This window comes from Chroococcus sp. FPU101 (genome assembly GCF_017312365.1).
Taxonomy (GTDB): domain Bacteria; phylum Cyanobacteriota; class Cyanobacteriia; order Cyanobacteriales; family Microcystaceae; genus Chroococcus.
Window position 1 is genome coordinate 1 of record NZ_BLJI01000001.1, and the last position, 230,686, is coordinate 230,686.

Annotated in this window: 166 protein-coding genes, 1 tRNA gene and 5 pseudogenes (1 of these 172 cut by a window edge); 89 read left to right on the forward strand and 83 right to left on the reverse strand. The window is 38.8% G+C overall.

Annotated features, from left to right (window positions below; translation table 11 throughout):
- Window positions 1–189: 189 nt before the first annotated feature.
- On the reverse strand, window positions 190–357 hold the full coding sequence (locus CFPU101_RS00005) for a hypothetical protein (protein WP_206813300.1): 168 nt from the start codon (window positions 355–357) through the stop codon (window positions 190–192).
- A gap of 24 nt (window positions 358–381) precedes the next feature.
- On the reverse strand, window positions 382–2,439 hold the full coding sequence (locus CFPU101_RS00010) for a dynamin family protein (protein WP_206813301.1): 2,058 nt from the start codon (window positions 2,437–2,439) through the stop codon (window positions 382–384).
- 129 nt (window positions 2,440–2,568) lie between these two features.
- On the opposite strand from CFPU101_RS00010, the gene CFPU101_RS00015 reads away from it, so the two are divergent.
- Window positions 2,569–2,997 carry a hypothetical protein gene (locus CFPU101_RS00015; protein WP_206813302.1) on the forward strand — a complete coding sequence of 143 codons (429 nt, stop codon included), beginning with the start codon at window positions 2,569–2,571 and terminating at the stop codon, window positions 2,995–2,997.
- A gap of 3 nt (window positions 2,998–3,000) precedes the next feature.
- Here CFPU101_RS00015 and CFPU101_RS00020 read toward each other — a convergent pair whose 3' ends face one another.
- The 5 genes from CFPU101_RS00020 to nusB form a co-directional block, all read right to left on the reverse strand.
- A complete protein-coding gene (locus CFPU101_RS00020) occupies window positions 3,001–4,596 on the reverse strand; it encodes a SpoIID/LytB domain-containing protein (RefSeq protein WP_206813303.1) in 1,596 nt (531 codons plus the stop codon).
- Between the two features lie 83 nt (window positions 4,597–4,679).
- Complete coding sequence (locus tag CFPU101_RS00025; RefSeq protein WP_206813304.1) at window positions 4,680–7,757, reverse strand: hybrid sensor histidine kinase/response regulator; 3,078 nt, start codon at window positions 7,755–7,757, stop codon at window positions 4,680–4,682.
- A 141-nt stretch (window positions 7,758–7,898) separates the two neighbouring features.
- The gene (gene era / locus CFPU101_RS00030; protein WP_206813305.1) at window positions 7,899–8,855 is read right to left on the reverse strand and encodes a GTPase Era; all 957 of its coding nucleotides are present in this window, start codon (window positions 8,853–8,855) and stop codon (window positions 7,899–7,901) included.
- 11 nt (window positions 8,856–8,866) lie between these two features.
- Complete coding sequence (gene cobW / locus CFPU101_RS00035) at window positions 8,867–9,904, reverse strand: cobalamin biosynthesis protein CobW (protein WP_206813306.1); 1,038 nt, start codon at window positions 9,902–9,904, stop codon at window positions 8,867–8,869.
- 84 nt (window positions 9,905–9,988) lie between these two features.
- Window positions 9,989–10,615, reverse strand: coding sequence for a transcription antitermination factor NusB (gene nusB / locus CFPU101_RS00040; protein WP_206813307.1), 627 nt, complete (start codon window positions 10,613–10,615; stop codon window positions 9,989–9,991).
- A 261-nt stretch (window positions 10,616–10,876) separates the two neighbouring features.
- On the opposite strand from nusB, the gene atpD reads away from it, so the two are divergent.
- Window positions 10,877–12,328 carry a F0F1 ATP synthase subunit beta gene (gene atpD, locus CFPU101_RS00045; RefSeq protein ID WP_206813308.1) on the forward strand — a complete coding sequence of 484 codons (1,452 nt, stop codon included), beginning with the start codon at window positions 10,877–10,879 and terminating at the stop codon, window positions 12,326–12,328.
- Window positions 12,329–12,390: 62 nt separating this feature from the next.
- The gene (gene atpC, locus CFPU101_RS00050; protein ID WP_206813309.1) at window positions 12,391–12,801 is read left to right on the forward strand and encodes an ATP synthase F1 subunit epsilon; all 411 of its coding nucleotides are present in this window, start codon (window positions 12,391–12,393) and stop codon (window positions 12,799–12,801) included.
- A gap of 74 nt (window positions 12,802–12,875) precedes the next feature.
- Here atpC and CFPU101_RS00055 read toward each other — a convergent pair whose 3' ends face one another.
- The gene (locus CFPU101_RS00055) at window positions 12,876–13,187 is read right to left on the reverse strand and encodes a 30S ribosomal protein PSRP-3 (RefSeq protein ID WP_206813310.1); all 312 of its coding nucleotides are present in this window, start codon (window positions 13,185–13,187) and stop codon (window positions 12,876–12,878) included.
- Window positions 13,188–13,283: 96 nt separating this feature from the next.
- On the opposite strand from CFPU101_RS00055, the gene CFPU101_RS00060 reads away from it, so the two are divergent.
- From CFPU101_RS00060 to CFPU101_RS00070, 3 genes are all read left to right on the forward strand, one after another.
- Entirely contained in the window at window positions 13,284–14,258 is a 975-nt protein-coding gene (locus CFPU101_RS00060; protein ID WP_206813311.1) for a glycosyltransferase family 10 domain-containing protein, read from the forward strand.
- Window positions 14,259–14,263: 5 nt separating this feature from the next.
- Entirely contained in the window at window positions 14,264–15,256 is a 993-nt protein-coding gene (locus CFPU101_RS00065) for an Npun_R2821/Npun_R2822 family protein (RefSeq protein ID WP_206813312.1), read from the forward strand.
- 188 nt (window positions 15,257–15,444) lie between these two features.
- Entirely contained in the window at window positions 15,445–16,437 is a 993-nt protein-coding gene (locus tag CFPU101_RS00070; protein WP_206813313.1) for a GntR family transcriptional regulator, read from the forward strand.
- A 25-nt stretch (window positions 16,438–16,462) separates the two neighbouring features.
- Here the strand turns inward: CFPU101_RS00070 and CFPU101_RS00075 are convergent, their stop codons facing one another.
- Complete coding sequence (locus CFPU101_RS00075) at window positions 16,463–17,056, reverse strand: hypothetical protein (RefSeq protein ID WP_206813314.1); 594 nt, start codon at window positions 17,054–17,056, stop codon at window positions 16,463–16,465.
- Window positions 17,057–17,379: 323 nt separating this feature from the next.
- On the opposite strand from CFPU101_RS00075, the gene CFPU101_RS00080 reads away from it, so the two are divergent.
- The 4 genes from CFPU101_RS00080 to tkt all read left to right on the forward strand — a co-directional run bounded on the left by CFPU101_RS00080 (window position 17,380) and on the right by tkt (window position 21,893).
- Window positions 17,380–17,745, forward strand: coding sequence for a hypothetical protein (locus CFPU101_RS00080; RefSeq protein WP_206813315.1), 366 nt, complete (start codon window positions 17,380–17,382; stop codon window positions 17,743–17,745).
- 438 nt (window positions 17,746–18,183) lie between these two features.
- On the forward strand, window positions 18,184–18,432 hold the full coding sequence (locus CFPU101_RS00085) for an acyl carrier protein (protein ID WP_206813316.1): 249 nt from the start codon (window positions 18,184–18,186) through the stop codon (window positions 18,430–18,432).
- Between the two features lie 93 nt (window positions 18,433–18,525).
- The gene (gene fabF, locus CFPU101_RS00090; protein WP_206813317.1) at window positions 18,526–19,776 is read left to right on the forward strand and encodes a beta-ketoacyl-ACP synthase II; all 1,251 of its coding nucleotides are present in this window, start codon (window positions 18,526–18,528) and stop codon (window positions 19,774–19,776) included.
- A 104-nt stretch (window positions 19,777–19,880) separates the two neighbouring features.
- Window positions 19,881–21,893 (forward strand): transketolase, encoded by a 2,013-nt coding sequence (gene tkt / locus CFPU101_RS00095; protein WP_206813318.1) that lies wholly within the window; start codon window positions 19,881–19,883, stop codon window positions 21,891–21,893.
- Window positions 21,894–21,936: 43 nt separating this feature from the next.
- Here the strand turns inward: tkt and CFPU101_RS00100 are convergent, their stop codons facing one another.
- Window positions 21,937–22,500 carry a DUF421 domain-containing protein gene (locus CFPU101_RS00100; RefSeq protein WP_206813319.1) on the reverse strand — a complete coding sequence of 188 codons (564 nt, stop codon included), beginning with the start codon at window positions 22,498–22,500 and terminating at the stop codon, window positions 21,937–21,939.
- 264 nt (window positions 22,501–22,764) lie between these two features.
- Between CFPU101_RS00100 and CFPU101_RS00105 the strand changes: the two genes are divergently transcribed.
- The 4 genes from CFPU101_RS00105 to CFPU101_RS00120 all read left to right on the forward strand — a co-directional run bounded on the left by CFPU101_RS00105 (window position 22,765) and on the right by CFPU101_RS00120 (window position 25,490).
- Complete coding sequence (locus CFPU101_RS00105; RefSeq protein WP_206813320.1) at window positions 22,765–23,535, forward strand: hypothetical protein; 771 nt, start codon at window positions 22,765–22,767, stop codon at window positions 23,533–23,535.
- Window positions 23,536–23,644: 109 nt separating this feature from the next.
- Window positions 23,645–24,439, forward strand: a complete 795-nt coding sequence (locus tag CFPU101_RS00110; RefSeq protein ID WP_206813321.1) for a glutathione S-transferase family protein — start codon at window positions 23,645–23,647, stop codon at window positions 24,437–24,439.
- Window positions 24,436–24,753, forward strand: coding sequence for an MGMT family protein (locus CFPU101_RS00115; RefSeq protein ID WP_206813322.1), 318 nt, complete (start codon window positions 24,436–24,438; stop codon window positions 24,751–24,753). The genes CFPU101_RS00110 and CFPU101_RS00115 overlap by 4 nt, the downstream gene beginning before the upstream one ends.
- Before the next feature lie 56 nt (window positions 24,754–24,809).
- Window positions 24,810–25,490 (forward strand): BRO family protein, encoded by a 681-nt coding sequence (locus CFPU101_RS00120; protein WP_206813323.1) that lies wholly within the window; start codon window positions 24,810–24,812, stop codon window positions 25,488–25,490.
- 46 nt (window positions 25,491–25,536) lie between these two features.
- Here the strand turns inward: CFPU101_RS00120 and CFPU101_RS00125 are convergent, their stop codons facing one another.
- The 3 genes from CFPU101_RS00125 to CFPU101_RS00135 all read right to left on the reverse strand — a co-directional run bounded on the left by CFPU101_RS00125 (window position 25,537) and on the right by CFPU101_RS00135 (window position 28,456).
- Window positions 25,537–27,006 carry an HlyD family efflux transporter periplasmic adaptor subunit gene (locus tag CFPU101_RS00125; RefSeq protein ID WP_206813324.1) on the reverse strand — a complete coding sequence of 490 codons (1,470 nt, stop codon included), beginning with the start codon at window positions 27,004–27,006 and terminating at the stop codon, window positions 25,537–25,539.
- 12 nt (window positions 27,007–27,018) lie between these two features.
- On the reverse strand, window positions 27,019–27,687 hold the full coding sequence (locus CFPU101_RS00130) for a glycoside hydrolase family protein (protein WP_206813325.1): 669 nt from the start codon (window positions 27,685–27,687) through the stop codon (window positions 27,019–27,021).
- Window positions 27,688–27,796: 109 nt separating this feature from the next.
- On the reverse strand, window positions 27,797–28,456 hold the full coding sequence (locus tag CFPU101_RS00135) for an SDR family oxidoreductase (RefSeq protein ID WP_206813326.1): 660 nt from the start codon (window positions 28,454–28,456) through the stop codon (window positions 27,797–27,799).
- 142 nt (window positions 28,457–28,598) lie between these two features.
- Here CFPU101_RS00135 and CFPU101_RS00140 point away from each other — a divergent pair, with 142 nt between their 5' ends.
- Window positions 28,599–29,309, forward strand: coding sequence for a DUF1997 domain-containing protein (locus CFPU101_RS00140; RefSeq protein ID WP_206813327.1), 711 nt, complete (start codon window positions 28,599–28,601; stop codon window positions 29,307–29,309).
- Between the two features lie 78 nt (window positions 29,310–29,387).
- Here the strand turns inward: CFPU101_RS00140 and CFPU101_RS00145 are convergent, their stop codons facing one another.
- Window positions 29,388–29,504 (reverse strand): photosystem I reaction center subunit VIII, encoded by a 117-nt coding sequence (locus CFPU101_RS00145; RefSeq protein ID WP_206813328.1) that lies wholly within the window; start codon window positions 29,502–29,504, stop codon window positions 29,388–29,390.
- Window positions 29,505–29,563: 59 nt separating this feature from the next.
- A complete protein-coding gene (locus tag CFPU101_RS00150) occupies window positions 29,564–30,052 on the reverse strand; it encodes a photosystem I reaction center protein subunit XI (protein ID WP_206813329.1) in 489 nt (162 codons plus the stop codon).
- A gap of 169 nt (window positions 30,053–30,221) precedes the next feature.
- Here CFPU101_RS00150 and psb32 point away from each other — a divergent pair, with 169 nt between their 5' ends.
- Window positions 30,222–30,923, forward strand: coding sequence for a photosystem II repair protein Psb32 (gene psb32 / locus CFPU101_RS00155; RefSeq protein WP_206813330.1), 702 nt, complete (start codon window positions 30,222–30,224; stop codon window positions 30,921–30,923).
- A gap of 125 nt (window positions 30,924–31,048) precedes the next feature.
- On the opposite strand, the gene CFPU101_RS00160 is transcribed toward psb32, so the two are convergent.
- On the reverse strand, window positions 31,049–32,668 hold the full coding sequence (locus CFPU101_RS00160; protein WP_206813331.1) for an ABC transporter ATP-binding protein/permease: 1,620 nt from the start codon (window positions 32,666–32,668) through the stop codon (window positions 31,049–31,051).
- Between the two features lie 75 nt (window positions 32,669–32,743).
- The gene (locus CFPU101_RS00165; RefSeq protein ID WP_206813332.1) at window positions 32,744–34,438 is read right to left on the reverse strand and encodes an ABC transporter ATP-binding protein/permease; all 1,695 of its coding nucleotides are present in this window, start codon (window positions 34,436–34,438) and stop codon (window positions 32,744–32,746) included.
- A 180-nt stretch (window positions 34,439–34,618) separates the two neighbouring features.
- Between CFPU101_RS00165 and CFPU101_RS00170 the strand changes: the two genes are divergently transcribed.
- Both CFPU101_RS00170 and CFPU101_RS00175 read left to right on the forward strand, forming a co-directional pair.
- A complete protein-coding gene (locus CFPU101_RS00170) occupies window positions 34,619–35,572 on the forward strand; it encodes a DUF3102 domain-containing protein (protein ID WP_206813333.1) in 954 nt (317 codons plus the stop codon).
- Entirely contained in the window at window positions 35,569–36,642 is a 1,074-nt protein-coding gene (locus CFPU101_RS00175) for a sucrase ferredoxin (RefSeq protein ID WP_206813334.1), read from the forward strand. The genes CFPU101_RS00170 and CFPU101_RS00175 overlap by 4 nt, the downstream gene beginning before the upstream one ends.
- Here the strand turns inward: CFPU101_RS00175 and CFPU101_RS00180 are convergent, their stop codons facing one another.
- A complete protein-coding gene (locus CFPU101_RS00180) occupies window positions 36,643–37,047 on the reverse strand; it encodes a biopolymer transporter ExbD (RefSeq protein WP_206813335.1) in 405 nt (134 codons plus the stop codon). It lies immediately after the preceding gene.
- Window positions 37,034–37,681 (reverse strand): MotA/TolQ/ExbB proton channel family protein, encoded by a 648-nt coding sequence (locus CFPU101_RS00185; protein ID WP_206813336.1) that lies wholly within the window; start codon window positions 37,679–37,681, stop codon window positions 37,034–37,036. The genes CFPU101_RS00180 and CFPU101_RS00185 overlap by 14 nt, the downstream gene beginning before the upstream one ends.
- A 346-nt stretch (window positions 37,682–38,027) precedes the next feature.
- On the opposite strand from CFPU101_RS00185, the gene CFPU101_RS00190 reads away from it, so the two are divergent.
- Window positions 38,028–39,299 carry a TonB family protein gene (locus tag CFPU101_RS00190; RefSeq protein ID WP_206813337.1) on the forward strand — a complete coding sequence of 424 codons (1,272 nt, stop codon included), beginning with the start codon at window positions 38,028–38,030 and terminating at the stop codon, window positions 39,297–39,299.
- Window positions 39,300–39,364: 65 nt separating this feature from the next.
- Here the strand turns inward: CFPU101_RS00190 and CFPU101_RS00195 are convergent, their stop codons facing one another.
- The 12 genes from CFPU101_RS00195 to CFPU101_RS00250 form a co-directional block, all read right to left on the reverse strand.
- Window positions 39,365–40,108, reverse strand: a complete 744-nt coding sequence (locus CFPU101_RS00195; protein ID WP_206813338.1) for a thioesterase II family protein — start codon at window positions 40,106–40,108, stop codon at window positions 39,365–39,367.
- A 15-nt stretch (window positions 40,109–40,123) separates the two neighbouring features.
- A complete protein-coding gene (locus CFPU101_RS00200; RefSeq protein WP_242577693.1) occupies window positions 40,124–41,311 on the reverse strand; it encodes a tyrosinase family protein in 1,188 nt (395 codons plus the stop codon).
- 44 nt (window positions 41,312–41,355) lie between these two features.
- The gene (locus tag CFPU101_RS00205) at window positions 41,356–41,916 is read right to left on the reverse strand and encodes a siderophore biosynthesis protein (protein ID WP_206813340.1); all 561 of its coding nucleotides are present in this window, start codon (window positions 41,914–41,916) and stop codon (window positions 41,356–41,358) included.
- Window positions 41,909–42,385: a hypothetical protein gene (locus tag CFPU101_RS00210; protein ID WP_206813341.1), complete on the reverse strand. Its 477-nt coding sequence runs from the start codon at window positions 42,383–42,385 to the stop codon at window positions 41,909–41,911. Before CFPU101_RS00210 ends, CFPU101_RS00205 begins: the two co-directional genes overlap by 8 nt.
- 24 nt (window positions 42,386–42,409) lie before the next feature.
- A complete protein-coding gene (locus CFPU101_RS00215) occupies window positions 42,410–42,637 on the reverse strand; it encodes an MbtH family NRPS accessory protein (protein ID WP_206813342.1) in 228 nt (75 codons plus the stop codon).
- A 65-nt stretch (window positions 42,638–42,702) separates the two neighbouring features.
- A complete protein-coding gene (locus CFPU101_RS00220) occupies window positions 42,703–44,181 on the reverse strand; it encodes an aspartate aminotransferase family protein (protein WP_206813343.1) in 1,479 nt (492 codons plus the stop codon).
- 59 nt (window positions 44,182–44,240) lie between these two features.
- Window positions 44,241–45,104: a trans-aconitate 2-methyltransferase gene (locus CFPU101_RS00225; protein ID WP_206813344.1), complete on the reverse strand. Its 864-nt coding sequence runs from the start codon at window positions 45,102–45,104 to the stop codon at window positions 44,241–44,243.
- 13 nt (window positions 45,105–45,117) lie between these two features.
- The gene (locus tag CFPU101_RS00230) at window positions 45,118–48,102 is read right to left on the reverse strand and encodes a thioester reductase domain-containing protein (protein WP_206813345.1); all 2,985 of its coding nucleotides are present in this window, start codon (window positions 48,100–48,102) and stop codon (window positions 45,118–45,120) included.
- Between the two features lie 4 nt (window positions 48,103–48,106).
- Entirely contained in the window at window positions 48,107–51,478 is a 3,372-nt protein-coding gene (locus tag CFPU101_RS00235) for a non-ribosomal peptide synthetase (protein WP_206813346.1), read from the reverse strand.
- A 262-nt stretch (window positions 51,479–51,740) separates the two neighbouring features.
- Complete coding sequence (locus CFPU101_RS00240) at window positions 51,741–52,898, reverse strand: methanobactin export MATE transporter MbnM (protein WP_206813347.1); 1,158 nt, start codon at window positions 52,896–52,898, stop codon at window positions 51,741–51,743.
- Window positions 52,885–53,790 (reverse strand): MbnP family copper-binding protein, encoded by a 906-nt coding sequence (locus tag CFPU101_RS00245; RefSeq protein WP_206813348.1) that lies wholly within the window; start codon window positions 53,788–53,790, stop codon window positions 52,885–52,887. Before CFPU101_RS00245 ends, CFPU101_RS00240 begins: the two co-directional genes overlap by 14 nt.
- Window positions 53,791–53,819: 29 nt before the next feature.
- Entirely contained in the window at window positions 53,820–56,276 is a 2,457-nt protein-coding gene (locus CFPU101_RS00250; RefSeq protein ID WP_206813349.1) for a TonB-dependent receptor domain-containing protein, read from the reverse strand.
- Between the two features lie 343 nt (window positions 56,277–56,619).
- Here CFPU101_RS00250 and CFPU101_RS00255 point away from each other — a divergent pair, with 343 nt between their 5' ends.
- The 3 genes from CFPU101_RS00255 to CFPU101_RS00265 are packed head-to-tail and all read left to right on the forward strand — an operon-like array spanning window position 56,620 to window position 61,114.
- Window positions 56,620–57,348, forward strand: coding sequence for a hypothetical protein (locus CFPU101_RS00255; RefSeq protein ID WP_206813350.1), 729 nt, complete (start codon window positions 56,620–56,622; stop codon window positions 57,346–57,348).
- A 7-nt stretch (window positions 57,349–57,355) separates the two neighbouring features.
- Window positions 57,356–59,830: a TonB-dependent siderophore receptor gene (locus CFPU101_RS00260; protein WP_242577694.1), complete on the forward strand. Its 2,475-nt coding sequence runs from the start codon at window positions 57,356–57,358 to the stop codon at window positions 59,828–59,830.
- Window positions 59,831–59,833: 3 nt separating this feature from the next.
- Window positions 59,834–61,114 (forward strand): MFS transporter, encoded by a 1,281-nt coding sequence (locus CFPU101_RS00265; protein ID WP_206813351.1) that lies wholly within the window; start codon window positions 59,834–59,836, stop codon window positions 61,112–61,114.
- Between the two features lie 66 nt (window positions 61,115–61,180).
- Here the strand turns inward: CFPU101_RS00265 and CFPU101_RS00270 are convergent, their stop codons facing one another.
- Window positions 61,181–62,398 carry an ABC transporter permease gene (locus CFPU101_RS00270; RefSeq protein ID WP_206813352.1) on the reverse strand — a complete coding sequence of 406 codons (1,218 nt, stop codon included), beginning with the start codon at window positions 62,396–62,398 and terminating at the stop codon, window positions 61,181–61,183.
- 161 nt (window positions 62,399–62,559) lie between these two features.
- Here CFPU101_RS00270 and CFPU101_RS00275 point away from each other — a divergent pair, with 161 nt between their 5' ends.
- The 18 genes from CFPU101_RS00275 (at window position 62,560) to CFPU101_RS25285 (ending at window position 132,328) form a co-directional block, all read left to right on the forward strand.
- A complete protein-coding gene (locus CFPU101_RS00275) occupies window positions 62,560–63,828 on the forward strand; it encodes a serine hydrolase (RefSeq protein WP_206813353.1) in 1,269 nt (422 codons plus the stop codon).
- A gap of 529 nt (window positions 63,829–64,357) precedes the next feature.
- Entirely contained in the window at window positions 64,358–65,440 is a 1,083-nt protein-coding gene (locus tag CFPU101_RS00280) for a DUF4347 domain-containing protein (RefSeq protein WP_206813354.1), read from the forward strand.
- Window positions 65,441–65,454: 14 nt separating this feature from the next.
- The gene (locus tag CFPU101_RS00285; protein ID WP_242577695.1) at window positions 65,455–70,728 is read left to right on the forward strand and encodes a pre-peptidase C-terminal domain-containing protein; all 5,274 of its coding nucleotides are present in this window, start codon (window positions 65,455–65,457) and stop codon (window positions 70,726–70,728) included.
- A 265-nt stretch (window positions 70,729–70,993) separates the two neighbouring features.
- Window positions 70,994–72,391: an Ig-like domain-containing protein gene (locus CFPU101_RS00295; RefSeq protein ID WP_206813355.1), complete on the forward strand. Its 1,398-nt coding sequence runs from the start codon at window positions 70,994–70,996 to the stop codon at window positions 72,389–72,391.
- 84 nt (window positions 72,392–72,475) lie between these two features.
- Window positions 72,476–76,267, forward strand: coding sequence for an AMP-binding protein (locus CFPU101_RS00300; RefSeq protein ID WP_206813356.1), 3,792 nt, complete (start codon window positions 72,476–72,478; stop codon window positions 76,265–76,267).
- 5 nt (window positions 76,268–76,272) lie between these two features.
- Window positions 76,273–83,688 (forward strand): type I polyketide synthase, encoded by a 7,416-nt coding sequence (locus CFPU101_RS00305; RefSeq protein ID WP_206813357.1) that lies wholly within the window; start codon window positions 76,273–76,275, stop codon window positions 83,686–83,688.
- A complete protein-coding gene (locus CFPU101_RS00310; protein ID WP_206813358.1) occupies window positions 83,685–91,214 on the forward strand; it encodes a type I polyketide synthase in 7,530 nt (2,509 codons plus the stop codon). Before CFPU101_RS00305 ends, CFPU101_RS00310 begins: the two co-directional genes overlap by 4 nt.
- Window positions 91,211–95,611 (forward strand): type I polyketide synthase, encoded by a 4,401-nt coding sequence (locus CFPU101_RS00315; protein ID WP_206813359.1) that lies wholly within the window; start codon window positions 91,211–91,213, stop codon window positions 95,609–95,611. The genes CFPU101_RS00310 and CFPU101_RS00315 overlap by 4 nt, the downstream gene beginning before the upstream one ends.
- A gap of 10 nt (window positions 95,612–95,621) precedes the next feature.
- Complete coding sequence (locus CFPU101_RS00320) at window positions 95,622–96,680, forward strand: LLM class flavin-dependent oxidoreductase (RefSeq protein WP_206813360.1); 1,059 nt, start codon at window positions 95,622–95,624, stop codon at window positions 96,678–96,680.
- Entirely contained in the window at window positions 96,677–97,855 is a 1,179-nt protein-coding gene (locus CFPU101_RS00325; protein ID WP_242577696.1) for an MFS transporter, read from the forward strand. Before CFPU101_RS00320 ends, CFPU101_RS00325 begins: the two co-directional genes overlap by 4 nt.
- On the forward strand, window positions 97,842–98,192 hold the full coding sequence (locus tag CFPU101_RS25905; RefSeq protein WP_277988715.1) for a condensation domain-containing protein: 351 nt from the start codon (window positions 97,842–97,844) through the stop codon (window positions 98,190–98,192). The genes CFPU101_RS00325 and CFPU101_RS25905 overlap by 14 nt, the downstream gene beginning before the upstream one ends.
- Window positions 98,193–98,218: 26 nt before the next feature.
- Window positions 98,219–102,382 carry an amino acid adenylation domain-containing protein gene (locus CFPU101_RS25910; RefSeq protein ID WP_277988722.1) on the forward strand — a complete coding sequence of 1,388 codons (4,164 nt, stop codon included), beginning with the start codon at window positions 98,219–98,221 and terminating at the stop codon, window positions 102,380–102,382.
- 4 nt (window positions 102,383–102,386) lie between these two features.
- Complete coding sequence (locus tag CFPU101_RS00335; protein WP_206813361.1) at window positions 102,387–109,997, forward strand: non-ribosomal peptide synthetase; 7,611 nt, start codon at window positions 102,387–102,389, stop codon at window positions 109,995–109,997.
- Entirely contained in the window at window positions 109,994–113,146 is a 3,153-nt protein-coding gene (locus CFPU101_RS00340) for a non-ribosomal peptide synthetase (protein WP_206813362.1), read from the forward strand. Before CFPU101_RS00335 ends, CFPU101_RS00340 begins: the two co-directional genes overlap by 4 nt.
- Window positions 113,139–117,521 carry a type I polyketide synthase gene (locus tag CFPU101_RS00345; RefSeq protein WP_242577697.1) on the forward strand — a complete coding sequence of 1,461 codons (4,383 nt, stop codon included), beginning with the start codon at window positions 113,139–113,141 and terminating at the stop codon, window positions 117,519–117,521. The genes CFPU101_RS00340 and CFPU101_RS00345 overlap by 8 nt, the downstream gene beginning before the upstream one ends.
- A gap of 5 nt (window positions 117,522–117,526) precedes the next feature.
- On the forward strand, window positions 117,527–124,666 hold the full coding sequence (locus tag CFPU101_RS00350; RefSeq protein WP_206813363.1) for a non-ribosomal peptide synthetase: 7,140 nt from the start codon (window positions 117,527–117,529) through the stop codon (window positions 124,664–124,666).
- A complete protein-coding gene (locus tag CFPU101_RS00355) occupies window positions 124,659–131,000 on the forward strand; it encodes a non-ribosomal peptide synthetase (RefSeq protein ID WP_242577698.1) in 6,342 nt (2,113 codons plus the stop codon). The genes CFPU101_RS00350 and CFPU101_RS00355 overlap by 8 nt, the downstream gene beginning before the upstream one ends.
- Window positions 130,970–132,328, forward strand: a complete 1,359-nt coding sequence (locus CFPU101_RS25285) for a condensation domain-containing protein (RefSeq protein WP_242577726.1) — start codon at window positions 130,970–130,972, stop codon at window positions 132,326–132,328. The genes CFPU101_RS00355 and CFPU101_RS25285 overlap by 31 nt, the downstream gene beginning before the upstream one ends.
- Window positions 132,329–132,503: 175 nt before the next feature.
- On the opposite strand, the gene CFPU101_RS00360 is transcribed toward CFPU101_RS25285, so the two are convergent.
- Window positions 132,504–133,967: a uracil-xanthine permease family protein gene (locus tag CFPU101_RS00360; protein WP_206813364.1), complete on the reverse strand. Its 1,464-nt coding sequence runs from the start codon at window positions 133,965–133,967 to the stop codon at window positions 132,504–132,506.
- A 241-nt stretch (window positions 133,968–134,208) separates the two neighbouring features.
- Here CFPU101_RS00360 and CFPU101_RS00365 point away from each other — a divergent pair, with 241 nt between their 5' ends.
- Entirely contained in the window at window positions 134,209–137,352 is a 3,144-nt protein-coding gene (locus CFPU101_RS00365; protein WP_206813365.1) for a non-ribosomal peptide synthetase, read from the forward strand.
- Window positions 137,353–137,448: 96 nt separating this feature from the next.
- Here the strand turns inward: CFPU101_RS00365 and CFPU101_RS00370 are convergent, their stop codons facing one another.
- Entirely contained in the window at window positions 137,449–137,829 is a 381-nt protein-coding gene (locus tag CFPU101_RS00370) for a DUF4346 domain-containing protein (RefSeq protein ID WP_206813366.1), read from the reverse strand.
- A 131-nt stretch (window positions 137,830–137,960) separates the two neighbouring features.
- Entirely contained in the window at window positions 137,961–138,602 is a 642-nt protein-coding gene (locus CFPU101_RS00375; protein WP_242577699.1) for an NAD(P)H-dependent oxidoreductase, read from the reverse strand.
- Between the two features lie 407 nt (window positions 138,603–139,009).
- On the opposite strand from CFPU101_RS00375, the gene CFPU101_RS00380 reads away from it, so the two are divergent.
- Complete coding sequence (locus tag CFPU101_RS00380; RefSeq protein WP_206813368.1) at window positions 139,010–141,265, forward strand: Calx-beta domain-containing protein; 2,256 nt, start codon at window positions 139,010–139,012, stop codon at window positions 141,263–141,265.
- 157 nt (window positions 141,266–141,422) lie between these two features.
- Here CFPU101_RS00380 and CFPU101_RS00385 read toward each other — a convergent pair whose 3' ends face one another.
- The 9 genes and pseudogenes from CFPU101_RS00385 to CFPU101_RS00425 all read right to left on the reverse strand — a co-directional run bounded on the left by CFPU101_RS00385 (window position 141,423) and on the right by CFPU101_RS00425 (window position 148,502).
- Complete coding sequence (locus CFPU101_RS00385) at window positions 141,423–141,764, reverse strand: ribulose bisphosphate carboxylase small subunit (RefSeq protein ID WP_206813369.1); 342 nt, start codon at window positions 141,762–141,764, stop codon at window positions 141,423–141,425.
- A gap of 35 nt (window positions 141,765–141,799) precedes the next feature.
- The gene (locus tag CFPU101_RS00390) at window positions 141,800–142,201 is read right to left on the reverse strand and encodes a chaperonin family protein RbcX (RefSeq protein WP_206813370.1); all 402 of its coding nucleotides are present in this window, start codon (window positions 142,199–142,201) and stop codon (window positions 141,800–141,802) included.
- A 132-nt stretch (window positions 142,202–142,333) separates the two neighbouring features.
- Window positions 142,334–143,752 carry a form I ribulose bisphosphate carboxylase large subunit gene (locus tag CFPU101_RS00395; protein WP_206813371.1) on the reverse strand — a complete coding sequence of 473 codons (1,419 nt, stop codon included), beginning with the start codon at window positions 143,750–143,752 and terminating at the stop codon, window positions 142,334–142,336.
- 541 nt (window positions 143,753–144,293) lie between these two features.
- Window positions 144,294–144,932, reverse strand: coding sequence for a carbon dioxide concentrating mechanism protein (locus tag CFPU101_RS00400; RefSeq protein WP_206813372.1), 639 nt, complete (start codon window positions 144,930–144,932; stop codon window positions 144,294–144,296).
- A gap of 65 nt (window positions 144,933–144,997) precedes the next feature.
- The gene (locus CFPU101_RS00405) at window positions 144,998–147,001 is read right to left on the reverse strand and encodes a ribulose bisphosphate carboxylase small subunit (protein ID WP_206813373.1); all 2,004 of its coding nucleotides are present in this window, start codon (window positions 146,999–147,001) and stop codon (window positions 144,998–145,000) included.
- A gap of 33 nt (window positions 147,002–147,034) precedes the next feature.
- Window positions 147,035–147,340, reverse strand: a complete 306-nt coding sequence (locus tag CFPU101_RS00410) for a EutN/CcmL family microcompartment protein (RefSeq protein WP_206813374.1) — start codon at window positions 147,338–147,340, stop codon at window positions 147,035–147,037.
- Between the two features lie 18 nt (window positions 147,341–147,358).
- Window positions 147,359–147,697, reverse strand: coding sequence for a carbon dioxide-concentrating mechanism protein CcmK (locus CFPU101_RS00415; protein ID WP_206813375.1), 339 nt, complete (start codon window positions 147,695–147,697; stop codon window positions 147,359–147,361).
- Between the two features lie 131 nt (window positions 147,698–147,828).
- Window positions 147,829–148,140, reverse strand: a complete 312-nt coding sequence (locus CFPU101_RS00420; RefSeq protein WP_106455993.1) for a carbon dioxide-concentrating mechanism protein CcmK — start codon at window positions 148,138–148,140, stop codon at window positions 147,829–147,831.
- 48 nt (window positions 148,141–148,188) lie between these two features.
- Window positions 148,189–148,502, reverse strand: a pseudogene (locus CFPU101_RS00425) (carbon dioxide-concentrating mechanism protein CcmK).
- A gap of 768 nt (window positions 148,503–149,270) precedes the next feature.
- Between CFPU101_RS00425 and CFPU101_RS00430 the strand changes: the two are divergent.
- From CFPU101_RS00430 to CFPU101_RS00480, 11 genes and pseudogenes are all read left to right on the forward strand, one after another.
- Window positions 149,271–151,166 (forward strand): NAD(P)H-quinone oxidoreductase subunit F, encoded by a 1,896-nt coding sequence (locus CFPU101_RS00430; protein WP_206813376.1) that lies wholly within the window; start codon window positions 149,271–149,273, stop codon window positions 151,164–151,166.
- A gap of 57 nt (window positions 151,167–151,223) precedes the next feature.
- Complete coding sequence (locus tag CFPU101_RS00435; RefSeq protein WP_206813734.1) at window positions 151,224–152,729, forward strand: NADH-quinone oxidoreductase subunit M; 1,506 nt, start codon at window positions 151,224–151,226, stop codon at window positions 152,727–152,729.
- A 15-nt stretch (window positions 152,730–152,744) separates the two neighbouring features.
- Window positions 152,745–153,875: a CO2 hydration protein gene (locus CFPU101_RS00440; protein WP_206813377.1), complete on the forward strand. Its 1,131-nt coding sequence runs from the start codon at window positions 152,745–152,747 to the stop codon at window positions 153,873–153,875.
- Window positions 153,876–153,897: 22 nt separating this feature from the next.
- A pseudogene (locus tag CFPU101_RS00445) lies at window positions 153,898–154,341 on the forward strand (DUF29 domain-containing protein).
- A 23-nt stretch (window positions 154,342–154,364) separates the two neighbouring features.
- Window positions 154,365–155,792, forward strand: coding sequence for an NAD(P)/FAD-dependent oxidoreductase (locus tag CFPU101_RS00450; RefSeq protein WP_206813378.1), 1,428 nt, complete (start codon window positions 154,365–154,367; stop codon window positions 155,790–155,792).
- A 39-nt stretch (window positions 155,793–155,831) separates the two neighbouring features.
- Window positions 155,832–156,299 (forward strand): DUF29 domain-containing protein, encoded by a 468-nt coding sequence (locus CFPU101_RS00455; RefSeq protein ID WP_206813379.1) that lies wholly within the window; start codon window positions 155,832–155,834, stop codon window positions 156,297–156,299.
- Between the two features lie 3 nt (window positions 156,300–156,302).
- The gene (gene tmk / locus CFPU101_RS00460) at window positions 156,303–156,926 is read left to right on the forward strand and encodes a dTMP kinase (RefSeq protein WP_206813380.1); all 624 of its coding nucleotides are present in this window, start codon (window positions 156,303–156,305) and stop codon (window positions 156,924–156,926) included.
- Between the two features lie 58 nt (window positions 156,927–156,984).
- Window positions 156,985–157,389, forward strand: coding sequence for a hypothetical protein (locus CFPU101_RS00465; RefSeq protein ID WP_206813381.1), 405 nt, complete (start codon window positions 156,985–156,987; stop codon window positions 157,387–157,389).
- Window positions 157,284–158,060, forward strand: coding sequence for a type ISP restriction/modification enzyme (locus CFPU101_RS00470; RefSeq protein ID WP_206813382.1), 777 nt, complete (start codon window positions 157,284–157,286; stop codon window positions 158,058–158,060). Before CFPU101_RS00465 ends, CFPU101_RS00470 begins: the two co-directional genes overlap by 106 nt.
- Window positions 158,061–158,158: 98 nt before the next feature.
- Window positions 158,159–158,482, forward strand: coding sequence for a nucleotidyltransferase family protein (locus tag CFPU101_RS00475; RefSeq protein ID WP_206813383.1), 324 nt, complete (start codon window positions 158,159–158,161; stop codon window positions 158,480–158,482).
- Window positions 158,472–158,786 carry a DUF86 domain-containing protein gene (locus tag CFPU101_RS00480; protein WP_206813384.1) on the forward strand — a complete coding sequence of 105 codons (315 nt, stop codon included), beginning with the start codon at window positions 158,472–158,474 and terminating at the stop codon, window positions 158,784–158,786. Before CFPU101_RS00475 ends, CFPU101_RS00480 begins: the two co-directional genes overlap by 11 nt.
- Before the next feature lie 83 nt (window positions 158,787–158,869).
- Here the strand turns inward: CFPU101_RS00480 and CFPU101_RS00485 are convergent, their stop codons facing one another.
- The 3 genes from CFPU101_RS00485 to dut are packed head-to-tail and all read right to left on the reverse strand — an operon-like array spanning window position 158,870 to window position 161,527.
- On the reverse strand, window positions 158,870–159,439 hold the full coding sequence (locus CFPU101_RS00485) for a Uma2 family endonuclease (RefSeq protein WP_206813385.1): 570 nt from the start codon (window positions 159,437–159,439) through the stop codon (window positions 158,870–158,872).
- Window positions 159,436–161,061 (reverse strand): FAD-dependent thymidylate synthase, encoded by a 1,626-nt coding sequence (locus CFPU101_RS00490; RefSeq protein WP_206813386.1) that lies wholly within the window; start codon window positions 161,059–161,061, stop codon window positions 159,436–159,438. Before CFPU101_RS00490 ends, CFPU101_RS00485 begins: the two co-directional genes overlap by 4 nt.
- Window positions 161,054–161,527 (reverse strand): dUTP diphosphatase, encoded by a 474-nt coding sequence (gene dut / locus CFPU101_RS00495; RefSeq protein WP_206813387.1) that lies wholly within the window; start codon window positions 161,525–161,527, stop codon window positions 161,054–161,056. Before dut ends, CFPU101_RS00490 begins: the two co-directional genes overlap by 8 nt.
- Before the next feature lie 85 nt (window positions 161,528–161,612).
- Between dut and CFPU101_RS00500 the strand changes: the two genes are divergently transcribed.
- Genes CFPU101_RS00500 through CFPU101_RS00510 form a run of 3 tightly spaced genes read left to right on the forward strand, consistent with a single transcriptional unit; the run spans window position 161,613 to window position 162,604 of the window.
- Window positions 161,613–161,798 (forward strand): type II toxin-antitoxin system HicA family toxin, encoded by a 186-nt coding sequence (locus tag CFPU101_RS00500; protein WP_206813388.1) that lies wholly within the window; start codon window positions 161,613–161,615, stop codon window positions 161,796–161,798.
- A 4-nt stretch (window positions 161,799–161,802) separates the two neighbouring features.
- Complete coding sequence (locus CFPU101_RS00505; RefSeq protein WP_206813389.1) at window positions 161,803–162,018, forward strand: type II toxin-antitoxin system HicB family antitoxin; 216 nt, start codon at window positions 161,803–161,805, stop codon at window positions 162,016–162,018.
- 31 nt (window positions 162,019–162,049) lie between these two features.
- Entirely contained in the window at window positions 162,050–162,604 is a 555-nt protein-coding gene (locus CFPU101_RS00510) for a cytidine/deoxycytidylate deaminase family protein (RefSeq protein ID WP_374191916.1), read from the forward strand.
- Here CFPU101_RS00510 and CFPU101_RS00515 read toward each other — a convergent pair.
- The 5 genes from CFPU101_RS00515 to CFPU101_RS25300 all read right to left on the reverse strand — a co-directional run bounded on the left by CFPU101_RS00515 (window position 162,590) and on the right by CFPU101_RS25300 (window position 165,732).
- A complete protein-coding gene (locus tag CFPU101_RS00515; protein ID WP_206813390.1) occupies window positions 162,590–163,429 on the reverse strand; it encodes an alpha/beta fold hydrolase in 840 nt (279 codons plus the stop codon). The two genes, CFPU101_RS00510 and CFPU101_RS00515, sit on opposite strands and share 15 nt — an antisense overlap.
- A gap of 246 nt (window positions 163,430–163,675) precedes the next feature.
- The gene (locus tag CFPU101_RS00520) at window positions 163,676–164,812 is read right to left on the reverse strand and encodes a GatB/YqeY domain-containing protein (RefSeq protein ID WP_242577700.1); all 1,137 of its coding nucleotides are present in this window, start codon (window positions 164,810–164,812) and stop codon (window positions 163,676–163,678) included.
- A 230-nt stretch (window positions 164,813–165,042) separates the two neighbouring features.
- Window positions 165,043–165,300, reverse strand: coding sequence for a diguanylate cyclase (locus tag CFPU101_RS25290; RefSeq protein ID WP_242577701.1), 258 nt, complete (start codon window positions 165,298–165,300; stop codon window positions 165,043–165,045).
- Entirely contained in the window at window positions 165,207–165,497 is a 291-nt protein-coding gene (locus tag CFPU101_RS25295; RefSeq protein WP_242577736.1) for a hypothetical protein, read from the reverse strand. The genes CFPU101_RS25290 and CFPU101_RS25295 overlap by 94 nt, the downstream gene beginning before the upstream one ends.
- On the reverse strand, window positions 165,481–165,732 hold the full coding sequence (locus CFPU101_RS25300) for a PAS domain-containing protein (protein ID WP_242577702.1): 252 nt from the start codon (window positions 165,730–165,732) through the stop codon (window positions 165,481–165,483). Before CFPU101_RS25300 ends, CFPU101_RS25295 begins: the two co-directional genes overlap by 17 nt.
- A 722-nt stretch (window positions 165,733–166,454) precedes the next feature.
- On the opposite strand from CFPU101_RS25300, the gene CFPU101_RS00530 reads away from it, so the two are divergent.
- The gene (locus CFPU101_RS00530) at window positions 166,455–167,642 is read left to right on the forward strand and encodes a lipid-A-disaccharide synthase-related protein (protein ID WP_206813391.1); all 1,188 of its coding nucleotides are present in this window, start codon (window positions 166,455–166,457) and stop codon (window positions 167,640–167,642) included.
- A 49-nt stretch (window positions 167,643–167,691) separates the two neighbouring features.
- Here CFPU101_RS00530 and CFPU101_RS00535 read toward each other — a convergent pair whose 3' ends face one another.
- Window positions 167,692–170,535: a putative Ig domain-containing protein gene (locus tag CFPU101_RS00535; RefSeq protein WP_206813392.1), complete on the reverse strand. Its 2,844-nt coding sequence runs from the start codon at window positions 170,533–170,535 to the stop codon at window positions 167,692–167,694.
- Between the two features lie 177 nt (window positions 170,536–170,712).
- Between CFPU101_RS00535 and CFPU101_RS00540 the strand changes: the two genes are divergently transcribed.
- Together CFPU101_RS00540 and CFPU101_RS00545 are read left to right on the forward strand one after the other, a co-directional pair.
- The gene (locus CFPU101_RS00540; protein WP_206813393.1) at window positions 170,713–171,963 is read left to right on the forward strand and encodes a lipid-A-disaccharide synthase; all 1,251 of its coding nucleotides are present in this window, start codon (window positions 170,713–170,715) and stop codon (window positions 171,961–171,963) included.
- A 24-nt stretch (window positions 171,964–171,987) separates the two neighbouring features.
- Complete coding sequence (locus tag CFPU101_RS00545; RefSeq protein ID WP_206813394.1) at window positions 171,988–173,376, forward strand: hypothetical protein; 1,389 nt, start codon at window positions 171,988–171,990, stop codon at window positions 173,374–173,376.
- Here the strand turns inward: CFPU101_RS00545 and ffh are convergent, their stop codons facing one another.
- Window positions 173,377–174,825, reverse strand: coding sequence for a signal recognition particle protein (gene ffh / locus CFPU101_RS00550; protein ID WP_206813395.1), 1,449 nt, complete (start codon window positions 174,823–174,825; stop codon window positions 173,377–173,379).
- Window positions 174,826–174,954: 129 nt separating this feature from the next.
- Between ffh and accA the strand changes: the two genes are divergently transcribed.
- Window positions 174,955–175,935, forward strand: a complete 981-nt coding sequence (gene accA / locus CFPU101_RS00555) for an acetyl-CoA carboxylase carboxyl transferase subunit alpha (protein WP_206813396.1) — start codon at window positions 174,955–174,957, stop codon at window positions 175,933–175,935.
- Between the two features lie 36 nt (window positions 175,936–175,971).
- Window positions 175,972–176,166 carry a hypothetical protein gene (locus CFPU101_RS00560; protein WP_206813397.1) on the forward strand — a complete coding sequence of 65 codons (195 nt, stop codon included), beginning with the start codon at window positions 175,972–175,974 and terminating at the stop codon, window positions 176,164–176,166.
- 6 nt (window positions 176,167–176,172) lie between these two features.
- On the opposite strand, the gene CFPU101_RS00565 is transcribed toward CFPU101_RS00560, so the two are convergent.
- Window positions 176,173–177,387 carry a HEAT repeat domain-containing protein gene (locus CFPU101_RS00565; protein ID WP_206813398.1) on the reverse strand — a complete coding sequence of 405 codons (1,215 nt, stop codon included), beginning with the start codon at window positions 177,385–177,387 and terminating at the stop codon, window positions 176,173–176,175.
- Between the two features lie 113 nt (window positions 177,388–177,500).
- Entirely contained in the window at window positions 177,501–178,778 is a 1,278-nt protein-coding gene (locus tag CFPU101_RS00570) for a hypothetical protein (protein ID WP_206813399.1), read from the reverse strand.
- A 396-nt stretch (window positions 178,779–179,174) separates the two neighbouring features.
- Between CFPU101_RS00570 and murF the strand changes: the two genes are divergently transcribed.
- Entirely contained in the window at window positions 179,175–180,542 is a 1,368-nt protein-coding gene (murF, locus tag CFPU101_RS00575) for a UDP-N-acetylmuramoyl-tripeptide--D-alanyl-D-alanine ligase (protein ID WP_206813400.1), read from the forward strand.
- Between the two features lie 18 nt (window positions 180,543–180,560).
- Window positions 180,561–181,286 (forward strand): WecB/TagA/CpsF family glycosyltransferase, encoded by a 726-nt coding sequence (locus CFPU101_RS00580; protein ID WP_206813401.1) that lies wholly within the window; start codon window positions 180,561–180,563, stop codon window positions 181,284–181,286.
- Here the strand turns inward: CFPU101_RS00580 and CFPU101_RS00585 are convergent.
- Entirely contained in the window at window positions 181,283–182,011 is a 729-nt protein-coding gene (locus tag CFPU101_RS00585; protein ID WP_206813402.1) for a DUF928 domain-containing protein, read from the reverse strand. The genes CFPU101_RS00580 and CFPU101_RS00585 overlap by 4 nt on opposite strands.
- A 491-nt stretch (window positions 182,012–182,502) precedes the next feature.
- On the opposite strand from CFPU101_RS00585, the gene CFPU101_RS00590 reads away from it, so the two are divergent.
- The 3 genes from CFPU101_RS00590 (at window position 182,503) to psaJ (ending at window position 185,875) form a co-directional block, all read left to right on the forward strand.
- Window positions 182,503–185,043 carry an EAL domain-containing protein gene (locus CFPU101_RS00590; RefSeq protein ID WP_206813403.1) on the forward strand — a complete coding sequence of 847 codons (2,541 nt, stop codon included), beginning with the start codon at window positions 182,503–182,505 and terminating at the stop codon, window positions 185,041–185,043.
- A 157-nt stretch (window positions 185,044–185,200) separates the two neighbouring features.
- Window positions 185,201–185,689, forward strand: a complete 489-nt coding sequence (locus tag CFPU101_RS00595) for a Photosystem I reaction center subunit III (RefSeq protein ID WP_206813404.1) — start codon at window positions 185,201–185,203, stop codon at window positions 185,687–185,689.
- Between the two features lie 54 nt (window positions 185,690–185,743).
- Window positions 185,744–185,875: a photosystem I reaction center subunit IX gene (gene psaJ, locus CFPU101_RS00600; protein WP_206813405.1), complete on the forward strand. Its 132-nt coding sequence runs from the start codon at window positions 185,744–185,746 to the stop codon at window positions 185,873–185,875.
- A gap of 615 nt (window positions 185,876–186,490) precedes the next feature.
- On the opposite strand, the gene thiO is transcribed toward psaJ, so the two are convergent.
- The gene (thiO, locus tag CFPU101_RS25915; RefSeq protein ID WP_206813406.1) at window positions 186,491–188,431 is read right to left on the reverse strand and encodes a glycine oxidase ThiO; all 1,941 of its coding nucleotides are present in this window, start codon (window positions 188,429–188,431) and stop codon (window positions 186,491–186,493) included.
- Window positions 188,432–188,591: 160 nt separating this feature from the next.
- Between thiO and CFPU101_RS00610 the strand changes: the two genes are divergently transcribed.
- The 5 genes from CFPU101_RS00610 to CFPU101_RS00630 are packed head-to-tail and all read left to right on the forward strand — an operon-like array spanning window position 188,592 to window position 191,482.
- Window positions 188,592–188,837: a hypothetical protein gene (locus CFPU101_RS00610; protein WP_206813407.1), complete on the forward strand. Its 246-nt coding sequence runs from the start codon at window positions 188,592–188,594 to the stop codon at window positions 188,835–188,837.
- A gap of 50 nt (window positions 188,838–188,887) precedes the next feature.
- Window positions 188,888–189,511, forward strand: a complete 624-nt coding sequence (gene yqeK, locus CFPU101_RS00615; RefSeq protein WP_206813408.1) for a bis(5'-nucleosyl)-tetraphosphatase (symmetrical) YqeK — start codon at window positions 188,888–188,890, stop codon at window positions 189,509–189,511.
- 43 nt (window positions 189,512–189,554) lie between these two features.
- Window positions 189,555–189,983: a ribosome silencing factor gene (gene rsfS, locus CFPU101_RS00620; RefSeq protein WP_206813409.1), complete on the forward strand. Its 429-nt coding sequence runs from the start codon at window positions 189,555–189,557 to the stop codon at window positions 189,981–189,983.
- Between the two features lie 10 nt (window positions 189,984–189,993).
- Entirely contained in the window at window positions 189,994–190,494 is a 501-nt protein-coding gene (locus tag CFPU101_RS00625; protein WP_206813410.1) for a CGLD27 family protein, read from the forward strand.
- 34 nt (window positions 190,495–190,528) lie between these two features.
- The gene (locus CFPU101_RS00630) at window positions 190,529–191,482 is read left to right on the forward strand and encodes an asparaginase (protein ID WP_206813411.1); all 954 of its coding nucleotides are present in this window, start codon (window positions 190,529–190,531) and stop codon (window positions 191,480–191,482) included.
- Here the strand turns inward: CFPU101_RS00630 and CFPU101_RS00635 are convergent.
- Genes CFPU101_RS00635 through CFPU101_RS00655 form a run of 5 tightly spaced genes read right to left on the reverse strand, consistent with a single transcriptional unit; the run spans window position 191,457 to window position 195,769 of the window.
- On the reverse strand, window positions 191,457–192,218 hold the full coding sequence (locus CFPU101_RS00635; RefSeq protein WP_206813412.1) for a segregation/condensation protein A: 762 nt from the start codon (window positions 192,216–192,218) through the stop codon (window positions 191,457–191,459). The genes CFPU101_RS00630 and CFPU101_RS00635 overlap by 26 nt on opposite strands.
- A gap of 1 nt (window position 192,219) precedes the next feature.
- Window positions 192,220–192,750 carry a hypothetical protein gene (locus tag CFPU101_RS00640; RefSeq protein WP_206813413.1) on the reverse strand — a complete coding sequence of 177 codons (531 nt, stop codon included), beginning with the start codon at window positions 192,748–192,750 and terminating at the stop codon, window positions 192,220–192,222.
- Window positions 192,751–192,769: 19 nt separating this feature from the next.
- Window positions 192,770–193,750 carry a bestrophin family protein gene (locus CFPU101_RS00645; RefSeq protein ID WP_206813414.1) on the reverse strand — a complete coding sequence of 327 codons (981 nt, stop codon included), beginning with the start codon at window positions 193,748–193,750 and terminating at the stop codon, window positions 192,770–192,772.
- A 15-nt stretch (window positions 193,751–193,765) separates the two neighbouring features.
- The gene (locus CFPU101_RS00650) at window positions 193,766–194,533 is read right to left on the reverse strand and encodes a LemA family protein (protein WP_206813415.1); all 768 of its coding nucleotides are present in this window, start codon (window positions 194,531–194,533) and stop codon (window positions 193,766–193,768) included.
- A 36-nt stretch (window positions 194,534–194,569) separates the two neighbouring features.
- Window positions 194,570–195,769: a YgcG family protein gene (locus tag CFPU101_RS00655; protein WP_206813416.1), complete on the reverse strand. Its 1,200-nt coding sequence runs from the start codon at window positions 195,767–195,769 to the stop codon at window positions 194,570–194,572.
- 123 nt (window positions 195,770–195,892) lie between these two features.
- On the opposite strand from CFPU101_RS00655, the gene CFPU101_RS00660 reads away from it, so the two are divergent.
- Window positions 195,893–195,964: transfer RNA gene (locus CFPU101_RS00660), tRNA-Cys, on the forward strand.
- 73 nt (window positions 195,965–196,037) lie between these two features.
- Here CFPU101_RS00660 and CFPU101_RS00665 read toward each other — a convergent pair.
- On the reverse strand, window positions 196,038–196,430 hold the full coding sequence (locus CFPU101_RS00665) for a hypothetical protein (protein WP_206813417.1): 393 nt from the start codon (window positions 196,428–196,430) through the stop codon (window positions 196,038–196,040).
- A 17-nt stretch (window positions 196,431–196,447) separates the two neighbouring features.
- On the reverse strand, window positions 196,448–196,660 hold the full coding sequence (locus CFPU101_RS00670) for a hypothetical protein (protein WP_206813418.1): 213 nt from the start codon (window positions 196,658–196,660) through the stop codon (window positions 196,448–196,450).
- A 475-nt stretch (window positions 196,661–197,135) separates the two neighbouring features.
- Here CFPU101_RS00670 and CFPU101_RS00675 point away from each other — a divergent pair, with 475 nt between their 5' ends.
- The gene (locus tag CFPU101_RS00675; protein ID WP_206813419.1) at window positions 197,136–197,972 is read left to right on the forward strand and encodes a sulfite exporter TauE/SafE family protein; all 837 of its coding nucleotides are present in this window, start codon (window positions 197,136–197,138) and stop codon (window positions 197,970–197,972) included.
- A 1-nt stretch (window position 197,973) separates the two neighbouring features.
- Window positions 197,974–198,450 carry a DUF1634 domain-containing protein gene (locus CFPU101_RS00680; protein WP_206813420.1) on the forward strand — a complete coding sequence of 159 codons (477 nt, stop codon included), beginning with the start codon at window positions 197,974–197,976 and terminating at the stop codon, window positions 198,448–198,450.
- Between the two features lie 444 nt (window positions 198,451–198,894).
- Here CFPU101_RS00680 and CFPU101_RS25315 read toward each other — a convergent pair.
- The 3 genes and pseudogenes from CFPU101_RS25315 to CFPU101_RS00690 all read right to left on the reverse strand — a co-directional run.
- Window positions 198,895–199,575 (reverse strand): annotated as a pseudogene (locus tag CFPU101_RS25315) (MBL fold metallo-hydrolase); the annotation flags it as partial.
- 963 nt (window positions 199,576–200,538) lie between these two features.
- Window positions 200,539–201,036 (reverse strand): annotated as a pseudogene (locus tag CFPU101_RS25320) (FAD/NAD(P)-binding protein); the annotation flags it as partial.
- Window positions 201,037–201,313: 277 nt separating this feature from the next.
- Window positions 201,314–201,982, reverse strand: coding sequence for a cadmium resistance transporter (locus CFPU101_RS00690; protein ID WP_206813421.1), 669 nt, complete (start codon window positions 201,980–201,982; stop codon window positions 201,314–201,316).
- Between the two features lie 439 nt (window positions 201,983–202,421).
- On the opposite strand from CFPU101_RS00690, the gene CFPU101_RS00695 reads away from it, so the two are divergent.
- Complete coding sequence (locus tag CFPU101_RS00695) at window positions 202,422–203,687, forward strand: aliphatic sulfonate ABC transporter substrate-binding protein (protein ID WP_206813422.1); 1,266 nt, start codon at window positions 202,422–202,424, stop codon at window positions 203,685–203,687.
- A 374-nt stretch (window positions 203,688–204,061) separates the two neighbouring features.
- On the opposite strand, the gene ssuD is transcribed toward CFPU101_RS00695, so the two are convergent.
- On the reverse strand, window positions 204,062–205,225 hold the full coding sequence (ssuD, locus tag CFPU101_RS00700) for an FMNH2-dependent alkanesulfonate monooxygenase (protein ID WP_206813423.1): 1,164 nt from the start codon (window positions 205,223–205,225) through the stop codon (window positions 204,062–204,064).
- Window positions 205,226–205,617: 392 nt separating this feature from the next.
- Between ssuD and CFPU101_RS00705 the strand changes: the two genes are divergently transcribed.
- The 4 genes from CFPU101_RS00705 (at window position 205,618) to CFPU101_RS00720 (ending at window position 209,201) form a co-directional block, all read left to right on the forward strand.
- Window positions 205,618–206,733, forward strand: coding sequence for a sulfate ABC transporter substrate-binding protein (locus CFPU101_RS00705; protein ID WP_206813424.1), 1,116 nt, complete (start codon window positions 205,618–205,620; stop codon window positions 206,731–206,733).
- A gap of 95 nt (window positions 206,734–206,828) precedes the next feature.
- Window positions 206,829–207,791, forward strand: coding sequence for a sulfurtransferase (locus tag CFPU101_RS00710; protein ID WP_206813425.1), 963 nt, complete (start codon window positions 206,829–206,831; stop codon window positions 207,789–207,791).
- Window positions 207,792–207,828: 37 nt separating this feature from the next.
- Window positions 207,829–208,002 (forward strand): hypothetical protein, encoded by a 174-nt coding sequence (locus CFPU101_RS00715; RefSeq protein WP_206813426.1) that lies wholly within the window; start codon window positions 207,829–207,831, stop codon window positions 208,000–208,002.
- An 8-nt stretch (window positions 208,003–208,010) separates the two neighbouring features.
- A complete protein-coding gene (locus tag CFPU101_RS00720; RefSeq protein WP_206813427.1) occupies window positions 208,011–209,201 on the forward strand; it encodes a YeeE/YedE family protein in 1,191 nt (396 codons plus the stop codon).
- A gap of 17 nt (window positions 209,202–209,218) precedes the next feature.
- On the opposite strand, the gene CFPU101_RS00725 is transcribed toward CFPU101_RS00720, so the two are convergent.
- Together CFPU101_RS00725 and CFPU101_RS00730 are read right to left on the reverse strand one after the other, a co-directional pair.
- Window positions 209,219–209,425, reverse strand: coding sequence for a hypothetical protein (locus CFPU101_RS00725; RefSeq protein ID WP_206813428.1), 207 nt, complete (start codon window positions 209,423–209,425; stop codon window positions 209,219–209,221).
- Between the two features lie 122 nt (window positions 209,426–209,547).
- Entirely contained in the window at window positions 209,548–210,270 is a 723-nt protein-coding gene (locus CFPU101_RS00730; RefSeq protein WP_206813429.1) for a cadmium resistance transporter, read from the reverse strand.
- Between the two features lie 334 nt (window positions 210,271–210,604).
- Between CFPU101_RS00730 and CFPU101_RS00735 the strand changes: the two genes are divergently transcribed.
- From CFPU101_RS00735 to pstB, 5 genes are read left to right on the forward strand one after another with little or no spacing between them, the layout of a single operon-like run.
- On the forward strand, window positions 210,605–211,720 hold the full coding sequence (locus CFPU101_RS00735; RefSeq protein WP_206813430.1) for a sulfate ABC transporter substrate-binding protein: 1,116 nt from the start codon (window positions 210,605–210,607) through the stop codon (window positions 211,718–211,720).
- A gap of 22 nt (window positions 211,721–211,742) precedes the next feature.
- Window positions 211,743–212,723: a PstS family phosphate ABC transporter substrate-binding protein gene (locus CFPU101_RS00740; RefSeq protein ID WP_206813431.1), complete on the forward strand. Its 981-nt coding sequence runs from the start codon at window positions 211,743–211,745 to the stop codon at window positions 212,721–212,723.
- A 15-nt stretch (window positions 212,724–212,738) separates the two neighbouring features.
- Window positions 212,739–213,686, forward strand: coding sequence for a phosphate ABC transporter permease subunit PstC (pstC, locus tag CFPU101_RS00745; protein ID WP_206813738.1), 948 nt, complete (start codon window positions 212,739–212,741; stop codon window positions 213,684–213,686).
- 20 nt (window positions 213,687–213,706) lie between these two features.
- Window positions 213,707–214,597 (forward strand): phosphate ABC transporter permease PstA, encoded by an 891-nt coding sequence (gene pstA, locus CFPU101_RS00750; protein ID WP_206813432.1) that lies wholly within the window; start codon window positions 213,707–213,709, stop codon window positions 214,595–214,597.
- A 20-nt stretch (window positions 214,598–214,617) separates the two neighbouring features.
- Complete coding sequence (gene pstB / locus CFPU101_RS00755) at window positions 214,618–215,424, forward strand: phosphate ABC transporter ATP-binding protein PstB (protein WP_206813433.1); 807 nt, start codon at window positions 214,618–214,620, stop codon at window positions 215,422–215,424.
- A 106-nt stretch (window positions 215,425–215,530) separates the two neighbouring features.
- Here the strand turns inward: pstB and CFPU101_RS00760 are convergent, their stop codons facing one another.
- The 4 genes from CFPU101_RS00760 to CFPU101_RS00775 form a co-directional block, all read right to left on the reverse strand.
- Window positions 215,531–216,490 carry a protochlorophyllide reductase gene (locus CFPU101_RS00760; RefSeq protein ID WP_206813434.1) on the reverse strand — a complete coding sequence of 320 codons (960 nt, stop codon included), beginning with the start codon at window positions 216,488–216,490 and terminating at the stop codon, window positions 215,531–215,533.
- A 139-nt stretch (window positions 216,491–216,629) separates the two neighbouring features.
- Window positions 216,630–217,493: a hypothetical protein gene (locus CFPU101_RS00765; RefSeq protein ID WP_206813435.1), complete on the reverse strand. Its 864-nt coding sequence runs from the start codon at window positions 217,491–217,493 to the stop codon at window positions 216,630–216,632.
- 32 nt (window positions 217,494–217,525) lie between these two features.
- The gene (locus CFPU101_RS00770; protein ID WP_206813436.1) at window positions 217,526–218,119 is read right to left on the reverse strand and encodes a DUF1517 domain-containing protein; all 594 of its coding nucleotides are present in this window, start codon (window positions 218,117–218,119) and stop codon (window positions 217,526–217,528) included.
- Between the two features lie 40 nt (window positions 218,120–218,159).
- Window positions 218,160–219,032, reverse strand: a complete 873-nt coding sequence (locus CFPU101_RS00775; RefSeq protein WP_206813437.1) for an SDR family oxidoreductase — start codon at window positions 219,030–219,032, stop codon at window positions 218,160–218,162.
- Window positions 219,033–219,396: 364 nt separating this feature from the next.
- On the opposite strand from CFPU101_RS00775, the gene CFPU101_RS00780 reads away from it, so the two are divergent.
- Entirely contained in the window at window positions 219,397–219,702 is a 306-nt protein-coding gene (locus tag CFPU101_RS00780) for an RNA-binding protein (RefSeq protein ID WP_206813438.1), read from the forward strand.
- A 105-nt stretch (window positions 219,703–219,807) separates the two neighbouring features.
- On the opposite strand, the gene CFPU101_RS00785 is transcribed toward CFPU101_RS00780, so the two are convergent.
- The 5 genes from CFPU101_RS00785 to purC form a co-directional block, all read right to left on the reverse strand.
- Complete coding sequence (locus CFPU101_RS00785; protein ID WP_206813439.1) at window positions 219,808–221,412, reverse strand: B12-binding domain-containing radical SAM protein; 1,605 nt, start codon at window positions 221,410–221,412, stop codon at window positions 219,808–219,810.
- A 101-nt stretch (window positions 221,413–221,513) separates the two neighbouring features.
- Window positions 221,514–222,359 (reverse strand): MBL fold metallo-hydrolase, encoded by an 846-nt coding sequence (locus tag CFPU101_RS00790; protein ID WP_206813440.1) that lies wholly within the window; start codon window positions 222,357–222,359, stop codon window positions 221,514–221,516.
- Between the two features lie 90 nt (window positions 222,360–222,449).
- Window positions 222,450–223,271 carry a UDP-3-O-acyl-N-acetylglucosamine deacetylase gene (gene lpxC / locus CFPU101_RS00795; protein ID WP_374191917.1) on the reverse strand — a complete coding sequence of 274 codons (822 nt, stop codon included), beginning with the start codon at window positions 223,269–223,271 and terminating at the stop codon, window positions 222,450–222,452.
- Window positions 223,271–225,223 (reverse strand): BamA/TamA family outer membrane protein, encoded by a 1,953-nt coding sequence (locus CFPU101_RS00800; protein WP_374191920.1) that lies wholly within the window; start codon window positions 225,221–225,223, stop codon window positions 223,271–223,273. The genes lpxC and CFPU101_RS00800 overlap by 1 nt, the downstream gene beginning before the upstream one ends.
- Window positions 225,224–225,675: 452 nt before the next feature.
- On the reverse strand, window positions 225,676–226,410 hold the full coding sequence (purC, locus tag CFPU101_RS00805; protein ID WP_277988717.1) for a phosphoribosylaminoimidazolesuccinocarboxamide synthase: 735 nt from the start codon (window positions 226,408–226,410) through the stop codon (window positions 225,676–225,678).
- A 241-nt stretch (window positions 226,411–226,651) separates the two neighbouring features.
- Here purC and CFPU101_RS00810 point away from each other — a divergent pair, with 241 nt between their 5' ends.
- Together CFPU101_RS00810 and CFPU101_RS00815 are read left to right on the forward strand one after the other, a co-directional pair.
- Window positions 226,652–226,927 (forward strand): hypothetical protein, encoded by a 276-nt coding sequence (locus CFPU101_RS00810; RefSeq protein WP_206813441.1) that lies wholly within the window; start codon window positions 226,652–226,654, stop codon window positions 226,925–226,927.
- Window positions 226,928–227,031: 104 nt separating this feature from the next.
- Window positions 227,032–228,057, forward strand: coding sequence for an ABC transporter permease (locus tag CFPU101_RS00815; RefSeq protein WP_206813442.1), 1,026 nt, complete (start codon window positions 227,032–227,034; stop codon window positions 228,055–228,057).
- Here CFPU101_RS00815 and CFPU101_RS00820 read toward each other — a convergent pair.
- Window positions 228,054–228,839, reverse strand: coding sequence for a response regulator transcription factor (locus tag CFPU101_RS00820; protein ID WP_206813443.1), 786 nt, complete (start codon window positions 228,837–228,839; stop codon window positions 228,054–228,056). The two genes, CFPU101_RS00815 and CFPU101_RS00820, sit on opposite strands and share 4 nt — an antisense overlap.
- A gap of 290 nt (window positions 228,840–229,129) precedes the next feature.
- Here CFPU101_RS00820 and CFPU101_RS00825 point away from each other — a divergent pair.
- Window positions 229,130–229,383, forward strand: a pseudogene (locus CFPU101_RS00825) (DUF6761 family protein).
- Between the two features lie 67 nt (window positions 229,384–229,450).
- Here the strand turns inward: CFPU101_RS00825 and grxD are convergent.
- On the reverse strand, window positions 229,451–229,774 hold the full coding sequence (gene grxD, locus CFPU101_RS00830) for a Grx4 family monothiol glutaredoxin (protein WP_206813444.1): 324 nt from the start codon (window positions 229,772–229,774) through the stop codon (window positions 229,451–229,453).
- 318 nt (window positions 229,775–230,092) lie between these two features.
- Here grxD and CFPU101_RS00835 point away from each other — a divergent pair, with 318 nt between their 5' ends.
- Window positions 230,093–230,401: a hypothetical protein gene (locus tag CFPU101_RS00835; protein WP_206813445.1), complete on the forward strand. Its 309-nt coding sequence runs from the start codon at window positions 230,093–230,095 to the stop codon at window positions 230,399–230,401.
- Here CFPU101_RS00835 and CFPU101_RS00840 read toward each other — a convergent pair.
- A protein-coding gene (locus tag CFPU101_RS00840; RefSeq protein ID WP_206813446.1) for a ribonuclease HII crosses the window boundary here: on the reverse strand, window positions 230,395–230,686 show its 3' portion. It continues 368 nt past the right edge of the window; 292 of the gene's 660 nt are visible here — the last part of the coding sequence; its start codon lies off the right edge, out of view — the gene reads right to left on this strand; the stop codon is at window positions 230,395–230,397. The genes CFPU101_RS00835 and CFPU101_RS00840 overlap by 7 nt on opposite strands.

Below are 230,686 nucleotides of genomic sequence, written 5' to 3' on the forward strand. Positions count from 1 at the left end.
GATTTTTAGATTAGTTTTGATGGCTAATAACTGTTCATCTTCTTCTGGAGTTAATCGGATTTTTAGAGGGGCTGGCATAACTTCAAAAACTGAGTTTTAATTCTTTTTCTATTTTACACTTAATTCTGACCACCTACTTACTTCTTTAAGAATCAACGAATTATTATCCAAAATTCAAGTTAGGTTACACTAGCTAGTAGTCTTACCCCAAGAAATTCCCTCAAAAAAATTCTTGATCTTTTCAAGTAAAGACAGAATATTTTCGACTTTTTCTCCCGAAGATTTATCATTTAAGCTAATTTCTCGAAGATGCTGAATGTACTCTTGGAATTTTTCCTCAGTTGCTTTAGCTCCCATGTCAAAAGCTTTTTTCGTGTCTTCTCAATAATCATTACTAGCCTCTACAAACTTATTTAACGCTTGTTGCTTCTCAAAATTGTTAACAATTTCCTTGGCTAATCGACGTTCCCATGACTCTCCAAATAATTTCCAACCTAATGCCGCAACAGCAGCAAATAGACCAATACCTAAAGTAAGTGGGCCACCAATAGCAGCCACAAAAGACACAACTGTAGCTACACCGCCACTAATACTGATTCCCAAAAAAGAGAGAAGACTGACAAATTTAGCAACTAGGATATAAGCACCAAGATTTCCTAATGAAGCTGCCCAAAATGCGAGCGCACCTACACCTCCTGCACCTGCAATACCACCAAGAAACGCTCCTTTTGCATTGAAAGGGATAGAAACAGAACCGATATTTAGCTTGGGAAATTTGAGAAGCACTTCCTCATAAATATTTAAAAATTGATCAATATCAACCTTTAAAGCTTCTGCATTTTCCTTGATGTAGGCTTCAAGTTTACCTTGAAGTTGCTCGACAAGATAACCTCCTGCATACTCTCTAGCTTCTTTTTTGTTATCTTTGTAACGGTTACGAATCATCGTTTCAACGGCGGAAACATTAACCATGTTGTTATACGTTTGCTCAAATGACTTTTTTGTCTTATCCTCCAACTCTTTGATACGCTGATCAATCTGATAGCAACCTTGCTCTATCCGCTTATGTCGGTGTGGCTCTTCTTTTTCCAATTCCTCAATCTCTAATTGACGCTGACCACTCTCAGATCCAGTCTGTTCATAGGCTTGAAGATTCTCAGCAATCTTTTTTAGGACTTCGCTTTTCAATAAATTAATTTCATAATCAATTCTTTTTCTTCTCGCTTTGGGAAGAGATTGACCAAGGACTGCAATTAATTCTTTTTTTAAATTTTCCCACCGACGCGGTGTTTCCTCCCAAAAGGCAAAGAAATGTCTTTGTAGATGCTCTAGCTTGATCGATTGATTGATTAGCTTGCCACGCTCTTCTATAACTGTTTCTTTAAGATGATTGTAAAGTCTAACTGAACCAATTTGCAATGCTTCACTTACTTGTGAACCTGAAATACCTGGATGAGCATGAGTTCCTACAATAAAAAAATTTCTAAGGATGGGAAAATCGGGATCGAGGGTTTCAGGCGATGGTAATACTTTTAAAAAGTAACTGAGACGGCTAAAGTCTTCAGCATTCATAAAGCCGTTGATAGGTGAGGTATATAAAATTAAGTCAGCAATTTGGATAGCACTGTTCGCTTTTTTGACATCTTCTGATATTTGATCTGCTTGATCTGAATAACCTGGGAAATCTACAAGATTACAAGCTTTAAGAAGTGGTGAATCGACGTAAACAATTGCTGAATGACCTTCTATTTCTCTTTCATTAAGATGATCGTGTACACCATGCTGACGTAAAACATCTAGAGAACCCGCTTTTATGCAATGTCTATCAAACCAATGTTGAGCATCTAGTAATGTCAGGTCAAAAACTTGATTATCTTTTTCGTCTTTTGGCCAAAAATCTTCTGCTAAGATGCCAACTTGCTCTAGAAACCAAACTGGGCGATCGCTAATGTGGCGTACAAATGTGATCACCCTAGTAGCAGGTTGATATTGAGAAGGTAACACTTTTTCCCCCATTAAAGTATTAGCTAAGTGAGATTTTCCTGAATCAAATCGCCCTACTAATACTAAATTCGGTTTCTGACGATAACGATTAATCTGCTTGATTATATCTTCTGGGGTTAGTGGCGGTTCTGGGATATTGAGTTCTCCAGCTACAGAAAAATCAGTAATATACTGCTCAAGCAACATTAAGTCACGTTGTAATTGTAGGTATGGATCACCTGCATCAACAGAGGATGATAACGGAATAGCACTTGTCGTAAGAGTAGCAAGATCGGTTCCCAAAGCTTGTGTCCACCGCAATAGAAGTTCAAAAGGAACGGTTCCTAGATTTTGTTCGTATAAATTAACTTCCTCTTCCGAAAGTTCAAGCATAGCTGCGAGTTCGGCTTGACTCATACCTGTTTTCTCGCGTGTACCACGTAAATCAATACTCATGTGTCGATCCTTTAAGCTTCTAGTATGAGTTTACCCATCTTAATCGTTAAAGTTTTTAAGTATTTATTCTTATTCAGAACTGAGGTTAAAATAAGACTCAATTCTTTTTAGTCTTCTAAGAACTTGAATATGTCTGAACATGATCCTATTAACCAGCTTCGGCAGCAACTCAGATTAGGTCTTAATAAACTAAGCCATGCAAGACGTAGACTAGAATTGTCTTGCAATACGCTCTTTTTTCTGGCTTTAATCTCAGGGATGATTGCCACTTCTTTAGCGGCTCTTGCGGTGGGCAGTCAGGGTAAAATCATGTTAGGAAGTGGGGCCAAATGTGGACAACTCACTTGTGGAATTATTGTCATCATGTCGCTTGTTTCAACCCTGGCGAATAGCTTTCAACAAAATATTTGGATTAAAGATAAATTTTGGAAATTTGAGGATAGCTACGGAATTCTTAAATCTTTAGTAATAGAAATTGAATTAGAGCCGAATGAATATTCCTCAATTCGTCGAGATGATCAGCGTCTTGTCCAACGTCATCCCGATTTATTGGGATAATCCTTATTTTTTCTCCTTCCAATAAATAATTGATGTATTCAAAGGTTGAATTTTTGTGCCAGGGTAATAGAACGCTAAAATCTTTTCAGCCGTCCAGCCTAATTTAGCTAAATTATAAGAACCATATTGACTTAAGCCGACACCGTGACCTAATCCCCCTCCCACAAAAGAATAACCTTTTATTTTATTGTTCGCATCATAAATCGGTTCAATATAAAATAATGTACTACGAGGCGGTGAAAAAGCACTTCTGACCTCATTTTTATACAGTTCTAACATTCCCTTATCGGTTTGAATAGCCATTGTCAAAATGCGCCCAGATGGAGAGCGTTTAGTAACTTCCATCCATATAATCGTTTTAAAATTGGCTAAAGGATCTTTGCGACGTTCTAAATATTTTTTTAAGTCTTGATTTAATTCTTGGATTGTGCTTTCTTTGCTCCAACGAAATACCGTTCGCCCTGTCTCATTAAATCCATCTTTTAAATTAATAAACCGTCGAAACGTTTCTTCATTAGCTAAAGATTGTTGCGTGAGATTCCAAACTTGGAGCGGTGAGTCTACCAAAGCTTGTAGATACGGGCGTTCTTCCCCATCCCAAACATCACTAAATAAAGCAGTGACCCCCCCTGTTGTCGAAGAATAAAGGGCATCAACTAATTCATTTTGATAGGTTAAAACAAGTCCTTTTGTGGTGACAATGGCTTGATCTGCAATCGAATTTGTTCCCGTCAAACCGTAGTAAACTTGACAATGGGTATCGGCACAAAGTTCGTAGTTATCCGCTTGAAAACGGCGTAAATTTCTCAGGGCGTAAGTTCGTGCAATAATGGTTTGGGCTTTGGCTGAATTTAAGGGAGCATTTGGCCCAATTTCATGAGGAACTACTCCCCGTAAATAGGTTTCTAACGGTACATTATTGACCAGAGTGTAAGTAGAGTAGGCGTTAGGTTGAATGACTAAACTACCTGAATAAAGACGCGGTTGTTGATTATCTTGAGTGACTTTTACTAAATTTTGGCGTGTAGTGATTTCTAATTGTTTCGGATAGTAGCGAACCCCATTGATAAAAAATGACACTTGAGGTTGACTGGAGACAACATTAGTATCTAAGTAAGCTGTTGTCGCTCCTTTTTTCTTTAAGCTTTCGAGTAACCAACGTCTTAGCAAGGGAGTTTGATAAACATCTCGTTTTGCCCAAACTTGCCAGCGTCCTGGTTGAGTAATTTCAACTTGAATACCTTGCTTACGCCACTGTTTAGCACTATTTTCGGCAGTTTCAAAAGTGGCATGATCGCTTAAAACTAATCGTTCTTCGACTTTTCCCTTAGATAATGGTTGGGAAATAATTTCTAATTTAACTTGACTGGTTTGTAAGGTTTTTGCTTTGCCTTGCTCATCCTTAAAGCTTAGAGATAGCAAATCACCAGAAGTACTCGAAAGTGTTAAGCCCTCTTTATTTTCTCCCAAACGTTGCACAATGCCAACCTTAAGCAGAATTTCTTTAGCGATCGCGCTCTTGTGCGATAATAGCTCTAATCCAATTAAGACGAAGGCAACCCAAAAGTATAAGCTTTTCCTTTTGCTATTTTGAGGCATAAGGATCAATGATTAATTGCAAAAAATAAGACTATTTTTTAATATACACTGATTACAAAGAAGCTTTCAGGGTCAGAATTGTTTCAACTGTCACTCTTTTCCAGTAAAATTTCACCTGCAATTAGGCGTTTAGCAGCATCTAACAACACTTCTTCTATATAAGGCTTCACGAAATAACCTTTCGCGCCTAGTTCTGCGGCTCGATTTTGCATTTTTTGTGCGCCACGAGATGTAATCATCGCAATGGGAATCTTGAATAGTTTTTCGTTTTCCTGAAGACGCGACAATAATTCTAAGCCATTCATTCTGGGCATTTCGATGTCACACAAAATTAAATCACAGGGTAAACCCGATTGTAATTTTTCCCACGCTTCTTGACCATCTCTGGCTTGTTCAATTTGATAGCCGCCTTTGGTAAAAGACATCGAAAGCATTTCGCGCACCATCACCGAATCATCGATGATTAACACTAAATTACCTTTTCTCTTATCCCAATTCATCACCACCGTTTTATCGGATGATGAGTGACGAGAAACTTGACTTTTTTCTTTTTTTATGCTATTGGTTAACAGAACTTCTCCGTTAATCATGCGTTGTGCAGCATCAAGTAAATCCTTCTCGGTGTATGGCTTGGTAAAATAACCGCTTGCCCCTAATTTAGCAGCAACACTGCGATGACGTTCCGCCCCACGAGACGTTAACATGGCGATCGGAATATGCGAAAGTTGTTCATCTTTCAGGAGATTAGACAATAACTCTAAACCGTTCATACGGGGCATTTCGATATCACAGAATACGATATCACATGGCAAACCTGAGCGTAATTTCTCCCAAGCTTCTTGACCATCTCTAGCCTGTTCCACCCGATAACCTGCTTTACTAAAGCTCAATGACAGCAATTCTCGAACCGTAATCGAATCATCCACAATTAACACGGTTGATTCTTGTTTTGGTTCTATCTCAGTTGGTGGATTCACCTTACGCCATAGACTACTGCTATCAGTTCTGAGTCGTCCTTGAGCAATTTCAATTAATTCTAAAACATCCCCAATGGGTAACACCGAACCATCCCCTAATACGGTCGCCCCTGCAATTCCAGGCGGTTTGGGAATTGGGCCCTCAATTTGTTTAATGACAATTTCTTGTTCACCTAAAACTTGATCCACCTGTACAGCCAGTAAGTTTGTACCACCGCGCAAAATCACGATCGCAATATGATCATCTTCGGGTTTACCTCCATAAACACTACTGCGACTAATTTGACGATTATAGGACAGTAAATCAGCTAAAGATTGAATTGGTAAAAGCTGACCCGACCATAGAATACATCTTTGACCCTCATCGTTTAAATAAATATCTTGAGCCGTAAAATCTTTCATCTCTTCGACACCATCCATCGAAAACGCAATCCGAGCATGATTAGAAAGACAATACAACGCCTTACAAATCGTCAGAGTTAACGGTAAACGAATCGTAAAAGTCGTGCCTTTGCCCAAAACCGAATCAATACTAACCGTTCCTCGGACTTCCGTTAAACTGGTGCGAACCACATCTAAACCCACCCCGCGACCTGCAAAATCATCCGCTTTATCTTTAGTACTAAAACCGGGATGAAACAGCAGTTCATATACATCTTGTGGTGTATAAATTTTCGCTTCTTCTGGCGTAATCAATCCTTTTTTGATCGCTTTCTCTTTAACTTTTTCGGCATCAATTCCCGCCCCATCATCCGTTACGACAATCATCGTCTGATTACCGTGTAGAAAACTGCGTACCGTAATCGTTCCAGCCGCAGGTTTACCCGCTTGTAGACGTACCGAGGGAGATTCAATACCGTGAGTAATCGCATTATTTACTAAATGAGCCATTGGACTGTTCAGATGTTCAAGGATCATTTTGTCAATTAAAACATCGCGCCCTTCGACTTGAAGTTTAGCTTGCTTATTGAGTTTTAAAGAAATATCTCGAATTGCCCTGGGCAAACGGTCAGCAATTTGAGCAAACGGCACCATTCTCGATTTCGTCATGCTCTCTTGTAGCTGAGTTGTCGCTTGTCGTAAACTACGGGTTACTTGTTCCGATTCATCAACAACAAACTGAATATCTGATGAAGCTTCCCGAATACGGACAATTAGTTCAATAATATCTTGGGATAATAAATGAAATCCCGTAAAACGATCCATTTCCAGCGCGTCTAAATCTTGATTCGACGAAGCTTCTGTCGGTGAAACAAATTGACCACCAGAAACCGTTAATTGACGGGAACGATGACGACTGGCTAATAATGCTCCTTCGAGTAGGGTACGTTCATAGAGATCTTGCATCCGTCCCCCAATATCACTGAGACTTTGAACTTGATTCAGTAAATTATCCAAAAAGTTTCTCAGGCGTTCTTGATCATCTTCTAGGCGGTTACGTTTGACGACCAATTCCCCGATCAAATTGCTCAAATTGTCAAGTTGTTTAATCGGTACCCGCATCGTTTGTTCAAAAATCTTAACTTTGGGGGTTCTCGATCTTGGTTGTAACCATTGTCCTGCCGCGTTGCTACTGTTACTCGATCCAATTAGGTTTTGATTCGTTGCTTCTAACAGTTTTTCTAGATCCTTAAATTCATCATCAACTTCTTCTAAGTCAAGTGTCGGTTCTGTTTGAGCATGAATAACCGTTTGTGAAATTAAGGCTTCTAATCTATTAAAAACCGCCGCTTGATCGTTTTCTGGTGCGGTGAGTGCTGCGGGTTGATTAATTAAATAGTCTAAATCTTCTAAAGCTAGGTAAAGGGATGGCGCGGGTTGATCTTCTTCAATGAGTTTTTGAGGGGTTGGCTGAGTAGATAAAAGCTGTTCTAATTCATCCCAATCATCGTCATTCAAGGATCGTGTTTCTAGGTGCTGTTGTTGGGGAGACATTGCTGTAGCTTCTTCCCAACTAAAATCTGCGCCGAATAAATCTTGTATCTCTGTTGGTGAAGCTGATCTTGAAGAATGCGTTGGATGACGCTGGGTTAAACGACTCTCATCAGATGGAAAATTTTGCCCAAATAGACTTTCAAAGTCATCTAACACATCGTTACCAGAAAATTGATTTTCTTCTTCTATCTCATTGAAAAACTTTGCAAATTCTTCGTTAAAGGAATGATCGCTCTCATGGCTCATCATAATTTTTTCCTGCCCAGTGTGCTAGAAATCAACCGCAGTTCGAGTGTTAATGACGTTTAATCGACTTTCATTTTAAGAGTACCCAAATTCTTCAATAGAACTGCTATTGACTCACAGATTTTTTACATCCGTTCTTTATTGTTATTCTTCTAAGCGGTAGCCAAACTCGGATAAGCGCGATCGTGACTGTCGCCATTTTGGTTCAACTTTCACAAATAGCTTAAGATAGACTTCACCCGCAATTAATTTTTGAATGGCGGTGCGGGCGGCTGTTCCAATTTCTTTAAGCATACTCCCATTTTTCCCGATGATAATTCCTTTTTGGGAGTCTCGTTCAACATTAATCGCCGCAAAAACCCGCGTTAAGTTAGGGGTTTCTTCGACACTTTCGATGACGACTGCGACGGAGTGCGGCACTTCTTGGCGAGTTTGTAATAAAATCTGTTCTCGAATTAGTTCCCCCATGATAAAGCGTTCGGGTTGATCAGTAACAAGATCGGGTGGATAATAATAGGGCCCTAGTTCTAACTGTTCGATTAGTTTTTCTTGTAAGGCTTCGATTCCACTTCCATTAAGGGCAGAAAATTGCAGAATTGGCCAATCATAAGGTTTGGCTAAAGCAAGATAAGATTCATTAATCGCTTCAGAATTGGAAGACTGTTGATCCGATTTATTAAGTCCTAAAATGATGGGATTTTTGGTTTTTTCTAATAAATCGATAATAAAGCGATCCCCACCTCCTGCAGGAACCGTACTATCGACCACCAATAACACCAAATCGACGGAATTAATCGCATTTTGGGCATTTTGGACGATAACTTTACCGAGTTCGTGATGGGGTTTATGAATGCCTGGAGTATCGACAAAAATAATTTGCGCCTTTTCTGTGGTTAAAATCCCTCTGAGACGGTTACGAGTCGTTTGGGCAACGGGTGAAGTAATTGCAATTTTTTGTCCCACTAATTGATTCATTAAAGTGGATTTTCCGACATTAGGACGACCAATAATGCCAACAAATCCCGATTTAAAGCCTGGTGGGGCGTTTGGGATGCGAGGTAGATCACTCAAGCTTGAAATCAGGTTTGTTTCATCTGTCATATCATCTGTTTTCAATCATTATCCAACGCTGTTTGAATGTCTTTTAGAGAAAGCGATCGTCCAATAAAGACTAACCTAGTTTGACGAAATTCGTCAGTTTGCCAAGGACGGTCATAAAAAGTATCAAAGCGGTTGCCCACTCCTTGTAAGACCATTCGCATCGGTTTATCTACTACATTAACAAATCCTTTGACTCGATAAATTTCTTTTTGCTGTACTAAATTCTGCAAGGTTCGAACTAATTTTTGTGGGTCAAATGATTGCTCACTCATCAATTGAACGGAATTAATTTCATCATCGTGGTCATGTTCTTCTTCTGTATCGTGGTGACTCGGACGACTTGCTAAATCATCTTCAACGGCTGCATTAAATCCTAACAAAACATCGGGCTTAATTTTTCCTTGCTCACTAATAACAACCTTCACCCCAGAACGTAACTGATTTTGTAACCAATCTTTAATTTTAATTAAATTGGCTACATCAACTAAATCGGATTTGGTTAATAGTACCAGATCTGCACAGGCTAATTGATCTTCAAATAGTTCTTCTATTGGCGTTTCATGTTCTAAAGAAGGATCAGCCTGTCTTTGAGCTAAAAGCGCGTCTAAATCTCCGACTAATTGACCTTTGGCTAATGCTTCACAATCAACCACTGTCACCACTCCATCAACGGTAGCACCATTACGAATCTCTGGCCAGCGAAACGCTTGAATCAAAGGTTTAGGTAAGGCTAACCCAGATGTCTCGATTAGTATACAATCAAGATGATCGCGTCTGTGTAACAATTGCTGCATTGTCGGATAAAATTCTTCTTGTACCGTACAACACAAACAGCCGTTAGTTAGTTCAAAAATATTGCCCGTCGGACTTTCTTCCTCATCGCAAATCTGACAATCTTTTAAAATTTCGCCATCAATTCCCATTTCACCGAATTCATTGACTAAGACAGCGATTCGTCTTCCTTGATTATTTTGCAGTAGATGACGAACTAAGGTGGTTTTCCCAGCGCCCAAGAATCCAGTAATGACAGTAACAGGAATTTTGTGCATAATGAAGCATATCAATAGGTCATTCTTAATCTTATATCATTGGTAATAACTAAGTTTTTAATCAAAAATTAAAAACGTGTTGTTTTAAACAGCTAATTGATCGGTAACACGTCTGAGGACACCATTAACAAAACGATAACCCTCTTCATCAGAGTAACGCTTGGCTAATTCGATCGCTTCATTAATGGCGACTTTGTGAGGAATATCAAGAAACAACATTTCAGAAACAGCAATCCTAAGAATATCTTGATCGATTTTAGCAAGTCGGCTAAGTTGCCAATCGATTAAAGCAGATCCAATTGTTTGTTCAATTTCTTTTTGTCTACGGTGAACTGTGCCAATTAATTCTAGAGCGTATTGTCTGACTTCGTATTGACTCGCAAGCTGTAAGCGTTCAGGAAAATCAATCACGATCGCCAGACGATTAATCGCACTTTGAGTCAATTCTAACGCTTCTCTAACCATCGTTTGCGCACTTTTTACGTTCGTGGCACGAGTATCACTACTGAGTAAACGTTCATCAGCGCGAGAAACTTCACCTGATGCAGATTCCAAGGTTTCTCTAATTTCTGCGGTGAGTGTGCGAACGGCGGCTAAAACTAATTCATTTAAGTCAGTTTGTTCTAATTTATCCCCATGACTTTTAATTTGGCTTAAGCCCAAAAGAGCTAATTCACGTGAAATACGGCGAGGTTGTTGACGAGGAGGCATAATTAAATACAAATAAAGATAATCAAGTTTGATCTAGAGTAATCACACAACGAGCGCAACGATCATAAAGAGTCAAAAATCCTAGAAGCTCACCTCTATTGTACTGATTCAGGAGTTAGATTTCTCTATAGCGTACTTTTAAGAATTTCTCGTTTGTCCAGTTCCCAATCGATGATAAGCTGTTAGGTGGCAATTTTTACAATAACTTAAGATTTTCCCTGCTCAGGAAAATAAAACGTAATATCCAAAAAAGACACAAGCATGGTAGCTACAACAGAAACAAACGTCGGTAAAATTATTCAAGTCATCGGCCCTGTGGTTGATGCCGAATTCCCTAGCGGAAGTTTACCCCGAATTTATAATGCCCTAAAAGTTCGAGGCACTAATGCAGCCGGACAAGAAGTAACCAACACCTGCGAAGTTCAACAACTTCTCGGTGATAACCAAGTCCGCGCCGTTGCCATGAGTAGTACAGATGGCTTAGTCCGTGGCATGGACATTGTAGACACAGGTGCGCCCATTAGTGTTCCTGTTGGTAAAGCTACATTAGGGCGTATTTTTAACGTATTAGGTGAGCCTGTAGACGAAAAAGGCCCAGCTAATACCACAGAAACCTCTCCTATTCACCGTCCTGCACCTAAACTCGTTGATCTAGAAACCAAACCTAAAGTATTTGAAACTGGCATTAAAGTTATTGACTTATTAACCCCCTATCGTCAGGGTGGAAAAATTGGTTTATTTGGCGGTGCTGGCGTTGGTAAGACCGTTATTATGATGGAATTAATCAACAACATCGCTATCAATCATGGTGGTGTATCTGTATTCGGTGGTGTGGGCGAACGTACCCGCGAAGGAAACGACCTTTATAATGAAATGATCGAATCTGGGGTAATTAACGCTGACAACCCAGAAGAATCTAAAATTGCTCTGGTTTACGGTCAGATGAACGAACCCCCTGGGGCTAGAATGCGTGTCGGTCTATCCGCTTTAACCATGGCGGAATATTTCCGTGATGTTAACAAACAAGACGTACTATTATTTATTGATAATATTTTCCGTTTCGTTCAAGCGGGTTCAGAAGTATCTGCACTACTGGGACGGATGCCATCTGCGGTAGGATATCAGCCGACACTCGGTACCGATGTAGGAGATCTTCAAGAACGGATTACCTCAACTAAAGAAGGCTCTATTACCTCGGTTCAAGCGGTTTATGTCCCAGCGGACGACTTAACCGACCCCGCCCCCGCTACCACCTTTGCTCACTTAGACGGAACCACTGTATTGTCTCGTGGTTTAGCTTCTAAAGGTATTTATCCTGCGGTAGATCCCTTAGATTCGACTAGCACCATGTTACAGCCGAATATTGTTGGTAATGATCACTACAATACGGCTCGTGCAGTTCAGTCTACCCTACAACGTTATAAAGAACTTCAAGACATCATTGCCATTCTTGGTTTAGATGAATTATCTGAAGAAGACCGTCGTACTGTAGACCGCGCTCGTAAAATTGAGCGTTTTCTGTCACAGCCCTTCTTCGTCGCAGAAGTCTTTACAGGTTCTCCTGGTAAATACGTCACCCTAGACGACACCATTCGCGGTTTTAATATGATTTTGGCTGGTGAACTCGATAGCCTACCCGAACAAGCTTTTTACATGGTTGGTAATATCGACGAAGTAAAAGCTAAAGCCGAAAAACTCAAAGCTAAAGCCTAGTCTGTAGAGACGCGACTCGCGTCTTTACAAAGTTTTTTAATTCATTAAATCAATTTAAAGCAATGACTTTAACAGTACGAGTAATTACACCCGATAAAATCGTCTGGGATGAGGTCGCAGAAGAAATTATTCTGCCTAGCAGCACTGGACAACTCGGTATCCTAACAGGTCATGCTCCCTTGTTAACCGCCCTTAATATCGGTGTACTACGGGTGCGCCCTGGAAAAGACTGGCAATCAATCGCCATTATGGGTGGCTTCGCTGAAGTCGAAAATAACGAGGTCAAAGTTCTTGTCAATGGGGCCGAAATAGGCAAGAACATTGACAAAGAAGCAGCCCAACAAGCATACAACCAAGCCCAAACCAATCTAGACGAAGCTAACAAAGGTGGCGATCGCCGTCAAGTGATCAAAGCTCAACAAGCTTGGCGAAAAGCCAGAGCGCGTTATCAAGCAGCAGGCGGTTCAGCTTAGATTAGTCTGATAAAAGTGATAAAAATGAGGGCAGATCAATCTCTGCCCTTTGGCTGTTATAGCGATCGTCAAACTTAGTTACTGCCGCTAAAGTTGACTTCAGGGAATTTTGATTGAGCTTCAGCCATCGGGATACTCTTACTTTGGTTACGGAGATCCTGCCAGAAGTTAATCACCTCTGTCGCTTTGTTCAGAACGTCAATACGATCGCTTTCATTGATCCAGTGCTTGGCCTCTAATTCATCTTTTAACTGTTGCCAAGCATCATTACGAGGCCAGAAAAAATAAGCCGTTAGCGGGCTAGTACCTTTGCCCACCACCTGATCGACAGCGATCGCAACATTTTCATCTAACCAAAGTACTTTTAAAATAAACTTAGACTCCAATTACCCCTCCAATCATACTCATCAATCAATAGTAGAAAACTGTACAACACACCATTCTACCGCTTAATCGTCGAACCCACTAAACTGTAATGAACTATGGCTAAAAAAATTGTCGGAATGCTTAGTAGTTATCAAGGTATCAGTGAACAGCGAGATTGGTTGTGGAAACAGACACCTGAGCCGTTTGGGATTTGGAAAAATGTTCAAGTGATTGCATCTTCGCCTCAAAGCGATTTTTTATTGATGTATCAATTTGATTTTCCCTCCACCAAACCCAAAAAATCACTGACATCCCTCTGGCAACAAATTAAACAATCTCGACAACCCACCAAAAAAGAACCCGATGTATCCTCTTTATTGCGAAGTGTACCCCAAGAACGCATTATTTATTTACTCAGAGAACCCCCCCTTGAAGAAGTACTAGCAAGGAATCTGGCTAATTATGAAGCGGCTAAACACTATTGTGGATATATTTCAGGCCCAGATCAATACGCGCCGATTCCTGAGTATATGCCAGCAATTTGGTATGTTAATGTTTCGTTTCGTGAATTAAATGAAATGCCAATCCCTGAAAAAACTAAAAATTGTAGTTGGATAACTTCGGGAATTTCGCGGACACAAAGCCATCGTCAACGATTAGCGTTCCTAAAACTGCTACAAGATAATCATTATGATTTTGATCTCTATGGACGCGGTTTACCTGACTGGGCATCTGGATACGGTAACTTAAATAATAAATGGTGTGGCATGGCTCCTTATTATTACAATATTGCCATCGAAAACTATGCCGAAAACGATTTATATGTGAGCGAAAAGCTTTGGGACTCGCTATTATCTTGGTGTTTACCGATTTATTATGGTGGAGGAGCCGCCGAAAAATTATTACCCCCTGGCAGTTATCTAAAATTACCGAGTTTAGATGAAAAAGGTTTTGCTTATCTTAAAGAAATGACTTCTAATTTAGATGCTTGGCATCAAGCCAAAGATGCGATCGCCGAAGCAAGACAAATTATCCTACACAAGCTAAACTTACTGGCATGGTTATCTAATTTTGTCGAAAAAGTTTCCTAAACATCATGGATGGAATTTGTACACTGGCTAATGATCGGGTTTTTGAGCAACTCATTGCATTACTAAATAGTATTGATGAGATTTTAGGGAAAGATACCCCTGTTTGTGTCTATCCCTACGATGATAATACCCAACAAATTGCCGCAGAAATTGCTAAACGTCCCAACGTACAACTCTATACTGATCGAGAATCAATTCAACGATGGGATAATTTTGCTAAAGCTGCTTGGGATACCCATCCAACCGCCCGCGAACGATGGAAAAAAGCAGATAGTGACGAATATCATCGGTTTGGTACCCATCGCCGTTATTGTGCCTTTGATGGGCCTTTTGATCGGTTTATCTATATGGATGGTGATACCTTAGCTATGGGACCGATGGAGCAAATTTTTAAGCTATTAGATCAATATGACTGCATCGTGTACGATTTTCAGCACAAAGATCTTACTCATGTTTACGAAGTGGCTTCCCCAAAATTACTAGAAGTTTTTCCTCAAGAACGTCTTCAAAGTGAGATTTTTTGTTCTGGGTTTTATGCCTCGAAAAAAAATTTATTTCCTGAAGAACAACGTAACTGGTTAATTGAACAGCTACAAAATGGCGACGCAGAAATCCTTTATCCGATGGCACCCGATCAAACGCTAATCAATTACATGATGATGTGTTCAGGCTATTCGATCTATAATTTAGCCTTAGAGTTACCAAAAGAAGAAAAAACAGGCTGTTGTGTCACTTCGCCTCATTTTACGGAGCAAGATCATATTTTGTATGACAAAGGCAAACGTTTAACTTATTTTCACTATATCGGGATGTCTTCTAAAATATTTAATCGAGTTTGTGCTGGAGAAAATATTGATTTTTCCTATCGAGATCTCTTTTTATACTATCGCTATTTATCTGAACCTGAAAACCGTCCTCAATTTACAACAGCCGCTAAACCTTATCAAACCTCTCTCTCTCTAGGACAAAAAATTATTGCTAAATTAGGATTTAAATAAATATCACCCTACTTCTGTCCTAAATGAAAATGAAAGATTAAATCTTTCGAGTACGGAGAGTTAGTAGGAACAAAAAATTAAGAATTAGGGACATATAGTACATTCCGTCCTCTAGTTCGTCATAGGCGTGCTTATTGCTTGAATGGTAGTCTAAAATGGCAATCAGGAGAGTAATTAATGAATTAACTATGCTCCAGTTTCATATTCAAGCTGATAGTGACATTCCCGCATCAAAACAACTTTTTGATCAAATTCGTTTTGCGATCGCCTCACGTCAATATTCGCCAGGTCATCGCTTACCGAGTACGCGACAATTAGCCATGATTACGGGATTGCACCGAAATACGATTAGTAAAGTTTATCAGCAACTCGAAGATGATGGATTAGTTGAATCAGTTGCAGGTTCGGGGATTTATGTCAAGGCCCAAGCTAATAAAAGTAACGTTCATTTTAGTTCACCTTTATTACAAGAATTCCCCAAGGCAAGTCAATTTATACAACAAAGCTTAGATCATTTATTAGAACAAGGTTTAACCCTTTCGCAAGTTAGAGAGTTACTCATTTCAGAAATAGATTGGCGACTACGTTGTAGTGCTAAAATTTTAGTAACTATTCCAACCATTGATTTAGGCGCAGGTCAATTGATGGTTAAAGAATTAGAACAAACATTAGGTATACCTGTAGAACTTGTGCCAATTGAAAATTTAGCCAAAGTTTTAGCACAAACAAATTCAGCAACAGTCGTTACTAGCCGCTATTTTATCACGCCAGCCGAAGCGATCGCATCTCCCTACGCCAGTCGTGTGATTGCTGTTGACATTTATGATTATGCTCAAGAATTAAGTGTTGTCAAAAAACTGCCGAAAGATAGTCGTTTAGGTATAGTTAGTCTAAGTCGAGGAATTCTTAGTGTTGCAGAAATTCTAATTCATAGTTTGCGAGGAGATGACATTTTAGTTGTTACCGCGCATATTGGGGATACTGAAAAACTTAAAACGCTAATTCGTACCTCACAATTAATAATTAGTGATCAAGCCAGTTGCATGACTATTAAACGATTACTCACAGAATGTAGAGACGATTTAATACGGACACCTGAAATTATTTGTAGTAAAAATTATATTGGAGAACAATCACTTGAATTATTAAGACGAGAGTTAGGTTTAGGTAGTACTAAATAAGATGAGCCGAAGCCCATCTTATCATCTAATTTGAGTTATTATTATCGGAATTTGATTCAGAATTTGTATTCTCTTCTGGAGTGGGTACAATGTTTGTTGATTCTGATTGAGATTGAGTAGATTCGGGTTTTGTTGTTGATTGATTAGAAGTTGAATTTGATGCAGGTGCTGATGTGTCTGGTGTATTTGATTGAGGAACTGGAACTAAAACAGGAACCTCTTTAACTTTTTCAACGGGTACTTCTTTGACCCTTTCAATAATAGTTGTTTTTTGTTCAGGGACGGGACTAGGTTGAGTTTTTACAGGTTCAGGTGTAACAACAGGAGACTCAGTTTGTTGAGAAGCTTCAGGCTGACTTCGATACCAGGCATAAGCACCACCTAATGCCGCTAAAGAGGCGAGTATTACACCAATTAACAAGCCACGTGCTGTATTTTCACTATCTCTTTGTGATAAATTATTTTGATAGCTTCGCTCCGCTGCCCGTCCATGAGTATAACCATTTTGATAGGAATTAGGTTTCTCAGATTCGGTTGTTCGTTCGACATAATGAACATTGCCATCAACATCACGATAATATTCTTGTTCGTATTTTTTAGGATCGTTAGGTGTTTTCATAAGTTTTGTTAATTGCTCTAAATCGGTTTTTATGATCTTTAGAATATTTTTTTGTTAAGTAATATGACTTCTATCAAAAGCTAGATTTGTTGATATTTGGGTTTGCTCAACAGATTTAATCAGCATTATCTATCTAAGGGAAGATAATCTATCCAAAAGTTTAGTTCATAGGGGAGATGTGGTTACACCAAAAGAATTGATACAAATAGGAACAGATCAAAGAAATCAAACCGATTGAAGAATCAGGGTGCTGATCTCAATAAATAATTGATTACTCAAACGGATTTGGAAACATAACCAACTTAAAAAGGAGATTCTTAAAAATGCTCGTTAGCAAAATTAATACCATCTTAAAGAATTCAGTTTGTTTTATTTTATCTGCTGTTCTTTGTTTTTCTTTAATTACTTCATTTGCCTCACCTGCTGCTGCTGGTTTGGCTGATAATTCTAGTAGTTCTGTAACCAAAGGTGAAGCTAATTTGAATAAAATTCAAGCTAAAACCGATGAATTAGCACAACAAGAACCCCCATCTTTAGAACAAGTTCAAGAAAGAAATAAAGGTGGTCTTAACGAAGTACAAGGAAATGCAGATATGGGTAAAATGGTCACCCCTGAAGATGCTCAAGGTACTGTGTCTCCAAAAGATCAAATTCAAAAAGCACTCGATAAACTGACTAATGCTAAATAAATCTTTTAAACATCAGAAAGTACTTCATTCATAATTTAATTTATTGATGTCTAAAAACTGAGAATCAAAACCAATTGATTCTCGGTCTTTTTTTTAAGAATATCAAGAAAGAAAAAGTGACAGGGTTGCTCGAAAAGGAAAAAAGGACGCAAACTAAAAACGTTACCTTCAATCCCATCAAAGGCGAAATAGTAAGCGGCAAGAAATTAGGATGACGACAGGTAGGGGAAACCGAATTGAAATTAGTGCAAAAATGATCCCCTCTTTCGGTGTACTATGAAAAATAGTGGTCATCGTTACTCCGCCCTCTGACGACGGAGCCTGCGATGACTTCGTCAAATTATACTCAAGTTAAAATTGAAAGTGGTAACAACCGCCCCACTTTCGCCTCCTAACCTATCTCTATAGGAGGAATCTAGCGGATCGACAAAGGAAGCAATGAGCCAAGAAATATTTGATAGAGTCAAAAAAGTTGTCGTAGATAACTTAGAAGTAGAACCTGAGAAAGTCACCTCGGATGCTAGTTTTGCTAATGATTTAGGAGCAGATTCTTTAGACACAGTAGAACTGGTAATGGCACTAGAAGAAGAATTTAATATTGAAATTCCCGATGAAGCAGCCGAAAAAATTGACACCGTCGGTAAAGCTGTCGCCCATATTAGTGAAAAAGTCGAAGCAGCAGCGTAGCTCGTTATTTCAAGCCTAATCAGACTTTTATTCACACCATATTAACTTCTATCTGCATTTAGGGTAAATTTAGCCCGTATTACATAAAAAATCATGGCCAATTCAGAGCTAAAACGTGTTGTTGTGACGGGGCTAGGCGCAATCACCCCCATTGGAAATAACCCGACTGAATACTGGGAAGGATTGATCAGTGGTCGTAGTGGCATTGCCCCAATTACTTTGTTTGATGCTTCTCGACATGAATGTCGAATTGCAGGAGAAGTGAAAGGATTTGATCCTCTGATTTATTTTGACCGTAAAGAAGCAAAGCGAATGGATCGTTTTGCTCAATTTGCAGTCGCTGCCAGTAAACAAGCCTTAGCCGATGCCCAGTTTGTCATTAATGACCTCAATGCAGAAGAAGTAGGCGTGATTATTGGCACAGGAGTCGGCGGGTTAAAAATCCTTGAAGATCAGCACGAAATTTTGATGCTGAAAGGCCCAACTCGCTGTAGTCCTTTCATGATTCCGATGATGATTGCGAATATGGCGGCGGGCTTAACTGCTATTCATACGGGAGCTAAAGGGCCAAACAGTTGTACTGTTACAGCTTGTGCGGCTGGAGCTCATGCTATTGGTGATGCTTTTCGTCTTGTTCAAAGAGGATATGCTAAAGCCGTGATCTGCGGAGGTGCTGAAGCCGCCGTGACACCTCTTTCCTATGCGGGTTTTGCTTCTTCTCAGGCTCTCTCGATGCGAAATGATGATCCAGATCATGCGAGTCGTCCCTTTGATCGAGATCGAGATGGTTTTGTCATGGGAGAAGGCGCGGGAATTTTTCTTTTAGAAGAACTCGATCAAGCTTTAAGTCGAGGTGCAAAAATTTATGGTGAAATTATCGGTTATGGCATGACCTGTGATGCTTATCATATGACATCGCCCGTTCCCGATGGTCGCGGTGCAACTCGTTCAATGGAACTCGCCCTTAAAGATGCGGGTTTATCCCCAGAACAAGTGAGTTATATTAATGCTCACGGCACCAGTACCCCCGCTAATGATTCCACCGAAACCAAAGCAATTAAAAAAGCGTTAGGCGATCATGCTTATCGTGTGGCGATTAGTTCAACTAAATCAATGACGGGTCATTTGTTGGGCGGATCAGGTGGAATTGAAGCAGTCGCTACTATTTTGGCGATCGCTAATGATCAAGTTCCGCCAACGATTAATCTGGTTAATCGAGATCCTGCCTGTGATCTCGATTATGTTCCTAACGTCAGTAGGGTGCTTCGCGTAGAAACAGCCCTCTCAAACTCCTTTGGCTTTGGGGGTCATAACGTTACTCTAGCCTTTAAAAAATACGTTTAAGAAAGGAAAATGGCTTAGGCGTGGTTACAGTTACTCCTTAGATGTACCCAAAGAGCCTTAAACTGATAGCGAGTGCTTTATTGTAGTTTATTTTTTGAAAAATTATGGTTGTTGCCACCCAGTCATTACAAGAACTTTGTGTAAATGCGATCCGCTTCCTCTCGATTGATGCGGTTGAAAAAGCAAAATCAGGTCACCCTGGATTACCAATGGGAGCCGCTCCAATGGCTTTCGTCCTTTGGGATCAGTTTATGCGGTTTAATCCCAAAAACCCCAAATGGTTTAACCGGGATCGCTTTGTCCTCTCGGCTGGTCATGGTTGTATGTTACAGTACTCCCTGATGCACCTGACAGGCTATGATAGCGTACCGATCGAGCAGATTAAGCAGTTTCGTCAATGGGGTTCTAAAACACCAGGACACCCCGAAAATTTTATGACTCCAGGCATTGAAGTCACCACAGGGCCACTCGGTCAAGGGATTGCGAATGGCGTTGGTTTAGCGTTGGCTGAAGCACATCTAGCCGCACGTTTTAATAAACCAGATTGTACAATAGTCGATCATTACACCTACGTCATCTTGGGTGACGGCTGTAATATGGAAGGCATTTCAGGGGAAGCGTGTTCTATAGCGGGTCACTGGGGTTTAGGAAAATTAATCGCACTCTACGACGATAATCACATCTCGATTGATGGTTCGACGGATATCGCTTTTACCGAAGATGTTAGCAAACGGTTTGAAGCCTATGGCTGGCACGTGCAACACGTCGAAAATGGCAACACCGATTATGATGCGATCGCAGCCGCCATTGAACAAGCTAAAGCGGTAACCGATAAGCCATCGATGATTAAAATCACTACCACCATTGGTTATGGCTCCCCCAATAAATCCAATACGGCTGATGTTCATGGGGCCGCCTTGGGTGCATCAGAAATTGATTTGACTCGTAAACAGTTAGGCTGGGAACACGAACCCTTTGACATCCCTCAAGATGTCCTCAATCACTTCCGTAAAGCCATTGAACGTGGCGCGAATTACGAAAGCGAATGGAATCAAACTTGGGAAACTTATAAAAATCAATATTCATCTGAAGCAGCCCTTTTTGAACGGATGCTTAGTGGCGAACTTCCTGAAGGATGGGATAAAGCACTTCCCACCTATACTCCCGCAGATAAAGGACTGGCAACCCGTAAGCACTCTGAAATCTGTTTGAATGCTCTTGCGCCTGTTCTTCCTGAATTAATCGGCGGTTCGGCTGATTTAACCCATTCTAACTACACTGAATTAGAACATATCGGTAACTTCCAAAAAGGACAATATCAAGAAAGAAACGTCCACTTTGGGGTCAGAGAACACGCAATGGGAGCCATTTGTAATGGTATTGCGCTACACAATTCGGGTTTGATTCCTTACGGTGCGACATTCTTAATCTTTACCGACTATATGCGGAACTCAATTCGTTTGTCGGCTTTATCAGGAGCGGGTGTCATTTGGGTGATGACCCATGATTCTATAGCACTCGGCGAAGATGGCCCGACTCACCAACCTGTTGAGCATATTGTCTCACTCCGCGCGATTCCAGAGTTAACGGTAATTCGTCCTGCTGATGGAAACGAAACATCGGGAGCTTATAAAGTAGCGGTCGAAAATGCCAAGAAAAATCGCCCGACTCTACTCGCTCTCTCGCGTCAAAATCTGCCGAATTTAGCGGGTTCTTCGATTGATATTGTTGCTAAAGGGGCTTATATTCTTAGCGACAGTGAAGGAACACCTGATTTAATTCTGATTGGTACAGGTGGCGAAACCTATCAATGTGAGAAAGCGGCCGAGATTTTACGCGGTGAAGGTACAAAAGTTCGGGTGGTTTCGATGCCGAGTTGGGAATTATTCGACGAACAAGATTCAGACTACAGAGAATCTGTACTACCCAAAGCGGTCAGAAAACGCCTCGCTGTTGAAGCAGGTATTAGCCTTGGTTGGTGTCGCTATGTGACCGATGAAGGTTCTACCATCAGTGTTGATACCTTTGGTGCATCTGCTCCAGGCAACGTGATTTTAGAAAAGTATGGCTATACGATCGATAATATCGTCGCTAAAGCGAAAGCCTTACTCGGATAAGATTTTTTCTCCATTTAGTTAAACAGGGTGGACTCAAAAGGGTTCACCCTTTTTGTTTTAACATTTCTTCAATGCGATCAAGTTGTTCCATAATATGTTGTTGATAAGTGCCTTCATCCATTTTTAACGATTGTGGTTCAACCGATAAACTACCGTCTGTTTCTAAAATCGCTTTTCTGACCTCTGATAGTTTTCTAAACCCCTGACGACGCAAACTGGCTTTTAATTCTGCTGGTGTAATGACTTCTGAGGCTAAATTTTCTGGAATAATTTGACCGTTTTTGAGCAATATCGTCGGTATGCCCTCTAAAATACGCAAAAACGTTGAATAACGATAAGCTAATCGCACCACAATATAGTTAACGAGTAATAGTGTTGCCGCACCGACAAAGCCACCGAGAACCGAATTATCATTACCGATAATGGCATTTTGAACTGTATTTGAGATTAAAAGAAGTACCACTAAATCAAAGCCTGTCATTTGGCCGAGTTCTCTTTTTCCACCGAGACGTAGAGCAATGAGTAAGAAAAAGTAAACCAGAATTGACCGAACAATTTTTTCTAGAATGGGGACTTCAGAGACGAAAAGATCGTTATAGAATTCCATAATAAGTTTTATTTATCTTAGATGAGCATTAGATCATTCTAAATTTAGAAATCTTTATGCTAAAATTAGATTTTTTCTAAGAGGTCTATATTATCGCAAAATTTATTCAATTTTGGCGAAATTCTTAAAAAATTTACTTTTAAGAAGATCTAACCTTAGTCATTGTATTAAATTATATCAAGCTTTCAAGTAATTAAGTCTAAGAGTTAGATGACTTTCAGTTTACTAAACTCAAGAATTTTATATTAATAAAGGAGATTGATTTTGCATAACATAAAAGTGATTGAGTCACTTAAAAAATTAGTAAAATCTCGTCTGACACTTCAACAATCTAGAGTGTTTAGTCATTATTACTACTCTTTGCTCTGTGGTGATGATCTACCGAAGTTGGCAACCATTTATCGGACAGACAAGTGGGGAGTTCACTTTTATGCAAAACACTATCAAACTCATTTTAGTCCTATTAAAAAAGAGAAATTAAAAATTTTAGAAATTGGGATAGGTGGCTATCAATACCCAGAACGGGGTGGATGTTCTTTAAGAATGTGGCGAACCTATTTTCCTAATAGTATGATCTATGGAATTGATATTCATGACAAAAGTTATCATGATGAACAACGAATTAAAACCTTTAAAGGCAGTCAAATTGATCAATCTTTTTTAGAAGAAGTTTTGTCTATAACAGAAGAATTAGATATCATTATTGATGATGGAAGCCATATGAATGATCATGTTATCATCACTTTTGAATTTCTTTTTCCAAAACTTAAAAATGGTGGGATTTATGTAGTAGAAGATACACAGACCTCTTATTTATCGAGTTTTAAGGGAAGTTTTAATGATTTTAACTCTCCTAAAACAATTATGGGGTATTTTAAAAACTTAGTCGATGGCTTGAATTATGAAGAAATTCCAGCCGAACATTATCAAGTTAATTATTTGACACAAAATATTGTTGCTTTATATTTTTATCATAATTTAATTTTTATTTATAAAGGAATTAATAAAGAGGGATCGAATATTAAAAAAAGTTAGCAATTGCGTGCAGGTAGAGAAAAAGAACTAAACTTTGCTCTATTTCAAATAAACGCTACAATCAATCTTGGGTGGAGACAACGAAGTCAACCTGTAGGAGCTAATAAAAGTGTTAGAGTTATATCAATTTGAGTTATCCCAATATTCTGAGAAAGTCCGCCTCATTTTAGATTACAAGGGTTTAGAATACAAAAAAATTGAAGTCGTTCCGGGAGTCGGACAACTTGAAGTCTTTCGTCTTTCAGGACAGCGACAAGTTCCCGTACTCAAAGATGGTGAAACGGTCATCGCTGATTCTACTGAAATTGCTCTCTATTTAGATAGTAAATATCCTGAAAAACCGATTATTCCTTCAGATCCCGTTGCGAGAGGACAATGTTTACTGATTGAAGAATGGGCTGATGAATCGATTGGTTCTAAAGGTCGTACCGCTTTTATCGGTGCATTTAACCAAAATCAGAATTTTAGAACGGTTTTTTTACCTAGAGAAGTTCCTGAATTTGTCAGAACGTTAGTCGGTTCGGTTCCTAATGAATTTCTAGAAGTGTTGGGTACAGGAGTTGGTTTTAGTAAAGATGCGATTAAAAGTGCCAACAGAAGTGTTAAACAGGATTTAGAGGCATTGAGTTTAATATTACAAAATAGACCCTATTTAGTAACTGATCAGCCAACATTAGCTGATTTAGCGGTGGCTGGACTGAGTATGATTATTAAGTTTCCTTCGGGTAATTATCTGGATTTACCCAACGAATTGCAAGGGAAAGGGGTTCCTAGTTTAGCAGATAATAGTGCATATGATCCGTTTTTTGAGTGGCGCGATCGCCTATATACTCAGTTTCGTCGTCCTTTGTTGCCGAAAAATCCGCCTTCTGGTGATTCTCCAACATCTATTGAAATTGAATGAGTGCCTATGAAGAAATTTATGCGATCATACGTCAAATCCCTAGAGGAAAAGTAGCCACTTACGGTCAAATCGCTATGAAAGCGAATCGTTTGGGTCATGCGCGTCTTGTGGGATATGCGCTACATCGACTCGCACCGCATCAAAATGATGTACCTTGGCATCGCGTTGTTAATGCCAAGGGTGAGATATCTTATTCAATTTTTCGACAGGGTGGGGACTATTTACAGCGAAATCTTTTAGAAGATGAAGGGGTTTTGTTTAGTCCAGACGAGAAAATTAACTTAAAAAAATATCAATGGCAACCTGAGCCATGAACTTTTTTGGCTGATTTGGGTCTAGTAGTGTAGTTAATCAAGTGGGTAAAATCAGAATGGTTAAGCAAAACTACATAGTACCGAAAGTATTCAAGTTTGAGGATAACACCTCTGGACGCTATTGGCAAATTCGTTTAGTTGGTACTACAGAGATGCCAGAATGGGTATTTAATGATGTTTTGGCAGTTCTTTATCCTAAACTCGATATGGAAGAGTATGGCGATTATTTTGCCACGATTCCAGAGCCTTGGAAAAGCCAAAAACCAGTTATGACGTCAGATGGTGAGCAATTAGTTTCTACTTTATATGAAGCGGGATTATACTATTTAATTGCTCAGTCTAATAGTCCATTAATGTTACCATTCCAACAATGGATTACACGCGAAATTTTACCCGTGATTCGACCTAAAAGAAATCATTCGGTTATTGGTACCTTACCAGCAGATAACCCATCGGTCAAAGATAAATTAGAAACAATTAGATTAGGAATGGATTTACTCTATGAGTTAGGGGGAATTGATGATTATATTCGTTTAGCCATTCGAGAACAAGTTAGAGAAATCTTATTAGATAATGCTTTACAATCGTTTGATGATTTGACAAAGAAAAATCGTAAATGGCATCAGCTAGACGCTAAATCTCTAGACTCTGTATCACCTTTGCATCACAATAATAATCATCAGAAATCTAATTCCGATAGTCTTTTATCTAATTATAAAACCGATGAATCTATTTAAGACTAACTTGATGCTCAACATATAAAATCATATTTTGCTAAATTGTTTATCTAACCGAAAAAGCATCGCTAAAACGTCGAGTAATCGGTTCTATAAAGAAAGTTAGTACTGACTTTTGACGAGTCACAATGTCTGCTGTAGCAGTCATCCCTGGTACTAATTTAACTTCTTTTCCCCTAACTATCATGAATTTTTTATCTAATTCAATGGTAGTTTTATAAACTAATCCTAATTCTTTATTTTCTTCATCAACCGTTGCATTAGGATCAACTCTTAGGACTGTTCCAGAAATTGTTCCAAATTCTTGAAACGGAAAAGTCGTTAATTTGATTTTAACTGGATCACCAGGATTAATAAAACCAATATCTCTATTTAAAACTTTTGCTTCTAATAAAATACTATCCCCGCTTGGTAAAATTGATAATAAATCTTCGCCTTTTTGAACAGGGCCACGAGTGGCTTTAACTTCGTACACCGTCCCGTCAATGGGTGCTTTAATTAATTCAAAAGTTTTTTCTTTTTTGGCTTTGTCGAGTTGTCCAACAGCATAGGCTAATTCTTCTTGCCGTTGATTTAAGCGGGTTAAAATTTCAGTTTGACGTTCAGTTTGTAGACGGTTGTTTTGTGAAGATGCACTTTCATAAGATTTCTGGGCCGCGATGATGGTTTCTTTTTGGGCGGCAATATCTGAGAGAAACGAAACAACTTTATCTTGAGCCGTTACTAATTCATTTTCAGCCCGAATCACCTCCGCTTCGGTTTGAATAATTTGGTTTTGCACTTCCACATATTCTAAACGAGGAATCGCTTGATTTTCAGGTGCAACTAAGATTCTTAAAGCTTCTTCTTTTTGTTTAGAATTAGCTAAAGCTTCTCTTGCTTTTTCTAAAATAGTTGCTGCTTTTTGTTCGGTAATGCGAGCCGTTTTGAGGTTTTCTTCTAGACGAGATAAACGAGCCTTCGCTTCTTGTTTTCCTGCTAACTGTTTATTCGCTTCTGCTAGTGCTGTAGTACGACGTGCTTCGTAGTCTGACCGACGAGCGGCTAAAAGTTGATCTTGGGGGGTATTTCCTGTAGTGGTTTGATTAGATTTTTCTGCATTGAGACGAGCGATATCTTGTTGAATCAGTTTTACAGAATTTTGTAGACGGTTAATTTCAGTTTGGGCTAAAGCATCATCTTTTTCTAATAAAATCGCATCTTTTTTGACCTGTTCTCCAGCTTTAACTTTCACTTCTCGGATAATACCATCCGTAATCGCTCTAACGGGTCTTAAGCTTTTTGAAGGAATGATTTTACCCGTTGCGATCGCCACTTCATCTACTTGAGCATGATAAGCCCAAGTAAGTCCCCCAAAAATCAGCAGTGAAATTGTACCCGCAAGTAAACGGGTATAGAGTGGGGGTAATTCTTGAATCGCTTTGCCTAATTCATAGGAAAGATAGTCATTTTGCTCGGCGAATCGTTCTTTGGTCTGTCGAGCATGAGCAGGTGAAAAAATAATCGGAGATTTCATAAATAGTATATTCTAACCAACTCGTTTTAATTCTTCTGTGAGCATTTTTTGGTAGATTCTACTTAAATGAGGACTCATAGAATTGGTTTCAATACCATATCCTAAACTTGTCCAAGTCGGGGAGAGTAATTTTAAAACCGCTTCGATTTTACCTTGTTGGAGTTTCTGAGAAATATTAACACCCCAGGCACTCTGATCATTTAGCCAAGCATACACGACTCGATCTTGATATTCTGGTTCAAAGCTATAATTTTTCCACCACAAAACACCAGAGGGTCTCGGATGATATTTTTGGGCTTTTTCGTACCAAGTAGTATTGAGAAATTGATAACGTCCTGCGGCCGTGCTACATTGACCTATATTCGGCCCTACCAGAATTGGCATACATTGTTCAGGGTGTTTGCTCAAATCAGCGACGTATTTTCCACCGTACAATACATAATAGGGTTTAGTAACATTGGATTCACTTGCGGTAATGGTACGCATCAAAGCCCGAATATAAGGATCTCCGCCTGTCATGGCTAGAGGCTGATTGAGGTATGATGACTCAAGCATTGATTTGGAGAATTGCTGAGTTAGGGTATTTACAAAAGCGGGTAACCGTCCCTGAAAAGCGAGTAGCGTTAGAATTGAAAGACCAAAAAGGGTTTTAGCGAAAAAATTTGTCTGTCTGTTGCTCATTCTGTATTTTTAGTCTAGAAATGCAGCCTTATGAGATATAGTCATCAAAATAGAACTTGAGTAACTATTCTCAATTGTAGCTAAATTAATTTTGAGACTAATTTACCGACTAAGCCACATTTGTAAACATTTGTTCCCAATTTTTCGCAGGAGCATCTGGTGAAGTGACAATTTCTACAATTTTGTTCTTTGCTTGGGGATAAAAAAGTGATTCTACGCAAACTTGGGCGACTTTTGTTCTGGGTATACTGCCCTCAAACAGGGTATCTGCGGATGACAAAAGAATTGGTTCTACGTTATCTTCGTTTTTAAGGCCACCAGGACGAACGATAGTATAGTTTAGTCCGCTATTGATTAAGTAGTCTTCTCCCTGTTTTTTCCAATAGAGAATTAACCAAAATAGGTTTAGAGGATGAAAAAATTTAGAGGTGCAAAGCGAGGATACAAAAACAAACTGCTGTATTCCAGTTGCTTTTGCTGCATCAACTAAATTTTTAGTTCCTTGAAAATCAACGGAATAAGGTTCTGTCGGGTTAAAACTCGGTTTAGCTCCAGTAGCACATAATAACACTGTACTATCGGCGATTGCGCTGGTCAAGGTTTCGGGTTGTTTTACGTCGCCTAAGACTAATTCGGCTTGAGGTGGTAAAATTTCCTTTGCGGTTTCTAGGTTTCTAACTAAGGCTCTGACAGGAATATTTTTACTAACTAACTCCTTGACAATTCTACGACCCGTTTGACCCGTTGCTCCAGCTACAAACGCTTTCATCTTGGTTACCCCAGTTTTTTCTAGAATAGGTAATACTATTATCTAAAAAACATTATGAACCTCTTTCTATCTTTTTGCTAGAATCCTTGGATGGATGGAATAGCAAAAAGAACTTATTAACCCTCACCCTAAGAGTCAGGTTATGCAGTGTCAATATGTTAACCCCAATCCCGATAATTTTTCTGAGCATGAGTTATCAACTGCTATAGATTTGAAGATTGCTCATTTTCAAGCTCATTTTGAAGGCTGTATGGAGATGTACAGTGATGCCCAAACGGTAGCAGAATACTTAAATCAACATGAAGGGTGGTTTTGTCGATGTGCTGAACCCCTGAAAACTGAACCGATAGGCAATAATGGTTATATTTTAGCAGTTGGTAAATATGGAGCGTTTGGTTACGATGTGGAACCGAGAATGGCTGTAGTCTTAGAACCGCCTCTCAACGGGGTTTATCATATGCACAGTATTCCGTTAGGAGAAGAACATTTAGGCTATCAAATTGATTATCAAGCTTTGATGTCCTTAAGTGAGGTGGCTGCTTCTCAGGCTGCGTCGGGTTTAGAAAGCGCGTTTAGAAATCAAGGAATAAATCAGTTACCCGTTGTCGTAACTAAAGTGACTTGGGAGTTACATATGGATGTTATGGTCAAATTCCCGAAATTGATCTCTAAATTACCTTGGAAGGTAGTTCAGACGACTGGCGATCGTTTATTATCAGAAATTATCCGTCAAATTTCGCCCCGTTTAACCTACAAAGTTCAGCAAGATTTTCACAATCGTATGAATTTACCGATGCCCTCAAAAACAGGACGCAAGTTTCAAAAAATTGATATAAATACTTTAGCCGCTTAATTTAATAGGTTCAATCTGTTGTGTAGAGACGCGATAGATCACGTCTCTATTTATACAAAATGAAAATCTAGCTAAAATTTAAGCTTCACTTTCAATATAAATGAATAAAAGTCCCATAACGACGGCTGGCAATAACCAGCAAGTTAGGGGAATCATGATCCAGGGTAAAAAAGAAGCTGCGTAAGCACCATTCATGTGAATTTCTCCTATCTAAAGATTTAGAAACAGATGACAATTAAATGATTCCAAAAAAGCTATTGATTGAAACCGCCGCGCATAATGCCGTCAACGACATTAAGATTGTCTAAAAGGAAGTAGGCTACAAAAGCACCACCCATGCCGCCAACGAAGAAACCAGCAGCAAACTGACTCCAACCTTCAGCGGTTTTTAGAGATGGGGGAGCCGTGGTATCCTCTTTGCCTTGGAAATAAACCAAACCATAGATCGATAAACAAGCAGTTGCAATCAGGATTAGTGCTAGACCCGAAATTAAACCACCCATATTAGCATGATCAGAGTCGCGTAAGGGGCCAAATACCACCCAGGGGCCAATCAGAAAATAACCGTGAGCCATTCCGATTTCTAAGCCCCGTATAATGGGGGATAGACCACGACGGTAGGCGGGTAAATTACCGATGAAGGCTCTGGTAAAGCCAGAATCAGAAATCGGGGTTGAGAGATGACCGATAAAGGGATCACCATGATAAGGTTGTACAACCTGTTTAAATGGAGTTTCGGGCATTTTATTCGAGTTCTCCTCTTAAAGCTTCCAAATGATAATAGAAAACTTAAAAATATTTTAAGCAAAGGGTGTCCATCTCGCTTCTAAATTTATCTTTTGCGTTAGAAAAGTTCATGAAACCAATTTCTCATATTATATTTTTATAGCAATCATGATCAGAGTTAATACAATGAAACGTTTACTGAGCTTTTTTTGTATCGTAGTTTTAGCATTAGGAATGCTGGTACCCCCGTCTTTAGCGACAGGGATTTATGATTTACCCCCATTGAGTGCAGGTGATTCTACCTGGGTGGTTGACCAAGCTGATACGATTAGTCGTGCCAATGAGGCTAAAGTTAGTAGTGACCTGAAAAAATTAGCTTCCTCAACGGGAAATGAAGTCCGTATGGTGGTGATTCGTCGTTTAGATTTCGGCCAAACGATTAATCAATTTGCTGATGAATTATTTAATAAATGGTACCCAACACCTGAAGCCAAAGAACATCAGACTTTATTAGTCATCGATACTCTAACGAACGCGACGGCGATTCGGACTGGAGAAAAAGCCCAAAAATTACTTAATGATGATATTGCCGACAGTGTGGTATCCGAAACGGTTGCCGTTCCTCTCAAAGAGGGCGCAAAGTATAATCAAGCTGTATTAGATGCGAGTCGTCGAGTTAGTGCTGTTCTATCAGGTCAACCTGACCCAGGGCCGCCAGACGCTCAGGAAATTAATATAGAAAGTACGTTTACCAGTGCAGAGGAGACGAATGATACCAGCGCGAGTATTTGGGTGATTGTTTTCTTGTTTTTTGCCACATTAATTCCAATGGTCACTTACTTTTGGTATGTCGGTTTCCCCTGGGGTGGTGGAGAAGAGGAAGAGTAAAAATATTTTTGGTTAAATCTTGACAAAACTTGTGTTTTGTGTATTTAAAATGTCCGGGCTTGGTTGCCAAGCCCTTTAACTTTAAATAGATTTATTGAATTTCCGCAATAGTTGTATCTATTACTCTACAAATTTTGGCTACTTGAACTATCTACTGTACTTAATTTCCATGCTCCATTCCCAGTGAGTTCTAAAACTTGTTGATGATACTTGAATAAAGAGGGACGATGACCGACACTAATATATGTGATGGAAGTCTTTTGTAGATATCGGTAAAGTAATTCCTCATTTTTGCCATCTAAAGCACTGGTCGCCTCATCTAAAATCGCGTATCTGGGATGATTAAGCAATAAACGAGCAAATGCTAAACGTTGTTGTTCTCCTAAAGATAATACATTTGTCCATTGATCTACGACCTCTAAACTACCAAACCGAGTGACAAGCTCTGATAAATTAACTTGTTGAAGTACGTTAATCAGTTTTTCGTTACTAATAGTTAAATCAGAGTTAGGATAGAGCAATTGTTGGCGTAGTGATCCTAAAATCATGTAGGGACGCTGAGGTAAAAATAGCATTTCTTCTCGTTTTGGTCGCTCAATTACACCTAAACCTGAATTCCACAATCCTGCTAAAGCACGTAATAATGAACTTTTACCGACTCCACTCGCTCCAATAATCAGTAATCCTTGACCTGATGACAAAATAAATGATAAATCTTGAACTAGGGTGGTTTGATAGTCAGGGGTTTGTAATGTTACATCTTTTAGGGCTAAACTAGACGCTTCAATTGTTTCTATTGTCGTTCTACCTAATGGGGGTTGAGCGAAAAACTCAGCTAAAGTATTTAAACGTGTGATTCCTGCTGTCAAAGCACTTAATTCATCAAATTGAGTAATCAATAACGCTAAAGCAATTAAAATACTTCTAAAAGCGACACCAGCTTTGGCAAATTCCCCAACTTCTAACTCACCAGACAAAATACGGGGTGCTAAAATTAATCCAGGTAAAATAAAAGTAATATATTGATAGCCATTTTGAAATAGATTTAAGTTAAGTTGCCAACGGATCAGATGATCAAAATTTTGAATAACTCTTAAGAATCTCTGTTGAACTTGCTCTTGTTCTTGTTTTTGTCCTTGATAAAATGCGATCGCTTCAGCATTTTCTCGAATCCGAACTAAGCTAAAGCGAAAATCGGCTTCACGTTTAAGTTGCTCTAAATTAATCCCAACAAAAATACGACCAAAAACAACGGTTGTGATCACGGTACCTAGCACAGCATAAAGAATCAAAAAGACCATTAATACTTGAGAAATTGACCAAAGTAACCCTGTAAAACCAATTAACTGAAGCACTGCATCTAAAACAATAATGAAAAAATTCACTGACTGCTGAGTAACAATTTTAATATCTTCAGCAATTCTTTGATCTGGATTATCAATTTCAGGATAGAAACTCATTTTGTAGAAAATTTGTTCATTCAGATAACCTTTAATAAAATAATCCGTTAAACTGCGTCGCCAAGATAAACTTAAACTTGCTTGGAGATAAATTTTGTAGGATAGCAAAGGTACCCCAATTATAATCATTCCGAGGAAAATGATAATAGATTGGATGAACCGTTCATAATCCTTGCTAGTTAAAGCCGAAGTCACTTCACCTAAAAAAATACTTAACAATAACAGCAAAGCAGTACTAATTAAAGATAAAAAAAACAGTACGATTAAGAGTCTGATGCTCTCCATTTCTCTTCCATAAACCAATAAGGTTTAGCAAGTTGCCAATATTGTTGTAATAACCGAAATAAAAATCGATTCATTTTAATTAAAACGATAATTTTCTGCTAAACTTAAACACCAACTGTGATCCTCTGCGAGTTCTAAAACCTGTTGATGATATTTAATTAAAGTAGGACGATGACCAACACTTACATAAGTAAGCGAAGTTCCTTGCAACTGTTGATAAAGCCTAGCTTCATTGTTAATATCTAAAGCACTTGTTGATTCATCTAAAATTGCGTATTTTGGTTTAGTAATCAGTAGACGAGCAAAAGCCAGCCTTTGTTGTTCGCCGAGTGATAAAATATTAGACCAATCTTCAACGTGATCTAAACTATTAGAATGAATTATTAGATGAGCCAGATTGACTTGTTCTAATAGCTGATATAATTGCTGATCGTCGATGTTTAGCTTGTTTTTAGGATACATCAATTGTTGGCGCAGAGTACCTAAAATCATGTAAGGTTTTTGTGGTAAAAATAATATTTCTTCTCTTTTAGGTCGCTCAATAACTCCTGAACCTGAATGCCATAAACCCGCAATTGCTCGCAATAAAGAACTTTTACCGACTCCACTCGCTCCAACAATTAATAGTGATTGTTTTAAAGGAATAGGAATCGATAATTTTTGAACTAAAATAGTTTGAGTGTTTGGAGTGATTAGGGTAAGATTCTTAATCGTTAAATCCGTATTTTCTTTAAGCTCAATCATCGAAGTGTTAGATGAATAATTTTCTTGAGCCATCGCTTGTTTGAGTGTACTTAAACGTCTGACACTGGCAGCAATTAAAGTCAGTTTATCAAACTGATTGATCATTAAACCTAAAGCAAAACCAATTCGCTCAAATGCGGCTTGAGATTGAGAGACAGCACCAACTTCTAATTCACCTGAAAAAATACGTGGAGCTAAAACAATAAATGGCAAGATAAAATTAATATATTGATAGCCATTTTGAAAAACATTTAGATTAAATTGCCAACGAATTAATTTATGGAAATTTTGGAAAACTGCTCTAAATTTTTCTTGAGCTTGTTTCCTTTCCTGAGTTTGTCCATGATAAAAGGCAATCGATTCAGCATTTTCTCGCACTCGTATTAAACCAAAGCGAAAGTTTCCTTCTAGTTTAAACTGTTCAAAGTTGAGACGAGTCAAAATTTTACCAAAGATTACAAAAATAACAACAGTTCCGACCAAAGCATAAATGATTAAAAAAAACATTAAAGGTTTAGATATAAACCAGAGAACCGCCACAAAACCGCTTAATTGTAGCAGGGAATCAACAAAAATACTAAAGAAATAAAGTGACTGTTGAGTAAATATTTTTAGATCTTCGGCAATTCGCTGATCAGGATTATCAATTTCAGTTTGCCAACCAATTTGATAAAAAGTTTGCTGCTCTAGATATTGATTTATAAAATAATGTGTTAGCCAACGCCGCCAATTAAGTCCAAGCTTTCCTTGAACGTAATTATTAAAAGAAAGAAGGGGGATTCCAATGAGAATTAGTCCTAAAAATAACCCGAGTGCTTTGGAAAATCTTTCGGGATCTTTAGCAGCTAAAGATGAGATGATTTCGCCTCGTTGTAAACTTTCTATAACTAAAAAGCTGCTACTCCCTAATGACAAAATCAATAGCAGTAACAAAAGACCTCTAGCTTGCCATTTTTCTGGGGAGAACCAATAAAATCGAGCGATTTTCCAAATCTGTAGCCATTGGCGTTCAGAACGATCTAGCATAAATAATTAAAAACTTTTAGAGCAAAAATAAACGTTTTGGGTAGGATGAATGATTATAACTAGAAAATGTTGGACATTTCTTACCTCTTTCAGTTATGTTAGAAGAGTGAAGGCAATTGCGTAAACTCAGCACTATTTAATTCCAGAACGTATTTTGTTAAAATTTGATTAATTTTCATTATGAGTAGCTCCGAAAAAACAGTCAACTTAATCATTGATTTTGACTATCAAAGCTTGGATGAGGAACAAAGATTAATTATCCAACAACGTACAGGAGAAATTAGAGAACGTTTACGTCGCTCGGCACAAGATATTTGGGAAATTGGACAAAAGTTAGCTGATGTACGTTCTCGTCTTAAACATGGTCAGTTTGATGTTTGGCTAAAAGCTGAGTTTGACTGGAGCCGTCGCACTGCCTACAATTTTATTAGTGTATATGAAACTTTTGGGGAACGGGCTACTCTTACTCAAGTTGATATTGCTACTTCGGCTCTTTATCTTTTAGCGGCTCCCTCCACTTCTCAGAAAGTCCGCGATGAATTTTTAAATAAAGCAAAAGTTGGTGAAAGTGTAACACATAAAGAGCTACGTGATCTCATTCAAAAAGAAAAGTATCAGCCCCTAGAAATTGAAACATTGGCACCGCAAAAGCCAGAAATTGTTGCTTTGCAACCAAAAACTAGAGAAAAAGCGAGTAATGTGGCACTTGAGCCGATTATTGACGAATCACCTCAAAAAATCGATAAATTACAACACGGTTGGTATGTGTTGGGTCAACAGCATTTACTATTTTATGGTGATACCGCTTCACCTCGTTTTGTCGAACAAATTCCGTATTCATCTTGTGCGATCGCTATTACTAACGATGACTGGGATCATGACTGGTTAATTGAACGAGCTAAAGCAGTAATTATCTTTCCTGAAGCGGATCTTAGTTTACGAAATATTGGGCAATTAATCGAGATGTTTTCCCAAGCAGGAGAGTCCGTGATCTTTCCTTGGTTGCCTTCTTCAGAATTATTGATTGTTGCTCATCAGTTACAACGTAAAATTTATACAGGTGATGCAAATTATGAACGATGTTATAAAGCAGTGACTCAATTAGGGCTATCAGTGGAGACGCTCAAATTATGAATTTAAGCGATTGTCGTTTCTGCTCAGTGGTTTCTAAAAGTAATGGTGAAGATCCAATCGGTACCGCAGGAACTTATGATCATTGGCTGATTCTGGAACTAAAACAGCCTTGGTCACCGATGATCTGGGTTGATGATCCCAGAGTCAAATCTTTAGTTGATTTGATGAAAAAATTGATTTTGTGGCGCGGTTTTAATATAAGAGCTTTGGCGATCGCTCCATACTCAGAATACTCCATCACAGGTTATGCTCGTTTACTCTACTATCGTCGTCCTGCTCGTTTTTTTGCTGAGTTTAACAAACAAGAATTCTTAGTCCCAGAATCGCATTTAGTTTCTCTGGCGGCTGCTTTACTGAAAAATGATACAAAAGTACTAGCTGGTTTTGAGCAATATCGGCAAGACACTCATCATATTAGAGATATTCTGGTCTGTACTCACGCTAATGTGGATGTCGCTTGTGGTCGTTTTGGCTATCCGATCTATAAACAATTACGCTCAAAATATGCCGCCAATTCCAACGGAAAACTAAGGGTTTGGCGATGTAGTCACTTTGGGGGACATCAATTTGCACCCACCTTTATTGATTTACCTCAAGGACATTACTGGGGTCATGTCGAACCAGAAATACTAGATCTGATCATCCGTCGTACTGGAGCAGTATCGGAGCTACGTCAGTTTTATCGAGGATGGTCTGGTTTAAAACCATTAGAGCAAATTGTAGAACGAGAAATATGGATTAAAGAAGGATGGGACTGGCTCAAATATTCTAAATCGGGACGAATCATAAGTATAGAAGGAAAAGGAATGACCCAGTATCTTTATCAAAATTTACAATTCATTCCGATCCAGCCGTTACAAATCCTTTTAGACAGATGGGCAAAGAAAAATATTGCTCAAGCGACCATCCGCATTGAATTTAAAACGGCGGATCAGCAAATCAAAAGAGCTTATGAAGCGATTGTAGAATCCGTAGAGCCAGTGATGAGTGCTTATCATTCTGCTCCTGAGATGCAGTTAACATCAATTAAACAGTATCGGGTAAGCAATTTGTCTAAGAAAATAAATTGATTATTCTTGAGTTGCTGCGATCGCTAGTCTGGCTCCAGGTACTTGACGCAAAAGATCCATTACTTTAACCACTTGACCATGCTCAACACTTTTATCAGCGTTAATCACAACTAGGGATTCACTTCCAGGTTGAATTAAACTACCTAAAGTACTTTTAAGATTGTCTAATTGAGTCGGCTGACGATCAACAAATAGATCTCCATCTGCTTCAACAGTGACACTAATTTGAGTTTCTTGTTTAACTTCTACCGTTTGGGCCGAAGGTAAATTGACAGGTAAACTCGCGGAACGGTTTAGATCTAATGAAGATATGATGAAAAAAGTCAAAATAGCGAAAATTACATCAATCATTGGCACAATATTAATTTCGCCAAGTTGCTCGCTTTCTTCTTCAGAGAGACGCATTAACTTTTACTCCTCTTTCATGTAAACGACGATATAGTAGTTCTAACTGTCCACAATATTCTTGAATCAGAGCGAATTGACGGATGTAAAAGCCACGAAAAGCACTAGCAAAAAGTAGCGCAACCAGCGCAACCACTATCCCCATCGCCGTAGAAACTAAAGCTTCACTGATCCCTGCTGTAACTCCTGTCGTGCTAGTTCCGCTTACATCTCCGATCTTTAATGATGAAAATGAGCGAATCAATCCTAAAACAGTTCCTAATAGACCGAGTAGGGGCGAAGCAGTAATAATCGTCTGGAAAAATGTATTAAAACGCTTTAATCCTGGTAATTCTGCTTGGGTCGCCGTTTCTAAGGCTAAACGAAATTCAGTGGGTGTCGGTTCTTCTAAAGCCAACGCTTCTAAAAAAATTCGAGCTACGGGTAAATCAGCATTTTGTTTGAGTTTTCTAATGGCGGCTACAATGTCTGAGCGATACAATCTTAAAACTTCTGTGATTACTCGTTGCTGTCTAGACTGTATCGTGATCCAAAACCAGATACGTTCAATAACTAAAGCAATTCCAATGACTGAAAAAGCCAACAGAGGCCAGGCGACAATTCCCGCCGTTTCAATTAACTTAGCAAGTGCCATGAATGATTCGCTAAACTTTTTTGCAACTATTCTCGTTCATATTCTACAATACATTGGTCGCTTCATTGATATTGATTATCAATAAAGTTTAAGAAGGGTTTAAAGATTCATTTTAATCTTAAATGTTATAATCACAATGAAAGCAATGTTTGACGATAATTATAAGCCTTATAGTTCTTATAATTCTAAAATATTTCTAAATATAGATTGTAAAATAAATATGGGCTAATGCTATTTGAAAGTTCAGGAAATTGCATTTAATCATCTGCTATGATTGACGATAACTGAAAGAATTTATCAATAGATTGGCTTTGGTTGAGGATTTAGAGTGGGAGGGGAGTAAAAAATGTCCAATTCAAACTTTTGTAGACAACAGCGTCAACAAGAAGAACACAAAAGTCGTAAACTACTGGCGATCGGCTTGTTTAGTTCAATCGTATTGCATGGTGCGATTAGCTCGGCAGCAATGCGGTTTAACGAAGAACCAAAAGAAACAAAAAAACCCATTGAATTAATCATCGTAGACGCGCCAAAGCCAGTACCAGCAGTTATCAAGCCAAAACCAGAACCTCAAAAACAGGTCAAAGTCATCCCACCACCGCCCATACCAGAACCTCAAAAACAGGCCAAAGTCATCCCACCACCGCCCATACCAGAACCTCAAAGCGCAAAAACTCAACCAGCCAAACCTAAAATAGAAAATAGACAAACTCAAGCTCGCTCTTCTCAACCTCGTCGTGTCGCTAGAGTAGATCCCAAACCTCAAACAATCAAACCCCAAACATTCACACCGCCTAGTCCCGATGTTCAACCAAATCCTGTACAGCCTCCTCGACCCCCAGTTAATCCTACTCCAATCACCAATACACAACCACAACAGCAGGTCTTAACGGGTTCTAACTCATCGGCTCCTAAAATTTCTGTTCCTGATACGCCGTCATCTGGAGCAGAAAATAATAGTTCTTTTAATGGTAACTCCCAATCGATTTCAGGTCTAGGTAGTTCGCAAGGCAATCTAAATTCTTCCTCAAGTACAGGTGAAGGAACAAGAGAGGGTGGAGGGGGTTCTAATTTAGGCCCATCAAGTCCAGTCGCGGCTCGTCCTACTCCTAAACCCATTCCAAAAGCGAGACAAACTCCAAAATGTATCCGTAACTGTGGCAAAGCGGATTACCCATCGGTACTCAACGGCGCAGAAGGAAGTGCATCAGTGAGAGTTATGATCGATAGTAGTGGTAATGTAGTTAATGCTGAGATTGCTAAAGGTCATAGTAACAGTCAAATTAATGAACAAGCTCTCATAGCAGCTAGAAAACTGAAATTTGCGCCTCGCTCAGGTGAGAGTACAGCATCTGTTAGAGTAACTATTAATTTTACGGTTGCTGGATCAGCCTTTGAGAGACAAGCTAGAGAAAGACAAGAACAAAAAGAACGTCAAGCCAGAGAAAGACAACAACAGCAAGAACGCCAAGCTAGAGAACAACAAGAACGCCAACAGCAACAGGAACGTCAGGCTAGAGAACAACAAGAACGCCAACAACAAGAACAACCATCACCAGAACCTACTACAGACGCAATATCACCAGAGCCGAGCGTTCCCGATGCACCTGAATTGTAAAAGAAAACTACTATATATAGTGTTGTTACAAAAAATGAACTTGTACTGTAGCAGAAGAAATTAATTCAAAAGCCTAAACGAGTTGTTATTGAAGTAAGCAACAAGGAACGAGCCGAATCAATAAAAAAGTGATTTCCTTCAAACATTTGTAGGGAAAAAGCCTGATTGGTTTGGACTTGCCACGCTTGTAAATCTTCGTGACTAACTTCAATATCCTGTAAACCGCCAAAAACAGCGATCGGACAATTTAGCGAACTAGCATCAGTATATTTGTACGTCTCCAACATCTCAAAATCGGCTCGGAGTGCGGGTAAAACTAATTCCATCAATTCTGCATTTTCTAAAACTGCATCGGGGGTTCCATTGAGACGACGTATTTCTGCGATAAATTCAGGTTCAGGTAAGTTATAAATTGGAGGATTTGGATCACGAAGTTGAGGCGCACGACAGCCAGATACGAACAAATATACTGGATTTATTTCATATTTTTGACTTAGTAAACGGGTTAACTCAAAACTAATCATTGCTCCCATACTATGCCCAAAAAAAGCAAAAGGTCGATTCAGATGAGGTAAGATCGCAGTCCCCAGAGTTTGAATTAAAGAATCTAAATTAGTAAAAGGTGTTTCTGTCCATCGTTTGCCCCTTCCAGGTAGTTCTAGTGGACAAAGTTCGATGAAACTGGGTAAATGATTTAGCCAAGGACGAAAGACCCATGCAGAGCCACCCGCATACGGAAAACAAAATAACCTGAGTTTGGCGTTTGGATTAGGTTTAGGGCAAGTTACCCATCGCTTTGTGTCTGACATCGTTTTTATCTAATTTTATTGGGTTGTATCAAAGGTATAACCCAATTTCCTAAAATCTAAAACATCTGCGGGAGTAACGACCTTAGCCGATGAAGGTTTAGGGAGTAAAGAAACAATATTGCCAATTCCATAATTTCCAGGTTGAGAAAGTCCACCATCCCAAGGCCACATTGAATCATGTAAATTGTGTCCCCAAGGCATTCCAGCAGAGGGATAAAAGTTTTCTCCTGTATGTCCTTGATCCTGCCATTGCGCCCATAAGCGATCGACATTAGCATGATTTAACCAGAAAATCGGATCGTAAGGGGAAGATGGAATACTATCCATTGTGCCGAGAATTTTGGTTTGATGGGGGAGTCCGTGTTTGGGATGAAGATCATCGACTAGACTACCACCTATCACGGAATGAGCATAGGCGTGCAGTGTCCAGCCTTCCTCCCATTGATCTTGATTATTTAAAATCATTGCCCCTTCAATTAGGGCGTTGAAGATTTCATAGTTGTTATAGCGGAACAATTGTTCTACTTCGGCTTTGGGTAAAGAATAGCGATCATGTGGTGGCAAACCAATAAATCGAATCAGTTTGGTACCCATTGAAGTCATTGTAATTGGATCAAAATGGATATTTTGATTAAGTGTCCAATTAGCAAACAGTCCAGATGTTACCGCTCCACCTGTAAAGCTTCCTGCTTCGGGAATGTTAATAGTTTCTCCTTGACCTGATGACCCTAAAAAGTCATCTTGAAGAATAATTTTAAGGGCGTTAGGATCTGTCCAATCCCAATAAGGAATTGTTACACTTGGATCGATCTTCTGTAAAGCTTGTTCAAATTCCAATAAATATTGACGATGCCAAGGTAAAAAAGCGGGTTGACTGTGAGCAGGGTTTCCTTGAGCGGGGCCAGTTGCGCCCAATTTTTTCCGAAAGCCCATAGTTAATACGTGTTGTAGTACAAAAACATCGTATTGGCTAAGTTGACTACCTTCGGGAATTTGATTTTTAAGTGTTTTTAGTGCGTTGACAAAAGCTGTTTTCTCTTGTGGGCTAAGATCAACAACATTTTTACGAATTTTAAGATTAGCATAAGCTACGGGTTTCGGATAGACGGGACTGGGAACAGGTGCATCTAATGAAGGCAGATGATAGGATGTTGAAGTAAGTTGATTTTGGACTAAAAAAATAATTAAAATGACCAATGCCATTAAAGGCAAAAATAATAATTTCTTAAAGTTTTTCTTAAATTTCATTAGTGTCTAGAAAACGGACAACTTTTCAGGGCTTGTTGATTTGGCTCAATTAACTGTAAACGACTTTTAGAAAATTTATCAAGAGTATCGATCGCTTTATTTTTCTCAAAACGTAAGCTTCCTTCATCATCTCCGCCAAATTTCTCACAGACGGCTCGGTGAGCGTTCATTAAATCAAAATAAGCTGCGATAAACTGATGATGTTGTGGTTGAATTTCGAAGGGTAACGACGCAAAAACGGGGCGTAATCTTTTCCAAAGCTGGATCAATGAAGCGTGTTCCCAACACATCAAACCACTGAAATTTGTTGATTGGACATGGGGTGGGGTCATCGTTTGACGGACATGATTATATTCTTGTTTCGTAAAACTGCCCGCAAGTTCCATCGCAGCACTTGAGGCTAACATCATGTCAGTTGCGGTTTTTAATTCGATCTGAGCTTGGATTAAATCATTCAAAGCAATATGGATTTCAAAGCGACGTAGACAAATAATCAGTCCTTGGATATTAATAAAAAATGCCCAGTGAAATCCTTTCCAAATTTGTAACGGCTCAATCATTGTTTTCCTCTAAATGCAACTCAAAAACCCTCGCCAGCAAATAAACGTAACTCACAAAACCTTTTTTTTGAAGTTCGATTTGAGCAGGATCTAACCCATTGTATTGAGAATTTAAAATCAGCAACGTTTGATAGGCAACCAAGATACTTCTAACTACACATATGGCATTATCTTGAGTTTGAACATGGCTAATTTCAAAATAGTGATCAAAGTCTTTGACTTCCCAGTTTTCAAGGGCTGTTTTCGTAGAAATCGGCTCAATTGGAACCATTTCTACTGTACCAAGCCTTTCTAATGTTTGCTCAATTGTCTTTAAAGCTTCTTGGGAACAAGATTGTTTGAGGGCTGCTAATAACTGATTTAAAGCTTGGCCTATTTTAATTTGGTCAGTTTCATTCAGTTTTTGCTCAATGGGCAAATCCCAAGGAACCAGCAACTCAAGTTGAGGGTTGGGATTATTTTCGCTCATGTGAAGGCAGTATAAAAATATTAATTAATTCGTTGAGGAATTAGAAGATTCTGCCATTTTTTTGCGTAGGCTCAAAGGACGCATATCTGTCCAAACTTCTTTGATATAGTCTAAACAGTCTTGTTTTAAGCCATTTTTCCCCACTTCTCGCCATCCTAAAGGAATTTCTCGATAATCAGGCCAGATGGAGTATTGTTCTTCGTCATTAACGACAACTCGATAGATGGTTGTGTCTTCAGTCTCGTTGAGCATCCTTTGATCGCCTCCTAATTGCTATAGTTTTTATTTTACGAAGATTTAGATGATTGCTCAAGTTCTTAAGTGCTGATTAATCCTGCTGTTTGTAATTCTTTTGCACTATCTCGGAAGGATTGGATAATATATTCGATATCTTGTGCAGAATGGGCTGTTGATAAAAAACCGCCTTTATCACCTATCCGAAGATGAATTCCTCGATTCAGTAAATGATAGGATAGCAGGGTGAGAGCCATTCCAGAAACGGTACTTTGTGAAGCAGCAATCGCAAAAAAAGAACCAAAATGGGTAAACCGAATGGGAATGCTATCTTGTTCCATGCAGTTATTCAACTGTTTAACGAGTTGTGCTGTTCGTTGATTTAATTGGTCATAAAGATTAGTCCCTTGCTCTTTGATTTCTTGTAAAACGGCTTTGGCAGTGGCTAAGGATAAGGGATGCTTACAGAAAGTTCCAGCGAAAAAGGTTGTTTTGACTGAAGGTACCGACTGATCCCCAAAGTTCCACAAACCACCGTCAATCCTATCTATATATTTATTCTTACCAGCAATAATCGACATTGGCAAGCCACCACCAACAATTTTACTATATGTAACAAGATCGGCTTTAATATCAAACCATGCTTGCGCCCCACCTGCTTGAATGCGAAATCCTGTGACCATTTCATCAAAAATCAGGACAATACCGCTTTCTTGAGTGATTTGTCTAAGTTTTTGTAAAAATTCTTTCGGTTGTAATTCTGGACAACGGCTTTGTACTGGTTCAACTAATACTGCAGCGATTTCATTTTGATAAGCTTTAATCACTTCTAAGGATTGCTCATTCCCATAGTCTAATACTAAAACATCTTGAGCTAAATTAGCTGGAATGCCCATTGCAGCAGGAACCGCACGAGGATTGAGATTTGAGTTGAAGGTTGTTTGGAGGGGACGAGTTAGATTTTTTAGCCAATTTTTTCGCTCAATGATTCGATTGACGGCTTTTTTGGCGTATTCTGTCAGTGTTGCCCTCATTAATGTTTGATCACTGTGACCATGATAGGAATTAGTGAATATAACGATTTTATTACGGTTGGTGGCGGCTCTAGCTATCCGAATAGCGGTCATTATTGCTTCTGTACCTGTATTACTAAAGGTAACTCGTTCCATCCCTGTGAGTTCGCTAACTAATTGTGCGACTTCTCCCGCTAACTCGGTTTGAGTGCCGATATGAATTCCTTTTTCGAGTTGTTCTATAATTGCTTTTTGTATAAAAGGTGGATTATGGCCAAAAAGATTGATGCCCAATCCCATTAAGATATCAATATATTCGTTACCATCAATATCCCATAACCGAGAACCTTTAGAGTGTTCAGCCGCAATAGGATAACAAATTTCTTTTAACTCTGGAGAAAAAGAGAAACCAATTGAACTTTTATCCGCTAAGATGGCTCTATTTTGTTGAGCTAATTGTTTTGAGCGTGGAGTACGTTGGATATAGCTTTCGATTAAAACTGCTAAATGTTTCCTTTGTATGTCACTTTTGTCTTGTTTGAGTTGCATATTTTTTAGTACATTTGTATGAATAAAGATGGGCGACCCAAATTCTACTTATAGTAGAGCTATCTTTCTTTGCGACAGATAAAATAGGCTGAATGATTGTCATCAACATTGGTACTACCCTCTAAGGTGAGAAGATCAACGTCGATAAATCCTACTGCTTCTAATGCGGAGCGCACATCAGCATTAGCATAACCTTTGACGTAATAAGTCATTTCTTTTGAATGCCATTTTTTTTCCCATTGTGGGAATCTTGCTAATAATTTAAGACGAAATCGCGTTAAAACTCTCAGGCTTAATAATTTATACAATAATTGTCTTAAGTAACCTAAAACAGTCACTGGTTGACTCGGAGCGCGATAATAAATAACTTTAAAGTAACCTGTTGTGTCTTTTGCATTATAATCAGAAGCGATCGCCCAAGCATATTCGGTTTCTATTTCCCCTTCTGCTATTCCACCTTTCCACCATTTAGCCATCTGAGAAGGATGATTTAAATCAAATAAAAATAAACCATTTTCTTTTAGCGCGAGATAAACTTGACCAAATACTTGTTTGAGTTCTTCTAAACTCATGATGTGATTTAAAGAAGCACTGGTTGAACAAACCGCATCAACTTTGTAGGGTAGTTCAAATGTACGAGCATCATCTAAAATAAATTTAGCTTCGGGAGCATTAAGAGACGCATAGGCTAACATGGCTTCTGAACCGTCGATCCCTGTGACGTGATATCCTTTTTCGGTAAGATGTTGGACTAAATGACCTGTTCCACAACAAAGATCAAGAATTGTTGCTTTTTGAGGTAATTTCGGTAGTAATAAGGTTTCTATGGGTTGCAGTTGTTGTTTACTGTATTCTGGCCCCATCGTTTGATTATATAACCAAGCCCAGGTATCGTATTCTTGATAGCGATTTTCTTTAGACATATAATAATTTATTTTAGTGGTTACTGGTTTTGGGAGTGTTTAAAAATCCACTCCGAATTAAATAAGATAAGTAAGTATTAAACAAAGATCGATCAATTAAAGGACAATTAATAGCACTATTGGCTAAACCCTGTTCAGTATTTTGATAATCAAATTTAAGTGTCAGTGATGGTTTGGTGGTTTCTTCTAGGGTTTCTGGTGAAAAAAGAGACACTAACGGATAGAGAACATGATCTGGTGAGTCTTGAGCAATTTCTAGTAATTTAGCATACCATTGCTCATAGGGAATTCGTTCAATTGAAAAACCCCAAGTACACAGTTCTTCAAACAACACATCAGAAGATACAGGATGAGGATGAATTAGATGAAAAGCTTGATTTAAAGATTCTGGTTTTTGGGATAGATAAACGATCGCGGAACCTGCATAATCTACAGGGATGATATCAAGCATCCTTTCCCCAAATGGTGCGCTACCTAACTGAATATAACCCATCATCAGGCGATACAAAAAGTCATTAGTATTAAAAACCCCTGTTTGGCTATCTCCTGAAATTGGGCCAAGTCGATATATACTGACAGGAAGACCACGTTTTTGAGCGAGTCTTACTAATTGTTCAGCAACCCATTTACTCTGTGCATAACCCCCATAAGGTGCTTGCTTTTCGATCTGATCCGTCTCAGTAATTACTTTTGTGTTATTGTCTGGAGGAAAAACACTAACAGTAGAAATGAAATGAACTGGTTTTACCTTCGTTTGACAGGCTAAACGTAAGATTTCTTGGGTGCCTAAAACGTTTGTTGCTTTGAGCAAGGAATAGGGCGAAGCATGATGAACCCAAGCCCCATTATGATAAATTACATCAATGGTTTCTGAGAGTTTCTGAAACAGTTCTTCAGATAACCCTAAAAACGGTTTGGCTAAATCACCAATTATCGGAATGATCCGATCACTTAAAGATTCATTCCATAATAAATAAGATTCTAAACGGCTTTTAATTTTTTGTCTGGCTAACTCGACGGTTTCGGCACGAACTAAACAATAAATGCTTGCAGAAGTTTGTTCAAGGAGATGGGAGAGTAAAAAAGCCCCCAGAAAGCCAGTCGCGCCAGTGAGCAGAATATTTGTCGGTTTGGTGAGAGATTGAGTAAAGGATGGAGGGATGATCTTAGGATCTAGAATAACATCGGCTTGAAGCTGTTCCGTTGTCAGACTGGTTTGATGAGTCAAAAACTGGATAATTTCGGTTTTACGGTCTTGTAATTGTGCTTTTCGTGTTGGTGTGAGTCGTCCTTTTGGCGCATTACAACGTAGTTTATCGCCTTCTACCCAAAGTTTAATATCTAGTTGACCAAGCTCAGATAAAAATTGAGTAATCGGTTTTTTAAATTCTAGATTTTGCATGGCTTGGAGTGATTGGTTTAGGAAAATTTCTTTACGTCCAAAAAGCCTTTCACTCATTTTACCTTGGTTTCTACAATACTCTACAAGTTGATCGGATTCAACGATCGCCTTTGAATCAGCAGTATATTCGATAGAGGTAATAAAAGATAACCAAGGTTCTTGTCCCATGGCATACACATAAACTTGTTTTGGCTGCCATTGATTCACCAATTGTATCGCTTTTTCGGCATTTGAGCCATCAAGTCGCCGTGTTTGAGCCATTTTTCGCGGAACAGTTTCATTTAATAAAGCTCCATAAGCCCAGGTATAGGGTGCGCCCTCACACTCCATGCCAATAAATAGTACATCTATATTGCCAAATAAACGATGTAAGTGATCGTATAGTTTTGGTTCAATATTATTAGAGTCAGCCGCACATAAAATTGATTTTCCTTGCAGTTGAATTAAATAAGCGGTTTTGGTGCTAATATCTAAGTCCCCGTGTTCCCCAAAAAACGGGATACCGATCATTTGTCCTTCTGGAAGTATGATTGATTCTAGTTCATCAATTTCTCTAACGTTAGAAAATCCTATCTGTTGCAGCATCAATTTTAAGGATGGATCAATTAGAGAACCTTTATTACTTTTCGGGACAATCACTTGTTTAATTTTATACCGCAATTGCAGCAAGGTTTCTAGCATCACATGATCTTGATGATTGTGTGTGATTAAAGCATAATCGATCGTCTCAGGTAAATTAGCATAACTATATCGTGAAAGACCTTGAGGATTTTCATAACTAATTAGAGGATCACACAAAATACTAACCGATTGAGTTTCAATTAAAATACAAGCATGACCAAAATAACGTATTCTTACATCATTTCCGTTGTACTGAGGTTCTTTTTGGGGTAGAATTTCGGTAAAAAATGAAGCAAATAAGGATTTATCTTGAATTGCGAAAGCTTGTTCTATCTGAGTATAACTATTAGCTTGTTCTCTCATTTTAAACAATTGATCGAAACGGCGATCGCAAAACGGTAAGCAAATGTGCAAATTCTGCACGTTTGGCAGTCGAGGGGTACTCAGTACAAAAGAACGTTTATCGACATCACCAAGCGATAGAGCAATACTTTGTGAAGCTGTTTTATAGTAGATATTATGGTAGAGAAGGGGTTCAAGCAATCGAAAAGACGGATGATGATTTGCATCATAAACCAATTCCACATAACCTTTTAGCGGATCGGGAACTCTGGCATAAAAAGGCTCTAAAGAATAGCCTGTTGCTTCTTCTGCTATGATTTTATTTAGATGTTGAATTGCTTGAGCTAAAATGAGTAAATTTGCTTGATTTTGCTTTGTTTTCTCTAATAAAGCTTGAATTTCCCCAACATAACTAGCATCATAATTAATAAAAGGGCCACCGAGCATAGCAGGATTTTTTAAAGCCGATGCGTGGACTTGTGGTGCAGCAATAAAAGATTCTAAGATTTTAAGATGAGAATGGGCTACATACATCGCTGCTGTTGCAGGTGAAATGAGATGCGACCAAGCGTACCACTGATTCCAAAGTGGTTCTACAATTACATTAGATTTAAGATAAACATTGTCAGACATAAGCTTAAAATTCTATTTCCTCGCGTTCTTCTTCATTTTTGGTACTTTCTCTCTGAATTTGGGTCAAAATCTGTTTTTTCTCAATTCTTTGGGCTAATTCAGCAACATTAGGAGCCTCAAACAAATCAATCACACTTAACTCTACTTGAAATTCTTGTAGCGACTGAGCAATTAATTGTGTCGCTAACAATGAATGTCCTCCTAGCTCAAAAAAATCATCGTGAATGCTAATTTGTTCTACTCTTAACACCTGAATAAATATTTTAGTCAGACTTTCCTCGACAGAGGTTCGTGGTGTAATATATTCTCTTTCTGATGTGCGTATTGTATCGGTTTCTGGCAGGGCATGATAATCGATTTTTCCGTTTGGCGTTAACGGTAAGGTGTCCAATTCTATCAACGCATTCGGGATCATGTATGTTGGTAGTTTATCTCTTAGATAACCCCGCAATTCATTAGCACCAATGACCGCATCGGCTTCTAGCACAAAATACGCCATTAAGCGAGAATCTTCACGAACTGTAACAATACTGGTTTGGACTTGAGGATGTTGATTCAATAATGCTTCAATTTCACCCAGTTCAATGCGAAAACCCCTAATTTTAACTTGATTATCGATTCGCCCACACAGTTTAATCCGTCCATCAGGTAAATAATAAGCTAAATCACCTGTTTTATACATCAGTCCGCCACTAAAAGGATTCGGCACAAAGGTGAGGGCTGTTTTTTCGCTTTGGTTATGATATCCTCTAGCTAGTCCAACTCCTGCGATATAAAGTTCACCGAGAACCCCCACGGGAACAGGTTGTAAATAATGATCCAGAATATAAAGCTGTTTATTTGCACTGGGTCGAATGGTCGGTAAAATAGGATGACCATTGCCACATTGAACCATACTCGCATTTACGGTGACTTCAGTCGGGCCATACGCATTAATAAAAATTCTGTCTTTTGACCAATTATTAATCAGTTCGGGTGAAGGTGCTTCCCCACCCACTAAAATCATTTTAAGGTTTGATTCTTCTACAGGTAAAATTGCTAAAGCTGAAGGTGTGATTGTAATATGAGTTACAGCTTGTTCTCGTAGGAGTTTGAGTAATTCAGGGCCAGGTAACAGAGATTCTAATTTTGCTAAACATAATCTAGCACCGCAACCAAGGGCCATGATAATTTCTGGAATGGAAGCATCAAAACTAAATGAGAAAAATTGCAGTACACAGCTATCAGAGTGGACATCACAGACCCTAATTTTATCTTCGGTTAAATTGACTAAACCTTCATGGGAAATTAAAACGCCTTTGGGTGTCCCTGTAGACCCAGAAGTATAAATCAAATAAGCTAAGTTTTGGGTTGTTACTTCGTGGATGGGGTTTTCTTCACTTTCCGATGCTATTTTGTCCCAGTCGCTATCTAAACAAATCAAGTCATACTCATTAATGGGTAATTCTGTCAAGAGTTTTTGTGAGGTTAAGACAATGGGAACTCGAGCATCGCTTAACATAAAAGCAATACGATCGCTTTTATAAACTGGATCGAGTGGGACATATGCTCCACCTGCTTTCATGACCCCCAACAAAGCTACAATCATTTCTAGGGATCTTTCTAGATAGATTCCCACTTTAATTTCAGGTTTAACCCCTAATTTTTGCAGATAGTGAGCGAGTTGATTACTCCGACGGTTTAATTCTTGATAGGTGAGTTGTTGATTTTCAAAAACAAGAGCGATATTTAAAGGGTTTTTTTCTACCTGTCTTTCAAATAGCTGATGAAAGCAGACATCCTGAGTATAAGGGGTTTGGGTTTGATTCCACTGAAATAAGATTTGCTCTCGTTCTAGCGGCGTGAGTAAGGATAACTCCCAAAGATAAGCATCAGGGTTGTGTACGATACTTTCTAAGAGTGTACAGAAATGCTCGACCATACGAGCGATCGTCTCTGGTGCAAATAAATCTTTGTTGTACTCAAATGCGCCTACCAGTCCAGAAGGAGTGTTATATAGATCAACACTTAAATCTAATTTAGCAGTTGAGTAAGTTTGTTGAAGAGGACTAAGCGTTAATCCTGGAAATCCGATCGCATCTGGTAAGGAATTCTCTAACCTAAATTTAACCTGAAACAAAGGACTATAACTCAAATCCCGTTCGGGTTGTAATTCTTCGACTAGCTTTTCAAAAGGTACGTCTTGATGTGAGGATGCTTCTAAAATTGTCTCTCGTACCTGCTCCAATACGTTTCTAAAAGTAAGATTCCCTGATAGATGACTTCGCAAAATTAGGGTATTGACAAAAAAACCAATTAGCCCTTCTGTTTCAGGGCGATTTCGATTGGCAATAGGAGAACCAACAATAATATCTTGTTGACCCGTATAACGGTAGAGTAAAACTTTAAAAGCGGCTAATAGAGTTGTAAAAAGAGTAATATTTTCTTGCTGGCTCAAGTTTTTCAGCTTTTTAGTTAAATCATCAGAAAGCGAAAAAGTTTGATTGTCTCCTCGAAAACTCTGTATTCTAGTACGAGGATAGTCGGTTGGCAGTTGAAGAACACTTAGCGTTCCGCCTAATTTTTTTTTCCAGTAATCTAGTTGTAATTCTAATCTTTCACCCGTTAGCCATTGACGTTGCCAAACCGCAAAATCAGCATATTGAATCGGTAACTCAGGAAGTGGTGAGGGTTGTTTTGTCAAAAATGCTTCATATAAAATAGCTAATTCTTTGATTAAAATTTCCATTGACCAACCATCAGATATGATATGGTGCATGGTTAGTAACACTACATATTCTGTTTCCTTCAGTTTTATAAGAGTCACCCTTAGTAAAAGATCTTTCACTAAATTAAAGGGTTTTTGGGCTTCTTGTGTAGCTAGTCGCTGTATTTCGTTTTCTTGCTCAATGCCACTTAAATTTTCTAAATCAATGATTGGCAATTCTAAAAGAAAAGCCTCAGAAATCAACTGAATTGGCTGACCATCGACTAAAGTAAAATTAGTGCGTAAGATTTCGTGACGGCGGATGATTTCGTTAAAACACTGTTTTAATAAAATCTCATTCAGTGAGCCTTGTACTCGGTAAGCAGTCGGAATATTATAGATAGCACTACCTGCTTGTAATTGCTCTAAAAACCAAAGTCTCGTTTGAGCAAAGGAAAGGAGTATAGGTTCTAAACGTGAAATAGGCTGTATTGGTTGGAAAGATTGAAGATAAGCAAATTGGGTTTGTTTGAGAAAGTCGATGATTTCTGTTTTGCGTTCTCTGAGTTGTTGACTTAACTCTGGAGTTAAAACATCTTCTGGCGCACTACAACATAATTGCTCATCTTTGAGCCAGAGTTTGACATTGAGACGATAAAGATAAGATAAAAATTCATCGATCGTTTTCATGAACTTATAAATAGCCTTGATATTTGAACGCGATGGAGAGAGCGAACACGACTTATAACACGTTAACAGTAATTGAGACTAAATCTCAAGTATTTTTAAGTTAAACTTTTTCACATTATTTCTTTGAGTTTCCGATGACTCATACCAAATCTTTGTACAAATAGGGTAGCAAGATCAAACTATAGCGTAGATACCAACAGACACATGACCTTGAAAGGAAATATTATCATTATTACGGCGGCTCTAGCCAATAGAACTAGGATTATTGTTGATGAGGATCGCTAAAAACTGGGTTGTTGATAAATGTTTCATCGGTCAAACTGTGTAAAAACGCCAGTAACTCACGCTTCTCGCTTTCAGTGATTTCAAATCCCGAAATAAACTTGCTTTTAAAAGGATTTTTGCGACCTATACCCGCATTTTCTCCACGATGTAGGGTTCGCCCACCGACTCGATAATGCTCTATGACTTCATCAAGTGTAGCGATACTGCCATCGTGCATATAGGGAGCCGTTAGAGCGATGTTACGGAGGGTGGGGGCTTTAAAACGACCCATATCAGTCGGTTGATAAGTGATTTCGTGAACTCCAGTATTATCAGATGGGTAAGCTCCTTTGCCATCAATATTATAAAGTCCTGTATTGTGAAAAGCCATCTCAGTAAAAGCTAATCGCTCATGTTTGACAGAATCGGAAAAATTAAAACCGCCATGACAATGAAAACATTCTAAACGTTCGCTGTGAAAGAGTTTTTCGCCTCGTTTAGCAGATGCTGAAATGGCATTGCGCTCGCCACCAAATCGATAACGATCGTAAGGGGAATTAAACGAAATCAGACTACGCTCAAAAGAGACGAGGGCTTTGATCAAATTATTTAGATTAATCGCCTTTTCACCCGCCCCAAACGCCTCAGCAAAAAGCTTTTGATAAGTTGCATCTTGACGCAAAAAGTTGATAATTTGTTTCTCTCGCCCTACCATTCCCAATTCTACAGGATGTTCGCCAAACATCGGGACAAGTGCCTGAGTTTCCAGTTTGGTCATCAGAGGATTAGCCCAAGTTAACGACGAGTTGTAAGCAATGTTTGTTAAACTCATAGAATTACGGGGATGCGCTTCACCTGTTGCCCCAATACCGACGGGTCGATCGTCAGTAAAGGCGCGTTTTTGTAGATGACACGAAGCACAGGAATAATTCCCCGTAATTGAAAGCTGTTTTTCATAAAACAGATGCCGTCCCAATTCGACTTTCTCTTGAGTCATTGGGTTATCAGCAGGTACTATAGGTTTAGGCAATCCAGTAGGAAGATTCCAGTTATAAGACGACGAGTCAATAGATGCCGCCAAACCCCGTCCGAGTAAGCAGATGAGAAGAACCAGCACGATCACGCTCTGTTGTGCTATCCGTTTAGTCCGTCTCATTTTGCTGCTCGATCCGAAAGAAGGTTTGAGGTGTTGCGGGCTGATTCAGAAAAGGTAATCCTAGATTTTTCATGATACCCATACAATCTTTGTCATTAGGTTCTGACATACAACCTGGGGCGGTTTTGGGTTGGTTTTGGTTTAAATCGGAAGTCACAACTAATTTTTCTAAATCAGCTACTACAAGATGCTTCATCGGATCAAAACCTGTCAATACAACCGTTGTGCGATTGGAATAACTACAGCTTGTTGGTTTCTCGCTGGTTGGATCTTCAAGACATCCTGTACTACCTAAGTGTATGGGAAAACCAATTGATTCTTCTTCTAGATTAGGCTTAGTTTCTTTAAGCTCTGACTGAGCCAAGGTTGGATTTTGTAAATCAATTCTGGCAAATTTATAACCAAAAAGCCAACTCCACCATAATCCCGTTAAATTTAAGGGAGAAGGAGCTAGGGTAGAATCTTCATGGTTTAAAGCTAACGGAATACCTAGTGTAAACTTGAGCATGGTGTATTTACCTTGAGGAACGGTACCAACAATGCGATCGCGCATCTCTACTGTACCATTCGTACAAGCTCCCGTTTTATTCTCGAAATCTAATAAAGCAACGGTTTGATACTGCCATTTTCCATCTTGTTCGAGGGTTACGGGAACTGTTTTACCATTGCTATCAATGAGTGCCACATCGGACACGTAAAAGCGAAAGTCTGATAGGGTTTGCTCGGTAGCAGGTTGTCCAAGACGGTAATTAGAGTTACAGGAAAACATCTGGTTACCCACTTGAGCGCGAAACTGAATCGTTACGGGTTGGGTGGGAGATGCTTGTACTAAAGACGGCACCAGAAACGTTAATGCTATCAAGGATTGAACTGGAAATTTAAGTGATGGCATAATTAATAAATTGTTTTGTCTAAAGAATTTTAAAAGTCTAATCGCACTTGAAAGCCAAAGGTACGGCGATCGCCATAGGAAGCCAAATCAGCAAAAAATCCCGAAAAAGCAGTCGTTATATACTCAGTTTGAAATAAATTGTTAGCATAAAGATAGAAACCACCTTGCTGCCATTCATAACCAATCCGAGTATTAACTAATGTAAAGGGATCTTGTTTAAGGCGATTGGCATCATCAAAGTAATAAGTTCCAATTCCTTGAAGATCTACCCTGGCAAAGATACCGATCGGATGACGATACTGTACTCCAAAATTAAAGGTAAAATCGGGGGCATAAGTTAGCTTGTTGCCATTAAAATTTTCTCCTGTAAATGGATTTGTATACTGTGTAAATCTGGCATTCGTATAGCCAAAGCCTGCAAACACATCTAGCCCTTGAATAATTTTGGCGTTGACTTCTAATTCAACCCCGCTAGTCTCCACGTTTCCATTAGCGATAAGGGTGGCAAAACCTGTTTCATCGGTCAAAAGAATCTGATAATCGTCTACATTGCTCCAAAATACCGCTAGATTAGCCGTGATGCGATCGTTTAACCACGAGGTTTTCACCCCTAACTCATAACTCCACAAGTTTTCGGGACGTACCACCAATGTCGATAAATCATCTGAAGCAAAGTTTTGTGTACCTGGTTTATACCCTTGCGCTATGGTGCCGTAGAGATTCACATTAGGGATAACGCGATACTGTATAGCAAAACGGGGTAAGACAACATCACCATCTACCGAATTTCTCAAAGGATCACCCGTTGGCATTTCTCCTAATTCTGAATCTTCAAAGGAACGGGTACGCGCTAATTCATCGCGGAACTTCTCGTATCTTAGACCTGCTGTTAAAACTAATCTGTCTATGGGTTCCACATCAACTTGTCCAAAAATTGCGTAGGTTTCTTGGTCAAATCGAGCGTCGGTGCGATCTGTTCCGACTGGAAAACCTAGAGATGCTACTAGCGGCCTGTATTCGGTTGATAAACCTAGTTCAATTGAGCGTGATTGATAGTACCCTCCGAGTAGCCAGCGAAAACGTTCAGCACTATTGGGGGACTGAACTCGTATCTCTTGACTCCAAATGGTAGACGGTATGCGAGAATCACTACGGAGTAGATCATCTGCTGTATAATCGGTATCTTGTTGATAGTTTAAATTGGTGTCGTTGCGAGCCGTAATTGAAGTGACATTGACGGACTCTCCTTCATAACCGATTCTAAGAGATTGAGTATTAACCGCAACATCTAAATAGCCTGGGATGTTACTCTGGCTTTCAAACGGATTAGATTGGTCAATCGGAACAAATGTATTATCGCCGTCTTGGTTGCTGGCAACATTGCTATTAAAAGCAACACTCCATTCTTTTGAAGGTTTCCAGAGAAAGTTAGCACGTCCATACAAGGATGATTGTTCGTTGGCATCTTCATCGAGGAGGGTGTTTTCGGTGAAGCCATCCCGCGCATTATAGGCAAATGATAGACGATAGCCGAATTTGTCTTGAATAGGTGTATCGCTCACCGATAGCTGTACCTGACGTTGATTGTAATTACCATAGCCACCACCAATGTTAAATTCTAATGTATCGCTCGGTGGGCGACTGATAATGTTGATGACCCCTGCTTGGCTACTGCGTCCGTAAAGGGTGCCTTGAGGCCCTCGCAAAATCTCGATCCGTTCTAAATCAAACAATTCTCCAGGTAAAAACTGATGGATGTTTTCATAGGGAACATCATCAATGTAGACACTAATAGCATCTCTGACTAAATAGTTACTGTTGCCTAAACCGCGAATCGTTTGGAAATTAAAAGAGCGATCGCCTAAACTGGTAAAAAAGTTCGGAGTCAGTGCGGCTGCGTCTCGTAACGATCTAACATCAGCATCCTCAATCTGTTCTCTAGTCAGTATTGTGATGCTAATCGGAATATTTTGCACATTTTCGGGACGTTTTTCGGCAGTAGAAATAATCACAATTTCTGGTATGGGTGAAATTATACTCAGAGTCAGTCCTTGCTCAGTGGAAATAATTTCCCCTTCTGGAGGGACTTCATCACCCGTTACGGTTATCCTGACGTTATTTTCATCCACCGTTACGATGTTAACCGACGCTATGCCCTCGATGGGGTTTTCTTGAGTAAATTCATTGCCTTCTAGTAACTGTAACTGAGCATTGGGCAGATCGACAATTAGGCTATTTCCTTCTACTGAAGTTACACCTTGAAGGATTTCACCGCTTGCAGTTTCTAAAATAATTTCGACACCATCTGGGGTTTCTTGCAGTTGTACCCCTGTAATAATGGTTAAAGATTGAGCAAGTCGGGTTTTAGTATCAGTCGTGTCCATTGGTTTGACGACCCCGATGCTCTGCCCTAAAACAGGAAAAGCCACGAAAATTAAGATCAAGGAACTTAGACTGATTTCTCTACACCATTTAAGGGATATCACTTCGTAACTCACCTAATAACAGCTAAACGGTATTTTGTCAACTAAATCGTTAAAAACATGAGTTAAGGATAGTTTGAGCTATTTGTAAAATCAAAAGACAAGCTGTCATACCACCGATACAATAATTGTTTTATTGTAAAGCTTCTCCAAAGATGGTTGACAGGTATATTCTATTACTGTCTATAATTAGTAAGCTTATTGAAAATTTGTATCATTTATCTAATCTTGAACTTGTTTGAGCTAAGCCTTTATTTGAATTGATGAACAATTTTATTTAAAAAACTCATACATTCGCTTTTTGCTTTGCTGAGGAAACACTATCAACAAAAATGGAAAAATATCTATGACAACTCAATTACTAATGGTGAACAAAAATCATGCTTTACTAGAAGTCGATCATCTTCAAATCTATGCAGGAGGCAGTTTACCAAACATTTTTGCGCTTCAAGGATTAGGTTTAAACAACGTTAATCAAATAGTACGACACAAGACACAAGGCACAGTTTCAATACTATATTTCTTTGAAAATGCTTACCTTGAGATTATCTCTGTTGAAGATGAAATCGCTTTTAGACAATATTTATCACAAACGAGGATCAACTTATTAGAGCGATCGCAGTGGCGACAAACGGGTGCTTCTCCCTTTGGGATTGGTTTACGTCCTAAATCTAATCGTTTTGATTCAGAAAGGTCTATGGAGCAACACAGACTTTTGACATTGGGTGATGGGGAGACAAAGATTAATTTTTCGCACCATAATTTAGTAGCAATACAAGAACCCATGTGTTTTACAATTCCTCATGACCTTGCATTGACAAACTGGTTAGACACAAAAAACGAAAATCATCGGCAATTTATTACTCATCCATTAGGAATCAAGAGATTGACAGGTGTCAAAATCAAAATTAATACTCATTTAGCTCTAACTAATGCTGTCTCTTTGCTAGAAGATAATGGTATTATCACTATTGAACGAGGAGCATCACCCTTATTAGAGTTGACGTTCGACGATAATGCTAAAAATAAAGTTGTAGATGCTCGTCCTATCCTACCGCTCCAGCTAAGATATTAAACCAACTATGAAACGAATGAAACTAGAGTTATTTTTCCCTAGTTTATGGCTGACTGGCGCAATTTCCGTCTGTGTAGCGCAACCTGTTTGGGCGCAAGTCATCCAAATTACCCAAATCACTGAAATCCGTTTAGAGACAACAGAAAACGGCTTAGATCTCATTGTACAAAGTGATGGCACTTCGCCTTCCTTTACTCAAAATCGTACTGGAAATACGCTATTAGTCGAGCTAAAAAATGCTCAATTAAGGCTACCCAACGGTGCGAGAGACTTCCAAGAAATTAATCCATTGCCGGGGATCGCTTCGATCCAAGTTATACAACAGTCTTCTAATGTTTTGATCACGATTGTCGGGATTGATGCAGAACCTGTCGCAGAAGTCAATACCAGTTCACAGGGATTGCTGATTAGTTTAACTGAATCAGAAGAAATCGTTACGGAAGAAGACGAGATCGTGATCGTCGCAACTCAAGAAACGCCCCCAGAAAACAGTTATGCACCTCCTCAAGAGACTTCCGTATCTAGAGATGGTACATCGATTTTAGATACACCCCAAGATATTGATGTTGTTCCCCAACAAGTGATTGAAGATCAAAATAATACTACAGTTAGTGAGAGTCTTAGAAATGTCAGTGGTGTGACGAGTGGACGTGTCTCGACTAGCTCATTGTCTCTAACTCCTGTCATTCGCGGTTTTGAAAGTTTAAATATATTAAGAAATGGTATCAGAGATGACACTCAAAGATTTTTTGGAGGGATTACCACTAACATAGAAAGAATCGAAGTTCTCAAAGGCCCTGCTTCTATTCTATTTGGTCAAGGAAATTTAGGAGGAACCGTTAATATTGTCACCAAACCACCTCTTGCTGATCCCCTGTATAATCTAGAATTTTCAGCAGGTCAATTCAATTTTTATCGTCCCGTTATTGATTTGGGTGGGCCATTAACTAGCGATCGCACAGCTTTGTATCGTTTAGTTTCTTCCTATGAGACTTCAGATACCTTTCAAGATTTTGAACGGATCGATCGTCGATTCATTGTCGCACCTGCTATTACTTTAAAAATAGGCGATAAAGGTTCAATTACTTTTGATGGTGAGTTTATTGACGCTAAAACACATGGCTCTGGCCCTGAATTGCCCTCACTTGGAACAGCCGTCAGAAATCCTAATGGCAAATTAGAGATAGGAGCGAACTTAGGGGAACCATCATTAACAGAGAGTGAAAGTTCTTTATATCGATTTGGCTATCGTCTTGACTATCAAATTAGCGAACAATGGTCAATTAATAATCAATTTTTGATCGCTTTTGGCACTACCCCAGAAGAAACAGGAAATGTTTTCGTTTTACCCGTTTCTCTAGCCGCCGATAATCGCACTCTCACACGTATCTTAGCCGATAACCCATCTCAACAAACCAACTATACACTGAATACGAGCATTGTCGGTAATATTCAAGCAACAAGCTGGATGACTCATAAGCTATTGTTTGGAATAGAATATGCCTATGAAGAAAATGAAGACAAAATTATTTTTAGTGATATCGATCGGATTGATATATTTAATCCCGTTTACAAACCTGAAAGTGTGAGAAATAGACGAGCTTTCCAAGATACCTATAGCACGATTAATTCTTGGGGATTTTATTTACAAGATCAGATCACATTTTTTGAAAAATTCATCTTAGTTGTCGGGGGACGTTTTGATATTGCCGAGCAAGATTTTATCGATCAACTACGAGAAGAAAATAATATCTACAGACAAGACAATATCTTTAGTCCTCGAATTGGCTTAATTTATAAACCAATTGAGAGAATATCCCTTTATGCAAGCTTTGGTCAATCTTTTGAGCCAGTAACAGGACAAAATTTTGAGGGCCAATTTTTTGAACCAGAACAAGGTACTCAGTACGAAGTAGGGATCAAAGCCGAACTAATCCCCGATCGGCTCATTACCACTTTGGCTTTTTATGATCTTACTCGTACTAACTATATCGAACAAGATCCCGGTAATGTTGGTTTTCAAATCCAAATTGGTGAGCAAAAAAGCCGAGGCATCGAATTAGATATCGTCGGGGAAATCTTACCAGGATGGAACATTATTGGTTCTTACGCTTATACAGATGCCGTTATTACCGATGATGAACGGACTGATTTCATCGATAATGTACTACCTAACGTACCAGAACACGCGGCGGGTTTGTGGACAACTTATATTCTTCAACAAGGGGTTCTACAAGGCTTAGGTTTTGGTATGGGCGTATTTTTTGAAGGGGATCAAGAAGGAGATTTAGAAAATTCATTTGTCTTACCGAGTTATGTTCGTGCGGATGCAGCGATTTATTATCGACGCGGAGCATTAAACTTAGCTGTTAACTTCAAGAATCTTTTTAATAATCGATATTTTGAAGGCTCACGTAACGATTTAAGGGTAATCCCTGGTGCGCCTTTTTCAGTCGTGGGAACGATTTCTGTGGAGTTTTAGTCGATGCGAACTTTTGTAATCATTTGGCTAGGGCAGATGGTATCTACCATTGGTAGTTTTATGACGGTTTTTGCTCTGACGATTTGGGTGTGGCAAAAAACGGGATCAGCGACCGATCTAACTTTGGTCACTTTTTTTTCCCAACTACCGCGCATTTTTGTGACTCCAGTTGCTGGAATTATTGTTGATCGTTTTAATCGTAGAAATTTGATGCTGTTGGGTGATTGGATTGCCCTATTTTGTACTGGTGCGATCGCCCTACTCTATTTCTCAGAACAGTTACAAATTTGGCATCTTTACGTGGCAGTTGCGATTTACGGTTGTTTTGGTCAGATTCAAATGCTGGCTTATTCAACTTCAATTAGTATGCTAGTCTCAAAAAAAAATTATACTCGTGCTGAAAGTATGGTGGCTTCAGTTGGCTATGGAAGTGCGATTATTGCCCCTGCTTTGGCGGGAAGTCTTTATACTATCATTGGTTTAAGAGGAATTCTCCTAATCGATCTGCTCACTTTTACTGCGGCTATTGGGACTCTCCTTGGTGTTGTGATCCCCCAACCTCCAGATCATTCGTCACCTGAAGAAAACATCTGGCAAAAGTTAACCTTTGGTTTTCGCTATATCTCTACTAAACCCAGTTTGGTAGCAATGGTGATTGCTTTTTCGCTTTTTGCCTTGCCCAGTGATATCGGTAAGGCTTTATACACACCCATGATTCTAGCGCGTTCTGGTGGTGATGCTCAGGTTTTAGGAACTGTAACGACTGCCGCAGGACTTGGGGGAATCTTAGGAGCAGTTTTACTCAGTTTTTGGGGTGGTTTTAAACGTCGTATTCATGGAATGCTACTCGGTTTTATTGGAACGGGTTTCTTTAAAATCATATTAGGTTTAGGTCAAACGCCTCTAGTTTGGATTGGCGCACATTTCGCGGCTTCTTTACCGATTCCCTTGTTTTATAGCTCTAGTAATGCGATTTGGTACTCTAAAGTACCTCCCGCGTTGCAAGGAAGAGTTTTAGCGGCTGATCAGATGATTGGTTTAGTAATTACGGCGTTTTCTGCTTTAATTGCGGGGCCGTTAGTTGATCGCTTTTTTGAACCTACGATGCGTTCTGGTGGAGGTTTAGCGGCTATTTTTGCCCCAATTTTCGGTACGGGTTCAGGGGCGGGGATCGCTCTGTTATATTCTTTTACGGCACTCTGTACGATGTTAGTCGGTTTGGGAGGTTATGCGTTCCGTACTTTGCGAGATGTTGAGATCCTCTTAAAGGATCATGAAATGTAGAAACGTGATAGATCTGGGGCTGTCTGCGTCACTTGAAAAGCGCAGTTCATAAGCCCCGTCGCGTCTTTACGTTTTTTTTAAAGCAACGATCGGTTCTAGTTTGGCGGCTTGTTTGGCTGGAACTACACCAAAAAACAACCCAATCCCGCCCGATGTACCAACTGCTAGAGCAATTATCCAAGGAGACAGGATGACGGACAAAGTAGATAGGCTAGTGATTAAAAAACCTCCACTAATACCGATGAATGCTCCTAATAATCCGCCCGCAGTTGACAAAATAATCGATTCAATCAAAAACTGAATGAGTATATCTTTTTCGGTTGCACCAATTGCTTTGCGTAGTCCGATTTCTGGGGTTCGTTCGGTGACGGAAACTAACATGATATTCATGACTCCGATGCCACCGACGAGTAAGGAAATACCAGCAATTAGGGCTAACATGACAATTAGTCCAGTGGTGACGAGATTAACGGTTTGCAGAATGGCTTGTTGGGTTTGTACGGTAAAATCATCTTCACCTGTAATTTTATGTCGTAGACGGAGCAGGTTTTCGATCTGGAATTTGGCAGCCCGAATACTATTTTGATTTTTTGCTGAAACTGAGATATAGGTTAGAGAGGTTCCATAGGGCGAGTTTTGTCCCCTGAGTTTAAGCTTAAGGGTGGTAATGGGTAAATAAGCTGTTTCATCCTGATTGGTGCCTAAAAATGTTCCTTTTGGTTCCATGATCCCAATTACTTCTAAGCGAAGATTTCTGATTTGGATTTCTTTGCCTAAAGGGGTTTGCTCGGCAAAAAGTTGTTTAGCTAAATCAGAACCGAGTACGACAACTGATGTATTGCGTTTGAGATCGATGTCTTTAATAAATCGTCCTTGAGCGATTTGGTAGTTTCTCACTTCTAGAAATTCTGGTGTTACTCCTAAAACTAATTGTTTGGTGTTGCGCCCTCTATAGGTGATGAGTTCTCTTAGATTGATTTGTGGGGCGACTGCTGCCACTGTCGGGACTTGTTCTGCGATCGCTTCGGCATCGGCTAAAACAAGTGTTTTAGGTGGATTTAAGGTCGTTTGTCGTTCGTTTTCGATTCCAGGAGAGACAAATAGAACATTTGGCCCTAAGGATTTAAACTGTTCGGTTGTGAGTTGTTTGGCACCTTGTCCGATCCCTATCATTAATATTACTGAAGCACTCCCAATGGTGATCCCAGTTATTGTTAGGCTACTTCGCAGTTTATGAGCAATTAAGGTAGCTGATGCCATTTTGAGACTTTCTAGAATGTTCATGATTTTGATGATTTAAAATTTAATAATTTCATTAGGTTTGAATGGTCTTTCTGTAGTAAGCTAATTTTAAATGTTGGGTAAAGTTGCCTTTAAATGCTCTCACAAAATCTTTTTCTAGCATTTTTATCTAATCTTTTGTTAAAGAATTGAGAAATAAATTAATGAAATATTTAGGATTGCTGAGTCAAACAGTAGCATCACTGGTTTTAGCGATCGCTGTTACTGTGAGTATTTCAGAAGATGCTCAAGCTTCTTTTACAGGAACTTCTGTTAACAGCTATGAAGTAACAAATACGGTTAGCGACGATTTAGATGCTCAACTTCAAAACGCTCTCGATCAAGCTTTGGATGATATTCCTGGGGCTGCTGTCGCTATTGTTAGCCCTAGAGGGACTTGGTTTGGTGCTAGTGGTGCTTCTAATCTACAAACGGGAACGGAAGTAGTTTTAGAGGATCGCTTTCAAATTGGCAGTATTACCAAGACCTTTGTAGCAACGACTATTTTGCAATTAGTAGAAGAGGGGCGGTTGTCTCTTGATGATACTTTAGATCAGTGGCTTCCACCTTCAGTGGTGTCTGCTATTCCTAATCATGAAAGTATTACGATTCGACAGCTATTGAACCATACTAGCGGACTCTCTGATTATCTAGATCCTTTATTTATACAAGCACAAACTAATATTGGTGTCTTCTTTAATGATTGGCAACCTGAAGAACTTGTCTTTTTTATTGATGGACAAGATCCTCTTTTTGAGCCTGGCGAATCTTGGGCGTATTCTAGTACTAATTATATTTTACTAGGTATGATTGCTGAATCTGTTACTAATTCTAGTATTGCGAGTGAGATTCGCTCTCGCATTCTTGAGCCACTCGATTTAGATGATACTTTCTTTGCTAATGAAGAAACGATCACTGGTGGTTTTGTTAATGGTTACTGGGATTTTGATAATAATGGTAGTCTGAATGATACTACGCCCGCTAATATGTCTTGGGCTTGGGCTGCGGGCGCGATGGTGTCTAATACTCAAGATTTAGCCCGTTTCATGGAAGCCTTACTGATTAATGATGAGTTGCTCGAACCTGAGTCTCTAGATCAAATGTTGACTTTTGTCAATGGTGGTGCTTCAGAAAATTATGCGGCTTATGGTTTAGGGATTGGTCGTTTAGAATCACCAAGACGCTTATGGTATGGACATCGAGGACAAACACTGGGTTATCGTTCTAATTTGTTTTACTCTCCCGTTGAAGATATTATTTATGTGGAACTGATTAACTTGGTCAGTGATCGTAATATTAGTAACCCAATTTTTGCCGTTTGGCGAAACGCTGTCGATCCGACCCCTTCTGTTTCAGAGCCTGCGATGATTCCAGGATTATTAAGCCTGTTCGGGGCTGGACTATTTTTAAAATGGCAACGCCGCCACCCCTAGCATCGAGCTTAAAAAAGCTTAAGTAAATATGCAAATTTTGCACAAATCGTAGGACAGACGTTTTGATAGTCGTTTTTAGCACAATTAATAATTAATATCAATAAGTTAGAAGACTTGACCTGAACAATTTGTATCTTTTTTGACCAATTGATTCAAGAGGCGGAAGATAGCATAGTCTTTAAGTGCTATCTCATTTTCTAGTGCTTGAAGCTCAAAAGCTTGACAAAATGGTCTTTCCTAAAACTTTACAAAAATTTGATAAAAAACGCTTGGCAAAAAAGCCCTTAAAGTGGTATGTTTTTCTTAATTAAATCTAATTGACATAAGTTATCGATAAAACTTCTCTTGCTTGCGATCGGCTATAGCCAAATTTCAGACAGTGGAAGAGTTTTCACCTAAATTCAAGTATGCTTCAGCAAAAGAGTTTAGCGTGAAAGATGATTAATATCATGTATATTCAATTGCTCACAAAACTGTTGAATATATATGCAGTACAACATGACTAATCAAGCATAAGGTAACTCTGCCAATGACTTCCCAGACAATGCCAATTTCCAATCTTTGTAGCGGACGTAGCATGATTGTTGAACGCTTATCAAGTGATCATAAGCTAGTCAGCAGTGATTTTGAAGCAAAAAAACAGACGCTAGTCTTCATTGATCAATCAGTTAAAGATTTCATGATGCTGATGTCTGGAATTCAAGCTGATGTAGAAGCTAGACTGATCACTGCTTCTGAGGATGGAATTCAACAAATAACTCAAATTCTGAGTCAATCAACATCCGTTAAGAACGTTCATTTAATCGCTCATGGCTCATCGGGTAGTTTGAAACTCGGTTGTACTGAACTTAATATAGACAACATAGAAGAGTATGCAGAGCAGTTGAAAAATTGGTCAAACAGCATTGGTGGAGCTTCTTTACTGATTTATGGTTGTGAAGTAGCCGCAACTCTTACAGGAATTCGTTTTCTAGAACGACTGCACCAATTGACAAAAGCCAGTATTACTGCATCAACTCAAAAAGTTGGTAGTTCTGAGCAAGGAGGAAGATGGCAACTTGACTATCAAATAGGTCAAGTGAGCAGTGAATTAACCTTTTTGCCATTTATCAAAGATCATTATTCTGGTGTTTTCGCTAACTACAATGAAAATGTTAACGGAGATATTTCTGATGATCCAGAAAATCCTTTATTTCTTCAGTTAGCAGCAGGAGTAAATTCTCTACGGGCTACCTCATCAGCAGGTGATATTGAATATGTCACCGTCAACATACCAGCAGGGTTTCAACTGGAGTCAATTATACTTGCGTCCTATAATTCGACCGATGATATTGCCTTTGCTGCGGTGCAAGAGGGGACTACCTTTACTGAATTTGGTCTGCCCTCAGAAATCGATGTTTCTAGACTTTTAGGTTGGAGTCATATCAATGCCAATCAAGTCGGTACAAATGTATTAGATAATATTGGCAGAGGGGCTGGAACCATTGGCTTTACAGGGCCTTTAGCCAGTGGAGACTATACATTCTGGTTTCAGCAAACAGGAGAACCTTCAACTTATACTTATGAGTTTAACGTTACCCCTATAGCCAGACGACACCAGTTGTTAGCCTGAGTGCATCACCAACCTTGCTTAGAGAAGCTGACGGGACGGCATTAACCCTAACCTTTAGCTTAGATCAAGCACCGCCCCCAGAAGGCGTAACCGTCTATCTTGATAGCGAAACCGTCGATGCACTAGGTGAATTTGATATCTCTGCTCTTGAATTTACAGGGGGAGAGTTTCCTGAACCCAATGAAGATGCCAGTGGTTTTTATTTCAACATCACCGAACAGACAGCCACGATTACGATCAAGGTGTTGGATGAGGATGTGACAGAAGGGACAGAAAACCTATCTTTCACCCTACTTCCAGGTGAAGGTTATACCGTTAATCCGAATGCTCAAACGACCACAATAACTATTGAAGAGTTAACAACAACTATGACAACAGTTTCCTTTAACACAATTTCAGGTAGCTTTGATTCTGGCGATAATATTCTAGCCTCAGATCTAGTGCGCTCGCTAGAAGAAGGAGCCAGCCTACTCACCTTCGTCTTCAACACCGAAGGAGAAATCCCAGAAGGTGGTTTAGTCGTCGATGTCAATAGCGATCTTGATCTAACAGATTATTTTACAGGACTTGCTAGACCTCCTTTTAGTCCAGGGGGGCAAATTCTTGAAGCGATTTACGACCCCGAAACAGGCGAGGCAACTGGCTTTAAATTCAGAATTGACCAACCCAATGCGATCGTCAGCCTACGACTACTCAACGACGAAGAAGCAACTGGCATCGTCAACACAACATTTACCCTAGAAGCAGTAGCAGGAGCCGAATATCAAATCGCGCCAGATGGGGACACCTCTAGCGTTACCTTCTACGATACCCTAACTAACGTTCCCAGACCAACTGTTGTACCCGAAGTCAACTTCAGCGTTTCGACAACGAATTTAGTCGAATCAGAAGAAACCTTACTCACTGTTAACTTTACGGTAGATGGTGAAATTCCTTCTGAAGGCGTGCTAGTTTCGGTAGCTGCCCTAGAGCAATTCTTAGGCGACTTCAACATCTTTGCTGGAGAAGTCGAAGGAGGAGTGTTCCCCGCCCCGAACTTCCGTTCAACAGGTTTCTTCTTCAAAATTTTGGAATCAGAAGCCAGCATTACAATTCCCATCTTCCCAGATGGCGACACTGAAGGAATTGAAAAAGTCACCCTCAGTTTGCAAGAAGCCCCTGGATATACAATCTCACCAGAAAGCACTCCGATAACTCTGACGCTTTCTGATACACCAACTTCTGAAATTCAGGTTAGTTTAAGTACTACTCCTAGCCTTCTAGTAGAAGAAAATGGAACCGTTTCTGTTCATACTTTTACTCTGAGTACTGCCCCTCCAGAAGGCGGAATTACTGTCTCAGTGAGTGTGCCGAATCTAAGTGAATTTGATTTAGCAGAGGTTGTTGTTGAAGGTGGAACGATATCCGCCGTTCGTACCGATGGTTTTGATCTCACGATTACTGCACAAACCGCAATTGTTGATTTACCTGTTGCTAATGATGGAGTAGCTGAAGGACTAGAGACAGCGACCTTTACGCTCGTTGATGGAGATGGCTATCAAATTAGCCCGACTGCTAATAGCGGTAGCTTTACGATCATTGATGTACTTGATCAAGTTGCACCACCAACAACGATCGCTGAACCTAACGATACTCTGGCTCTAGCCGTTGATACTCGACTTAGTGAATCTTATCCAAATGTTTCTTTCACCAGTACACTAGACTACGACAATACGAATCGTTATGAGGTTGAGGGCGGTTTTCTCTACGTTGATGCCAGCGAAGATGTAGATTTATACAAAGTTAATCTCACAGCAGGCGATACTATCAAAATTGATACAGACTCCAATCAATTTGGAGAAGGACGAAAAGTAGACACTTGGCTGCGGGTTTTTGACTCTGTTGGGGCCCAGTTAGCCTCCAATGATGATGGTGCGGCTCCAGATGAGATCTTTGATGCTGGATTCCAATCTTATATTGAATTTACGGCTCCTGCTGATGGAGTCTATTACATTGGGGTCAGTCTTTACAACAATAATGGATATGATCCGCAGACTCCCGCAAGTGGTTCAGGATACTCTGAGCAAGCGATTGATGAATACGGGACAGGACAGTATACCCTTAATATTGCCCTCAATGATCCAGATGCGTTCATTGCTGAACCCACCGACATTCCACCCAGTACAGGTGCAGGGCCAGCTATTTCCTTATTTACAGTTACAGGAACTTACGGAACAGACTTTGATAATCTTGGGTTTGATATCATTGCACCTGGAATTGCCGAAACTGTTCCCGAAGATGCAGGCTCGGCTCTCAATTTAGTTTTAGTCGCTAATGGTGAAATTCCTGAAGGTGGAGTTGAAGTCTACGTCAGCAGCGATCTGGTTTTCACTGACTACTTTGGCGGGATTGAAGAAGGAGATTACAGCGTAGCCTATGGCGGTAACCTCAACGGTAAACCATTTAGTCGCGGTGGACAATTTCTAACTGCCGTTTACGATGAAAACGGTCAAGCAACAGGCTTTAAGTTCCTCCTAGAACAACCTTTCGCTACTATCACATTTAATCCTAGCAATCGAGAAGAAGCCGAAAGCGACGGGCCAGAAACCTTTACCTTCTCAGTCGTTGAAAGCGCAGGCTATACAGTTTCTCCAGCTAGTAGTTCTACCGTCACCTTCTACGACACTGTAGAACAGATTCCTACTCCTACAACAACACCCGAAGCTAGTATCGCGATTAGTCCGAATGAACTAATCGAATCAGAAGAAACTGAGTTTACCATTACTCTGAGCTTGAGTGAACCCCCACCACCCGAAGGCGTACAGGTGTATGTAAGCGGTAATGCCTTCGATTTCCTCAACGAATTCACCGTGTTTGAAGCCGAGTTTACAGGTGGTTTACCCATCTCCGATGGTGCGGTTAGTGGCTTCTACTTCCAGATGTTTGCTCAGACAGCAACCATTACACTACCTGTGTTCAACAGCGTCGAAATCGCTGAAGGAATCGAGCAGTTTAATGTAGAAGTAAGACCAGGAGCAGGCTACACTGTCAATCCAGCGATGAGCAGTGCTTTGTTGACGATCAAAGATACACCAGACTCCCAAATTCAAGTTAGCCTGACAACCGATACCGAAACTTTAATCGAGTCAGAAGGAACCGTTGCTAATCTTAACTTCAGACTCAGTGCAGCACCGCCATCTGAGGGTGTAACAGTAACAGTAAGTACGGATGGATGGAGCGAATTTGATGCTGAAACATTAGATATAACAGGTGGCGAAATTGTCGGAACAACTGCTGACAGTTTTACACTCAAAATTACAGAACAGAATGCGACTGTCACTGCCAATATTGCTGATGACGGCCAAGCAGAGCCTTCTGAGACAGTGACTTTTACATTAGAAGCAGGAACTGGATATCAAGTCGATTCTGCTGGTAGTGAGGCAATTTTCACCATCTATGATAGTCCTGAGACCGCACCGACTTCCACTGAAGAAACTAACGATACGATTGCCACAGCGATCGCCACAGGTTTAACATCTGTAAATACCAGTGTGACCTTTGAAGGTGAGATCGCTCAATACGAATTTGATGATGAAAACGGTAACTCGGTACTCATTGATGCTTCAGAAGATATCGATTTCTATTCGTTAACACTTAATGCAGGTGAAACGGTAAAAATTGATATCGATTCGATCGCTTATGAGTTAGATGGTTATAGTGCTACTCAACGACTCGACTCAGAATTACGGTTGTTTAACGCAGCAGGTGAACAGTTAGCCTTCAATGCGGATGGTTATGCTCCAGATGAACTATTTGTAGCGAACCGTGATCCTTATCTAGAATTCACTGCAACTGAGTCGGGAACCTACTATGTTGGTGTTGCTCAATGGCAAAACCGCGTTTATGATCCGCTAACAGGCGAAAATAGCAGTGGTCGAATTGATCCTAATTCTGGTCGCAATACTGGTGCTTATAACTTAGATATCACTCTCGAGCCTATTGGTAATCCGATAGTTAGCGTGACAGCTACACCCGGTCTAATTACAGAAGCCGAAGGTACACCCGTCACCTTTAGTTTTAGTGTAGACGGCGAGATCCCAGCAGATGGTCTGATCATCGGCACCAGCGATTTATTCAGTCCGCAGTTCGACTTCAATATCGATTTTGAAGATCCGCAGTACTTCAGTGGTATTGAATACTACGACTATCTAGAGTCACCGACTGGCGAAGTGACCGTTCTTTGGAAGATCACCGCACCAGAAGCCTTTATCAAACTTACCGCTTTTGATGATACGGTCGCTGAACTCGATGAAACCTTCACTTTAGATCTACGCACGAGAGACGGCTACGATGTTAATTCTGAGGCTGATTCTGCTTCTGTGGTGATTAGCGATGGTGTACCGAATCTAGATGATCCGATCGTTGGCATCAGCATCGAGCCAACCGAGCTTATGGAGGGTGATTCTTTAACCCTAACTTTAAATATTGTCGATGGAGTCATTCCAGAAGGCGGTTTAGAAGTTAATGTCGCCAGCGATGTGTTCGCCTCTCTAGGTGAGTTTGTTGTCTTTGAAGATGGGGAATTCCTACCCATTTATGAAGGATTTGCGGCTCAACCTGAACCGAATGCGGACGCGAGTGGTTTTATTGCGGTGATGACCGAAAATACGGCAACCATTACTTTAGATGTATTCGATGACGGGCCAAATGAAGGCGTTGAAACCTTCACCTACAGCTTGCTCGATGGAGAAATCTATGGGGTTGATCCAGAAGCAAGTGCAGTAACCATCACTATCGACGATGGCGACGAAGGAGTGTTCAACGGAACCATAGAAGATGATCAATTCGATGCAGGAGTTACGCCAGAAGGCTTCAACGGTAGCAATGATCTCGTATTTGCGGGCGCGGGAGATGACTTAATCGATACCTCCAATGGTTTAGGAAACAATCGTCTCTACGCACAATCGGGAAATGATACTCTGTTTGTCGGTAGTAACGATCGCGCTTTTGGTGGTAGTGGAAATGATATCTTCTATCTCCTTGGCAGCAATAGTACGATTTCAGGTGGAACTGGCGAAGAGCAGTTCTGGTTAGCCTCTGCTGAATATCCAGAGTCGGCGAATACCATTACTGATTTTGAAAATGGTGTTGATGTTCTTGGCATTGGGGGTTTAGGTCTTAGCTTTGATGACTTAAGCTTCACTCAACAGGGAAATAATACTTTAATTGTTTCTGGTGAGCAAGAAATCGCTAAACTCCTCGGCATCAATACGAATCAACTCAGTGCTGATAACTTTGTTTTTAGCTAAGTGATTCTTTGGTAAAACGGTCTTAGATTAGGCGGTGATTAAATTGATCACCGCTTTTTTTGGCAGCCGTAAAAAAGAATACACAAATCGACTATAATAAAATTGGTTGTCATTGAAATCTTAATTTTTCTTGCTGCTTTATATTCAAGTTTTTTCTCAAAAGCTAATGTCAGTTTTCGTAATCTTCAGTGACGAAATATTCAGTGACGAACAAGAATCAAGTTAAACCGAAATATTGTTGATTTTTACTAAGGAATAAACCTATATGGCTCCAGTTGTCAGTTTTTCAGCAAATCCATCTGTACTCGTTGAATCCGAATCAACCGTTCTAGTCTTGACTTTTAATCTGAGTGAACCCCCTCCATCAGGCGGAGTCACTGTCCGTTTGACGACAGACGTTAGGGAAAGCTTAAATCAAATAAGTGTCTTTGATATCACAGTTACAGGCGGGGAGTTTCCCATGCCAGACATTGATAACACGGGTGTTGAATTTACAATCACTTCACAAACAGCAACTATTAGTTCACCCATCTTTCAAGATGACGAAGCCGAAGATCCCTTAACGGTCACTTATACTTTATTACCAGGTGAAGGTTATACGATTAATCCTAGTGCTAGTCAGGATAGTGTAGTTTTTAGAGATGATCCAGAACCGATCGCCGAAAATGCTCCGCCAGTCGCTAATGACGATAGTGGTACTATTCTAGAAAATCAGGTTTTAACTGGAAATGTGATCGCAAATGATAGCGATCCAAATAACGATCCGATTACTGTTACTGCACTCAATGGCAATACCAGCATCGGAACCCTCGTAATCGATTCTGGAGCGCTCGTTACTTTAAATGCAGATGGTAGTTATAGCTACAATCCTAATGGACAGTTTAACTATCTTGTTGATGGGCAAAGCACAGGGGATAGTTTCAGTTATACGATTAGTGATGGCAGAGGTGGCACTGATACAGCAACTGTCGCCCTGACGATTAATGGTGTGAGCGATGTTGTACCTCCCCCTCCCCCAGTTGAGCTTGATCCCGCTCAATATGGTGCATCCTATGTAGATTTAATTACAAATATTGGATACAATTTAGAAGCATTAACCAATCATTATCTGACTAACGGTCAAGCCGAAGGGCGCAGTAAAGATCTTTTTGATGAATTTCGTTATATTGCCTCTAGTTATGTCACAGGGGACGACTTAATTGTTGCTTTTGGTTTGAATGGTGCTGTCGCGACTCAACATTATATTACTAATGGATATGCTGAAGGACGCTCAACAACGGCTTTTATTCCTTCTCGCTATTTAGCTTCATATGATGATTTACTCGGTGTTTTTGGAACCGATACTCAAGCTGCCACGGCTCATTTTATTACTAATGGTGCGTTAGAAAACCGTGACCCAAATTTATTCCCATCCGATCGCTATCTAGCTTCCAACGGTGATTTAATTAACGCTTTTGCCTCCATTCCCGATTATGCCGCTAAGATCGAAACAGCTTCTAATCATTATCTGTTTAATGGACGCGGTGAGGGACGACAAATTACCTTTGACCCTAACACCTATCTTAACGCCAATCAAGATCTAATCCCGTTTGTGCAAGCGGGACTCGACCCAACACAACACTATATTTTATCGGGTTTTGCTGAAGGTCGTCCGACTGTCTAATTGAAGGTAGGGGTTAAAATTTAACAGACCCACATCTTAAAAGGAAACTCAAGCTTTTGGTAAAATTTTTTGTAGGGGTGCGGAATGCACCGCTGCTTGCGAACCGACTTTCGAAGTCGGTTTGGTCGGCGGTTTGGTGACCAAACCCTAACAAGTTTTTTTCAATCGATATTAATCTTGCTTGCTTCAAACTTATTTACAGTGGCTCATCTTTTTGATCTTTTTCCTAAACCACCAACAACATTAGTCGATCTATTACAGTACAGGGCAAACGAACAGCCTGCACAAATCGCTTATTATTTTTTAGTCAATGGTGAAACCGAAGAAATTAGCCAGACTTATCAAGCACTCGATTTTGAAGCACGAAAAATAGCGGCTCATTTACAAGCACAAAATTTAACTCATAAACGAGCAATATTACTTTATTCGCCTGGATTAGAGTTAATTACTGCTTTTTTTGGCTGTTTATATGCGGGTGTCGTTGCTATTCCTGCATATCCACCCCAATATCAACAAAATTTATCTCGTTTGCAAGCGATCGTCACAGATAGTCAAGCAAGTGTAATTTTAACAACAACGACACTGTATAATGATAGACCAGAATTTACGCAGCTATCTTATCTGATTACCGATTGCCTAGAAGATGAAACGGCTGTTAATTGGCATCAACCAAAGATTGATCGGAATACATTAGCATTTATCCAATATACATCTGGCTCTACAGGAACACCCAAAGGAGTTATGCTCACTCATGGTAATCTTTTACATAACTCAAGCCTCATCTATCAAGCATTCGAGCATCATAACCAGAGCAAAGTTGTAAGTTGGCTACCTCCTTATCATGATATGGGATTAATTGGGGGAATCCTTCAGCCTTTTTATGGTGGATTTCCTGTTATATTAATGTCACCTGTTAGTTTTTTGCGAAAACCGATTCGCTGGTTAGAAGCGATTTCGCGCTATCAAGCAACCACAAGCGGTGGGCCAAATTTTGCCTATAATCTTTGTTTAGAAAAAATTACTCTTCAACAGAAAGCTACACTCAATCTCCGTTCTTGGGATCTCGCTTTTATCGGTGCAGAACCTATTTCATCTCAAACTCTAGAAAAATTTGCTGAAGCATTTGCCCCTTGTGGGTTTCGTCGTGAAGCTTTTTATCCTTGCTACGGTTTAGCAGAAGCGACTTTATTTGTCTCTGGAGGGCCGAAAAATCAATCGCCAATTATTAAAACAGTAGATAGCCAAGCTGTACAACAAAATCAGGTTATTATTACCCCCAATCACTCAAAATCTCAAAATATCGTCAGTTGTGGGCAAACTCACCCTGAGCAAACAGTGATAATCGTCGAGCCAAACTCCCTAAAACCTCTAAAAAATGGCAAAATTGGTGAAATTTGGGTATCAGGATTAAGTGTTGCTCAAGGCTACTGGAATCAGCCCGAAAAGACACAAGAAACATTTCACGCTAATTTAGAAAAAACATCATTTTTACGAACAGGGGATTTAGGTTTTTTACAAGAAGGGGAATTATTTGTCACAGGGCGCATTAAAGATTTAATGATTATTCGGGGTCAAAATTATTATCCCCAAGATCTTGAACAAACCGTAGAGCAAAGTCATGTAGCCATTCGTCAAGGTTGTTGTGCAGCATTTAGTATCTTAGAAACAGGTGAAGAACAATTAGCGATCGCGGCTGAAATCAGACGAGAATCAATCAGTCAACTGAATCAAGAAGCAGTTTTTACCGCCATTCGTTCCGCAATTTCTCAAAAACACGGCTTACAAATCAATACTATTGTATTACTAAAACAGGGGAGTCTTTCTAAAACTTCTAGTGGCAAAATTCAACGCCATGTTTGTAAAAATCAATTTCTAGAAAATAGTTTAAACCTGATTGCTCGTTCTGTGACAACCTCTCTTTCTCAAAATCGTACTAATGATTTAATACAATGGCTACGCACCTATGCAAATGAACAGATTAACTCTCGTCTTATGGATGAGCGTCGTTGTATTTCTCCTGCGATCGTGCTAGATTTTGGCAATCAAGGATTACTCGGTCTGCAAATTCCTGCCCACTATGGCGGACTAGAATTAAATCATACGGATACCTTGAGCATTTTAGAACAGTTAGGCGGGATCGATATCACCTTATCTTTATTTGTTGGATTAAACAATATTTTAGGGATTCGTCCGATACTGAATTTTGGAAGTCAATCTCTAAAAGAAGAACTCCTACCTATTTTGGCGACAGGAAGAGAATTAGCCGCTTTTGCCCTGACTGAAACAGGTGCAGGTTCCAACCCACAAGCGATCGCATCACAAGCTATTCCCCATACTCAGGACGGTTGGTTATTACAAGGAACAAAAATCTGGAGTGGTTCCGCAGCATGGGCGGGAGTTATTAATGTTTTTGTGCAAGAACCTGAAGGAATTAGTAGTTTTGTGGTGCGTAAAGGGTCTTCAGGATTGCGTCAAGGCCCCGAAGCCTTAACAATGGGGATGCGGGGCATGGTACAGAATACCATATATCTTAATAATGTCCCAGTTCAGGATAAGCAGCGATTAGGTGAAGCAGGTATGGGGATGAAAGTCGCCCAAGATGCCATGATGTATGGACGTTTAGGCATTGCTGCGGCTTGTGTTGGCGGAATGAAACGATGCGCTCAGTTAATGCTACGTTATAGTGAACGTCGTATTATTGCCACAGGTCGTTTATTAGATAATCCTTGGATTTTAGTACGATTAAATGAGTTAACGGCAGCAATTACCGCAGTTGAAGTTTTAGTTAAACAAATCGCGCAATTACTCGATCATAATCAATTTGTTCCAGTCGAAGCTTATACAGCTTGTAAAATAGCTGCACCTGAATTTTACTGGCAAGCAGCCGATGATTTAGTACAATGTTTGGGGGGTAGGGGATATATTGAAACGAATATCGCTCCTCAAATCTTACGTGATGCAAGGGTTTTAAGGATTTTTGAAGGGCCAACAGAAACCTTAAAGATGTTTTTGGGTTCACGAGTGAGCAACCAAAGTGATGATTTAAAACATTTTCTGAGTGTTACTTTAAAAACGCCAGATGTTTATCAAAACCTCGTTACGGCGGCTCAAGAAATACAAAAGTATTATAATAGTTCTCATTCGCCATTTTCCGAACCCCTCACCGCTAAACGTTGGGCGATGATTTTGATTGGAGATTTAGCGACTTTTGCTATTTTATTAGCTGTATTGAAAACCCAGTCATCAGAATCAGCACAAACAGCGATCGCATGGACACAGCATCAATACGAACAAAAGCTATCTCAAGCTTTAGCCAAAAATCGTTTGATTTATAGAAATGCTGAACAAACCAGCCAAGAAATTATCCAATATGAAACAAGTATCGGTGATCTAGAACAAACATTAGCAGGAGAAGACCAAGAATTAGACGCACTCTTGAGAAAAACAACGCAAAAAACCAAATCTAAAACTCAAGCAACAATTAGTACAAAATCGAGAAATGTCAAGATACCAGTTACAAAAATTGAGAAATGGTTGATCGATTGGCTGAGTCAAAAATTAAAAATACCGACGCAAACGATCGATCCAAAACAATCATTTGCAGATTATGGCATAGATTCAGTGATTGCCGTAGAATTAGCTCAAGATTTACAAGAATGGTTAGCTTTACCTCAAGAACTAGAAGTAACGATCGCTTGGAACTTTCCTACTATTGAAACCCTAGCTCAATATTTAGCACAATCTACAGAAACCCAACAGCCCCCAAGCAATGAAAAAACAATCATTTCAGAAATTCAAGACTTTTCAGAAGAACAACTTCAGGACTTAATTGCTCAAGAAATTGCCGAATTAGAAAACTGGCTGCCCACCCAATAAATCATATGACAGATAACGCTCACAATCAACTATCCTCATCACAACGCCTCTTACTAGCCCTCAAACAAGCCCGTTTACAGCTAGAAGCAGTTGAACAACAAAAAAACGAACCCATTGCTATTATTGGGATGGACTGCCGTTTCCCTGGTGGTGCAAATGATCCAGACGCTTACTGGCAACTCTTAGTCAATGGGAGAGATGCGATCGCAGAAATTCCTGAGCAACGTTGGAATGTCGAAGCTTATTACGATCGTGATCCAGAAGCCAAAGGAAAAATGTATACTCGTTATGCGGGCTTTATTGAGCAAGTCGATCAGTTCGATCCTCAATTTTTTGGGATATCTCCACGAGAAGCCATTAGTCTTGATCCTCAACAACGTTTACTTTTAGAGGTTAGTTACTCAGCATTAGAACACGCAGGGCAGTCACCCGAACAATTAAAAGGAAGTCAGACGGGGGTATTTATTGGGATCGGTTTTGATGATTATGCTAAACGGAGTATTAGTTCTGGTGATCCGACTTTAATTGATGCTTATAGCAGTTTAGGGAATACTCGTAGTATAGCAGTGGGGCGTATTGCTTATGTACTAGGATTTCAAGGGCCTGTGATCCAGTTAGATACAACGTGTTCCTCTTCCCTGTTAGCCGTTCATTTAGCCTGCCAGAGTTTGCGTTCAAAAGAGTGTCATTTAGCGTTAGCAGGGGGAGTCAATTTAATGCTATCTCCTGAACCGATGATTGGGTTTTGTAAATTGAAAGCCCTCTCGGTTGATGGACGCTGTAAAACCTTTGATGCCGAAGCGGATGGATATGGACGCGGGGAAGGATGCGGTATTGTTGTCTTAAAACGATTATCTGATGCGATCGCGAATCGAGACAACATTTTATCAATTATATTAGGTTCAGCCGTCAATCATGATGGTCAAAGTAACGGTTTAACTGCCCCGAATGGTTCCGCACAAGAAGCCGTTATTCGTATGGCTTTATCGAATGCTAAGATTAATCCTTTACAAGTTCAATATCTAGAAACTCACGGAACTGGAACCCCATTAGGCGATCCCATTGAAGTTTTAGCGTTAGGAAAAGTATTAAGTGAAGGCAGAAACAAAAACAACCCTCTAAAGATAGGTTCCGTTAAAACTAATTTTGGTCATTTAGAAGCAGCAGCAGGGGTAGCTAGTCTGATGAAAGTCGTACTCTCGCTTCAGCATCAGCAAATTCCTGCCCATCTTCATTTTAATCAACCAAATCCTTATATTCCTTGGCAAAAATTACCGATCGTTGTTCCGACTCAGTTAACCCCCTGGTTAGCAGAAGACGGTAAACGCATTGCTGGAGTCAGTTCGTTTGGCATGAGTGGTACAAACGTTCATGTTATTTTAGCCGAAGCCCCACCGAAAGATGATCAATTTCAGGTTAAGAGCGATGAACGTCCGTTACATTTATTGACCCTTTCTGCTAAAAGTGAAATAGCTTTACAAGAACTGGTTCAACGCTATCAAAATTTTTTGACTCTTGATGTACAACTGGCTGATCTCTGTTTTACGGCAAATACAGGGCGATCTCATTTTGAACATACTTTAGCTGTAATTGCTCAAAATATCAGTCAACTGCGCGAAAAACTCGAAAATTCAGAGATTTTAAAAAGAACTTTACCCAGACAAAAACAGCCTTTAATTGCTTTTCTGTTTACGGGGCAAGGTTCACAGTATGTGGAAATGGGGCGACAATTATACGAAACTCAACCGACTTTCCGCGCTGGGATGGATCAATGTGCAGAAATTTTAGATCTTTATTTGGATACACCTTTACTGGAAATTCTTTATCCAGTACGGAAGAACTCTAATGCGTCTCTACTGGATCAAACCGCTTACACCCAACCTGCTTTATTTGCCTTAGAATATTCTCTAGCCCAATTATGGATGTCTTGGGGTGTTACACCATCGGTTGTCATTGGACATAGTGTAGGAGAATATGTAGCGGCTTGCATTGCGGGTGTATTTAGTTTAGAAGATGGGCTAAAACTGATTGCTCATCGGGGTCGTTTGATGCAAGAATTACCGCAAGATGGTGCGATGGTTGCTGTGATGGCTTCCTTTGAGAAAGTACAAGAGGTTATTCAATCTTATCAGCCACAAATTGTGATTGCAGCGATCAATAGTCCACAAAATATTGTGATTTCAGGACAAAATCAAGTAATAGAACAAGTTATTTTAGATTTAGAACAAGAGGGAATTAAGACAACGCAGCTAAATGTCTCTCATGCTTTTCATTCTCCTTTGATGCAGCCCATACTGAAAGATTTTTCTGAAGTTACGCAAAGTATTAGTTATTCATTGCCACAATTACCGATCGTTTCTAATATTTCTGGTACCATAGCAACTAATGAAATTGCAACGCCTCAATACTGGTGTGATCATGTTTGTCATCCTGTAAAATTTGCACAAAGCATCAATACAGTAGCAAAAGAAAGATGTGATATTTTTCTTGAAATTGGTTCTAAACCTATTTTATTGGGCATAGCAAGAACAATTTTAGATGAAAATCAAAACTCCTATCTGTGGTTACCGAGTTTGCGCCCAACTCAATCAGACTGGCAAACTTTATTATCTAGTTTAGCGAGTTTGTATGTCAATGGCGTTAATATAAACTGGACAGGGTTCGATCAAGATTATAGTCGTCATCGTCTTCCTTTACCGATTTATCCGTTTCAAAAACAAAAATATTGGCTTGAACCCACACAACCAAGAACTTTATTAACGCCCAGTTTAGAGCATCCTTTACTCGGAAGGAAAATTAATCTAGTTAATTCAAATGCTCTCTATTTTGAAAACGAGATTAGTCAAGATTTTCCTAGTTTTCTAAAAGATCATTGCGTATTTGATCGAGTGATTTTTCCTGCGGCTGGTTTTGTGGAAATGGCATTAGCGGCGAGTAAAAGTGTTTTTGGTGATCAGCAATTTTATTTAGAATCTATTTCTATTCAACAAGCTTTAGAATTATCATCGGAACAAACTAAAACTGTACAATTAAAATTAATTCCAGAGAATGAAAATAATTATCGATTTGAAGTTTATAGTCTAAAGGAATTAAACTGGGTTTTAAATGCAAGTGGAAAAATAATTAGTGATCACATTTCTGTTTCTGAGCATCTTGATTTATCTAAAAAAACACCTCAATTTATTGATGCAGAAACTCATTATCAACAGTATCGAGAAAAAGGAATTAACTACGGTCTAAGTTTCCAAGTGATTCAGAATATTTTCATAGATAAAGGACAAGCTCTTGGAGAAATAAAGTTATTAGAACCAAAATCTAACTATCAGTTTCATCCAATTCTTTTAGACGCTTGTTTACAAATTGCTGGAGCAACACTTGTTCAAGAAAATTCACAGAATACCTATTTACCTGTTGGATTAGAACGTTTTATAAGTTATAGTTCTTCCCAGAATTTAACACAATTTTATGCTTATGCTCAAATCCGTTTACGTCAACCGATTTTAACAATTGATATCCAACTTGCTACAGCCGACGGACAAGTTATTGCTAAACTTGAAGGGTTACAACTCAGTCCAATTCAGTCATTGCAAAATTCTTGGGATTGGCTATATCAAATTGATTGGCGACTCGAAAACCTGACTAAATTTTCTGATTATCTCTTGACACCTAAAACTATTTATGCAGGGTTAAAAAATGAGTTAATTGTACCATCTGATTTAAAAAACTATCAAAAACTTATATCTAATTTAGAATCACTTAGCCTTGTTTATATTCTGAACGCTTTTACACAACTTAATTATAAATTTCAACCAAAAACACGTTTTAATCCGATTCAAATAGCACAACAGTTAGGAATTAGCCAGCGTCATGAAAAACTGTTTAACCGTCTTTTAGAAATTTTAGCAGAAGAAAAGATTTTACGACAGATTGAAAATGATTGGGAAGTAGTCCAGTTACCAAATGAAATACATTTAGAAAGTATACAAAGTTCTACTGAACTGACTTTATTAGAACGATGTGGAGCGCATTTAGCAGAAGTTTTGCAAGGAAAATGTGACCCTGTTGAATTACTTTTTCCCCAAGGAGATTTAAGCACCGCTACTGAGTTATATCAAAATTCACTAGGTGCTAAATTGATGAATACACTAATGCAAAAAGCAGTTTTAAAAGCATTAGAAAATAAACCTCTAGGACAAATTGTTAAAATTTTAGAAATTGGTGCTGGTACTGGAGGAACAACATCTTATATCCTTCCTTGTTTAGACGCAACACAAACCGAATATACTTTTACCGATATTTCACCTATTTTTACGACTAAAGCACAACAGAAGTATCAAGATTATTCTTTTGTAAAATACCAGATTTTAGATATTGAGCAAGAGCCAAAATCGCAGGGTTTTAGCGGACAAGAGTATGATGTGATTATAGCGACTAATGTCTTACACGCGACACAAGATCTACAAAATACCTTGTCACACATCAAGCAATTATTAGCCCCAAAAGGTTTAGTAATTCTCTTAGAAGGAACTCGCCCGCTACGTTGGTTGGATCTGATTTTTGGTTTAACTGATGGCTGGTGGCGATTTACGGATACTCAGCTTAGATCATCTTATCCTTTAATATCTTCTCATCAGTGGCAAGAACTTTTAAAATTAAATGGATTTAAAGAAACGGCTGATATTTCTTTTGAGCAAGAATGGCTAGATCAACAGAGTATTATTCTGGCACAAAATGAAGAAATAAGCCAAAAAGATGATTTGAATAATTGGGTAATTTTTGCTGATTTCCAAGGATTATCCGCCCAATTAGCTAAAATTTTAGAAGAAAAGGGCGATACTTGTCGGCTGGTTTTCCCTCATCAAATGAATAGCTTGAATGACTTTAAAGCATTATTTCAAGATCAGCAAAATCTGAAAATTATCTATTTATGGGGTTTAGAATCTCATAAGGCAGAAAATTTAAGTGTAGAATTATTGGCTAATTCAAAAAAAATCTGTGAAAGTCTTTTATATCTAGTTCAATCTATATCTACACCTTGTCATCTTTGGTTAGTCACAAAGGATGCAGTCGCTATAGAAAAAAGTGATCAGATTTCAGGGCTTGTACAATCTCCATTATGGGGTATCGGGAAAACGATCGCTTTAGAATATTCAGAAATCAATTGTCAACGCATTGATTTAGATCCAAAAGCAAGTATAAACGAACAAATACAAACATTATTAACTGAAATTCAAGCGAATACTATAGAAGATCAAATCGCTTTCCGTCATGGTAATCGATATGTCGCAAGATTGGCTCGTTATTCGCCAAAAATAAATACAAATGAACTAAAACAATTAACGATTTCTCAACGTGGAACACTTGATAACTTACAATTGCTTCCTATAACTCGTCGTCTGCCCAAAAGGGGAGAAGTTGAGATTCGTATCCATGCGACAGGACTTAATTTTAGAGATATTCTTAACGTTTTAGACTTATATCCAGGGGATGCGGGGCCTTTGGGGTGCGAATGTACTGGTGAAATTGTCGTAGTCGGAGAAGGTGTTACAGATTTTAAAATTGGTCAGGGCGTAATTGCGATCGCAGGAGCGAGCTTTAGTCATTATGTCACAGTTAATGCGTCATTGGTCGCCCCAAAACCTAAATTTATCAATTTTGAAGAAGCAGCAACGATTCCAGTTGCTTTTCTGACTGCTTATTACACTTTATATTATCTTGCAGGGATTAAAAAAGGGGATTCTGTGCTGATTCATGCTGCATCTGGAGGTGTCGGTATGGCAGCAGTACAAATAGCGAAACTTGCAGGGGCGGAAGTTTTTGCCACAGCCAGTCCGAGTAAATGGGATACTTTAAGGAGAATGGGAGTTAAACACATCATGAATTCCCGTACTCTTGATTTTGCTTCCGAAATACAACAAATTACACAGGGTGAGGGTGTAGATATTGTTCTAAATTCTTTATCAGGGGAATACATCACAAACAGTCTTTCTGTTCTAAAAGAAACAGGAAATTTTATCGAAATTGGGAAAAGTGGTTTAAATACAGAGCAATTTAAACAAATTAAGCCAAATGCGTCTTATTTTATTGTTGACTTGGTGGAACTTTGCCAAAAAGACCCTCAGTTAATTCAGTCAATGCTTCAGCATCTTATACAACAGTTTCAGGAGAGGATTTTAAAACCGTTACCTTATCAGACTTATCCTCTAAAGGAAGTGGTCACCGCTTTTCGTACCATGCAGCAAGCGAGACACATCGGCAAAATCGTCATCACTCAAAACAGCGAATTTCAGTACAGAGGAACTTATCTGATTACTGGAGGTTTAGGCGACTTAGGGTTACTCGTGGCGCGTTGGCTGATTGAAAAAGGGGTACGTCATGTCGTATTAGTAAGTAGGAGTAAGGCAACGGATGAACAATTAGAAGAATTAGCCCAATTTGATGCCCAGATTTTAGTCAGACAAGCGGATGTTACTCAAATCGAACAACTCAGGGCAGTTTTAGCAGAAATCGAACAAAACTTACCACCATTACGAGGAATCATTCATGCCGCAGGTGTACTCAATGATGGTATGCTAGAACAGATGAACTGGTCACGCTTTGAAACAGTGATGGCACCGAAAGTACTTGGGGCGTGGCATCTTCATCATTTAACACTTTCTACACCCTTAGACTGTTTCATTTTATTTTCTTCAGCTACAGCGTTACTCGGTTCACCGGGGCAAGGAAACCATGTCGCGGCTAACAGTTTCCTCGATAGTTTAGCCCATTACAGACAGTCCATCGGATTATCTGGAATGAGTATTAATTGGGGAGTGTGGTCAGAAATCGGAGCAGCAGCAAGAAAACAGGCTAGTTTTAAAGGAATAGGAGTAATATCACCCGAACAAGGACTAAAAATCTTAGAACAATTAATCACAGAAGCGGTGACACAAGTGGGAGTCATACCGATAGACTGGTCACAGTTTCCGAGTAATGCTCCCTTTTTCGCTGATTTTTCGACTCAAGCAACAGTAATATCGGATGAATCATCAGAATTTCTGCAAAAACTACTCACCATACCATTAGAAGAACAACGAGCTTATCTAGCGTCTCATGTTCGTTCACAAATTGCTCAAGTTTTAGGGTTTAATTCTCTAGAAATCGATATGCAAAAAGGATTTTTTGATTTAGGGATGGATTCTTTAACATCAGTTGAGTTTAAAAACCGTCTACAGAATAGTTTAGGAATTACTTTACCCTCAACCGTCGCTTTCGACTATCCTACTGTAGAATCTTTACTCTCATATCTCGCTCAAGAAATTTTAGAAATTAATCCAGTATTAGAAGAAAAGACCGAAGATTTAGCTGATTTGTCTGAAGATGATATCGCTGATTTATTAGCACAGGAACTTTTAGAAATTGAGCAAGGAAAACAACGATGAGCCAAATACCAGATTATCGCTCTTTAATGCAAAATGCCCTATTAGAGCTTCGGGAAATGCGAGCCAAACTTAAGGATTTAGAGGCGGCTAAAACAGAACCTATTGCAATTATTGGGATGGGCTGTCGCTTTCCTAATGCAGAAAATCCAGACGCTTTCTGGCAACTCTTAAAAGAGGGAAAAAATGCGATTACAGAAGTTCCACCAAATCGCTGGAATATTGATGAGTATTATGATCCTGAGCCGAATAAACCAGGGAAAATGTATACTCGTTATGGTGGATTTATTGAGCAGTTAGCAGAATTTGATCCTCAGTTTTTTGGTATTTCACCACGAGAAGTTGAAAGTCTTGACCCTCAGCAGCGTTTATTATTAGAAGTCGCATGGGAAGCGTTAGAAAATGCTGGAATTATTCCGCAAAAGCTTTATGGAAGCGAAACAGGGGTTTTTATTGGAATCAGTAGTAATGATTATTCCCAACAACTTCTCACCCGAAATGTTAAAGATATTGATGCTTATTTAGCTACAGGGAATTCTCATAGTGTAGCAGCAGGTCGTTTATCGTTTACTTTAGGTTTAACTGGCCCCAGTTTAGCCGTTGATACTGCTTGTTCTTCCTCCCTTGTGGCTGTACATTTAGCCGTTAGAAGTTTACTTAATAATGAATGTAATCTTGCTTTAGTCGGTGGTGTTAATCGCATTCTTTCACCCGAATTTAGTATTAATTTTTGTCAAGCTCATATGTTAGCGGCTGATGGACAGTGTAAAACCTTTGATGCTGCGGCTGATGGCTTTGTACGGGCTGAAGGGTGTGGTATGATAGTACTAAAAAAACTATCGGATGCGATCGCAGATCAAGATAATATCCTAGCAGTAATTCGGGGGACAGCGATCAATCAAGATGGACGTAGTAGCGGTTTAACGGTTCCTAACGGCCCATCTCAGCAAAAAGTGATTAAACAAGCGTTAGAAAATGCCAAAGTCTTACCCGAACAAATTAGCTATATCGAAGCGCATGGTACGGGAACCGCTTTAGGAGATCCCATCGAAATAGGGGCAATAGGGGCAGTATTCGGCAAAAATCACACCATAGAACAGCCTTTACTCGTGGGTTCTGTTAAAACCAACTTCGGACATTTAGAAGCAGCAGCAGGGATAGCGGGTTTAATAAAAGTGGTTTTATCTTTACAGCATCAAGAGATTCCACCTCATCTTCATTTCCAAACACCCAATCCTTTAATTAATTGGGATACTTTACCCATTACCATCCCTACAACATCGACTCTTTGGCCAAAAGATGAACAGTTAGCGGGTGTCAGTTCTTTTGGTTTTAGTGGTACAAATGCTCACATTATTTTAGAAGCCGCCCCAAAAGTAGATAAACATGATGTTTTTTCAGATCGTCCAGTTCACCTCTTGACAATTTCATCAAAAAGTGGTAATGGATTAGACGAACTAGCACAGCGTTATCAAAGTTATTTAGTGGCTCATCCTAGTCTCAATTTAGGGGATATCTGTTTTAGTGCCAATACAGGGCGTGCGCACGGCGTGCCTTCGGCAGCGCATTTTCAGCATTGTTTGAGTTTGGTTGCTGCTTCGACGACTGAAGTTATTGAAAAATTAGCCGCATTTCGAGAAAAACAAGAAATTACAGGACTTTATCAAGGTTTTATCGAAAATCAAGAATGTCCTAAAATTGCTTTTCTCTTTACTGGACAAGGTTCACAATATTTAAGAATGGGTGAGGAACTATATCAAACTCAACCATTATTTAGAAACACCTTAAATCATTGTGCTGAAATTTTACGCCCTTATTTAGAGGCACCTTTACTAGAAGTTCTTTATCCCACTTCCTCTAGAAATTTCCTTGATGAAACACAATATACCCAACCTGCTTTATTTGCCCTTGAATACGCACTCTATCAGCTTTGGACTTCTTGGGGGATTGAACCAGATTACGTCATGGGTCATAGTGTAGGAGAATATGTTGCTGCTTGTGTTGCTGGTGTTTTCAGCTTAGAAGATGGACTAAAATTAATTACGACTCGCGCTCGTTTGATGCAAGCTTTACCTCAAATTGGTGAAATGGTCGCGGTTACTGCTTCAGGAAAACAGCTTATTTCTCTGCTTGAACCCTATCAGAAACACGTATCTATAGCGGCTTTCAATGGTGAGAATAATACAGTGATTTCGGGTGAGAAACAAGCAATTTCTGAAATTATTCAGATTTTGCAAGAACAGGGAATAAAGACAAAAAAATTATTAGTTTCTCATGCTTTTCATTCCCCATTAATAGAACCGATGTTAGATGAATTTGAAACTGTAGCGCGACAGATTAATTATGCTACACCTCGATTAAAAATTGTTTCTAATCTAACGGGAAATTTTGTTACTGAAGAAATTGCTGCCCCTCAATATTGGTGCCGTCATATCCGTCAACCTGTTAGATTTAGTGAGGGAATCAATAGATTAAAAGATTGTCCTATTTTTCTCGAAATTGGTGCTAAACCAACACTTATAGGAATGGCGCATCAAATTTTGGATTTACAAAATGAGACAGATTATTCTTGGTTACCCAGTTTACGAATTGGACAAAGTGACTGGCAAAGTTTACTATTTAGTCTAGCAACTTTATCGGTTAAAGGCGTTAAGATCGATTGGTTAGAATTTGATAAAAACTATCCTCGTCGTCGTATAGCTTTACCCACTTATCCTTTTGAACGTCAACCTTATTGGTTCAAACAATCATCTAAACCCCAAGCAGGAAATAAAGCTAATTTTGTCCATCCCTTATTAGGACAAAAATTAAATCTTGCTAAATTAGAATCAATTCATTTTGAAAATGAGTTAGATTTAGATACATTTGCTTTTTTACAAGATCATCGTGTTTTTGATCAGATTGTTTTTCCGATGGCAGCTTATTTAGAAATGGGTATAGCGGCTGCCAAAATTTTAACTAAAAATGAATCATTAGTTATTAAAAACTGTGTGATTCATCAACTTTTAATTCTAGATGGACAAAAACTAATACAATTGATTGTTTCACCTGAATATAATTTTGATATTTTTTCTTTTAATGAAAACTCATCTAATTGGTTACTTCATGGAAATGGACAAATTATAAATGAATCTGTAGAAACACCAAAAATTGATTTAAAAGAAATACAAAAAAAATGCGATAAATCAATTAATGTTAACCGTTATTATGAACAGTTTAAAGAACGAGGGATTAATTATGGTGAAACTTTTCGCGCTATTACTGATCTTTGGCAAAATTCAGAACAAGCATTAGGATATATTAAATTACCCGAACAACTAAAATATAATCTTTCTGATTATCAGTTTCACCCAGTATTACTGGATGCTTGTTTACAGGTTATTGGCGCAACTTTTGAGGAAGATAATTTACATAAAACTTATTTACCTATAGGAATAGAAAGTTTTACAGTCTACCCTTTTTCTACTCCTTTAATGGAGGTTTGGAGTTATGCAGAACTTCAACCATTAACAACAAAAGTAGATTTAAAAATCTTTGACTTAGGTGGAAAAATAATCATCAGTATTGAAGGATTACAATTAAAACTAATCCAATCAGAAACTGCATTACAAGATTGGCTTTACGAAATTCAATGGCGCACTCAAGAACAATTAGAAAATCAGTTTAGTTTTTCTAATTATTTACTAACACCCGAAGCGATTCAAACTAATCTGTCTCCAACCTTTCAATCATTGCTCGAACAACCAGACTTAATAACTTATCAAGAACTTTTATCACAACTTGAAATATTAAGTATTGATTATGTTTTAAAATCTTTTGAAGAAATGGGAGAGCAATTTCAAGAGCAAGATTGTTTGAATATTACAGAAATTACTCAAAAACTCAAAATTAATCACAAATATCTTAAATTATTTAATCGTCTTTTAGAAATGCTAGTAGAAGAAGGCATTTTAGATAGAACCGAACATCAATGGCGAGTGATTAGAAAACCTAAATATTCTCAAATTTCTTTAGATAAATTACTTAAAGTCTATCCACTAGCAATAGCAGAATTAACCTTGCTTGAGCGTTGCGGCTCACATTTAGCAGAAGTCTTACAAGGAAATTGTGAGCCAAAACAATTACTTTTTCCTGAAGAAGATTTAACAACCGTGACAAAACTCTATCAAGACTCACCAGGTGCTAAGGTGATGAATATAATGATGCAAAAGACGGTTACTTTAGCTATAGAAAAAATCATCCCGTCTGGACAAAAAGTTCGTATCTTAGAAATTGGAGCAGGAACAGGAGGCACAACATCTTATCTTTTACCGAATCTAAATCCTACACTAACTGAATATTACTTTACTGATGTTTCTACACTTTTTACTAGCCAAGCACAACAAAAATTTAAAGATTATCCTTTTGTCAAATATCAGATTTTAGATATTGAACGAGATCCTAAAATACAAGGTTTTGATTTAGAAGAATACGATATTGTTATAGCTGCCAATGTTGTACACGCAACCCAAAATTTACGACAGACTTTAACTCATATCCATCAGTTACTATCACCTAGAGGAATACTGGTTTTATTAGAAGGTACACAACCTTTAAGATGGTTTGACCTGATTTTTGGTTTAACAGAGGGTTGGTGGAAATTTAATGATACAGATATCCGTTCTTCTTATCCGTTGATTTCAGCAAAACGCTGGATAGAACTATTAAATAATAATGGGTTTGAGCAAGCAGTTACTCTAACCCCTGATGGTGAATTTACACAACAAGCGGTTATCATTGCCCAAAAAGTAAAAAATTGGTTAATTCTAGCCGATAAACAAGGAACTGCTCAACAGTTGGCTGAAAGTTTACAAAAGACAGGTAATCAATGTATCCTCGTTTTTAGCGGTGAGCAGTATCAAATTGTTAATCAACACGAATATCAAATTAATCCAACTCATTTTAATGATTTTGAAAAGCTTCTAGAGAATTTTAACGATATTCCCCTTTCGATTATCAATTTATGGAGTTTAGATACACCTGAACCACAAAACTTAGATTTAGAAACTCTGAACAATACAACACAAGTCAGTTGCACTAGCACGTTAAATTTAATTCAGTCTTTGCTCAATTCTTCAGTAAAACTCAATTCTCTATACTTAGTCACCAAAGGAGCCATATCTACAGGAAATGATACACACATTTCTGTCGCTCAATCACCATTATGGGGTTTAGGAAAAGTAATCGCTTTAGAACATCCTGAACTTAATTGTAAACGGATTGATTTAGCTCCAGATGCCAGTTTAACGGAACAAGTACACACTTTATTAACAGAACTATTTACCCAGAGTCAAGAAAATCAAATTGCTTACCGTGATTCTATCCGTAAAGTAGCAAGACTCGCTCGTTATCCCAACAAAAACGATAGATTAATCATTCCCCAAACTCAATCGTTTCAATTATCGATTTCAAAAAAAGGAACGCTAGAAAACTTACAACTACAACCCATGACACGTCGTCAACCTGATATTAATGAAGTAGAAATCAAAGTCAGAGCATCTGGACTTAATTTTATCGATGTTTTGGATGCTTTAAGTTTACTTCCGTTTGAACGTAATGGGTTTGGGGTAGAATGTTCGGGGGAAATTGTCGCAGTCGGAGAAGAAGTTAAAGGAATCAAAAACGGTGATTCTGTGATTGCGCTGGCACCATCTTGTTTAAGTCAATATGTGACGGTTAAAGCTGCATTAGTCGTTAATAAGCCAAAATCTCTAACTTTTACTGAAGCTGCGACGATTCCCGCTAATTTCCTCACTGCTTATTACGCTCTCCATCATATTGTTAAGATATCACATGGTCAAAAGATTTTAATCCATGCTGCATCTGGAGGAACTGGAATGGCAGCAGTACAAATAGCTAAACTTGCAGGGGCGGAAGTTTTTGCCACAGCCAGTCCGAGTAAATGGGATACTTTAAGGAGAATGGGAGTTAAACACATCATGAATTCCCGTACTCTTGATTTTGCTTCCGAAATTCAACAAATTACACAGGGTGAGGGTGTTGATATTGTTTTTAATTCCTTATCTGGGGAATTTATCGCCAAAAGTCTCTCTGTTTTACAAGATAAAGGAAGTTTTATCGAAATTGGTAAACGGGAAATTTGGACAAGTGAACAGATACATCAATTGAAGCGAAATGTAAATTACTTTTTAGTCGATTTAATGACGGTTGCTCAAGAAAACCCCCCATTAGTTCAATCAATGCTTGTTCAACTGATGCAACAGTTTCAAGATAAAACGCTTCAACCATTACCCTATCAAAGTTTTCCTATTGTTAAATCGATGGCGGCTTTTCGCACGATGCAACAAGCAAGACACATCGGTAAAATCGTTATTACTCAAAACAGCGAATTTCAGTACAGAGGAACTTATCTGATTACAGGGGGTTTAGGAGACTTAGGGTTACTGGTAGCCCGTTGGCTAATTGAAAAAGGAATTCGTCATTTAGTCTTAATCAGTCGTCGTGAAACTGATTCTAGCATCCTTGAAAAAATCCAAGAACTAGAACAAAAGGGAGCCAAAATACTGATTAGACAGGCGGATGTCACCCAAATTGAGCAAATCAGGGAAGTTTTAGCAGAAATCGAACAAAGCTTACCACCACTACGCGGGGTGATTCATGCGGCTGGTGTACTTGATGATGGTGTTTTAGAACAAATGAACTGGTCACGCTTTGAAACAGTGATGGCTCCCAAAGTCCAAGGCGCATGGCATCTTCATACCCTAACTCTTTCTACACCATTAGACAGTTTTATCTTATTTTCTTCGGCTGCATCGTTACTCGGTTCACCAGGGCAAGGAAACCATGTCGCGGCTAACAGTTTTCTCGATAGTTTAGCCCATTATAGGCAGTCCATTGGATTATCTGGAATGAGTATTAATTGGGGAGCGTGGTCAGAAATCGGAGCGGCAGCGAGAAAAGAGGTTAGTTTTAAAGGAATAGGGGACATCGCACCAGAACAAGGACTAAAAATCCTAGAACAGTTAATCACAGAAGCCGTAACACAGGTGGGAGTCATACCGATCGACTGGTCACTGTTTCCGAGTAATTATCCCTTTTTCGCTGATTTTAGTGAAAATAAGATACAGCCCAAACAACAATCTGATATTTTGCAACAAATCATCGCAAAACGTGGTAGTGAGCGTCAGGCATTTTTAATCGCTTATTTACAAGCAGAAATTGGTAAAGTATTAGGACTGCCAGCAACACAACTTCCTCAACAAGAGCAAGGATTTTTTGATATTGGTATGGACTCTCTAATGTCAATTGAATTAAGAAATCGTTTAGAATCTAACTTAGGTCTAAGCATTCCTGCCACAGCCATCTTTGAATATCCTACGATTAAAGCCCTATCTCAGTATATTATTGAGAAAGGTTTGCAATTAGCAGACACACCCTTGAAGATGCTTGCACCTACCGAAGTATCAGCATCCATAACCCAAGAATTAGAAGAACTAGAGGCATTATTGGGCAAGAAGCAACAATCATGAACGAACTATCTTTAGAACAATCACAGCGTATTTTAGCAGCACTGCGAGAAGCACGTACCAAACTCGAAGCCGTAGAACGCGACCAAAATGAACCCATTGCGATTATCGGTATGGCGGGAAAATTCCCAGGAGCGAGAAATATTGAGGAATTCTGGCAAAATCTTCGCAAAGGGGAGATTGGTATTCAATTTATCGAGGATAATGAGTCTGACAACCCGAACTATGTTAAAGCTTATTCTAGTTTTGAGGATATAGACCATTTTGACGCGGCTTTTTTTGGCTATTCTCCCAGAGAAGCAGAAATTATTGACCCTCAACACCGAGTATTCCTCGAATGTGCTTGGCAAGCTTTAGAAAATGCGGGTTATGACTCCGATCGCTATTCAGGTACAATAGGAGTCTATGCGGGGGCTGCTTTAAACAGCTATTTAATTAACCTTCATTCTCAGCCACACCTTAGGGAAAACATCGATAATGTACAGGTTGTGGTTAGTAATGTGATGGGTTTGATGCCAACACGGGTTTCTTATAAACTAAACTTAACAGGGCCAAGTTGCGGTATTCAAACAGGATGTTCAACCTCATTAGTCGCGGTTCATCTTGCCTGTCAAAGTTTGCTAAACCGAGAATGTGATACAGCCTTAGCAGGTGGCATTACTATTAGTTCTTTCGGAAAAACGGGCTATTTGTATCAAGAAGAGGGTATCGCGTCCCCTGATGGTTATTGTCGCGCTTTTGATGCCGATGCCCAAGGAACAGTATTCGGTAATGGTGTTGGGGTGGTTGTTCTGAAACGTCTATCAGTTGCTTTAGCTTCTAGAGATACTATCTATGCAGTGATTAAAGGTTCTGCCATTAATAACGATGGTTCTGAAAAAGTAGGTTTGACGGCTCCTAGTGTAACAGGTCAAGCAGCAGTGATAGAATCGGCTTTAAATAAGGCTGGTATTTCACCAGAAACGATTAAGTATATCGAAACACATGGTACTGGAACCGCATTAGGTGACCCCATCGAAATCGCAGCCCTGAATAAAGCTTTTGGTAAGTATACTAATAAAAAGGGATTTTGTGCGCTGGCATCGGTTAAAACAAATATCGGACATTTAGATGCCGCCGCAGGAATAGTCGGATTAATCAAAACGGTTCTGTGTCTTAAACATCAGCAAATCCCACCGAGTCTTAATTTTACCCGTCCTAACCCAAAAATTGATTTTCAGAATAGCCCTTTTTATGTCAATACTCAGTTAAAGGAGTGGTCGAAAAATGGTATCCCCAGACGGGCGGGAGTCAGTTCGTTTGGTATGGGTGGTACTAATGCTCATGTTATTTTAGAAGAGGCTCCAGATTTAACAAATGTGCAAAATTTGCACTCTCAGCAACAGAGAAATTATTATTTACTGATGTTGTCCGCTAAAACCCAGACTGCTTTAGAAACAGCTACCCTTAACCTCACGCACTATCTACAGCAGCATCTTGAACTTAATTTAGCTGATGTGGCTTATACCCTGCAAATGGGTCGCCGCACTTTTGATTATCGTCGCATGGTTGTTTGTCAAAATGCGGATGCTTTATTATCTTCAGATAGCTTAACTCAGTATCAACAATCAAGTCCTAAATCTGTAGCTTTCTTGTTTTCAGGGCAAGGCAGTCAATATATTAATATGGGTCGAGATTTGTATGAAACTGAACCGATATTTAGAGAATCTGTTGATAGTTGTTGTGAAAAGCTGAAATCTTATCTAAATTACGATTTACGAGAGGTACTATACTCTAATTTGGGTTCTGTTACCAAACCCCTACAAGAAACGGCTGATGTACAACCCGCTTTATTTGTAATTGAATACGCCCTAGCTCACCTTTGGATGTCTTGGGGTATTCAACCAACCGCCATGATAGGTCATAGCATCGGTGAATATGTTGCCGCTTGTCTGAGTGGTGTCTTTTCCCTAGAAGATGCTCTAAAACTGGTTGCTATTCGAGGCCAACTGATGCAACAATGCACGTCTGGGGCTATGCTTTCTGTTTCTTTAAGTACGGAAAAAATTAAACCTTTACTGACACAAGATTTAGTCATTGGTGCTAGTAATGCTCCCGAATTATGTGTAATATCAGGTACGATCGCAGCAATTAATGATTTAGAAAATCAACTTATCGAACAAAATATCCCTTGTCGTCGTCTCCATACCTCCCATGCGTTCCACTCCCCGATGATGGAGCCAATTATTGCCAAATTCACCGAAGAAGTACGCAAAATCAGCCTAAAATCACCTGAAATTTCCTTGATATCCAACGTTACTGGGACTTGGATGACTGCAGAACAAGCCACAAATCCTAGCTACTGGGGGCAGCATCTCAGACAAACAGTCCGTTTTGCTGAAGGTATCGCCAAATTACTAGAATCTAAGCCGATTTTCCTCGAAATTGGGCCAGGACGAACCCTTACCACATTTGCACTAAGAACCCAACCCGAAGTTACTGCAATTACTTCTTTACGTCATCCTCAAGAAACAACCTCAGATGTTGCTTTTATCCTCAATTCTCTGGGTAAACTTTGGTTATCGGGTGTTGAAATCGATTGGACAGGATTTTATACCCACCAACAACGACAACGTATACCCCTACCGACTTATCCCTTTGAACGTCAACGCTACTGGATTGAGAATAAACCGCCCGAAAAACCACTATTAAAAACAGAATTAACGAATTACTTCTATCTTCCAACATGGAAACGCTCAAAACTCTTAAATTTACCCAATAATCAGCAAACATGGCTTCTTTTTAGCAACGATGAAGCTAAAGCAAGTCAATTAGAACCAGAAAATCAAACCGTTATTACTGTCAAAAGTAAAGAAAAATTTGCTCAAATTAGTGAGAAAGCTTACAGCATAAATTGCCAAAATAGTCAAGAGTATGATCAATTATTACAGAAATTGGAGAAAATCCCAGAAGCGATCGTTTATTCTTGTGACAATGATTTTGGCTTTGATGGTTTACTCTATTTAGTGCAAGCCATACACCGACAACAAATTACAACACCCATTCAAATCACAGTTATTACCCGTAATCTATATGATGTTACGGGAACAGAAACAATTAATCCGACTCAAGCAACGATTTTAGGACTGTGTAAAGTCATTCCCCAAGAATTTCCTCATCTAACCTGTCGTCAGATCGATCTTGAAGACAATACACCTATACTAACCGAACTTAATCAAGGGACAGAACCAGTAGTTGCTTATCGGAATAACCATCGTTGGGTACAGACTTTTGAACCCATACCCTTATCCGAGTCCCAAACCATACGCTTACAACAAAGAGGAACTTATTTGATTGCAGGAGATTTAGTTGGGGGTTTAGGGTTAATGTATGCTCAATATCTAGCCCAAACCGTCGTCGCTAAATTGATTTTAATCGGACAATTGCCCTTTCCCCAAAAAGAACAATGGGAAACGTGGTTAGTTACTCATGGACAACAAGACGAAATCAGTCGCAGTATTCGTTCATTACAAGCCCTAGAAGCGGCTGGAACCGAATTTAGTTTTTTTAGTGTTGATTTAGTAAATGAAGCCCAAATAAAGGAAATTATCGCTTGTACAGAGGAAATTCACGGAGTGATCCATGCCGATTTAATGGGCGATCGCTATAGTTGTTCAATTCTGGATCTAACTACTGATGAGTGCGATCGGATCTGGCATTCTAAGATTCAAGGATTACAAGTATTAGAAAAGGCTTTGCGCGGAAAAAACCCCCATTTCTATCTACTACAATCCTCCCTGTCGTCAGTCGTTGGCGGAGTGGGATTTGCGGCTTATGCGGGGGCTAATGCTTTTATGGATGCCTTTGCCCATCAACAGAACCAAAAAAGTTCAATTCCTTGGTTTAGTGTGAACTGGGATGCCGTACACGAAACGAATAGTAACCAAATAACAGGTCTTGATTTAGTTGATTTTGCCCTAACTCCAGATGAAATGTGGGAAGTAACCCAACGGATTTTAGCTTGGGCAACCGTTCCACAAATCGTTGTTTCTGCTACTGATTTACAAACCCGAATCAAGCAAAGCATTACGCCAAAATCTTCCACCGAAGATCATACAAGACCTCACTTACAAACAACCTATGTTCCTCCCCGTAACGAAACTGAACAAAAAATTGCTGCTGTTTTGCAAGAATTACTCGGTATTGACAAAGTGGGCATTCACGACAATTTCTTTGAATTGGGGGGTCATTCTTTACTCGCAATTCAAGCGGTTTCTAAACTTAGAGAAACCTTAAATGTCGAACTACCGATGCGAGAATTTCTCTTTGAATCGCCCACAGTAGCAGGAATCGCCAGAATTATTACCGAGTCGCAAGAAAAAGCAATTGCTGAACTCTTAGAACAAGTAGAAAATCTTTAGGATGGTGAACATGGATTTTAGTTTATTTTATTTCGATGGTGATGGCTCAGTAGCTCAAGCGGATCAATATCGACTGTTGATCGAAAGTGCTAAATTTGCCGATCGCAATGGCTTTGTAGCCCTTTGGACACCCGAACGACATTTTCATGCTTTCGGGGGGTTGTATCCCAATCCATCCCTTACAGGTGCCGCTTTAGCCATGGTGACCGAACGAGTACAATTACGAGCAGGCAGTGTAGTAGTACCTTTGCACCATCCTGTCCGTATTGCCGAGGATTGGGCAGTCGTGGATAATCTTTCCAATGGTCGGGCGGCGATCGCATTTGCTTCAGGTTGGACAATGGACGAATTTATTCTTTCTAGTGACCCCCATGCCAATCGTAAAGCGAATATGTGGCGAGGGATCAAAGCAGTACAAAAACTCTGGCAAGGTGAAGCGGTAGACTTTCAGGATGCAACAGGAAGAACTGTCAGCGTCAAAACCCTACCGAAACCCCTACAACCTCATTTACCGACTTGGATCACCTGTCAATCTCCAGAAACCTTTTTAGAAGCGGGAAAAATGGGGGCTAATGTTCTGACTTCTTTATTAGGGGGAACCCTTGAAGAACTTACACCCAAAATTAAGCTATATCGACAATCTTTGGCGAAATACGGACACTCAAAGGGAAAAGTAGCATTAATGTTACATACTTTTTTAGGGGAAGATGTCGATCAGGTTAAAGAAAAAGTCAGACAGCCTTTTTGTAATTATCTAAAAACCCATTATGACTTACTAGATAATTTAGCCAAAGGAATGGGCTTAAAAGTCGATCTCAAAAGCTTTTCTGAAGATGACTTAGAAAGTTTACTACTTTTTGGGGTCGAAGGATTTATGAAAGGGCGCTCATTAATTGGTACCCCATCAAGTTGTCTACCTTTTATTGAACAAATACGACAAGCAGGGATTGATGAAATTGCGTGTTTAATCGATTTTGTCCCCGATTTTGATTCTGTGATGGACAGCTTACCTTATTTAAAGCAATTACAAAATGCCTGTCAAGTTCAAGCACTCGGTGTAGGGTCATGAAAAAATTGATGGGCAACATACACCGTAACGTCTGGATTCTGGGTTGGGTTAGTTTGCTGACTGACTTTGGAACCAAGATGATTCAATCGATCTTACCGTTATTTTTAGTCTCTACTTTGGGCGCAAATTTAATAACTGTTGGCATGATTGAAGGAATTGCTGAAGCAACCGCATCGGTACTCAAGATTTTTTCGGGTACTTTGAGTGATTATTGGGGAAAACGCAAAGAATTAGCCATCGCAGGATATGGATTATCGGCGATCGTGATTCCGCTTTTTGCGTTAGCTAATAACCCCGTGTGGATTTTAATAGCGCGGTTTGGCGATCGTTTTGGCAAAGGGTTACGAGTCGCTCCCCGAAACGCTTTAGTCGCTGATGTCACCAAAGCAGAACATCGTGGGGCTGCCTATGGGTTTAGACAGTCCCTAGATACCATTGGAGCCTTTTGTGGGCCATTGGCTGCGATCGTTCTTATGTACTCCACTGGACAAAATTACCGCTTGATTTTTTGGTTGGCTATCATTCCAGCGTTTTTATCAGTTTTGTTGTTAGTGGTAGGTATCTCTGAACCGCCTAAATCCGTTCAACACAAACAATCACCTTGGAAATGGGACAATTATCAACACTTAGGGAGAGATTATTGGCTCTTACTCTTAGTTGCTTTAGTGTTTAATTTAGGCAATTTCAGTGATGCGTTTTTGCTTTTGCGGGCTAATCAAGTTGGAATTTCTCCCTCACTCGTCCCCCTTTCTTTAGTAGTGATGAACCTAATTTACTCTCTCAGTGCCTATCCTGTCGGTTTGTTATCCGACCGTATAGGTCGAATTGGTCTTCTAAGTAGTGGTTTTTTGCTGTTTGCCCTAGTCTATCTCGGTTTTGCTTTTGCTCAGAATCCTATACAGATTTGGGTGCTATTTAGTATATATGGTTTATATTTAGGATTGAGTCAGGGAATCTTGTTAGCCTTGGTCGCTGATCATACTCCTGTAGCTTTACGGGGTACGGCTTTTGGACTCATGAGTTTAGTGATCGGTATTGCTTTATTACCCGCGAGTGGGTTAGCTGGTTTTTTGTGGCAATCAATTAATCCACAAGCTCCTTTTTTAGCGGGAAGTCTTTTCGCCATCATTTCTTTATTTATTTTATTACTAACAATTAAAGATGAACGCAATTAAAGATGAATTAAATAAAAGGATTGCTGCCCTTTCTCCCGAGAAAAGAGCAATTTTTGAGCAAAAATTAAAAGAAATCAATTTACCACAAAAAAAAACAACCATTACTAAAAGAGCCGATCTCAATTCTTGTCCCCTATCATTTGCTCAAGAACGATTATGGTTTCTCCATCAGTTAGATCCAAGTAATGCAGCTTATCATATTCCGATCGCTTGGCATTTTACAGGAAAATTAGATATTCAAAAATTACAAGATAGCTTGAATACAATTATTCAAAGACATGAATCTTTAAGGACTCGTTTTCCTTTTATTGATGGAAAACCTATCAAGATATTTTAAATAATTTAATCATAAAAATACCAGTTATTCATCTAGCAAAAGAACAAGTTCAACAATTTACCAAAGAAGAAGCACAACGACCTTTTAATTTAGAAACTGGGCCACTTTTGCGAGTTACTTTACTGCAATTAAATCCACAAGAATCGATCTTATTGATTATTTTTCATCATATTATTGCTGATGGTTGGTCAAGAGGAATTTTCTTAAAAGAATTAATAACTTTGTATAAATCAGATCAATTACCTGATTTACCGATACAATATGTTGATTTTGCGGACTGGCAACGACAATGGTTAACGGGTGAAGAAATTAAAAAACAGTTAGCGTATTGGAAACAACAATTAGCTGATCTACCAGTCCTAAATCTTCCCACTGATTATCCTCGCCCTGTTGTACAATCGTTTCGAGGAGCCAGCCAATCTTTTAATTTATCTAAGCATTTGACTGATTCTTTAAAACAACTTAGTCGTCAAGAGAGGGTAACTTTATTTATGACCTTATTGACGGCTTTTAATATTTTGTTACATCGTTATAGTGGTCAAGATGATTTAGTCATTAGTTCACCGATCGCTAATCGAAATTACTCAGAAACAGAAGGAATAATTGGCTTTTTTGTCAATACTTTAATTTTAAGAAATAATCTTTCTAGAAATCCAACATTTTTAGAATTATTAAAACGAGTAAAAGAAATCACAACAGGAGCTTATAAACATCAAGATTTACCGTTTGCTAAATTAGTTGAAGATTTACAGCCTGAACGGAATTTGAGCCATAACCCTTTATTCCAAGTGATGTTTCAGTTACAGAATGAAGCTTATCAATTACAAAATTCACCTTCTCCAGAATTGGCAATCCCTAACCTTAAACTAGAACAGTATTGGATTGAACTTGAGTTTACTAAATTTGATTTAACTTGGCATCTGATCGAACAAGAAACAGGAATTTTAGGAGTCATTGAATACAGTACCGATTTGTTTAAAACTGAAACAATTACCCGAATGTTTCAACATTTCCAACAATTACTATCAGGGATTATTACTAATCCACAAAAGAGACTATCAGAATTAACTTTACTTTCGCCGACAGAACAACATCAATTATTAATTGAATGGAATAATACTAAAACAGATGAAACCTTAGATTTAGTTCATCAAATTTTTGAAAAACAAGCCGAGAAAACGCCAAATAATATCGCCGTTGTTTGTGGAAATCAAAAACTCACTTATCAAGAATTAAACCAAAAAGCAAATCAACTTGCTCATCATCTTCAAATATTAGGGGTTAAACCAGAAACTTTAGTGGGTATCTGTTTTAAGCGTTCTCTAGAAATGGCGATCGCTATTTTAGGAATTCTTAAAGCGGGTGGTGCTTATGTTCCACTCGATCCAACTTATCCCCAAGATCGTCTAGCTTATATGTTAGAAGACTCGAAGGTTTTCTTACTCTTAACTCAAACAGAATTATTAGAAATTTTACCCCAAAATCAGACTCAAATTCTTTGTTTAGATACTAACCATCCCGTAGAGGTTTGGTCTGGTGACCCATCACAAAACACAAATATTAATGCCGATAATTTAGCCTATGTAATCTATACATCTGGATCGACTGGAAAACCGAAAGGAACCTTATTAACCCATCGTGGATTAATTAATTATTTAACTTGGGCAATTCAAGAATATAATGTGAGTGAAGGCGAAGGCTCCCCCGTACAATCCTCTATCGGTTTTGATGCCACAATTACCAGTTTATATACCCCTCTACTCGTCGGTAAAACCGTTGTTTTATTACCTGAAGAACAAGAACTAGAAGTCCTTAATACAGACCATCATTATAGTTTACTTAAATTAACCCCTGCTTATCTCGGAATTCTCAGCCAATTTCCGCAAAAAGCGCAAACCAATGCTTTAATTATTGGGGGTGAAGCCTTATTTGGAAATCATCTAACTTTTTGGCAGCATCAGACCCCAAATACCCGTTTAATCAACGAATATGGGCCGACTGAAACCGTCGTTGGTTGCTGTGTCTATGAAGTGCAAAAACCTGTAACGGGTTTGGTTCCGATTGGTAAAGCGATCGCTAATACACAACTCTATATTTTAGATCGTTACTTACAACCTGTGCCGATCGGTGTCCCTGGGGAATTGTATATCGGGGGTGCTGGTGTAGCAAGGGGTTATCTGAATCGTCCAGATTTAACCGCAGATAAGTTTATCCCTAATCCTTTTTCTAGCGGTAGATTATATAAAACAGGAGATCAGGCACGATATTTATCTGACGGTAACATCGAATATTTAGGAAGATTAGACGAACAGGTAAAAATTAGGGGTTTTCGGATTGAATTAGGGGAAATTGAAGCGGTTTTAGCACAACATCCCGATATAACAGAAGCTTTTGTAACAGTACATGAAGATACGCAGGGAAATAAACGTTTAGTCGCTTATCTTGTTCCATCTACTCCTCAAAATCTGCGTGATTTCCTCAAAAGCAAACTACCCGACTACATGATCCCATCAGCGTTTATCCCTTTAACTACCTTTCCCCTAACCGCTAATGGCAAAATTAATCGTAAAGCTTTACCGAGTCCAGATTTATCGACTACGACAGCTTCTTTAGTGTTACCTCGTACTGCTAATGAAGAGATTTTAGCGCAAATTTGGGCTGAAGTTTTAGGACGTGAATCGATTAGTATTCATGATAACTTTTTTGAATTGGGTGGAGATTCAATTTTAAGCATTCAAATTATTGCTAAAGTGAATCAAAAAGGTTTAAAAATTACTCCAAAACAGCTATTTGAACATCAAACGATCGCACTTCTCGCCGCAGTAGCACAAACGGTTACCGCTACACAAATTGAACAAGGAATTGTTATAGGTAATGTTCCTCTCACACCGATTCAGGAATGGTTTTTTAAGCAAAATTTAATTGAACCTCACCATTATAATCAATCTGTTTTGTTAGAATTAAGTCCTCAAATACAGCCACAGCTTTTAGAACAAGTCATACAAGAATTATTAATACATCATGATGCGTTACGTTTACGATTTACACTTTCTGAGACTGGTTGGCAACAGTTTAATATTGCACCTGATGAAAATATCCCTTTGACAATTATTGATCTTTCGGGACAGCCAAAAGAAAAAATAGAAGAGATAGCGACTCAGATTCAAGCGAGTCTTAATTTAACAGATGGGCCGATTTTTCGAGGTGTTTGGTTTGATTTTGGCGAGGAACAATCAAGTTATTTATTATTAGTCATTCATCATTTAGCAGTAGATGGCGTTTCTTGGCGTATTTTACTAGAAGATTTAGCAACAGGATATCAACAGTTAATCAATAATAAAAAAATACAATTACCAGCAAAAACGTCCCCTTATAAAGATTGGGCTAATTATTTAATTCAATTTGGTGATTTAAGAGAAACAACAAATAATATATTTAGTAATTTACCAGTTGATTATTCTAATGGAGATAATACTGTAGCTTCGACTGCTCAAATTATTACTTCTTTAACCGTTGAAGAAACCCAAGCTTTACTTAAAGATATTCCACAATTTTATCAAACACAAATTAATGATGTTTTACTAACAGCACTTGCTCAAGCATTTACTCAATGGACGGGACATTCTGATTTATTAGTTGATTTAGAAAGTCATGGCAGAGATACTGATGAATTTGATTTATCTCGTACTGTTGGTTGGTTTACTACAATTATTCCTCTTTGTTTAGATTTAACTAATCTTAAAAAAATAGAAGATTCTCTTAAAAGTATTAAAGAGCAATTGCGCCGTAGTTCATTGAAAATGAGTTTTAATTTACAATCAAATTCAGAAGTTATTTTTAATTATTTAGGTCAATTAGATCGAGTACCATCCAGTTATCCAATTTTAAGTTTAGTCAATGAATTACAGGGAGCAAGACGTAGTTTTCGGCAGAATCGTTGTTATTTATTGGATGTAAATAGTTTGGTGATTGAAGATAAATTACAAGTGAATTGGATTTATAGCAAAAATATCCATCAACAAAAGACCATTCAAAATTTAGCTAATAATTATATTATTGCTTTAAAAGCTATTATTACACATTGTCAGACATTAGAAACAAAAGTGTATACACCCTCAGATTTCTCGGCTGCCAAATTAGAACAAAAACAGCTTGACCAATTTTTAAACAAAATTAATAAGAGGAAATAAATTTATGGAAAATATTGAAGATATTTATGAACTTTCTCCATTACAACAGGGAATGCTTTTTCACACGCTTTATTCGCCTGAATCTGGGGTGTATTTTGAGCAACGTAGTTGTTTACTGCAAGGAAATTTGAATGTTACTATCTTCCAAAAAGCTTGGCAATTAGTTATAGAAAGACACGCTGTTTTACGGACGGCTTTTTATTGGGAGGAAGTCGAAAAACCTTTGCAAGTTGTTTATAAAACAGTTGAGTTACCTTGGATAGTAGAAGATTGGAATAGTGAAGACGAAGAAAGATTAGAAACTTTTTTATTAGCCGATAGAAAGCGAGGTTTTAATCTCAATGAAGCTCCTTTAATGCGATGTGCTTTAATCAGAGTTGGGAAAAATGCTTATCGTTTTGTTTGGAGTCATCATCATCTTTTAATGGATGGTTGGTGTAATGGTATTCTCTTAAAAGAAGTATTAGCATTTTATGAAGCTTTATTACAGAATAAAACACTAACTTTGATTCCGCCTCGTCCTTATCGAGATTATATTTTATGGTTACAAGAACAAAATTTAGAAAAAGCTGAAACCTATTGGAGACAATCTCTTCAGAGTTTTACAGAGCCAACAAAATTAAGCATTAAGTTATCAAAAAAGCAAGAAAGTTATCAAGAAGAAAAACTAAATTTATCAAGCTCTTTAACAACTAAATTACAAGCTTTTGCTCAAGAGAATCGTTTAACACTTAATACCCTTATTCAAGGTGCATGGGCATTTATTTTAAGTCGTTATAGTAATGAAAATGATATTCTTTTTGGTGCAACAGTATCGGGTCGTCCTCCTACATTAACAGAAGTTGATTCAATTGTTGGTTTATTTATTAATACTTTACCTGTACGAATTAAAATTAATTCAGATGATTTAATTTTCTGGTTACAACAACTTCAAGTACAGCAAATTGAACGGGAACAATATTCTTATAGTTCTCTTATTGATATTCAAGGTTGGAGTGAAGTACCAAGAGGAATACCTTTATTTGAAAGTTTACTTGTTTTTGAAAATTATCCAATTTCTTTAGAAACTATTTTACAAGAATGGAATGGCATTTTAAAAATTAGTGACACTAAAGGGTTTGAACAAACGAATTATCCTTTAACCTTATCCGTTATTCCAAGTTCAGAATTATCTCTACACATTAGTTATGATGTCGGTTGTTTTGATGCTGATACCATTAAACAGATCTTAGAGCATTTAGAATTAATTTTATCGACAATTGCCACTAATCCTCAATCAATTCAAGATTTACCTTTACTCACTCCATCTGATGAACAGAAATTATTCATCGAGTGCAATAATACTAAACAAGTCTATTTATTAGACAAATGTATTCATCAGTTATTTGAAGAACAAGTCGAAAAAACACCAGATGCGATCGCTGTTATTTTTGAAGATCAAACACTAACTTATCATCAACTCAATCAAAGAGCGAATCAATTAGCTAATTATTTAAAATCTTGTGGAGTTAAACCCGATGAATTAATCGGAATTTTTTTAGAACGCTCTCTCGAAATGATTATAGGATTATTGGGTATCCTTAAATCAGGATGTGCTTATATTCCATTAGATCCAAACTATCCAAAAGAACGATTAGATTACATCATTCAAGAGACACAAATTAAAGTTCTATTAACTCAACAAGATTTAATTCAAAACACTTATCAAATACCAGTTATCTTTTTAGACCAAGCTTGGGAACATCTTTCATCCCATAGCGATAGTAATTTAGATCTTTCTTTACACTTTAATAATTTAGCTTATATTATTTATACTTCAGGCTCTACAGGAAAACCCAAAGGTGTGATGATCGAACATCGTTCATTAGTTAGTTTTACACAATGGGCAATTAAACACTATCAATTAACTTCAAATGATAGAATTTTACAGTTTGCGACGATTAGCTTTGATGTCGCAGCAGAAGAAATCTATCCTTGTTTGTGTTCGGGTGGAACTTTGGTATTACGCACTGATGAGATGTTGTCAGATGTAACGAAATTTATTCAGAAATGTCAGGAATTGGAAATAACTGTTTTAAATATACCGACTGCTTATTGGTATCAACTCAATACCGTTTCAGAATTTCCATCTAGTTTACGCTTAGTCATCATTGGGGGAGAAAAAGTTATATCATCACACAATAACTTAAATAGTTCTACTCAGTTAATTAATGCTTATGGACTGACTGAGACTACAATTACTTCCACGACTTATACTATAGAAAATAATTTATCAGAAATTCCCATTGGTAGAGCGATCGATAATGTTCAAACTTATATAGTCGATCGCAACTTACAACCTGTTCCCATTGGTGTAGCAGGAGAATTACTCATTGGTGGATTACACTTAGCAAGAGGTTATTTTAATCGTCCTGATCTTACAGCAGATAAGTTTATCCCTAATCCTTTTACTCAGTTTAATGGAGAAAGGTTATATAAAACAGGAGATCAAGCACGATATTTAAGTGATGGTGATATTGAATATTTGGGTCGTTTGGATAATCAGGTCAAAATACGGGGTTTTCGGATTGAATTAGGCGAAATCGAAGCAATATTAAACCAACATCCAGACATTCAAGAAGCGATCGTTCTTACTTATGATCAACAGTTAGCTGCTTACATTGTTACACATCAGGCTCTCACTGTCTCTGATTTACGCCATTTTCTGAGGGAACAATTGCCAGAATACATGATACCTGCTTATTTTGTCTTTCTGGAATCATTTCCACTAACAGTTAATGGTAAAATCAACCATCGTCAACTTCCGACACCCGTTCCCAGTCGTACAGATGAAGTGACTTATCTTGTTCCTCGTACTCCAGTTGAAGAAATTATTACAGGAATTTGGGGGAGTGTTTTAGGAATAGAAACCGTCGGGGTAGAAGATAATTTTTTTGAGTTGGGGGGACATTCTCTACTCGCTACTCAGGTTATTTCTCGTTTGCGGGATGCTTTTAATACAGATATATCTCTGAAAGATTTATTTAACTCACCTACCGTTGTCGGTTTAGCGCAAAAAATCGAATTATCTCAACAAAAAGAATCAATAACGCCGATTTTACAAATTAATCGAGAACAAGATTTACCTTTATCCTTTGCTCAAGCTAGATTATGGTTTCTCGCTCAGTTAGAACCTGATAATCCTTTTTATAATATTGCGATTCCGATTCGGATACAAGGAAAATTACAAGTCGATGTTTTAGAGCAAAGTTTCAATAAAATATTACAGCGACACGAAATCTTACGAACGACTTTTGAGACAAGAGACGGTAAACCAATACAGGTGATCTGGCCTAAAGTTAGATTCAATTTAGATATTTTTGAATCTCAAGAACCTATTAAAGAACTTGCACTCAAAGAAGCACAACACCCTTTTATTCTTGATCAAAGTCCTTTACTAAGGGTAAAAATTCTGCGTGTGAGTGAAACCGAGCATATTTTGTTCTTAACCCTACATCATATTATTGCTGATGGTTGGTCGTTGGGCATTTTGGTACGAGAATTAGCCGCATTGTATCAAGGAAAAGCTTTAGAGCCATTATCGCTACAATATGCAGATTTTGCATCTTGGCAGAGAGAATATCTACAAGGACAAAAACTGGCAACTTTACTGAATTACTGGAAAGAACAATTACACGATGCTCCAAGTTTACTGGAATTACCAAGCGATCGTCCACGTTCTGCTATACAATCTTTTCGTGGGGCTAGATATAAGTTTAAGCTTTCTGGACAATTAACAGACGCTCTAAAAACCCTGAGTCAAAAGTCGGGTAGTACCTTGTTTATGGTGCTGTTAGCCACTTTTTCGACCCTACTCCATCGCTATACGGGAAGTAGTGATCTGGTGATTGGTTCTCCTATAGCCAATCGTAATCGTTCGGAATTAGAGGCATTGATTGGCTTTTTTGTCAATACTTTGCCTCTTAGAATTAATAGTGCAGGAAATCCGACGTTTGAGGAATTACTGCAGCGAGTACGTCAGGTTAGTTTAGATGCTTACAATCATCAAGATTTACCTTTTGAACGTATTTTAGAGGGGCTGTCTGCGCCACGTCCCTCTGGAATGCCGCCCACAGGTGACGGCATCGGGGACTCACCTGCGGGCGCAGCTTGTACGCCCCGTGACTACTTGCAGCTTGAACGTTCTTTAAGTTATTCTCCATTATTCCAAGTGATGTTTGTTCTGCAAAATACACCGATGGAAAAGATTGAAGTAGCGGGGTTGACGTGGACACCGTTAGAATTAGAAAACGGTACCGCTAAATTTGATTTAACGATAACTTTAGAAGAAACGGAGCAGGGGTTAGACGGCGTTTTCGAGTACAATACAGATTTGTTTGAAGCAGCTACAATTCATCGGATGGCTGGATGTTTCCGTACTTTGCTATCTGCGGTTGTTGAAAGTCCAGAATTACCGATATCTGAGTTACCTTTATTGAGTAAAGCGGAGCAAAAACAGTTATTACTGAGTTGTAACGAGACAAAAACCGATTATCCGAAAGATTTGTGTATTCACCAAGTATTTGAACGACAAGCGACTAAAACACCCGATGCGGTTGCGGTTGTGTACGAAGAACAACAATTAACTTATCGAGAACTCAATCAACGCGCTAGACAATTTGCTTCTATCTTACAACAGCAGAGAGTTACGACAGAAACTTTGGTAGGGTTATGTGTCGATCATTCTTTTGATCTTATTGTGGGAATGTTGGCTATCCTAATGTCTGGAGGGGTATACATTCCCATCGATGCAACCTATCCCCAAGAGAGAATCAATTTTATTGTAGAAGATACAGGATTAACTCTGGTTCTGACTCAACATCAATACATTACCCAGTTTTCTAACATAAAATGTCTCTGTTTAGACTCTGTAGGAGTTTGGTTGCCAAACCCTGAACCACAAAAAAATGTACTAATTAATAGTACGCCGCAGCCCGACAACTTAGCTTATATTATGTATACTTCGGGTTCAACGGGGATACCGAAAGGGGTTTGTATTCCACATCAAGGAATTGTGCGCTTAGTCAAAGAAAATAACTATATTCATTTTGGGTCGGATGAAGTTTTTTTACAAGCAGCACCGACATCTTTTGATGCAGCGACTTTTGAGATTTGGGGAGCATTACTCAATGGGGCAAAATTAGTTTTATTACCCTATCATCAACCCTCTTTAGCTCAATTAGGAGAAGCCATCATACAATACCAGATTACAACACTCTGGCTTACTGCGGGTTTATTCCAACTGATGATCGATGAACAATTAGACAGTTTAGCATCCGTTCGTCAATTACTTGCAGGTGGGGATGTTCTATCGAGGGTTCATGTACAGAAATTCCTACACAGATATCCTAATTCTAGATTGATTAATGGTTATGGCCCAACAGAGGGAACGACTTTTACCTGTACTGCTGATCTTAAATTAACAGATGATGCGCTTCCGATTGGTCATCCAATTTCTAATACACAAGTTTATATTTTAGATTCCTATCTACAACCTGTCCCTATCGGTGTTGCGGGTGAGTTGTATATTGGAGGAGATGGGTTAGCTAGAGGTTATTTGAATCGTTTTGATTTAACCGCAGAAAAGTTTATCCCAAATCCTTTTATTAAAGGTCAACGATTGTATCAAACTGGAGATAGGGTACGATATTTACCCAATGGTAATATTGAATATCTCGATCGCTTGGATCGTCAAGTCAAAATTAGAGGGTTTCGGATTGAATTAGGGGAAATTGAAGCGATATTAAACCAACACCCAAAAGTCAAAGAAAGTGTTGTTATTGTTCAAGAGCGTTTAATTGCTTATGTTGTTCCCAGTCTAGAGCTAACATCTTCAGAGTTACGGAGTTTTGTGAGTGAACGATTACCCGATTATATGATACCTGCATTTTTTGTTCTACTGGATAGTTTACCCCTAACCAGTAATGGCAAAATCGATCGTATAGCTTTACCCTCCCCTGAAATCACGGTTTCTGATGATGTCCCTCATACAGTAATTGAAAGCAAATTAGCCAAAATTTGGTCAAATCTGCTCAATTTAGAAACGGTTGGCATTCACGATAATTTTTTTGAATTGGGAGGAGATTCTATCTTAGCCATACAAATCGTAGCACGAGCCAATCAAGCAGGTTTACAGATTACACCCAAACAAATCTTTCAGTATCAAACGATCGCGGAACTTGCTACAATCGCAGGTACATCAAAAATTATTTCAGAACAAGGTTTAGTTACAGGTTTAGTTCCCCTGACACCGATACAGCATTGGTTTTTTGAGCAAAATTTATCTAACCCTCATCATTTTAATCAAGCGGTTTTACTCGAAGTTAAATCTGAACTGAATTTATCTTATCTTCAACAAGCTTTAGAACATCTATTCCTACATCATGATGCTTTACGGTTGCGCTTTGAATATCAGTCGGGTGAATGGCAACAGGTCATTAGTAACGAAATTCCCAGACTAAATCTCAATGTATCTAATTTAAACGAAATTGAAACGAGTGCCAATCAATTACAGCAAAGTTTAGACTTATCGAGTGACTTAGTACGAGTTGCTTGTTTTGGTTCTCGTTTGTTATTTGTCGTTCATCATTTAGTTATTGATGGAATTTCTTGGCGAATTTTACTCGAAGACTTACAGACAGCATATCAGCAACTAGAACGAGGGGAGACAATTCAATTACCTTCTAAAACCACTTCTTTTAAACAATGGTCAGAATCTTTACAAGAATACACTGATTCAGAGACAGAAAGAGAGTATTGGCGTACACTTCTATCTAATCCTGTATATCCATTACCTGTAGACGAAAGGGGAGAAAATACCATTGCTTCGAGTGATACGGTTACGGTTATTCTAGACACTGAACAAACTCAAGCGTTACTGACAGAAGTTCCCCAAGCATACAATACTCAAATTAATGATATTTTATTGACTGCTTTGGTACTCGCATTCAAGAAATGGACAGGAAATTCTACTTTACTCCTTGACTTAGAAAGTCATGGTAGAGAAACCATTTTTACAGAAATTGATGTCTCGCGTACTGTGGGATGGTTTACATCTATTTTTCCCGTTTATCTAAATTTAGAAGACGAAACCTTAGAAAAAGCCATTAAAACCATTAAAGAACAACTGCGTCGCATTCCCAATCAGGGAGTCGGCTATGGTATATTAAACTATATCAAATCCTCAGATTCTATTCGATCGTCAAAGGCTGAGGTGAGTTTTAATTATTTAGGTCAATTTGATCAGATGTTGTCAGCTTCTCCTTACTTTAATCTAGCTCAGGAGTCTACAGGTTTATCTTCTGCTTTACAAAATCAGCGACGTTATTTGTTAGAAATTAATGGAATGATTCGAGACAAACAACTTTATCTGAATTGGACATATAGTAAAAGAATACATGAGCGCACAACTATCGAAAATCTAGCTCAATATTTTCTCACGAGTTTACAGGATTTAATCGAATATTGCCAATTAGACGCAGGAGGTTATACCCCTTCTGATTTTACTTTAGCTCAACTCGACTCCGAACAATTAGACGCAGTGATGATGATGGTAGAATTTGAGGGGGAATCATGAAGAATATTACTGATATCTATCCGCTTTCTCCGCTACAACAGGGAATGTTATTTCATAGTCTGTATGCACCTCATGGAGGTAGCTATATCATACAGATGAGTTATGAAATTGAAGGAATTATAGATAAAATAGCCTTTGAACAAGCTTGGCAACAAGTAATTAACCGACATTCTATCCTACGAACGGCTTTTGTGTGGGAAAAGTTAGAACAACCGTTACAGGTGGTAGGGCGATCGGTTAAAGTGAGAATAGAATATCTAGACTGGCGAAATATTTCTAATTTTGAAGAACAATTAAAAGAATTTCTACAACAACAACGTTCAGACGGGTTTAATCTCTCTAAAGCACCTTTAATGCGTTTAACCCTCATTCAAAAAGCGGAAAACGTCTATCAATTTATTTGGTGCTATCATCATTTATTATTGGATGGTTGGTCGGTTCCTTTACTAATTCAAGAATTCCTTGCATTCTATCAGGGAAAAAGCATCAATTTAGAACCTTGTCCTTATCGAGATTATATCGCTTGGCTACAACAACAAGATTTAGGGAAAGCAGAACGTTTCTGGAAAGACAATCTTAAAGATTTTACCGTTCCGACTTCTTTAAACAACACACATTACACCGAAAGTCAAGAATCTGTTTACAAAGAGCAACAATATCAGTTTTCATCAGAATTCACTACAGAAATACAAACCTTTGCAAGACAACATCAATTAACCCTCAATACTATAATCCAAGGAGCTTGGGCCTTATTATTAAATTGTTACAGTGGCGAAGATGATGTATTATTTGGTACAACAGTATCAGGGCGACCAACGGATTTAGCGGGTTCTGAGGGAATGATTGGGTTATTTATTAATACTTTACCTGTGCGTGTAAAAATTCCCGTTCAGACTTCTGTATTATTTTGGCTAAAACAATTACAAAATCAACAAATCGAACGCCAACAATACGCATATAGTTCATTAGTGGATATTCATCGAGTTAGTGATGTTCCTCGGAATTTACCGTTATTCGAGAGTTTGGTGATTTTTGAAAATTATCCCATTGAACCTACGCTATTACAATTGTTTTTAGAAATTCGCAATATCCAAACTACCGAACAAACGAACTTTCCTTTAACATTGTATGCGATGGTCAATCCACAGCTAACCCTTAGAATGTTATATGAGGATAGTCGTTTCACATCAGATGAGATTTGTCGGATGATGGGACATCTAGAAACAATACTTTTAAATATAGTTAGAGAACCTAAACAACTTTTATCAGAAATCTCATTACTTACCCCTGGTGAACAACAGTTTTTAAGAGAATGGAATAATACGCATACTGAATATCCACAAGAACTTTGCTTCCATCAGCTATTTGAACAACAAGTCAAAAAAACACCCGATGCTATTGCTGTTGTTTTTGAACAAGAGACATTAACCTATCGAGAACTAAACGAAAAAGCAAACCAACTCGCTCAATACTTACTAAATCTTGGCGTAAAATCAGAAAGTATTATCGGGATATATCTAGAACGTTCACTCTTAATGGTTATCACACTTTTAGGAATTCTTAAATCGGGTAGTGTGTATGTACCACTCGATCCAACTTATCCCAGAGAACGTATCACATTCATGCTAGAAGATTCTGGGTGTTCTATCATACTTACTCAGCAAAAGTTTGTCACCACCCTACCCAACCATTCCGCAGCAATAATTTGTCTAGATAGCGACTGGGAAGAAATCATCAAACAGAGTCATTGTCATCTTTTCCATCAAATAGAATCAGATAATCTAGCTTATATTATTTATACTTCGGGTTCAACGGGACAACCGAAAGGTGTGCAAATTTTGCACAAAGCTTTGGTTAATTTTCTGACTTCCATGCAGCAAACTATACAACTGAGCGAAAATGATAGTTTAATCTCCGTAACGACTTTATCCTTTGATATTGCCGCGTTAGAATTATTTCTCCCGCTTATCGTGGGTGCTAAAGTAGTTTTAGTCAGTCGAGAAGTCACTATTAATGGAATACAGTTACAAGAAATCTTGAAGACGGGAATAACCATCATGCAAGCAACCCCCGCAACATGGCGATTACTATTAGAATCAGGATGGATGGGACAAGATTTAAAAGTGCTTTGTGGTGGAGAAGCATTAGACAATAAATTAGCAGAACAATTACTTAAACGGAGTCGAGAAGTCTGGAACCTTTACGGGCCAACAGAAACAACGATTTGGTCATCCGTGTATCGTTTAAATGATGCTTCGGTTTATTTAGGTTCTCCCATTGCGAACACAGAATTTTATGTCTTAGATAAATACCTTAAACCTGTACCCATAGGTGTCACTGGAGAATTATACATTGGAGGTGAGGGACTAATGAGAGGTTATCTTAATCGTCCTGATTTAACAGCCGAGAAACTTGTTCCCCATCCCTTTGAAAAATCAAAACGTCTCTACAAAACGGGTGATTTAGTCAGATATACAGGACAAGGAAAGGTAGAATATCTCGGAAGAAGCGATTATCAGGTGAAATTAAGAGGTTTTCGCATTGAACTAGCGGAAATTGAAGCAATCTTAAACCTACATTCTAAGATTAAAACTTCTGTAGTAGTAGTGCGAGAAGATAATTTAGTCGCTTATCTGGTTGCTTGTGATGTAACAGTATCAGAGGTTCGTGACTTTCTTGCCGAAAAACTTCCCCTGTATATGATTCCATCTAGTTTTGTCTTTCTCGATGGACTCCCCCTAACCCCTAATGGTAAGATTGATCGCAAGGCATTACCAACACCAGAGAAAGTACGTCCAGAAATAGCGGCAACTTATATCATGCCACAAACAGAAATCGAAAGGACGATCGCGCAAATCTGGCAAACGGTCTTACAGTTGGAGAAAGTCGGAATACATGATAATTTTTTTGAATTAGGTGGACATTCCTTATTGATGGTGAGGGTTTATAGTCTATTAAAAGAACAGTTTGCAACCGAGATGACGTTAGTCGATCTATTTCGCTATCCTACGATTAGTAGTTTGGCTGAATATTTTCGACAGACGACACAAGAAACCTCATCAGTTGAAACCCAACAGCAACGAGAAGCAGGTAAACAAAGACTACACCAACGCAGACAGCAACGAGAAATGATGAATCAAAATGGATAACTCAGTGATGAAAACGAATGGTTTAGAAATTGCAATTATTGGGATGGCGGGACGTTTTCCAGGGGCGAAAAATATTGATGAATTTTGGTACAATCTTCAGCAGGGAATAGAGTCGATTCATGTTTTTAGTGATGAAGAACTCCGAAAAAACGGCGTAGATGAAGCATTAATTAATCATCCCCAGTATATTAAAGCAGGTGGGTTCTTAGACGGGATAGACTTGTTTGATGCGGCATTTTTTGGGTTTAATCCCAGAGAAGCAGAAATTCTTGACCCCCAACACCGTTTATTTTTAGAATGTGCATGGGAAGCTTTAGAAAATGCAGGGTATGACTCGGAAAACACATCGGGAACGGTTGGAGTCTATGCAGGGACTGCGATGAATGGTTATTTGTTCAATCTGTATACGAATGCTACGATAAGAAATTCAGTTAACCCCTATCAGCTTTTTCTCGCGAGTGATAAAGATTTTCTCACCACTAGAGTATCCTATAAACTGAATTTAGAAGGGCCAAGCGTCGATATTCAAACTGCTTGTTCTACATCTCTAGTCGCTGTACATATAGCCTGTCAAAGTTTGCTGAGTGGTGAGTGTGATATTGCTTTAGCAGGGGGTGTCGCAGTATCCAGAAACGAAGGTTATTTGTATCAAGAGGGGGGAATTTATTCATTTGATGGTCATTGTCGGGCTTTTGATGCCAAAGCACAAGGAACCGTCGGGGGAAATGGTGTCGGTATCGTCGTCCTAAAACGATTAGAAGATGCGCTCGTAGATCATGATACCATTCAAGCAGTGATTAAAGGTTCCGCTATTAATAATGATGGTTCCCTCAAGGTAAGTTATACGGCCCCTCGCATTGATAGTCAAGCTAAAGTGATTCGTACCGCGATGGGGATGGCAGAAGTTGAACCCGAAACGATATCTTATATTGAAGCACATGGAACAGGAACCGCATTAGGCGACCCCATCGAAATCGCTGCCTTAAGCCAAGTTTTCCGCAAATCTACCGAAAAAACGGAATTGTGTGCCATTGGTTCGGTAAAAACCAATATCGGACACCTTGATGCAGCAGCAGGAATCGCTAGTTTAATTAAAACGGTTTTAGCCCTTAAACATCAACAAATCCCCCCTAGTTTACATTTTAGTGAAGCTAACCCCCAAATTGATTTTAAAAATAGTCCGTTTTATGTGAATCAGAGCTTGACAAAATGGAATAAAGATGTAACGAGGGCGGGTGTTAGTTCCTTTGGTATTGGGGGAACAAATGCTCATGTTATTTTAGAAGAAGCACCTCAATTAGAAAGAGAGAAGTTACAAGACAAATATCAGCTTTTGGTACTTTCAGCGAAAACACCAACTGCTTTAGAGACAGCAACGACGAATTTAGTCGAACACTTTAAAAAACATCCCGACCTTAATCTAGCAGATGTCGCTTATACCCTTTCTCTCGGAAGACGCGCTTTTGAACATCGTCGCATGATTGTCGGTCAAAATTTAGAGGATATGAGAGACGCTTTAGAGACACGTAACCCTGAACGAGTTTTTACCCAATCTTCTAGTCAGCGTTCTGTAGTATTTATGTTCTCTGGTCAAGGCAGTCAGTATCTAAATATGGGTAGGGAATTGTATCAGCATGAACCTATTTTTAGAAAAACAGTTGATGATTGTTGTGAGAAGTTGAAACCCTTTCTAGAAGAAGATTTACGAGACATTATTTATTCTGATTTGGGTGGGGATACATTACAGCAAACCCAATATGCACAAAGCGCGTTATTTGTGATTGAATATGCTTTAGCCCAACTGTGGATGTCTTGGGGTATTTATCCCGAAGCAATGATAGGTCATAGTATTGGGGAATATGTCGCTGCTTGTCTGAGTAGTGTTTTTTCCCTTGATGATGCGTTAGAACTCGTTGCATTGCGGGGTAGGTTGATGCGGCAACAACCGATAGGGGAAATGCTTTCCGTTTCTCTATCCGAAGCTGAAATCCAACCTTGGTTAAACGATGAGATATCTTTAGCAGCGATAAATTCCCCTTCTGCGTGTGTTGTTTCTGGAACTCAAAAAGCGATCGCTACTTTATCTGATTCTCTCACAAAAAAAGAGATTTCTTGTCGTCGATTACATACCTCTCATGCGTTCCATTCTCCAATGATGGAACCTGTTGTAAAACCGTTTATCGAGAAAATTAAACAAATTCAGCTATATCCACCCAAAATCCCCATCATTTCTAATGTGACTGGAACTTGGTTAACGGGGATGGAAGCGACGAACCCTGAATATTGGGGTAAACATCTCCTTTCTACGGTTAGATTTGCCGATGGAATTGCCGAATTAACCCAAGAACCTCAACGCATTTTTTTAGAAATTGGCCCAGGCAATACGTTAGGTATTTTGTCTAAACAGCCGATTTTTTCATCTCTGCGTCATCCTAAACAAGAATCATTGGATATTGGGTTTATTTTGCATACTTTAGGGAAACTTTGGAGTAATGGAGTTAAGGTTAATTGGAAAAATTTCTATAGTAACGAACATCCTTTTCGTATTCCTTTACCTACCTATCCCTTTGAAAGACAGCGTTATTGGATAGATGGGAGTCGGGAGATACCATCAGAAGTTAAAGCTGATTTAACTAATTGGTGTTATGTTCCATCATGGGAACGGGATTTATTACCCGAAGCATTAGAAAAAGAGAAAATACAAAAAGCTTGCTGGCTAATTTTTCTAGATTCTCTCTTAATTGGGGCTAAAATTGCCCGACAATTAACATTATTAGGTCAGGATGTAATTACAGTAGCCATCGGTGAATCCTTTACAGAACTAGATTACCGCGCTTTTGCCATTCATCCCAATCAAAAAGAGGATTACTTTGCTTTACTAGAAGATTTAAGCTGGAGAGAACTTAAACCCGATTATATCTTGCATGGTTGGGGAATGACGGAGGAACAGACTTCATTTACCCAGTTTCAAAAACAAGGTTTTTATAGCTTGCTGTTTTTGATGCAGGGACTCGAAAAATATAAAATGACCACATCACTACAGATGACGGTTCTTACTAATCATCTCCATGATGTCATCGGTGGTGAAACCCTTCATCCTGAAAAAGCAACTCTTTTAGGACTGTGTAAAGTGATACCTCAAGAGTATCCACAGATAACGTGTCGCAATATAGATATTATCTCAGATTTAGAGAAAATAGACCAGCGCATTTTAACCGAATTACTCACACCAACTGATGATACAGTAATTGCCTATCGGTTTAACCATCGTTGGCATCAAACTTTTAAACCGATTTCTTCAAACAAAACAGTAACATTAAAAGAAAATGGCGTTTATCTAATTATTGGCGATTTAAACAACGGTTTAGGTCATGTTTGGGCGGAATATCTGCCTAAAACCGCTAAATTGATTTTAATTGGTCACTCACCCATAACCCAATTAGCAACAGAACATCTATTTGTCCCCGCAGATATCACCAATGAAACCGAACTGAGAAACGCTTTAGAACAAGGTGAAACAAAATTTGGACAAATTCAGGGAGTCTTCTACTCTACACCGATGAGTAATTCTGATGGAACCTCCCCCTTACAACTTCTCAATATGTCCCAATGCGAATATAACTTTAAAACGAAAGCTGATGGGTTATTCGTTTTAGCTAAGATTTTACAAAACAAAGAAATCGATTTTTGTTGCTTACAATCTTCCCTATCTTCTATTATCGGTGGATTGGGTTTAGGTGCCTATGCTGCGGCTAATTGTTTTATTGATGCTTTTGCCATAAAACAAGGATGGTTAAGTATTAACTGGGATGCTGTACAATTTGACCAGAATATAGAATTAAATCAGAGTTTTGGAGCAAGTTTAGCCCAATTTGCCTTAACACCGTCGGAAGTTTGGCAAATGACACAACAAGTTTTAGCAATAGGTTCAGCAAATCAAGTCATTATTTCCAAAGGGGATTTACAGTCGCGCTTTTTACCCACTCAACCGACGTTAGAAGATAATCAACAACATTCTAGACCCAATTTATCAAATGATTATATTGCACCTCGAAACGAGATAGAACAAACAATTGCTGAAATATGGCAAGAAATTTTAGGACTAGAAACCGTTGGTATTCATGATAGTTTCTTCGACTTAGGAGGACATTCACTGCTTGCAATACAAGTTTTGTCCCGTTTACGAGAAACCTTAAATGTCGAATTATCGATGAGTGATTTATTATTCGATACTCCAACCGTTGCGGGACTCGCTGAAGTTATCGCCGAAAAACAGCCAAAAACAGAAGAATTACAAGAGATTGCAGCACTTTTAGCCGAAGTTCAAGGACTCTCATTAGAAGCAATTCAACAACAACTCACCGATAATCATTAAAAACCATGAAAGACCTCTCTCAACAAATTGCTAATCTTACTCCAGCACAAAGAATCTTGTTTGAAAAACGACTCAAACAAAAAGGTTTAAAGCATCCTCAATTTCAAGCAATTCCCAGACGACAGCATAGAGATAGTTTACCGTTATCTTTTGCTCAACAGCGACTCTGGTTTATCCAACAACTCGACCCAGATAATTATTCTTATAATGTTCCCAGTGCGTTTCGTCTAGTGGGACAGTTAGAAATTAATATCTTAGAACAAACCCTCAATGAAATCATCAAACGACACGAAACCCTGAGAACGACTTTTTCGATAGATGAAAACAAACAACCGATACAGATAATTGTTCCTTTTGAACCGATATCTTTACCCGTTATTGATGTCGTCGAAACAGAAATTCAATCCATCGCAGAAACAGAATTTCGGTATCCTTTTGATTTAACCAAACCCCTATTAAGAGTTAAATTACTCAGACTGACACAGACAGACCATGTTTTATTACTGACTGCTCATCATATCATAAGCGATCGCTGGTCAGTGGGTGTTTTTATCCGCGAGATGACCCTACTGTATTCCTCTTTTGCTCAAAACAAGCTTTCACCATTAAGCGAACTTCCGATACAATATGCAGATTGGGCCATATGGCAACGTCAACGACTCCAAGATACAGAACTCGAAAAGCAGATTAATTACTGGAAACAACAATTACAGGATTTATCTAATTTAGAACTTCCTACAGACCGTCCTCGACCTGCAATTCCCACCTATCAAGGCGCACAATATCCCATCATTTTATCAAAAAGTTTATCCGAACAACTTAAAGAACTTAGTGCTAAAGAAGGCGTTACACTGTTTACACTGCTGCTGACTGCTTTTAAAGTTCTACTACACCGCTATACCCATCAACATGATATCGTCGTCGGAACCGAACTCGCAAATCGCGATCGCATAGAAACAGAAACATTAATTGGTCTTTTTGTCAATACCCTTGTTTTACGAACGGATGTATCAGAAAATCCGACATTTCGAGAATTATTAAATCAAGTTAGAGAAGTTACACTAGGTGCATTTGCTCATCAAGACTTACCATTTGAGAAGCTAGTCGAAGTCTTGAACCCAGAACGGAACCTTAGTCAGATGATACCCTTATTTCAGGTAAAATTTGACTTTCAATTGGCCCCCGTCAAACCCTTAGAATTAGCAGGATTAAACTTAGAACGTTTACCCTTCGATAACGCAACCGTAAAATACGAATTACGATTTAATTTACAGGATAGCGAACAGGGAATCTGTGGACAAATCGAGTATAGTACCGACTTATTCGATGAAGCAACCATTCAAGCATTTGCGGAACATTGGAGAATACTGTTAGAAGGTATCATTGAAGAACCACTACAGAGAATATCTGAATTACCGTTACTTTCTCCTATTGAACAACAGTTATTGACTCAGTGGAACAATACCCAAAAAAACTATCCGACATTATGTATTCATCAACTGTTTGAAGCACAAGTTAAACAAACCCCTGATGCTTTAGCTGTCATCGATGGAGATGAAACCCTTACCTACAGTGAACTAAATACTAAATCTAATCAACTCGCACATTATTTACAAAGTCTTGGAGTACAACCAGAATCTAGAATTGGGATAGAGTGCGATCGTACTTTTCATCTCATTATAGGACTCCTTGGCATCCTTAAAGCTGGTGCTGCTTATGTTCCTCTTGACCCAAATTACCCACAAGAAAGAATTAACTTTATCCTAGAAGATGCACAAGTATCCATTCTGTTGACTGTATCGGGAATTAGGACACAAGAATTGGAAATTGAGAAAACAATTTTTTTAGATACAGACAGAGAAAAAATCAATCAAACTTCTACATTAAATCCAGTCAGTAACATTACTCCTAATAATCTAGCCTACATCATCTATACATCAGGATCTACAGGAAAACCCAAAGGAGTCGCTATCGAACATCGTAACACCGTTCAATTCCTCCACTGGGCAAAAGAAATTTTTAACCAAGATGAACTAACAGGAGTTCTTGCATCAACTTCTATCTGTTTTGATTTATCTATATTTGAAATTTTCCTACCTTTAAGTTGTGGTGGAACCGTTATACTTGCTGAAAATGCTCTTGCTTTACCCACCCTAAAAGCCGCCAATCAAGTTACACTGATCAATACTGTACCCAGTGCGATTAGCCAATTATTCCAAACAAACAGTATTCCCGAATCAGTTCGTACCATTAATTTAGCAGGGGAAGCATTACAACCGCGTTTAGTCCAACAACTCGAACCTCTTGCCAAAATTTATAACTTATACGGCCCTTCTGAAGATACCACCTATTCAACTTATACCATAGTAAATAAAAATTCCGTCACCATCGGAAGACCCATCGCTAATACTCAGATTTATATTTTAGATTCATATCTTAACCCCGTTCCCATTGGTGTATCTGGAGAACTCTACATCAGTAGTTCTGGACTAGCAAGAGGATATCATAACCAACCCCAATTAACCGCAGATAAATTTATTCCTAATCCTTTTTTTAGTACAAACGCGACAAGAATGTACAAAACAGGTGATTTAGCTAAATATCGACTTGATGGGACGATTGAATATCTTGGTAGACTGGATAATCAAGTCAAAATTAGAGGATATCGGATTGAACTTGGCGAAATAGAAGCAATTATCAGTCAATATCCTGCTATACGAGAAACAGTAGTAACGGTGGGGAAAGAAAATCAATCTTTAATTGCATATATTGTTCTAGACAAAACATCAAATCCCACTGAGGTACGACGTTTTCTAACATCAAAGCTACCCAGTTACATGATACCTTCAGCATTCATCGAACTTGAAGCCTTACCTCGTTTACCCAATGGGAAGCTAGACCGAAAAATGCTCCCAGACCCCGATAATTTACGACCAGACCTAGAAACAAGCTACGTTACCCCTAAAACGGACTTAGAAAAAACAATTGCTAATATTTGGCAAAAAGCATTAAATAAAGAGCAAATTGGAACTTATGATAATTTCTTTGAACTGGGGGGACATTCGTTACTCGGAATGAAAGTCACTGCTGAAATAAGTGATGCTTTGGGTATTTCAGTCCCGTTACGGAGTTTATTTGAACAACCAACCATCGCAGGATTAATCGAACAAATCAACACTATCGAAAGTAACGAGAAACAACAACTACCGAAAATTATTCCCAATTTACAAGAACGTTATCAACCTTTCCCACTGACTGATATTCAACAAGCATATCTCATCGGTCGTAGTGATGCGTATGAATTGGGAAATGTCGCAACACATGGTTATCGAGAAATTGAAACCGTTGGGTTATCGGTGGAAAAAGTTGAACGAGCGTTCCAGAAATTAATTGATCGCCATGATATGCTAAGAGTCATCATCTTAGAAGATGGGCAACAACAGATTTTAGAAAATGTGCCATCTTATGAGATTAAAACGATAGACATACGAAATCAAGATCCTGAAGCTACTTTAACAGAAATACGAGATCGTCTTTCCCATCAAATCCTAAAAACCGAACAATGGCCATTATTTGAAATTGTAGCAACCCTTCTAGACGACAACCGTATTCGCTTTCATGTCAGTTTCGATGTTCTTATCGGTGATGCTTGGAGTTTTCAGCTTTTGGGGGCAGAAATCGCCGAAATTATTCAAAATCCAGATTATATTCCTTCTCCTTTATCCTTATCATTTAGAGATTACGTCTTCGCTGAAATAACTTTACGAGAGACAGCACTTTATCAAAATTCTCTCACGTATTGGCAAACACGTTTAACGACCCTTCCTGCTTCTCCCGAACTTCCTTTAACGAAAAACCTATCAGCAATTACCCATCCTCGTTTTGTGCGTCGTAGTGGTTCCCTAGAACCCCAAATTTGGCAACGTCTTAAACAAAAAGCGAGTCAAATAGGGATTACTCCATCTGGTTTAATTTTGGGTGCTTTTGCTGAAATATTAACGCTTTGGAGTAGAAAACCCAATTTTACGATTAATCTAACCCTCTTTAACCGTCTTTCTCTTCATCCTGAAGTCAATCAAATCATTGGAGACTTTACCTCATCGACATTACTCGCAGTCGATAACTCAGAACAAAATTCATTTACCTTTCGTGCTAAAAAAATTCAAGCGCAACTATGGGAAGATTTAGATCATCGCTATGTTAGTGGGGTCAAAGTTTTACGAGAATTAGCACGTATCGGGGGTCGAACAACGGGTGCATTAATGCCAGTTGTTTTTACCAGTACCCTAACACAAAATATTCAGCATCAGCCATCCTTACCCACAGAAGTCGTTTATAGTCTCAGTCAAACCTCTCAAGTGTATCTAGACCATCAGGTGTCGGAAATAGAAAACGCTTTAGTATTTAACTGGGACACTATTGATGAATTATTTCCCACAGGTGTTTTAGATGATATGTTTGCGGTGTACTGTGATTTTCTTCATCGTTTAGCTAATGATGCAGAGATTTGGGACGCATCCACTCGATTATTATTACCAACATCCCAGATAGAACAAATAACCGCTACTAACCAAACTGAACAGGAAATAGCTAAGAAAAATAATTTGTTACATCATCTGTTTTTTGAGCAAGTTTCGCTAAATGCACAGAATACGGCTATTATTACATCCCATTGTAGAATAACTTACCAAGAATTAGGCGATCGTTCTTTAACCCTTGCCCATCAACTCAAAACATTAGGGGTTAAACCGAATCAATTAGTAGCAGTTGTCATGGAAAAAGGTTGGGAGCAAATTGTAGCAACTTTGGGTATTTTAGCCTCTGGTGCTGCCTATGTACCCATTGACCCAGAATTACCCACTGAACGAAGATTATATTTATTACAAGAAACGCAAGTTCAGCAAATTTTAACGCAATCTTGGTTAGAAAATATTTTAGTTTGGCCAGACAATATACAACGAATTTGTCTAGATAAAATTAATCCTTTGCCCTCTAGAGAATTTAGTATTGAAACCACTCCACAAGACTTAGCTTACGTTATCTATACTTCTGGCTCTACAGGAACACCAAAAGGCGTTATGATTGACCATCAAGGAGTAGTCAATACTATTTTAGATATTAATCAACGTTTCAATGTTACTACTCAAGATAAAATATTAGCCTTATCTTCCCTTAGTTTTGATTTATCAGTCTATGATATTTTCGGAATCTTAGCAGCAGGTGGGACGATTATTATTCCAGATGCAGACAAAACAAAAGAACCTTCTCACTGGAGAGAATTAATCACTCAATATGGTGTAACTATTTGGAATTCTGTACCTGCATTGATGCAGATGTTATTATCAGAACTCATTGAACAAAACTCATTACGTTTAGTTTTATTAAGTGGTGATTGGCTACCTTTACATTTACCCGAACGAATTCAGAATCAATTAGGAAAAACTGAAATTATTAGTTTAGGTGGGGCAACCGAAGCTTCAATCTGGTCTATTTTATATCCTATCCAAGAAATTAAACCCAATTGGAAAAGTATTCCCTATGGTCGTCCCATGACGAATCAGAAATTTTATGTTTTAAATGAACATCTAGAACCCTGTCCGATGTGGGTTACAGGACAATTATATATTGGTGGAATTGGACTTAGCAAAGGTTACTGGAACAACGAAGAAAAAACGAAAGCGAGTTTTATTATTCATCCCCAAACGCAGGAACAGTTATACAAAACAGGTGATTTAGGAAGATATTCAAGTGATGGAAATATCGAATTTTTGGGACGCGAAGACTTTCAGGTTAAAGTAAATGGTTATCGCATCGAATTAGGGGAAATTGAAACAAATTTAAAACAACATTCCGCTATCAAAGACGCAATTGTATCCGTAGAACAACAACAGCTGATCGCTTATCTTATTCCCGAACAAAAGTTAGAAAATATCGATTTTAAACTCAAACAACGAGGAATTAGAGAATTACAGCAATCTCAAGCAATTCAGTTACATAAACCCAACATTAATGACGCATTCACTCAAACTTATTTTCAACGACAAAGTTATCGTCAATTTCTAAATCAACCGATTCAGTTAAATGAGTTTAGTCAATTTTTAAGTTGTCTATTGCCATTAAATCTACCCGAATATCCTCTACCAAAATATCGTTATGCTTCAGCAGGAAGTCTTTACCCCGTACAAGTTTATCTATTGATTAAACCTAATCAAATACAAAACCTAGAAGCAGGATTTTACTACTATCATCCCGTTGAACATCAATTAATTTTATTGACTCCTTATTCTAGTCATAATCAATGGTATGGCAACAATCAAGCTATTTATGAACAATCAGCTTTTGCCTTATTTTTGATTGGAGAATTAAACGCCATTACACCGATGTATGGTGAAAAAGCGAGAGATTTTTGTCTACTAGAAGCAGGTTATATGAGTCAACTACTAATGGAAACAGCAGTTAAAGAAGAAATCGGATTATGTCCAATTGGAACCTTAGAATTTGAACAGCTACAAAAACAATTTCAATTAGAACAAAGTCAAATATTATTACATAGTTTTGTCGGTGGTAAAATTGCTCCTGCTTGGTTAAATCAATGGCTACAACCTCAGCAAACAGGTTCAATTACTGAACAATTAAAACAATTTCTACATCAGAAATTACCAGAGTACATGATACCTTCTATTTATTTATTAATTGAAGCTTTACCCTTGACAGTTAATGGAAAAGTAGACCGAAAATTATTACCGAAACCCGATAGTTTATCTTTATCTCCTCAAACTACATTTGTTGAACCAAAAACAGAACTAGAAAAAGCAATAACAGAAATTTGGTCAAAATCACTTAATCTAGATAAAATTGGAATTTATGATAACTTTTTTGATTTAGGAGGCAATTCATTTTTAGCGACTCAAGTTTTAGCAAAAATTCGCAATACTTTTCAGGTTGATTTAACAATTAGACAGTTTTTTGAAATGCCTAAAGTTTCTGATTTAGCAACTTGGTTAGAAAAAAACAAACAGCAACAAGAAATAGAAATAATTGAGAAAATGAATCGAGATGCGATAGAAGATGTGAGTCAGTTATCTGAAGAAGAAGTAAATTTAATGTTGGCAAACTTGTTAGAAGAAGGGGTTGACAATGAATAATCATCCAATAAATATTAATCAACTTTCTTCCGATGAAAAAAGAAAATTATTAGCAGAATTAATGAGAAAAAAAGCGGCTAAATCTCAGTTTTTTCCGCTTTCGTTCGCTCAATCGAGATTATGGTTTTTAGACCAATTAGACTCAGGGAGTTCAGTTTATAATCTTCCCATAGCCTTAAGTTTGAGAGGAAAACTAGATATTGCGCTTTTAGAAAAAAGTCTTAATCAGATTGTCAGACGACATGAAATATTACGAACTTGTTTTACAGAAGTCAAAGAAGAAGTTTTTCAAAAGGTATTACCGAGTTTATCGGTGAAGTTAGATTTAATTAATTTCCCCACTTCAGTTAACCAACAAGAAATTCAAACCTATATTAAACAAGAAGCATCTACTAAGTTTGATTTAACTCAAGTACCTTTATTTCGTAGCCAATTACTCAAACTTGCTGAAGATGACTATGTATTGCTATTGACCATGCACCATATTATCTCAGATTATTGGTCGATGCGGGTTTTAATACAAGAACTATCAACAATTTATCAAGGAAATGCTAGTGCTTTAAAAGAGTTACCTATTCAATATGTAGATTATGCGGTTTGGCAAAAAAACTGGTTAGAAAAAGAAGCAAAAACCACTCAACTCGCTTACTGGAAAAAACAGCTAGAAAATCATTCACCTTTATTACAACTACCAACAGATTATCCGCGTCCATCTGTTCCCAGTTTTCAGGGTGCTACACAATATTTTACGCTAACGACTGAATTATCGGAGTCTCTTAAAACTCTCTCGCGTCGTGAAGGGGTAACACTTTTTATGACGCTACTCGCAGCATTTAAAATATTGCTGTATCGTTACACTGCTCAAGAAGATATCTTAATTGGTTCAACAATAGCAAATCGTAATCGTCCTGAACTAGAAAATTTAATCGGTTTATTAGTCAATAACTTAGTCTTTCGCTCAAATTTATCGGGTAATCCTCGTTTTATAGACTTTTTACATCAAGTACGAGAAACAACTTTAAATGCTTACACTCATCAAGATTTACCCTATGAATATTTGGTAAAAGAACTACAACTAGAACGAGATTTAAGCTACAATCCGTTATTTCAGGTGATGTTCATTCTCCACAATACTCCATCACAAACGGTACAGCTTCCCAATTTAACTTTAAAATATCTTACACCAGACAGTCAAACAGCACGATTTGATCTGAGTTTGGATATGTCTGAAACTTCTACAGGATTAACAGGAGTATTTGAATATAATACAGATTTATTTAAGTCAGAGACAATTCACCGTTTAATCGAACATTTTGAAACATTACTCACTGGAATTATAGCGAATCCCGAACAGCGATTATCAGAGTTACCCCTACTAACTCCCGATGAACAACAATTATTCAGTCAATGGAATGACACCCAACAAAATTATCAGCAAATCTGTTTTCATCAGTTATTAGAAGAACAAGTTGAGCGCATACCTGATAAGATAGCGATCGTATTTGAAGATCGATCATTAACTTACCACGAATTAAACACTAAAGCGAATCAACTTGCTCATTATCTCCAAAAACAGGGAGTCACACCAGAAACAAGAGTTGGAATCTGTGTTGAACGGTCTTTAGAAATGATAGTTGGACTTTTGGGAATCATTAAAGCAGGTGGGGTATATCTTCCACTTGACCCAACATACCCCAAAGAACGACTCGACTATATTATACAAGATGCTCTTGTATCAATCTTGCTCACTCAATCAGAAATCATAGAGACGCAAAATTTTTCGTCTGTAGCTAGTAACATAATTTGTTTAGATAGAGACTGGGAATTAATTAACCAAGAAAATCCCAAAAATCCTCAGAGTCGGGTTACTCCAGAAAATTTAGCCTATATTATTTATACTTCTGGTTCGACAGGTAATCCGAAAGGTGTAGAAATTACCCAAAGTGCTTTAGTGAATTTTCTCCAGTCGATGCAGGATGCTTTACAACTCTCTTCTAACAACACACTGTTAGGAGTCACCACCCTATCGTTTGATATTGCAGCATTAGAACTCTATTTACCTTTAATAGTCGGTGCAAAAGTCGTTTTAGTTAGTCGAGAAGTCGCGAGTGATGGATATCAGTTACTTGACAAAATGAACGAGATAACCATCATGCAAGCCACCCCTGCAACTTGGCGATTATTATTATCCGTCGGATGGTCTGGAAATAAACAATTAAAAATTCTTTGTGGTGGGGAAGCTTTAGATACACAACTCGCACAACAATTATTGGAACGAAGTCAAGAAGTCTGGAACCTATACGGGCCAACAGAAACAACGATTTGGTCATCAATGTATCGCCTAAATAGTTCATCTGTTCTGATTGGTCGTCCCATTGCTAATACACAATTTTATGTTCTCGACACTCACTTACAACCAGTACCGCTCGGGGTTTCAGGAGAATTATACATTGGTGGTGCAGGACTAGCCAGAGGATATTGTAATCGTCCAGACTTAACCGCAGAAAGATTCATCCCTCATCAAAATGGTCGTCTCTATAAAACAGGAGATCAGGTACGCTATTTAAGTGATGGTAATCTAGAATATCTCGGTCGTTTAGATTATCAAGTCAAAATACGGGGTTTTCGGATCGAATTAGGTGAAATCGAAAGTATCCTAAATCAACATCCTGATATTGAAAAGAGTATTGTTATTGCGCGAGAAGACGACGAAAACGAAAAACGGTTAGTTGCATACTTAATCAGTGAAAAATCACCAGATTTAAGAAACTATCTTAAAGATAAACTCCCGCATTATATGATTCCTGCGTTGTTTATCTCCTTAGATGCGTTTCCCCTGACACCCAATGGTAAGATCGATATACGATCGCTTCCTATCCCCAATTCAATCTCATCTGAAAATCTTGTCGTTACACCTTGCACACCTACCGAAGAGATATTACTATCTATATGGCAAAATATCCTTAATCTAGAACAGATTAGCATTCACGATAACTTTTTTGCTTTGGGAGGACATTCGTTACTTGCAACAAAGGTTATCTCCCAAATAAGACAACATTTTTCTATTGAAATTCCTTTACGTTTTCTCTTTGAAGCTTCTACGATCGCTGAATTAGCCAAAAAAATCGAAGTCACCCAACTTGAAACACTGGGGTTAGACATTCCACCTATTTCTAAAACAGACAAAACACTTTTATCTTTTGCACAACAAAGACAATGGTTTCTAGCACAGTTAGAACCCGATAGCTTCTTTTATAATATACCTGCGGCGATTCGTCTACAGGGTCAATTCGATATAACCTTACTGGAAAAGTGTTTTAATCAAATCATCCAACGTCATGAAAACCTACGAACTGCTTTTCATACCGACGAAGGTAAACCATTTATCGTCGTTACCCCAAAAATTAACTTAAATATACCCATTATTGAACTAAAACCAGACCAAGTAGAAAGTTATAGCCAAAAAGAAACCCAACAACCCTTTAAACTTGATGAACTTCCCCTGTTTCGAGTCAAAGTCTTACGTCTATCTCCAGAAGAACACATTATATTACTCACCATACATCATATTATTGCTGATGCTTGGTCTGTCGAAATCTTAGTCCAAGAAGTAGCGACACTCTATCATGCTTCTACTTTACCCGACTTACCCATTCAATATAAAGATTATGCAGCTTGGCAAAGAGAAGTATTACAAGGGAAAATTTTAGAAACACAGTTAACCTACTGGAAAAAACAACTAAAAGATGCATCTACTGTTTTAGCATTACCCACCGACTACCCACGTTCGGCTATACAGACATATCAGGGTGATACAGTCAGGTTTGAAATATCCCAAGAATTGACTACATCTCTAAAAACCTTCAGCCAACAACAGGGATGTACAATCTTCATGACCCTGTTAGCAGTCTTCAAGATCCTACTTCATCGCTACACTAACAACGAAGATATCATCATTGGTACCCCGATCGCTAATCGAAATCGTCCTGAACTAGAATCACTAATCGGCTTTTTTGTCAACACATTAGCCTTGCGAACCGACTTATCAGGAAATCCCACCGTTGAGACTCTATTACTAAGGATAAAAGAAACTTGTTTAAATGCCTATGCTCATCAAGATATCCCCTTTGAACAGTTAGTCGATGAACTACAACTACCAAGAGACTTAAGTTATACTCCATTATTCCAAGTCATGTTTGTCTTGCAAAATACCCCCAGACAAACACTAAACCTATCGGGTTTAACATGGAGTCCCATAGAAACACAAAGTAAAACAGCAAAATTTGATTTAACCCTATACATTACTGAAACTGAACAAGGATTTATCGGAACCTTTGAATACAACACCGATTTATTTAAAAAATCAACCATTCAACGCATGATAGGACATTTTCAAACCATTATTGCTGCAATTCTTACTAATTCTAAAGTACAGACGCGATATATCTCGTCTCTACCTCTATTAACTCAAACCGAAAAACAGCAAATATTAGAAGAATGGAATAACACTAAAACAGAATATCCCAAGACCTGCGGACTACATCAACTCTTTGAAGAACAAGTTAAACGAACCCCTAATACAATTGCTCTTATCTTAGAAAACCAACAACTCACTTATCAAGAACTCAACCAACAAGCAAATCAAGTCGCACACTACTTACAAAATCTTGGAGTAAAACCAGAAGATAGAATCGGTATCTGTATCGATCGCACTTTCCATCTGATTATAGGACTCCTTGGTATCCTCAAAACAGGTGCCGCTTATGTACCACTTGACCCAAACTACCCATCAGAACGATTAGCGTTTACTATTCAAGATGCGGGATGTTCAGTAATTCTAACGCAACAGAAGTTTAGCGAAATATTACCGCGAACTCGGAGAACAATTATTTGTCTAGATAACTATCAATTTGTAGAAGTAGAGAAACCAAACTCATCACAAGATCAAAATAATTTCATTAATACCATCAATGCTAATAACCTAGCATACATCATCTATACTTCGGGTTCGACAGGAAAACCCAAAGGAGTCGCAATTACTCATCATAGTGTAGTTTCATTCATCAACTGGGCAAAAAATATCTTTACCTCTGAACAACTTAAAGGAGTTCTCGCATCAACCTCCATTTGCTTCGACTTATCCGTCTTTGAAATTTTTGTCCCCTTAAGTTGTGGAGGAACCGTCATCTTAGCCGAAAATGCTCTACAATTACCCAACATCTCGACAAATATCACTCTGATTAATACCGTACCATCAGCCGCCACCGAATTACTTAGAATTAATGGTATTCCCGAAAGCGTCGTCACCATTAACCTAGCAGGAGAAGCATTATCTAATCAACTTGTCCAACAACTCTATCAAAAACAACATATCCAACAAGTCTACAACCTCTACGGGCCATCGGAAGATACGACCTACTCAACCTATACCCTAACATCCAAAGACGATACTCATTCCCCGACTATCGGTCGTCCTATTACTAATACCCAAACTTATATTCTTGATCGCTATCTTAACCCCGTTCCGATTGGTGTGCCAGGTGAACTGTATCTAGGTGGGGAAGGACTAGCGAGAGGATACCTCAACCAACCCCACTTAACCGCAGAAAAATTTATCCCCAACCCTTACCAACACTCACACCGTCTTTACAAAACAGGAGACTTAGCAAAATATCAACCCAATGGAAAAATCGAATATTTGGGTAGACTCGACAATCAAGTTAAAATACGGGGATTTCGCATCGAACTCGGAGAAATCGAAGCCATATTAAACCATCATCCCGAAATCTCGCAAACAGTCGTCAATCCTTGGCAAGACGACGCAGGAAATCAAAGATTAGTTGCATATCTCGTTGCATCTGGGGTTCCTCAAGACTTGCGAAACTTCCTCAGTTCAAAATTACCCGAATACATGATCCCGTCGATATTTGTCCCGCTAGAAACCCTCCCGCTAACCCCCAACGGCAAAATCGACCGCAAATCACTGCCTCGCCCACAACTCGCCGCCCATGCACAAAAAAATAAATTTGTCAAGCCCCAAACCGAAAAAGAAAAACAACTCGCGCAGATTTGGGGTCAGTTATTAGCAATCGAACAGATAGGGATATACGATAACTTTTTCGAGTTAGGAGGAGATTCAATTTTAGCCATCCAAGCGATCGCCAAAGCCAATTTATACGGTTTACAATTAACTCCAAAACTTTTATTTAAACATCAAACCATAGCTGAATTAGCCTCAGTCATCGAAACCTCAACAATTCAAGCAGAACAGGACTTGTCACAGGTTTTGTTCCCCTCACACCGATACAGCAGTGGTTTTTTGAACAAAATCTAACAGATTCTTATCACTGGAATCAATCGATCTTACTCGAAGTTCAACAGAAACTAAATCCAACATTAATAGAACAAGCAATCCAGAAATTAATAGAACATCATGACGCATTACGGCTAAAATTCGAGCAAACCGAGACAGGATGGCAACAAAACATAGCACGTCTAGGTCAAACAATACCCGTTACTTTCCATGACCTTTCAGAAATATCTAACATAGATACAGAAATTGAGAAAATCGCCAATCAACTACAAGCGAGTTTTAACCTTTCTGTAGAACCCCTAATCCGAATCGCCTTTTTCAATCTCGGTGAAAACCGTACAGACCGATTATTAATCATCATCCATCATTTAATTATAGATGGAGTTTCTTGGCGAATTCTCTTAGAAGATCTTCAAAATGCCTATCACCAACTGACTCAGGGAAAAACAGTACAACTTCCCCCTAAAACTACCTCATTTAAAGAATGGTCAAAACGTAATTACACCCCATCAGATCAAGAATACTGGTTAAATGAATCTCGTCTGAAAGTAACTCCGCTTCCTGTAGATATTCCCAACGGCAAAAACATCCAGTCTGAAGCGCAAACAATTTCCGTCTCTCTAACACAAGCAGAAACCCAACAACTCCTTCAAGAGATTTCAGCAGTCTATCACACCCAAATTAACGATATTCTACTCACTGCTTTAGTCAAAACCTTTGAACAATGGACAGGAAAACCGCAACTATTATTAGAACTAGAAGGACATGGAAGAGAAGAAATCTTTGAGGATATAGATATATCTCGTACCGTTGGCTGGTTTACGACTCTATTTCCCTTATTGTTATATTTAGAACATAAAAATAATTTAGGGGATGCACTTAAGTCCATTAAAGAGCAATTACGTCAAGTACCCATGAGAGGATTTAGTTATGGAGTATTGCGCTATCGAAGTGACGAAACAATCCAAAAAAAATTACAAGCATTCCCTCAAGCTGAAATTAGATTTAATTACTTAGGACAAACTGACCAACTTTTTACCCAGTCATCTCTATTTTCACCAGCCTTTGAATCAACTGGATTTTCTCGTAGTCCCAGAAATCAACGTGACACCCTCATCGAAATCAATGGAATGATCATAAGAGGACAATTACAAATCAATTGGACATATAGCCAAGGAATACATCATCAAACAACAATAGAAAATCTAGCTCAAAATTACTTAAATATCTTGCGTGAATTAATCCAACATTGCTTATCAACTGAAACAGGAGGTTATACCCCATCAGATTTCCCCCAAATGGATTTTAGCCAAACCGAATTAGACGAACTTTTAAACGAACTAATATAGATAGCCATCAATTCACGCCATTTGTCAATTACCTCTTTATACTCATCGATTAATTCCAATTCTAATGGTAAATTTAGATTAAGTGGATTAGAGAAGTATATAAACTAGATTAGGTATTAATTGACGAGATTTTGTAACTCTGAGTGTCAGCTACACTTAGACATCGCTAAAAAAGCTAAACATCGACAATTTCACCATCTTCCGACACGACCGTTCTCCCCCATTCTGGACTTTTTGGTAATAGCCAACTGAGCAGGATCGCAGTCAAACCCCCAGTCGAAGTCGCCGAAGCAAACATATTTTTAATCAAAGGTGGCTGATTACTAAATAACTCTGGCACAAACACGACACCTAAACCCAGTGCCAAGGAAACAGCAATAATAATCGTAGCACGACGATCCAAACGTTCAGACGCGATAATCTTGACACCAGCAACGGCGATCGAGCCAAACATAATGGTAGTCGCTCCCCCTAAAACAGGCTGAGGGATTGACTGGAAAGCACTGCCCACAATAGGCAGCAGCCCCAACAACACCAGAATTCCAGCAACAAAGAAGCCAACATAGCGACTACCCACCCCCGTCATTTGAATCACCCCCGTGTTTTGGCTAAATGTGGTGATGGGGAAGGTATTGAGCAAAGATGCTAAAGAAGAATTCAGACCGTCCGCCAGCACTCCAGCTTTGATTCTGCGAATGTATACCGAACCTGTGATCGGTTCTTTAGAAACCACAGAAGTCGCTGTCATGTCACCCACCGATTCAATAGCAGTTAGTGGATAGAGAATCAGAAACGGAACCAGCGCACCGATCTCGAAACTCATACCGTAGCGGAACGGAATTGGCAGACTAATCAATGGGAGTTTGCTGAAAATATTGAAATCGACCATACCCATGAATGCAGAGACGATATAGCCCACCAATAAGCCAATAGCGATCGCTCCCATCCGAATATACTGATTTTTAGAAAGCGTTAGCACAATCACAATTAGAAACACACCGCCACCCAGTATAAGGTTTTGACCATTCGCAAACGTATTGTTCTGCAAAGCCGCAGTCCCCCCCGCCATACTGGTAACGCCCGTTTTAAGCAGACTCAACCCGATCAGCATCACCAGTGTTCCCGTTACGATCGGCGTAACGATTTTGTTAAGCAAGTGCAAAAAGCGGCTCAGAATCACATTAGCAAACGCACCAAAAAAGCAAACACCGAAAATTAATGCTAGTGCTTGTTCTGGTGTCCTACCGCTTTGTATTGCTGTGCTGCCCACGCCCAAAATCGCACCAAGAAACGCAAAGCTAGTCCCCTGTAAGCTGAGTAAACCAGATCCCACAGGGCCAAAAGTTTTACATTGAATAAAGGTACAAATGCCAGAGGCAAGCAATGACATACTGATAATGAAACTGGTGTTGGCAGGATCAAGCCCCAGGCTAGTACTGATGATCAGTGGTGGTGTCACAATGCCGACGAATGCTGCGAGAACGTGCTGAACGGCAACAAAAATCGACTCAACCAGTGGTGGTCGGTCATACAGTCCGTAAATTAGTTCTGAGCCAGTTGTTTCTAACTCTGGAAAGCTTTGAGCTTCAGGTACTTCAGATTCTTCGTAGAGGGGGTCAATTTCTTTTCGTTGTGCCATAATGTTTGGGTACGCCTCTAAACTGCCACAATTCTCTCTAAAGTTAGAGAAAAACTCAAGGAAAGCTAAATTGTGTATTGTATGCGCGAATAATGACCCTAAATAGTAGCATATGTTACATAACAGACCGACTTTCATCAGCCCCTTGAGACGGTTTGAAACTTAAGTTGTTGAGTAAGTCTGATGCTTTTACCATTCTTTCATTATTTGAAATTCAACCAAAATCATCAACAGTCAAACAATGAACAAACCCAACAATATAGAAGATATCTATCCTCTCTCACCCATGCAACAGGGAATTCTGTTTCATGTTCTTTTTACTCCTGATGCAGGGGTTTATCTACCTCAGATTTGTTTAACTCTTGAAGGTTCTCTAGATCATCTTCAGTTTAGACAAGCATGGGACAAAGTATTAGTTAGACATCCCGTTTTACGAACGGCTTTTAATTGGGAAAAACGCGATAAACCCTTTCAAATCGTCTATCAGCAAGCTACATTACCTTGGGTTGAACAAGATTGGCGTAATTATTCACCCGATGAGCAACAACAATTATTACAAAACTTTTTAGAAAAAGACCGTCAACAAAGCTTTGACTTAAAAAAGCCACCATTAATCAGACTAAACCTGATTCAACTTACTGAAAAAAAATATTATTTAATCTGGACACAACACCATATTATTTTAGATGGTTGGTCATCAGGATTAGTGATTAAAGACCTTTTCGCTCTTTATCAAAATCAAGATTTATCTCATAACCGACCCTATAGCGAGTATATCGCATGGCTCAATCAACAAAACCAATCATCGGCTCAAGAATTTTGGCAAAATAAACTAAAAGGTTTTACGGCCCCCATAGATTTAAGGATTGATCGTCCTTCAAATACAATAGGATTAGATGAGCAAGAAATCTCTTTACCTCTAACCCCCCTTCAATCTTTCGCTCAACAACATCAAATCACCATAAATACTCTTATTCAAGGGACTTTTGCAATTCTACTGAGTCATTATAGTGGTGAAGAGGATATCGTTTTTGGGGCTACTTCTGCGGGTCGTCCACCTACTTTAATCGGAGTTGAATCGATGGTAGGGCTGTTTATTAATACCTTACCAGTACGTGTCCAAGTCTTCCCTCAAGCTTTATTAATTCCTTGGTTAAAAAATCTACAAACTCAACAAGCCGAAACTTTACAGTATGAGTATAGCTCATTACTAGATATCCAACAATGGAGCGATTTAAGTGCGAGTTTATCTCTATTTGACAGTATTTTAGTCTTTGAAAATTATCCTATAGATACTGCTTTAACTCAACAAAACCAATTAAGTATTAGTAAAGTAAATGCTGTTGAATGGACAAGCTTTCCTCTAACAGTTTTAGTTAGCTTAGGTGCCGAACTAACGATTAAAATAAAATATCAATGCACACGCTTTTCATCAGATACCATCACCCGAATGTTGGGTCATTTTCAAACATTGTTAGAAGAAATTATAGCCAATTCTGAGCAACGTTTAGGTGAAATCTCAATCCTGACCCCAAGCGAACAAAAATCACTAAAAGAATGGAATAATACTCAAACAGAGTATCCGAAAAATCAATGTTTACATGAACGTTTTGAAAGACAAGTAGAAAAAACACCCGAAGCAATAGCAGTAATTTTTGAAAAGCAACAATTAACTTATTTAGAGATAAATAATAAAGCCAATCAACTCGCCCATTACCTACAAACTTTGGGAGTTAAACCAGGTGTTTTAGTCGGAATTTGTCTAGAACGTTCTCTAGAAATGGTCATCGGGATTCTCGGAATCATAAAAATAGGTGGTGCATATGTACCAATTGATCCGACTTATCCCATCGACAGACAATCTTTAATGTTAACCGATGCTCAAGTATCTATCTTACTCACTCATTCGGGAATAGTAGAAACGCAAAATTTCGCATCTGTAACTGAGAAGATAATTTGTTTAGATCGAGATTGGACGATAATTGCTCAATATTCCCATCTAAACCCAGTGAGTAAAGTAACGACTGAACATGAGGTTTATGTCATTTATACTTCTGGTTCAACAGGAAAACCAAAAGGAGTCATCAACACCCACCAAGGACTAATTAATCGTTTAGTTTGGATGCAGGAAACCTATCAGTTAACTGTAAGTGACAAAGTTCTCCAAAAAACATCGATTAGCTTTGATGTATCAGTCTGGGAAATTTTCTGGCCATTATTTGAAGGTTCTTGTCTCATTTTAGCCAAACCCGACGGGCAAAAAGATAGTGCTTATTTAATTGAGTTAATCATTCAGCAAAAAATTACTACCCTGCATTTTGTCCCTTCGATGTTAAAAGTTTTTCTCGATGAACCCAGAATCAAAGATTGTCACTCGCTTAAACGGGTAATTTGTAGTGGAGAAGCTTTACCTCTTGAACTTCAAAATCGTTTCTTTTCTTGTCTTGATGCAGAACTACACAACCTTTACGGGCCAACAGAAGCAGCAATTGATGTCACTTATTGGTCATGTCAACCCACATCTTTATTGGTTCCAATTGGTAGAGCGATCGCCAATACTCAAATTTATATTCTTGACAAAAACGCCAACTTAGTATCCATTGGGGTAGCTGGAGAAATTCACATTGGAGGAGATGGACTAGCAAGAGGATATTATAATCGTCCAGACTTAACAGCAGAAAAATTTATTCCAAATCCCTTTGAATCAGGAAAACGATTATATAAAACAGGTGATCTAGCGAGATATTTATCGGATGGGACAATCGAATATTTAGGACGGATCGATCACCAAGTTAAAATTAGAGGTTTCCGTATTGAATTAGGAGAAATTGAAGCGGTACTATCTCAACATTCGACTGTCAAAGAAGCGATCGTTATCACCCAAGGAGAAGCAGAAAATCAATATTTAGTAGCCTACCTTATTTCTGATCTTGAAACAATTTCGTTTAATGATTTACGTCATTTCCTTCAACAAAAGTTACCTCATTATATGATTCCTGCCGATTTTGTTGTGCTGAAACAATTTCCATTATCTCTTAACGGTAAGCTTGAGCGTAAAGCTTTACCAACAGTCAATCACTTTAATAATAACTATGTTGCGCCTCGAAAGCCTACAGAAGAAAAAATAACGACGATTTGGATAGAAGTCTTAAAAATACAGAAAATTGGCATCTATGATAACTTTTTTGAAATTGGTGGAAATTCTTTATTAGCAATTCGGATTAATAGTCGTCTATGTCAGGCTTTTGATCTCCAATTACCATTACGAACTTTATTTGAAAAAAACACTATTGCTAGTTTAGCCGAACGAATCGAAGTGATGCAAACAACCCTCAATCAACTTTCGCAATCTCCCCCTCAAAAAGAAAATGTTTGGGTGATCTGAAAAAGAAACGTTATCTTTGTAAAGATATGGCGCGTCTCTAATATCTATCTCCCTCACTATTCATGAAAATTGTCGAATTGAAGCCTAAATAGTAGTTCAATCTTGAATATATTCTTCACCACTGATTAGAGCATCTTGAGCGCGAACAAATTCTCGTCCCAGATAAGCTGCATGGTCGAGAAAACTGATAGGACAAGGTTTCATTTCCTCAAAAATTTTCACACAAAGTTCTTTGGCGGTTCTCCCAGTATAAATAATTTGGGCGGTGCGTTCGACTTTTCCTTTAGCGGGGATGACTTTTCCCGTCTCTGGATCAACCGCTAATCCTTTTTCATTAATAATATTGGTAAAATGCTTGGCACAAATTAAACCCGCGTCTCGATCTAGATAAATAATAAAGTAGCCTGCTGGATCAAGCGCAATATACCGCTTAGATAGCTCATCGTCTATCGTTTTAATTGTGTCTGCAATGCTCATAAAGTTTTTGGAAAAAATAGCACAATTTTGTATTATAACGCTTCAGCTAAAGAACTTACTTTACCTCCCCCTAATCCCCTCCTGTGAGGAAGGGGAACTATAAGGAATTAGTTTATGGGAATTATTACGATTTAATCAATATATTGAATTACATCTTCTAACTTATAACGAACTTTGGGTCTGTTGGCGGGTGTAGATTTATCATCTTCGGCACGATAACCCGCAGGACAAGCAACAACGGTGGCATAATCAGTCAATCCGAGGATTTCATCGTATTTAGCAGGGTTAAGCCCTTCCATGGGACAAGTATCAATGTTTAGCATCGCCGCACAGGTCATAAACTGTCCTAGTGCAATATAAAGCTGTCTTGCTGACCATTCATCCATATTAAGGGGATAAGGTGGCTTAACTAAGAAATTTTTAACAACATTACCAAATCCCTGTAAAGCTTCAACGGGTGTGCCTTGAACCTGGGACATCCGTTCTAAATAGCGATCGACTTCTACTGCATCAATATTTTTTTTAATGGCAAAAACGACTAAATGAGAAGCGTCTACTACTTGAGTTTGTTTCCAGGAATGTTCTAATAATTTTTGGCGAACATCGGGGTTACGCACTTCGATAAATTTCCAGGGTTGTAAGCCAAATGAAGACGGTGCAAGGACTAAACTCTGTTCTAAAACTTTCCAAAGATCATCAGGAATCTTTTTCGTCGGATCAAACTTTTTTGTCGCATAACGCCATTGAAGCTGTTTAAGGACGTGTTCGGACATTTCCATAATGTTATTTCGTTGTTATAGGTTAGTTGTTGAGGGTTAATAGTCCCCATGTTATTTTAAAAGCTTTTGAGACTCAACTTATGTTCAATCTAATTTTTTCCGTTAAGTATTGCCTGCAAGCTGCTAGATTTTGCAAAAGTTATATAAACTGCCACAAATCTTTATTTTTTGTTTAGAATTTATCTTTAAAAATAAGTTTATGCTTTAAAAGCTGTTTTTCTCAATTTTTGGCTCAACATCGACTTAAATCTATCTCAGTTCTATTTTGGGCGGATATTTCAGATTTAATTCAATTAAATGAAAAAAAATAAACTTTAGATCTACTAAAGGCTCTTTTTAAAGAAAAAAACTGACAATCAATCACCGCAAATTATTATTCAACCCTCAATCTATTTTCTAACATGACTCAATTTACTCTAGTTGTTAATACGACAGCCGATCAAAATGATGGTAGTGCAAGCAATAGTTTATCGCTACGAGACGCGATTATGATCGCAAATAGTGATCCCATTGCTAATGATTATGAAATTGTGTTAACCAGTGGAGCAACCTATCAACTAACAGCGATTAATTTAACAACTGATAGTGATCGAGGTGGCGATTTAGATATTTATGCAAAAGGAGAGGTCACAATTACAACAGATGGGAATCAAGCAGCAACCATTGACGCATCAAGATTAGCAACACGCGATCGAGTAATTGAAGTAGGAATACGCGAAGATTCTGTCACCCTAGCTACAGGTAATTTAAAACTGGACAATATAGTAATCACTGGAGGTTCTGATAACAGTGCTTTTAAAGGAGGAGGAGGTATTTATATTGGTTCGCGCAGTTCAGTATTATTAAATTCTGTAGTTGTTACAGAGAATTTTAGTAGTGATAGCGGGGGAGGACTTGCTAATGTAGGCACTCTACTTTTACTGGCTAGTGTAGTTAAAAATAACAGAGTAAGTGGTGGTAGTTTTGGTATTGGAGGTGGTATTAATAACATTGGAACTCTGACTATACTTGACTCAACGATTGAGAATAATCAGTCTAACAACGGTGGTGGAGGAATCGGTAATTTTGAAGTTGCCACAATTATAAATAGCACTATTCATAACAACAGTAGCCGTGATGGTGGGGGAATTTATAACAATGGCGGTACTCTAGGTTTAACTAACGTTACAGTGAGCAGCAATACATCCACATTTGATTATGGAGGAGGTTTAAATAATAATAATGGTTCGATCGCTACTCTTACTAACAGTACAATTACCAATAATACAGCTACTTCTCAATTCTCTTCTAATGAAACAAGTGGAGGAGGAATCGGTAACTTTAATGCAACACTAAATCTGCGAAATACAATTGTTGCAGGGAATACAGCGGAGCTAGGTGCTGATATTCGTAGTTGGTTTGGTAGTCATATTGTTAATGATGATGGCAGTAATCTCATTGATCAACTTCTTTTTGGCGACGACACAGCCATTGACAACAATATCGATCCTAAACTTGGCCCATTACAGAATAACGGGGGATTAACTCTCACCCATGCCCTTTTAGAGGGTAGTCCAGCTATTAATGCAGGTAATAATGCTAATATCGCGGCTGATAGTTTAGATAGTGATAACGATGGTGATACAACCGAATTAATTCTATACGATCAGCGTGGTAGTGGTTATCCTCGAATTTATGGAAATGCTGTTGATATTGGTGCTGTTGAATTCCAACCCCCACCACCCTCGATTAGTCTTAGTAACGTCGCTACAACAACCGATGATTTAGCCAATTCTAACGCCGTTTTTACAGTAACTTTAAGTTATGCAAGTGGTTCTCCAATTACTGTACAGTATACAACTCAAGATGGTTCAGCGATCGCAGGAAGTGATTATATCCCTACTTCAGGAACTTTAACTTTTAGTCCAGGTCAAACCGCTTTAGCTCTAGCTGTTCCCATTATTACTGACACTGTTTTTGAAGGTGATGAACTTTTTTTCGTAACGCTTTCTAACCCTAGTAATGCAGCAATCTCTAATTTTATTGGGACTGGTATTATTACAAATATTGATCCTGCTGAATATGCTGCCTCCAATCCCGATTTAATCGCTGCTTTTGGTTACAATTTGGATGCTTTGCGTAATCATTATTATAGTAACGGGATTAATGAAGGAAGAAGTACAAACAGTTTTGATGAATACCGTTATATTGCCTCTAATACTGATTTAATTCCTGTTTTCGGTTTAAATACGGCTGCTGCGATTCAACACTATCTTACAAATGGCTATACTGAAGGACGTTCTACTACATCTTTTGATCCTGCGCGTTATTTGGATTCCTATGATGATTTATTAAGTGTGTATGGAACGAATACTGTAGGAGCAACGCAACATTATATTACGAATGGTTATACTGAAGGACGCAATCCAAATTTATTCAATAGCGATCGCTATATTGCCTCACACGGCGATCTGATTCAAGCATTCCATTACAATTTAGAAGCAGGTTCTAACCATTATCTATATTCGGGTAGAAACGAAGGAAGACAAGTAACATTTGATCCCTATTCTTATCTGTCTTTTAACTCTGATGTTGCAAGTGCCTACAATAATGATCCGATTTTAGCTACAAAGCATTATATTGAATCTGGTTACGGTGAGGGTCGTCGCGTGGCTTAATACCAAATCCACCATAAATCACATCCTTAAACTTATGTAGGGATTTGGAGACTCAATCCCCTACTGTTTTTAACAGGGTATAATTTAAGCACCGACAGACAAAAAACAGGAGCAATGATTAAATTACTCCTGCAAAAGTTTAGTTTAGGCTAAAACTTTAGTAACGGCTGTTGTTCGCATTGGGTTTGTGAACAATAAAGCTCATGGTTTGACATTGTTTGATGTTGTCGAAACCAATCACGCGAATGTAAGAATCACCATATTCGTTACGGCACTCACGAACTTCATTTAAAACATCTTGAGGGCTGTTAGCTCTGAATAGGGGGAGTTTCCAAAGTGTCCAGTGGTGATCACTAGGACGAGGATCTTTTTCAAATTCAACCGCAGGAATATAACCTTGCTCTAACATATATTGGATTTGTTTAGCAATTTGCTGATCCGTTAGAGGAGGTAAGTAGGATAGAGTTTCGTAACGCTTTTCTTTATTTAATGTTTTCATGGTCTTGTGAATGTTCCTTTGGGATGAAAAACTAATTAATCAGGTGGAGTTTCGGGTTCTTCAAGACGAGACTCAGGTTGCACTGAAGATGATTCGGTTTGCGTCTGGGTTAAACGTTCTAAAAGATGACGGCGATGCTCGATGTTAGCTTGACTAATTCCAGTCTTGACCATTTCTGGCAGAAACTCTAGAACCTGTTCGGCTAAATGTTCTCTAACTGTCATGATTCGCAAAACTAATTCTTTATTCTCTGACATTAACCCGTCTAAATATGCTTCTCCGTCTTGTATTTTGTTGGTAGAAGAATATTGACTTAGCCAAATGGCTTGAGTGGGGTTAGTTTCGGAGAGTTGTTCAATAATTGTGCGAACGGCTTGATAAGTCAAGTAACTTTGTAAGATTTTCGCTGTATCTTGGGCAACTTTTTTAGGATACATTTTTCAGCTATCAGTTATCAGTAATCGGTTACCAGTGTTTTTTAAACGATATTTTAATGAAGGACTATTTTAATTTCCTATCATGATGTTAACCGTTTACTGCTAACTGTTCACTGATAACTGTTCACTGTTCTAGAGGGTATCCATTGCCTCGAACTCGAACTTGATTTCTTTCCAGAGTTCACAAGCTGCGGCTAATTCAGGTGACCAGCGACAAGCTTCACGAATAACGTCGTTACCTTCACGAGCTAAAGAACGTCCTTCGTTACGAGCTTGAACACAAGCTTCTAGAGCAACACGGTTAGCAGTTGCACCAGGAGCATTACCCCAAGGGTGACCGAGGGTTCCACCACCGAACTGTAAGCAAGAATCATCGCCGAAGATTTCAACTAACGCGGGCATATGCCATACGTGAATACCACCTGATGCTACAGGGAACACACCGGGTAAAGACGCGTAATCTTGGGTAAAGAAGATACCACGTGCGCGATCTTCTTCAACGTAATCTTCACGCATGAGGTCAACAAAACCCATCGTGATACCGCGTTCGCCTTCTAATTTACCGACAACGGTTCCAGAGTGTAAGTGGTCGCCACCCGATAGTCTTAAGCACTTGGCTAAGACGCGGAAGTGAATCCCGTGATTTTTTTGACGATCGATTACAGCGTGCATCGCACGGTGAATGTGAAGCAGTAAACCATTAGCGCGACAGAAATGGGCTAAAGTGGTATTCGCTGTAAAGCCACCTGTTAGGTAGTCGTGCATGATGATCGGGGTTTTGATTTCTTTGGCGAATTCAGCCCGTTCCATCATTTGTTCACAAGTCGGAGCAGTCACGTTGAGGTAGTGACCTTTCATCTCGTTGGTTTCAGCTTGGGATTTTTCGATCGCCTCTTGGACAAAGAGGAAGCGATCGCGCCAACGCATGAAGGGTTGTGAGTTGATGTTTTCGTCGTCTTTGGTGAAGTCTAGACCACCGCGTAAACACTCATAAACGGCACGACCATAGTTTTTAGCCGATAAACCGAGTTTGGGTTTAATGGTACAACCGAGTAAAGGACGACCATATTTATTTAATTTGTCACGCTCAACGGTGATACCGTGAGGGGGGCCTTGGAAGGTTTTGATCAAAGCGACGGGGAAGCGAATATCTTCTAAACGTAGGGCGCGTAGAGCTTTAAACCCAAATACGTTACCGACGATCGAGGTCAGAATGTTAGTAACTGAACCTTCTTCAAATAGATCTATAGGATAAGCAACAAAGCAGAAATACTGATTATCTTCGTTAGCAACGGGTTCGATGTTGTAGCAACGACCTTTGTAACGATCTAAGTCGGTTAGGTTGTCTGTCCAAACGGTTGTCCAAGTTCCTGTTGAAGATTCAGCCGCTACTGCTGCTCCTGCTTCTTCGGGAGGTACACCGGGTTGGGGTGTCACACGAAAACAGGCGAGAAGATCGGTATCTTTGGGGGTGTAGTCGGGGGTGTAATAAGTTAAGCGATAGTCTTTTACACCTGCGTCAAACCCTGTTTTTCCTTTAGCTTGCACCATCTGGCTTTATTCCTCCATAAACTGCATGATTATTTCTCTCTATCAAGTTAAGACCTCTGAAGCTCTCAATCTTCTATAAGGAGAATTCTTTATTTTGTAAGTCCCTTGGCGAGTTGCTGAGGGTAAATATGATTATTTCTTTTTTCGGGTAATCATCTTATCATAAATCTTAAATTATTCTGACCATTTTTTTTACTCTATTTTCTAAAATTTTGATTGCTTTTTTTTCTGAGGCTGATTAAGTTTTCTAATGAACCCTTCATGAGTCTTAACAAAACTTAATACTAACTAAAAAAACACAAGCCTTGACCTTAGAAGCTTTTTAGCATCAAAGTTCTAGGCTATTTTTCTAATAGCAATATTTAAGACTGTCAAAAAATTGACAAGCCAATTTTTTTTAGCTTTTATGCTAAGTGTAATTACTCATCCTCTTTTAATTTTTGCCTCTTACACTTTAAATCAATAATTAGGTTAGAGGGCTCCTTGCTTTGAAAGACAAATTGATCGCTCATTCACTCAAAAATGAACTAAGTATAATGACTTATTCCTTCTTTTTTGGCGATTGATTCTGTTTAGAATTGTTTTGATTTCGTCTTTCTGGAAAAAGAGTAAACAAGAGTTGATTAATATAAACTTGTCCAACGACAGGCCCTTCTGTTACTAAAGTTGTTTCGGTTTTGGCTGTTGACGGCTGATTTTCGACACACACTTCGGCTTCTTCTAAAAATGGATCAGGAAATTCATCTGTTACTGGCGGTTCTGAGCCATTCAGCATTTCTTTTGAAAGTTGATCCTTTTCTTCAATGAGTTCCGCCGTTAGAATAGTCTGACGAGTGCGATCGCCAATTAAAGATCCTGCGGGAATCACCGTCATTGGCTCAACAGAAGTATTTAGAATCGTTGTTGTCGAACCGATACAAGCATTCTGTCCGATTTCACCGTGTCCAATGATTAGCACTCCCGCCCCTAAAATAGCCCCTGATTTGATTTCGAGATCACCTTGATAGGCATTTAGAATCACACCCATACCGATACAGGCACCTTCTTCGACAATAATACGACTTTGGGGGCCTGCTTGCAGAATAGCACCAGGGGCTACTACCGCGCTTTCATGAATGGTGACATCACCACTCACGAAAAAATCTAAGGTACTAATAGTATGAATCGGCGGTAAGTGCATCTTCAGTAAACAGTAAACAGTAAACAGTAAGTCTTCAGTAGTAAATCACTGATGACTGATAACTGTTAGGGGCGTTGGATAATGGTTTCTAAGACGCGGCGTTTCGCTTTAGAATCAATGCCTAACAAGCGGACATATTCGCCTTGATGTTCAGCGACACAGCTTTCGAGTGCGGCAAACACATCCGACTCTCTGTTGCTTTCAACCGGAGTACAACTTTGCCATGAACCCGTCCGAAAACGTCGTTTATCAGCGTGTTCCATACCAATTTTATGACCTTGAGCCAGTAAAGCGCGAACTTGAGCGACAACTTCTGGACTGAGGCGGTTATGACCCGCATAAGTTTTAGTCGTTGTTTTAGCAGGACTGCTGTAGCTAGAGGTTGTTTCAATGGCAGAGCGTGACATGGTTTGCGCTTTCTCATCAGGACGATGAATAATCGCTTCTAGGACACGGCGTTTAGCTTTAGGATCAATACCTAACAAGCGGACATATTCGCCTTGATGTTCAGCAATACAAGCTTCTAAAGCCGAAATAACGTCAGATTCGCGGTTACTTTCGATGGGTGTACAACTTTGCCATGAACTGGTACGGAAACGACGTTTGTCGGCGTGTTCGGTGCCAATTTTATAGCCTTGAGCCAACAGAGCGCGAACTTGACTAATCATGTCTGAAGCGATATTTGCTTTAACCGCAGAACCGCCACGACTGCTACCGTAGGAAGATTGAGCATGAGAAGTACCGTTAGAATCTAGGCTGACTTTTTCGCCTGGTCTTTGTACGATTAGTTCTAAAACGCGGCGTTTTACTTGTGGATCGATGCCAACGACACGAACGTATTCGTCTGAATGCTCGGCAAGTAAAGTTTCTAAGGAACGAATGACAGCGTTTTCGTTTTGTCCCTCGAGGGTGGGACCGGTTTGCCAAGAACTGGTTTTAAAACGGCGTTGGTTGGCAAACTCTGTGCCGATTTTATAACCTTGATTCATTAGCGATCGCAGATGAGAGCGAACATTTGAGTTGACTTGTCCGTTGTTGCTATTGCCGTGATGGGCGGGCGAACTTTTATAATGACCGTTGTTACCTGAAGAAGTGATCTGAGTTGGGTTATCACCAGGGCGTTGAATAATCGTTTCAAGAACGCGGCGTTTTGCTTGTGGATCGATGCCGATTAAACGAACATATTCTCCTTGATTATCTTGAAGAAATGCTTCAATTTCATGGAGAATTTGGTCTTCACGTTGTCCTGTGATTGAGCCACAGCTTAACCAAGAACTGGTTTTAAAACGACGCTGATCTGCGTGTTCTGCTCCTACTTTATAGCCTTGAGAGAGGAGAGAGCGCACTTGATCACGAAGGGATATGGTTGTAGTACTCATAGGTGTTTCTGTATTTTTATAGAGTTCCTCAGTAGATTCTTTTATAGGGGCTGGCTGTTCTCTCACGCTTTTTTGACTAGCCGTGTTTTCAGAACTTTGATAGCCTGCCCGTAATGCTTCTTTTATTTCTACAACATGATTAGCAAAAAGACGATCGCTTTTTTGAATATCGGGTAAGCGATCAGCCTGTTGCTGAGTGGTTATAATTGAGCCAGACGGGACAAATTTACCGCTTGGGATTTCGACATCTTGAATTAGAGCGTGCATCATCACAATACAGCCCTCACCGACACGGGCATTAAAGATCGTCGAACGAAAGCCGATAAAAGAATTATTCCCCACATAGGCGGGGCCGTGAATCAGTGCCATATGGGTGATACAGACTTTGCTCCCGATCCAGACAGAATATTCTTTTCCGTCATCTCCGACGACTCGCCCTTTAGATAGTCCGTGAATCAACACGCCATCTTGAATATTGGTGCTTTCCCCGATGTAAAACGGAGCCCCTTCATCGGCTCGAATCGATGTACCAGGGGCGATTAAAACATTCGGCCCAACTGTAACATTACCAATAAGGTTAGAGAAGGAGTGAACAAAAGCACTTGCATCAATTTGAGGTTCTTCTAAGTTTTTTGACCACGGAGTCGGGGGGGCCGCCGTTGTTTGGGAAAAGACAGTGCGGGCTGCCATATTTGATCCTCCTAACGTTTGACTGACTCCTCTTTAGACACGATTTTCGCCTTTTTTGCTGTATAGCTGACGGTTATCGACTGAAACTGTATCGATAATGCCGACGACCATCGCATCTAAGGGACGGTGATGATACCCGTCATCAATGCGGGCTGCACCGCCTCTAGACACTAACACCCACTCATCAATACCTGCACCAACTGTATCTCCTGCGACTTCGTATTTCGGGAGGAGTTGGCCATCGGCATCAACAAACTGTAATAAAAGGAGTTTCACGCCTGTTAGACTACGAGTTTTATGGGTACTGACTACTGTGCCGCGAACTTTGGCAATTTGCATGAACAATGCCTACACCGATTACATTCTTCTTAGGGGCGGAGGGTTAACACTTTCACGAAACTGTTCTACGGCTTCGGTATAGCGAATGGGTAGCACGTATTCTAGGTTTTCGTGGGGGCGGGCGATGATGTGGGTTGAAAGAACTTCGCCTCCGTTGACTCGTTTAACGTTTTGGGTTCCTGCTGATACAGAGGCTTGTACTTCTGAAACATCACCCCGCACGATGACGGTAACACGACCACTGCCGATTTTTTCGTATCCAACTAAAGTGACGCGGGCGGCTTTCACCATTGCGTCAGCCGCTTCGACGACGGCGGGAAACCCTAGTGTTTCTACCATTCCTACTGCAATTGACATAATTTAACTCCTGGGGGATGTATTGCTGATTGACCAAACAAGTCATCTAAATTGCGGGTTCATAGTTGATTTTCTATAAAAAAGTGATAAACTATTGTTTATAGACTATGAACAAGAGGAAACGATCGTACTTAGTAAGCGCGGAACTGTTCTACTTCTTCGGTATAACGAATGGGTAGCACATATTCTAAGTTTTCGTGGGGACGAGCGATGATGTGGGTTGAAAGAACTTGACCGCCGTTAACTCGGTTGGCTGCTTCAATTCCTGCTGATACAGAGGCTTGTACTTCTGAAACATCACCCCGCACGATGACGGTAACACGACCACTGCCGATTTTTTCGTATCCAACTAAAGTGACGCGGGCGGCTTTCACCATTGCGTCAGCCGCTTCGACGACGGCGGGAAACCCTAGTGTTTCTACCATTCCTACTGCAATTGACATAATAAATAAGGACTCCTATCCTCGGTTGAGTAAATTTTCAAACTTTTGTTAGTAACTACGGAATTGTTCTACTTCTTCGGTGTAGCGAATGGGTAGCACGTATTCTAAGTTGTCGTGAGGACGAGCTTTTGATGTGAGTTGAAAGAACTTGACCACCGTTAACTCGGTTAACCGCTTCAGTTCCAGCCGAGACGGAGGGCTGCACTTCCTTTACGTCTCCACGAACCATAACGGTAATGCGACCGCTTCTGATTTTTTCGTATCCGACTAAAGTGACGCGGGCGGCTTTCACCATCGCGCAACTCCGCTTCGACGACGGCGGGAAACCCTAAAGTTTCGTTCATTCCTACTGCAATTGACATCTTTGCTTTGTCCTCTCTATATCAAGCCAAACTAAAAAATTGAGGGCGTCATTTGATCTTTTGCTATTGCGTCAAATTTTTTCCCTAATTGATTACTCGCTTTCAATTTAAGATTGCTTGACAAGGGAAAATGGATTGACTAGACCATCCCGAATTTTACCGTGATTGGGATCGCTTTAATTTCTTTTTTTGCGATTTAAGCAAGGTAGTAAAATCTTACGGGTGTGGCTAATTTAATTCACCTAAAAATAAGAATAGAGAACCTTGACCTCTTTGACAATATAATTCATGATGATGATTTCTAATTCTATAGTTAATGAAAATTAATCAGTCATGATATTCTAGCTTAACACTAAAGACAAGGCTAGGCTTTGAAAGCGTCGCTTCAAACTGTTTTATAATTTTTTTATACTAATCCCTCAAAACTCAAACATAGTTGACAGAAGTCATTAAGCTAATTTAATGGGATCACGGCAGCATAAGGAATTAGCTTAGGTAAAAAGACTTATCTAAGTTTAAAAGAGACAAGAGTCAGCTTGTCCTAGATAATGCTGATGAGTGTATTTTTGTCAAGCACTAAAACAAAGGATTTAAAATCGATTGAAAAAAGTTGTACAAATAAGAGTGAAAACGGTAAATAATATAAAACAAAATTTACCGCAGAGCGATAGTTCAGTGTCCCAGACTTGGTTATGCTAAGGAAAGGAAATTAGTTACAAAAAATAAATCCCGCGTTCTGACCTCCCGTTCAAGACTATTTTTTAATAAATGAGTAATTTTTTTCTCTTTAACAGTTGGTTTATTCCCTTTTATGGTCTAATTGGGTCAATCTTGACTCTACCTTGGTCATTAGGTATTGTGCGACGAACTGGCCCACGTCCAGCCGCCTATTTAAACTTATTAATGACAGTGCTGGCTTTAATTCATGGTGCGATCGCATTTAGTCACATTTGGCAAGTGCAAACTCAGCAATTAGTCTATCACTGGCTCACCGTAGCCGATTTAGATCTCACTTTAACGATAGAGTTATCTCCTGTTAGTCTCGGCGCATTAGAAGTCATTACGGGTATTAGTTTACTCGCTCAATTCTACGCCCTTGGCTATATGGAAAAAGATTGGTCATTAGCTCGTTTTTTTGGCTTAATTGGCTTTTTTGAGGCAGCATTAAGCGGAATTGCCTTGAGTGACTCGTTATTGTTGAGTTACGGCTTACTGGAAATGCTTACCTTTTCAACTTATCTTCTGGTGGGTTTTTGGTATGCTCAACCGTTAGTCGTAACGGCTGCCCGTGATGCCTTTTTAACCAAACGAGTCGGCGATATCCTATTATTAATGGGTTTGGTTGCCCTATCGAGTTATGGGGCGGGTTTGACTTTTTCTCAACTAGAAACTTGGACAGAGACATCGACTTTACCACCTTTAACCATTACTTTAATCGGTTTATCGTTAATTGCAGGCCCGACGGGTAAATGCGCTCAATTTCCTCTCAACCTGTGGCTAGATGAAGCGATGGAAGGGCCGAACCCAGCGGGAATTATGCGAAACTCGATCGTTGTTTCGGCGGGTGCTTATGTTTTGATTAAACTACAGCCCGTTTTTAGTTTATCTCCCATCGCTTCGAGTACCTTAATTGTTCTAGGAACGGTCACAGCGTTAGGGGCCTCATTAATGGCTTTAGCTCAAATTGATATTAAACGCGCCTTATCTCATTCCACCAGTGTATTCTTAGGCTTAGTCTTTATTGCTGTGGGTTTGGGTCATGTGGATATTGCCATTTTATTATTGTTCTCTCATGCCACTGCTAAAGCTTTACTCTTTATGAGTATTGGTGCAATTATTACATCGACTAGCAACCAAAATATTACGGAAATGGGGGGGTTATGGTCAAAAATGCCCGCTACCACGACCGCTTTTGTTGTTGGCTCGGCTGGTCTCATTACTCTAATACCAATGGGATTATTTTGGACGCTACAACGCTGGTTTAATGGCTCTTGGGCGGTGCCTAGCTGGTTATTGGCGGTTTTGATGTTTGTGAACTTTTTTAATGCTCTAAACCTGACCAGAGTCTTTCGTTTGGTCTTTTTGGGAACCCCTCAGAGCAAAACTCGCCGCACTCCCGAAGTCGCTTGGCCGATGGCGTTTCCGATGGTGACTTTGACTTTAATTAATTTAATCGTTCCAGTAATACCCATTCGTTGGAATTTGTGGCTGTCGAATGTTCCCCCTTTGATGGAACATGATTTAGAGTTTGTACGATGGGGAATACCTTTACTGGTTTTTTCTGGATTTTTGGGCTGTATCATTGGTTCAAAAATGGAACTACGACGTGCTTGGGCTAGATCAACCCAATTATCTCTAAGATTTTTACAAGATTTATTCGCCTACGATTTTTATTTAGATCGAATTTATCAAGTGACGGTGGTTTGGGTTGTTGCTACACTATCTAAAATTACGTCTTGGCTTGATCGTTATGTGATTGATGGGTTAGTAAACTTGGTAAGTCTAGCGGCTATTTTGAGTGGGAATACGCTGAAATACAATGCTACTGGACAATCGCAGTTTTATATCCTCACGATTATGATCGGCGTTAGTTTATTACTATGGTCACTGGTTAATGGTCAATGGTCAACGATGACAAATTATTGGTCATCTTTAATTAATTAATGAAAATGGGTGGGCTAGACTCACCCAATGATTAAAAAACAAGGGAAAACGGCAAATATGTTAAATGCTTTTATAGTCATACCGATTTTAGGCGCAATTTTAATTACTTTTTTACCTGCTCAGTTAGACGAAAATAAAATTAAAAAAATAGCGACAGGAATCGCTTTAATAGTATTAATTTTAAATATTATTTTGGCGTTTCGATTTGAAGCAAATAATCCTGAAATTCAGTTCACAGAGTACTTACCCTGGATTAAAGGATTAGGTTTAAATTACCATCTTGGAGTAGATGGTTTATCCTTTCCGATGCTTTTTCTCAATAGTTTACTGACTCTTATAGCGATAGGGAGTACCAGTAGAACCATACATCGACCTCGTTTTTATTACGCGCTTCTATTTTTGCTCAGTACAGGAGTAGCTGGCGCATTTTTAGCCCAAGACTTACTTTTATTTTTCTTATTCTATGAATTAGAAATTGTTCCCCTATACTTTCTTATTGCTATTTGGGGAGGAGAAAGACGCGGTTATGCTGCGATGAAATTTCTCCTATACACTTCAGTATCGGGCTTTTTAGTCTTGATTTCCTTTTTAGGTTTAGTTTGGTTAAGTGGAGCAACGAGTTTTGATTATGCCTTTTTGCGAGAAATGAGTCTAGGGGCAGACGCTTTACCCTTGGGAACGCAACTGTTATTACTCGCGCCGTTACTCGTCGGTTTAGGGATTAAAATTCCGATTTTTCCCTTTCATACTTGGTTACCCGATGCCCACGTGGAAGCATCTACCCCCGTTTCGGTGTTATTAGCGGGTGTTTTACTGAAATTGGGAACCTATGGACTGTTACGCTTTGGCGTAGGGTTATTTTTAGATGCTTGGGAATATCTCGCGCCGAGTATGGCGACACTAGCGGCTATTAGTGCATTATACGGGGCGAGTTGTGCGATCGCTCAACGGGATATGAAAAAAGTTGTGGCTTATTCTTCTATTGCCCACATGGGTTATATTTTACTCGCCGTTGCTGCTGCGACTCGTCTAAGTATCACCGCGTCTATTTTTCAAATGGTGAGTCATGGCTTAATTTCTGCTTTGTTATTCTTGTTGGTGGGTATTGTCTATAAGAAAACAGGTAGCCGCGATGTGTATTATCTTCAAGGTTTACTCAACCCCCAAAGAGGTTTACCCCTTGTGGGAAGTCTCATGATTTTAGCAGTAATGGCAAGTGCTGGTATTCCAGGGCTGGTCGGTTTTATCGCAGAATTTCTCGTTTTTAGGGGCAGCTTTCCGATTTTTCCCATTCAAACTCTACTTTGCTTAATCAGTAGTGGTTTAACGGCAGTTTACTTTCTTTTAATGATTAACCGTGTCTTTTTTGGTCGTCTGACGAATGAACTTTCTCGACTACCAAAGGTTTTATGGTCAGAACGCGCCCCCGCCTTTGTTTTAGCTATATTAATTATTGTGTTAGGAATACAACCGAGTTGGATGGTGCGTTGGAGTGAACCCCAAGTTTCGGTTTTACTAACGGGTACTTCGGATGTAGCTTTATCAGTGAACAGTAATCAGTAATCAATTAAGATAAACATGGTAACAACACAACTTAAACCCTCTAATCATCCACTAGCAGAAGCCATTCATCGCATCGAAACAGGAGAAGCATTACTAAAAGATTCTCCAGAGAATGTCTTAGAGGTTGTAGGAATTTTGAAAAGTTATGGCGTGGTTTTAGATGCCTATTCCAAAAACTTAATCTATATTGCAGAAAATCAGTTTTTAGTTTTGTTTCCCTTTTTTAAATATTTTAATGGCGATGTGACCTTTTCTCGCTTGCTGAAACATTGGTGGCACGATCGCATTAATTTTGAATATGCTGAATACTGTATGAAAGCCATGTTTTGGCATGGTGGAGGTGAATTAGATACTTATGTCGATAGTCCAGAGTTTTTGGAAGTCGTAGAACAAGTCGTTCAGGCTAAGTTTAAAGGGAATTTATTCATGATGTCGCTGCATAAAGCATTCCCTGATTTTTTGCCAGAACAGATGCGGATGATGGCTTATTACAGTGGTTTAGGGCAGTTTTGGCGCATCATGGCGGATATGTTTTTAAGTTTATCCGATCTTTATGATCAAGGAGAAATTAAAAAAATCCCTGATGTTGTACAACACGTTCTAGATGGTTTAGTTGCAGGCGCAAATACACCCATCACCTATCAAGTCAAAGTGAATGAACAAACTTATGATGTTATTCCCAAAGAAGCTAATTTAACCTTTTTAATGGATACTGCGGTACCTTATGTCGAAGCAGTATTTTTTAGGGGAACGCCTTTCCCTGGCACAATTTCTTATAATGCTCAAGCTTACCAAATTCCCTACGATCAGGGAATGTTTACCTATGGTGCATTATACGCTGACCCGTTGCCTGTTGGTGGTGCAGGAATTCCCCCCACTTTATTGATGCACGATATGCGCCACTTTTTACCCGAATACTTACATCAATTGTATCGTCAGAGTTTTCGTGCTGAGGAAGATTTACTGGTACAAATTTGCGTATCTTTCCAAAAATCAATGTTTTGTGTCACAACAGCAGCCATTAAAGGTTTAGCACCTTATCCTATGGATACCACAGATTTGATACAACAAAAAGCCAATCGCGCCTATTTAGAGAAATGGATGAATCGTTTTACTACTTCTCGTATTCTCGATGTTAATCAGTAGATGCTTTGGGAGTCTATAGAAAATGGCGATATTGTATGAAGCTGACTATAACCAATGGGTAGAAGAGACTGTTAAGCAACTCCAAAACAAAAATTATGCAGCAGTAGACTGGGAGAATTTAATCGAAGAGGTTGCTGATTTGAGTGGACGAGAACGCGATAAACTAGAAAGTCTATTGACCGTATTGTTTGAACATCTACTCAAAATAGCCTATTGGGAATCTTAACGAGACTATAACTTACGGGGTTGGCTGGGTGAAGTTCAAAATTTTCGGATTCAAATTAGAAGACTTCTCAAAAAAAGCCCCAGTTTAAAGTCTTATTTATTTGTAATTTTCGATGAATGCTACCTAGATGCCCGAAAAATTACTATAAAAAAAACAGGTTTAAACTCGGAAATTTTCCCAGTGTCTCCCATTGCAACTCTAGACGAAGTTTTAGACGATGATTGGCTTCCGTCACTTTAGCCTAAAATGATTAATTACTACTTATGTCTGTTGATTATGACTTAATTGTCATCGGGAACACGTCTGAGGCGATTTATGCGGCGGCTCAAGCTTCTAACCTCAAAATGCGGGTTGCTTTAGTCGAACATTCGTCTAAGAAGAATTTAAATAGATCTGAAGCAATTTTAGGACGTAGCTGCACCTATTTTACAAATCTGTTTGCTCAAGTGAATCAGGTTGTACCCAATTTAGATAAACCAAATTGGCAATTATTACAAGCTTGGACGAAAGAAGCAGAGGCAATTTTATCTGAATATAATACGTTACCGCTTTTAGCAGCGAAGGGAGTCGATATTATTTCAGGTTCAGGAGAGTTTTGTCGGCTTCCCCATCTAGCTTTTATTGTAAATCAAAGACGATTGCGATCGCGGATTTATTTACTGGCGACTGGTTCGGTTTTTGTGCCACCTAAAATTATTGGTTTAGATGAGATTAATTATTTAACTGTTTCCGACGTTTGGCAAAAAGATACACTCGATAATTTACCTGAAATTTTAACCATTATTGGAGAGTCTGTATCTGCTATTCAACTCGCCCAAAATTTGATTCGGTTTGGTAAACAAGTAACGCTTTTAGTAAAAAGTGAAAGACTCTTGCCTCAAGAAGATTTTGAGATTTCTTGGTTATTACAAGCACAACTGGAAGCCGAAGGAATTCAACTTTTTACAAATACCTTGGTGACTCATGTTAAATTCATTGATGGTCAAAAATGGCTACAATTTGGAAATCAAGCGATAGAAACCGATGAAATTATTATAGATTGTCAGCCTCTACCTAATACAGAAGGTTTAAACTTAGAAGGAGTTGGAGTAAAAGTTAATCTAAATAGAGTGTTGGTTAATGAAAAATTACAAACCACTCATTCTAGAATTTATGCTTGTGGTGGTGTAGTAGCGGGTTTTTCTCCGTTTAATATCGCTCAAGCTGAAGTGGATATTATATTAAAAAATATTTTATTCTATCCTTTGTTTAAAATTAACTATACTGCTTTACCTTATTGTATATTTACTCATCCTACTATTGCTAGAGTTGGACTAACTGAAAGACAAGCTAGGCAACTAGCTAAAAAAGAGATAAGTGTCATCCAAATACCCTATAAAATGAATGCTCAAGCACAGATCTTAGGAACGACAGGTTTTATAAAATTGATTATCAATGAACAAGGGGATCTTTTAGGTGGACATATTATTGGAGTACAAGCAGAAGAAATTATTAGTCCGATCGCCATAGCAATTCAACATAAAATAAAAATACAATCCTTAGCAAAATTGCCTTTTCCGTCTTTAACGATTTCAGAAATTATTCATCAAGTAGCCTTAGAATATCAAAATCAATCTTTACAAAAGAAGAAAAAATTATTGAACTGGTATGAAACTTTATTAATTTGGCGCAGAAAATTAGTTAAGAAATAGATGAGAGCAATTATAATGATTGTAGAGTGAGAGAAAAAAATGCAGAATCCTATTACGTCTAGTCCCAACAAAACTTTATACGAACAAGATTTTTATCAATGGATACAAAATACAGCTACTTTATTGAAAGAAAAACAGTTTGATCAAGTAGACTGGGAAAATGTTATCGAAGAACTAGAAAGTATGGGAAAAAGTGAAAAGAAAGAAGTTCAAAGTCGTTTGATTACTATAATTGAACATTTACTTAAACTTCAATATTGGGAAGCAGAAAAAGCCTATAATGAGAGAGGCTGGAGAGGAACGGTAGTCGAACAAAGAATCCAACTAGAATTAACCTTAGAAGATAGCCCTAGTCTAAAACCTATATTAGAGGAAGTTTTTTTAGATTGTTATCAAAAAGCTCGAAAAGTTATTCTAAAAAAATACAAACTTTCTTCTACTCTATTTCCCTTAAAACCACCTTTTACGGTAGAAGATGTTTTAAACTCAGATTATTTTCCCGAATAGCAAATGAAATCATTATTTATCGTTTTTGAAGGGATTGATGGTTCAGGAACATCAACTCAAGCGAATTTATTAAAAGAATATTTTATTACACAAAATCAAGCAGCCATTTTAAGTCCAGAACCGACAAGTGGAGTCATTGGGAAACTAATTAGAGAAGCGATGCAAACCTCAATTATTCCCATTCAAGACAAAAAAAAGTTTGATGAACAGATGGCGTATCTTTTTGCAGCCGATCGACACTATCATATTTATAATGATGTGGATGGTGTCTTAAAATTAACGCAACAAGATCACTGTCATGTGATTACCACACGATATTATTTTTCATCCCTTGCGTATAACTGTAATACTCCCGAAGAATTTCAGTTTGTTAGTCAACTTAATGCAAAATTTCCTCAACCTGATGTAATAATTTATCTCGATATACCCGTTCAAATTTCGCTTAAAAGAATAGCCGAAAGACAGCTAAAAGAAGTCTATGAGAATGAAGAAAAGTTAAATCATGTTAGAGAGAACTTTATTAAGATTTTCTCTGAGTATGAGGGAAATCAATTAATCATCGATGGACAGAATACTATCGAAAATATCCATCAACAAATTATTCAGTATTTAGAAGCGCAATTTTAAAGACTATAAATGGGAATACTAAGAATTAAAAGTTGTTTGAGACAAGGAAAGTCATTTAATGCCGTTCACATCTTTTGATACTTATCTTAAATTGCTGCAAAAAAATCTACCAAAAGGTAGTGAAAGAAGTCATTATCCAGCATTGAAAGATTTACTAGACGATCCAGAAAAAGGAATTGATGCTGTTATTGAAGAAAAGGGCAATAAAGCAGGTATTCCAGATTTTACCGTAAAGCGGCGGGAATTATTAGTAGGTTATGTAGAAGCCAAAGATATTGGGATAGATTTAGATCAGACTGAAAAAACAGAACAGTTACAACGCTATTTAGAATCATTTTCTAATTTAGTACAGTTGCGATGGATTATCCTAGAACGATTTTCCAACAACATGGAATTCAAGAAAACATTTTTATTAATATTTGCAGACAAACTAAAGCTGATCATTGGGGTCATGCACTTGTAGCCAATACTCCGACTCCTGCGTTGTATGTTGAATTAAAAGATGGTAGTAATGCTTTTCCTCTCTATCTTTATCCTGATACCACAAACCAACAAGGTAATTTATTTGTTGAAAAAACTTCTAATATTTCATCAGATTTTTTAAGTACAATTAAAGAAAAACTAGGCTATATTCCTACACCTGAAGCAATATTTTACTACATCTACGCTATTTTCCATAGTCCGACTTATCGCCAACGCTACGCCGAATTTCTTAAAATCGATTTTCCTCGTGTTCCTCTCACCAGCAATAACCAACTATTTAAAAATTTAAGTGAAAAAGGTCAAGAATTAGTACAATTACATCTCATGAAATCAAAAAAGCTTAATAAACTAATTACGAAAGTTGTAAGTAATGGTGATAATACTGTTACTGAAGTTACCTATAAATCTGATACACAGTGCGTTTATATTAACAAAAATTGCTATTTTGAAGGAATTGAACCTCAAGTCTGGGAATTTAAAATCGGGGGTTACCAAGTTTTAGATAAATGGCTGAAAGACCGCAAAAAAGCCAAAAGAACCTTATCATTTGATGATGTGCTGCACTATCAAAAAATTGTTGTTGCACTCAAAGAAACGATGCAACTGATGAGAGAAATTGAGCAATTCATTCCCAGTTTTCCAATTGAGTAAGATACAATTATAAAATATTTTAAGGAGAAAATGAGAGGAAAATCAGTATTAAAGAGTAATTAAAAATTTTACACAAACTTTTAAAGTTACTAAAACATATGAATGCAATAAATGTAAACAATATTAAACTGCCGATAGAACAAATTAAAAATTTTTGCGATCGCTGGAACATTACAGAATTTGCGCTGTTTGGTTCCGTGTTACGTGATGACTTTCGTTCTGATAGTGACATTGATGTATTAGTGACATTTACCCCAGAATCTCATCATACTTTGTTTGATTTGGTACAGATGGAAAATGAGCTAAAAAATATCTTTAAACGAGATGTAGATTTAATTAGCCGTCGGGGAATAGAAAGAAGCTTAAATTATCTACGTCGTCATGAAATTCTTTCCTCGGCTCAGGTGATTTATGCAGCGTGATGTACAGTTATTATTAGATATGTTGGAATCAGCAAAATTAGCAATTCGCTATGTTTCTCAAAAATCTAAAACTGATTTTCTTTCAGACATTCAACTGCAAGATGCTGTAATTAGACGACTTGCTATTATTGGTGAAGCTGCACGTCGCATTTCAGAAATAACCCGTCAAACTTATCCTAAAATTCCCTGGAGTAATATTAATGGAATGCGAAATCGCTTAATTCATGAATATGATGATCTTGATTTAGATATTGTTTGGGATACGGTGCTAACAAGTCTTCCATTACTAATTGAGGAAATATAAAAGATTATGTTATCTAATTCTTAGTATAAAAGTCTTATTATATTTGCTAAAATAACGCTCAATTGTGACTAGGATTAATTAGGTTATTTCTGTTCTAAAATAACATTTTCATATAAAGATTCTAGTGTACCTTTAAAATTAACACTTTTTAGTTCAAAGTTTTCCTGAGTAGTAGAATAAGATTGATATAGCCAGAGATTTTCATTAGTACGACGAAAACAGTCAATACGCTGCTGTTTGGTATTGATTAAAACATATTCTTGTAAAGTGTCCAAAGTTTGATAATCATTAAATTTATCTCCCCTGTCAAAAGCTTCTGTAGAGTTAGAAAGAACTTCAACAATAAGACAAGGAAAACGTTTATAAGTAGAAGTTTCTTGATCTTTTGGATCACAAGTAACCATAATATCAGGGTAATAAAAACGATTAATGGTTTCTATTCTAGCTTTCATATCTGAGATATATACTCGACATCCTGAACCTCGTAAATGACTTAAAAGTAGTGCAAAAAGATTACCAGCAATTGTTACATGAGCATCGTTTGCACCTGCCATTGCATAAGTTTCGCCATTAATATACTCATGTTTGATGTCACTTTGTTCTTCTAGTTTAAGATATTCATTAGGAGTAAGATAAAGAGGTTGAGCAATCATAATTTCTCCTGAATTGCTTGTAATTTATCATCGATGCGTTGTTCGGCAGCTAATCGTTCTAAGGCATAATCATTCATGTCTACAAAACTCATTTTAGCGGTTAATGTGGGATGAATGGCTTTAATTTGTCGATACATTTCTTGAGCAATTATCCGATAAGATGGATGTCCTTGTCTTGAACTTCTTAACTCTGCAAGATGATAGACTTCCCTTAAGTTTAGTTTAATACGCCAACGAATTTTATATGCAAATGGAACAAGATACTGTGCAGCGTCAAAGAAATCTTTACTAATTAATTGAGTAGTTTCGGCGGCATAATCTAAGGCATCACAATACTTTTGAGCTAATTTTGCTTCTTCTAATTCTATGGGAACACCATAACCATGAATAACGGTATAGCGTTGACGTTCTTGTGTCATCACTCGATGGCGATGTAAGTCACGATATGCCCCTAAATCAGCTAATATATCAAAAGTATAATAGGTTTCTTCAAAAGCTCGCCCAGGTCGATGAAATCTTGTTTCTCTTTCTCCTACATAAGTATTAATAATTTCAATTCGTTCCGAGGTTGTTAAATTGGTGGTGTACTCTAAAACTTGTTCAAAGGTTAAGTCTGTATGTGGGTATAAAATAGCTGCAATGACTTTAATTTCTGCGTCTGAATCAGATTCTACTAACTGTACATTAGAAGATGATTCAAGTTCATAATCTTTAAAATGCTTTTGTGTGAGTTGTTGAGTTTGTGCTAAATTATTTGATATGTAATGACTATACTGCGCCCCTCTGTCGCTTTTTGCGCGTTTGACGAAAGAAGGAATAATTTGATCGAGTTCTTGTTGCATCGATGAGCCTAATGCTCTAACTTCAGAATGGGGTGATGCAGCAAGTTTAACCAATAAATACTCAAATGCTCTACCATTGCCGAATAAACCAACATTAGTTAGAGTCGCCATCGGTAGCAACCCTCGTAATAAATCTAAAGCTTTGGCTCTTGTCGCATTATTATACGCTCGTTCTGTGGTATCTGCATCCTTCGGTGTACAAGATTTGAGCCAAGTTATAAGCGGTTCGATTAAAGTGCTATAAGTATCAAATAAATGATCGAGTGTTTTTTCATAATTGTCCGCATATTGAGAAGATAGGATAGACGGTTCTCGGTAGTAGCGATAATATCCGTTAATTTTGCGATTAAATGGAACGTAGCGCGTTGATTTTTCAAGAGGGGAAATACCCAAACGGCTATCTTCTAAGGCTTTTGCTGCGATATTACTAATACCCTCACAGGCTAAATGTGCGCCTCCAAGTTCGGCAACCGAGTCATCACCATAACCAATTAAAACGCGATCATAAAATGCTTCTGCACTTTGAATCGCTACAATTTGATTAGCATTATCTTGACTTCCGACAAGATCGTTAAAATTGGCTTCAGGTGCTTTAATAAATTCATCTAAAAGAATACGGCGTAAACTTTTATCACTGCGACTATAACGGGAAAATAAAGCCCCTTTGACAACTTCTGGTAAATTCCGCAAACCAAAAACCGATTGATCTAAGTTTGTCACAAAAGGCAGTAATAATGTGCCTTCAGGTTTAGTAAAATCTTCTTCCAAAAAATTAATCATCACCTTTATCCTCAACATAACTAACCCCAGTTGAACCAAAACCCCCGCTACCCCGAACCGATGACGAAAGTTCATCGACTTCCTGAAATTGACCTAAAATCACAGGTGCAATGACTAATTGAGCTATTTTTTGGCCTTGGGTGATGTGGAAGGGATCAGACCCCAAATTAATCAAAATAACCTTGATCTCGCCTCTATAGCCCGCGTCGATGGTTCCAGGCGTATTTAAAACAGTGATACCATGCTTGAGAGCTAACCCACTTCTGGGACGTACCTGTAATTCGTATCCGATGGGTATTTCTGCTGATAAACCAGTAGCGATCGCAAAACGTGACAAAGGTTGTAAGGTATAGTCAATAATTGACACTAAATCCGCCCCAGAATCGCCAGGATGTTCGTATCGCGGTAATTTTGCGTTATTGTTGAGTCGCTTGATTTTGACTACGACTTGGCTATTCAAAGTCATGTAGATTGGCTTGATGATTGAAAATTGTCCAAAGTTAACTATACTATCTTACAGACTCAATAAATTTTAATGACTTGCTAATAGGATGAAAGTTAAGGAGGTAATCAAAATACTTGAGGACGACGGTTGGTATTTAGTACGAACAAAAGGTAGCCATCGTCAGTTTAGACATTCCAGCAAATTAGGAACAGTTACCGTATCTGGAAAATTAAGTGTAGAGATTCCAGTTGGAACATTAAATAGTATTTTTAAGCAAGCAGGATTAAAGTGATAAGATGCGTTATGCAGTAGTAGTTGAAAAAGGTAACACAAGTTATGGGGCGTATGTTCCAGACTTACCAGGTTGTATTGCAGTTGGTGAAACTAGAGAAGAAGTATTAAATTTAATCCAAGAAGCAGTAGAGTTTCACATAGAAGGATTATTAGAAATAGGAATAGCAGTTCCTCAACCTTCTTCTACTATAGAATATGTTGAAATTCCAGCCGCTTAATTTTTTGAATAAGTAATATTTTGGCTAAATTATGAATTTAGAAAAACAACGACCCTCTTGGGATGAGTATTTTTTAATGATAGCCAAGTTAGCCGCTACACGCTCGACTTGTTTAGCGTTTCCAGTGGGTGCAGTAATTGTTAAGGATAAACAAGTGTTAGCGACGGGTTATAATGGGACACCATCAGGATCAATTCATTGTACAACACAGGGTTTCTGTTATCCTGGTTTGACGAGTTGTGATGAATCTAGTAGTTTACCATCACGTGCGATTCATGCCGAAGCAAATGCGATCGCACAAGCGGCTAAACATGGTATATCTACACAGGGGGCGTGTATTTACGTTACCCTAGAACCGTGTTTATCTTGTCTAAAACTGATTATTTCTGCGGGAATTAAAGAAGTTTATTACGAAACGGTTTTTAATAGTGGGAATAAACAGTTAGTCAGAGATGCTTTTGTTGCAGATGGGTTAGTTACTCTCAAACAAATTCAGTTAAGAGAGGAAATAGCTAAACAAGCTAGTTCATTTTTACTAAACCCTACTTCAATTGCAAGAACTGTTTTAGAATCATCTACGACCTAAAAAATTGACGATTAAAGGACTAATTTCTTTATTCCAGTGTTCTTGGGGATAGTGTTTCGCTTCTTCTAGGGTGACTAACTCAATATTTTTGTTTTCTTTAAGTTTATTAACATCGGTGAAATTTAACCAAGAGTCAGCCATTCCCCAAATAACGAGAGTGGGTTTTTCCCATGTAGCTAAACCTTTTTCGATTTCGCTCATAGATTCTGCTAATTTTAAATTACGGATGGTAGAGACTAATGCTCGTCCAACTGAAGAACTTTTGAGATAGGGTTGACGATACATCGCTAAATCATGATCAGAAATAACAAAACCGCTTCCCTTTTCTAAGGTACGATCGACTAATATGGGATCTTGTGTCAGCATTTCCCCCGCTAAAGGAATTCCCCATTGTTGCATCACCCAAGGTAGTTTTACTGTAGTGGAAAGGGGTGTATTTAAAATGACTAGGCGATCAATTGTATTAGGAAAACGTAACGCATATTGTAAACCGACTGAACCTAAATATCCTTGTACTACTAAAGAAATTTTTTCTAATTCTAGGGTTTGAAGTAAGTTAGAGAACGCTTTAAGATAAGCTTCTGGAGTATAAGCAAATTCACGTTGACTAGGTTTGTCGGATGAACCCGAACCGAGCCAATCAGGAGCGATCGCTTTTAAATTATAATCATCTAAAATGGGTAATAATTGTCGCCAAGTATAACTATGAGATGGCAAACCGTGTAAAAGTAAGACTGGGGATACATCACTTGCTTGTTGGGGTGTTACTTCTCGATAAAACCATTTTAAAGAGTTAACATTGATCGTTTTTTCCGATATAGACACTTTTTTGTTCTTATAATTAATAATTTATTAACCATTTTCCCATCATCTAGGTACGTTGGATTAATTATTTGTAAGGGATTGATTCCCAAACCCAATCAACGTATATTATTAATTTGTGATCTTTTATAAGACTATTAAAAAATTCATTGATTAAGGGTTTGGTATCCAAACCCCTACAGTCTAATGATATTTCTCAAAAATATAAGGAAAAAATATCAAACCCCTACAGTTTAGATTAAAGTTAACTTAACTGACTTTTGACCAGTCTTGAATTTTTTTACCGTCTGCTTTACCTTTTAATTGTTTGATCGCTACACCCATTACTTTACCTAAATCTTTGGCTGAAGTTGCCCCAACTGATGTAATAATTTCATCGATAATATCTGTTAATTCGTCATCTGTTAATTGTTTGGGTAAATAGGTTTCAATGATAGCAAGTTCTTGGGCTTCTTTATTAGCCAGATCCTCGCGACCTGCTTTGGTATACTGTTCAATAGAATCTCTTCGTTGTTTTGCTTGTTGAGTTAAAACCTCTATTTCTTGTTCGGGTGTTAAGCTATCTTGTCCACTGGGACGTAAAGCAACTTCTTTTTCTATAAGAACTTTTTTGATCCCTCTAACTGTCTCTAAGCGTATCTTATCTTGAGCTTTCATGGCATTTTTGATATCTTCTCCAATTCGCTCTTTTAGACTTGTAGAACTGATATCTTTATTAGTTGGTGTCTCTACAGCTTTCACAGGTTCTTCATTAAGCTTATCAGCGTCTAATGCGTCATCATCTTTAACAACAGCAGAAGAAGTGGATGAGATTTCTTCATCATCATCGTCTAATTCAGCGTCGCCTAATTCTTCATCTAGTCCATCTGTTTCTTCATCATCATCGTCTAATTCAGCATCGCCTAATTCTTCATCTAGTCCATCTGTTTCTTCTTCAACTTCTGAGGATTGATTTAGGATAATTTGTTCTTCATCCTCATCTAAAATTTTAGAAGGTTCAACAGTAGGTTTACGTTTATCTTGTACCATTTCAGTAATTGATGTAGATGATTCTACTTTAGATGATGTGAAGGTTGGATCTTCAGTAGCGATCATCAAGTCTTCTTTTAAGAGAATATGACGAATAATACCTTGATCCAGAGAGAGTTTACCACGTTCAGTCGAAAGCTTGACAATTAGATGACCTATTTTTTCGCCTAGACTTTGAACTTGTGCTGTACTATTAAAAGGTAATTTTGCATTTTTTTTAATTAGGACATCTAATTCTTGATTGCCTTTTTTGGTATTGGGATCAATGCCATTTTCTAAAATAATCTTTTTGATGCTCTTTTTCAGAAATTTATACAAATCCTTTTTCGATAATTCTTGTTGTTCTAGAAAAGTCATTTTTTTACTCCTTTGCTATCTAAAAGATATGACAAGAACTTAAGTAAAGCGTTTAAACCGATAAAAAACAACTTTCTTTAGTATAGTAGCAATATCGAAAAAAGTTAGTTTAAGCTTAATTTAAAAAGTTTAATCTTGTAAGTTTTAAAATTTATGTAATATAAAAAACACAATTGCGTCCATTTTGTTTAACACGATACAAAGCTTCATCAGCCACCCGAAACAGTTGATCATAAGTCGTACGATGATAGGGGAAAACTAGAAATACCAATCGAGACACTAATTAATGCTAATTCTTTGCCTTCTGTATACACTTTTAGTTGTTTAATGCCTTGTCGAATTTCTTCAGCCTGCATTTTAGTATGTTCAATAGAAGTATTAGGCATAATGTCCACTAATTCTTCCCCACCGTAGCGACAGGGAATATCAGATTGACGTACATTTTCTTGTAAAAAATTGCTGTTTCCGCTTCGGCAACCGTTAAGCAAGCTTGTAGAAAATCGGTCATTTCTCCTAAACGAATCATTTTTTGGGTTCGTTTTTCAAGTTCAATTAATCGTTCAGAAAATTGATGATTAATTTCTTGTAATTCAAGTTCAGTTTTTTTACGTTCTGTAATATTAGACGCAATACCTAAAATCTGTTTCGGTTTGCCATTACTGCCTTGTTCAATAAAAAGTATCACGAGCGTTGAACCAGTGCCAATTCCCACGACTGTCTTTGATTTGATATTCTATTTCTAAATAGTTCCCTGGTGTTAAAGATGAACAACGGACAAGATGTTGTCGTACTGCTTCTCTATCAGAAGGGTGTATGTATTCATCAAGAGGATTTGTATCTGGACTTTTAATTTCATCTGGAGTGTAACCTAAGATATCGCTAACAAAACGATTACAATAAATAGTCTGTTTTTCGTTCAAGTCATAAATATAGATGATATTAGGCGTAAATTGGGTGATTTGTTCGCTAAATTGTTTGCTTCTAATTAAAGCTAATTCGGCTTGGTGACGTTCTACAATTTCTATTTGTAGCTGTAAATTTGCGTGTTCTAAGTCTGCTGTACGTTCTTCAACCCGTTCTTCAAGTTCTGCGTTTAAATTACGGACTTCTTGTTCAACAATTTGACGTTCCTTGATTTGATTGGCTAATTCAGAGTTGAGATGTTCTAGCTGTAGCGGTGACGGGAGAACAAGGGCTTGAGGAATTAAAGGGTATAATTCTATGGCAGTATAAAGAGAAACAACAGCAGTTAAAGCTTTTGTTGCACCAGATAGCCAATAAGCAGGATACCATAATGTTCCAAACTTCTAAAACATGAGTTGTTCCACATGAAAGAATAAACAGACTAAATAGTATAAATATTGCTTTAAATGGAACGTCTTGTCTTTTTTGGACAAAGTACACTAGCATGATGGGAATTGATGGGAATTGAATAGTATGCAGCCGCAATTCATAAATCTGAGACGACGTGTAGCCAAATTAGCGGGGTTTGCCATCAATAACAATGTCCATGAGGCATATAATTACTAGGCGATACTAAATTGATGAGCCATTTCTGCATAAAGTTCTATCCTGTGTACAGATAAAATACTGATTTCTGTGTTATTTCACCAATCTGCCTGAATTTTGCTTGAAAGCGACGATGATCAAACAAGTTCTCTTCCTTAGTAATGGGCATGGAGAAGATTTAAACGCTAGTCTAATTCTACAAGCCCTTTTAGAGAGTAATCCAGCACTTACAATCGCTGCGATGCCTTTAGTGGGTGATGGCACAACCTATCGTCGTCTTAATATTCCCATTATCGGGCCAACACAAACACTTCCATCAGGGGGTATGATTTACACTCATGTTTTTAATTTAATCAAAGATTTATGGTCTGGTCTGATTAAGTTAACGTGGCGACAAATCCAAGCTATTCTAAAATATAGTAAAAACTGCGATTTATTGATTGCAGTTGGTGATATTTTTCCGATTACAGTGGCTTATCTCTCTGGTCGTCCTTTTGTCGCTTTTATTGTCTCTACTTCTAGTTATTACGAAGGACGGATTAAAATTCCTTGGATTACTCGATGGTGTCTTAAATCTCCTAAATGTCAGCAAATCTTTACCAGAGATGCTTTTACTGCCCAAGATTTACAGCAACAAGGTTTTAAAAAGGCGGTTTTTTCAGGTTACCCTGTGATGGATGTTTTACATCGCACAGAAACGGATTTAGCATTAGATAAATTTTATCAGCCGATGATTGCTCTTTTACCTGGCAGTCGTTTACCCGAAGCTTTAAATAATCTGGCTTTACTTTTAAATATTTGTGAAGAAATTGCTAAAATTCGACCCATTCAATATAGAGCAGCTTTAGTCTCGAATTTTACTGAAGATGATTTGAATACTCTAGGTCAAAAAGTTGGCTGGCGATATATCGGGGAAGGAAAGTTAATTAAACGAACCGAGAAAGATGAGATTGTGATGGTACGCTGTTTTTACAATGCTTTTGCAGATATTGTCTATGAATCTGATTTAGTGTTGGGAATGGCAGGTACAGCCGTTGAACAAGCCGTTGGTTTAGGAAAACCTGTATTACAAATACCAGGTTATGGGCCACAATTTACCTATCGTTTTGCTGAAGCACAAATGAGACTCTTAGGTTTATCGGTGACAACAGTCGGAAAAAAACCGAATGAGGCTAATCTTTTTCCTCATGCGGCACAAGAAGCTATCAAAATTCTTCATGATCCAGATTATTTACATAGTTGTGTGGCGAATGGTCGAGAAAGAATGGGATCTCAAGGTGGTTCTCAAGAAATAGCTAAAAAAATTAGTTATTTCCTTTAACATCACAGAAAGCAGGTACGACAGTATAGCCCTACCTGCTTTTGATTTGTTAAACTACTCTATCTTCAAAATAACCAAACTCAATATAATGACGCGTCGGATCACTACCATAAATGGGATCAGCCGCGACATCTGAATTATTGGCTAGATAAGAAGCAGGATTAAAGATTTCTCTGGCTCGTCCTTCGGCTCTACCAGCAACAACATAATGCGCGCTACCATAGTTGATCTTACTCGAATAATTACCACTATTGATCGGTTGTAAGGCTTGAATTAAATCGCCATAGGAAGCAACATAGATATCTGGTTTAAACGCCAGAGGATCACGACCTTCAGCCCCTACAGAGAATTGAGAACCAAAGAGAATATAATGTGCAGTTGCTCCTACGACATCACTTTCATAGTAATCCAGTAAATCATCATAGCCCGCTAAGTAACGATACTCATCAAAAGTATCAGCCGCTCGCCCTTCACCAAAACCAGATTGAATATAATGGATACTGCCTGCCATTATATTGTAACCTAGGCTACTGATTAAATCACCATAAGATGCTATGTACTGATCACTCTGGAAACTGGTTAGCGATCGCCCTTCATTTAATCCAGATTCGATATAGTGTCGCGCTGCGGCATCACCATCCATACCAATGATCGGAATTAAATCTGTATTTGATGCTACATAACGAAACTCATCAAAAAGATCTGGACTTCTTCCTTCAGCCCGTCCTAAATCTCGATAATGATCTCTTAAGCCCGATAAATCATAGCCATAAGCGGCACTCAAATCAGGATACGATGCCCCATATTGAGCCGCATCAATATCGATATTGAGGGCAAAAACATCACTAATAGAGGCACCAGAACTATCGGTTGCTACTACATTAATTTCAAGCGCACCGTAATCGGCAACAGATGGGGTACCCGAAAAGGTTTCGCTGATTGGCTCAAACGTTAACCAACTTGGTAGAGGGCTTCCATCAACTAAAGAAGCTGAGTAATTTAAGATCTCCCCAGGATCGATATCGGTAAATGTATTGTCAGGAAGCTCATAACTAAAAGAACGATCAATAACAGTACCTTGATCGGAAATTGGGATTGCAAGGCTCGGCGCATCATTAACATTCGTGAGGGTTAGAGCAAAATCATCTGAAACACTGGCATTTTCAGGATCAGTTGCTGTTACTCTAATCGAGTATGTAATTGAAAAAGTAGGAATATCTGAATTAGTAGGTGTTCCGCTAAGAGTGCTAGTTGCAGGATCAAATGTTAGCCAACTTGGTAAGGGCGTTCCATCTGTTAATGTAGCCGAATAGGTAAGAGGATCGGCATCGATATCATCAAAGGTATTTTCTGGAACTTGAAAGCTAAATAACTGATCTTCGGTGGTACTTTGATCAGCGATCGCATTTGCCACACTTGGAGGATTATTGATTGTAGGATCGGAAATATTTAAAGCAAAAGTATCAGTAACGCTGGCTCCCGCTTCATCGGTTGCCGTAACGTAAACATTAAAAGTACCTGCATCGGCATTCGTAGGATTACCGCTAAAAGTACGAGTCGTGGCATTAAAGCTTAACCAACTCGGTAAAGGCGAACCGTTCTCCAGAGTCGCGGTATAAGTAAGACTATCGCCTAAATCTTCGTCGGTGAAAGTATTATTCGCAAAGGTAAAATTAAAGTTTTGCCCAACTGCTGTATTTTTATCAGCGATCGCATTGGAAACAACTGGGGCATCATTGACATTAATTACATCTAGATTAAACCGAGTCGAAGTAAAAGCACCATCCCCATCAGTTGCTCTAACCAAAATATTGAGGCGACCAACTTGAGAATTATTGGGTGTGCCACTAAAAGTACGAGTCGCAGCATTAAAACTTAACCAACTTGGTAAAGCTCCCCCATCACCAAGACTAGCGGTATAAACTAAGGATGAATTATCAAACGGATCAAAATCAATAATAGTATTCGCTGGAATGGTAAAGCTAAAAGCTTGATCTTCCTGCGCCTGTTGGGATGAGATCGGAGTTACTACAATCGGGGCATAATTCAAACCTGAGCTATTATTAGAAACAATGACATCACCACCAGAAATTTCTTGAATGAGATATTCACTAGAATCTAATTGTTGAGAAATAGCGATTCTGCTTCTAGTTCCTGTAGCTTTAAGCTGTAGAATTTGACCGACAACACTATTTAACCTAATTAATGAAATTTGTCCCCCGTTAATCGCATCAACGTTATTATCACCAGCATAAGTCGACAGTCTTTCTAAATAAAGAACGCTATTATCGGTACTGAGATCAACTTCTTCAAGATTAGTAACCTGAGCTAAATTAATAAATCCAGCATTGCGAGTTTTGATTAAAGACCGAGTAAAATCATCATCTATAAATTCAGTGAGCCTAGATAAATTGATCGAACTTCCCGCACCATCGGCAAATACTTCCGTTGTACCGCCACTAATTCTCGTTACATTACTTAAATTGATTTGACCACCCTGTGACGCATCGATATTTAGGACTTTTAACGTTCTTCCACCATTAAGGGAAGTTACATCAGATAGATCAATTACACTACCATTTCCCCTAGCTTCGATACTAATATCATTTGCATTACTGCCGCGATAAGTGGTTAAACCCGTCAGCTTAAGACTTCCACCATTATTCGCTAGTAAATTTAAGCCACCATATGCTGGGTTACCATTAGAAAAGGTAATTTCGTAAGTCGTGCCTCTCGTCGTATTCTCGATCGTTACTAGATCATTTGCGGTGGGGACTCTTCCAGTACTCCAATTAGCCGTATCATACCAATCACCATTAGTCCCAATCCATCTAACAGGAGTTAAGCTTGGTTGTACTGCATTAATTGTTGGATTCTCTTCTAAAGTTGTCATTATTGTTTCGTTTAATCTACCTAGCTATAGAGTGTTATTGACTAGGATTACAGTCTAAAGTTTCGCGTTTTAGTCTAGGTTCAGATCGATTTTTAGACAGGTTCTTTCGTCAACGCTCATCATTCTACGTCACAGAAGCCTTAAAATCCGATCAGCCATTTAACACTCTAATTAAAAATGCAACCTTTTGATATTTTGATTCTTTCTAACGGCCCTGGTGAAGTGACAACTTGGGTACGTCCTGTGGTTAAAGTCTTACGTCAAAAATTGGGCTTTGATGTGGCTAAAGTACGAATTTCTGTGGTGTTATCGCCTTGTGGTCATGCCATGGGAACTGAGGCTGATGTTGTCCGTAGCTATCCTGAAGTCAACCGAGTTCAATCACCTGAGTATTTTTTCCCATTTTTGTTACAGGGGAAAACGTATGAAAATTGGGATTGGCGAGACAAAGGACTTGTATTGTTTTTAGGAGGTGATCAGTTTTTCTCTGTAGTCATCGGACGACGTTTAGGTTATCGAACTGTAATTTATGCTGAACATGAGGCGCGTTGGTGGCGTTGGATCGATCATTATGGCTTAAAAAGTGAGAAAGTTCGGGCGGCGGTTCCTGCTCGCTATCAGTCTAAATTAACAGTGGTTGGAGATCTGATGGTCGATTTATCCCCCCTGTCTTCTGCTCTGGTTGATTCGACTTCACCTCTCATTGCTCTCCTTCCAGGCTCAAAACCTTGGAAACTCGATCAAGGGGTTCCTTTGTGTTTGGCGATCGCAGAACAGATCGCTCTACAGTTTCCCCAAGCGCGTTTTGTGCTTCCTGTCGCGCCGACTCTAACTCTACCAACTCTAGCGAAATTTGCTGATCCCAAACTTAGTCTAATTATTCAAAAATTTGGCTGGGCTAATGCTCAACTCTTTACCCCTGTTGACCAAACTCCTTATTTAAAAACGGCACAGGGTTTAAAAGTCGAACTAATCACCCAATTTCCTGCTCATGAAATTCTCGTTTCATGTCACTTTGCTTTAACGACGGTAGGGGCGAATACGGCTGAATTAGCGACCTTAGGGGTTCCTTTTATTGTCCTACTCCCCATTCAACAACTCGACGCAATGCGCACATGGGATGGTATTCCAGGGATTTTAGCGAGTCTTCCCCTAGTCGGTGCAACGATGGCTAAAATCATTAATCTTATTGTTTTAGCTCAAGGTCGTCGTTTATATGCTTGGCCAAATATTTGGGCTAAACGTGAAATTGTTCCCGAATTATTAGGTCTGCTAGATCCCGCAGAAGTCGCTCTTATTGGCATTGATTGGCTAAATCATCCCGAAAAACTCGAAAAAATTCGTTCACAACTGCGTCAACTGGTTGGGCAACCTGGAGCCGCCGACAAAATGGCTCAAATTGTCTGTGATCTCGTTATCGATTTCTAAAATATAAATAGGATGTTAAAATATGTGGACACTCGGATGTGTCTAAAAAAGCATAAAACCGATCGCCGATGGGAAAAAGCCATGAACAAATTTACAGGACTGAATCGTCAAAGTGCAATTGTTACCACAGTAAGTTTTTTAATGTCCTATGTCAGTCTTTTTCCTCAAACTCAAGCAGCTACTCTTCATTATCCATCTGCTTCGAGTTTTCAGTCATCGCTTGAGGGATTTGCACAAATTAATCAACAGTTTTTAGTCAGTAATGTCTTGACGATTGATTCGATTGATTCTCAAATTATGTCCGCTAAATTATCTTCTGAGCAAACTAAAAAATTGTTTGAGATGAACATAGCTTTGAGTCAGCCTAATGTGGTTAGTCGTTCAGCATTATCTTTTGAGAGAGTCATTAATAGCTTAAAACAATTAGAATTTACTTTTAATACCGATCAACAGCTTGACGTTCGTACTTTGCCTCAAGTGGATTTTGCCGATGTTTATGAGGGAATTTACGAATTTACACCGTTAAACACAAGAAAAGGCCCTGTTGATCGATTGGTTGGAGATTATTTAGCATTTGACCATAATTCCGTTTCTGATAATGAATTACCTAAGAATTATTTTTACAATAAAAATTCAATTTCCATTGGTATATCAAGAGCAATTGCTTCAGATACGTCCGATAAAGTCGCCATTAGTAGTTTTTTAAATAAAGCAACTGGAGCAATTACTTTTCCAAATGTTCAAGAGGGTTTACAACTCAATCGAACTAAACCTGAAGATCAACAGTTAAACTCAATGCTACAGTTATGGCCGCGAAATCCTTTATCAATGGAAGTGAAAAGCTATGGAGCAAATTCTCAAAATAATCTTGAGTATCTTAATACGTTTGGTAATTTAGCGGTTTCGGTGAATTTACCCCTAGTACCACGAGACATTTTAGTTAATCAATTAGATTTAAAAGTAGATTGGGTCAATGGAGGTACATATTCTAATCAATTAAGAGAAAGCACTCAACTTATTACCGAGCATAACCGCGAAAGTCAAGAAGCTTTTCAAAGTCGAATAGAAGACCAACAAACCAAATTTTCTACTCAGCAACAAAAATATCAAAGTGAGCTACAAAACCAAATGAGTCAAAGCTATCAAAACTCCTCTTATCAACAGCAAAGGAGTCAGCAGGTACCTGGTTTATCACGTTATCAGACTCCGAAAACAAGCTTAAAGTTAACGCCAAAAAATCTACCTCTTGCCCCTCGAACGGTTTCATCATCTCAGAACTCAAATTCATTTAGTTCTTCTAACAACACTTCGACATCAAACAATAATTACAACAGAAGCAATTTAACTAGACCCATTCAGGGGGTGAATAATTCTTTAAATAAAAAATCGTCTATTTCCCCCCTATCAAAATAGTTAAAGATCCCCAAATCCTTTTTTCTTTTTGACTTTTTTGGTTTGCTTTTTCTGTGAACCACCTGCATAGCCTCTAAAACCAGGGTTAGAAGCCCCACCCAACATCCCTTGACCCCCGCCCATACCAGGCATACCCGCCATACCAGGCATACGTCCTTGTCCCATTTGCTGCATCATTGAGCGCATCCGTGTAAAATTAGTGATCAGCTTGGTGACTTCTGATTCATCATGACCTGAACCTCTGGCAATACGACGACGACGACTCGGTGACTTAGCCAATAAATCAGGATTAGACCGTTCTTCTGGTGTCATTGAGCTAATCATGGCAGATGTGCGTTTGAGTTCACTTTCACCTCGTTCAATGTCCGCCCCACTCAATTTACCCATTCCTGGAATTAGTTTTAAGACTCCACCCAAAGATCCCATATTCTTGAGCAGTTTCATTTGTTTGAGGAAGTCATTAAAATCAAACTGAGCCTGAAGAATTTTGTTTTGCATTTTCTCGACATCGGCTAAGTCGAGTTCTTCTTGTGCTTTTTCAACCAGCGTCAGTACGTCACCCATATTTAAAATACGGGAGGCCATGCGATCGGGATAAAATGGCTGTAAGGCTTCTACTTTTTCCCCAAGTCCAACAAATTTAATCGGTTGACCCGAAATTTGTCGCACCGATAGAGCCGCCCCACCTCGCGTATCACCGTCTAACTTGGTTAAAATTGCCCCTGTAATGCCGATTTGTTCATGAAAAGTACGGGTTAAGTTAGCCGCTTCTTGCCCCGTCATCGCGTCAACGACTAATAATGTATCATTAGGCTTGACTTTTGCTTTGATTTGTGCTAGCTCCGCCATCATACTTTCGTCAATTTGCAGACGACCCGCAGTATCAATAATGACGGTATCAACTTTAAGCTCTTTAGCTTTTTCAACCCCTTTTTGAGCAATTTCAACGGGATTCGCTTCGGTACCGAGTTCAAAGACGGGAACCTCGATCTGTTGTCCGAGGGTGATTAACTGATTAATTGCCGCAGGACGATAAATATCGGTCGCAACCATTAAACAACTACGCTTTTCTTTTCGTAAATAGAGAGCGAGTTTGGCTGTAGCGGTGGTTTTGCCCGCCCCTTGTAATCCTGCCATTAAAATTACAGTGGGGGCTTTGTCAGCTTGAGCAAGGGGTACATTACTTTCCCCCATAACTTTAACTAATTCATCGTAGACAATTTTAATAAACTGTTGCCCTGGATTAATACCCGAAATTACTTCAGCACCTAAAGCGGCTTTTTCAACTTCGCTAATAAAAGATTTAACAACTTGTAAATTTACATCGGCTTCTAAAAGTGCGCGGCGAACTTCTTTTAGTGCCTCTTGAATGTTCGATTGGGAGATTTTATCTTGACCCCGTAATTTTTTCCAGGCATCATCGAGGCGTTCAGCAAGAGCATCAAACATAAAGCGTGTTTTAGATGTATGTTAGTCTAGATTAATATTAATAATGCTTATTCATCCTATCACAGTCGTCCTAGGTTACGAGGCTTTAAAAGGCTGAAGATAAAAACCTAAGAAAGCAAAGAAAAGTTTATGGCTAAAGCTGAACGTCGTCCCTTTCTCCTCGATTTTGAAAAACCCCTTTGTGAGTTAGAAACTCGAATTGAACAAATTCGGAAACTGGCTGAAGAAAATGGCGTAGATGTCTCCAAAGAAATTGATCATTTAGAAGAGAGAGCCGAACAACTGCGAAAAGAGATTTTTAGTAATCTCACACCGTCTCAACGTCTACAATTAGCGCGTCATCCGAAACGCCCCAGTACGTTAGATTATATTCAAGCTATCACAGAAGAATGGTTTGAACTTCATGGCGATCGCAGAGGTTATGATGATTTAGCTCTAATCAGTGGTGTAGCCCGTTTAAATGGTCGTCCAGTAGTGATTATCGGTCATCAAAAAGGACGCGATACTAAAGATAATGTTGCCCGTAATTTTGGGATGGCTGCCCCAGGTGGTTATCGTAAAGCCCTACGGTTGATGGATCACGCTCACCAGTTTAGTTTACCGATTTTGACTTTTATTGATACCCCCGGTGCATTGCCCAATGTCGAAGCCGAAAAACTGGGACAAGGGGAAGCGATCGCCTATAATCTCCGTCAGATGTTTTGCTATGATGTGCCAATTATTTCAACCGTCATCGGTGAAGGGGGTTCGGGTGGCGCATTAGGGATCGGAGTCGCAGATCGATTATTAATGCTAGAACATTCGGTTTATAGTGTGGCATCACCTGAAGCTTGTGCCGCGATTTTGTGGAAAGATGCTAAAAAATCGGATCAAGCGGCGGTGGCTCTGAAGATGACTTCTCGTGATTTGATGGAATTAGGACTAATCGATCAAATTGTGACTGAACCCTCTGGCGCAGCGCACAATAATCCTATGAAAACGGCAGCTTTGCTTAAACAATCGTTAATTGATAATCTAGAAGAATTAACAGCGATGACTCCACAACAACGCAAAGATTTACGATATCAAAAGTTCCGTCAAATGGGCGTTTATCTGGAAGTTCCTGCTTAAAGTATTGTTTTTGTATTAATTAAGGATTGGTGATTTATGGGTTTAATTAAATTTTTACTTTTAGGAATTTATGTCTACGGTGCGTGGAAATTTTGGACGGGCTATCGTTCGACTAATTTTAGCCCTAGTCTTCCTAATCGAGCCGTATTAACGCTTTTATGGCCAGTTTTATTAGCGGTTAATCCAGCTTATCGTCAGAATTTTAGAAAAGCTCTTAAAGGGCGAAACTAATCATGGTTAGTGTTGTTGAACATATTGTTTGGTTAACTTCTTGAGGGCTGAAACCGCATGAAGTTTGACTCGGATATTGTCGTCTTGCGTCAATTGCTCTAATACTTCTTGTCCCTCAATTCCTAACTCTCCTAAAGACGTGGCTAAAGCTTGTCTAACACTCGGATTTTGGAGAGTTTTGTGTTGAGAGTGGAAAAATTGAATAATGATGCGGGTAGCTTTCTGTTTTAATTGAGGTTGATTGGCACGACTCAAAACAATAATTACCTCTTGACAAATTACCTCATCGCCCCATTCAAGGACTTTTTGTAAACACAAAAGTGCATCTTCTGTTTCTATCCAACCTAACGCCGTGATCATCTCTATTTTTAATTCAGTTGGGGTTAGGGGTGACTGAAGAACTGGAAATAAAGCAGCGATCGCATTAGGTGTCCCAATTCGTCCTAATGCAATCACGGTTTGCTGACAAATTTCGGGTTTAAGATCATACAGCAAGGGCGTTAAATGAATGACGGTATCCTGTGAAGTCTCTGCCTCAGTTAGATAACCTAAAGCAACAACTGCCTCTTTTCTGACTTGGGTGGCAGGATCTTTTAATGCGGCAATGAGAATGGAATAAATTTGGGGATGATGAAAACTGCCTAAAGCTTCAATCGCAGTTGCTCGCACGTTAGGATCAAGATCATCAATCACAGTGAATAAAGGGAAAATTGTTTCAGAACGACGCATTACCGATAATGCTTGTGTGGCCAAAAGTCGTGTTTCTGAATTTTTGAGTAATTCTGTTAAAGACGATACAGCAGATATTCCAATTTCTGCTAATGCTTGGGCTGCCATCGTCGATAATTCTTCTTCTTCTGTTTGTTGGAGGAGTCTGGCTAAAGCTAAAACAGACTCAGGGTGCTTAAATTGACTTAAAATTCGACCGACAAACCAGCGAATTTCTAGATCTAAGGTTTCGTCTTCTAAAAGATTAATTAACGGTGCGATCGCACGCTCACCCAATCTCGGAAACAGTTTCGCAATTTCCCAACGTTGGCCAAAATCACTTTCAGATAAAATTTGGATGGCTAACTCTAAAACCGTCTCCCATTCAGTTTCGCTTAAATTGGATTCAGCAATGCCATGTGAGAACAAAGGAAGTTGCTGTAAGATTTCGTTGACAAGTGACCAGTTTGCGTCTTGAATGGCAATTTTGGCTGTATTTAGCTTGGCTATCATGGGGGAGTCGTTTGATGCGTGTCTTTAAAACATTATCGACTTTCTCAAAAATTTATGCGATCTGATATGTCGATTAGACATTAATAATTTGCTTTTTTTACATCAAAATGAGTTTAAGGACGAATTTGTTTTAAACAGGATAAATCGGCTTTGCCAAAATGGATACTAAAGCCGACTTGGAGATTTTCTAAAGATTTGACTAACCAAGGAACGCCATCGCTAGAAAAGCCTTCATAGTGATTAAATAAAATTGATAGACGTTTATCCAAATAGGGTTTAACTTTACGACACATCAAGACGAGCTTTAGTAGTAGTCCGACGGTACGAGTAACGCCCATATTCGTGATCATATCAATAAAAATGTAATGCTCTGGCTTTTGCGCGCTTTCGACAATTAGATGATTGAGTAACTGACTTGATGTTCTTAAAACCAAAAATTCACTCGGTTTTTGATGATTACATTGAGGTAAGGTATTTTGTAAAACATCGTATAACTTCCGATTAAATTGACCTTTTCCATAATCGGCAGATGTTACCAGATATTCGTATAATTCGTCTTTAAAAGCTTGATAGGTGGGCGCGTACACGGTCTGGGTCACAAAATTTTGTGATAGCTCTCGATAGGTATGCCCCGTCTCTACTGTACCAATATACTGTTTTAAAGCGCGATTTAATTCACGATCGCTTAACAGGGTGGGATTTTTCACTGGTTGAATAATTCGTCCTCCTTCGGCTGAAAAATCCGAGGAGTTGGATAATTGAGCCAAACGCACTTTATAAGTCACGTAGCGAGATAAATTCACCTCAAAGCGACGCTCAGTTTTAGATTTAATATGTCTTACCGTCTGTTGGTGTTCTTGAGAACTTTCATCACTCAATAAACAATGATCATACAGATAAGGATAACGATTAATTAAAGTACCAACCGAACTTAAATTCTTTTCACTGTACTTACTGCTAATAATACGGGCGAGGCGTTGAAGTTTAATGTAATGATCTGATAGCGTAAAATTTTTGACTAACTGACGCAAATGGTTCGCCGTACTGTGGTGACCTTGCCTAGCGGGTGCTAAATTCTCTAACATAGCAACTAATTCGGGAATGGCTGGCTGATGTTGCGGGTTCATTTGCCAACGGTTAACCAAAATATGACAACAACGATTAAAAAAATGATAAAAGCTTAATTCTACGTCTCTAGATTTGACAATTCTTTCAAGAGCCAAATAAACTTGAGCATCTCGATAACCTCGCCCCTCGATAAACAAACGGCGAAAATCTTCCAGTAATAACTCAGGCGACTCTCTCTGTACACTATCGAGCAAATAGTCATACAGAAATTGTTCTTCTTCTCTCGTATATTTTGTGTTTCCTTGGGGACTAGCAAGTGTCATTCTAGTCAGCCCTCCCTAATAGTTATAAGCGAATGAAATGTTAGATCTAGATAAATAAAGTTATTAAATAGTCTATGTTAATTAAGTCTTTAAATAGCCATAGTTACCAGCATCAGTATAGTCTTAATAGTTTATCTAGACAGGAGTTTTTAGTTCTAAAGGCTGCCTGACAGACAGTGAACGATTGAGCCAATGAACCACAAGCCTAAAAAACTGATGTATGGCTACGATGGCTATTTATTGCTAAATTGATTAAACCAAGCGCTCAGCATACTGACCTCCAGATGATCAATTATGTTGTAATACCTAAAATATCGGAACAAAACACACTTTGTCAGTGATCTTGATCACTATAAAAGTATTTTTTTAAAATATCCAGTCAATAATTTAACTTCTATGTTTTCTCAGTTAACACTTAGTCAAATTAACGCTATTCTTAAACCCATTCATTGTAACTTGTGTGAAGGAAGCGGTACCACAAAAATTACTGGAATTACGACAGACACCCGAACCTTAGAGCCTGGGCAACTCTTTTTAGCATTAGTAGGTCATCAATTTAATGGTCATCATTTTCTAAACGATGCGGTTGTTCAAGGTGCATCAGCGTTAATTATTAGTGAACCGATTACAGTAAAGTTATCTAAGCAAATTCCACAGTTATTTGTCGAAGATACTTTAGTGGCATATCAAAAGCTAGCTAATTGGTGGCGGAAACAATTTTTAATTCCAGTCGTCGGGATCACAGGTTCGGTCGGCAAAACCACCACCAAAGAATTGATCGCGGCTGTTTTAGGTACCCAGGGTCAAGTTCACAAAACCCTTGGAAATTACAATAATGAAATCGGTGTCCCCAAAACTCTACTTGCTCTTGATGAGAGTCATAACTACGCGGTGATTGAAATGGGGATGCGCTCTAGTGGTGAAATTGCCTTATTAACTGAAATTACTCAGCCAACCATTGGTGTGATCACAAATGTTGGAACCGCCCATATTGGACGACTTGGCTCAGAAGATGCGATCGCGCAAGCCAAATGTGAATTACTAGCCGAAATGCCCGAAACCAGTATCGCTATTCTCAACCATGATAATGAGCGTTTGATCAAAACTGCCCATCAAGTTTGGTCTGGCACTACTTTAACCTATGGGCTAGAGGGTGGAGATCTCAAAGGACAAATGATCGATTCTCAAACCCTAAGAGTTGATGGCTTAGATTTTCCGTTACCTCTGCCTGGTCGTCATAACGCACTGAATTATTTAGCGGCCCTTGCGGTGGCTAAAGTTTTAGGGATTGACTGGACTCCTTTAACTTATGGGTTAGCGGTGCAATTACCCAAAGGACGAGCGCAACGTTATGAGTTACCCAATGATTTAGTGATTCTCGATGAAACCTATAATGCAGGTTTAGAATCAATGCTGGCGGCATTACATCTGCTCAAAGAATCCCCAGGAGCGCGTCATATTGCGGTTTTAGGGACAATGAAAGAACTCGGTGAACAATCTTGGCAATATCATTATCAAGTGGGTGAAATGGCTCAGAAATTGGAGATTAATCGGCTTTTGGTTTATGTCGATGAACCCGAAACTGAAGCAATTGCAAAGGGGGCTACAGGCGTGGTCACAGAATGCTTTAATACTCATGAGGCACTAATCCAACGGTTACAAGATATGGTGAATCCTGGCGATCGCATTTTGTTTAAGGCTTCTAATTCGGTTGGCTTAAATCAAGTGGTGACTCAATTTCGTTCTATTTATGATCATTTTTAGAGCTTTTGATTTTTGGTTATGTTAAAAACGCCTATTTCTTTTCCAGTTTTAAATTTACCTGTTCATTTGCTAGAAGATTATACAACTTGGTTAAAAGAACGCATGACGCAAAATCTGGGAACCCACGTCGTTACTTTGAATGCGGAAATGGCGATGTTAGCGGAACAAGATTTGTCGGTTGCTCAAATTATTCGTTCAGCAGAGTTAGTAATCCCAGATGGAGCAGGGGTTATTTTATATTTAAAGTTACGGGGTCAGCAACAGTCGAGATGTCCAGGCATTGAACTGGCTGAATCTTTGCTTACTGAATTAGGACAAGAGGGTGAGCGATATCCAATTGTTTTTTTTGGCGGACAACCTGGTGTGACGGAACAGGCGGCTTTAACGTGGCGTGCTAGAATTCCTCAAATTTCTATTTTGTCCAATCATGGTTATTTGAATGAAACTGAGTTAGAACAATGGCGACAAACCCTAATAGAAAAACAGCCAAAGTTAATTTTGGTTGGTTTAGGTGTGCCTCGACAAGAATTTTGGATCGCTTCATATCGATACCTTTGTCCTAATGCCGTATGGATCGGAGTTGGAGGCAGTTTTGATATTTGGTCGGGTAGTAAGACTCGCGCCCCGCGATGGCTACGAGACAATAATTTAGAATGGCTGTATCGTTTGTATCAAGAGCCTTGGCGTTGGAAACGGATGTTAGTTTTACCTCAGTTTTTCTGGCGATCGCTGCTGCTCAGTTAATAGGTTGGCAAAGACAGTTCTAGAGCAGTTAGTAATTGTTGCCATTTTTGGCCGATGATGGGATCGTTGGGTTGGATCTGTTTTAAACTAGCCATCGTGGCGATCGCTTCTGGCCAAAGTTCCGCCTGTTGATAAATCCTTACTTTTTCGATGGGTGTGGCTTGTTTTAATTGTTGTGCTACAGATGGATTGAGTGGCACTCGTTGAAGCCATCCTTCGACTACATCATCATGAGAGCGATCTTGTGCTTTATGAATTACCGAAAGATACCAGTGATAAGCTTTTCCTTCGACTAGACCTTTAAAAGTCTGAGATTGCGTCAATTGAAAAGAGGTCATTTCACCTTGATGAGTGGGCTTAAAAGTCGCTTCATAAACGAGTTGATCTTCTTGATCACGCAACACGAATTCAAGCACAATCTGGTCTGAATTTGGAATAGGAGGAAGGTAAAACCATAAGCTGGGTAGAGTCTGAGTGGTTTGGGCGAGTCCTTCAGAAACTAGAGCAATTAAGGGTAGACACTGTTGCAATTGATTATGATCTGTATTTTCTACACCACAACGCCGTGAACCTCCGCTGATCCGTCGTGATGGCCAACCTTGACGATTATTCTCGTATTTATTTTCTGCTAAAACATTATTTGATGGCCATACTGAAAAGATATTTAACAGTAAGGTTAAACTAAGAATTGATGTTTGTTTTGGCCAAGATAAATAAGTCTTCATAAAACAGCTTCTCCTTTAAATGACTGTAACCTTAAGATAATCAATTGGTATTTATTGCTGTGATTTTGCATGATTTAATTAATATTTTAACAAGCGTTTAATGAGTGATTTTTATTATTTTATTTGAAAATAACTTTAATTAAATATTTTTGTATTAATCAATGTCAAACTATTAAGCTAGATTTCCGTAAAATAACTTATGCTAAAGATACTAACAAAAGTTGAGCTAAAAAAAATGAGTGTAAGTACGGATATTTTATGAAGATTAGTTAAGAAAAATCTAGGATTTAAGATTTATTAAGGAAAAAATTCAGTAAAAACGGCTCAGATCTAACTTGAGAGTAGTATGATTTTGTATGAGCTACTGCATAAACAGCATCAAAAGTCAAAAGCCAGAGCAATCTTATGTGTCTGTCCAAGACAAATTAATAGGGATTTTCAGCCCAAAGTCTTGATCAAACGTTCAAATTTAAAAATAGGTTAATTTTTGAGTGTTCGGCGACAAATTCCCTGGTTACATAAAAGATCTGACAGAAATATTACTGACGAGAAAGCCGACCGTGTTCCTCGTGAGTTTAATAGTGACTTTAGGAATTATAGGGGTCAGACAAACCAAAGGATTAAAAGTTTTTGAACTAGCCGCTTATGATCATTTAGTTCGACTAAGCATTCCTCAAAAGCCAGATGACCGCATCTTGATTGTTGGTATTTCTGAAAGCGATATTCAAAAACATCAACGCTGGCCATTATCCGATCAAATTATTGCCGAATTACTGCAACAACTACAACAGCATCACCCCTTAGTCATTGGTCTAGATGTTTATCGAGATCTTCCTCAAGGCGCTGGACATCAAAAGTTAATCGAGCAATTACAAGCGAAAAATATTATTGTCATTAGCAAGGGTGAGCAAATGGAAAGTGATGCCATAGCCGCACCGCCAGACGTTTCACCCGAACAAATAGGGTTTAGCGATCTCATTGTCGATATAGATAATGTAATCCGTCGTAATTTATTGTATGTTGAATCACCATTCGGACAAGACAAATTTTATTCTTTAGCACTACGGGTAAGTTTAAAATATTTAAGCGATCATAATATATCCTTTCAAGCAACTCCGAATGCTTTAAAACTCGGTTCAGCTTCATTAACACCTCTTACGCCCAATGTAGGCGGCTATCGGCTCGATGCTTCCGAAAGCGCAGGCTGGCAAATTTTATTACGTTATCGTTCTCCCCAGTCCGTTGCTCGACAAGTCAGTTTAACAGAAGTATTAGAAAACAAAATTGATCCCAATTGGGTCAAGGGTCGAATTGTCTTAATTGGATATACGGCTCCAAGCGTCAAAGATGTATTTGCTACGCCTTATAGTGCAATGCAAGAGACTAACTATTTGATGAGTGGTGTCGAGATTCATGCTCAGATGGTCAGTCAAATTATAAGTATTGCCCTAGATGGTCAACCCCAAATCAGCATTTTGCCAGACTGGGTTGAATGGCTCTGGCTTTGGTTTTGGTCGTTGTTAGGTGGACTATTAATCTGGCAATATAATCGCCCAAGCTATGCAATAACAACACTTTTCGTGGCAATTTTTAGCCTTTGGGTGATTTGTTTTATTCTCTTTAATCAATCTATATGGCTTTCGGGTGTACCTGCAACATTGGGTATCGTCAGTACTGGAGCCATCATTTTAGGACGGAAAGCTTACTATAATCAGTACCATGATTCTTTAACCAATTTACCAAATCGTCGTTCTTTTTTAAAAGAAATCCGTCTCATCAAGAAGATTAATCCTTATACCTCACGTCATCTAGTAGCGGTCTTATTTTTGAATTTAGATCGTTTTAAAATGATTAATGAAGGTTTAAGCCGACAAGCGGGTGATTTTCTGTTAGTTGAAACAGCTAACAGACTGAAAAAAATTCTTAAAAGTAATGAAAAAATGGCTAGAGTCGGCGGTGATGAATTTGCCATTTGGTTAAGTACTGTAAAAAATATTGATGAAATCACTCATTTAGCCAATCTATTACAAGAGCAATTAAGACAACCGCTTAAATGGTGTGGGCAAGATATTTATTCCAGCGTTAGTATTGGGATTGCACTTGAAAGAATTGATTCTTTATTCAAGAGCGAAGAATTATTACGTCATGCTCATATTGCCATGTATCGAGCAAAAGACAAGGGAAAAGATCGTTATGAAATGTTTTCACCCGTAATGAAGTCTCAAGCGGAAACCCGTTGGCAACTAGAAGCCAGTTTAAGAAAAGCCATTCAACAACAAGAATTTCAACTGTATTATCAACCGATTATTTCTTTAATAACTCATAAAATTGTCGGTTTTGAAGCTTTGATTCGTTGGCCTTGTTCTGAAAAAGGGTTTATTTCTCCTGGTCAATTTATCCCAATTGCTGAAGAGACAGGGTTAATTGTCCCTTTAGGAGAATGGATTTTAAAAGAAGCGTGTTTTCAGATGAAACAATGGCATGAACAGTTCCCGCGTAATCCTCCTTTACTGATGAGTGTGAATCTATCTAGTCGTCAGTTTAATCAACCCGATTTATTAGTTCAGCAAATTCAAAATATTTTAAAAGAAGTGGTGGACGAAAAACAACGCAACAGCCTGAAGCTAGAAATTACTGAATCTGTCATGTTTAATAATGTTGAAGGAGCGATACAATTGTTGCATCGGCTCAAAGCATTAGGTTTAAGAATTAGTATTGACGATTTTGGTACTGGCTATTCCAATCTGAGTTATTTACATCGTTTTCCAATAGATACCCTTAAAGTTGATCAATCTTTTGTCCGACGGATGCACGAAGAAGATGACAATAATAAATATGCTCAAATTGTACAAACGGTGGTAACTTTAGGACACAATTTAGGTTTAGAAGTGATTGCCGAAGGAATTGAGACAGAAGCGCAGATGAAAACCCTACTAGCCTTTAACTGCGAATTCGGACAAGGCTACTTTTTTGCTAAACCTTTACCCGCTTCTGAAGCAACGGCTCTCTTGCAACAAGATCCACAATGGTAAGCGTTGAGGAAATTGATGAGTTATAAACCTTCTATACATTTTGTAATTTAAACTTTACTTGGTACCCACCTCAGAGTAAGATTTCATCGATGTACAATTGAGAATTCCTTATTTTGTACAAAAAAACTCATCTATTTGTAACAAAAGGAAACAATTTATGCGACGGTTGTTGGCTTTAGTTCTAGTTGTTACTCTTTGGTTTAATTTTGCTCCTTCTGCAAATGCGGCTTACTCCAATTTAACGCCTTGTAGCGAATCGGAAGCATTTATGGCCAAAGCTAAACTATTCCGACCCACTACAGATGATCCAAATACTGGGGTAAATCGGGCTGTCCGTTATTCAGATGCTCTTTGTGGGCCTGAAGGCTATCCTCATTTGATTGTCGATGGTAATTTAGCTCATTTCGGCGAATTCGCAATCCCTAGCATTCTCTTCCTCTATATTGCAGGTTGGATTGGTTGGGTAGGTCGTGCTTATCTGATTGACATTAAGAAACAAAAAGATACGGAAATGAAAGAAATTATCATTGACGTTCCTTTAGCAGTCAGTAAAATGATCTCAGGTTTTATTTGGCCTCTGGCTGCACTCCAAGAATTTACTTCTGGCAAATTAGTCATGAAAGATGCTCCTATCTCACCTCGCTAATTGCTTTGATGTTCATTTTTTCAGTTAACCTTTGTTTTTTTGGAGAACTCAATCATGGATGGATTACCTAAATTTTTATCGACTGCGCCAGTTTTAATTATGGCTTTGTTGACGGTTACAGCTGGTATTTTAATTGAATTTAACCGTTTTTACCCCGATTTATTGTTTCATCCTTTAGCGAGATAGACTTAGTAGGTAGAGACTAAGCCTTTATTGGTAAAGTATAAAAATAGGCTGATAGAAAAGATCTTAATTTTCAGATTCTCTTCTATCAGCTTTTTGATATGAGTGTAAAAAGGATAGTTAATCTGTGGTTTAACCAATTTGAGGTATAAGTTGGTTAAATAAGTAAAAGGTCAAAAGTAAATTAAGAAAAAATCATCTTTTATTATCTCTACTTTTTTAGAAAGGGCTAAGTATAATTAAATTTAAATCTTTCACAAAGACAATTATTTCTTTGATTTCTTGTCTCGATTCCTTCTATAACAGCCATCGCCAAATCATATTCATCATCAAACATTCTATCTGTTAACTCATGAGCTTTGAGTTGATGCCATTCCGATTCAATCAGATTTAATTCAGGACTCTCCTGCAGAAATAAAGAGAAATTCTAACCCTTTAGCGCGCCATTCTTCTTCATGTTTTTTAACTTCTTTACTTTTATGCACCGTATAGTTGTCTAAAATAATTACTGTAATTTTCTCCATTTCTTAAAAATCAATCCGATGTGAGCCCGCAGGGATCTGGCGAAGCCAGCACGCTTGTAAATTTGTAGGACTTTTAAAAGTTCTGTTGGCATGATTAACCAATGGTTCCCGTTAATGGAGAACTAGCACTGGCATATTGTTTAATCGGCATTCGTCCCGCGAGATAAGCTAATCTTCCTGCAACTGTCGCCATTCCCATCGCTTGTCCCATTGCTACAGGGTTTTGGGCGAGTGCGATCGCGCTATTAATCAACAGTGCATCCGCCCCTAATTCCATTGCGTAGGATGCTTCACTGGGTGTTCCAATACCCGCATCGACGACGACAGGGATTTTAGATTCTTCAATAATAATTGAGATATTCGCCGCATTTTTAATCCCTTGACCCGAACCAATGGGCGAACCTAATGGCATCACTGTTACACATCCTATTTCTTCTAGACGTTTGGCTAAAAGCGGATCAGCATTAATATAAGGTAAAACGGCAAAACCTTCTTTAACTAATTGTTCGGCTGCTTGTAAAGTTCCGATAGGATCAGGTAGCAGATATTTAGCATCGGGAATTACTTCTAATTTAATAAAATTATTGTCCTCTTGCCCTAATAATTTAGCCATTTCTCGACCTAAGCGGGCGACTCGAATGGCTTCTTCTGCGGTTTGACATCCTGCCGTATTTGGTAACATCCAAATCTTAGACCAGTCTAACGCTTCTGCAAGTCCTTCATGTCCTGGGGCTTTCGTTTGGACACGACGAACGGCTACGGTTACAATTTCACAGCCACTTGCTACGATACTTTGTCTCATTAAATCCAAGTTGGCATATTTTCCCGAACCTGTCATCAAACGAGAACGAAATTTACGTCCAGCAATAACTAACTCATCTGAAGTGTTTTGAAGTTCAGTAGGGATAGAACCGTTAAGGAGGGTTAAAGGCATAGCAGTAGAATTAAGTGTAATAGAACTAGATGAGGGTTTTTTAGAGAAACGATCGTAGTGAAACTGATGTAATAAAGGATCAGTTTTGTTTTGCAAGACTAAATCTGCAATCATTGAAGCAGTTACAGGACTCAGTAAAATTCCATTTCGATAATGTCCTGTGGCCAAGATTAGATTATCACAAGAACTGATTCCTAAGATGGGAAGTTCATCGGGTGTTGCTGGACGAAACCCCCACCAAGTTTCCGATAGGGGCCAATCTTTGAGAGGGGGATACAGTTGAATAGCTTTACTGAATAGGGTTTGTAGACCATCGGGTGTATTGCCTGTTTTCCATCCGACTTTTTCTGATGTGGCACCAATAATTAAACGTCCATCCTGACGCGGGACTAAATAGGTTTGGGGGCCAAATAATATCCGATGTAAAGGAGAAGTCTGATCTGATGTAGGCATTCTAACGGCTGCCATTTGCCCTTTGACGGGATAAACGGGAAGCGGTAACAGAAGACTTGCCCAAGAACCAGAAGCAAGAATATAGGTTTGAGCTTCGTATTCACCTTTTGAAGTCAGAAGACTTAAAATACGATTTTTTTGTTGTTGAATCGCACTTACGGTAACGCCTTCAATGAGTTCAACTCCTAAATTAAGGGCGGCTTGACGTAGGGCTGTGACTAACTTGCGGTTGTCTACCTGTGCATCATCAGGATACCACCAACCCCCGACAACATTTGATCCTAGTTCGGCTTGATAAAACTTAATAGATTCTCGATCTAACCAATTTTCATCTATGGATGAGGGAGTATCGTAGCTGAGTGAGAGAATACCGCAGGGATGATAGCCTGTGTCTAAACCTGTAACATCTTCAATTTTTCTGATCCATTCTGGATAAAGCCAACGAGATTTTAGACATAGATCTAACATCGCCCCAGGGGGAATTTTTTCCGCATAGGGGGCTAACATTCCAGCCGCCGCATGACTTGCCGCTTGTTGAAAATCTCGGCTAAGTACGGTTACAGTTGCGCCACGTAGTTTCAGATCAACTGCGATCGCTAATCCAATTATTCCCCCACCGATCACGATTATTTCACTTGTTGAGTTCATTTTTTTCTCTAGCCCCCTACTAAACTATTTTATCGAATAGCCTTACTCAAACAAATAGAACTCTTATTAGTAATTCCTTAAGATTTTCGGTTTACTGGTATTGAGCGATCATTTTAAAGACAGAGATATTATAGATATCTAATCTAATGGAGTAACTCAAATGACCAATACACCAAGCTTTAATAATGAACCAACACTAACAGACGTGATCGAAAGAATTGAAAAATTATCTACGGATGTTGAAAGATTGTCTACAGATGTTGAGAAATTATCGGCTAATGTTAACCGTTTTGATGAAAGGTTCGCTGACTATAGACAAGCGACTCAATGGTTGGTTCAACTAGCCTTTACTCTTATTGCTAGTGCGACGATTACTGTAATTATTACCTCAGTTTTTCGTAAATAATATAGGTTCGTTAAAATAGTTTTATTCTCCAAAAATACCATTAGTTCACTATGCGATCGCAAGTCTTATCTTGGTTAGCGAAAAATGTATCAGAACATCGTTTACAGCATATTTTAGGTGTTGAAAAGATGAGTATTGACTTAGCCAAGCATTACCAATTAGACGAAGAGAAAGCAGGGCAAGCGGGTTTAATGCACGATTTAGCTAAATTTTTTAAACCTAGTCGTTTATTAGAAATGGCATCAGCGAATCAGATAGAAATTGACCCAGTTTGTGCAGAAAATCCCCATTTACTTCATGCTGATGTTAGTGCGATCGTTGCTCGTGATGAATTTGGGGTGACTGATGAAGAAATATTAAGTGCGATTCGTAATCATACTCTCGGTTGTCCTGAGATGAGTGACCTTAGTTGTGTGGTTTTTGTTGCCGATGCGTTAGAACCAAACCGAGGTGATACACCTGAATTAGAAGCGTTACGACAAGAAAGCTTTTTAAATCTTTACCAAGGGGTCTATCAAACCTGCGATTATTCTCTAAAATATTTGCTAAGTAGTCGTCTGACTATCCATCCTCGAACAGTTTTAACTCGAAATTGGGCTTTACAAATCGTTAAACAAGAATTAAAAAAAAGTTCTATTGATCTCGATAAAAAAGAACGCGTTAAAATTAAATAAGATGGCTAAAAACAAATTCATTGATTATTGTAAATATTACTGAATGACCAATCAAATTCCATCCTCGATCCAAACCTCAACTCATTTAACCGTTTCTCCTGCTATTTCAGAGCAGCAAACTGATTTATTAGTGCAAACGATCGCTCTATCGGCTGACGACAAAAAAGCGGCTGACATTACGATTTTAAAAATCACTCATGTTTCTTATGTAGCTGATTACTTGGTGATTGCTACAGGTTTTTCTAGAACACAACTTCGGGCGATTTCTGAAACAATTGAAGACAAAGTAGCTGAAAATTGCCAGAAAAAACCTTTGCGAGTCGAGGGACGCGCTGATGCAAGTTGGATCTTACAAGATTATGGGGATGTCATCGTTCATCTTTTCTTACCAGAGGAAAGAGAGTTTTATAATTTAGAAGCATTTTGGGGACACGCCGAACGTATCGAGTTTTCCCCTATCCAGTCCCTATAATCAGACTTCTATGAAAGAATCATCCCTGGATTTTTGTCCCGTTCCAACTGAACAGCAACCCGTCAACGAATACGAAGAGTTAAAAGAATCTTGGTTTTTTCGGTGGGGGATGCTAGAACCACTCGCCTACTTTAAGAAATTGGCATGGGTTGCCTTTTTTGGACTCTTTTTAATTGCACCAATTGCCGCCGCCAGTTTTCCACCGCAAAAAGCCCTGTTCAAGTTTTTGCTTTCCAATGTTTTAGGAATTAGCATTTTCACTGGATTAGTACTGATGCGCTTGTATCTGGGGTGGTTGTATGTGTGCGATCGCCTACAATCGGAAAAGGTTTTTTATGAAGAGTCGGGATGGTATGATGGACAAACTTGGATCAAAACTCCAGAGATTCTAGCGAGAGATCGGCTGATTGTCACTTACCAAATTCAACCGATTTTAACTCGCTTACAAAAGACTGTTCTATTTTTGGGCGTTATGATTGCTCTGAGCAGTTTTTTATCGCTTTGTCTGTAATTTTCTTATTCTTTTACATAGAAACGCATTGCACATGACTAGGGGCAAACGTACAACGACATCTAAAATCAATGTCCATCTACTCAGAGAAGGTATTATCGAATCCGTTCACTATGTCGAAGCAACCGTCTGTGATAATAAAGGCCGAGTTTTGTTAGTGGCGGGTTGTTCGGAGACTAATGCTTTTATTCGTTCTTCTCTGAAACCGTTTCAAGCATTGGCAGTAACGAGTACAGGTACTTTAGAACGCTACAGCTTGACGGACAAGGATTTAGCCATCATGTGTAGTTCCCATCAAGGAACAGTAGAACAGTCAAGACAAGTTTTTAATATTCTTTGGCGTTCTGATGTTGATCCAGATGCTTTACAATGTCCCATACCTGAAGGAAAACAAAGCCCACTACAGCATAACTGTTCTGGTAAACACGCAGGAATGTTAGCGGTGTGTCGTCAGTGCGATTGGCCTCTACACAACTATCTCAACCGTTCTCATCCTGTACAGCAACTCATTCTTAATAAAATTTCCGAATTATTGGGAATGCCGGGGGATGAATTAATTGGGGCCCATGATGATTGTGGTGCCCCAACTTATTCGATGCAATTAGGTCAGATGGCTCATTTGTACGCTCAGTTAGCTTCAGGTCAAAACGTTGATTTGGAACGGGTTGAACGCGCAATGACCTATTATCCTCGCATGATTGCAGGGGATGGGGCTTTTGATACCGAATTAATGCGCTCATCAGAAGGCGAAATTGTTAGTAAATCGGGTGCTGAAGGTGTTCAATGTATCGGGCGAGTCGGTGAAGGTATGGGATTAGCAATTAAGGTCTTAGATGGCTCAAAACGTGCTAAATACGCTGTTGCTATTCATTTATTGACACAAATGGGCTGGATTAGTCCGAATGTAGCAGAATCTCTAGCCGATAAGTTTATTAATCTCAGTAAATATCTACGGTTAGAAGTCAATGGCGAGGCGACGATGATTTAGTAATCGTCAAATCTTGATAAAAATCTGTTTGCTCTAAATCTACCTTGGATTGAGAACAGAGAAACAATAAAGCCCAAAAGATCGCTACTCGGTCTTTGTGTCCGTCAGAGCCTTTTTTCTCGATCCACCAGTTTAATAATTCTTCAAAGTTAATGGAGTTCAGTTCTTTTTGTTGTAATTGTTCTTCTAGAAAATGGTCTAATTCTGCGGCGAGTTCGGTTAAATTTTCTTGGTGAGCAAGTTCTGTAATTGATTTAATGGTTTCTCGGTGCGAAGGCTGACGAGGGCGACTTTCAACTTTAGGTGTGGGTAGGGTTTCGAGGTCGCTGGCAATTTGTTGCAGTTGGGTAATTAGTTCTTGCAGGGTAACTCGTCGTTTGCGCGGAGGGGGTGCCGAGGTTCGTCTACGGATATGCTGTTCTAAGCTTAAAGGTAAGCGTCGGGTTAATTCTTCTTCATCAACACTGATAAGATCTAAAATTTCCTCTTCTTCTGCTTCGGCTATGCGTTCTAGGGTATCAGCTTTGTATAAAACCAGTTTTGAGGCCCATAAAAACGCTTGTCCCGATTGAGGTAAGTTCGCTTGTACTAAAGCAGTATCAAGATCTTGTAAACCTAATTCATTTAAAAAACGATCAATCACTTGAATCACAGGAACATCCCAAGGATCGATTTCACCCTGTTCTGCCATATTAATAAGAGATGAGATCGCTTCTTGTGCTGATGTAATCGCCATTTTATTCTTTTAAACTAAGCAAAGTTTGATAAATTGCCTCTCGTTGTTCTGTATCATATTTCCAACGTTTTAGAAAATCTGTATATTCTCCTTGGTTTTGTTCTAGAGTGGTTTTAAGTTGATCTAATTTAATAGCGATCGGATCTAAGGATAGTTTTTGGATTAAATCTTTACTTCTTTGACGTACTCGACCTGAGCCTTGTGCCAACTCTTCGTCATCATTTCGACGATGGGCAATAACCATACCTGTAGACATTGCGAGATTTTTGACTAATAATTCGCCGACAATTTCTGGAGAAGATTTAAGAGCGTTAATGATTTCTTCGGTAGGATGATCGGCTAAAGAATCATCAACCGTTAGATAGGTGACAAAAAAACCTCTTGCACCATTTTCAGTTTTAACTAATGCAGCGATGAACGATTGAATTTCTTCTGGGCTTAGTTCTTTTGCTTTCATCTTTTTGAGCCAAGACTGGGTAAGATCGATCGCTTCTTCAAAAGTTATCTGATCAGAAATTTTATAATTAAACATATTGAGTCTCCTTTAATGTTTAGTATTCTAACAAGGGTTGACTTGATTCTGTATCTTGTTGTGCCAAACTTTTATAATGATCCCAATTTCTCACACTCGGAGCAAAACTAATTAAATCTTCAAGATTAATTTTTATATTTTCGCAAATCTGATCTAACGGTAAATCATTGGCATCTTTCCCGAAAGGATTTTCAATTTCTAAACCAATTTCCTCAATGCCAAAAACAGTAAAACTGAGAATAGCAACAAATATAGGAGTCCACCATCCCAAACGATCTACCAACTCAAAAGGTAAACTTAAACAATAAACCAGTAGAAGTTGTCTAAGATGAATTGCATATGCTAATGGCATCGGCGTTTTTAAAATTCGTTCACAACCACCCAAGGCATCTACCATATCATCTAATAGATTAGACATGGCTGTGAGTTGATAAGTATTTAAACAATTACGTTGATATTGTTCTTGTAAATAATCCCCAACTAAAAAAGCAATTTCTAGGGGAATATGATTCATATGTTCAAGCTTTTCATATTTTTTATTATTCATTAATTCTTTTAATTCAGCATGATTTTTTTCATTGCGTAAATGTAATTTAGTAGCCACGGCAAAAGCGACTAAAAGATTTAAAGAGGAAATTTTATTGGTTCGATCATGGGGTGTTTCTTCAACGACATAAACCCAAATTGCTCTAGATAAGTTACGGATATGATTATTCAATGCACCCCAAATTTTACGACCTTCCCAAAATCGCTCATAAGCGGTATTAGTCCGAAAAACTAATAATAAACCGAGAACTACACTCGGAATGGTTCCATCTATTGGTAAAGCTACTGTTTTATATCCAGCTTCATAAACATAAGCAAGAATCACACTAAGAACAACACACACCATTACTCTCGTAAAAACGGCGGGAACGACAGAGCCTTTGAGCCTAAATAATGTTTTAAACCAGTTTTGTTCCGCTTGATGTTGTTGATTTAGATAACGAAATTTGGGCATATTAAAAATAGTTTATTATAGCTCAATCTTGGGATCAGCCGTATTGGTTGGCTGATAAAAATCCTTGGTTTGAAACCCTGTTAATCCTGCGACAATCGAATTAGGAAATGATTGTACCTTTTGATTGTAGTTTTGAATAGCGAGATTATACCGTCTTCGTTCAGTAGCAATCCGATTTTCAGTTCCTGCAATTTCATATTGTAGATTACTAAAAACTTGAGATGAGCCTAGGGGTGTTTGGCTGGCATATTGATTAAAACCTTGAATGGCTACATTAATTGCGTCAGATGCAGCTAACTTTTCATTGGGGGTTCTAGCACGATTAAACTTATTTTGTGCATCGGTTAGCATTTTAACAATGGTTTGTTCCTGCTTGGCTTGTGCTTTCGTTACACTAACCAATTTTGGGATTAAATCAGCACGGCGTTGTAATTGGTTTTCGACTTGCGCCCACTGTGCATCAATTGCCTGAGCAGAACTGTTTAAAGAATTATAAGACAAAATACTCGAAAGTCCTACAACAGCAGCTAGTCCCGCACCTACGATAACGAGTGTTTTTTGTGTTTGTTTAGCCTGTTCTCGTTTTTCGGCTTCTAAACGTCGTTGTTCTTTGACTTGTGCAATCGCTTGATTAATCAGTTCTGGAGGTATACTAACCTCTTGTCCTGCGGCTTGTAAATCGGATACTGAAAAACTATTTTGAGTTTTAGCATACAGTTCTGATGCGACTTTTAGCACATCGTCGGCGATATCTTCGGGAATACGAGAATTATTATCATTCATATTTTTATTAAAGTATTTTTGGAATTTTAAATTATTTTACCAACTCCCTCCTGCACCACCACCACCAGAACTACCACCGCCAAAATCACCACCACCAGAACTACCACCAGAACTACCACCACCCCAAGAACCGCCGCCGCCAAAGCCACCACCACCGAAGCCACCACCACCTGTGTAAACAATTACAGGGGCATTTCTAGGAATATAGTCATCTCGCTCGTTATGAAAACCACAGCTAACGCATTCTTGTACAGTTCTTTGAATTCCATCAGCAAACACGCTGGCTGGTTGTAGTACATATACTGTAGATTTAAGGGTAAATTCATCGCAATTCGGACAGAGGTCATATTCACTGGTAAGGCGATAGGTTCTAAGATGAAATCCTTCGACACGCTTGTGTTCCTTGCAGTCGGGACATGACCAACCTCGATAGGCAGAACTGCGAATTTGTTCGGCGACTCGCTGAGGTTTGTTTAAATTTGCTTCAAGGGTATCGCGTCCGATTTCTTGCATCAGATTACGACATTTAGCACAATGAAATTTAGGTTTTTCTGTGACATACGCTCCATAAGAACGCCCTTCAGGATTGAGATAGGTTTTACGAGTTTTCATAAAAAGAGTTAACCCGCCAATTCCGAGTACGCAGGTTCCTAAAAACCAGACTAATTCGGCTGGAATACCTTCAGATGGCGGAGTGGGAGTTGCAAAATCTGGAGCTTGTAAAATAGTATTTGCGATCGCTTCTACGCCTGCTAAAATCCCTGCTGGATAGTTTCCCTGTTTAAAGTTTGGAATGATTTTAGTATTAATAATATTACCCGCTTGAGCATCGGTTAAAACTCCTTCGGTTCCGTAGCCTGTCTCAATTTCGACTCGTCTTTCATCACGAGAAATTAAGATCAAAACCCCGTTATCTTGCCCTCGTTGTCCAATTCCCCAACGATTAAATAAATCTGTAGCGAATTCTTTCGGTGTAGCGGATGGTTGGGTATTAGGAACCGTGACAACTGCGATTTCTGCCCCTGTTTTCGTTTTCACTTCGGAGATAATAGTATTAATTCTAGCGATCATGCTTTGATCTAACAGATTTGCTGTATCAACTACCCATCCTGTGTGCATTTGGCTAGGATGAGGCACTTCTTGAACCGATACTGCGTAGCTAGGTTGATTAATAGTCGAATTTAAACCAACTACAATTGAGTTAGCTAGAAGCAAGATCAGAAAAAATTTTTTCATAAAAGCAGTATAATTTCTGATTGTTGTTTTTAGTTTAGCTTGCTCAACCGTCCTGTGATTATTATTTGTTTTATGAGTTGCTTTTTTAAACAATCTTTGTTATGATGACATATGGGCAAAAATGGCGACATAGCCAAGCGGTAAGGCAGAGGTCTGCAAAACCTCCATCCCCCAGTTCAAATCTGGGTGTCGCCTCTTAGAAAAAAAGGAAAAAGACAAAACATACTTGACTTTTCCCTTTAATTTTTCAATTTCGTAGAACTAAAATTTAATCGTCAACTGGTGCTTTAGGAAATTGAGATTCTAGCGCGGCTTGAGACAAATCAGGAATCTGCCAATTGACTTCATCAGCTTGAAAAACTTGAGCAAAAGGTACATTAAAGTCGATTACACCCGTTTCTGGATTAGATGTTACTACTAATCGAGTTCCATTGACGATTTTTGCAGCCAACGCCCCATTGGTATCGAAACCTGCTATATTTACGTCATTGGGAAGATAAATCCCCCTACAATCCCATTCGTCATCTGTTTCTTGACCAGGTGAGAGAAGATATAATTCATTATCGTAAGTAGATTGGGATTTCTTGGATCTTGGCCCGTAGACTGCTAGTGTCTGTTGAGTCTGGTTACGACACAAGCCAACACCTTCTCCAGTCTCCATAATATATTTTTGGAACTTCAGATCGCAATTTGTTGCTGAAATTGTTCGGCTGTCATTCCTTTAGGTAAAGTTTGTTGCTCCCTAGCATTCAAAAAGTTATCAAGGGTTTGATTCAATTTAATATAATCGGGGTTTGATTCAATTTTAGGTCGGTCGGCTAATGAGGGTTGAGCGAGTGCTAAATTGATGCAAAATAATAAAGCGACAAGAGCAATTTTTAAAAGTCTCATGATCTTTCTCCTTCTGAGCATTAATCGTTTTTCGCAATTGGATACTTACTCTCTAGCATAATCTGTTGAGCGATGCGTTGATAGCTAATATCAGTTCAACGTCAATAAAATTTAAAATTATTCAAGGAAGTTAGGCTAAATTTTTCATTCAAAAGTTTCTTGACTTTGAGCGAGAAATTGATAAAAATAATTATGCTTATTGATATTAATAATAAATTTTATTGATGCGTATTCCAGAAGACGCATACTAACTGTAAGGAGCCAAATTCAAGACCTGATTACCTTTGCCAGCTTTAGACAATTAACTGATGCTCATTGATTGTTATTAAGTTACAAAAAATCTATCGGAATGTAGTTGTTTTTAGCCAGTTGAGTTGTATTGCTCTTTACTTTAAACTACTTGAAAAACTGTACTATATTTTCAAAATTTCATTAACTTTAATCCCTCAATATTAACTAAGGAGAGACGCGCCATTTGAATATCCTAGAATTTTCCTCACTGGTTTGGATAGGCTCATTTAGCGCAGGATTCTTAGGCGCACTCACAGGTTTAGGAGGTGGAGTAGTTATTGTACCTTTCTTAACTTCAATATTTGGTGTTGATATTCGCTATGCCGTCGGTGCTTCATTAGTATCTGTGATTGCCACCTCCTCTGGTGCCGCATCTGCATATATTAAGCAAGGATATACTAATTTAAGATTAGGGATGTTTATGGAAGTAGCGACAACAATCGGAGCCTTAGTAGGTGCTTTAATTGCCACTTTTGTTTCTGTCAAAGCCCTGACGCTGATACTTGCTCTTGTTCTTCTCTACTCAGCTTATTTATCACAACAGCCCCGACTTGAACAAACTGAAAGTAAGTTAACGAACCCTTGGATCACTCATTTAAAACTGAATAGCACCTATCCTACCCCCGATGGACTAATGCCTTACCATGTTTACTCCCTACCTGTTGGGTTTGGCTTAATGATTGTGGCTGGCGTGTTTTCTGGGTTGCTCGGCATTGGTTCAGGTGCTTTTAAGGTTTTGGCAATGGATCAAATCATGCGCCTTCCTTTCAAAGTTTCTACTACTACCAGTAATTTTATGATCGGTGTAACAGCCGCCACTTCTGCTGGAGTTTATCTGGCAAGGGGTTATATCGATCCGCGATTGTCAATGTCCGTAATGTTGGGAGTTTTACCTGGTGCTTTTTTAGGAGCTAGAATTTTGGTCGGAACTAAAACTGAGGTTTTGAGAATTATCTTCAGTTTAGTACTTGTAGCAATGGCTTTTAAGATGGTTTATAACAGTTTAGTTGGAGGTTTTTAGGATGAATTTTATTAATTTCAAGTCCAAAAAATCTTCATCTTCAATAGATGAGGTACAATACGTTCCCACAAAGGATCAGATTGATGAGGAGAGAAATATTACAGCTCTGTCAAATGATCCATCAAATGCTCATTTAGTCAGTAATTTATTAAGATACGGCGTGATTTTTGCTAGTATGATCGTTATTGTTGGCGGTGTTCGGTATTTAATTTCTCATGGGACTGAAACCGTAGATTTTCAAACTTTTCGAGGACAACCTAGTGAGTTATGTTCGCCAGTCGGTGTCATAAAAGCGGTTTACTCTGGTGATTCCTTAGCTTTAATTCAATTTGGACTATTACTTTTAATTGCGACTCCAGTAGCAAGAGTGGCTTTTTCTTTATTAGCTTTTATTTGGCAACGGGATTTAATCTACGTGTTTTTAACCTTATTTGTCTTAATTAGTTTAATTTACGGCTTCATTGGCGCATATGTTTAAGATGAGCTTCTGTGACAAAATCATCAGTTAAGAATAAAGCGCGATCGCAACTGCACATTCTCCCCGTTGTTGTTGTGTCAGTGACCATTCTTGTTCCCAAACAGATTGTAATTTTTCGAGTGCTTTTTCCATATCTTGACTACCTGAGCCAAAACTTTTGGTTCTTTGAAGACCAAAATGATTTCCGTTTGGAATTAAAATAGTACGATGATCCGAAGGATTTAGTGCATTACACCAAAACTAGTTATTCTGGGCAGTTTTTGCATAATACTGTTTTTGCTCAACTAAGCCGAAAATATGGTGAATCGGGAAGATCTAAGATGAGCCAATCTAGATATACATGGCAAAGTAATCATTAAAAATTTCAGTATTGGTAAGTCGCATGAGTTCTGTTTTCTGTTGCGCCTCATCTATTGTTGAATTGAGATTGGTTTGAGGGATAAAATCACCACAGTATTCATTAGCTGGAACTGCTTCTTTCATCTTCTTAGGATAGCTCAATTTAAGATGACCCATCAGGGTAATAAACTGACTGCGGCTATGATCGGCAAACCGAGGATTTAAGCGTTTTTCTTCGCCAATGGTGGAAACAGTACGCCCTTTATAATCATGACCTGGATAAACAAAGGTTTCTTCTGGCAGGGTAAATAATCGTTGTGTTACTACATCATAGAGAATACCTGCGTCGCCTCCTTGAAAATCAGTGCGTCCACAACCACGAATTAACAAAGCATCACCCGTTAAGAGATGAGTTTTGTTCACTAAATAAGACAAATGGCTATAAGTATGACCAGGAGTGGCAATCGCTTCAATGACGACCGTTCCTACCGCTAAAGTTTCACCATTGGCTAAAGAATGATCAGCAGATTTAACACCTGCATTTTCAGGAATCATCACACGACAGCCTGTTTGCTGTCTCAGTTGACCCGCCCCTGTAATATGGTCAGCATGGAGATGTGTTTCTAAACAATAGCGTAGCGTTAACCCTAAATCCTGAAGTATTTCTAAATCTCGCTTAACCTGCTCTAACACAGGATCGACTAAAACGGCATCTTTAGTCTGCTGATCGGCAATCAGGTAAGTATAATTGCTTGATTCAGGATCAAATAATTGACGAAATAACATTGAACGATCTTCTTTTCGGTTGGATACTGAAGGAGTCGGAATATAACGCACCCGCACAGGAAGTGACTGCAAGATCTGTCGGGCTAATCCTTGCGCCTGAACTCGTAATTCTGGAACCGCGATCGTTTCCCACAAATTTCCTTTGCGCGGGGTTCCTATCGTATATAGTAGAGTTGAGGTTTGACCATTAGCGTCTATTACTGCACCATTAACAGCCGTATCTAATCCTAAACCGATTTTGTTAGGGCGTACTAATCCCTGGGAGTGCAAACTAGCAATTAAAGGCACAGATGAGCGTCTATAATCTGCTTCTACTCCTGTACAATTAACCACTCGGCTAATCTGATAAACTTGATTATGGGTTTTGCGTTCTTCCACAGTCACAGCGACGGCGTTAGGTAAAGCTTGATAATCCCGAATACGCCCCGCAGTCACGCTTAGTTGACCTGAAGCAAGCATTTCATTAACAATATTACCGATTTCTGGTGCAATGCGATGTCGATGCACCTCCCAATAGGATTTCAGATGACGTAAAAAACGCCGTTGCTCATCAAGGGGTAAATTCTGCCAGAGTTGCGAGGTGATCGGACGTAGTGAATCAAGCACTGCTCGCCAGTCGTAGCCTTGAGTTGCTGCCGTTGCTATCTCAGTCCGAACACGACGCAATAGACCGCGAATCGTGGGGGGTGCGGTTTCAACACTCAAAAAAGGAGGATATGGTAAGGTCGCCTGGTGTTGTATTGGAGATAAACCCCGTCGAGATATAGCATAGATTTGACCCCGATGTTTCTGAGCGTGGAGAGATACGACCATATCTACCATTGTCAGTCCCGTCCCGATGAGTAATACAGGTGCATTGGGTTCGAGATCACTAAGAGCCGAAGCTGACCAAGCATCTCGCAAAAAGCGATCGCTACTATCTGAGTGTTGAGAAAAGGGGGTAGCGGGTGTATTTCCTAATGCTAGTACAATCTTATCGGCAAAGAAACGGGAATGATTACGGAGGGTGACGATCGCGCCTTTTCCATCTGGTTCTACTGCTACGACTTCATCAATTATACGCTCTAGCCAAACATTACTTAATGCGGTTGCTTCTGCTTCTTCTAAAATCGACTGAATGTAATAACCGTAAACTTTGCGGGAAATAAATGTACTGGCGTTAATCTCATCGGGAAGCAATGCCTCTAACTCGTTGCGGTTATAGTTTAGCCAGCGCAGTATATGACTCGGATCATCTGGAAATGCGCTCATATTGCCTGCTGAGACATTGAGTAAATGGCTGGTGGTTTCCGTACTGTAAGCTACTCCCTTGCCAATCTCATTTTGACGCTCGATTAGTTTGATAATGAGGGGCCGAGTTGCGGTTTTTAAAAGATGAGCCGCCACCAGAGAACCACTAAAGCCACTCCCAACAATGGCGATCATCGTTGGAGTCTGAAGTTTTTCAGAAGGTAAAGCCATAGCCAAGTTAAGGTTAAAATAAATTAATTATTTTAAATAAACAGTTAATTTAATGCTAGTTGGTTATTTTTGCAATCTCTAAAGATTAACTTTTAGAAATAAACTTGAATTACCGATAATTTCGTGAGTGAAAAGAGCTTTTAAGTTCTTAAGCGAAACATTTTAATTAATACCTTTGTTCTTACCTACGGTTTTCCCAGCACTTAAAAAGACTTAATTGGCGTGGAAAAATTTGTCAATATTATTATCTGTTCCTCATCTAAAACTGTAGAGCCTGTTAGATTTTCGGTAAAAAGAGACGATATGATTCACTATCTAAAATGATCCTCAAACCGAGCCACATCAGCACAAAAGGAAAAATCTTGCTCGCATAGCGGCTGAGGATAAAAGCAATACCTGGTTGATGGGTCAGATGATAGGACATGAAGATCCAAGTGGCAACTGTGAGATAGCAAATCAGTATGATTACAGCCAGATTCGGGAATGTGCTAGAAGCAAACAGAGGGATATAAATTCCAAGATTGTTACCACCGTTGGAAATTGTGACTGCGGAGACACGATAGGTTTGTGGATCGCGGATGACATCCCAGAGCGATCGCTTTTGAGACTCAAATCCTCGATATTTAGAATTTCTTTTCCGATTAACTGATTTGTCTTGATCTGACTCATTGCGATTAAGATTGATTAGGTTTCTTAAACCAATAAGGATCGGTAAAATCCCCAGTAAACCGATCCAAGTTGAATCAACCACTAGCCCTAGGACGAAACCCACCAAACTTACTAAAACCAGTACTGTGAACCCTAAAAGTTCACCAACTGCAACATGTTTAGGACGAAAAGTACGATTAACCTCACTAAAGAAGGCAGTTAGATAAATATTGTCGTCAAATGTTGTTGCTAGAGCAGCAGCTATGGCGATCTTAAGTGCATCAATTAACCAATCCATTACTATTCCTCGTTTAACACCTGTCTAATGACACGGCTCACAATCGTTTATCGTAAAAACTAATTCCGCAATATCAAGCAATGTAAATCTAAGAATGTGAGTTTTACGCTTTGACTATGACTCAACTCCTTTTTTTTCAACTTAATATTAATACCCAGAAAAGTTTAACATTCTAGCTATATTGTTGTGTGTAACACCTGATTCAACTAAAACATAAGTGATTGTTACGAAATTAAGCATCAATTATTTTTATTAAATGACTACAATAATCTAGTAAATGAAGCATTCCGTTTAAGACAAGTTGACGGTATACTTATAAACCAAGCAATTCAAGTAGTAAATAGTTTGTGAGTTTTTTGGCCAAAGGAAACTTTTATTGTAATCGCTCTTTTCTATTCATTTGCAATACCCATAAACTGAGTTTATCAAAGGAATCAGTATGAATAGCCGTTTGATTAACCGTTTGCTTAAATCCACAGGTCAAAAGTTTTTTCAGTTGCAAAAATCATTGCTTCCTCGTGCAGTTGCCTCCAGATTTATTGTTCTATTTTGTATCGGCCTTGTCTTGAGTCTAGCTTTTAACATTCATGCTATTGCTGCTCCTGAATCAGGCAATAGGCTTTCCGCTTTGATGGAGCAGTTATCATTCCCCAAAAAGATATCGATTCGAGTCTGGGAAACCATAGGACTGTTTATAGCTGGCATATTTTTTAGTATCGTCTTGGATCGCTGGTTTTCTAATCGTGCGGCTCGCTCTGGTAACACACCCTTAGCTGAACAAGCGCGGCAACTCAAGCAACTCAAAATCGGCTATCCAGAGGGAATGACTAATCTCGAAGTTCTCCGTGAACGAGGCTTGCTTGAAAAACAGTTACGACCGTATGGGCTGACAGTTACTTGGTCAAGCTTTTTATCGGCATCTTCTTTAATTGAAGCCCTCAGCAATGGGACGATCGATTTTTGCGGTGGTGGTGGTACAGCTAGTATTTTCTCTCAAGCGGCGGATCATCTGTTTGTGCGAGTGGCTAAAGAAAAATATACCGATCCAAAGGGTCAAGCGATTTTAGTATTAGAAAATTCACCGATTCAGACCTTGGCAGACTTAAAGCATAAAAAGATTGCTTTTGACTTAGGTTCGAGTTCCCATTACGTTTTGATTAAAGCTTTGGCCAAAGTTGGGCTAGATTTGAGCGATATTGAACCCATTTATCTGACACAGCCAGAAGCACTACCCCTATTCCGTCGAGGTGAAATCGATGCTTGGGTAAATTGGGTTCCCTATGCGGCAACTCAAACTCGAAGTAGTTATCCAGGACGCTCGATCATTGACCTAGAAAGTATCTTTGGCGACAACGTTTCTAATGAAGTTCCGACTCTCTACTATGCGATTCCAGAGTTGGTACGCGATTATCCAGATCTGCTCAAAGTGATTTTAGAAGAAGTCAACGAAGCTGGAGCTTGGGCTAAGAAGCAGGAATTAGAAGCAGCTAAACGATTAGCAGAACAATACGAAATCGAGCCATCGATTGTAGACAATCTGGAAAAACGTAGTATTGAACGCGCCATCATCCCGATTGACGATTTAACCCTTAATGCTCTACAACAGCAAGCTAATACGTTTAGAGATCTAAGACTGATCCCTAAGCGGGTGAATGTGAAAGATGGAACTTATAGCTTGCAGACGAAACAGAACTGGACATATTAGCTTGATAGTTACAGAGAAACTCACACTTAAAATTTTAATATTTTGATGTACAAAAAAAATCGCAGATGAGTGATAGATTTCTCGCCTGCGATCGGGTCAATAGGGAAAGCTCAAGACTGAGTAAAAACAACTTACACTAACTAATTCTGGTGTAATCGGTTGAAAAACTTCAATAGCGGTTAGTAAATCTGGTAAAACTACCTTAATTCTTTGCTCAAGTTCTTCATCTAAGCGACAACATCAACCATAATTAAATCTCCTAATGTTGTGAATAAATGAATTGTTCTTGATTAGAAACTGAGTTTTTTTGTAAAATACGATTCCAAAGAATTAGAGGCTGTAGGACTTGGAGCAAGGATTGAGAAGATAGCCAGTTAATCTACTGTCGTTGTGTTTTTCTTTGCTAAAGCTTGTTTGGGAAAATGCTCATTAGCAACGATTTCGCCAAAAGGACTAAACAATGTTAGAGGTTCTGAAGCGAGTTGATATTCTAAAGGCAACAGGGGAAAAAGTAATTCAGCGACTCGATAGGCTTCTTCGAGATGGGGATAGCCAGAAAGAATAAAAGTATCAACCCCTAAATCAACATATTCCAGCATTCTGACGGCTACGGTTTCAGGATTTCCTACTAACGCTGTTCCTGCACCACCCCGTACAAGTCCTACACCTGCCCATAAATTCGGGCTGATTTCTAACGCCTCTCGTGAACCATTGTGTAGTTGAGTCATTCGACGTTGGCCTTCTGAGTCCATGCCAGAAAAAGCTTTCTGTGCAATTGTGATCGCCTCATCATCGACATAGCGAATTAAATCATTAGCGGCTTCCCAAGCCTGGGCTTCGGTTTCTCGGACAACCACGTGTAAACGAATGCCAAACTTTAAAGTGCGTCCTTGGCTTTCTGCTAAATGTCGGACATGGGATATTTTTTCGGCGACTTGTGCGGGCGGTTCTCCCCAGGTTAGATAGACATCAACGTGTTTGGCTGCAATTTGTTGAGCAACGGGAGACGAGCCACCGATCCATAAGGGCGGATAAGGTTTTTGGAGCGGAGGAAATAATAATTTACTACCTTGGACATCCAGATAATTCCCTTTAAAATCAACTTCCTCACCGCTAGTGATTCCTCTCCAAATGCTCAAGAATTCATCAGTTAGATTATAGCGATCGTCATGACTGAGATGTAAACCATCGCCTGCGAGTTCAATCGGATCGCCTCCTGTGACTACGTTAATTAGTAAACGTCCCCCGGACAGCCGATCAAAGGTAGCAGCCATTCTTGCGGCTATGCTTGGCGAAACTAACCCAGGGCGTACCGCGACTAAAAAACGCATCCTTTGGGTATGAGCAGCTAAAAAAGAGGCTAAAATCCAAGCATCCTCACAAGAGCGACCTGTCGGTAATAATGCTCCCATATAACCTAAATGATCGACTGCTTGGGCAATTTGTTTAAGATAAGGTAAATCTGTTGAGCGTCTTCCGATTGTAGTTCCGAGATAGCGACCATCGCTATAAGTGGGGATAAACCAAAGAACTTGCATTTTTCTCTCCCTATTGTTTGGATGATTGAACGGCTTCTTTAACCTGAATGGGTTTAGGCAATAGTTTTAACTGCAATAAATGTATCTGCTGATATTGAATAGGCTCGACGGGTGCGTCAGGTTTTTTTCTAAAACAGGAACGGGGATATTGAGTTGGGTTAATTATTATTGGCTATTTTCAATAGTACAGTAAGCTTATCGAAATACAGTGTTATTACAAACACAAAATTAAAAAGTTGTTCAAAGTTCTATCCTGCAAGCCTTAAACCTTTAGTTATCTAACGCTGATGATGTACTCTCTTGCTTTTTCAAGATATTTATGAGAATATTCACTTATTAAAAACTATTTGTTTATCAACTTAGTGTATTTTAAAGCCAATTCAAGTAAATCCATGAACAATAACTTGTTTAGTTCAACCAAAGGTCAATCCCTATCTAGTCTCTTACAACCGTTAAAATCTCCTGTTTCTTTAGCATCAGTCGCCCTCTTAACAGGTGTAGGCGTTGGTATTTTACCTGTACTGGCTTCTAGCAAGTTGTCATCGACCCCATCTGAGCAGCTTGTCGCCCAAAAACCAAAAGCTGAAATTACCTTAGTTTCTTTCGCTGTCACCCAGGCAGCTTATTCAAAGATCATCCCTCTTTTTACGGCTAAATGGAAAAAAGAAAAAAATCAAGACATTGAGATCCGTCAAAGCTATGGGGGTTCAGGTTCTCAAACTCGTGCTGTCATTGATGGACTAGAAGCCGATGTAGTAGCCCTCGCTTTAGCTGGAGATACTGAAAAGATTCAAAAAGCAGGATTAATTAAGCCAGGTTGGGAAAAAGAAGCCCCTAATGGCGCTATTGTCACTCGTTCAGTAGCTGCTTTAGTCACACGCCAAGGGAATCCGAAAAAGATCAATAACTGGCCAGATCTGGTTAAACCTGGGGTTAAAGTGATTACTGCCAATCCTAAAACCTCTGGTGGAGCGCAGTGGAATTTTCTAGCGTTGTGGGGTGCCGTGACACAGACAGGTGGAAATGATCAAAAAGCCCGTCAATTCGTGACTCAAGTTTATAACAATGCTCCAGTATTGCCAAAAGATGCCCGTGAAGCGAGTGATGTTTTCTTTAAACAAGGTCAAGGGGATGTGTTGATCAATTACGAAAATGAAGTCATCTTAGCTAAACAAAAAGGTGAAGGAAATTTTTCTTATACCATTCCTGCTGTTAATATTTCGATTGATAATCCAGTAGCGGTAGTTGATAAAAATGTTGATAAACATAAAACTCGTGAAGTTTCAGAAGCATTTGTTAAATTTCTCTTTACTCCCGAAGCACAGCGAGAATTTGCTAAAGTCGGTTTTCGTCCCGTAAATACAACGGTTTCTAAAGAAGTTTCAACTAAATTTCCTAAAGTGAATAAACTCTCAACCGTTCAAAATTTTGGTGGATGGCCCAACATTCAGAAGAAATTTTTTGCTGATGGTGCAATTTTTGACCAAATTCAAGGAACTAATCGTTAGAAACAGAGTAAGGCTTTTCAGTTAAAGATTAAATGACTGATTAAAGTCTTACAAAACTCTTATTAAATTATAGTCACGTATTTAAAGAAATTAAGATGAAAATAAACTTGTTTAGATTGTTTTCAAAGCTCAAACCTTGGTCAATTTCAGTTTTTACACTCTCTGCGATCGTTTTTGGGCTAATTACCTCTTTACTGCATATTCAACCAACTGTCGCTCAAACATCTTCTGAGATTCAATTTGTTCCGCCTTCTTGGGTGGCAGAACACGCTAAAGACCCAAATCTACGCATTCTCGATACACGGTCTAACCCTCTAGATTACATCCCAGGACATATCCCTAATGCCGTTCACATTGCCGATTATACCTTTCGTGGCCCTAATGGAACTTTACCCGTACAATATTGGCAAAACGAGCAACTACAATCGTTGTTTACAAAAGCGGGAGTAACCGATCAAAGTGAAGTTTTAGTCTATGCGGATGGACGGGAGGTTCTCGGTGCAACGATGGTAGCTTATCTATTAGAACGCACAGGACATTCTAATGTAGCGGTCTTAGATGGTGGTTTTACGGCCTATCAAGCTGCACAACTCCCTGTCGCTAAAGAGTTTCCTAAATATCAGTCGGGTCAATTTACAATTAAAGATGATCCTTCGATTCGTGTTACTCTCGATCAAGTCAAAGCATCCATCGGCAAACCTAACGTTGTTTTTGTCGATCCTCGCCCACCAGAATTATTTTCAGGTGAAAAGCAACTTTGGGTCAGAAACGGCCATATTCCAGGTGCTAGAAATATTCCCTGGCCATCTTTTACAGTCGGTGAAACTAACTTTCATCAACTAAAATCACTCGATGAAATCAAGCAAATTTTAGCAAGCAAGGGCATAACACCCGATAAAGATGTTATCGTAACTTGCAGCACAGGACGAGAAGCAACCTTACAGTATCAGGTACTAAAACATTTATTAGGCTATCCCAAAGTTAGAGTCTATGAGGGATCTTGGACAGAATATTCGTCTTATCCTGATTTGCCTGTAGAAACGGGACGAGATGCCTAAAATAGAATTTGTTGGGTTTTAAAAAGGATGACGAAGAATGAAAGTTTTATCTTTAGTGACAGCAATGACGATCGCTTTAGGGATGATTAACTTAATATCTGATAGCAGTTCCGCTATGAGTTGTACACCGACAAGACGGGATAGTGATGATAAAGGTAAACCTCATCCTCATCCTTCTCCTTCGCCATCTCCATCTTTTTCCCCTACCTAAAATAAGATATGAGTATCTTGACCATTCCTCAAACACATCATCTACAACCTCGTTCTCAAAGATGGCTGACGTTATTAATTCTCGCTATCTTAATGGTTGGAACGATCGCACTGAGTATTTACGGTTGGCGACAAAGTGTTTTATTCCTCATTGGTGTTTTATTTGGCATTAGCCTTTATCACGCTAGTTTTGGCTTTGCTTCGGCTTACCGTAAATTGTTTGTCTATGGTGAAGTTAAAGGGATCTTTGCTCAAATCTTAATGCTAACGGTTGCGACGATTCTCTTTGCTCCTATTTTAATTAGAGGTTCAGTATTAGGACATGAGGTAACAGGTGCCGTTTTCCCTGTCGCTGTACAAGGTGCGATCGGTGCTTTTCTGTTTGGCATTGGGATGCAGTTAGGAAGTGGTTGTGCTTGTGGTACTCTTTATACGATCGGTGGTGGTAGTAGTATGATGATGCTAACCCTGCTGACTTTTTGTCTTGGTTCTTTTTGGGGAACTCTGACAAAACAAGTATGGTCGGGACTTCCGCAAACTGAGCCTGTTTCGTTGATCCAGCTTTGGGGATGGTCGGGTGTTGCGATTCAATTACTTGCTTTTTTGATGATTACTTTTGCCTTATGGCTATGGCAAAAAAACCGAGATCAAGAAGTTATTCCTCAAGCGAGTTCATCAAATTTTCTTAATTCCTTGTTGTATGGCCCCTGGTCATTGATTTGGGGTTCAATTGCTCTAGCGGTTCTCAACTGGCTAACTTTAATTATTGCAGGTCGTCCCTGGGGCGTTACATGGGGTTTTACCTTATGGGCGGCTAAAATTGCTCAATTTTTGAGGTGGAATCCTGCTAATAGCGAGTTTTGGAGTCAAGGAGGAGCCGCAGAAGCTTTAAATCAAAGTGTCTTTGCTGATCCGATTTCTGCGATCAATCTTGGTGTAATTATTGGGGCGGCATTAGCGGCTGCATTGGCAGGACGACTAACCCTGAAAAAGCCTGCGTCTGGTTTTGCGGTGATAGGTGCTTTGCTGGGTGGGCTACTGATGGGATATGGGGCGCGTTTATCTTTTGGCTGCAATATCGGAGCCTATTTCAGTGGGATTGCTTCAACTAGCTTACATGGCTGGCTGTGGATTGCTTTTGCTCTTTTAGGAACAATTTTAGGGGTGAGAATGCGATCCCTTTTCCGTCTTTCTAATTAAATTAGATCTATTATCGCTTAATAACGTTTTTTCCAATGGATATAGCCTTCAATCGTTGGAAAATACTGAATTTCGCCGTCAAGTCCTTGTGGTCTATCAGATAGATAGCCATTCAAATAAGCACAGTCCTGTCTTCTTGGAAGCAAACCGCGATCGCGATCATCGCATCCTATCTGATACAGGTTTTCTTCGAGATGATGCCAGTTAAATAGTCGTTTAAACATAGGACAAATAGTATAAAGTACCTGTAATTTCTTACTTCTACTGTACTTCAGTCCTATTTATAAAAACAAATATTCTTTTTTCTAAAATCAATAAATTAAATTTATGGTTAATCCGAATACTGTTAATCTTGATTAGATTGTGTGGCTTGTTCGGTATTGCGAGAAAAAATGAGATAACTCATCAGACAAACGATGAGAATGATTAATCTAAAAATTGGGACTTCAAGCGTTTGATTTTCAGACAAAATCGAAATCCCTAAAGCAATTAGCACAAAAGGAATTAAATAAAAACCGTAACGGGCTAAGGTTTCGGCAACGATGGGAATATAGGATAAACGATACGCGACATAACACCAAACGCTCACTAAAGTTAAGAAAACACTTAGAATCACTGCTAAACTCTCCAAAGTACAACTAGCAAACAGAGAAACATAGATCCCGATATTGTCACCCCCATTGGCAAATGTCACAGCCGCTACACCACAAGTTTGAGGTGAAATATAATTTGTCAGTGATGAAAATGCAGAATCTTCTTCAATATTGATTGAATTTTCATCATCAGAATCTTCTTCATCTGAGGTTAGCCACTGACGCATTCCTAAAATAATTGGTGCTAGTCCCAGCATTCCGAGCCAAACTTGAGGTAATAACATTCCACCAAAAAAACCAGGTAAACTTACTAAAAGTAGTGCAATAAAGCCTAAATACTGACCTAACACAATATGACGACGACGAAACACACCATCAACTTGAGAGAAGAACAGTAACAGGATAAAAATGTCATCTATATTAGTAGCAATAAAAGCGGCAATGCCTGTCATAATAACTGTAAATAGATTGTGCATGACTGTATAAATGGTTAAATTTCCGTGAAAAAATCAATTAGTCAGCGTTTGTTAGAGTTGGCTATCTAAAGAAAAATTATTATTTGTTATTTTTCTTGGTTTTCGAGTATATTAATCAGTGAAAGTTAAATTATTGAAATTTTTGTTTTTTTCTTGACGACTTTATATTAAGCAATATTTGTCAATAAAATCAAATAGTCTTAATTGATGCAACGATAAATAAAATGAATGAAAAATATCAAGATAAAAAAAGATTTCTCCTTCATAATCTTCTATAATTTCGATATTTGTACGGTATGTCGATTGATAAACCGTAATATTGGATTTAACTTTCATGAGCAAGTCAAGCAACTCAGCAATTGAGCAGATATTAGTGAATCTTGTAAAAGCACAAAGTAGACTTAAACGCTTTTGGGGTAAGCATTTGAGGGTGAGTGTGGTTAGTTTATTTCTAGCCAGTGTTGTTTTAAGTGTCACGATCGCCTCTTGTGCAGGAAGTAATCTAGCCAACACGCCAGAAGTTAAACTGAGACTGGTTTCATACTCCGTCACAAAAGCGGCACACGATCAGATTATTCCTAAATTTGTCGAAAAGTGGCAGCAAGAACACCAACAAAAGGTCATTTTTGAGCAAAGTTATGGGGGATCAGGATCACAAGCGGCGGATGTGATTTCGGGTAAGCAAGAGGCGGATATTGTGCATCTAGCCTTACCGTTAGATGTCAAGAAAATTGAACAAGCGGGCTTGATTAATAAAGGTTGGAAAAACAAATCACCTCGTAATGGAGTGGTGACGCGTTCGGTAGCCGCGATCGTCACTCGTGAAGGCAACCCCAAAAAGATCAATACTTGGTCAGATCTCGCTAAAGACAATATCCAAATCATTGCCGCCAATCCGAAAACGTCTGGGATTGCGATTTGGGAATTTCTAGGGTTTTGGGGATCGATTACTCAAACAGGCGGCGATGACGCAACCGCTTTAGATTTTGTAACCAAAGTTTATCGGAATATCCCAACACTGACTAAAGATGCCCGTGAAGCGAGTGATGTATTTTTTCAACAACAGAAAGGAGATGCTTTGGTTAACTACGAAAATGAGGTCATTTTTGCCCAACAAAAAAACTTTCAGTTCCCTTATACAATCCCATCGATTAATATTTCCATCGATAATCCTGTCGCCTTAGTAGACACAAACGTAGACAAACACGGCACCAGAGAAGTCGCGCAAGCATTTGTCGATTTTCTTTACTCAGATGATGCTCAAAGAGAGTTTGCTAAGTTAGGTTTTCGTCCCGTTAGTCCTTTTCTTGCTGAAGACGTGGCAATACAGCACACTCCCATTACAACCTTATTTACCTCTCAAGATTTAGGAGGATGGGATCTGATTCAGAAAGAATTTTTGGATAGTGGTGCTATTTTTGACCAAATTTGGGCGAAAAGCAAAGTATAAATTCATTCACATTGAAAGCACTATGAAAAGTCGTTTCATTCTTACTTCAATCTTATTCATCACCTCTAGTCTAAGTGCTTGTAGTCGAGGTCAAGATCCTAAACAAGTTAGTATTGATGGTGCTGCGGTAGGGTTTCCAATTTCTCTAGCGGTTGCTGAAGAATATAAAAAACAGAATTCTGAAGCTGTCGTTAGTGTGGCTTCAAGTGGTACAGGTGGCGGTTTCAGTAAATTTTGTGCGGGAGACATCGATATTGTTGCGGCTTCTCGTACGATTAAAGATGAAGAAATCGAAAAATGCCAAAAAAAGGGGATTGAGTTTGTTGAACTTGCCATTGCTCTAGATGGAATTGCTGTAATTGTCAACAAGAAAAATGATTTTGTTCAATGTTTGACCATCGAAGAACTTGCTAAAATATGGCAAGCGAAATCTGAGGGTAAAATCCTAACTTGGCAGCAAATTAATCCTAAATTTCCTAATGAACCATTTAAGCTTTATGCGCCAGCTTCGGATACAGGAACTTTTGATTATTTTACTCAAGCTGTTACAGGTAAAGCAAAAAATGGACGAACTGACTATACACCCAGTCACAATCAAAATACTCTAGTCAAAGGAGTTCAAGGTGATGAATTCGCTATGGGTTATGTGGGGATCTCCTACTACATTCAAAATCAAGATAAGCTAAACATAGTAGCTGTTCAAAGTCCTACGGGTGAATGTATAAAGCCTGTTCCACTCGATAATATTGTCAAAAATACTTATAATCCTTTGGCTCGTCCTCTATTTATTTACGTCAGTAAAAAATCCTTGGATGCTAAACCTGCTGTTACAGAATTTGTCAATTTCTATCTAGCAAATTCTTGGAAATGGGTGGATAGCGTGGGTTATGTCGCCTTACCTGATGAAGCTTATATCAAAGTGAAAGAGAAATTTAAGACGGGTGAAACAGGAACGAAATTTAAAAAAGCGAAACCAGGCGAACCGATTACTAATTTTATTTAAGTTTGGATATTAATGATGCAAAGTTCTGAACCTCAAGATAATTTATATAGTTTTACCGAACAATTAGTCGATCTTGAAACGAAACCAGGGGAAGATATCAAAGACAAACTTGTAAGCGTTGTTTTATTTGCTTGTACTTTAGTGTCCCTGATTACAACATTTGGGATTGTAGGGATTATCTTTCAGGTCACTTTTGAGTTTTTTCAAGAAGTTTCTTTTGCGGATTTCTTTCTGGATACTAAATGGACTCCGTTATTTGCCCAAAGACATTTTGGAGTTTGGCCGTTAGTTAATGGTACATTGCTCACCACTGCGATCGCTATGGCAGTCGCAATTCCATTAGGACTATCATCAGCAATTTATCTTGGTGAATACGCCAAACCCAGAGTAGCGGCTTTTTTACGTCCTGCTGTCGAACTCCTAGCAGGGGTTCCCACCGTAGTTTATGGCTATTTTGCTCTTTTATTCGTCACTCCTTTTTTACGAAATATTTTTCCGTTAGAAGTTTTTAACGCCTTAAGTGCAGGATTGATGATGGGAATTATGATTACTCCCACCGTTGGCTCAATTAGCTTAGACTCAATTAGGGCGGTTCCGTCAGCCTTGCGGGAAGGGTCTTATGCTTTAGGAATGACTAAACTAGAAACTATCTTTAAAGTCGTTCTACCTGCTGCACTTTCAGGAATTATCGCCTCAATCATTCTAGGAATTTCGCGGGCGGTTGGTGAAACGATGACGGTAGTAATTGCTGCGGGACTACAACCGAGAATAACCCTCAACCCCTTTGAAGCGATCGCAACGATGACTGCATACATGGCGCAGATTTCAGGGGGGGATAGTCCACGCGGTAGCCTGAATTTTAAAACTTTATATGCCGTCGGGGCCGTTTTATTCGTGCTGACTTTGATCCTAAATCTGGTTAGTTATTGGATTGCTCGTCGCTTTAAAGAAAAATACGACTAAAATTTTCGTTTGGAATCATTATGACCATTAGTAATAGACAAAATTTAGATACTGCGGATAGATTTACTGACAACATCGAACAGCGAGAAAGAGTAGGCCAAATCTTTGAAAAACTATTTTTACTGGGCTTACTCACTGGGTTATTTGTCCTCGCTTTGCTTCTGTTTGACGTTTTACGAGTGGGATTAGGCCGATTTTTGACCCCTGGTTTTATTACAGAAACCCCCTCGCGTTTTCCTGAAGTCGGCGGAATTGCTCCTGCTTTGATTGGGAGTATGCTTTTAGGTATTATCGTTATCTTAACAGCAGTACCGATTGGTGTGGGAACGGCGATTTATCTCGAAGAATATGCCCCGAAAACTTGGTGGACATCGCTAATTGAAATTAATATCAGTAATCTCGCGGGTGTTCCTTCTATTGTCTATGGATTACTCGGTTTAAGTGTTTTTAACTATTTTCTCGGTTTCGGCCCGACTCTGATTTCAGGTGCTTTAACATTAGCCTTACTGTCTTTACCTGTGATTATTGTGACCTCTCGTGAGGCGATTCGCGCTGTTCCAGATTCCTTGAGACACGCGGCTTTTGGTTTAGGGGTTACTAAATGGAACACGATTAGACATCATGTTATCCCTTATGCTGTTCCAGGGATTCTGACAGGTGTTATTATTTCGGTTTCTCGTGCGATTGGGGATGCGGCTAGTTTGATTGTCGTCGGTGCGGTCAGTTTTCTCACTTTTAACCCTGGTTTATTTAATCGTTTTATGGCTTTACCGATTCAGATTTATAGCTATATTACCCGTCCCGAACCTGGTTTTGCTAATGCCGCAGCAGCAACCATTATCGTTTTGTTGCTTTTGATTTTGGCACTCAATGGAACTGCAATTTATATCCGACAACGTTTTTCACATTAAACTTACAAGGAGAACACACGATGACTCAACACGATCCTAAAAATTTACAAGATCGCGCTGTATTTACGCTTGAAGGGGTGAAGGTATACTATTCACAACTGTTAGCTCTTCAGGAAGTCTATCTAAAAATTCCCAAGAATCAAATTATTGCTTTTATCGGGCCGTCAGGATGTGGGAAAAGTACATTACTCCGTTGCTTTAATCGGATGAATGATCTAATTCCTGGTGCTAGGGTAGAGGGAAAACTGGTCTACCATGATCGCAATATTTACGATTCTAAGATCAATTCTGTTAAACTCCGAAAGCAAATCGGCATGGTTTTTCAAAGACCGAATCCTTTTCCAAAATCAATCTATGACAATATTGCTTATGCACCTGTAGCGAATGGGTATAAGGGTAATATCGATGAGTTAGTCGAAAGTTCTCTACGACGCGCTGCGATTTGGGATGAGGTTAAGGATAAACTAAAAGCTAAAGGAACAGCTTTATCGGGTGGACAACAGCAACGACTTTGTATAGCCAGGGCGATCGCTATGAAACCTGATGTACTATTAATGGATGAACCTTGTTCTGCGCTTGATCCAATTTCAACCCGTCAAGTTGAAGAACTTTGCTTAGAATTGAAGGAACACTATACGATTATTATGGTGACGCATAATATGCAGCAAGCGTCAAGAGTTTCTGATTGGACAGGATTTTTTAATACAGAAACGGACGATCATGGCAAACGACGCGGTAGATTAGTTGAGTTTAGCCCAACAGAAGAAATTTTTAAAGTTCCCAAGACTCAAGAAGCAGAAGCCTATATTAATGGACGTTTCGGTTGATAGAATGTAAATAAATCACAATAAAAGCAGAAAAAGCGGAATTCTTCTTAATTTTTCCAAACCCCCCTCAAATAGAACAGGAGAGGGGGAATCTTGTTTTTAGCACTTATGCTAGACCAACGAGTTTTTTACTCAAATCCCACACTAGGACTGCTTTTTCGTCATCACGGGCTTGCGGTGAGACGGCTTGCACAAAAGATTTACGACCTTTTTTCTGACGATTGCCCCAACTCCAATAAGCCCCAGATTGTTTATACTCAGGATCAGCAACAACTTGAGCAACTCGCTCTCCTGCTAATTCTTGGGAGACATAGCCACCTGTAATGTTTTTTTGGAACCAAGGGAAAAGCTTTTGGAATAAGGGGTAATGGTTACGGAAGAGGGGAGTATCAGCAACGCATCCTGGATAAAGAGAGGTAAAAGTAATTCCTGTAGATTCATGATAACGGCGATGGAGTTCGCGCATCGTCAAGACATTACACACTTTACTATCTTTATAGGCTTTAACGGATTCAAACTTTCTACCATCTGCCATCGAGACGGGGGCTTTAAATCCTTTGGCAAAGCCTTCTAAATTGCCCAAATCTGGACGCGGCGGAATCTTACCCCCCAATTCATCAGGATTATGAGTAACTGTACCTAAAATAATCATCCGACGATCAGGGTAAGTCGATTTTTTCATATCCTCTAGCATCATGTTACACAAGAGGAAATGACCTAAATGATTTGTTGCCATACTTAATTCATAACCTTCGGGACTCCGTAGCGGTTCTTTGAGTAAAGGCATATAAATCGCTGCATTACCGACTAAAGCCTCTAAAGAACGGCCAGAAGCGCGAAAATTCTGGACAAATCGGCGAACGCTGGCTAAATCGGCTAAATCAATTTGCATAATAGTGTAGCTGTCTTTTGGGATGCCGACTTCTTGCGCTGCTGCTTCAGTTTTTGCGATATTCCGACAAGCCATCACAACAAACCAACCTCTTTTAGCTAAGGCTTTTGCTGCATATAAACCAACTCCAGAAGAAGTACCTGTGATTACAACTGTTTTTTGATTCGATGCCATTTTCTTAAAACTTTGTTTATTGTCATTTGTTCTCTCTATATTCATGATCTCATAACAGGTTGGCCAGTAACTATAAAAAATCGAGGCTTGAAACCTCAAACCCCGATGATGATTTAATATTTAAACGATCACTTTATTTCTATCTGCGTCGAAAACTTCGAGTCGGCGCACGACGTACCCCAGGACTGGTACCAAAACCCGAACGAGGTCTAGTCGATGAAGAACCAGGGCCAGTTTTTAAACGACTGGTTCCATAACCTGAACCAGTAGATTTTGTTCCTGTTGAAGGTGCAGGCTGTCTAACAGTAGTAGAAGGCGTTCTTCTGAGACCTCCAGTGGTACGGAAGGTTTCACGATTTCTTACGGCAGCAGGAGGCGCGTTATAGGTTGTTCTGTAACGTTGTACAGCCCCATTATAGGTATTTCCGTAACCGCCAAAGCCTCTCAAACCACCTGGTTGATAAACAGGAGGTACATAGTATTGAGGTCTAAATAATAGACTACCAATGGCTTGACCCGCCAATGCACCTGCAAAGGGACTCCAGAAATTAGACTCTTGACGAACTACAACGGTTTCTGTTTGTCCAGTTTGTGGGTTTTCTCTGGTTTCGGTAACGTTGTGAATGTAGTCAATCTTAAAGTCTTCAGTCAAGTATAAGACTGGAGTATTATCTTTAACCTCTAAATAGGATTTTTCCCCTTGAGCAATTTGTTCCTCGGTTAAGCGGGCCATCTGTAGATTGCTGACTCGATATAGAGGAGGCGTGCCAGGGGGGGTATTGAGCAATGTTAGGCTATAGGTTCCGTCTGCATCATCATAGGATGCTTGCTGTAAGGGATAGCGTCCATCTGCGATCGCTGATGTATTATTAACAGCCGTAGGTGTAGTATTGGATGTTGGTTGTTGAGATTGAGTTACCTTAGATGAATTGGTTCCACAAGAAACAGTGGAAAAACACAAAGTCAGGGCCATCAAAAGGGCGGTGAATTGACGAAATATCATGGATCAGATTAAGATTTTTCTATGGTGTCAAGTTATAACGGAACTAATTCAGGAAAGTTCAGCAACAATTGATCATTGGTTAATTCATCCCCAAATTGTGCGGGTGAAAATTGAACCTGAATTGCTTCTAATCTACCTTGATAGTGTAAATTAATAATCGCTTTTAGTGCATCTTCTAGTACATCTCGATCCCCTAAACTGGTTTCTAAAGCTGAACTTTCACCTGTTGCCGCTATTGTGATCATAACAACTAAATTATGGGTAATGGGAATTGAAAAAGGTTCGTTTTCCCCTACTGGTCTACCGTAATTCGGTTCACTAAGATAGCGTTGCGCCGAATCGGTAAATAATTCTGTCACATAGTTTCCTGCGTCTTCCTCTTTCCACAAAACATCACCCTCATTAGATACAGAAAACCAGTAGAGGTTCATCTGAAGCAAATTTTGACAAATTTCAACTAAACCTTCTCCTAAGACCTGTAAATCGCCCTCTGCGTTGATCGCTTCTCTGCCTTTTTCATTGAGTAAGCCTAATAGTGGAGCAATTTCATCACCCGCTAGATGTATCATCACCCGACAAACCATATAGCGGGTTTTTCCAGACATTCGGTTAAGCCATGATGCCATACTTGATCCTATTTCTTGAAATGTTCTGTTTAGTTTAAGATTATCCGAGATAACGACGCAAGAAACTTTCTAAGGACTCTAGCTTAAAGTTATAGACGGTTTCTAAACGATTAATTTCGTCTGGAGTACAATAAAATTCATGGGCAAGTAGGGTTCTTAATGTTCCTAAAGAACGCTGTAATTGTGGATTGAATAAACCCAGTCCTGTTCGTAATCCATCAAAAACAAATAGAGGAGGATTAATAATAATGGGATCTTGGCTAAACAGATGAGCGAAAATCCGAGGAATATCTTCTCTATTAAGAATATCGGGCCCACCAACGGCAAAGATTTGATTTTTCGCGCCTTCAGTGGAGACAGAAGCGATCGCAATTCGGGCTAAGTCATCTGTACTAACGATTGATGAACGATGTTGAGGATCTCCAATTAAAAGATAAATTCCCGTATCTTTAAAACGTTCGGCTAAAGGGAGTAAGTTATTAGCAAAACCCGACGGTCTAAGAATCGTGTAAGATAAACCGCTATTAATTAGATATTTTTCTACTTCTCGTTTCGCCTTAAAGACAGGTGCATCAGAATAATTTCGCTCCACCCCTAAAACGGAGATGTAGACAAAATGCTTAACCCCATTCGCTAAAGCTTGATCGATTAATTCAATATTGGCTCGATAATCTAAAGCTTGTGTATCATTACCCGAACCATGTGCGCTAATGATATAATCAACGCCTTGACACGCTTTAGCAATATCTTTATCTTGTTTAAGATCGCCGATGAAAATTTCTGCACCACGATCCTCTAATTCATTGTAGCGAGAGAAAAGACGAACAAACGCCCGCACAGGAAGATTAGCCTCTCGTAACTGACGAACAATTCTGCGACCCAGTGAGCCAGTAGCCCCAGTAACTAGAAACATAACAAATCATTCTTTTATATCACTACTATTGTCGATCTTGTCTTTATATTAAGTTTTCTGAAAGTACGGATCATACACCCTTTCTCACCAAAAGTGCTTTGATAAGCTTCAATTAAATTCTGTTTAACATAATTGTTATTCTATGGTTTTCATTCTCCATTAAAACAATTGTTAAATAACGTGTCAGAGCCAATTTGATTAGATGTGATCTGACTTTTATGCTAAACTAGATGACGAGAATCAAGATTAGCGTTCAAGTTCGTTGTCCGTATTAACTCAATAGGTTTCGTAGATTTAGTATTGGTCAGCTTCTTTCCCCGATTTTGTCTCTCTATACATTTTGATTTGTTCAAGGTAAACAGTTATGTCTATTTTTGTAGGCAATCTCTCCTACGAGATTACTCAAGAAGATCTTGTTGATGTCTTTACTGAATACGGCAAGGTTCAACGAGTTCATATTCCTACTGACCGGGAAACTGGAAAGAAACGTGGTTTCGCTTTTGTAGAGATGGAAACTAAAGCCCAAGAAGCGGCGGCTATTGCTGCATTAGATGGTGCAGAATGGATGGGACGCGAATTAAAAGTTAATCAAGCTCGTGAAAGAGAAGATAGAGGCTCGTCATTTGGTGGCGGCGGCGGTGGCGGTAACCGCAGACAAAAACGTTTTTAAGCCAACTTTACGCTAGTCTAATTGTGGCTCTTGTCAACATTAATTAATTTAATCATTTATAGAAATGACTGGTTTAGTTTTCAATTAATCCAGTCTTTTTTATTTTTAAGATCTCACTTTTTGGGAATAAAAAGAAGCTGATTCATCGTCTTTTGTGCAATCAATTGTAAATTGTATTAAATGATGGCTCACTAAAGCAATATGAATTAAGGTTTGTATATTCCCTTTTTTTAGTGCAGGCCAAGCCATGTTCCAAAAGGTTTTACGATAATGACTAAATAGACCCACTCTAATGATTAGATTGCCTAGAATAGTTAAACCTTTAATAATATTTGCTCTAGAAGTTCGCGCTGGGCTATTAGGAACTTCAATCCGATTAGAAAACGTATGTACTGAATTATAAGCAAAACGTTCATATAGAAATTCGGGACTGTAAGCAGTGGTAATACATTTTTTCCACATAGCAACCACTTCTTCATATGGCATTAAAAATTTAATATTTGATTCTCGACCTTCATCACTAACAATTCGATCTTCTTTTTCTAAGCGTTCCCATAAAGCCGTTTTAGGTAGTGCATAGAGTAAATTAATCGTTAACATGGGAATTTGAGACACTCGAATAAATTCCAAAATATGATCAACGGTTTTCGGTGTGTCTGTATCAAAGCCTAAAATAATTCCAGAAACGACTTCTAAACCATAGCTATTTAAAATTTTCACGGCTTCTAAAATTGGCATACTTAAATTATGCTGTTTAGAAATGGCTTGTAAGGCTTCTGGTTCTGGTGTTTCTATTCCACAAAAAACCGTTCCAAAATACGCCTCTCTCATCATTTCTAATAATTTAGGACTTTGGGCTAAATTTAGGGTGGCTTCACAGGCAAATTGGACAGGATAGCCATTTTTTTTCTGCCATTCAATCAAATAGGGCAGCAATTCACTAATCGCTTTACGATTTCCAACAAAATTATCATCGACAAAATAAATCGCCCCAGGATTTCCTGATGCTAAGATGGCATCTAATTCCGCAATAATTTGCTGTGGGGTTTTCAGTCGTGGGTTTCGTCCATATAAAGTCGGAATATCGCAAAATTCACAGTTATAGGGGCAACCACTCGAAAACTGAATACTACCGATAAAATATTGACTTAAATTAATTAAATGATAAGCGGGTATGGGAAACTCATTAAGCGGTAATCTTTCTTTGGTTTGAAACTGAATTTGTTTTGTAGGTCGTTCTTTGTGTTCGTCTAAATATTGAACCAAATCATCGGTTGCATCGCCTAATTCGCCGATATGCAATAGATCAAAATCGGGATAATATTCAGGACAAGCTGAAACTGAAGGGCCACCAACAACCGTTATTTTACCCGCTTGATGGGCTAATTGATTAATTCGATTGATTTGGGGTCGTTGGATGTGCATACCACTAACAATTACGACATCTGCCCAAAGATAGTCTTTTGGTGATGCTGGAGTTATATTTTCATCAATCAAACGGATGTCCCATTCTTTCGGTAAATAGGCCGCAACGACCAAAATTCCTTGAGGTGGCATAAACGCTTTAACTCTACCCATCAGGGGGTAAGCATAATGAAATGTGCCAAAAGAGCGACTATATTTGGGGAAAACACAGAGAATACGGCGATGATTACGGGGAATGTAGCGTGTTTTGTTAGGGGTTATCTCTGCTAGATTAGCTGTTATCATGATCGGTTCTGGCTACTGAAGTGGTTTCTTTCTTAGATTAGAAGATTTTAGATATTTCTTTTAGTTTCCTAATTTTTTCTAAATTTTTGCAAATATTTTGTCTAGTGCGTAACAGCCACCTCAAAGGTATAGGTATCGCCATGATTAAGATATTTAACTTTATTTTCTAGTCCAGCTTCACGAACAGCATCTTTAAAATCTTCTAAAGGTGATCTGAAAACTTCATAATCGTTGTAGTGTATCGGAATTGCCACGTGAGGATTAATGATTTGCAGTGCTTCTATTCCCTGTTTATGATCCATTGTGACCAAAATGCCAAAAATTCTGGTGCCACCTAAATGAAATAATCCCACATCAATATGAGGATAACGTTTCGGAATTTCTTTTAATTGCTCAATGATTAAGGTATCTCCAGTGATGTATAGACAAAAGCGCGTTTGTCCTTTTTCTTGAAATTCTAGTATACTTCCCATCACTTCAGGCAGTGCAGTCGCTATGATAATTGGGCCGTGTCGTCCTGGCATAGACGTAATTTTTAAATTACTTTCTCCTTTATGAATACTGATACTTTCCCAAGTGTCTAACCCATAAAGAGATGTAAAACCTTGTTTATGAAGTGATTTAGTAGCGTGGTGTGTTGTCACAATTGGTAAAGTTTTATTGAGCTTTTCGGAGGCAATCTGATCAAAATGATCTCCGTGCATATGGGAAAGTACGACTAAATCTAAGGGTGGTAAATCTTCTATTTCAATGGCGGGATTTGTTAGACGACGAGAAGTCATACCATGACCTAAATGAGCATGATCCCCCTGATGCAGGAAATTCGGGTCAGTTAAAATGGTAAAACCAGCATAGCGTAGAATAATTGTGGCAGTGCCAACGAAAAAAATCGAGCCATTTCTAAATTCAGCAGGGCTATCACTCGCAGATAAGATTAATTCTTTCATGACTAGACAACAATAGATGTAGACAGCGATATCGTTATTGTTGCAATCACTCGTCTGAATTACATCTAACTTTGAGGATAAGTTAAAAAATTACAGTGTTTGTTCTTGAATGGCTTTAGCTAATTTTAGATGTAAATGATGACTGGCTTTGTAAGCGATATAATGCGCTTGAGGAATTGTTCTGAGTAAACTTAGATCTCCAATTAGATCGAGTAATTTGTGTCTAGCGGGTTCATTCTCAAATCTAAGAGGAGGATTGAGCCAGCCTTGATCATCGCAGACTAAAGCATTTTCTAAACTACCTCCTTTAATTAAACCCACTTGTTGTAGATGTTCAATTTGATCCGCAAAACCAAACGTTCTAGCAGGTGCGATCGCATCAACAAACTTTTCTAAACTTGGATTCCAGCTATACCATTGTTTCCCAATTGCCGAATAGGAAAAATCAATGCCATAGGTAAAACGAAGTTCAGAAGAAGGAATAGCCGCGACAAATAGATCTTGATCATAAATCCAAATCGGAGAACAAATTGGATCAGCGTTTTTAAAGTCTGACACCATTCCCGCTTGCTGTAAAGCTTCTGTCCAAAGTTTAGCACTGCCATCGAGTAGCGGAACTTCACCCCCATTAATTTCGATGCGAGCATCTGTAACACCACATCCCGTTAAAGCAGCAAGGAGATGTTCAACAGTTCTTACTTTGGCTTCTCCTGCAACTAATTCAGTAGAAAGCGTCGTTTGACCAACCGATGAGACTTGCGCTTTGATGATGGGTTGAGAGGGTAAATCAACCCTTACAAAATAACGCCCCTCTCCAGTATTAGCCCGATGGATGGTAACTTGGGTCATTTCGCCAGAATGTAGACCCACGCCTGAAAGAGTAACCGATTGAGTCATTGTACTATTAATCATTAGAAACGTTCTCCGATTGCAAAGTGTATTCGAGAATCCCCTTGATCATTAAAACCATAATCGACTCGAATCGAACCTACAGGAGATTGAACCCTAACTCCTAAACCATAACCGAAACCACTTCCTGGGAGATCACGAATTCCATTTGGATTACCGCGAACACTGTTACCTGTTCCCAAATTAGTCGCCGCATCAAAAAATAAGGCTCCACCAACGATCGAAATAATAGGAAAACGATACTCAGCCGTAAATTGAGCATATGAACTACCGCTTCCTAATTCCCCTTCTGCATAGCCTCTAACGGAGTTACTGCCACCAATAACAAACGCTTCATAGGGAGGAAAACCACCAATTACGGTACCGCCTTGTACGTTAAAAGCTAGAGTTTGTGGCCCTTTCATAAAATCAAAGGTCAGGATTCTCACTGGAATATAGTAGCTATAACTAGCACGAATTCGATTGTAAAAAATTGAACTAATCCCGATACTCTGTTCGGCACCGAGACGCAATAAAGAACCACTCGTCGGCTGTGTGGGATTATCACGAAAGTCGCGGGTTGCACCAAACGTCAGTAAAACGATGTCATCGATCCCACTATCATTGTACGCCAGCCTAATTCTATTATCTTGTTCACGAGCGCGAGGGGAGATCTCTCCATCGGCGTTTTTCACCTCAACGTGTTGATACAAGAGTCCTGCTGAGAGTGTCCAATCTGGCTTGGTATAGACGTTTTTAGCCAAGGGACGAACAAAGGTAATCCCCCCCCCTGTCCGAACAATTCTGGGGCTATCGTTGCCATTTTCGGTACGAATGTTGGTATCTTCACCGTCGTATACCAATGAGATCGAACGACGACGGAAAGCATTAACGGTGTAGGAGGTGCGATAGGGGTCAGTTGCGATCCAAGGATCGGTAAAACTAACATCAAATAATAATTCTCGTTGACCAACCTGCAATTCTGCTCCGAGGGTATGGTTATTCCCACCGAGGTTTTGCTGTTGATAACTCACACTACCGAATAAACCACTATTGGAGCTAAAACCTGCCCCTGCTGCGATCGATCCTGTACGCCCTTCAACTGTATCCACATTAACAACGACTTGCCCTGGTTCTGTTCCTTGATCAAATGACAAGCGGACATCCTCAAAGATACCGAGTCCGAACACACGCTGTAAATCTCTTTGAGCGGTATTTCGATTAAAAACGTTCCCCGGTTTTAACTCCATTTCGCGGGTAATAATAAAATCTCTCGTACGACCGTCAACGGATTCTTCTTCTTTGGTAAAAAATCTCACCCGAATATCTTCGATGTATCCTTCCGCAATTACTAAAATTAGGGTGCCATCTTCAGCAATTTGAGGCGCACCAACCACTTGAGCGAGATCATAGCCATTTTTACTGTACCATTCATTAATCTGTCTAACGCTTTCTTGCACGTCTCTAAGATTGAGAATTTGACCGTATTGCTCTTGAAAAATTTCTGTAACAACGGTATCGGGTAAGACTTGTTGTCCTTGAATATCAGGTGTTGTATCAATTGTTACCTTTTGTAAAACTGGATTAGGTTGAACAACAAAAGCAACCCGAACACCTAGCGGGGTGTCTTCTGGTGAGACATCAACTTTGGCAAAATATCCCGTTGCATAAATAGCGTTAACATCTTCTTGAAGTTGCGCTCGCGTTGCACTTCGACCTGGTCGCGTCCTAATAGTATTGTAAATTAGATCTTCTAGTTCAGGGTTGGCACCAGTAACAACAACTTCTGAGATTAAAACCCTAGGTTCTTCTTCGGGTGGTGTTTCGGTCGTATCAGGAGTCTGAGGAGGTGTTGGCGTTTCAATTGTTGGTGGGGTAGTAGGCTGTTCTGGAGTCTGAGGGGGTGTTGTTGGCGTTTCGATTGTTGGTGGAGTAGTAGGTTGTTCTGGAGTTTGAGGAGTTGTTGGCGTTTCGATTGTTGGTGGGGTCGTGGGTTGTTCGCTTGGGGGTAGCTCGAAGGGAGTAAGCTGTAATGAGGGATCTGACGGTAACTCTACAGGTGAGGATGGGTCAGTCGCAGGTTGTGGCGTTTGGGCTAAATTGGCTTCTTTTTGGACTTCTTGAACTAAAGGAAACTTTTCTGCTGTTTCTAAGTCTAGTTCTGGTTTAATTTCTCCATTTGACTCTAGCTCATGGGTAGAAATAGGAGTTATTTCTGGGATCGTGGTCTCTGCTTTGACTGATGGAGCAATATTCCACGCTGTTATGGTTACTAGCGTACAAACTAATAAAGAAAACGGTTGATTGTTTTTTAGCACTTCCACACCCAAAATTGATCACTGAATGACTAGAGTCAACAGGCTGTCAAATCAGTATTTAGTGACTTGACCACTTGCTGATTGTTCCATGTTTGATAAGAGTAAGATTATTATTGCAATTTGGCAATCTGCGTTAAGACGCGCTGTTGGACATTTTGATAAGCGTCTTCAATTTTACCTAAATCTCGTCTAAAACGATCTTTATCCAAAATTCTAGCTTGAGGATCGGTTTCGTTATTATCCCACAGGCGGCACGTATCGGGGCTAATTTCATCCGCCAGACGGATTTTTTGTTCATGATCTAGACCAAATTCTAGTTTAAAATCCACTAAGGTAATGTCACACTTTTTAAAAAAATCAATGAGATGTTGATTGATTAAAAGGGCGAGTTGTTGAAGTTGTTCGAGTTGTTCGGGTGTTGCTACTTCTAGGAGAAGAATACGATCGCGGGTCAGAAGTGGGTCACCTAATGCGTCATCTTTGAGATAAAATTCAACGAGAGGAAAGGGTAAAATAGTTCCTTCAGTAAGTCCTGTTTGTTTACATAGACTCCCTGCGGCGATATTGCGTACCACAACTTCTAATGGTAGGATCTTGACAGCGTGGACAAGCATTTGATTAGGGGATGGCTGCTCGATGTAATGAGTCGGAATCCCTAGTGATTCTAGCCATTGAAAGAGTGATGAGGCGATCGTACAATTAATCTCTCCTTTTCCTGGGATTTGTCCTCTTTTTTGAGCGTTAAATGCAGTAGCATCATCTTTGTAATGCGTTAAATAAATTTCTGGATCATCCGTTGGATAGATAATTTTAGCTTTTCCTTCGTAAAGTTTTTCCCTTATCATAATGGCTATAGTATCTTGTTTGATTGATGATAGTTTCAGCTTATCTTAGATTGGAAACGATTGTAGAGTCGAGTTTGTACCAGATTAGAAATTGTCATTATCATTTGATTTTCAAGGAATCATTATTTTTTTCGCTGTTTAAACTTTCAATTTATTGATATTTATAGGACAATAAAAGGTAATGCTGATTGTTAAAAGCGAGGAAAGAGCAAGCAAATATCTTATATATTGAGGTTTTTTTATGCCGACTAATGATGACAAAGATAACTTTTTTTATCCTCGCAGTTCCTATCATGGGGAATTTAAGCCAGAGAATTTGGTGTTTAATGCTAATTTACAAGAATTTGCTCAAAAAGTTAGTTATTTGTGCAATTTAGAAACGGCTGGTAAAATCAAACCAGGCGAAGCCTATCGACAAATTAAAGACTTGTGGAAGCAGCTTAAAAATAGCAAAAAAGCTTTAGGAATTGATGAAAAGCCGCTTGATTCCAATCCAGATTCAAATGATAATGAATAAAAAATCCTGTTTTTTTTTTTATATTTAATAAAAATTAAATAAGCAACTTTTTTCATTAAATTCTCGTCGGCTCTTTACTGATGACTGGTCACTGATTACTGAATATGTCTCGTCTAAAAGCCTTACAATCCTACATTGCGGTACGCTTATTGTTAGCTCCTCTGATGTTGTGGACAATTGTTACCGTTGTTTTTCTACTCCTGAGAGCGACTCCAGGGGATGCGAGCGACGCAATTTTAGGTAATCGTGCGCCAGAAAGTGCTAAAGCCGCATTAAGAGAACAATTAGGACTCAATCAACCGCTATGGTTACAGTATGTCAATTATTTGGGTCAATTACTGCGCTTTGATTTGGGTGCATCCATTACCCGTAAAGGGGTAACAGTTTGGCAAATTATCCAACAACATTTTCCTGCAACCGTCGAGTTAACTTTTTTTGGAATGCTGATTGCTGTTATTGTGGGAGTCAGTTTAGGAGTTTATTCTGCCTCGCGCCCAGGGACGGTGTTTGATGCAGGGGGTCGTTTATTTGGTCTTATTACCTATTCTTTGCCGATATTTTGGGTAGGCATGATACTACAGTTGATTTTTGCTGTACAATTGCGCTGGTTTCCCCTGGGTACTCGTTTTCCCCTGAATGAGTCACCACCGCCTTTGGTAACGGGTTTGTATACAATTGATAGTCTTTTAACGGGACAGTTTGGGCATTTTTTGACCACTTTATATTATCTGGCTCTACCGAGTTTAACCCTCGGCATCCTTTTAAGTGGAATTTTTGAACGAATGGTTAGAATTAATCTCAAACAAACTCTAAAAGCAGATTATGTCGAGGCGGCCCGTGCAAGAGGTATTCCAGAACAACGAATTTTGATGGCCCACGCCCTCAAAAATGCTCTGATACCTGTGATTACGGTTTTGGGTTTAACGTTTGCCTCTTTATTAGGGGGGGCGGTTCTGACAGAAGTGACTTTCTCTTGGCCTGGTTTAGGAAATCGTCTGTATGAGGCTATTTCTCAGCGAGATTATCCAACGGTACAAGGGTTAATGGCTTTTTTTGCGATGATTGTCGTTTTAAGTAGCCTACTGATTGATATCATTAATGCGTATATCGACCCGAGAATTCGTTATTAACGTTTCATTGACTGGGCGGCTATTTTGGTTGAATGATGACCATTGCTGACGAGTGGATTAATGACAGATGGTGCTACAGTGGGTGTCGAAATCTCTTGTAAGGCCTCAAGATTAAAACGATAGCCAACGTTACGGACGGTTTGAATTAAACTCGGCTGTCTGGGGTCTGTTTCAACTTTTTTACGAAGGGATAGTACGTGTGTATCAATTGTACGCGGGTTATCGATGGCATCAGGCCAAGCACGACGCAATAATTCAGAACGAGTTAGAGCATTTCCTTCGGCTTGCGCTAAGACATAGAGTAGGCTAAATTCTTGGGGAGTAAGTTCGATATATTCCCCTTTAAATTGTACACGTCGTTGTGCTAAATCGATTTTGAGTTCTCCATAGTCGAGATAGAGAGGGACTGATGACATTCTAAGTCGCCTAATTAATGCTTCGACTCTAGCCATAAATTCTTGCATCCCAAACGGTTTTTTGAGATAGTCATCGGCACCCGCTTTTAAGCCGTCTACTACGTCTTTTTCTCCGTTGCGGGCTGATAAAATGAGAATTAAAGATTGTCTTTGTTCTGCTAAAGTGCGACAGAGTTCTATCCCGTCACCATCGGGTAAATCAGAATCAATAATTACTAGAGTGGGTTGACGATGTGCTAATGCGTGTCTAGCTTGCTGTAAATTAGCACATTGCTGCACGATATAGCCAGCTTGTTGTAGATGCCATGCTAAAAGCGATCGCAAGTGTGGATTCCCTTCAATAATTGAAATATGTACTAATCCCACCTTTGTTGTTCCTATAAGAGCGATACACACTGACAGGCTATCAAAGGCATTGTCAAGGTGTTGTAACATTCGCTACTGAGATTTCAAGTCGTCTTAAAAAAAGCTCTTAGATTATGCTATTTTTTCATGAATTACTCTACGACCCTCTTTTTGCCGAAAGAGATGGGTAAAATAAAAATAAGACTGTTCAGTGTTTACACATACAATTGCGTTAATTCCGTGTAATTACGCCTTGCTTGTTACTTTTCATCTGCTTACTCATCCATTCTATAAATCGTTAGTTACTCTCCATGCTCCAAGATACTCTTACTATCCGTTATTATCAAAGACTCACCGATGATCTGGTGGATTTGTGGGAACGCGGTTACCGTTTCATTATATGCGACTTTATGTCGATGGTTATATATCTTGTTTGCGTGATAATAACCTAGTCGAAGCCTATTTAATTCACCGTCTAGAAGAGGAAGTTTTTCGGTTTTTGCGAGATCCTTCCAATTTTGAGTTAGCGATTCCTCAAACTCAAGTAGAACGCGATTACTACTAATTTAATTTATGTTGTCTTTTATTTTGGGTAGGTTAACTATACCTACCCTTGGATGACTGGGTAATTGTTATGATGCCAAGGCGACTTCTACGATTTGCTGTAATTCACCACTTTGATACAGTTCGATTAAAATGTCTGAACCACCGACAAATTCGCCATTAATATACACTTGAGGAATGGTTGGCCAGTTAGAATATTCTTTAATACCTTGACGGATCTCGTAGTCTTGTAAAATATCTACAGTTTCATAGGGGACACCCAATGTGTTTAATATTTGCACAACATTATTAGAAAAACCACATTGAGGCATTAATTTAGAGCCTTTCATGAAAACCAAAACTTTATTGTCGTTCACTAATTGCTCAATTTTTTGCTGAATTTCGGGATTCATAGATTTTTTTACACGAATTAACGACTAAATCAAATGAGTAGTTACAGAACTTAAGATTTTTCTATTATACCACAAACCATCCCTAATTCATCAATTTTTGTGGAATGTATTTTAAGTTTAAAAACGATTGAATAGCAAGATAATAAAAGCTTTTGTGAGCCATCATACAAAAGATCAAGGTCAAACTAAACTATTAAAAACGTCTGGGGAAGAACACAGATAAAACAATAATAAAATTTATCGATGATTTTTCTTTTAGTTTGTACCATAGAGAGGAGGTGATCGAATGTCAGATTACCATTACTCCTAAATTAGCTTATGAGTCAGCCTTATTCCTCGTCTAAAGATTTTACGAGTGAAAATTTAGAAAAAGAGGTAATTTCACGATTTCGCTCGTTAGTCAAGTTTTTGCCGAAAAACTGTCGAATTTTTCGAGAAAAATGGGATACTTCTACTGTACTGTGTCTAGATTTTGATGATTGTCCAAGTTATCTACCCATTTCTAAAGTAAAAGCACCTTTATTATCAGAAGTGGCACAACAATTAGGCCTCAGTCAAGCTATTACTTTTAAAATGGGTCATCGTTCGATGGGATGGGTAACTCTTCCTGTTAAAGAAAGTCAATAAGTCGTAACTAAGCTTGAAGGTATTTGACAAGGACGAAAAGAAAGACGATGCTGTGATGATATGCCATATTGTGCGATCGCGTCTAGATGTTTTTGGGTTCCGTATCCCTTATTCGCTGCTAAATCATATTCTTGGTAATTTTTAGCCCACCGCAGAATGAGATCATCACGCCATACTTTTGCAATAATACTCGCAGCAGCAATAACGGGCGATCGTTGATCTCCTTTGATGATATTATGTTGAGGGATAGATAAATTGGGAATTTTTTGTCTACCATCGACTAAA

Coding starts and splice junctions, on each gene's coding strand:
- CFPU101_RS00560 (WP_206813397.1), top strand. CDS start 175,972: ATGGGTTTAATTAAATTTTTACTTTTAGGAATTTATGTCTACGGTGCG.
- CFPU101_RS00680 (WP_206813420.1), top strand. CDS start 197,974: ATGAATTTTATTAATTTCAAGTCCAAAAAATCTTCATCTTCAATAGAT.
- CFPU101_RS00730 (WP_206813429.1), bottom strand. CDS start 210,270: ATGCACAATCTATTTACAGTTATTATGACAGGCATTGCCGCTTTTATT.
- pstC (WP_206813738.1), top strand. CDS start 212,739: ATGCAAAGTTCTGAACCTCAAGATAATTTATATAGTTTTACCGAACAA.
- CFPU101_RS00010 (WP_206813301.1), bottom strand. CDS start 2,439: ATGAGTATTGATTTACGTGGTACACGCGAGAAAACAGGTATGAGTCAA.
- CFPU101_RS00625 (WP_206813410.1), top strand. CDS start 189,994: ATGAAAGAATCATCCCTGGATTTTTGTCCCGTTCCAACTGAACAGCAA.
- CFPU101_RS00410 (WP_206813374.1), bottom strand. CDS start 147,340: ATGCAAATTGCCAAAGTTCGCGGCACAGTAGTCAGTACCCATAAAACT.
- CFPU101_RS00520 (WP_242577700.1), bottom strand. CDS start 164,812: ATGACTTTTCTAGAACAACAAGAATTATCGAAAAAGGATTTGTATAAA.
- CFPU101_RS00235 (WP_206813346.1), bottom strand. CDS start 51,478: ATGAAAACGATCGATGAATTTTTATCTTATCTTTATCGTCTCAATGTC.
- CFPU101_RS00195 (WP_206813338.1), bottom strand. CDS start 40,108: ATGTCAGACACAAAGCGATGGGTAACTTGCCCTAAACCTAATCCAAAC.
- rsfS (WP_206813409.1), top strand. CDS start 189,555: ATGACCAATCAAATTCCATCCTCGATCCAAACCTCAACTCATTTAACC.
- CFPU101_RS00230 (WP_206813345.1), bottom strand. CDS start 48,102: ATGTCTGACAATGTTTATCTTAAATCTAATGTAATTGTAGAACCACTT.
- CFPU101_RS00140 (WP_206813327.1), top strand. CDS start 28,599: ATGCAGTGTCAATATGTTAACCCCAATCCCGATAATTTTTCTGAGCAT.
- CFPU101_RS00690 (WP_206813421.1), bottom strand. CDS start 201,982: ATGGATTGGTTAATTGATGCACTTAAGATCGCCATAGCTGCTGCTCTA.
- CFPU101_RS00510 (WP_374191916.1), top strand. CDS start 162,050: ATGAATTTAGAAAAACAACGACCCTCTTGGGATGAGTATTTTTTAATG.
- CFPU101_RS00005 (WP_206813300.1), bottom strand. CDS start 357: ATGGGAGCTAAAGCAACTGAGGAAAAATTCCAAGAGTACATTCAGCAT.
- CFPU101_RS00015 (WP_206813302.1), top strand. CDS start 2,569: ATGTCTGAACATGATCCTATTAACCAGCTTCGGCAGCAACTCAGATTA.
- CFPU101_RS00485 (WP_206813385.1), bottom strand. CDS start 159,439: ATGATTGCTCAACCTCTTTATCTTACTCCTAATGAATATCTTAAACTA.
- CFPU101_RS00420 (WP_106455993.1), bottom strand. CDS start 148,140: ATGTCAATTGCAGTAGGAATGGTAGAAACACTAGGGTTTCCCGCCGTC.
- CFPU101_RS00645 (WP_206813414.1), bottom strand. CDS start 193,750: ATGCCCAAATTTCGTTATCTAAATCAACAACATCAAGCGGAACAAAAC.
- atpC (WP_206813309.1), top strand. CDS start 12,391: ATGACTTTAACAGTACGAGTAATTACACCCGATAAAATCGTCTGGGAT.
- CFPU101_RS00480 (WP_206813384.1), top strand. CDS start 158,472: ATGCAGCGTGATGTACAGTTATTATTAGATATGTTGGAATCAGCAAAA.
- CFPU101_RS00380 (WP_206813368.1), top strand. CDS start 139,010: ATGACTCAATTTACTCTAGTTGTTAATACGACAGCCGATCAAAATGAT.
- CFPU101_RS00640 (WP_206813413.1), bottom strand. CDS start 192,750: ATGTTTAATTATAAAATTTCTGATCAGATAACTTTTGAAGAAGCGATC.
- CFPU101_RS00705 (WP_206813424.1), top strand. CDS start 205,618: ATGAACAATAACTTGTTTAGTTCAACCAAAGGTCAATCCCTATCTAGT.
- CFPU101_RS00135 (WP_206813326.1), bottom strand. CDS start 28,456: ATGAAAGCGTTTGTAGCTGGAGCAACGGGTCAAACGGGTCGTAGAATT.
- CFPU101_RS00125 (WP_206813324.1), bottom strand. CDS start 27,006: ATGAAATCTCCGATTATTTTTTCACCTGCTCATGCTCGACAGACCAAA.
- CFPU101_RS00210 (WP_206813341.1), bottom strand. CDS start 42,385: ATGAGCGAAAATAATCCCAACCCTCAACTTGAGTTGCTGGTTCCTTGG.
- CFPU101_RS00115 (WP_206813322.1), top strand. CDS start 24,436: ATGAGTGCCTATGAAGAAATTTATGCGATCATACGTCAAATCCCTAGA.
- CFPU101_RS00075 (WP_206813314.1), bottom strand. CDS start 17,056: ATGAAAACACCTAACGATCCTAAAAAATACGAACAAGAATATTATCGT.
- CFPU101_RS00725 (WP_206813428.1), bottom strand. CDS start 209,425: ATGTTTAAACGACTATTTAACTGGCATCATCTCGAAGAAAACCTGTAT.
- CFPU101_RS00295 (WP_206813355.1), top strand. CDS start 70,994: ATGGCTCCAGTTGTCAGTTTTTCAGCAAATCCATCTGTACTCGTTGAA.
- thiO (WP_206813406.1), bottom strand. CDS start 188,431: ATGAACTCAACAAGTGAAATAATCGTGATCGGTGGGGGAATAATTGGA.
- CFPU101_RS00455 (WP_206813379.1), top strand. CDS start 155,832: ATGCAGAATCCTATTACGTCTAGTCCCAACAAAACTTTATACGAACAA.
- CFPU101_RS00275 (WP_206813353.1), top strand. CDS start 62,560: ATGAAATATTTAGGATTGCTGAGTCAAACAGTAGCATCACTGGTTTTA.
- CFPU101_RS00355 (WP_242577698.1), top strand. CDS start 124,659: ATGAATAATCATCCAATAAATATTAATCAACTTTCTTCCGATGAAAAA.
- CFPU101_RS00505 (WP_206813389.1), top strand. CDS start 161,803: ATGCGTTATGCAGTAGTAGTTGAAAAAGGTAACACAAGTTATGGGGCG.
- CFPU101_RS00440 (WP_206813377.1), top strand. CDS start 152,745: ATGGTAACAACACAACTTAAACCCTCTAATCATCCACTAGCAGAAGCC.
- ffh (WP_206813395.1), bottom strand. CDS start 174,825: ATGTTTGATGCTCTTGCTGAACGCCTCGATGATGCCTGGAAAAAATTA.
- CFPU101_RS00200 (WP_242577693.1), bottom strand. CDS start 41,311: ATGGCATTGGTCATTTTAATTATTTTTTTAGTCCAAAATCAACTTACT.
- ssuD (WP_206813423.1), bottom strand. CDS start 205,225: ATGCAAGTTCTTTGGTTTATCCCCACTTATAGCGATGGTCGCTATCTC.
- atpD (WP_206813308.1), top strand. CDS start 10,877: ATGGTAGCTACAACAGAAACAAACGTCGGTAAAATTATTCAAGTCATC.
- CFPU101_RS00070 (WP_206813313.1), top strand. CDS start 15,445: ATGCTCCAGTTTCATATTCAAGCTGATAGTGACATTCCCGCATCAAAA.
- CFPU101_RS00165 (WP_206813332.1), bottom strand. CDS start 34,438: ATGCTAGATCGTTCTGAACGCCAATGGCTACAGATTTGGAAAATCGCT.
- CFPU101_RS00665 (WP_206813417.1), bottom strand. CDS start 196,430: ATGGAGACTGGAGAAGGTGTTGGCTTGTGTCGTAACCAGACTCAACAG.
- CFPU101_RS00345 (WP_242577697.1), top strand. CDS start 113,139: ATGGATAACTCAGTGATGAAAACGAATGGTTTAGAAATTGCAATTATT.
- CFPU101_RS25905 (WP_277988715.1), top strand. CDS start 97,842: ATGAACGCAATTAAAGATGAATTAAATAAAAGGATTGCTGCCCTTTCT.
- CFPU101_RS00540 (WP_206813393.1), top strand. CDS start 170,713: ATGCAACCTTTTGATATTTTGATTCTTTCTAACGGCCCTGGTGAAGTG.
- psaJ (WP_206813405.1), top strand. CDS start 185,744: ATGGATGGATTACCTAAATTTTTATCGACTGCGCCAGTTTTAATTATG.
- CFPU101_RS00100 (WP_206813319.1), bottom strand. CDS start 22,500: ATGGAATTCTATAACGATCTTTTCGTCTCTGAAGTCCCCATTCTAGAA.
- CFPU101_RS00370 (WP_206813366.1), bottom strand. CDS start 137,829: ATGAGCATTGCAGACACAATTAAAACGATAGACGATGAGCTATCTAAG.
- CFPU101_RS00530 (WP_206813391.1), top strand. CDS start 166,455: ATGATCAAACAAGTTCTCTTCCTTAGTAATGGGCATGGAGAAGATTTA.
- CFPU101_RS00205 (WP_206813340.1), bottom strand. CDS start 41,916: ATGATTGAGCCGTTACAAATTTGGAAAGGATTTCACTGGGCATTTTTT.
- CFPU101_RS00365 (WP_206813365.1), top strand. CDS start 134,209: ATGAACAAACCCAACAATATAGAAGATATCTATCCTCTCTCACCCATG.
- CFPU101_RS00025 (WP_206813304.1), bottom strand. CDS start 7,757: ATGATGAGCCATGAGAGCGATCATTCCTTTAACGAAGAATTTGCAAAG.
- grxD (WP_206813444.1), bottom strand. CDS start 229,774: ATGAATCCCGAAATTCAGCAAAAAATTGAGCAATTAGTGAACGACAAT.
- CFPU101_RS00430 (WP_206813376.1), top strand. CDS start 149,271: ATGAGTAATTTTTTTCTCTTTAACAGTTGGTTTATTCCCTTTTATGGT.
- CFPU101_RS00670 (WP_206813418.1), bottom strand. CDS start 196,660: ATGAGACTTTTAAAAATTGCTCTTGTCGCTTTATTATTTTGCATCAAT.
- CFPU101_RS00305 (WP_206813357.1), top strand. CDS start 76,273: ATGACAGATAACGCTCACAATCAACTATCCTCATCACAACGCCTCTTA.
- CFPU101_RS00120 (WP_206813323.1), top strand. CDS start 24,810: ATGGTTAAGCAAAACTACATAGTACCGAAAGTATTCAAGTTTGAGGAT.
- CFPU101_RS00580 (WP_206813401.1), top strand. CDS start 180,561: ATGTTAAAAACGCCTATTTCTTTTCCAGTTTTAAATTTACCTGTTCAT.
- CFPU101_RS00405 (WP_206813373.1), bottom strand. CDS start 147,001: ATGGCAGCCCGCACTGTCTTTTCCCAAACAACGGCGGCCCCCCCGACT.
- CFPU101_RS00465 (WP_206813381.1), top strand. CDS start 156,985: ATGCCGTTCACATCTTTTGATACTTATCTTAAATTGCTGCAAAAAAAT.
- CFPU101_RS00470 (WP_206813382.1), top strand. CDS start 157,284: ATGGATTATCCTAGAACGATTTTCCAACAACATGGAATTCAAGAAAAC.
- CFPU101_RS00185 (WP_206813336.1), bottom strand. CDS start 37,681: ATGGCACTTGCTAAGTTAATTGAAACGGCGGGAATTGTCGCCTGGCCT.
- CFPU101_RS00265 (WP_206813351.1), top strand. CDS start 59,834: ATGCGAACTTTTGTAATCATTTGGCTAGGGCAGATGGTATCTACCATT.
- CFPU101_RS00760 (WP_206813434.1), bottom strand. CDS start 216,490: ATGGCATCGAATCAAAAAACAGTTGTAATCACAGGTACTTCTTCTGGA.
- CFPU101_RS00130 (WP_206813325.1), bottom strand. CDS start 27,687: ATGAGCAACAGACAGACAAATTTTTTCGCTAAAACCCTTTTTGGTCTT.
- CFPU101_RS00395 (WP_206813371.1), bottom strand. CDS start 143,752: ATGGTGCAAGCTAAAGGAAAAACAGGGTTTGACGCAGGTGTAAAAGAC.
- murF (WP_206813400.1), top strand. CDS start 179,175: ATGTTTTCTCAGTTAACACTTAGTCAAATTAACGCTATTCTTAAACCC.
- CFPU101_RS00785 (WP_206813439.1), bottom strand. CDS start 221,412: ATGATAACAGCTAATCTAGCAGAGATAACCCCTAACAAAACACGCTAC.
- CFPU101_RS00400 (WP_206813372.1), bottom strand. CDS start 144,932: ATGCACTTACCGCCGATTCATACTATTAGTACCTTAGATTTTTTCGTG.
- CFPU101_RS00335 (WP_206813361.1), top strand. CDS start 102,387: ATGGAAAATATTGAAGATATTTATGAACTTTCTCCATTACAACAGGGA.
- CFPU101_RS00150 (WP_206813329.1), bottom strand. CDS start 30,052: ATGCCCGAAACTCCATTTAAACAGGTTGTACAACCTTATCATGGTGAT.
- CFPU101_RS00065 (WP_206813312.1), top strand. CDS start 14,264: ATGGATGGAATTTGTACACTGGCTAATGATCGGGTTTTTGAGCAACTC.
- CFPU101_RS00060 (WP_206813311.1), top strand. CDS start 13,284: ATGGCTAAAAAAATTGTCGGAATGCTTAGTAGTTATCAAGGTATCAGT.
- CFPU101_RS00835 (WP_206813445.1), top strand. CDS start 230,093: ATGAGTCAGCCTTATTCCTCGTCTAAAGATTTTACGAGTGAAAATTTA.
- CFPU101_RS00630 (WP_206813411.1), top strand. CDS start 190,529: ATGACTAGGGGCAAACGTACAACGACATCTAAAATCAATGTCCATCTA.
- CFPU101_RS00175 (WP_206813334.1), top strand. CDS start 35,569: ATGAATTTAAGCGATTGTCGTTTCTGCTCAGTGGTTTCTAAAAGTAAT.
- CFPU101_RS00260 (WP_242577694.1), top strand. CDS start 57,356: ATGAAACGAATGAAACTAGAGTTATTTTTCCCTAGTTTATGGCTGACT.
- psb32 (WP_206813330.1), top strand. CDS start 30,222: ATGAAACGTTTACTGAGCTTTTTTTGTATCGTAGTTTTAGCATTAGGA.
- CFPU101_RS00325 (WP_242577696.1), top strand. CDS start 96,677: ATGAAAAAATTGATGGGCAACATACACCGTAACGTCTGGATTCTGGGT.
- CFPU101_RS00385 (WP_206813369.1), bottom strand. CDS start 141,764: ATGAAAACATTAAATAAAGAAAAGCGTTACGAAACTCTATCCTACTTA.
- CFPU101_RS00790 (WP_206813440.1), bottom strand. CDS start 222,359: ATGAAAGAATTAATCTTATCTGCGAGTGATAGCCCTGCTGAATTTAGA.
- CFPU101_RS00655 (WP_206813416.1), bottom strand. CDS start 195,769: ATGAAAAAATTTTTTCTGATCTTGCTTCTAGCTAACTCAATTGTAGTT.
- CFPU101_RS00215 (WP_206813342.1), bottom strand. CDS start 42,637: ATGCTCAACGAGACTGAAGACACAACCATCTATCGAGTTGTCGTTAAT.
- CFPU101_RS00710 (WP_206813425.1), top strand. CDS start 206,829: ATGAAAATAAACTTGTTTAGATTGTTTTCAAAGCTCAAACCTTGGTCA.
- CFPU101_RS00570 (WP_206813399.1), bottom strand. CDS start 178,778: ATGACACTTGCTAGTCCCCAAGGAAACACAAAATATACGAGAGAAGAA.
- era (WP_206813305.1), bottom strand. CDS start 8,855: ATGACAGATGAAACAAACCTGATTTCAAGCTTGAGTGATCTACCTCGC.
- CFPU101_RS00765 (WP_206813435.1), bottom strand. CDS start 217,493: ATGATATTTCGTCAATTCACCGCCCTTTTGATGGCCCTGACTTTGTGT.
- fabF (WP_206813317.1), top strand. CDS start 18,526: ATGGCCAATTCAGAGCTAAAACGTGTTGTTGTGACGGGGCTAGGCGCA.
- CFPU101_RS00280 (WP_206813354.1), top strand. CDS start 64,358: ATGACTTCCCAGACAATGCCAATTTCCAATCTTTGTAGCGGACGTAGC.
- lpxC (WP_374191917.1), bottom strand. CDS start 223,271: ATGATTAATAGTACAATGACTCAATCGGTTACTCTTTCAGGCGTGGGT.
- CFPU101_RS00610 (WP_206813407.1), top strand. CDS start 188,592: ATGACCAATACACCAAGCTTTAATAATGAACCAACACTAACAGACGTG.
- cobW (WP_206813306.1), bottom strand. CDS start 9,904: ATGCACAAAATTCCTGTTACTGTCATTACTGGATTCTTGGGCGCTGGG.
- CFPU101_RS00715 (WP_206813426.1), top strand. CDS start 207,829: ATGAAAGTTTTATCTTTAGTGACAGCAATGACGATCGCTTTAGGGATG.
- tkt (WP_206813318.1), top strand. CDS start 19,881: ATGGTTGTTGCCACCCAGTCATTACAAGAACTTTGTGTAAATGCGATC.
- CFPU101_RS00595 (WP_206813404.1), top strand. CDS start 185,201: ATGCGACGGTTGTTGGCTTTAGTTCTAGTTGTTACTCTTTGGTTTAAT.
- CFPU101_RS00435 (WP_206813734.1), top strand. CDS start 151,224: ATGTTAAATGCTTTTATAGTCATACCGATTTTAGGCGCAATTTTAATT.
- yqeK (WP_206813408.1), top strand. CDS start 188,888: ATGCGATCGCAAGTCTTATCTTGGTTAGCGAAAAATGTATCAGAACAT.
- nusB (WP_206813307.1), bottom strand. CDS start 10,615: ATGCCTCCTCGTCAACAACCTCGCCGTATTTCACGTGAATTAGCTCTT.
- dut (WP_206813387.1), bottom strand. CDS start 161,527: ATGACTTTGAATAGCCAAGTCGTAGTCAAAATCAAGCGACTCAACAAT.
- pstA (WP_206813432.1), top strand. CDS start 213,707: ATGACCATTAGTAATAGACAAAATTTAGATACTGCGGATAGATTTACT.
- CFPU101_RS00490 (WP_206813386.1), bottom strand. CDS start 161,061: ATGATTAATTTTTTGGAAGAAGATTTTACTAAACCTGAAGGCACATTA.
- CFPU101_RS00695 (WP_206813422.1), top strand. CDS start 202,422: ATGAATAGCCGTTTGATTAACCGTTTGCTTAAATCCACAGGTCAAAAG.
- CFPU101_RS00085 (WP_206813316.1), top strand. CDS start 18,184: ATGAGCCAAGAAATATTTGATAGAGTCAAAAAAGTTGTCGTAGATAAC.
- CFPU101_RS00780 (WP_206813438.1), top strand. CDS start 219,397: ATGTCTATTTTTGTAGGCAATCTCTCCTACGAGATTACTCAAGAAGAT.
- CFPU101_RS00225 (WP_206813344.1), bottom strand. CDS start 45,104: ATGTCTAAAGAAAATCGCTATCAAGAATACGATACCTGGGCTTGGTTA.
- CFPU101_RS00340 (WP_206813362.1), top strand. CDS start 109,994: ATGAAGAATATTACTGATATCTATCCGCTTTCTCCGCTACAACAGGGA.
- CFPU101_RS00770 (WP_206813436.1), bottom strand. CDS start 218,119: ATGGCATCATGGCTTAACCGAATGTCTGGAAAAACCCGCTATATGGTT.
- CFPU101_RS00160 (WP_206813331.1), bottom strand. CDS start 32,668: ATGGAGAGCATCAGACTCTTAATCGTACTGTTTTTTTTATCTTTAATT.
- CFPU101_RS00650 (WP_206813415.1), bottom strand. CDS start 194,533: ATGAATGATAATAATTCTCGTATTCCCGAAGATATCGCCGACGATGTG.
- CFPU101_RS00270 (WP_206813352.1), bottom strand. CDS start 62,398: ATGAACATTCTAGAAAGTCTCAAAATGGCATCAGCTACCTTAATTGCT.
- CFPU101_RS00375 (WP_242577699.1), bottom strand. CDS start 138,602: ATGTCCGAACACGTCCTTAAACAGCTTCAATGGCGTTATGCGACAAAA.
- CFPU101_RS00320 (WP_206813360.1), top strand. CDS start 95,622: ATGGATTTTAGTTTATTTTATTTCGATGGTGATGGCTCAGTAGCTCAA.
- CFPU101_RS00815 (WP_206813442.1), top strand. CDS start 227,032: ATGTCTCGTCTAAAAGCCTTACAATCCTACATTGCGGTACGCTTATTG.
- CFPU101_RS00170 (WP_206813333.1), top strand. CDS start 34,619: ATGAGTAGCTCCGAAAAAACAGTCAACTTAATCATTGATTTTGACTAT.
- CFPU101_RS00190 (WP_206813337.1), top strand. CDS start 38,028: ATGTCCAATTCAAACTTTTGTAGACAACAGCGTCAACAAGAAGAACAC.
- CFPU101_RS00390 (WP_206813370.1), bottom strand. CDS start 142,201: ATGTATCCTAAAAAAGTTGCCCAAGATACAGCGAAAATCTTACAAAGT.
- CFPU101_RS00585 (WP_206813402.1), bottom strand. CDS start 182,011: ATGAAGACTTATTTATCTTGGCCAAAACAAACATCAATTCTTAGTTTA.
- CFPU101_RS00315 (WP_206813359.1), top strand. CDS start 91,211: ATGAACGAACTATCTTTAGAACAATCACAGCGTATTTTAGCAGCACTG.
- CFPU101_RS00310 (WP_206813358.1), top strand. CDS start 83,685: ATGAGCCAAATACCAGATTATCGCTCTTTAATGCAAAATGCCCTATTA.
- CFPU101_RS00145 (WP_206813328.1), bottom strand. CDS start 29,504: ATGAATGGTGCTTACGCAGCTTCTTTTTTACCCTGGATCATGATTCCC.
- CFPU101_RS00450 (WP_206813378.1), top strand. CDS start 154,365: ATGTCTGTTGATTATGACTTAATTGTCATCGGGAACACGTCTGAGGCG.
- CFPU101_RS00350 (WP_206813363.1), top strand. CDS start 117,527: ATGAAAGACCTCTCTCAACAAATTGCTAATCTTACTCCAGCACAAAGA.
- CFPU101_RS00360 (WP_206813364.1), bottom strand. CDS start 133,967: ATGGCACAACGAAAAGAAATTGACCCCCTCTACGAAGAATCTGAAGTA.
- CFPU101_RS00475 (WP_206813383.1), top strand. CDS start 158,159: ATGAATGCAATAAATGTAAACAATATTAAACTGCCGATAGAACAAATT.
- CFPU101_RS00180 (WP_206813335.1), bottom strand. CDS start 37,047: ATGCGTCTCTCTGAAGAAGAAAGCGAGCAACTTGGCGAAATTAATATT.
- CFPU101_RS00635 (WP_206813412.1), bottom strand. CDS start 192,218: ATGGCGATTACATCAGCACAAGAAGCGATCTCATCTCTTATTAATATG.
- CFPU101_RS00720 (WP_206813427.1), top strand. CDS start 208,011: ATGAGTATCTTGACCATTCCTCAAACACATCATCTACAACCTCGTTCT.
- CFPU101_RS00775 (WP_206813437.1), bottom strand. CDS start 219,032: ATGTTTCTAGTTACTGGGGCTACTGGCTCACTGGGTCGCAGAATTGTT.
- CFPU101_RS00535 (WP_206813392.1), bottom strand. CDS start 170,535: ATGACAACTTTAGAAGAGAATCCAACAATTAATGCAGTACAACCAAGC.
- CFPU101_RS00740 (WP_206813431.1), top strand. CDS start 211,743: ATGAAAAGTCGTTTCATTCTTACTTCAATCTTATTCATCACCTCTAGT.
- pstB (WP_206813433.1), top strand. CDS start 214,618: ATGACTCAACACGATCCTAAAAATTTACAAGATCGCGCTGTATTTACG.
- CFPU101_RS00220 (WP_206813343.1), bottom strand. CDS start 44,181: ATGCAACTCAAACAAGACAAAAGTGACATACAAAGGAAACATTTAGCA.
- CFPU101_RS00500 (WP_206813388.1), top strand. CDS start 161,613: ATGAAAGTTAAGGAGGTAATCAAAATACTTGAGGACGACGGTTGGTAT.
- CFPU101_RS00255 (WP_206813350.1), top strand. CDS start 56,620: ATGACAACTCAATTACTAATGGTGAACAAAAATCATGCTTTACTAGAA.
- CFPU101_RS00415 (WP_206813375.1), bottom strand. CDS start 147,697: ATGTCAATTGCAGTAGGAATGGTAGAAACACTAGGGTTTCCCGCCGTC.
- tmk (WP_206813380.1), top strand. CDS start 156,303: ATGAAATCATTATTTATCGTTTTTGAAGGGATTGATGGTTCAGGAACA.
- purC (WP_277988717.1), bottom strand. CDS start 226,410: ATGATAAGGGAAAAACTTTACGAAGGAAAAGCTAAAATTATCTATCCA.
- accA (WP_206813396.1), top strand. CDS start 174,955: ATGGCTAAAGCTGAACGTCGTCCCTTTCTCCTCGATTTTGAAAAACCC.
- CFPU101_RS00080 (WP_206813315.1), top strand. CDS start 17,380: ATGCTCGTTAGCAAAATTAATACCATCTTAAAGAATTCAGTTTGTTTT.
- CFPU101_RS00020 (WP_206813303.1), bottom strand. CDS start 4,596: ATGCCTCAAAATAGCAAAAGGAAAAGCTTATACTTTTGGGTTGCCTTC.
- CFPU101_RS00245 (WP_206813348.1), bottom strand. CDS start 53,790: ATGCCATCACTTAAATTTCCAGTTCAATCCTTGATAGCATTAACGTTT.
- CFPU101_RS00300 (WP_206813356.1), top strand. CDS start 72,476: ATGCACCGCTGCTTGCGAACCGACTTTCGAAGTCGGTTTGGTCGGCGG.
- CFPU101_RS00810 (WP_206813441.1), top strand. CDS start 226,652: ATGCCGACTAATGATGACAAAGATAACTTTTTTTATCCTCGCAGTTCC.
- CFPU101_RS00735 (WP_206813430.1), top strand. CDS start 210,605: ATGAGCAAGTCAAGCAACTCAGCAATTGAGCAGATATTAGTGAATCTT.
- CFPU101_RS00240 (WP_206813347.1), bottom strand. CDS start 52,898: ATGAGACGGACTAAACGGATAGCACAACAGAGCGTGATCGTGCTGGTT.
- CFPU101_RS00565 (WP_206813398.1), bottom strand. CDS start 177,387: ATGATAGCCAAGCTAAATACAGCCAAAATTGCCATTCAAGACGCAAAC.